The sequence below is a fragment of the Citrobacter sp. FP75 genome (assembly GCF_018342065.1).
In the GTDB taxonomy this organism is placed as follows: Bacteria; Pseudomonadota; Gammaproteobacteria; order Enterobacterales; family Enterobacteriaceae; genus Citrobacter.
The window spans coordinates 57,672-226,429 of record NZ_JAFDOE010000007.1 but is presented as its reverse complement, the minus strand read 5'-3'; the positions used below and the strand labels follow the sequence as shown (position 1 = coordinate 226,429).

General features: G+C 51.1%; 179 protein-coding genes, 1 other RNA gene, 6 pseudogenes and 1 other annotated feature (1 of these 187 only partly in view). Of the genes and pseudogenes, 112 read left to right on the top strand and 74 right to left on the bottom strand.

The window, feature by feature from the left end; all coding sequences use genetic code 11:
- Positions 1–84: 84 nt before the first annotated feature.
- From JQ822_RS20580 to JQ822_RS20565, 4 genes and pseudogenes are all read right to left on the bottom strand, one after another.
- A pseudogene (locus JQ822_RS20580) lies at positions 85–447 on the bottom strand (phage integrase Arm DNA-binding domain-containing protein); the annotation flags it as partial.
- Positions 428–673, bottom strand: coding sequence for an excisionase (locus tag JQ822_RS20575; protein ID WP_185655105.1), 246 nt, complete (start codon positions 671–673; stop codon positions 428–430). The gene JQ822_RS20575 and the pseudogene JQ822_RS20580, both read right to left, overlap by 20 nt.
- A gap of 30 nt (positions 674–703) precedes the next feature.
- A pseudogene (locus tag JQ822_RS20570) lies at positions 704–889 on the bottom strand (hypothetical protein); the annotation flags it as partial.
- Positions 890–1,400: 511 nt separating this feature from the next.
- Positions 1,401–2,093, bottom strand: a complete 693-nt coding sequence (locus JQ822_RS20565; RefSeq protein WP_213135005.1) for an XRE family transcriptional regulator — start codon at positions 2,091–2,093, stop codon at positions 1,401–1,403.
- A 97-nt stretch (positions 2,094–2,190) separates the two neighbouring features.
- Between JQ822_RS20565 and JQ822_RS20560 the strand changes: the two genes are divergently transcribed.
- The 10 genes from JQ822_RS20560 (at position 2,191) to JQ822_RS20515 (ending at position 7,820) form a co-directional block, all read left to right on the top strand.
- A complete protein-coding gene (locus tag JQ822_RS20560; protein ID WP_181638117.1) occupies positions 2,191–2,451 on the top strand; it encodes a helix-turn-helix transcriptional regulator in 261 nt (86 codons plus the stop codon).
- On the top strand, positions 2,444–2,995 hold the full coding sequence (ymfL, locus tag JQ822_RS20555; protein ID WP_213135004.1) for a protein YmfL: 552 nt from the start codon (positions 2,444–2,446) through the stop codon (positions 2,993–2,995). The genes JQ822_RS20560 and ymfL overlap by 8 nt, the downstream gene beginning before the upstream one ends.
- Positions 2,996–3,158: 163 nt before the next feature.
- On the top strand, positions 3,159–3,353 hold the full coding sequence (locus JQ822_RS20550; protein WP_213135003.1) for a DUF4222 domain-containing protein: 195 nt from the start codon (positions 3,159–3,161) through the stop codon (positions 3,351–3,353).
- Positions 3,328–4,389, top strand: a complete 1,062-nt coding sequence (locus tag JQ822_RS20545) for a primosomal protein I (RefSeq protein ID WP_213135002.1) — start codon at positions 3,328–3,330, stop codon at positions 4,387–4,389. Before JQ822_RS20550 ends, JQ822_RS20545 begins: the two co-directional genes overlap by 26 nt.
- 2 nt (positions 4,390–4,391) lie before the next feature.
- A complete protein-coding gene (locus tag JQ822_RS20540) occupies positions 4,392–4,877 on the top strand; it encodes a PerC family transcriptional regulator (RefSeq protein ID WP_244849039.1) in 486 nt (161 codons plus the stop codon).
- The gene (locus tag JQ822_RS20535; RefSeq protein ID WP_213135001.1) at positions 4,870–5,190 is read left to right on the top strand and encodes a LexA family protein; all 321 of its coding nucleotides are present in this window, start codon (positions 4,870–4,872) and stop codon (positions 5,188–5,190) included. The genes JQ822_RS20540 and JQ822_RS20535 overlap by 8 nt, the downstream gene beginning before the upstream one ends.
- Positions 5,187–5,576, top strand: a complete 390-nt coding sequence (locus JQ822_RS20530) for a RusA family crossover junction endodeoxyribonuclease (protein ID WP_137348192.1) — start codon at positions 5,187–5,189, stop codon at positions 5,574–5,576. The genes JQ822_RS20535 and JQ822_RS20530 overlap by 4 nt, the downstream gene beginning before the upstream one ends.
- A 19-nt stretch (positions 5,577–5,595) precedes the next feature.
- Positions 5,596–6,393 (top strand): KilA-N domain-containing protein, encoded by a 798-nt coding sequence (locus JQ822_RS20525; RefSeq protein ID WP_213135000.1) that lies wholly within the window; start codon positions 5,596–5,598, stop codon positions 6,391–6,393.
- Between the two features lie 7 nt (positions 6,394–6,400).
- Positions 6,401–7,390: a DUF968 domain-containing protein gene (locus JQ822_RS20520; protein ID WP_213134999.1), complete on the top strand. Its 990-nt coding sequence runs from the start codon at positions 6,401–6,403 to the stop codon at positions 7,388–7,390.
- A gap of 13 nt (positions 7,391–7,403) precedes the next feature.
- Entirely contained in the window at positions 7,404–7,820 is a 417-nt protein-coding gene (locus JQ822_RS20515) for an antiterminator Q family protein (protein WP_213134998.1), read from the top strand.
- Between the two features lie 247 nt (positions 7,821–8,067).
- Here JQ822_RS20515 and JQ822_RS24700 read toward each other — a convergent pair whose 3' ends face one another.
- Positions 8,068–8,157 (bottom strand): hypothetical protein, encoded by a 90-nt coding sequence (locus tag JQ822_RS24700; RefSeq protein WP_423753153.1) that lies wholly within the window; start codon positions 8,155–8,157, stop codon positions 8,068–8,070.
- A gap of 63 nt (positions 8,158–8,220) precedes the next feature.
- The gene (gene cspF, locus JQ822_RS20510) at positions 8,221–8,433 is read right to left on the bottom strand and encodes a cold shock-like protein CspF (RefSeq protein ID WP_075261945.1); all 213 of its coding nucleotides are present in this window, start codon (positions 8,431–8,433) and stop codon (positions 8,221–8,223) included.
- 298 nt (positions 8,434–8,731) lie between these two features.
- Between cspF and cspE the strand changes: the two genes are divergently transcribed.
- The gene (gene cspE, locus JQ822_RS20505) at positions 8,732–8,947 is read left to right on the top strand and encodes a transcription antiterminator/RNA stability regulator CspE (RefSeq protein ID WP_048216579.1); all 216 of its coding nucleotides are present in this window, start codon (positions 8,732–8,734) and stop codon (positions 8,945–8,947) included.
- 405 nt (positions 8,948–9,352) lie between these two features.
- On the opposite strand, the gene JQ822_RS24460 is transcribed toward cspE, so the two are convergent.
- Entirely contained in the window at positions 9,353–9,520 is a 168-nt protein-coding gene (locus JQ822_RS24460) for a YnfU family zinc-binding protein (RefSeq protein ID WP_212728237.1), read from the bottom strand.
- 505 nt (positions 9,521–10,025) lie between these two features.
- On the opposite strand from JQ822_RS24460, the gene JQ822_RS24455 reads away from it, so the two are divergent.
- The 28 genes from JQ822_RS24455 to JQ822_RS20370 all read left to right on the top strand — a co-directional run bounded on the left by JQ822_RS24455 (position 10,026) and on the right by JQ822_RS20370 (position 32,008).
- Positions 10,026–10,214 (top strand): hypothetical protein, encoded by a 189-nt coding sequence (locus tag JQ822_RS24455; protein WP_016152723.1) that lies wholly within the window; start codon positions 10,026–10,028, stop codon positions 10,212–10,214.
- Between the two features lie 151 nt (positions 10,215–10,365).
- Positions 10,366–10,635, top strand: a complete 270-nt coding sequence (locus JQ822_RS24570; RefSeq protein ID WP_075261944.1) for an HP1 family phage holin — start codon at positions 10,366–10,368, stop codon at positions 10,633–10,635.
- A complete protein-coding gene (locus tag JQ822_RS20495; protein WP_048216577.1) occupies positions 10,607–11,155 on the top strand; it encodes a lysozyme in 549 nt (182 codons plus the stop codon). The genes JQ822_RS24570 and JQ822_RS20495 overlap by 29 nt, the downstream gene beginning before the upstream one ends.
- The gene (locus JQ822_RS20490) at positions 11,152–11,658 is read left to right on the top strand and encodes a DUF2514 domain-containing protein (RefSeq protein ID WP_231593808.1); all 507 of its coding nucleotides are present in this window, start codon (positions 11,152–11,154) and stop codon (positions 11,656–11,658) included. Before JQ822_RS20495 ends, JQ822_RS20490 begins: the two co-directional genes overlap by 4 nt.
- 98 nt (positions 11,659–11,756) lie before the next feature.
- Positions 11,757–12,185, top strand: a complete 429-nt coding sequence (locus JQ822_RS20485) for an Ivy family c-type lysozyme inhibitor (RefSeq protein WP_048216575.1) — start codon at positions 11,757–11,759, stop codon at positions 12,183–12,185.
- Positions 12,186–12,537: 352 nt separating this feature from the next.
- Complete coding sequence (locus JQ822_RS20480; protein WP_156182974.1) at positions 12,538–12,750, top strand: hypothetical protein; 213 nt, start codon at positions 12,538–12,540, stop codon at positions 12,748–12,750.
- A gap of 178 nt (positions 12,751–12,928) precedes the next feature.
- Complete coding sequence (locus tag JQ822_RS20475; RefSeq protein WP_213134997.1) at positions 12,929–13,435, top strand: DUF1441 family protein; 507 nt, start codon at positions 12,929–12,931, stop codon at positions 13,433–13,435.
- A gap of 3 nt (positions 13,436–13,438) precedes the next feature.
- A complete protein-coding gene (locus JQ822_RS20470) occupies positions 13,439–15,556 on the top strand; it encodes a phage terminase large subunit family protein (RefSeq protein WP_048216572.1) in 2,118 nt (705 codons plus the stop codon).
- On the top strand, positions 15,553–15,768 hold the full coding sequence (locus JQ822_RS20465) for a hypothetical protein (protein ID WP_048216571.1): 216 nt from the start codon (positions 15,553–15,555) through the stop codon (positions 15,766–15,768). Before JQ822_RS20470 ends, JQ822_RS20465 begins: the two co-directional genes overlap by 4 nt.
- 8 nt (positions 15,769–15,776) lie before the next feature.
- The gene (locus JQ822_RS20460) at positions 15,777–17,288 is read left to right on the top strand and encodes a phage portal protein (RefSeq protein ID WP_137348200.1); all 1,512 of its coding nucleotides are present in this window, start codon (positions 15,777–15,779) and stop codon (positions 17,286–17,288) included.
- The gene (locus tag JQ822_RS20455) at positions 17,245–19,323 is read left to right on the top strand and encodes a ClpP-like prohead protease/major capsid protein fusion protein (RefSeq protein WP_137348201.1); all 2,079 of its coding nucleotides are present in this window, start codon (positions 17,245–17,247) and stop codon (positions 19,321–19,323) included. The genes JQ822_RS20460 and JQ822_RS20455 overlap by 44 nt, the downstream gene beginning before the upstream one ends.
- 71 nt (positions 19,324–19,394) lie before the next feature.
- On the top strand, positions 19,395–19,724 hold the full coding sequence (locus JQ822_RS20450) for a DUF2190 family protein (protein ID WP_137348202.1): 330 nt from the start codon (positions 19,395–19,397) through the stop codon (positions 19,722–19,724).
- The gene (locus JQ822_RS20445; protein ID WP_170973529.1) at positions 19,724–20,080 is read left to right on the top strand and encodes a head-tail joining protein; all 357 of its coding nucleotides are present in this window, start codon (positions 19,724–19,726) and stop codon (positions 20,078–20,080) included. The genes JQ822_RS20450 and JQ822_RS20445 overlap by 1 nt, the downstream gene beginning before the upstream one ends.
- Position 20,081: 1 nt before the next feature.
- A complete protein-coding gene (locus tag JQ822_RS20440) occupies positions 20,082–20,738 on the top strand; it encodes a hypothetical protein (protein WP_137348204.1) in 657 nt (218 codons plus the stop codon).
- Positions 20,739–20,748: 10 nt separating this feature from the next.
- Entirely contained in the window at positions 20,749–21,300 is a 552-nt protein-coding gene (locus tag JQ822_RS20435; protein WP_137348205.1) for a hypothetical protein, read from the top strand.
- Entirely contained in the window at positions 21,293–21,910 is a 618-nt protein-coding gene (locus JQ822_RS20430) for a phage baseplate assembly protein V (protein WP_137348206.1), read from the top strand. Before JQ822_RS20435 ends, JQ822_RS20430 begins: the two co-directional genes overlap by 8 nt.
- Positions 21,911–21,947: 37 nt before the next feature.
- A complete protein-coding gene (locus tag JQ822_RS20425; RefSeq protein WP_137348207.1) occupies positions 21,948–23,417 on the top strand; it encodes a phage tail sheath family protein in 1,470 nt (489 codons plus the stop codon).
- Positions 23,414–23,920: a phage major tail tube protein gene (locus JQ822_RS20420; protein WP_048216562.1), complete on the top strand. Its 507-nt coding sequence runs from the start codon at positions 23,414–23,416 to the stop codon at positions 23,918–23,920. The genes JQ822_RS20425 and JQ822_RS20420 overlap by 4 nt, the downstream gene beginning before the upstream one ends.
- Before the next feature lie 58 nt (positions 23,921–23,978).
- On the top strand, positions 23,979–24,278 hold the full coding sequence (locus JQ822_RS20415; protein WP_048216561.1) for a phage tail assembly protein: 300 nt from the start codon (positions 23,979–23,981) through the stop codon (positions 24,276–24,278).
- A 102-nt stretch (positions 24,279–24,380) separates the two neighbouring features.
- Positions 24,381–26,210, top strand: coding sequence for a hypothetical protein (locus tag JQ822_RS20410; RefSeq protein WP_213134996.1), 1,830 nt, complete (start codon positions 24,381–24,383; stop codon positions 26,208–26,210).
- A 14-nt stretch (positions 26,211–26,224) separates the two neighbouring features.
- Positions 26,225–26,677, top strand: a complete 453-nt coding sequence (locus tag JQ822_RS20405; RefSeq protein WP_244849045.1) for a phage tail protein — start codon at positions 26,225–26,227, stop codon at positions 26,675–26,677.
- Entirely contained in the window at positions 26,652–26,867 is a 216-nt protein-coding gene (locus tag JQ822_RS20400; RefSeq protein WP_048216558.1) for a tail protein X, read from the top strand. Before JQ822_RS20405 ends, JQ822_RS20400 begins: the two co-directional genes overlap by 26 nt.
- 1 nt (position 26,868) lies before the next feature.
- Positions 26,869–27,987 (top strand): contractile injection system protein, VgrG/Pvc8 family, encoded by a 1,119-nt coding sequence (locus tag JQ822_RS20395; protein WP_048216557.1) that lies wholly within the window; start codon positions 26,869–26,871, stop codon positions 27,985–27,987.
- A 38-nt stretch (positions 27,988–28,025) separates the two neighbouring features.
- A complete protein-coding gene (locus JQ822_RS20390; RefSeq protein ID WP_137348210.1) occupies positions 28,026–28,373 on the top strand; it encodes a GPW/gp25 family protein in 348 nt (115 codons plus the stop codon).
- Positions 28,363–29,283 (top strand): baseplate assembly protein, encoded by a 921-nt coding sequence (locus JQ822_RS20385; RefSeq protein ID WP_137348211.1) that lies wholly within the window; start codon positions 28,363–28,365, stop codon positions 29,281–29,283. Before JQ822_RS20390 ends, JQ822_RS20385 begins: the two co-directional genes overlap by 11 nt.
- Positions 29,273–29,836 (top strand): phage tail protein I, encoded by a 564-nt coding sequence (locus JQ822_RS20380; RefSeq protein ID WP_048216554.1) that lies wholly within the window; start codon positions 29,273–29,275, stop codon positions 29,834–29,836. Before JQ822_RS20385 ends, JQ822_RS20380 begins: the two co-directional genes overlap by 11 nt.
- The gene (locus JQ822_RS24445) at positions 29,829–31,460 is read left to right on the top strand and encodes a phage tail protein (protein ID WP_048216553.1); all 1,632 of its coding nucleotides are present in this window, start codon (positions 29,829–29,831) and stop codon (positions 31,458–31,460) included. The genes JQ822_RS20380 and JQ822_RS24445 overlap by 8 nt, the downstream gene beginning before the upstream one ends.
- Before the next feature lie 17 nt (positions 31,461–31,477).
- Positions 31,478–32,008 carry a tail fiber assembly protein gene (locus tag JQ822_RS20370; RefSeq protein WP_213134995.1) on the top strand — a complete coding sequence of 177 codons (531 nt, stop codon included), beginning with the start codon at positions 31,478–31,480 and terminating at the stop codon, positions 32,006–32,008.
- A gap of 133 nt (positions 32,009–32,141) precedes the next feature.
- Here the strand turns inward: JQ822_RS20370 and JQ822_RS20365 are convergent.
- The 3 genes and pseudogenes from JQ822_RS20365 to JQ822_RS20360 all read right to left on the bottom strand — a co-directional run.
- Positions 32,142–32,270: pseudogene (locus JQ822_RS20365) on the bottom strand (DinI-like family protein); the annotation flags it as partial.
- A 106-nt stretch (positions 32,271–32,376) separates the two neighbouring features.
- On the bottom strand, positions 32,377–32,493 hold the full coding sequence (locus tag JQ822_RS24695; protein ID WP_352446998.1) for a YnaM/YnfT family protein: 117 nt from the start codon (positions 32,491–32,493) through the stop codon (positions 32,377–32,379).
- 325 nt (positions 32,494–32,818) lie between these two features.
- Positions 32,819–33,100, bottom strand: a complete 282-nt coding sequence (locus tag JQ822_RS20360) for a hypothetical protein (RefSeq protein WP_231593807.1) — start codon at positions 33,098–33,100, stop codon at positions 32,819–32,821.
- Between the two features lie 331 nt (positions 33,101–33,431).
- Here JQ822_RS20360 and JQ822_RS20355 point away from each other — a divergent pair, with 331 nt between their 5' ends.
- On the top strand, positions 33,432–34,022 hold the full coding sequence (locus tag JQ822_RS20355) for a GrpB family protein (RefSeq protein ID WP_244849036.1): 591 nt from the start codon (positions 33,432–33,434) through the stop codon (positions 34,020–34,022).
- Positions 34,023–34,026: 4 nt separating this feature from the next.
- On the opposite strand, the gene JQ822_RS20350 is transcribed toward JQ822_RS20355, so the two are convergent.
- Complete coding sequence (locus tag JQ822_RS20350) at positions 34,027–34,569, bottom strand: AAA family ATPase (protein ID WP_110277578.1); 543 nt, start codon at positions 34,567–34,569, stop codon at positions 34,027–34,029.
- A gap of 341 nt (positions 34,570–34,910) precedes the next feature.
- Complete coding sequence (locus tag JQ822_RS20345; protein ID WP_213134993.1) at positions 34,911–35,780, bottom strand: LysR family transcriptional regulator; 870 nt, start codon at positions 35,778–35,780, stop codon at positions 34,911–34,913.
- A gap of 172 nt (positions 35,781–35,952) precedes the next feature.
- Here JQ822_RS20345 and JQ822_RS20340 point away from each other — a divergent pair, with 172 nt between their 5' ends.
- A complete protein-coding gene (locus tag JQ822_RS20340) occupies positions 35,953–36,642 on the top strand; it encodes an aspartate/glutamate racemase family protein (protein WP_213134992.1) in 690 nt (229 codons plus the stop codon).
- A 373-nt stretch (positions 36,643–37,015) separates the two neighbouring features.
- A pseudogene (locus JQ822_RS20335) lies at positions 37,016–37,183 on the top strand (NADP-dependent isocitrate dehydrogenase); the annotation flags it as partial.
- Positions 37,184–37,478: 295 nt separating this feature from the next.
- On the opposite strand, the gene JQ822_RS20330 reads toward JQ822_RS20335, so the two are convergent.
- Positions 37,479–37,862 (bottom strand): hypothetical protein, encoded by a 384-nt coding sequence (locus JQ822_RS20330; RefSeq protein WP_213134991.1) that lies wholly within the window; start codon positions 37,860–37,862, stop codon positions 37,479–37,481.
- A gap of 168 nt (positions 37,863–38,030) precedes the next feature.
- Between JQ822_RS20330 and JQ822_RS20325 the strand changes: the two genes are divergently transcribed.
- The gene (locus tag JQ822_RS20325) at positions 38,031–39,065 is read left to right on the top strand and encodes an acyltransferase family protein (RefSeq protein WP_213134990.1); all 1,035 of its coding nucleotides are present in this window, start codon (positions 38,031–38,033) and stop codon (positions 39,063–39,065) included.
- 241 nt (positions 39,066–39,306) lie between these two features.
- Here the strand turns inward: JQ822_RS20325 and JQ822_RS20320 are convergent, their stop codons facing one another.
- The gene (locus JQ822_RS20320) at positions 39,307–39,549 is read right to left on the bottom strand and encodes a DinI family protein (protein ID WP_213134989.1); all 243 of its coding nucleotides are present in this window, start codon (positions 39,547–39,549) and stop codon (positions 39,307–39,309) included.
- Between the two features lie 188 nt (positions 39,550–39,737).
- On the opposite strand from JQ822_RS20320, the pseudogene JQ822_RS24440 reads away from it, so the two are divergent.
- From JQ822_RS24440 to JQ822_RS20310, 3 genes and pseudogenes are all read left to right on the top strand, one after another.
- Positions 39,738–39,889: pseudogene (locus tag JQ822_RS24440) on the top strand (S24 family peptidase); the annotation flags it as partial.
- Positions 39,890–40,680: 791 nt separating this feature from the next.
- Entirely contained in the window at positions 40,681–41,175 is a 495-nt protein-coding gene (locus tag JQ822_RS20315; RefSeq protein WP_213134988.1) for a molybdopterin-dependent oxidoreductase, read from the top strand.
- Between the two features lie 17 nt (positions 41,176–41,192).
- Positions 41,193–43,121 carry a putative bifunctional diguanylate cyclase/phosphodiesterase gene (locus tag JQ822_RS20310; protein WP_213134987.1) on the top strand — a complete coding sequence of 643 codons (1,929 nt, stop codon included), beginning with the start codon at positions 41,193–41,195 and terminating at the stop codon, positions 43,119–43,121.
- Between the two features lie 74 nt (positions 43,122–43,195).
- Here the strand turns inward: JQ822_RS20310 and JQ822_RS20305 are convergent, their stop codons facing one another.
- The 3 genes from JQ822_RS20305 to JQ822_RS20295 form a co-directional block, all read right to left on the bottom strand.
- Entirely contained in the window at positions 43,196–44,719 is a 1,524-nt protein-coding gene (locus JQ822_RS20305; protein ID WP_213134986.1) for an EAL domain-containing protein, read from the bottom strand.
- Between the two features lie 157 nt (positions 44,720–44,876).
- Entirely contained in the window at positions 44,877–45,167 is a 291-nt protein-coding gene (locus JQ822_RS20300) for a Bor family protein (protein WP_213134985.1), read from the bottom strand.
- A gap of 314 nt (positions 45,168–45,481) precedes the next feature.
- A complete protein-coding gene (locus JQ822_RS20295) occupies positions 45,482–47,569 on the bottom strand; it encodes a TonB-dependent receptor (protein WP_213134984.1) in 2,088 nt (695 codons plus the stop codon).
- 430 nt (positions 47,570–47,999) lie between these two features.
- Between JQ822_RS20295 and JQ822_RS20290 the strand changes: the two genes are divergently transcribed.
- From JQ822_RS20290 to zinT, 6 genes are all read left to right on the top strand, one after another.
- A complete protein-coding gene (locus tag JQ822_RS20290; protein ID WP_213134983.1) occupies positions 48,000–49,586 on the top strand; it encodes an ABC transporter substrate-binding protein in 1,587 nt (528 codons plus the stop codon).
- Positions 49,586–50,560, top strand: coding sequence for an ABC transporter permease (locus tag JQ822_RS20285; RefSeq protein WP_213134982.1), 975 nt, complete (start codon positions 49,586–49,588; stop codon positions 50,558–50,560). Before JQ822_RS20290 ends, JQ822_RS20285 begins: the two co-directional genes overlap by 1 nt.
- Complete coding sequence (locus tag JQ822_RS20280; RefSeq protein ID WP_213134981.1) at positions 50,550–51,362, top strand: ABC transporter permease; 813 nt, start codon at positions 50,550–50,552, stop codon at positions 51,360–51,362. Before JQ822_RS20285 ends, JQ822_RS20280 begins: the two co-directional genes overlap by 11 nt.
- A complete protein-coding gene (locus tag JQ822_RS20275) occupies positions 51,356–52,150 on the top strand; it encodes an ATP-binding cassette domain-containing protein (protein ID WP_213134980.1) in 795 nt (264 codons plus the stop codon). Before JQ822_RS20280 ends, JQ822_RS20275 begins: the two co-directional genes overlap by 7 nt.
- Positions 52,134–52,724 (top strand): ATP-binding cassette domain-containing protein, encoded by a 591-nt coding sequence (locus JQ822_RS20270; RefSeq protein ID WP_213134979.1) that lies wholly within the window; start codon positions 52,134–52,136, stop codon positions 52,722–52,724. Before JQ822_RS20275 ends, JQ822_RS20270 begins: the two co-directional genes overlap by 17 nt.
- Positions 52,725–52,841: 117 nt before the next feature.
- Entirely contained in the window at positions 52,842–53,492 is a 651-nt protein-coding gene (gene zinT, locus JQ822_RS20265; protein ID WP_213134978.1) for a metal-binding protein ZinT, read from the top strand.
- Between the two features lie 58 nt (positions 53,493–53,550).
- On the opposite strand, the gene ycaC is transcribed toward zinT, so the two are convergent.
- Positions 53,551–54,177, bottom strand: a complete 627-nt coding sequence (gene ycaC, locus JQ822_RS20260; RefSeq protein ID WP_213134977.1) for an isochorismate family cysteine hydrolase YcaC — start codon at positions 54,175–54,177, stop codon at positions 53,551–53,553.
- Between the two features lie 259 nt (positions 54,178–54,436).
- Between ycaC and leuE the strand changes: the two genes are divergently transcribed.
- The 4 genes from leuE to JQ822_RS20240 all read left to right on the top strand — a co-directional run bounded on the left by leuE (position 54,437) and on the right by JQ822_RS20240 (position 56,675).
- Complete coding sequence (gene leuE / locus JQ822_RS20255; RefSeq protein WP_213134976.1) at positions 54,437–55,075, top strand: leucine efflux protein LeuE; 639 nt, start codon at positions 54,437–54,439, stop codon at positions 55,073–55,075.
- A 175-nt stretch (positions 55,076–55,250) separates the two neighbouring features.
- Positions 55,251–55,613 (top strand): DUF1971 domain-containing protein YeaR, encoded by a 363-nt coding sequence (gene yeaR / locus JQ822_RS20250; RefSeq protein ID WP_213134975.1) that lies wholly within the window; start codon positions 55,251–55,253, stop codon positions 55,611–55,613.
- A gap of 3 nt (positions 55,614–55,616) precedes the next feature.
- Positions 55,617–55,799 (top strand): DUF1869 domain-containing protein, encoded by a 183-nt coding sequence (locus JQ822_RS20245; RefSeq protein WP_213134974.1) that lies wholly within the window; start codon positions 55,617–55,619, stop codon positions 55,797–55,799.
- Positions 55,800–56,030: 231 nt separating this feature from the next.
- Positions 56,031–56,675, top strand: coding sequence for a hypothetical protein (locus JQ822_RS20240; RefSeq protein WP_213134973.1), 645 nt, complete (start codon positions 56,031–56,033; stop codon positions 56,673–56,675).
- A 54-nt stretch (positions 56,676–56,729) separates the two neighbouring features.
- Here JQ822_RS20240 and fdhF read toward each other — a convergent pair whose 3' ends face one another.
- Positions 56,730–58,877 carry a formate dehydrogenase subunit alpha gene (gene fdhF, locus JQ822_RS20235; RefSeq protein WP_213134972.1) on the bottom strand — a complete coding sequence of 716 codons (2,148 nt, stop codon included), beginning with the start codon at positions 58,875–58,877 and terminating at the stop codon, positions 56,730–56,732.
- Between the two features lie 358 nt (positions 58,878–59,235).
- Between fdhF and JQ822_RS20230 the strand changes: the two genes are divergently transcribed.
- Positions 59,236–59,484 carry a GlsB/YeaQ/YmgE family stress response membrane protein gene (locus tag JQ822_RS20230; protein ID WP_135321547.1) on the top strand — a complete coding sequence of 83 codons (249 nt, stop codon included), beginning with the start codon at positions 59,236–59,238 and terminating at the stop codon, positions 59,482–59,484.
- A 52-nt stretch (positions 59,485–59,536) separates the two neighbouring features.
- On the opposite strand, the gene JQ822_RS20225 is transcribed toward JQ822_RS20230, so the two are convergent.
- Genes JQ822_RS20225 through JQ822_RS20215 form a run of 3 tightly spaced genes read right to left on the bottom strand, consistent with a single transcriptional unit; the run spans position 59,537 to position 60,785 of the window.
- On the bottom strand, positions 59,537–59,611 hold the full coding sequence (locus JQ822_RS20225) for a hypothetical protein (protein ID WP_213135013.1): 75 nt from the start codon (positions 59,609–59,611) through the stop codon (positions 59,537–59,539).
- 2 nt (positions 59,612–59,613) lie between these two features.
- Positions 59,614–59,712 (bottom strand): YoaK family small membrane protein, encoded by a 99-nt coding sequence (locus JQ822_RS20220; RefSeq protein ID WP_096757327.1) that lies wholly within the window; start codon positions 59,710–59,712, stop codon positions 59,614–59,616.
- Positions 59,713–59,759: 47 nt separating this feature from the next.
- Positions 59,760–60,785 carry a sensor domain-containing diguanylate cyclase gene (locus JQ822_RS20215; RefSeq protein ID WP_213134971.1) on the bottom strand — a complete coding sequence of 342 codons (1,026 nt, stop codon included), beginning with the start codon at positions 60,783–60,785 and terminating at the stop codon, positions 59,760–59,762.
- A 186-nt stretch (positions 60,786–60,971) separates the two neighbouring features.
- Between JQ822_RS20215 and JQ822_RS20210 the strand changes: the two genes are divergently transcribed.
- Complete coding sequence (locus JQ822_RS20210) at positions 60,972–61,220, top strand: putative hemolysin (protein ID WP_213134970.1); 249 nt, start codon at positions 60,972–60,974, stop codon at positions 61,218–61,220.
- Between the two features lie 7 nt (positions 61,221–61,227).
- Here JQ822_RS20210 and JQ822_RS20205 read toward each other — a convergent pair whose 3' ends face one another.
- Entirely contained in the window at positions 61,228–61,575 is a 348-nt protein-coding gene (locus JQ822_RS20205) for a DUF488 domain-containing protein (protein WP_213134969.1), read from the bottom strand.
- Positions 61,576–61,773: 198 nt separating this feature from the next.
- On the opposite strand from JQ822_RS20205, the gene JQ822_RS20200 reads away from it, so the two are divergent.
- Entirely contained in the window at positions 61,774–62,481 is a 708-nt protein-coding gene (locus JQ822_RS20200; RefSeq protein WP_213134968.1) for a CTP synthase C-terminal region-related (seleno)protein, read from the top strand.
- 42 nt (positions 62,482–62,523) lie between these two features.
- On the opposite strand, the gene JQ822_RS20195 is transcribed toward JQ822_RS20200, so the two are convergent.
- Entirely contained in the window at positions 62,524–63,711 is a 1,188-nt protein-coding gene (locus JQ822_RS20195; protein ID WP_213134967.1) for a CynX/NimT family MFS transporter, read from the bottom strand.
- 99 nt (positions 63,712–63,810) lie between these two features.
- On the opposite strand from JQ822_RS20195, the pseudogene JQ822_RS20190 reads away from it, so the two are divergent.
- Positions 63,811–64,603 (top strand): annotated as a pseudogene (locus JQ822_RS20190) (AraC family transcriptional regulator); the annotation flags it as partial.
- Here JQ822_RS20190 and JQ822_RS20185 read toward each other — a convergent pair.
- From JQ822_RS20185 to yeaG, 5 genes are all read right to left on the bottom strand, one after another.
- Positions 64,586–65,032, bottom strand: a complete 447-nt coding sequence (locus JQ822_RS20185; protein WP_005120361.1) for a DUF441 domain-containing protein — start codon at positions 65,030–65,032, stop codon at positions 64,586–64,588. The pseudogene JQ822_RS20190 and the gene JQ822_RS20185 sit on opposite strands and share 18 nt — an antisense overlap.
- Before the next feature lie 147 nt (positions 65,033–65,179).
- On the bottom strand, positions 65,180–65,680 hold the full coding sequence (locus tag JQ822_RS20180) for a YbaK/prolyl-tRNA synthetase associated domain-containing protein (protein ID WP_213134965.1): 501 nt from the start codon (positions 65,678–65,680) through the stop codon (positions 65,180–65,182).
- Between the two features lie 44 nt (positions 65,681–65,724).
- Entirely contained in the window at positions 65,725–67,215 is a 1,491-nt protein-coding gene (gene dgcJ, locus JQ822_RS20175; protein WP_213134964.1) for a diguanylate cyclase DgcJ, read from the bottom strand.
- 154 nt (positions 67,216–67,369) lie between these two features.
- Positions 67,370–68,653, bottom strand: a complete 1,284-nt coding sequence (locus tag JQ822_RS20170) for a YeaH/YhbH family protein (protein ID WP_213134963.1) — start codon at positions 68,651–68,653, stop codon at positions 67,370–67,372.
- 202 nt (positions 68,654–68,855) lie between these two features.
- Positions 68,856–70,790, bottom strand: a complete 1,935-nt coding sequence (gene yeaG / locus JQ822_RS20165) for a protein kinase YeaG (protein WP_135321557.1) — start codon at positions 70,788–70,790, stop codon at positions 68,856–68,858.
- A gap of 433 nt (positions 70,791–71,223) precedes the next feature.
- Between yeaG and JQ822_RS20160 the strand changes: the two genes are divergently transcribed.
- The gene (locus tag JQ822_RS20160; RefSeq protein ID WP_213134962.1) at positions 71,224–71,970 is read left to right on the top strand and encodes a MipA/OmpV family protein; all 747 of its coding nucleotides are present in this window, start codon (positions 71,224–71,226) and stop codon (positions 71,968–71,970) included.
- A 288-nt stretch (positions 71,971–72,258) separates the two neighbouring features.
- Positions 72,259–73,110, top strand: a complete 852-nt coding sequence (locus JQ822_RS20155) for an aldo/keto reductase (RefSeq protein WP_213134961.1) — start codon at positions 72,259–72,261, stop codon at positions 73,108–73,110.
- An 80-nt stretch (positions 73,111–73,190) separates the two neighbouring features.
- Here the strand turns inward: JQ822_RS20155 and JQ822_RS20150 are convergent, their stop codons facing one another.
- Together JQ822_RS20150 and gapA are read right to left on the bottom strand one after the other, a co-directional pair.
- Complete coding sequence (locus tag JQ822_RS20150) at positions 73,191–74,075, bottom strand: D-hexose-6-phosphate mutarotase (RefSeq protein WP_213134960.1); 885 nt, start codon at positions 74,073–74,075, stop codon at positions 73,191–73,193.
- A gap of 73 nt (positions 74,076–74,148) precedes the next feature.
- Positions 74,149–75,144 (bottom strand): glyceraldehyde-3-phosphate dehydrogenase, encoded by a 996-nt coding sequence (gene gapA, locus JQ822_RS20145; RefSeq protein ID WP_213134959.1) that lies wholly within the window; start codon positions 75,142–75,144, stop codon positions 74,149–74,151.
- Positions 75,145–75,485: 341 nt separating this feature from the next.
- Here gapA and msrB point away from each other — a divergent pair, with 341 nt between their 5' ends.
- On the top strand, positions 75,486–75,899 hold the full coding sequence (gene msrB / locus JQ822_RS20140; RefSeq protein ID WP_213134958.1) for a peptide-methionine (R)-S-oxide reductase MsrB: 414 nt from the start codon (positions 75,486–75,488) through the stop codon (positions 75,897–75,899).
- Between the two features lie 41 nt (positions 75,900–75,940).
- Positions 75,941–76,216: a YeaC family protein gene (locus tag JQ822_RS20135; protein ID WP_135321564.1), complete on the top strand. Its 276-nt coding sequence runs from the start codon at positions 75,941–75,943 to the stop codon at positions 76,214–76,216.
- 62 nt (positions 76,217–76,278) lie between these two features.
- Here the strand turns inward: JQ822_RS20135 and yajD are convergent, their stop codons facing one another.
- On the bottom strand, positions 76,279–76,623 hold the full coding sequence (gene yajD / locus JQ822_RS20130) for an HNH nuclease YajD (RefSeq protein ID WP_003030690.1): 345 nt from the start codon (positions 76,621–76,623) through the stop codon (positions 76,279–76,281).
- Between the two features lie 101 nt (positions 76,624–76,724).
- Positions 76,725–77,978 carry a glycoside hydrolase family 18 protein gene (locus JQ822_RS20125; protein ID WP_213134957.1) on the bottom strand — a complete coding sequence of 418 codons (1,254 nt, stop codon included), beginning with the start codon at positions 77,976–77,978 and terminating at the stop codon, positions 76,725–76,727.
- Between the two features lie 297 nt (positions 77,979–78,275).
- Here JQ822_RS20125 and JQ822_RS20120 point away from each other — a divergent pair, with 297 nt between their 5' ends.
- From JQ822_RS20120 to JQ822_RS20085, 8 genes are all read left to right on the top strand, one after another.
- Positions 78,276–79,352 (top strand): zinc-binding dehydrogenase, encoded by a 1,077-nt coding sequence (locus JQ822_RS20120; protein ID WP_213134956.1) that lies wholly within the window; start codon positions 78,276–78,278, stop codon positions 79,350–79,352.
- A 26-nt stretch (positions 79,353–79,378) separates the two neighbouring features.
- Entirely contained in the window at positions 79,379–80,758 is a 1,380-nt protein-coding gene (locus tag JQ822_RS20115) for an MFS transporter (protein WP_213134955.1), read from the top strand.
- Positions 80,759–80,775: 17 nt separating this feature from the next.
- Complete coding sequence (locus JQ822_RS20110; RefSeq protein WP_213134954.1) at positions 80,776–81,819, top strand: NAD(P)-dependent alcohol dehydrogenase; 1,044 nt, start codon at positions 80,776–80,778, stop codon at positions 81,817–81,819.
- 24 nt (positions 81,820–81,843) lie between these two features.
- The gene (locus tag JQ822_RS20105) at positions 81,844–82,680 is read left to right on the top strand and encodes a ketose-bisphosphate aldolase (RefSeq protein WP_213134953.1); all 837 of its coding nucleotides are present in this window, start codon (positions 81,844–81,846) and stop codon (positions 82,678–82,680) included.
- Between the two features lie 4 nt (positions 82,681–82,684).
- Positions 82,685–83,632: a carbohydrate kinase family protein gene (locus JQ822_RS20100; protein WP_213134952.1), complete on the top strand. Its 948-nt coding sequence runs from the start codon at positions 82,685–82,687 to the stop codon at positions 83,630–83,632.
- 9 nt (positions 83,633–83,641) lie between these two features.
- Complete coding sequence (gene ydjG, locus JQ822_RS20095; RefSeq protein WP_213134951.1) at positions 83,642–84,625, top strand: NADH-dependent methylglyoxal reductase; 984 nt, start codon at positions 83,642–83,644, stop codon at positions 84,623–84,625.
- Positions 84,626–84,761: 136 nt separating this feature from the next.
- On the top strand, positions 84,762–85,520 hold the full coding sequence (locus tag JQ822_RS20090; RefSeq protein WP_213134950.1) for a DeoR/GlpR family DNA-binding transcription regulator: 759 nt from the start codon (positions 84,762–84,764) through the stop codon (positions 85,518–85,520).
- A 139-nt stretch (positions 85,521–85,659) separates the two neighbouring features.
- The gene (locus JQ822_RS20085; RefSeq protein ID WP_213134949.1) at positions 85,660–87,018 is read left to right on the top strand and encodes an MFS transporter; all 1,359 of its coding nucleotides are present in this window, start codon (positions 85,660–85,662) and stop codon (positions 87,016–87,018) included.
- A 37-nt stretch (positions 87,019–87,055) separates the two neighbouring features.
- On the opposite strand, the gene pncA is transcribed toward JQ822_RS20085, so the two are convergent.
- Genes pncA through sppA form a run of 3 tightly spaced genes read right to left on the bottom strand, consistent with a single transcriptional unit; the run spans position 87,056 to position 90,638 of the window.
- Positions 87,056–87,694, bottom strand: coding sequence for a bifunctional nicotinamidase/pyrazinamidase (gene pncA / locus JQ822_RS20080; protein WP_213134948.1), 639 nt, complete (start codon positions 87,692–87,694; stop codon positions 87,056–87,058).
- 14 nt (positions 87,695–87,708) lie between these two features.
- Positions 87,709–88,725 (bottom strand): asparaginase, encoded by a 1,017-nt coding sequence (gene ansA / locus JQ822_RS20075; RefSeq protein ID WP_213134947.1) that lies wholly within the window; start codon positions 88,723–88,725, stop codon positions 87,709–87,711.
- A 56-nt stretch (positions 88,726–88,781) separates the two neighbouring features.
- Positions 88,782–90,638, bottom strand: a complete 1,857-nt coding sequence (gene sppA / locus JQ822_RS20070; RefSeq protein WP_213134946.1) for a signal peptide peptidase SppA — start codon at positions 90,636–90,638, stop codon at positions 88,782–88,784.
- A 175-nt stretch (positions 90,639–90,813) separates the two neighbouring features.
- Here sppA and JQ822_RS20065 point away from each other — a divergent pair, with 175 nt between their 5' ends.
- The 3 genes from JQ822_RS20065 (at position 90,814) to topB (ending at position 94,470) form a co-directional block, all read left to right on the top strand.
- Positions 90,814–91,365, top strand: coding sequence for an NAD(P)H nitroreductase (locus tag JQ822_RS20065; protein ID WP_213134945.1), 552 nt, complete (start codon positions 90,814–90,816; stop codon positions 91,363–91,365).
- A gap of 116 nt (positions 91,366–91,481) precedes the next feature.
- A complete protein-coding gene (gene selD, locus JQ822_RS20060) occupies positions 91,482–92,525 on the top strand; it encodes a selenide, water dikinase SelD (protein ID WP_213134944.1) in 1,044 nt (347 codons plus the stop codon).
- Between the two features lie 4 nt (positions 92,526–92,529).
- Positions 92,530–94,470 (top strand): DNA topoisomerase III, encoded by a 1,941-nt coding sequence (gene topB / locus JQ822_RS20055; RefSeq protein WP_213135012.1) that lies wholly within the window; start codon positions 92,530–92,532, stop codon positions 94,468–94,470.
- A 56-nt stretch (positions 94,471–94,526) separates the two neighbouring features.
- Here the strand turns inward: topB and gdhA are convergent, their stop codons facing one another.
- Complete coding sequence (gene gdhA / locus JQ822_RS20050) at positions 94,527–95,870, bottom strand: NADP-specific glutamate dehydrogenase (RefSeq protein WP_213134943.1); 1,344 nt, start codon at positions 95,868–95,870, stop codon at positions 94,527–94,529.
- A 238-nt stretch (positions 95,871–96,108) separates the two neighbouring features.
- Here gdhA and JQ822_RS20045 point away from each other — a divergent pair, with 238 nt between their 5' ends.
- Positions 96,109–96,384 (top strand): YnjH family protein, encoded by a 276-nt coding sequence (locus tag JQ822_RS20045; protein ID WP_213134942.1) that lies wholly within the window; start codon positions 96,109–96,111, stop codon positions 96,382–96,384.
- Here the strand turns inward: JQ822_RS20045 and JQ822_RS20040 are convergent.
- On the bottom strand, positions 96,350–96,757 hold the full coding sequence (locus tag JQ822_RS20040) for a pyrimidine (deoxy)nucleoside triphosphate diphosphatase (RefSeq protein ID WP_213135011.1): 408 nt from the start codon (positions 96,755–96,757) through the stop codon (positions 96,350–96,352). The genes JQ822_RS20045 and JQ822_RS20040 overlap by 35 nt on opposite strands.
- An 81-nt stretch (positions 96,758–96,838) precedes the next feature.
- On the opposite strand from JQ822_RS20040, the gene JQ822_RS20035 reads away from it, so the two are divergent.
- Complete coding sequence (locus JQ822_RS20035; protein ID WP_213134941.1) at positions 96,839–97,408, top strand: carboxymuconolactone decarboxylase family protein; 570 nt, start codon at positions 96,839–96,841, stop codon at positions 97,406–97,408.
- Positions 97,401–98,024: a CDP-alcohol phosphatidyltransferase family protein gene (locus tag JQ822_RS20030; RefSeq protein ID WP_213134940.1), complete on the top strand. Its 624-nt coding sequence runs from the start codon at positions 97,401–97,403 to the stop codon at positions 98,022–98,024. Before JQ822_RS20035 ends, JQ822_RS20030 begins: the two co-directional genes overlap by 8 nt.
- A 7-nt stretch (positions 98,025–98,031) precedes the next feature.
- Here JQ822_RS20030 and JQ822_RS20025 read toward each other — a convergent pair whose 3' ends face one another.
- The 7 genes from JQ822_RS20025 to xthA all read right to left on the bottom strand — a co-directional run bounded on the left by JQ822_RS20025 (position 98,032) and on the right by xthA (position 105,154).
- Complete coding sequence (locus JQ822_RS20025) at positions 98,032–99,339, bottom strand: sulfurtransferase (RefSeq protein WP_213134939.1); 1,308 nt, start codon at positions 99,337–99,339, stop codon at positions 98,032–98,034.
- An 87-nt stretch (positions 99,340–99,426) separates the two neighbouring features.
- Positions 99,427–100,059: an ATP-binding cassette domain-containing protein gene (locus JQ822_RS20020; protein ID WP_213134938.1), complete on the bottom strand. Its 633-nt coding sequence runs from the start codon at positions 100,057–100,059 to the stop codon at positions 99,427–99,429.
- A complete protein-coding gene (locus JQ822_RS20015) occupies positions 100,059–101,594 on the bottom strand; it encodes a thiamine ABC transporter permease (protein ID WP_213134937.1) in 1,536 nt (511 codons plus the stop codon). Before JQ822_RS20015 ends, JQ822_RS20020 begins: the two co-directional genes overlap by 1 nt.
- The gene (locus tag JQ822_RS20010) at positions 101,567–102,736 is read right to left on the bottom strand and encodes an ABC transporter substrate-binding protein (RefSeq protein WP_213134936.1); all 1,170 of its coding nucleotides are present in this window, start codon (positions 102,734–102,736) and stop codon (positions 101,567–101,569) included. Before JQ822_RS20010 ends, JQ822_RS20015 begins: the two co-directional genes overlap by 28 nt.
- A 26-nt stretch (positions 102,737–102,762) precedes the next feature.
- Entirely contained in the window at positions 102,763–103,470 is a 708-nt protein-coding gene (locus JQ822_RS20005) for a TVP38/TMEM64 family protein (RefSeq protein WP_213134935.1), read from the bottom strand.
- Positions 103,467–104,030 (bottom strand): TVP38/TMEM64 family protein, encoded by a 564-nt coding sequence (locus tag JQ822_RS20000; RefSeq protein WP_446715021.1) that lies wholly within the window; start codon positions 104,028–104,030, stop codon positions 103,467–103,469. The genes JQ822_RS20005 and JQ822_RS20000 overlap by 4 nt, the downstream gene beginning before the upstream one ends.
- 317 nt (positions 104,031–104,347) lie before the next feature.
- On the bottom strand, positions 104,348–105,154 hold the full coding sequence (gene xthA, locus JQ822_RS19995; RefSeq protein WP_213134934.1) for an exodeoxyribonuclease III: 807 nt from the start codon (positions 105,152–105,154) through the stop codon (positions 104,348–104,350).
- A 444-nt stretch (positions 105,155–105,598) separates the two neighbouring features.
- On the opposite strand from xthA, the gene astC reads away from it, so the two are divergent.
- The 7 genes from astC to ves all read left to right on the top strand — a co-directional run bounded on the left by astC (position 105,599) and on the right by ves (position 113,370).
- Entirely contained in the window at positions 105,599–106,819 is a 1,221-nt protein-coding gene (gene astC / locus JQ822_RS19990) for a succinylornithine/acetylornithine transaminase (RefSeq protein ID WP_213134933.1), read from the top strand.
- The gene (gene astA, locus JQ822_RS19985) at positions 106,816–107,850 is read left to right on the top strand and encodes an arginine N-succinyltransferase (RefSeq protein WP_213134932.1); all 1,035 of its coding nucleotides are present in this window, start codon (positions 106,816–106,818) and stop codon (positions 107,848–107,850) included. The genes astC and astA overlap by 4 nt, the downstream gene beginning before the upstream one ends.
- The gene (gene astD / locus JQ822_RS19980; protein ID WP_213134931.1) at positions 107,847–109,325 is read left to right on the top strand and encodes a succinylglutamate-semialdehyde dehydrogenase; all 1,479 of its coding nucleotides are present in this window, start codon (positions 107,847–107,849) and stop codon (positions 109,323–109,325) included. Before astA ends, astD begins: the two co-directional genes overlap by 4 nt.
- On the top strand, positions 109,322–110,665 hold the full coding sequence (gene astB, locus JQ822_RS19975; RefSeq protein WP_213134930.1) for an N-succinylarginine dihydrolase: 1,344 nt from the start codon (positions 109,322–109,324) through the stop codon (positions 110,663–110,665). The genes astD and astB overlap by 4 nt, the downstream gene beginning before the upstream one ends.
- Entirely contained in the window at positions 110,658–111,623 is a 966-nt protein-coding gene (gene astE / locus JQ822_RS19970; RefSeq protein WP_213134929.1) for a succinylglutamate desuccinylase, read from the top strand. The genes astB and astE overlap by 8 nt, the downstream gene beginning before the upstream one ends.
- 346 nt (positions 111,624–111,969) lie before the next feature.
- Positions 111,970–112,455, top strand: coding sequence for an ATP-independent periplasmic protein-refolding chaperone Spy (gene spy / locus JQ822_RS19965; protein WP_213134928.1), 486 nt, complete (start codon positions 111,970–111,972; stop codon positions 112,453–112,455).
- Positions 112,456–112,794: 339 nt separating this feature from the next.
- Positions 112,795–113,370, top strand: coding sequence for an environmental stress-induced protein Ves (gene ves, locus JQ822_RS19960; protein ID WP_213134927.1), 576 nt, complete (start codon positions 112,795–112,797; stop codon positions 113,368–113,370).
- A gap of 57 nt (positions 113,371–113,427) precedes the next feature.
- On the opposite strand, the gene nadE is transcribed toward ves, so the two are convergent.
- Positions 113,428–114,258, bottom strand: a complete 831-nt coding sequence (nadE, locus tag JQ822_RS19955) for an ammonia-dependent NAD(+) synthetase (RefSeq protein ID WP_213134926.1) — start codon at positions 114,256–114,258, stop codon at positions 113,428–113,430.
- A gap of 209 nt (positions 114,259–114,467) precedes the next feature.
- Between nadE and osmE the strand changes: the two genes are divergently transcribed.
- The 8 genes from osmE (at position 114,468) to cedA (ending at position 120,809) form a co-directional block, all read left to right on the top strand.
- A complete protein-coding gene (osmE, locus tag JQ822_RS19950) occupies positions 114,468–114,809 on the top strand; it encodes an osmotically-inducible lipoprotein OsmE (protein WP_213134925.1) in 342 nt (113 codons plus the stop codon).
- 298 nt (positions 114,810–115,107) lie between these two features.
- Positions 115,108–115,428, top strand: coding sequence for a PTS N,N'-diacetylchitobiose transporter subunit IIB (gene chbB, locus JQ822_RS19945; protein ID WP_003030620.1), 321 nt, complete (start codon positions 115,108–115,110; stop codon positions 115,426–115,428).
- Between the two features lie 85 nt (positions 115,429–115,513).
- The gene (chbC, locus tag JQ822_RS19940) at positions 115,514–116,872 is read left to right on the top strand and encodes a PTS N,N'-diacetylchitobiose transporter subunit IIC (RefSeq protein WP_135321590.1); all 1,359 of its coding nucleotides are present in this window, start codon (positions 115,514–115,516) and stop codon (positions 116,870–116,872) included.
- Between the two features lie 54 nt (positions 116,873–116,926).
- Positions 116,927–117,274 (top strand): PTS N,N'-diacetylchitobiose transporter subunit IIA, encoded by a 348-nt coding sequence (chbA, locus tag JQ822_RS19935; protein WP_213134924.1) that lies wholly within the window; start codon positions 116,927–116,929, stop codon positions 117,272–117,274.
- A gap of 10 nt (positions 117,275–117,284) precedes the next feature.
- On the top strand, positions 117,285–118,127 hold the full coding sequence (chbR, locus tag JQ822_RS19930; protein WP_213134923.1) for a transcriptional regulator ChbR: 843 nt from the start codon (positions 117,285–117,287) through the stop codon (positions 118,125–118,127).
- Positions 118,128–118,250: 123 nt separating this feature from the next.
- Entirely contained in the window at positions 118,251–119,606 is a 1,356-nt protein-coding gene (locus JQ822_RS19925; RefSeq protein ID WP_213134922.1) for a 6-phospho-beta-glucosidase, read from the top strand.
- Positions 119,607–119,618: 12 nt separating this feature from the next.
- Positions 119,619–120,377 carry a chitin disaccharide deacetylase gene (chbG, locus tag JQ822_RS19920; RefSeq protein WP_213134921.1) on the top strand — a complete coding sequence of 253 codons (759 nt, stop codon included), beginning with the start codon at positions 119,619–119,621 and terminating at the stop codon, positions 120,375–120,377.
- A gap of 189 nt (positions 120,378–120,566) precedes the next feature.
- Positions 120,567–120,809, top strand: coding sequence for a cell division activator CedA (cedA, locus tag JQ822_RS19915; RefSeq protein ID WP_213135009.1), 243 nt, complete (start codon positions 120,567–120,569; stop codon positions 120,807–120,809).
- A gap of 63 nt (positions 120,810–120,872) precedes the next feature.
- Here the strand turns inward: cedA and tcyP are convergent, their stop codons facing one another.
- The 3 genes from tcyP to hxpB form a co-directional block, all read right to left on the bottom strand.
- On the bottom strand, positions 120,873–122,264 hold the full coding sequence (tcyP, locus tag JQ822_RS19910) for a cystine/sulfocysteine:cation symporter (protein ID WP_096757263.1): 1,392 nt from the start codon (positions 122,262–122,264) through the stop codon (positions 120,873–120,875).
- A gap of 135 nt (positions 122,265–122,399) precedes the next feature.
- The gene (locus JQ822_RS19905) at positions 122,400–122,999 is read right to left on the bottom strand and encodes a metal-dependent hydrolase (RefSeq protein ID WP_213134920.1); all 600 of its coding nucleotides are present in this window, start codon (positions 122,997–122,999) and stop codon (positions 122,400–122,402) included.
- Between the two features lie 83 nt (positions 123,000–123,082).
- Positions 123,083–123,751, bottom strand: coding sequence for a hexitol phosphatase HxpB (hxpB, locus tag JQ822_RS19900; protein WP_213134919.1), 669 nt, complete (start codon positions 123,749–123,751; stop codon positions 123,083–123,085).
- Between the two features lie 170 nt (positions 123,752–123,921).
- Between hxpB and JQ822_RS19895 the strand changes: the two genes are divergently transcribed.
- Entirely contained in the window at positions 123,922–124,458 is a 537-nt protein-coding gene (locus JQ822_RS19895; protein ID WP_213134918.1) for a YniB family protein, read from the top strand.
- Between the two features lie 68 nt (positions 124,459–124,526).
- On the opposite strand, the gene JQ822_RS19890 is transcribed toward JQ822_RS19895, so the two are convergent.
- The gene (locus JQ822_RS19890; RefSeq protein ID WP_213134917.1) at positions 124,527–125,387 is read right to left on the bottom strand and encodes a fructosamine kinase family protein; all 861 of its coding nucleotides are present in this window, start codon (positions 125,385–125,387) and stop codon (positions 124,527–124,529) included.
- A gap of 263 nt (positions 125,388–125,650) precedes the next feature.
- Positions 125,651–126,580 carry a 6-phosphofructokinase II gene (gene pfkB / locus JQ822_RS19885; RefSeq protein ID WP_213134916.1) on the bottom strand — a complete coding sequence of 310 codons (930 nt, stop codon included), beginning with the start codon at positions 126,578–126,580 and terminating at the stop codon, positions 125,651–125,653.
- A gap of 287 nt (positions 126,581–126,867) precedes the next feature.
- Here pfkB and JQ822_RS19880 point away from each other — a divergent pair, with 287 nt between their 5' ends.
- Positions 126,868–127,626, top strand: coding sequence for a DUF481 domain-containing protein (locus JQ822_RS19880; protein ID WP_213134915.1), 759 nt, complete (start codon positions 126,868–126,870; stop codon positions 127,624–127,626).
- Positions 127,627–127,792: 166 nt separating this feature from the next.
- Here the strand turns inward: JQ822_RS19880 and yniD are convergent, their stop codons facing one another.
- A complete protein-coding gene (yniD, locus tag JQ822_RS19875) occupies positions 127,793–127,900 on the bottom strand; it encodes a small membrane protein YniD (protein WP_003030590.1) in 108 nt (35 codons plus the stop codon).
- Between the two features lie 305 nt (positions 127,901–128,205).
- On the opposite strand from yniD, the gene thrS reads away from it, so the two are divergent.
- From thrS to selO, 14 genes are all read left to right on the top strand, one after another.
- On the top strand, positions 128,206–130,134 hold the full coding sequence (gene thrS / locus JQ822_RS19870; protein ID WP_196209094.1) for a threonine--tRNA ligase: 1,929 nt from the start codon (positions 128,206–128,208) through the stop codon (positions 130,132–130,134).
- Between the two features lie 3 nt (positions 130,135–130,137).
- Entirely contained in the window at positions 130,138–130,680 is a 543-nt protein-coding gene (gene infC / locus JQ822_RS19865) for a translation initiation factor IF-3 (protein WP_071830666.1), read from the top strand.
- A gap of 96 nt (positions 130,681–130,776) precedes the next feature.
- Positions 130,777–130,974 (top strand): 50S ribosomal protein L35, encoded by a 198-nt coding sequence (rpmI, locus tag JQ822_RS19860; protein ID WP_003030583.1) that lies wholly within the window; start codon positions 130,777–130,779, stop codon positions 130,972–130,974.
- Positions 130,975–131,029: 55 nt separating this feature from the next.
- Positions 131,030–131,386 (top strand): 50S ribosomal protein L20, encoded by a 357-nt coding sequence (gene rplT / locus JQ822_RS19855; RefSeq protein ID WP_045442118.1) that lies wholly within the window; start codon positions 131,030–131,032, stop codon positions 131,384–131,386.
- A 120-nt stretch (positions 131,387–131,506) separates the two neighbouring features.
- Positions 131,507–131,631: a sequence feature (Phe leader region), on the top strand.
- Positions 131,512–131,556, top strand: coding sequence for a pheST operon leader peptide PheM (gene pheM, locus JQ822_RS19850; protein WP_001386830.1), 45 nt, complete (start codon positions 131,512–131,514; stop codon positions 131,554–131,556). It overlaps the preceding feature by 45 nt.
- 187 nt (positions 131,632–131,818) lie before the next feature.
- Entirely contained in the window at positions 131,819–132,802 is a 984-nt protein-coding gene (gene pheS / locus JQ822_RS19845; protein WP_045442121.1) for a phenylalanine--tRNA ligase subunit alpha, read from the top strand.
- Positions 132,803–132,817: 15 nt separating this feature from the next.
- Entirely contained in the window at positions 132,818–135,205 is a 2,388-nt protein-coding gene (pheT, locus tag JQ822_RS19840; RefSeq protein WP_213134914.1) for a phenylalanine--tRNA ligase subunit beta, read from the top strand.
- Positions 135,206–135,209: 4 nt separating this feature from the next.
- A complete protein-coding gene (gene ihfA, locus JQ822_RS19835) occupies positions 135,210–135,509 on the top strand; it encodes an integration host factor subunit alpha (protein ID WP_003030571.1) in 300 nt (99 codons plus the stop codon).
- Between the two features lie 154 nt (positions 135,510–135,663).
- A complete protein-coding gene (gene btuC, locus JQ822_RS19830; protein ID WP_213134913.1) occupies positions 135,664–136,644 on the top strand; it encodes a vitamin B12 ABC transporter permease BtuC in 981 nt (326 codons plus the stop codon).
- Between the two features lie 65 nt (positions 136,645–136,709).
- Positions 136,710–137,261: a glutathione peroxidase gene (locus tag JQ822_RS19825; RefSeq protein WP_213134912.1), complete on the top strand. Its 552-nt coding sequence runs from the start codon at positions 136,710–136,712 to the stop codon at positions 137,259–137,261.
- Positions 137,261–138,010 carry a vitamin B12 ABC transporter ATP-binding protein BtuD gene (gene btuD / locus JQ822_RS19820; protein ID WP_213134911.1) on the top strand — a complete coding sequence of 250 codons (750 nt, stop codon included), beginning with the start codon at positions 137,261–137,263 and terminating at the stop codon, positions 138,008–138,010. Before JQ822_RS19825 ends, btuD begins: the two co-directional genes overlap by 1 nt.
- Positions 138,011–138,087: 77 nt before the next feature.
- Positions 138,088–138,552, top strand: coding sequence for an NlpC/P60 family protein (locus JQ822_RS19815; protein ID WP_135321612.1), 465 nt, complete (start codon positions 138,088–138,090; stop codon positions 138,550–138,552).
- 318 nt (positions 138,553–138,870) lie between these two features.
- Positions 138,871–139,584 carry an EAL domain-containing protein gene (locus JQ822_RS19810; RefSeq protein ID WP_213134910.1) on the top strand — a complete coding sequence of 238 codons (714 nt, stop codon included), beginning with the start codon at positions 138,871–138,873 and terminating at the stop codon, positions 139,582–139,584.
- A gap of 61 nt (positions 139,585–139,645) precedes the next feature.
- Positions 139,646–141,088: a protein adenylyltransferase SelO gene (gene selO, locus JQ822_RS19805; RefSeq protein ID WP_213134909.1), complete on the top strand. Its 1,443-nt coding sequence runs from the start codon at positions 139,646–139,648 to the stop codon at positions 141,086–141,088.
- Here the strand turns inward: selO and JQ822_RS19800 are convergent.
- The 8 genes from JQ822_RS19800 to ppsR form a co-directional block, all read right to left on the bottom strand.
- Entirely contained in the window at positions 141,085–141,864 is a 780-nt protein-coding gene (locus JQ822_RS19800) for a heme ABC transporter ATP-binding protein (RefSeq protein WP_213134908.1), read from the bottom strand. The two genes, selO and JQ822_RS19800, sit on opposite strands and share 4 nt — an antisense overlap.
- The gene (locus JQ822_RS19795; RefSeq protein ID WP_213134907.1) at positions 141,857–142,849 is read right to left on the bottom strand and encodes a FecCD family ABC transporter permease; all 993 of its coding nucleotides are present in this window, start codon (positions 142,847–142,849) and stop codon (positions 141,857–141,859) included. The genes JQ822_RS19800 and JQ822_RS19795 overlap by 8 nt, the downstream gene beginning before the upstream one ends.
- Positions 142,849–143,670: a heme/hemin ABC transporter substrate-binding protein gene (locus JQ822_RS19790; protein WP_213134906.1), complete on the bottom strand. Its 822-nt coding sequence runs from the start codon at positions 143,668–143,670 to the stop codon at positions 142,849–142,851. Before JQ822_RS19790 ends, JQ822_RS19795 begins: the two co-directional genes overlap by 1 nt.
- Positions 143,667–144,695, bottom strand: a complete 1,029-nt coding sequence (locus JQ822_RS19785; RefSeq protein ID WP_213134905.1) for a hemin-degrading factor — start codon at positions 144,693–144,695, stop codon at positions 143,667–143,669. The genes JQ822_RS19790 and JQ822_RS19785 overlap by 4 nt, the downstream gene beginning before the upstream one ends.
- A 47-nt stretch (positions 144,696–144,742) precedes the next feature.
- A complete protein-coding gene (locus JQ822_RS19780; protein WP_213134904.1) occupies positions 144,743–146,725 on the bottom strand; it encodes a TonB-dependent hemoglobin/transferrin/lactoferrin family receptor in 1,983 nt (660 codons plus the stop codon).
- Positions 146,726–146,800: 75 nt separating this feature from the next.
- Complete coding sequence (gene hemP, locus JQ822_RS19775) at positions 146,801–146,989, bottom strand: hemin uptake protein HemP (protein ID WP_213134903.1); 189 nt, start codon at positions 146,987–146,989, stop codon at positions 146,801–146,803.
- A 169-nt stretch (positions 146,990–147,158) separates the two neighbouring features.
- Complete coding sequence (aroH, locus tag JQ822_RS19770; protein ID WP_213134902.1) at positions 147,159–148,205, bottom strand: 3-deoxy-7-phosphoheptulonate synthase AroH; 1,047 nt, start codon at positions 148,203–148,205, stop codon at positions 147,159–147,161.
- 127 nt (positions 148,206–148,332) lie between these two features.
- Positions 148,333–149,166, bottom strand: coding sequence for a posphoenolpyruvate synthetase regulatory kinase/phosphorylase PpsR (gene ppsR / locus JQ822_RS19765; protein WP_213134901.1), 834 nt, complete (start codon positions 149,164–149,166; stop codon positions 148,333–148,335).
- 329 nt (positions 149,167–149,495) lie between these two features.
- Here ppsR and ppsA point away from each other — a divergent pair, with 329 nt between their 5' ends.
- Positions 149,496–151,874 (top strand): phosphoenolpyruvate synthase, encoded by a 2,379-nt coding sequence (ppsA, locus tag JQ822_RS19760; protein WP_213134900.1) that lies wholly within the window; start codon positions 149,496–149,498, stop codon positions 151,872–151,874.
- A gap of 37 nt (positions 151,875–151,911) precedes the next feature.
- On the opposite strand, the gene fadK is transcribed toward ppsA, so the two are convergent.
- The 5 genes from fadK to JQ822_RS19735 form a co-directional block, all read right to left on the bottom strand.
- Positions 151,912–153,549, bottom strand: a complete 1,638-nt coding sequence (gene fadK, locus JQ822_RS19755; protein WP_213134899.1) for a medium-chain fatty-acid--CoA ligase — start codon at positions 153,547–153,549, stop codon at positions 151,912–151,914.
- 81 nt (positions 153,550–153,630) lie between these two features.
- Entirely contained in the window at positions 153,631–153,924 is a 294-nt protein-coding gene (locus tag JQ822_RS19750; protein WP_213134898.1) for a ferredoxin family protein, read from the bottom strand.
- Positions 153,921–155,210, bottom strand: coding sequence for an FAD-dependent oxidoreductase (locus JQ822_RS19745; protein WP_213134897.1), 1,290 nt, complete (start codon positions 155,208–155,210; stop codon positions 153,921–153,923). Before JQ822_RS19745 ends, JQ822_RS19750 begins: the two co-directional genes overlap by 4 nt.
- A 58-nt stretch (positions 155,211–155,268) precedes the next feature.
- Positions 155,269–156,204 carry an electron transfer flavoprotein subunit alpha gene (locus JQ822_RS19740; protein ID WP_213134896.1) on the bottom strand — a complete coding sequence of 312 codons (936 nt, stop codon included), beginning with the start codon at positions 156,202–156,204 and terminating at the stop codon, positions 155,269–155,271.
- Positions 156,205–156,225: 21 nt separating this feature from the next.
- A complete protein-coding gene (locus JQ822_RS19735) occupies positions 156,226–156,990 on the bottom strand; it encodes an electron transfer flavoprotein (RefSeq protein WP_213134895.1) in 765 nt (254 codons plus the stop codon).
- Between the two features lie 507 nt (positions 156,991–157,497).
- Between JQ822_RS19735 and JQ822_RS19730 the strand changes: the two genes are divergently transcribed.
- On the top strand, positions 157,498–158,388 hold the full coding sequence (locus tag JQ822_RS19730; protein ID WP_213134894.1) for an AraC family transcriptional regulator: 891 nt from the start codon (positions 157,498–157,500) through the stop codon (positions 158,386–158,388).
- A gap of 52 nt (positions 158,389–158,440) precedes the next feature.
- On the opposite strand, the gene JQ822_RS19725 is transcribed toward JQ822_RS19730, so the two are convergent.
- The 9 genes from JQ822_RS19725 to ydiK all read right to left on the bottom strand — a co-directional run bounded on the left by JQ822_RS19725 (position 158,441) and on the right by ydiK (position 167,653).
- The gene (locus JQ822_RS19725) at positions 158,441–159,592 is read right to left on the bottom strand and encodes an acyl-CoA dehydrogenase (protein ID WP_213134893.1); all 1,152 of its coding nucleotides are present in this window, start codon (positions 159,590–159,592) and stop codon (positions 158,441–158,443) included.
- A 13-nt stretch (positions 159,593–159,605) separates the two neighbouring features.
- Positions 159,606–161,201, bottom strand: a complete 1,596-nt coding sequence (locus tag JQ822_RS19720) for an acyl CoA:acetate/3-ketoacid CoA transferase (RefSeq protein WP_213134892.1) — start codon at positions 161,199–161,201, stop codon at positions 159,606–159,608.
- A 155-nt stretch (positions 161,202–161,356) separates the two neighbouring features.
- Positions 161,357–162,115 carry a type I 3-dehydroquinate dehydratase gene (gene aroD, locus JQ822_RS19715; protein ID WP_213134891.1) on the bottom strand — a complete coding sequence of 253 codons (759 nt, stop codon included), beginning with the start codon at positions 162,113–162,115 and terminating at the stop codon, positions 161,357–161,359.
- Between the two features lie 35 nt (positions 162,116–162,150).
- Positions 162,151–163,017 (bottom strand): quinate/shikimate dehydrogenase, encoded by an 867-nt coding sequence (gene ydiB, locus JQ822_RS19710; protein WP_213134890.1) that lies wholly within the window; start codon positions 163,015–163,017, stop codon positions 162,151–162,153.
- Between the two features lie 21 nt (positions 163,018–163,038).
- Positions 163,039–164,274, bottom strand: coding sequence for an MFS transporter (locus tag JQ822_RS19705; protein WP_213134889.1), 1,236 nt, complete (start codon positions 164,272–164,274; stop codon positions 163,039–163,041).
- A 241-nt stretch (positions 164,275–164,515) separates the two neighbouring features.
- Positions 164,516–165,727 (bottom strand): MFS transporter, encoded by a 1,212-nt coding sequence (locus JQ822_RS19700; protein ID WP_213134888.1) that lies wholly within the window; start codon positions 165,725–165,727, stop codon positions 164,516–164,518.
- 48 nt (positions 165,728–165,775) lie between these two features.
- The gene (locus tag JQ822_RS19695) at positions 165,776–166,132 is read right to left on the bottom strand and encodes a YdiL family protein (RefSeq protein ID WP_213134887.1); all 357 of its coding nucleotides are present in this window, start codon (positions 166,130–166,132) and stop codon (positions 165,776–165,778) included.
- 127 nt (positions 166,133–166,259) lie between these two features.
- Positions 166,260–166,367: antisense sRNA RprA (rprA, locus tag JQ822_RS19690), an RNA gene on the bottom strand.
- Positions 166,368–166,552: 185 nt separating this feature from the next.
- On the bottom strand, positions 166,553–167,653 hold the full coding sequence (gene ydiK / locus JQ822_RS19685; RefSeq protein WP_213134886.1) for an AI-2E family transporter YdiK: 1,101 nt from the start codon (positions 167,651–167,653) through the stop codon (positions 166,553–166,555).
- Positions 167,654–167,866: 213 nt separating this feature from the next.
- On the opposite strand from ydiK, the gene ydiJ reads away from it, so the two are divergent.
- Positions 167,867–168,758: the beginning of a D-2-hydroxyglutarate dehydrogenase YdiJ gene (gene ydiJ / locus JQ822_RS19680; RefSeq protein WP_213134885.1), read on the top strand. 2,165 nt of this gene lie beyond the right edge of the window; only the first 892 of its 3,057 coding nucleotides appear in the window; it begins with the start codon at positions 167,867–167,869; its stop codon lies beyond the right edge, outside the window.

Below are 168,758 nucleotides of genomic sequence, written 5' to 3'. Positions count from 1 at the left end.
TATGACGCCGGAGGAATATCGGCAACACAATCATTTGGCCGGGATCTCAAAAAATGCCTGGAACTAAAACGGGTCTATTTACAGTTCCCTGAGCAAGGATACTGGTTTGGCTTTTTGCTTATAGGTATTGAGTCTTATATCACCACTTTTGAGCCTGTCATCCTGGATCGCTTGATAGCGATCTAACCAGGTTGACGTTGTGATCGCTTTTCCTTTGCTGGTTGCGATCCTGTCACTGATGGCCAGAATCTGCCGGGTTCTTTGTTCAGCCAGGCGCGTATTGGCTTCAGTGGCAATAGCGATAGCTTCAGCTTCGTTTGTTCCCAAAGCATGGAATTTCCCTGTTATTGGATGCTTATACCGCCAATAGACTTTATTTACCTTCCGACTATAAAGTGGATATAAGTTAGGGACCGAAACATTATTTTTACGCGGTCTGGCTGCCATCACTCAAAATCCGTTGCAAAATTAATGAGTCATTTTTCTTAATTACTGGCGTTACCAGCTCTCCAACTAACTCGGCATCCTCACGCACTCGCCATAACCGACCTTGTTTCATGGCCGGTGGGCAAAATAAATTCTGCTTAGCATAACGACGCAATGTGGACACACTTGGAGGATTACTTCTGTATTTTTCAGAGGCCCATTCTTCAAGAGTTAACATTTGAAGCATATGCGATCACCTTGTTACTTCACTAACTGTTCAGTCTCTGCATATCGACCCTGCAAGGTCGGTTAGTTTCTCCACAAAACAGAGAAGAGCATCAGTGGCCACAACTATCAGGATGGATCGGGTTATGACCCCGTCATCCGGGGATACTTTTCTCTGTTTTGTAAAAAGGGCGGTACCAGAAAGGACTAAGGAAAAAACTGGTACCGCCAAAGCAATGGGAGTTGTGGCGGGATTGCCACTCAGGCGTATGGTCAACCTGACAATCCGGTGTCCTCAACTCGGGAAAGCGTAACCCGGCCATACTTACCGCCGCGCCATTTCGCGGATTACCACAACGCTGAGAGCACTTAGCCAGTTAAGGCACCACATTTGTTGCGGAGCCATAAATGCTCTCATCGTTGCATCCTGGTCTCTTCCCAGGCGTCAAACCGAATCGCCACGCTGGTTAGGCGCCCTATACGTACCCTCATTGGCTTGCACATTCCGGCTACCTGACTTGTTCGCCGAGATAGGGGAGGTTTGCCCCTTTAACGTTGCCAGACCGCTAACGACGCATGTGCCATACGCCGTGTTACAACCAAAGTTTCTTTGGCGTTTCGCCTGTTCGTTTGTCTGTGGGGAAAGATAATATGAAATTGCGTAATATGCAAGTGCGAATATTGCGAGATATGCAATTTACAGAGTAAAAAAAAGCCACCTATTGGTGGCTGATGAAGAGTATGCTGGCTTAATTGTGTCGCTTTAGGGTTTGCGACTGACTGATTAAGACCTTTCCAAAGACCATGAATCGGTGTTCATTTTCGCTGGTGATTCCCCATTCACGATAAATCTGGTTATCAGAAATTACCAACAGTTTGTCTGGGATCATTTGCAGTCGTTTAACGTATATTTTGTCGTCAAAACCAAAGACATAGATACCATCACCATCGAACTGATTGATGCTGACATCAACGAAGATCAAATCTCCAGGCTCAATGGTTGGACACATACTGTCCCCACGAACGTTGATGACTTTAATGTGATTGGCAGGCCGGCCGCCAAACATCGATAAAGCATTATCAGTTCTGTATTCGATAGCATGAATCACATCAATGACATCACCACCTTGGATAAGGCCATTTCCCGCACTGGCACTGACATCCAGCAATTCAATACGGAATACATCCTTCACCTGCTCATTACCCTCACTAACACTGTTTTTACATACAGTATTATTTTTGAGCTCAGAGGTAAAGAGATCAGCAATTTCAACATCTAAGCTCTTGGCTATATTGCCCAGGGCTTGCTCGGTAAATTGCTTCTGCTTACCTGTTTCAAGGCGTGAGATATTTGCCGAATCCACACCAATGGCTTCAGCTAGGTCGGCAATTTTCATGTTCTTCGCTTGGCGAAGTTGTCTAACTCGGTTTCCTATGCTCATGCGTTTATTACATTTCTTTATTGCGAGTTAAGCAAATCAACTTGCGCAATTTACTTGCGTAAAATAACATGCGAATGGCGCAACAATTGGAGGGTGTATGCAATCACCATTACGAAATGTGCGTAAGGCGCATGGTTTTACATTACAGCATGTAGCTGAGTGTGTTCATGTCAATCAGGCGACGTTAAGCCGCATTGAGAGACTGGAGCAGGTCCCATCTATCGATCTCGCGGAACGTCTCGCCAATTTTTTTAAGGGGGAAATTAGCGAAATGCAGATTCTCTACCCAGCTCGTTTTCAATCTAGCCAAAACCAGAGTGAGCTGAAACCACAAGAACAGGAGGTGAGCCGTGGGTAAACATCACTGGAAAGTAGAAAAACAGCCTGAGTGGTATGTGAAGGCTGTCAGGAAAACTATCGCGGCGCTGCCAGGGGGATATGCAGAAGCTGCTGACTGGCTGGATGTAACAGAGAACGCGCTCTTTAATCGCCTCCGCGCAGATGGCGATCAGATCTTCCCACTTGGTTGGGCAATGGTTTTACAACGTGCTGGTGGTACTCACCATATTGCTGATGCTGTAGCGCAATCTGCGAATGGTGTCTTTGTATCACTTCCGGAAGTTGAGGAAGTGGAGAACGCTGATATCAACCAGCGTCTGCTGGAAGCCATCGAGCAGGTTGGAAGCTACTCAAAGCAAATACGTTTAGCAATCGAAGATGGGGTGGTGGAACTTCATGAACGGATAGCCATCAACGATGAGCTTTTCCGGGCTATTACGAAGCTGCAGGAACACGCCACGCTGGTCTACAAGATTTTTTGTACCCCTGAAAGTAATGACGCCCACGAGTGTGCAGCTCTGGGCGACGTGGCGTGTCGTAACTGTGGAGAAACTAACGCGTGAACAGTTTAACGGTAAGTAACCGCATACCGCAACTACGTGCATTCCCTGTACCGGGTTACATCATGTTTCGGTATGAACGCATGGTATCAGGTCGGTGGATTCCCTGTAACCACAGTAGAGCCATCGCAATTGTGGGTGTGTTCCAGCGGAGGGCGAAACGCATATGCGAGAACTTAACCGATGGTTCAAAGATAACTACGGCGTCCCAGTCAGGGTTATCCGTTGGGAGCCAGAAACACGAAGGGGCATCTATCTCCGCGAAGGTTACGAGCATGAGTGCTTTAGTCCACTCGAACAGTTTCAGCGTAAGTTCAGAGAAATAGAGTACGAGCATGAACACATTGATTCAGTTACTTGATCGCCCAATAGCGTACAACCCTTCGTTTGCCAAATTGAAAGCAGGAAAGGTGAAGTCAGGGCCTGTGGCAGCAGTATTTCTTTCTCAGCTTGTCTACTGGCATAACCGTATGGACGGCGGCTGGATGTATAAAACCCAGGCGGACATTGCTAACGAAACTGCATTGACACGTGATGAGCAGGAGACTGCGCGTAAACGTCTGGTTGCGCTCGGTGTTCTTGAAGAAGAGCGTCGGGGCGTACCCGCTACCATGCATTACCGCATTAACACAAAACGGCTTGAAGCTTTGCTACTGGAGACAGTGAGAACTGGGGAGAAAGCATGCCGGGGTAAAACCAGAATGCGGAACCTCCAGAATGTGGAAACGCCGCAATCTGGATTAGTGCAGTCCCGCAAACCAGATTGCGGTGATGCCGCAAACAAGAATGCGGAACCACCGCAAACAAGAGTGGGGCAATCCACCGAACAAGTCTGCGGTGATCCCACGAACTTTCATACAGGAGATTACACAGAGAATACTCAAGAGATTACACAGGAGAGTAAAACCTCTTCTCGTCCGGACGCTTCGCAACCGGACCCGCTGAAGGCCGAACAGGATTTTTTAACTCGCCATCCGGATGCCGTTGTGTTCAGCCCCAAAAAGCGCCAGTGGGGAACGCAGGCTGATTTGACCTGTGCGCAGTGGCTCTGGAAAAAAATCATCGCCCTGTACGAACAGGCCGCCGAGAGTGACGGCGAATTGGTTCGTCCGAAAGAACCAAACTGGACAGCCTGGGCAAACGAAATCCGCCTGATGTGCGTTCAGGACGGGCGTACTCACAAACAAATCTGCGAGATGTACAGCAGGGTCAGCCGCGACCCGTTCTGGTGCCGGAACGTTCTCAGCCCGTCTAAGCTGCGGGAAAAATGGGACGAGTTATCCCTGCGTCTGTCGCCAGCCAACGTTGCGCGCAGCGAACACCGCGAAGATCCGTTTTTCAAAGCCAACTATGACAGCGTGGATTACAGCCAAGTCCCGGCAGGGTTCAGGGGGTGAGGATGAGTCTTCTTCGGGAAATTCAGGAATTCATTACAAAAAATCCGGGGGTAACTTCCGGCGCAATTGCAGAGGTTTTTGCCAGCTATCCGCGAATGGCGGTAATCAGCACTACAGGTAAGTTACGTCAACATGGGCGTGTTGCATTTCATCGAAGCGGTATGGTCTACAGACACTTTGGCTCTCACGATGATTTATCCGCTTTCCTCGCATTAGCTGAATCAGCCGTGACACAGCCTGGATACGTTGGTTCAGGAGAGCCGAAAGTGGTGCGGGAACTGGTACGCAAGGCCCAATCGCTAGAAAGCAAAGGCCTGTACCAACGCGCTGCAACGATCTGGCTGGAAGCCTTTCGGGAAAGCTGGGTCTGTTCTGAAAGAGAAGAGTTTCTACGATGCCGTGCCCGTTGCCTTCGCCGTAGCAAAAAGGTGCATATGACTGAGGAAGGGTGGTTTTTAGCGGGTAATTACGTGGGGCCGAATGACTAAGTTAACCGATCGTCAGCAGGAAGTGTTGGACATGCTGATTTCCTGGCAAAAGCAGTATGGTTTTCCACCGACCAACCAGGAACTTGCAACCACGTTGGGCTGCCGTTCAGTAAACACGATTACGGGGCATCTTCGTGCGCTGGAGAGAAAGGGGGTTATCACTATTAACCGGGGAATAGCGCGGGGCATCAGAATTAATGCAGCCAGCACGGACAGTGAGGCAGTTGAGTTACTCCAGGCGCTGCTTGCTGGTGAAGAGAATGCAAGATTACGGGCGATTTTCTATCTGCGTGAACGGGGGATACGGGTGTGAAACTAATCCTGCCATTTCCTCCCAGCGTGAACACTTACTGGCGGCATCCCAATAAAGGGCCGTTTGCAGGGAAAAGCCTGATCAGTGCGGCGGGGCGTAGATTTCAGAGCGAGGTGTGTGCAGCAATCATTGAACAGCTACGACGACTGCCGAAACCAACGGCGGTGCCAGCATCAGTAGAGATCGTATTGTTTCCTCCGGACAACCGGATCCGTGATTTGGACAACTATAACAAGGCGCTGTTTGACGCATTGACCCATGCGGGCGTGTGGGAAGACGACAGCCAGGTGAAAAGGATGCTGGTGGAGTGGGGGCCGGTTATCCCGAAGGGGAAAGTTGAGATCACCATCAACAAGTACGAAATAAAGGCGGGTGCAGCCGCCTGAGTAAGAGGAGAAACGAAGCATGAATCATTTGATGGTCATTGATGGTATTGAAGTTCGCCGCGATGTTCATGGGCGCTATTGCCTGAATGATTTACATCGGGCTGCTGGTGGTGAAGAACGCCATAAACCGTCCAACTTCCTGCGGATGGATTCCACCCGAGAGCTTTGTATGGAAATTGACCGTTGCTCAGATATGAGCATCGGTTGTGTGGAAACTATCCGTGGTGGTTTTGGACAGGGGACTTATGTTTCCCGTGAATTGGTTTTTGCTTATGCAATGTGGATCAGTCCGTCTTTCCATTTGAAAGTTATCCGTACATTTGACCAGGTAACCCGCACACCAGACAAATTATCGGGTATGGCTGCCGATAAGATGCAGGCGGGAGTAATTCTGCTGGGATTCATGCGCAAAGAATTAAACCTGTCCAACTCTTCGGTGTTGGGGGCGTGTCAGAAACTCCAGGAAGCAGTTGGCTTGCCGAACCTGGCGCCTCAGTACGCTATTGATGCCCCAACAGGCGCGCTGGATGGCTCCAGCCGTCCAACCTTATCTTTGAGTGCATTGCTGAAACAGTATGGCATCCGAATGACAGCTAATCAGGCATATCACCAGTTGGCGAAGCTGGGGATCGTTGAACACCGTGAGCGTGACAGCCGCACAGGAATCAACGGTATTAAAAAATTCTGGTCACTGACGGCGAAGGGCTGCATGTTCGGCAAGAACATCACCAGTCCGGTAAACCCGCGCGAGACGCAGCCGCATTTCTTCGAATCCAGATTCCCTGAGCTGCTGAAGCTAATCGATACCGTTCATTGAGGTGATTGTGAGAGCGTTACTGACCCCTGAAATTGCCCCTCGAATGGGGATCGTATTATTCAGGCCGGGTTCAAAACTGATGCCCTTGTTTATGCAGGGGCGTGTCCTGCTTGAGCCTGAGCCGGAACGCTATTCATCCTTTGCCAGCGGTGCCGTTCCTGCGGTATCGCAACCGTTAGTGGATGATCCTGTAGTTGGCGATGTTTTCCGTAATGAGTCGGTAATTCGTCGTGCTGGTGGTATGGAAAGTTTTGAGAGCTGGCTACTTCGAGAAAAGGCATGCCAGTGGCAATACTCTGACTGGCACAGTGAGCATATGACAACGATGCGACATGTGCCTGGTGCAATCCGCCTGTGCTGGCATTGTGACAACCTTTTACGCGAGCAGTACACGGAAAGGCTGGCGGCAATCGCTTCGGATAATTGCGCTCGTTGGGTGCTGTCCGTTGTGCGCCAGGATCTTGGTTTTGATGACCACCATGCCGTTACGTTTCCAGAGCTGTGTTGGTGGCTGGTTCGTAATGACCTGACTGATGTTTTGCCAGAAAGCGCTGCCCGTAAGGCGCTGAGAATGCCAACACCGGTGATTCAGTCGGTCACCCGTGAAAGCGACATAGTGCCATCAGTTCCGGCCACCAACATTATCCAGGATAAAGCCAGCAGGGTACTGGCATTAAAAGTTGATCCGGAGTCGCCTGAATCATTCATGTTACGTCCAAAACGTCACCGTTGGGTTAATGAGAAATACACTCGTTGGGTTAAGACGCAGCCGTGTGCATGTTGTGGAAAACCCGCAGATGATCCTCACCACCTGATAGGCCACGGTCAGGGAGGTATGGGAACAAAAGCGCATGATCTCTTTGTGTTGCCTTTGTGCAGAAAGCATCACGACGAGCTACATGCGGATACCGTGGTGTTTGAAGAGAAGTATGGCTCCCAACTGGAGCTGATATTTCGTTTTATCGATCGTGCGCTGGCAATTGGCGTGCTGGCGTAAGTGGGGAAGAATAATGCGTGATATACAGAAGGTTTTAGATTTATGGGGAGCCTGGGCTGCGAGTGATTCAAATCGCATTGACTACTCCTCAATTGCAGCTGGCTTTAAAGGTCTATTGCCTTATACAAGCAAAGCTCGCCCTCAATGTTGTGATGATGATGGACTGATTATTGAAAGTTGCCTAGCCAGGCTTCGTAAGAGGAGTCATTACGATTATGAACTGTTAGTGGCACATTACGTTCTCAGAGTGTCCAAGAGGGGTATGGCGAAGCGACATAAGAAGTGTGAAAAACAGATCCGGATAGAAATGCAATTAGCAGAAGGATTCGTCGAGGGGTGTTTGTCTATGCTGGATCTCCGGCTGGAGATGGATCCGATTGTTTGTGTAGAAAACCATAAAAAAAGCACTAGTGCGGTCCGCATTTTTTGATGTAAGGTGTTAAGAGTAGTTGTTATGCAGCTGTTCTTACTCATTGAAAACAATTGCTTACTAGCGAATGTGAGATGTTGGCAAAGGTCGCGCTGATGTATGGCGGGGATGGCGGAACGTCATGCCTGATTATGGCATTCAGGATAAGCGTTCATATCAACATTCTGGATGCAAAAGCAATGCGTTGAGTCTTTTATATTTTGCCCCTGTTATCAGATAGGGGCCTCAGTACGCGATGATCTTTAGGCTAAATAAATAGCAGTATGGTCATTGCTATAGTACTGCATAAGCTCTTAAGACCAGTCAGCCAGTCGCTGAGATAGACAGTCTGATTCATGTAAACTCTCCTTGTTCTGAAGCTCTGTCTTATGATTACCAAAAGTAAAGGCGACATTTCAAGTCATGAGAGATAAACGTTCGCTGCCGAAGGACCACGAAGGCCATTTATTCGACAAAACTCAACGCGTAATCCGGGAATGAGTGCTTCTGAATCGCGGAGGCTTAGTGCTGAAATGTGAAGCTGTACGTCTATGCGGCCATCGGAGGGGGTGATAAGACCTTTACCGCTTTTGCAGTCAAAGGTTTTGACAATTCCTGTCATTTTACGGGACAAACAAATTCCTTAATGGTGAAAACACGGTGCACTATACACGTGCTTAAAAATAACGCCAGAAATACTTCCTGGCTGTAAGGGGACCTGGACGGCTAAAATAAACATTGATTAATATGTATGCCCATGCGTTAATGATTGCGTCGGTTTGAAGAACAGACGTATACAAGGTAGTTTATTAAAGCAGTTCTCATTTCAGGTATTATATATTTATCCCTTCTTTGAGTCTCTCCACTAAGCACGAAGTAGTTTCTGTAATAAAACCATCTATGCCGAAAGGCTCAAATTAAGGAATAAAAATATGTCTAACAAGATGACTGGTTTAGTAAAATGGTTTAATGCTGATAAGGGTTTCGGATTTATTTCTCCTGTTGATGGCAGCAAAGATGTGTTTGTCCATTTCTCTGCTATCCAGAGTGATAATTATCGCACCCTGTTTGAAGGACAAAAAGTAACATTCTCTATTGAGAATGGTGCTAAAGGTCCGGTTGCTGCTAACGTAGTTACCACAGAGTAAAAATCCAAAAATTTGTCTCTATGCGATAACGAAGAAGGCTAATGCCTGAGTAGTCATATTGACAGAAATAATGGATGTATTGTTGGGTCAGTTGAATCAAATTCTTACTGACCCGGCATTTCATGATAACGGTGAGCATATTTCATCATATCTCCTGAAGGAGAAAGTATGCTGACCGTTGTTGTGACGTGCAACTTGCTGCTCGATATAGTCGAACCAGCAGAAGCTGGCGGCTGGCCTTACAAAACGTGCGTAAGGGAGCGACTGTTCCGAAAAGTCACAATTGAAATTAATTAAATATGAAAACATTAAACCCGCATTCAGCGGGTTTTTTATTATCTTTAACAAGATAATCTCACATAATAGTTGTGGCTATTATGTGCGGGATAGAAACGTTAAATTTTATTATGCAGCGTTGAGGGTTGTCTGGAATACTTTATTACAATGAGGGCAGATTAAAAGAGCACCTTTTTGTACTCTCGAAAAACTGTGTTCAGAATGTTGGGTGCAGTTCGGGCAGGCGCATTTGACAAGATAATTACGGCGTGATTTAGAGTCTTTACGTTCTGACATAGGCTTTTTCCTGAGTTAATGAACGTTCACATTACACTAATTTGTCGAAAATATCTTTAATTTATTGTTTGATTGATACAGATATCAGTTATTGGATTGAGATTGTACCCGTAAAATCGCCCTTTGGGCATGTTTGTGAAGAGCCTCTCTAAGTGTAGGTAATAGCGTCTGGGAGGATGTTGCAATGCGCCTGGATTGTGATGATCTGTGCGCTGAGGACTCAGACAACATGCCATGATTTTACTAGCATAAAAGACTTTTTCTGACCCGATTACTCGAGCGGGTTTCTTATTTCAGGCACCGGGATTCAACTCCAAGCTTATTTTTTCCAAAAGAGCCCGGATGCCTGCTCCCTTTCAGTTACACACATCGCCATCCGAACTATCGGAGATGAGGCTATGACCAGAATGAGCATCATATGCAGTGGGGTTTGAGTTGTGGCTTCTTGCACCGCAGTTTTTTTTGCTTCGATTTATACTATCGGTTTAGCCTTGTGGAGGTTTGTATGAAGGAAGGGTATTACTGGATTCAGCATGTAGGTGTTGTACAGGTAGCGTATTACACGAATGACACTGTAGATGACCTTGAAACGGGGAAAACGATCACAGGCGTCTGGCATCTGACCAGAGGCGATGACATTTGCCATAACGGTGAGGCTGAGGTTCTCGAAGGTCCTCTTACTCCACCAATGTAAACAACCTTATTCATTTTGAGGCTGCCATATGGCGGCCTTTTTTATTTCAGGCTCACGGGAATCATCCACTACGTGCTTTGTTGATAAATCCATCCCGTGAAGCCTGACCTCCTTCAATCACAGCGCCATCCGAACAATCGGAGGTGAGGCTATGGCCAGAATGAGCACTATATACAGCAGACTTTCATATGGAACAGGAACCACGCTAACAGGATGCGGTGTCTCGTCGAAGGCATACGCTGTTACAACAAAAGAGGTGTCCGGGATGTTGGCAGACAGAATAACGGATTTAAGCCTGAGTGATTGGGCGATTATCGTTGGTATTGCCTGCACTGTTATCACCTGCGTTGTGAACTGGTATTACCGACGCAAAGAAAGGGAGGATCGTCTCAATGGTTATGTCCCCGGCGCTGAGAAATAAGTTAAGCGCAGCTGTTGTTGGCCTCATCCTCGCAGGGGCATCGGCACAACAAATTCTCGATCAGTTCCTTGATGAGAAAGAAGGTAACAGCCTGACGGCTTACAAAGACGGCTCTGGTATCTGGACTATTTGCCGTGGTGCAACGATGGTAGACGGCAAGCCGGTAGTGCAGGGAATGAAACTGACTCAGGCTAAATGTGACCAGATAAATGCTATAGAACGAAACAAGGCGCTGGCATGGGTGGAGCGAAATATTAAAGTTCCACTGACCGAACCGCAGAAAGCAGGGATCGCATCATTCTGTCCGTACAATATTGGACCCGGTAAATGTTTTCCTTCCACATTCTACAAGCGCATCAATGCTGGCGACCGTAGAGGTGCATGCGAGGCGATCCGCTGGTGGATTAAAGATGGTGGTCGTGATTGCAGGTTAACCAAAGGCCAGAAAAATGGCTGTTATGGTCAGGTAATTCGTCGGGATCAGGAAAGCGCGCTGACGTGCTGGGGGATAGACCAGTGAATAAATTCGTTGCCGTTCTGTTGCTGGTAGTCGGTGCGTTTATCGCTGGAAACACATGGAGTGATCGGTTCTGGCAAAAGAAATGGGCTGACCGTGATAAAGAGGAATACTCCCGCGTGGCCAACGTGCAAACTGCCGTCCGCATGATTGAGCAGGGGCGGGTTATCGCCCGTGATGAGGTTGTAAAAGATGCACAAGAAAAAGCAGCGAGGGCTGCTGCCACTGCTGCTAGCTTGTCTGCCACTGTTAGTCAGCTGCGCACTGAAGCCACAAAACTTGCCACCCGCCTGGACGCCGCAAAACACACCGCAGATCTTGCCACTACCGTCAGAAGCAAAACAACCGACGCCACCGCCGGAATGTTTGCCGACATGCTCGGAGATATTGCAGCAGAAGCTAAACGGTATGCTGGAATCGCTGATGAACGCTACACAGCAGGAATGGCGTGCGAATTGATTTACGATTCAGTGAGAGAGTCAAACAACAATTTTCATGAAAAATAAGTATGGCTCGAGTTTTAAGATAATTTGCGGGAGCTCCTGACAAGCTAATAAAAAAAAGATATTGTGTCGTTGTTCTTTAAAGGAGTGAGGGAAACGATATGAAAAAGAAACTAGCGATTACCGCCTTGGCTTTGCTGCCTCTGATTGCCAGTGCAGAAGGTAATCCATATCTTTTCGATTTTGTGCAAGGCAAAGAAACCGGAAAAGCTTATCACGATCTGATTGGCAAAAGAAATCTACCTTCATGGGTAAAGAATGGCGGCACTAGCAGCCCGGCAAATGAAATAACAATTGGCGGGGTTAAGTATCTTGCCTTATCTGGTTGTAAGCCTCATAGCTGCTCTGAGCAATCAATAGCGATTCTATACTCCTTAGATAAGGGCGATATTCATGGTGTGTTCTCTGAATATGATATTACAACCAGTCGTCAAAGCCTTACCTGGATGAACCTTGATCCGATTGATTCGGGTGAAATGAGAAACATACTATTCAACAGGTTGAACGGCGACGTATCAACTACTAAGTAATTATCACTGTAAACCGCCCATCATTAGGAGTCAGTTCATGTGGGCGGTTTTATGTACTAATACATGGCACAGCACTATAGTGGAGTAACAACTACAGGCCGCTATCAGTGTAAGGGTAATAAAACCTCAACTCGCCATAGCGATTATAAATATGATCAAAGCCAGCAGAACAGCAACTGTAGATATTACATCTGATGTTTTTGCGGATGACTTTCGTTGATGTCGGGCTGTTTGCTGCACCAGGCGCTGGCCTTTACTACCTCTGGGCATCCATTTCATTTACTTTGTCCTCATAGCTATACATGACACTCATCTACGAACATCACTTAATTTGCCAATATTGAATATGATTGTGAACAACTCTTTGTACAAAATAGAAGAGGATAAGGCTGCTCTTATCAAAGAACTGCATGGGGCTATTACAGCACAACTTACAGGAGAAATGGACTGGGTGAGGACTCGGGCATTTTGGGCTGCGCGATTGCCAGGTATTCCATCAGAGTTGTTGGCTGAAGCCCTCGCTTCTGCAATAAACAAAGGTGCTGGGCTTTTGGCTTCTAAATAATAGTTCACCTTGTTTGTGTGGGTCCTCCCGGGAATTTGAAACACCGAGGGGACGTGGACACGCGGAAAACGGCTGGTTTTTTGTATTTTATCGGCATCATCATCTTTCTATTAACTTGTTGATATTTCAAATATGAAATTATTCATGATGTCGATTTGGTTAAATATTGTTCATCATCATGGATAACGAACTGAAAAATCTTCGCCTCAACATTAATCAGCTGGCGGCACTGACCGATCTGCATCGTCAGACCGTCGCCAGCAGACTGAACAATATTGAGCCTGCCCCCGGAAGTAACTCCCGCCTCAAGCTTTATTCGGTTCTGGATATTCTCAGGGAATTACTGGGCAGGACGCCGACGCTGGAGCCGGTTGCCGTTGACAAAATGACGCCGCCGGATCGTAAGGCGTGGTTTCAGTCTGAGCGTGAGCGCCTCAAGTTTCAGCAGGAGACCGGAGAGCTTATCCCGACCTCAGAAGTCAGTCGGGAATTTGCCTCGATGGCAAAAGCGGTTGTTCAGGTGTTGGAAACTCTGCCGGATATTCTTGAGCGTGACTGCGCAATGACACCATCAGCCGTCGTCAGGGTTCAAAAGGTTATTGATGACCTGCGGGATCAGATAGCCCTGAAGGTTGAGCAGGCAGATACGCCGGAACAGGAGGACAGTTCGACAGAAGAGGAGTAAGCCATGCGACAGGCCACGGCGGCAGAGGTCAGAAAGAATACCGCCGGGATCATAAAGGCACCGCGTCGGATGCCTGTTGCCGAGGCCGTGCATAAATATATGCGCGTTCCGGTGGGTGTTGGTAACTCCGTTGAATGGGATCCGCATCTTGCCCCCTATGTCGTGGAGCCGATGAACTGCCTGGCGTCACGCGAATATGATGCTGTCATATTTGTTGGTCCAGCGCGAACGGGTAAGACGATTGGCCTGATTGATGGCTGGGTGGTGTACAACGTGGTGTGTGATCCGTCGGATATGCTTATCGTCCAGATGACAGAAGAAAAAGCGCGTGAACACTCCAAAAAACGTCTGGCCAGGACATTTCGCGTCAGCCCGGAAGTGGCATGCAGGCTGAGCCCGTCGCGTAACGATAACAACGTCCATGACCGGACGTTTCTTGCAGGGAACTACCTCAAGATTGGCTGGCCCTCCGTTAACATCATGTCATCCTCAGATTTCAAATGCGTGGCGCTGACGGATTACGACAGATTTCCGGAAGATATTGACGGGGAAGGCGATGGCTTCTCGCTGGCCTCAAAGCGCACCACCACCTTTATGTCTGCGGGCATGACGCTGGTGGAGAGTTCGCCTGGTCGGGAAATCACCAATACCAAATGGCGGCGAAAATCACCTCATGAAGCGCCACCCACCACCGGAATCCTGGCTTTATATAATCGCGGCGATCGCCGTCGCTGGTACTGGCCATGTCCGCATTGTGGGGATTACTTTCAACCAGCTATGGAGGCGATGACAGGTTACCGGGAGATTGCCGATCCGGTTAAAGCCAGTGAAGCTGCGCATATCGTCTGCCCGCACTGTAACGGGGTGATCACCGCTGATAAAAAACGGGAGCTTAACGGACGTGGTGTCTGGCTTCGTGAAGGTCAGCTAATTGATAAAACAGGGAGTATTACGGGTGATGCTCGACGTTCCCGAATTGCATCATTCTGGATGGAGGGGCCCGCTGCGGCTTACCAGACCTGGGCACAACTGGTTTACAAGTTACTGACGGCAGAACAGGACTATGAAACCACGGGCAGTGAAGAAACACTGAAAACGGTGATCAACACTGACTGGGGCCTGCCTTATCTTCCGCGTGCAGCAACCGAACAGCGACGGGCCGATGTGCTGATGCAGCGGGCGGAGGACTACGGTAAACGCCTGGTGCCGCCAAAGGTGCGTTTTCTGCTGGCATCGGTGGATGTGCAGGGCGGGAAGAAACGCCGTTTTGTAGTACAGATAATCGGTTATGGTGAGAACGGCGAACGCTGGTTAGTGGATCGCTATAACATTCGTCAGTCCCTGCGCTGTGATGAAAATGGCGAGGCGCTTCCGGTTCACCCTGGCTCTTACCCTGAGGACTGGCAGCTGTTGATCATGGATGTGCTGGAAAAAACGTATCCTCTCCAGTCAAATCCATTCCGGCGAATGCCTGTGCTGGCTATGGCAGTCGACAGCGGTGGTGAGGATGGCGTGACGGATAACGCGTATAAATTCTGGCGCAAATGCCGCCGCGATGGCCTGGGGAAACGGGTTTATCTGATAAAGGGGGACAGCACCCGACGCCAGAAACTGATCACCAGAACACACCCTGACAATACCGGACGAAGCGATCGCCGGGCTGATGCCCGTGGCGAAGTACCGGTATATCTGTTGCAGACTGACCTGCTCAAAGATCAACTCAGCAATAACCTGGAGCGTGAAACTCCAGGAGCCGGGTATATCCATTTTCCCGACTGGCTCGGGGAGTGGTTTTACGAGGAGTTGACGTATGAGGAGCGGGGAAGCGACGGAAAATGGCGCAAGCCAGGTAAAGGGAACAACGAAGCATTCGACCTGTTCTGCTATGCCCACGCTGTTGCCATTCTGCGTGGTTACGAAAAAATCCGTGACTGGGAGCAACCGCCAGCCTGGGCGGCATCTCAGGACACGAATCCGGACATTATTGACGGGGAACGCCCCGGGGAGATGGTAGTGAAAAAAACGATACCCGCTCGTTCATCTCCGGTTGCCGTTACTGAGCAGGCCAGCCCACTTTCTGGCGGCTGGCTGGGTGTCAGTGGCAACGGAGGGTGGCTATGACGAAATCTGAAATCCAGCAGATGTTGGTTACGGTTCGACAGGCTTACCGTGATTCTCTTGACGGGAAAAGCGTGTCTTTTACTGGCGTGAATGGTCGTGCCATTACCAATCATGATCCCGTCGCACTTCGTAAAGAGCTTGAATACTGGGAAAAACGCTGGCAGGCCGTCAATGGTCGCAGCAACACCTTCAAACTCGCTAACTTTTTATAAGGTCATCCATGGGCATTTTCGACAGGGCACTTGGCGCTATTGCGCCAGGGTGGGCTGTTTCGCGCGCCAGAAACAAGATGCTTCTTCGGGCGTATGAGGCAGCGCATCCCTCCAGAGTGAACAAAACAAAACGTGAGAGTCGCTCGGCAGATACTGTGGTGGGTGTTGCTGGCGTGTCTCTGCGAGAGCAGGCGCGGGCACTGGATCAAGACCATGACATTGTGATCGGCCTGCTGGATAAGCTGGAAGAACGGGTCATTGGTGCCCAGGGGATCCAGGTGGAACCGCAACCGCTCGGCCTGGACGGTAAGCTGCATGAAGAATTTGCGGCAAAAATATCAGCACTTTGGTCCGAATGGTCGGTTCGTCCGGAGGTGACGGGGATGCTGACCCGTCCGGAAGCCGAGCGACTGGCGCTGCGTTCAGCACTGCGTGACGGAGAGATTTTCGCGCAGCTGGTGCGTGGCCCCGTTGCCGGACTGACACACGCAAGCAGTGTTCCGTTTTCACTGGAACTGCTGGAGGCTGATTTTGTTCCGCTTAATCTGAACAGCATATCGGGGCAGCAGATCCGCCAGGGGATTATCGTCAACGACTGGGGCCGCCCTGTTGGTTACCGGGTTTACAAATATCATCCGGCCAATATGACGCGCTTCAGCGCTGAATTGAAAACTGTTTCGGCAGAGAACATGTTGCACATTGCCCTGCGTAAGCGCCTTCACCAGTTACGCGGTGTAAGCCTGCTTCATGGGGTGATCCGTCGTCTGGGCGATATAAAGGATTACGAGGAGAGCGAACGTGTGGCGGCCCGCATTGCTGCTGCGCTGGGCTTCTATATTAAACGCGGTGATGCCGCCAGTTTTCCGGCATATGAAGACTGGAAACCCTCAGAGCAAAAGTACCGTCACTTTGATATTGCGCCGGGCATGATTTTTGACGACCTGGGGCCGGGTGAAGATCTTGGCATGGTTGAGTCAAACCGCCCGAACGTTCATCTCCATGAGTTTCGCAATGGGCAGTTGCGGGCGGTCGCCGCCGGGAGTCGCGGCAGCTATTCCAGTATTGCCCGTGACTATAACGGGACCTACAGCGCGCAGCGCCAGGAACTGGTGGAAAGTTACGAAGGCTATAACGTCCTGCAGCAATGGTTTGTGGGGCAGTTCAGCCGTCCGGTGTACCGCGCCTGGCTGGCGATGGCGCTGCTTAATATGGATATCCCTCCTGATATAGACAAAACCACACTTTTTAATGCGACCTATCTTGGCCCGGTAATGCCGTGGATTGATCCCGTCAAAGAGGCCGCAGCATGGAGGGCCATTTTGCGTGGTGGTGCCGGAACGGAAGCTGAGTGGATCCGTGCCCGTGGGCAGTCGCCGCAGGAGGTCAAACGCCAGCGTATGCGTGAAACCGAATTTAACCGACAAAACGGGCTGGTGTTCGATTCCGACGCCGCCAACGATAAAGGAGTGCTCCCTGATGCAGCAAATGATAAACCCGCCCCGTCGCGGGATGATGATTAATCCCCGCGCCAGCCTTGCGGGGGTCGATGCCGCAAACGGTCAATGCTGGTACGAAATCCGTGCGCAGGCGACCGGACGGGTGGAAATTTTCCTCTATGACGTGATTGGTGGGTGGGGTATCACTGCGCAGCAGTTTGTTGCCGACTGTAAGGACGCGGGGGTGTTTGAGGCCAGCACCATTGATCTGCATATCCACAGTCCGGGTGGTGATGTGATGCAGGGCTTCGCCATCTTTAACACGTTGTCACGCCTGAAAGCGAAGGTGGATATCTGGGTGGATGGTGTTGCCGCCAGCATGGCTTCAATGATTGTCTGCCTTCCAGGGGCAACGGTACATATGCCGGAAAACGCCTGGATCATGGTGCACAAGCCCTGGGGCGGGATCTCCGGAGATTCCGATGATATGCGTGATTATGCAGACTGGCTGGATCGCAATGAGGCACTGATGCTGTCGGCCTACATGAACAAAACTGGGCTGGGACAAGAGGAGCTGGAAGCAATGCTGAAAGCGGAAACCTGGCTCAGCGGCGCTGAGGCCGTGGAAAAAGGCTTTGCAGATTCCCTTGAACCTGAATTACAGGCTGCGGCTTGTGTGAATCAAAATAAACTGAAGGATTACCAGAATATGCCAAAACAGGTTAACGCTCTTTTTGCTCCGCGTGCAGAAACACTGGCCACTCCACAGCTGGATATTCAGCCTCCGGCACCGCAGATGCCTCAGGCCGCATCGCAGCCTGGTTCAGTCGATATTGCGGCACTAGCCACTCAGTTGCAGCAGCAGATGCAGGTCGCCAATGCGGAGCGTGTAAGTGCTGTCTCTGCCGTGTTTGACGCATTTCCGACATTTGCCTCGCTGAAAGCGGAGTGTCTGAGCGATTTCACCTGCTCGGCTGAAAAGGCGCGTGACCGACTGCTGCAGGCGCTGGCGGCGGGCACCACGCCCTGTGCAGGGCCGGGAGCAGCACACATTTATGCGGGCAATGGCAATCTGGTGGGCGATTCCATCCGTGCGTCAGTGATGGCCCGGGCCGGGTATGTCGAAGCAGAAAAAGACAATGCTTATAACGGCTATACGTTGCGCGAACTGGCACGTGCATCATTGGTTGATCGCGGCATCGGTATTTCCGGGCATTCCGCGCCGATGGCAATGGTGGGGCTGGCATTCACCCACAGTAGCAGTGATTTTGGCAATATCCTGATGGATGTGGCCCATAAAGCGGCGCTGCAGGGCTGGGACAGCGCCAGTGAAACCTTTGATCAATGGACCCGCAAAGGTACGCTGTCAGATTTTAAAACTGCGCATCGTGTGGGGCTGGAAGCCTTTCCGACACTGCGACAGGTGCATCCGGGTGCTGAATATAAGTATGTGACCCTTAAAGATCGCGGTGAACCCATCGCGCTGGCCACGTATGGCGAGCTGTTCAGTATTGACCGCCAGACCATCATCAACGATGACCTGGATATGTTGACCCGTATTCCGATGGCTATGGGGGCCGCAGCGCGTACTACGGTGGGCGATCTTGTCTGGGCCGTGCTGACCAGCAACCCGAAAATGGCCGACGGTAAGCCGCTTTTCCATGCCGATCACTGCAACCTTGTGACCGCAGACCTGTCCGTTGAAGGGCTGGATGCGGGGCGCAAGGCCATGTTGCTGCAAAAATCTGGCAGCCGCCGCCTGAACATTCGTCCGGCCTTTATGCTGACACCTGTCGCCATTGAATCGCGAGCGAATCAGTTAATTAAGTCTGCCAGCGTGCCGGGGGCAGATGCCAACAGTGGGATCGTCAACCCGATCCAGAACTTTGCCACCGTTCTGTCAGAAGCTCGTCTGGATGACAGCAGCCCGACCGATTATTACCTGGTGGCAGAACAAGGCCGTGACACGATCGAAGTGGCTTACCTTGACGGTATTGATACCCCGTATCTGGAACAGCAGCAGGGCTTTACCGTTGATGGGGCGGCATTCAAGGTTCGCATCGATGCCGGGGTGGCGCCGCTTGACTGGCGCGGCATGGTCAAAGTTAAAAAACAGTAATTCACCGCCGCATCAGGCGGTTTTTTTTATTCAGGTGACACCGCTGGGTGTCGCCTATACCGGAGGTGAAAATGTCAAAAAACTATGTTCAGGACGGAACGACCGTTGAGTGGGTGAACGACAGCGGAAAAACCGTCGCATCCGGGGAACTGGTCGTCAAAGACAATCTGGTCGGGGTGGCTCATGCGGATATTTCGCAGGGGAGCACTGGTGTACTGCATACCACGGGGATTTTTGCATTACCCAAAGAGGCCGAGGAACTGACGCAGGGTAAACGGGTATATCTCAAGTCTGATACTGCCACGTTAACAGCAACAGAATCAGGTAATGCGCTGGTGGGCACCGTATGGGCAGCCGCAGAGACCAGCGACGCCACCGTGTGTGTTCGCCTGGGTTACTGATGCGCAACTTTCATGAACGGCTGATGCGGGCAGATGCCCGCATAACGAGACTCTTTGCTGAAGCATGTCCGGCAGTGCTTCACATCGGTAATGAATGCCGTCCGGTGAATGTAATTTTTGAAACGCCGGATGCACCGGTCAACGTACCGGGCGGTGGGGAAATCAGCAATCACGCCCCGGCCTTCAGTGCCATGACGGCGGATATTGCCGGGTTGTCAAAGCATGATGAGGTTGTGGTGAACAATGTTCGTTACCGGGTGACACATGTCGGTGTGAACGAAGCCGGACGTACCCGTGTCACGCTGGCCTATGGCGCACCGGGAAACGTCCAGCCGCCGATTGAACAATGGAGCTGATATGGCGCGAGGATCCAGACTGCGACGGGATTTACCTGTCGATATTGATGTGGATGCTATCTGGCAGATTGCGGACAGTATCGGTGCCACACAAAAACAGTTTCGGGCGGCTTACTCCCGGGCGCTCAGGCGAACCGCTGCGACACTGCGCAAAAAAACGCTGGCTGATCTGAAAGACGGGCTGGCCCCGCGAAGTATCGGACTGGTGCGTCGTCGTCTGCTCTTTTTTCGCCTCGACAGAGGTTCCCGACTGGATAACTTCAGGCTCTGGTTCGGTCTCAACGCCATTAAGGTGAAAGACCTGAAAGGGCGTATTAACGGACGGTTACGTCCGCACCATACCCAGCGGGATAAATCTACGGGGCGCTTTATCAAAGCGCGGCGACAGACGAAAAATGCCGGGTTTACGCCTAAAGGCAGCCTGCTTTCGGCACTGATCTTCGAAAACGGGGAAGTCGCCCGCTCAAAACGTGAGAACCGACGAACGGTGGTCATTCGTGATCCGCATACCCGCCGTACCCGGGAAGCGGAGGTGGATATTTACGAACCGATGCTGAATTACATAGAAGACAACGCCTTTGCCGAGGCGATGGAAATTTTCATGCACCATTTTGAAATGGATATCCGAGGGCGTGTGAAAGCCCGGGTATCTGTATGAGGTCGTCACAATGGCTGAACCTTTATCTCTGGCGCGATACCACGAGGCAGTTACCAGTACGCTGAAAAAGATAACGTGGGTACGCGACGCTGGAGCCTATCCTGAAAAAAATATCCCTCGTTTCACCGGGCTGGTGACACCCGCCGTGTATTTCACCATTAACAGCTGGGAGCAGAACGGCGGCAACGAGGGGCAACTCAATGTTGAACTTTCGTGTGATCTTTTTGTGGTGGTCGATGCCGCGTCCGGTCTCAGTTGCCCGGAAATCTTCCTGCGAACAGCGGCGGCAGATATTACACAGTGGATTGACGGGCAGCAGTTTGGCCTGACACACATTTCACCCGCCGTATTCACTACTGCGGAGCGCGACGAATTTGATCCGCGTATGGATGACTATCTGGTGTGGCGGGTGTCGTTTACCCAGAGTGCGGCTTTCGGCGTGGATCCGTTCGCCAGAACCGGTATGCCGCTGAATCAGGTGTGGCTGGGCGCTGTACCGGATACGGGGCGTCAGCATGTGGATGACTACCACCTTATCTGGGAGGCGAGTACTGATGAGTGATATTGCGGGGGATTTACAGCGTAGGCTGGCGAATCTGGTACGGCGCGGTGTGATTCATTCTGTTCGGCATGACGGCATCCCCAAATGCCGGGTTGATCTCGGGGACATCGTCACCACCTGGCTACCGTTATGTCAGGGCTTTTCCGGAGCAAACCGAGCTGACTCAAATCCTTATGCCGTCGGTGATGCTGTGACGGTGTTGTCGGAGGCCGGTGAGTTAAATAACGGGCGTGTTTTCCCCGGCTGGAACACGGGAAAACTGCCCGTACCGGAAGGTAGTGACAGTGAGCACATCACCCGATACAGCGACGGAACCGAGATTCGTTATGACAGGGCGGCGCATGCCCTGACGATCGCGCTGACGAGTGGTGGCTCTTACAAAATTGTGGGGAAAGGAACACTGGATGGCCCGGTTGAAGTCACGGATACCCTGACTGTACAGGGGAAAACTCAGATTAATGCTGACACAATCGTGAAGGGCAACATTGGTGCCTCGCAGGAGATTACGGATAAAACCGGCAGCATGAGTGGGATCCGGCAAACATTTAATACCCACGACCACCCCGGAGACAGTGGCGGGACCACGAAGAAACCTAATCAGAAAATGTGACCTGCTGCGGCAGGTTTTTTTATGCCTGGAGAAAAACATGTCTCAGTTACATGGTGTTGAAACAATCGAACTGACCTCGGGAAGCGTGGCGGTTACAACGATCCAGACCGCCATTATTGGTCTGGTGGGGACTGCGCCGGATGCCTCTGCCGGGAGTGCAGCAACTGTCACTACCGGGACACCGATTCTGGATAATGTCCTGAATTTCAGAGCAAAGGTCGCGGGCAAGGCTGGCAATATTATCCAGGTGGATGCAGTGGCAGCGGTACCGGAAACGGAGAGTCCGCAGGCCGTTAACACATCGGCCTCTTGGGATGATTCTGAGCGGAAACTAACAGTGATTCTGGGGTGTGATGAACATGGCGTGATAACGGCCCGACCCACTGATGTGGCCAGTGTCGTCAATGTGCTGGATGGGGGCAAAGTGGAGGCCGAAGGTAGTGGTGACGGTCTGGTGGCCCCGTTCAGTGTAAAACTGGAAGGGGGCGAAGATGAGCCTTTTCCGTTGAATACGCCAGTGGCTGTGGCTGGCACCGCATTGATTAACCGACTGGGTGATAGTGGGACACTCAAACAGGCACTAACGGACATCAACGATCAACGTAATGCGCTGACGGTAGTGGTGCGGGTGGCTGATGAAACTGACGAAGCGAAAAAACGCGCCGCAGTTTTGAAAGGAATTGGGCTTCTGTCATCAGCAAAATCCGTTACCACGTATCAGCCGCGTATCGTGATTGCACCGGGATTCAGTGAAGATGATGCGGTTGGTAAGGCACTGGAAACTGTGGCCGGAAAATTACGCGCTGTGGCTTATGTTGATTGTGCTTCCGGTGCTTCGCTTCAGGATGTGGTCCAGCGCCGTCAGTCCTATGGTGCCCGCACCGAACTGTTGCGTCCGCGTGTTCAGGTCAGTAATGCCGAAGGGCAGTTGGTTTATCGCCCGTACTCCGCGTTTGCCGCTGGTCTGCGGGCCCGGATTGACTATGAAAAAGGCTGGTGGTGGAGTAAATCGAATCAGGATATCAACAATATCCTCGGTGTGGAGCAGATCGACGAGTTTATTCTCGGGGATGAAAACTGCGATGCAAACCTGCTCAATATGCAGAACGTGTCCACCATCATCCGTCGTGCGGGCTTTAAACACTGGGGAAACCGTCTGTGTGCAACAGATCCGCAGTGGCGCTTTGAATCCGTGCGACGCACGGCAGATGTTATCGAGGATAGTATCCAGGAAACCATGCTGGAGTATGTTGACCGTCCACTGGATCGGGAAAATGCCGATGACATTATCGGCACCATCAATGCCTACATGCGACAACTGGTTGGGCTGGGTGCCATCTTCGGCGGTCGTGCCTGGCTGGACGAAGAACTGAATTCAGCAGAGAGCATGGCGGCAGGTGTCCTGTATATCAACTATGACTTTGGGCCGAAATCGCCGACAGAACTTATCAGCCTGCGCGTTCGGGTGAATAACAAATATGCGCTTGAGGAGATGCTGGCAGCATGAGCGATAAAAATACACTACGCGCCTGGACCTTTTTCCGGCAAGGGATCCGTATTCAAGGAGCGCATGAGTTTACGCCGCCGTCGCTGACTGTCGTGAAAACAGACCTGCGAACGGGTGCCCAGGATGCGCCAACACCCGTTGATGACGGGATGGAAGCGCTGACCTGTCAGGTGAAATTTTACGGTCTGGATACGGATATGCTGGCCAGCTTTGGTTTTGTCAGTGGCAGTCGTTCCCGTTTTACTGCCTATCAGGGGTATCTCGGTAACGGCACTGCACGCGGCACCGTTGAGGAAATTGAGGGATTTGTTCAGGCCGTTACACCGGATGCACGGGGCAAGGACAATCTTTCTGAAAATGCCATCACGGTCGATATTGCTGTCAGTTATTACCGACAGACGCTGGAAGGGCGCGAGCTGTTTGCCATTGATACCGAGCGTTTTTCCCGCCGCGTGAATGGTGTCGATTTGCTTTCCGGACTGGCAGCAAAAGTTCGTCTCTGATTTTCCCTTTTCTTCGACTGACTGACGGCCTGCGGGCCGTTTTTTCATGGAGGTGATTATGCCTTTTCCCGGTGAAACCCGTGTTATCAGACTATTTTCCCCTGTCACCCTCGACGGTGGCGTTGTCCTTGACGAAGTAACGATGCGTGAGCCGCTGGTGCGTGACCGTATTGCTCATGCAAAAGATCGTGGCAACGAAGAAGAAAAAGAAGCCCGGATGATTGCGCTGTTGTGCAACCTCAGTGAAAAGGATGTCTGGCAACTGACGGCTGCAGACTATGCGCAATTACTGGACGCCTTCAATGTTTTTATGCTTCCGCCCGCGAAACGTCCGAAAGACATCTCCTCCGGGCGATAAGACTCCTGGGACGGCGACTGTATTTTCCGATGTCGGACTATCTGGATATGCCGTTCAGTACTTTCTCTGATTTTCTCACTGATGAACTGGAGATGATGAATCGTGGGCGGAATAGGCCAGAATCTTAAAGCCGTTATCACGTTTGGCGGCAACCTGGACAGTTCATGGCAGCGTTCGGCTGAGGGCTTGCAACAGTGCCTGAAAGATGTCGGGAAACGCTCAGAACGGCTGACAAAGGACCAGACTAAACTGGCTGCCGAAATTAAGCGTGCGAAACTGGCGGGCGAAAGTCTGGGGGATTTGAAACGCCGTTATAGCGAAGTCTCCAGGGAGATCCGGAAGACCGGGGCGGAACAGCAGAAACTGAATGCCCAGATACAAAAAGCGCAGCGGATTGAGGCATTCAAAGGAGCCGGAAAGGGATTATTCCGGCGAGGGATGGGGATTGCTGGACAGGTCGGTGGCATGTTTGGCACTGGGCTGGCGTTCGGTGGTGGTGGGGTGGTTGCCTCAGCGCTCGGTACGCTTATCGCGCCAGCGGCAACGAATGCCGAAACCGCCACCCGCGCCAGTGTGGCGAAAAGCTATGGCGTGGATGTAGCCACTTTTAATGCCTGGGATTCGCTGGCTCGACAGTACGATATGAATGCCGAAAACATCGGTGACCTTTTTGAAGAGTATCTGCACAAAGCGGGTGAGTATAAACAGAACGGGAAACAGGGTTCACTTCAGGATGCCTTTGAAACGCTCGGTTTTAAGACGGGTGATTTTGCCGGGCTCAGTGATATGGCTCAGTTCGATAAAATCGTTGAGCGTGCACTCAGCCTCCAGGATGAGGCGAAAGCGTCTTTTGCGCTGGATTCTCTTTTTGGGGGGGAAGCCAGTAAGTTACTGATGTTGATCAAACAGTCAGGTAGAAGCTACCGGGAACTAATGGATGAGCAACGGCGTTATAACCTTGTGACCCGTGAGGGCGCCGAGGGAGCCATTGCCGGTAATCAGGCCATCAGCAATCTGCGAACGGTGTTCTCTTCGGCGGTTGCGGAAATTTCCGGGCAACTGGGTAATGAACTGGCTCCCGATATCCGGCGGTTAACGGACGATCTGTCTGACTGGTTCAAAGGTGGTGGCGTCAAACGTATAGTCACTTTCCTGCGTAACGATCTTTATCCAGGGGTGTTGTCCTTCGGCCAGGGCGTAGTTTTTGTCGGCAAAATTGTGTATGCGCTGGCTAAAAAACTGGCCTGGCTGTTGCCGGATGAACGGGAAGATCAGCGCGATGTCCTGCAGGCGCTAGCCAGAAATGGTTCCGTCGACATCGCCAGATTGACAGCGCAGCGCAAGGGACAGGGTGAATGGTTTGAACAGCAGTTAAAAGCACATCCAGAATTACCGGAAAAAGTTAAGCAGTCCTGGACATCGACTCGTGGTTATTTTGGTTTTGACTCGGATGATGAAACCTTTAGCCAGTCTGTTGAACAATATCTGACCCCGAAAAGTAACGAAACGCTATTAAACTGGAACGCCACTTTGCAGCAAAACCGTGAAGGCATCACACAGCATGATTCGGCAACAAAAAACAGCGCAGGGGCATGGGGCAATTATGCGTTGTCAGTATCGCCTGATGCAGTTTATCCAGAGATTACGCTTCCTTCACCGCAACAGAAAGTCACGGCTCCGCGTTCTGTCAAACCACAAGAAGATAATACAGGCGGTTACTGGGAAACCCTGCTGCAGAAAATGGACGAACTGGATAAACAGTTCCCTTCCAGGCAGATTATCGATAATAGGAAGTTTGATTATCACTTCGAAATTAATGCTGCACCTGGGCAGGATGAGAAAGCCATTGCAGATAAGCTGACCTCTGTAACCAGAAACCATTCTGCTTTTAACGGTGATAACAGTCTAACCGATGGGGGGCTTGTCTGGTGAATGACTTCACGCCTTTGATTGATGAGTTCGGCCTGCAAAAAGCAGGCGCCTTGCGTTCGGTCGAAACGGTCCGAGTCATGATGATGCTGGGCAATTTTGCTTTTTCGATTGATACAACGGCCTATAACCAGTTAACCCGCGAAGCGACCTGGCGCTGGAGCGAACAGGAGCGCATTGGTAAACAGGATCTTCTCCAGTACACCGGAAAGCCAGGGCGCACTGTCAGGCTTGAAGGTCAGTCGCATGCCTTTTTTCGTAAAGGTGTGGACCCCGTCAATGACTTGTTTGTGCTTGCCGACCAAGCGAAGCCGCAGCAACTGGTCAGCGGGGAAGGGGATGTTCTGGGATGGTGGGTAGTGATTGATTTTACCGACACAACGAACCGTTTCCTGCCGGGTGGCGGTCATCGCAATAAAAACTGGACCATGACGCTGAAACACTATGCCGACGATATATCAAACCCGTGATGGTGATGTGCTGGACGCCATTTGCGCTACTCATTATGGAACTGAATCACTCTCTTATTCTGTAATACAGGTTCTGGAGGCAAATCAGGGGCTGGCGGATTACGGGGCAGTTTATCCTTCAGGTCTGCTTATCACCCTGCCTGATCTGGCACCGCCCGTTGAGGACTCACCTTTTAGTTTGTGGGATTAATATGGCTAATCAGATTACATCGCCTGAATATGGACCGGCATTCAGCATAAAGGCAGAAGGTAAGGATATTACCCGGACGCTGCAACAGTGCCTTTCTGAGCTGATACTGACGGATTATGGAGGGGCGATGGCGAAAGCCGATGAACTGAAAATCACACTGATTTCTGAAACGCTGGCACTTCCTTCAAAAGGAGCCAGGCTTCAGGTCGCTCTGGGGTTTAATGATCAACTTGTAGATAAAGGCTGGTTTGTTGTCAGCGGAGTTGCCAGTAGTGGACCGCCAAGACGCATTGAGATTTATGCTACTGCTGCGCCGATGAATGCCCAGAAGCAACCTGGTGACGTTACAAGCCAGAAAACGAGAAGCTGGGATAATCTTCGCCTTGAGGATCTTGTCAAGACAGTGGCCGTAGATAACGGGCTTATTCCTCGAGTGGCTGATGTACTGAAAGATATTCACATCAGCCATGTCGATCAGGTGGCAGAATCTGATGCCAATCTGCTCTCGAGGCTGGCCCGGACCTATAATGCTGTGAGTAAACCGTCAGGTGGTTACTGGCTCTTTTTACAGCAGGGGGCTACTACAACGGCTTCTGGGAAACAGACTCGCAGGATCACCATTACACCGGAAGATGTCTCTGAGTGGTCATACAGTGAGGGGCAACGTGGCAGCTCCACGGGCAAAGCTACCGGAAGAGAAGGCAAGTCAAAAGAGAAAATAGGTGTTCGTTATTACGACGAAATGGATGGAAAGACAAAAACCGCCTCCGTCGAACACGATGGCCCGGCAATGACGAATCCATACACTCAGTCTGAGAAAAATACTGCTGAACAGCAGGCAAAAGCCAGAAAGACACTGGCAAAGCGGAACGAACAGAAAATGACGGTTACAGGGCCATGCCGACCGAAGCATGTTCTGCTGACTGCTGAATCGGGTGTTACCACCTCTGGTTTTGGTTCCCGTGAGGACAGGACTTGGGTGGTTGAATCTCTGGCTTTTTCCCTGACACCTTCCGGATTCAGTTATACCTACAATCTGGTAGTCGATGTCCGTAAGCCCGTAACATCTTTAAAAAAATCGGAAAAGCAGGATAAAACGGGGCCTGCTTACTTCGGTTAACCCTTCCTCCATCCAGCGATTTAGCAACGGAAGTTATCATGAACGGTGTAAACAACCGGACTGGCAAACGCCTGTCTGGCGTAGACCATTTGCGCCAGTCCGTAAGCGACATTCTTAGCACCCCCGTCGGAAGCCGTGTTCTCGTGCGTGATTATGGCAGTGAACTGTTTTCGCTGTTGGACAACCCCAGGGATGAGTCTACCCGCCTGCGGATGATTGCCGCGTCAGCGACAGCACTGGCCCGTTGGGAACCCCGGCTGAAAGTGACGCGCGTGCTTGTCTCTTTTCCGGAAGGAGAGTCTGGCTGTGTTGTGAATATCGAGGGGATCAACAAGGAAACCAATTTACCTGTTAAAACGGGGGACATAACGATTTATGGCAAGTAGCTATGACGTAATTAACCTGTCCGAACTCGCTGTGCCGGATGCCATTGTGGTACCTGATGCGGCAGAGATTTTCTCCCGCTGGCTGGCGCGTTTGCGTGAGTTGGATAAGCAGTTTGATGCGCTGGTGGAGTCTGATCCGACATTTAAACAGGGGGAGGTGAATGCCTACCAGCTGACGCTGGCTTTTCAGCGGGTTAATGATGCAGTACGAGCGGTATTTCTGGCGAGCGCCAGAGACGCTGACCTTGATCAGATAGGCGCGGCGTTCAACGTTAGGCGACAGATTATTAAACCCGGTGAGCCAGATGCGGTCCCACCAATAGAGCCGCTACTGGAAGATGATGACGCATTTCGTGAGCGTATCCAGCTTTCGTGGGCACAGCTGAATACCGCTGGCGCACGAAACTCTTACCGCTTTCATGCCAAATCAGCTGATACCGATGTGTTGGATGCGGATGCTTATGGGCCGGAAACGCACAATCGACCGGGTTATGTTGATGTGTATGTTCTCTCCCGGACGGGGGACGGAACGGCAGGGCAGCAGTTGCTGGGTAAGGTAAACAGCACACTGAATGCCGATGAGATTCGTCCGCTAACTGATTTTGTGACAGTGAAAAGCGCCACAATTGCAAATTATGCTGTAACAGCAGAGCTGGAAATCCCAGAGGGGCCGGATGCGCAGGCGGTTCTGAACAACGCAATTAATGCTTTACGTGCATATACCCTGCTGTCCCATCGGATTAAAGCTGTAGTGCCGTTATCCGCAATTTATGCCTCGTTACAGCAAGCTGGAGTGGTTCGGGTAAGGCTCATTTCCCCGGTAGCGGATATTGAAGCGGAAGCTGGTAAGGCGCCGTGGTGTACCGCCATAAATGTCACACGCAGGGGGGTAAGCAGCAATGGTGGGTAAATTTAGATCCCTGCTGCCTCCAGGCGCATTCCCCGAAGAGCGAGCTCAGGAGCAGGCTGGTGCGGAGCAAATCGAGACCCTTGATACCAACATGGTGCGCAAAGCAAGAAATCCGGACACTTGTCCGGCACACCTTCTCCCGTGGCTTGCCTGGGAGCATGCCGTTGATTTCTGGGATGACAACTGGACAGAGACGCAAAAGAGGCAGGTGATAAAAGATGCTGCATATGTTCATCAACACAGGGGCACTGCCGGGGCAGTAAGGCGTTCGCTGGCCTCCGTAAACCTTCCCACAACAGTTGTGGAGTGGTGGGAGGAAACACCGCATGCAGCGCCGTATACCTTTCGGATAGAGGTGCAAAGTAGCCAGGGCGTGAGTGACGCCCTCTATCATCAGATCCGTCAACTTACTGACCGGGCAAAAAATCTGCGCAGCTATCTGAGTAAAATTGATGTGCTGGCGAATGTCGGGATGGACGGAGCTATTTATATTGCGGGGGCGACCACAGCGCATATAGACGTGGACATATTTACCGGGGAATCTCATGGCTGATTATTATTCTATTATCACCAACCGGGGCAAGGAACTGGAGGCTGAAGCCATTGCCAGTGGTCGCTGGATTGTACTTACGCAGTTTGTGGTCGGTGACAGTAATGGTAAACAGGTGCAACCCGATCCGGCACAAATACGGCTGATTAATGAAACATACCGGGGGGATATTGCGGATCTGGTTGTGTCCCCCGAACAGTCCACACAGTTGATGGCGAAAATAGTTTTGCCGACAGATGTGGGCGGTTTTACTGTCCGTGAAGTTGGCCTGATGACTGATGCCGGGGAGCTTTATGCAGTGGCAAACTGCCCGGCGATCGATAAGCCTGTTGGTGGCGTCAGCGTTAATATGCAGTTCCGCCTCGCGGTATCTGATACCTCAAATATTACGCTGAATGTTGCAACAGGCGATGGGTTATTCCTGCGCATTGACCAAAACCTGAAAGAGATAAAAGCGCGGGGCGCGGAAGCACAAAAAACATCGCGTGAATCCATTGGTGTCCTCGATGGCACGACACAACAAAGGGGGCTGGTTCAACTTAACAGCGCTGTGAACAGCACCAGTGAAACGCAGGCTGCAACCCCTGCGGCAGTTAAGATCGCAATGGATAATGCGAATGCGCGACTGGCTAAAGACCGGAACGGCGCTGATATCCCAAACCCTCCTTTGTTTGTTCAGAATATCGGTTTACAGCAAACGGTTAATAAGGCAGCTGGCGCGTTGCAAAAAGACCAGAATGGTGCGGATATTCCCGACAAAATATCATTTTTACGCAATGTCGGAGCTATACCATTAAATCCCCATGGGACAATTGGTAACAATGGTAGGATGGCATCCGCCGCGACGCCGGGATGGTGGGTGGTCTCTGTTTCAGATACTGCCACTGTAGCCGATTTCCCCATGACTCCTGATGGTAGCAAACTGTATGGCTACGGTTTCTTGTTCGTAGGGCGAACAGGGGATGCATGGGTACAGCAATATTTCTCACATAACGGAACGAGCGCTACCCGTCAAACATGGAATGGCGATATGTCTGAAAGTGTGTCGTGGGTGATTGACTACACCACAGCATATAAGCCGACTGCCGGTGATGTAGGAGCGCTGCCTATTGCTGGTGGCACGATCAATGGCAGTCTGGGTATCGGAACACCGAATGCCCTCGGCGGCCACTCAATTGTTTTGGGCGATAACGACACTGGTCTTAAGCAGAACGGTGACGGTATTTTGGATGTGTATACCAACAATGCCCATGTTTTCCGTTTCGCCAATGGAGTGAATAACAGTATCCAGCCTTTAAGGTCTGAGTCGTACATCAGTGCCAAAGGTGGTGTGTATGAGTTTAATGGTAGCCAGGATGTCAGAGTTTACTCGCCGCATAACCCACCACCGGCTACTGACTTATCAGCTTACGCGACTATGAGCTGGGTGTTGCAGAACTTTGTCCAGAATATTGATCTGACCGCGCCTACTGAATTTCAGTTTTGGGACGGGCGAGGTTATATGCGACCGACTGATGGTGCTGCTATGTACAACTTTTCAATGGTGGGTGGTTCCAGCAACGTCGGCTGGATTCAGATCCGCTATACAAGAAAATTGGTTAATAACACCTGGTATGTACTTAATTAAGGCCATAAGGAATAAGCATGCAGAGTTTCAGTAAATTTACCCCTTATATACCTGACGATCCCAATAAGCCTAAAAATATAGACGGTCAGAGCGTCATGTATTTGCAGGATGAAAAAGGTAATGACTGGTATGAAATTAGAGGGTTATTTGACGAATCAACCACACTGAAAATTGGCTATGACGATGATGGCCGGGTGAGAACCTTTACGACAGATGTTAATGCGTTTTTTCCGGTTAATCTGAGTGCGGTTGAAGTTCCTGCTACAGAAGAGAACCTCCGTGTGACCTTGGGCGATGACTGGTTTTATAAAGACGGAAAATTACAGCAAATTCGGGATTACCAGTCTATCGCAGCTGCGGAACGTGACAGACGTATGGCTGAAGCAACAACACGTATTAATTGGCTGGAAGCTGCACAGCAGGACGGTGATATTTCTGCTGATGAAGAAGCTGAACTGACGGCATTACGCGCATATCGCACCACGTTACGTCGTCTTGATTTGTCAGTTGCGCCTGATATTAACTGGCCTGTACGTCCGGGAGCGTAGGCTATTCGGGTTTTTCTGTATCAACAGGCGTAACGTTCACTCTGCATTTCTTACATTCCGAAAGTGCGGCGGTTTTTTCCGTCGCCATTCCTTCATCGCGGCGTCCTGTCGCAGTGCAATTGTGACAGTTAGCTCATATTTTTTGGACTGTTCGGTTTATCTGTTCCTTCTCGTGCTCGCTGGCGTCAGTATTGATCGCGGGCTGTGTCATCATCGGTTTAACCCGAACATCAGTATCCGGGAACATCCGGTGAACCCTCTCTTACTGAATTACGTCATCAAGGATGCCAGGACCGCAGAGTTTGATGACTGTACGGCGATGTGAGCATGTCTTATTAAGCGATGTATAGTGATCGCCAGTGAAGAGGTCAATTATCATTTCGGTCTGGATTGTTAGACAAACCAATCCCTACTTTTACCGCAGCGAACAACATGATGCACAGAGTGGTAATTACGGCAAACACTAATGAAAGGCTGGTAATCATAACGTTTCTTTAAGTCAGATGGATTCTATTTTTAGACTACTGCACAGGGAAAAGGTTCCTGACAGCTACCATGCTGGCTCTTCAAGAAGATATTACCGCAACCTGGCGTATGCAGGAGTGGAACGCAGCTTACTGGTGATCTGTCGAGGGTTTCATCCCAGTAATTCCCCAAAGTTTTCACGTGCAAAAGATAGGCATAAAAAAGACGTAATTTTTTATTTTTAAACAGTTTTTTAATCTAAAGCCCGATTTGGTTGAGAGTATCATCCCAAAAATCGCAAGAGTCACTTTTGTCATCGCGGAAAGTGAAGCAGTATGCAAGGCGTCAATTCATTTTCAACCAGTATGATTCCTGGCAAACGTTATGAAATTGCTTTTTCATTGGTCTGATATCCTGTCCAGCCGCATCGATTACTTCCCAACAGATCCAGCATTCAGGACAAGCATTAGCGGAGCTTTTCATTGCTTCAAGCTCATTAGTGTAGCCGATTACCACACCACTCTCATGAAGCCATACCTTAGAGACAGACTCAACTTCTGCCAAGTCATCTTTTTCCCAACTCTCTTGAATGCAATTTACTTCCTTTCCGTTTTTAATAGCATTCACATAATACCTTAAGTCGATCATCACCTGATTCGTCGCAACAAATAATTGTGGTAAAGCATATATTATCTTATTGCTTCTCCCGCAACATCACTGTCGTAAAAAAACGACCAATCCCACGCTGTCAACCTTTGGCATCGATTCACTTATTTAGGTATACACACCTGATTGACCCTGACCCAAAGTCCTTCCCCATTCAGAAGCAGAATTTAGGTACGATGAACACTCCCCCCTGAGCGTCACCTGCGTGCCAAAAGCGGTCGCTTGAGAGACATCCAACCCCATCTCCTGTACACTATCGTTCATAATTTGAATGATCTATGGGTATCAGTTTATGGTTAGCAAAAAAGAGATGATGGAGCATTATGTCATCGATCCTCAGGATAGCTACTTTGTTAATGGTGTACCGCCGATTGAGAATATTTCGGTCGTTGCTTATGATCCCTCATGGCCGGAAATATATTCAGAACTGGAATCTAAAATTAAGTATATATTAGGTTCGAATTTGCTAAAAATTGATCATGTGGATTCTACGGCAGTGCCTAGTCTGGCCGCTAAACCCGTTATTGATATTGACGTGACGGTTGCTGATGCTGCGGATGAAGAAGTATATTTGTTAGCGCTTGAAAAGCTTGGGTATAGACTAATTGTTCGTGAACCTCGCTTCCATGGTCACCGTCTTTTTCATTATGAAAATCCTAGAGTTAACCTGCATGTTTTTACTCGGGACACCCCTGAAACAGCTCGTCATTTGCTTTTCCGAGATTGGCTTAGACAGTCAGAAAAGGACTGCAAATTATATGCTGATGCCAAATTTGAGGCAATTAAAGGTTGCAGCTTTGATATTCATAAATATCATGACAATAAAAGTAAAGTGGTACACGATATCTATCAGAGGATTTTTAAACATTTGGGCTATATTTGATGTGCTATATACTGGAAAGGATAAAATCCACACGTTCCTCTACTGAAGTACATGGTAATTCAATCAATTGATAGTCATACATACGATATGTTTTCACCATTACGTGATATGTCGCGACGGCAACATCGAAAGATTGTTTGCGCTCTGTGTCCTGTACATATATGTCACGCCAGGGTGGTGCAATAAATACGATTCGATTATAGCGAAATTTCTCGATGGCGTTTTCCAGATGCCTCGGTATGGAAAGCTCAGAAAGACGTAAATAACCCACAACATCAGGAACACCACGGTCGAAGAAGCAGGGTTGTGTTTGCCCTTCCGCTTCATGCCACGAACGCATTTCCCAGGATAGCATCAGTTCTGCAAATGCACTCTGGTTAGCCCACGGTAATGCATCACCGCCGATGTTAACCTGGTCTTGTATCACACCTCTTCCAGCTTCTTTAGAACACCAAAACCCTCGTTTTATAATCGTATCAATTATCGTGCTTTTGCCTGACCCAGGGCCACCAGTCAGAATGAATCGATGCTGAAAAACTGAAGACATTGAACTCTCCCAAACTTTCTTAGACGCGATGATTTAGCAATTGATGGCGTACTTTTAGCGTATCACCATATTACCTGCTGATGACACGACTAACTACTTCTTATCCCCATTTAAATGTCCGCTCCTCGCTCTCAGCGGACCTTCAGCTCAGTCAGCTTGTCCGCATTGTGCTATAAGCGGATGTTGACAGTTTTAGCTTATTTCAACAAACGGGGAGCGGATTAAAGCCGGGCATTAGCGTATGGCAGGATGGAAAAAGTTAGTAGTATCATTTCACTCAGTAGGGATTTCAACATTGCAGACACTGTCAGGCGGTCATAATCCCAAACTAGTTGCAGTTGTCAGGCAATTCCAATGTTTGAAGACAAGATATCAATCAGGGCACAGGTATTAGCCGTGAGCCCTCCCTTACGCCATATCAGTTCCGTTGTTATTTGGCTGTTTTCACTTTCAAAGGGATGGATTGTGATGAGTTCCTGTGTCGGAAACGTATCGAGGATTGGTGTTGGTATCACGCCCGCGCCCATTCCTGCACTGACGCCGCCCAGAATGGCATGGTAGGAAGACATTTCTGCCAGCCTGTAAGGTCTGATCCCTGCCTCTCTGAACCAGGCTGTTAGCCGGTCGCGATAGGAGCAGCCGTCACTGAATACCAGCAACGTTGTGTGAGTTAAATCGGCAGCAGAACGTATTGGCGGGAAATTTGCTGCGGCGATAATAACCAGTTCTTCCTTGTAAACAGCCATGCGTTCCAGTCTGTCATCAGCCGGTGCGTCAGCAATGAAGGCTGCATCAAGTTCGTGACTAAGCACTGCATCGAGCAATGTGCGGCTTATCCCGGTAACCAGCTCCACCGACACTGATTGATGTTGCTGGTAGAGGCGTGCCAGCGGCTCTGGCAACCTTGTTGCAGCCATACTGTCGAGCGCGCCCAATCTGAACCGACCACCAGGGACCGGCTTCACCATCTGCTGTTCTGCTAAAGTAACCAGCTCGATAATCTTCAGTGCATTGTCATAAAGCATCTGGCCTTCATTTGTTGGAAGAAACCGACGACCAGATTTTACAAACAGTGTGGTGCCAAGCTGGCTCTCCAGGTTCTGAACTCGAGTGGTTATTGCTGAGGGGACTCGGCAGAGCACATTTGCTGCTGCAGTAATGGTACCTGTTTCTACCAGTGCTATGATGGTTCGGAAGTCAGTTACATCCATAAATTTACCATAATTGAAAATTAGATTCTATTTTATTCAATTGAAATGAATCTACATGTTTTTTAATTTATTTACTCCATTTAAATAGCTACCAGCCCCAGTTAGCCTCAACCACTTGTTGTTCCTGGCAAGATTGTCACGGTTGATTAATACGGGAGCTTTTGAGGGTAAAATGAAGAAACTTGGATTAATCGGCGGTACCGGACCTGAATCGACATTGCTCTACTATCGCAAATTTGTTTATGAAGCTAACAAAAGAATTGGCGATACATTCTTTCCGCCTCTAACTATTGAAAGTATCAACGTATATGACGTCCTGGCTATGTGTGGAAGGGAAGATTATGAAGCTCTGACGAAGTACCTGGCAAAGGCTGTCGGGAATCTGGTGGCCGCAGGGGCTGAAGTCGTCGCCTTGACCGGTAACACACCACATATCGTCTTCAATGAACTCCAGTCGTGTACCACGGTTCCTCTTGTCAGCATTATAGAGTCCACTTGTGCAGAAGTTCAGACTCAGGGCCTGAAGAAAGTCGGGCTGGTAGGGACAAGATTTACAATGGAGGCTGACTTCTTCAAACGGCCTTTCACTGAAGCTGGCATTCAGGTAGTCATCCCGCATAGTGATGAGATTGATTACATCGCAGATAAAATCCACGATGAACTCGAAAGAGGCATTATAAAGCCACAGACGCGAGACAAGTTTACCGCTGTAATTGAACGGATGTGTCAGGATGAAGGCATTGAGGCCATCATCCTGGGATGCACAGAACTTCCCCTTTTGTTCGTGGGTACAGAGTTACCTGTTAAAGCACTGGATACGGTTGATATTCACATTGAGACGTTGTTTAAAGCTCTTCAGTAGCATTTAACATGAGTGTTTCGGAAACAACAGGGAGCGACCTGCTCTCTGTTGTTTAACACCCCACGATTTAAGTAATGCCTTTATCATACAGCGAATTTCCGCTGTTCGCTCATAGCGGACCGTTAGGACTGTATAAGCTTCATCATTGAGGTTTGCAGTCAGCGGTAACTTATTGATTATGGGTATAATGCGCACGATCAAAATCCCTATTCTGAATAGCTCTGATTGTTGTTTTAACGCTAAAAGTGGTTATCAAAACCTAAAAAAATATATTTATAATCAGTGGGTTAGGGAACGCCCAATAGTCAGTAGAACATATGTGAATTGATGAAATTATGCTTTTATATCAGATGGTTGCGGCTGAATGATCTAACTAATGCTGCGCCACATGGGTTGGACTGAAGCGGCTGATTTAATTGTTAAAGGTATGAGCGGTGAGATCAACGCCAAGACCGTAACCTATGACTTTGAAAGTCTTATGGATGGTGCTAAGCTGCTGAAATGTTCAGAGTTTGGTGACGCGATCATCGAAAACATGTAATCCACATTCTGGGTTGTATGAGAACGGGAGCCGAGAGGTTCCCGTTTTTTTGTGCCTGCAAAATTGTCTCCCAAAACTCTTCCCCAAAAAACAGGTGTGTTCACCCTGTTTTTACATCGACGACTATCCAATTCTTAGCGAAAGCAACACAAGTAATGCTGAGGTTATTGGCAGTGCATTGACGGCATACAGTTCTACGTTTGTCCTTATTGTGAATAAGAGCAAATTGAAATTTGTTCGTAGTGGGAGTTTAATGCGCCTTTTCTGGCGCATTGTTTTTAGATTATAAAACCCCTTATCTCTTTATGAGAATAATATTACTTTCTACTGTGTTTTGAATACCACTTTCAATGGATGTGTAAGTGACAGTCATACCCATAGTCAATTTGTTTGTTGGTGCATCATAAGCGCCATTCCAGTATTCAAATACTGACTCATCCCACATGCCTGACCGGTACCACGGGAAAATACCAACTGCAATTAATTTCTTTCCTGATAAATAGGCATGGCGTGTATTTGAATCATTTAATTCATATCTCCATTCCCCTAATGGTGATTTTTTGTTTATGAGGAAACCCTCAAAAAAACCAAGGTTTGGATCTTCCCTGGTGATAGTTATCTCATAATTTTCATCTTCACTTAAATATGTTCCCGTTAAATCATTTAAATATGTTCCCATGGAAATAATCTCCTGTTTTCCTTAGTTAACTTTCATTAAATATTAACTCTCTATCTGATGTTAGGTTAGTTGATCTTGATCATTTGTATTGAGTCTTTGGGATTTATTACAAAAAAATCATCTATTGATTGATGGTATAAACCCTCCCTTTAGCTATTTTGGTGGCGAATGAGTAAAGACAACTTTGATTTAGTCAGGCTTCTTTTGGCATTTGGGATCTTACTGGTACATGCAGCGGGTATTACGGATACTCAGGAGTTAAATTTTATTTTTAATTACCTTACAGGTGACACGCTGGTAAAGTGCTTTTTTGTTATAAGTGGTTATCTTGTGACTAAAAGTTATTACAGAGACTCGGGTGTAAATTTCTTTATCAAACGTGCATTGCGGGTTTTTCCTGCCTATCTGTTTGTTGTGTTTGCAGCTGTTTGTATGGGAGCTATTATTACATCTTACTCTTTGGGGGAGTTTTTCAGTAACAAAAGCACCTTGCGTTACATTTTATTCAATACTATCTCGCTTAATTTTTTAGCAGATTCACTACCCGGTGTTTTTGTTCATAATCCGCTCAGGTCAGTGGATGGCTCACTTTGGACGATTAAGTCTGAAATTATTCTTTATTCATCAATGCCATTTTATCACTTCCTCTTCAAAAGGGTGGGGTTTACTACCTTCTTCATCATTTTTTTAGGGGCTTTCGGCTGGGTTTATTATTTTTTATACGTACACCATACACCTTCAAGAGTTCTTGCCATGCAATTCGTTGGGCTGGCGTTGTATTATTATGGTGGAGTATTGTTTGCCTCATTGAAGAATGAGAAAAAAGCAATATCATTTACTTTTCTGTACTCATTAGGGCTACACTGGTTAATTTCTTTTCCGTTGGCACGGTTTTTAATTGAACCTGCACTGGTTGTGTCTGGCATTCTTTTTATATGCTTAGCTCTTCCTTGCATTGCTAACTTACAAAAAATTGGGGATCTATCTTATGGTATATATCTTTATAATTTCCCTGTAATTCAGGTTATTTGTAATTATGGCTTTTTTAAAACAAGTCCTTACACGGCATTATTGCTTTCGACAATTTTTACCATTGGAATGGCTTTATTTTCCTGGAATATCATTGAGAAGAAATCATTAAGCCTGAAGACGCGTCTTACAATACCGAAAGATACGTTCTGGAAAAAACAACAATCTATTTGATATAACTAAAGGCCACTTATAACCAGTGGTCTTTTTACAGAGGTATGGAGATCCCAAAGAATAGTGGATTATCATATCTCCTCGATAACCATAGCAATTAAGCCTGTGAGAATGGGGGGGCGCAACCACACAGCATGCAAGGGCATGGTTGCGGCAGACTGGCGAACGTTCGATAGTGCGAGTATTGAATGATTGCCAGTCGCGGTAGATTGTACTTATCCAGTGTGATGAATTAGTGTGTTTAATCTGAAACAAGCCACATATCAGCCTCTTCAAACATTTCCTGAACCGTTCGGCTGATCTGCTCTTTCTCATGCTTGCTGGCGTCAGTGTTTATCGCCGGCAGTGTCATCATCGGTTTAACCCGAACATCAGCATCGGGGAAGATCCGGTGAACCCTCTTACTCAATTCGCCCAGAATGATCTCTTTTGCATCGGGTAGACCATCAAAATTCCTTTTGTCATAAACGAGTTCTACGAACATTGCTTATTGCCTTTTCTACTGGATGGATATACAGCTTTATACTGTGTTTTTATCCGATATTCAAGAGGGGTCTAATGATGCCACGACGTAGCGATATTGAAATGGCCTTGCATGCTTCTATACAGCGAGAACCGAATGGCCCGGAAGACTGTCACTACACAGCGATTTGTCCAGGAAATGAGTAAGGTTACCGAACTTATCATCAACCACACCTGATTAATCTGGAGAACAGGAGGAGGGGGGGCCAGAAGACAGTGATGGTTACAATTCCTTTGGGGTGATCACGTACATCATCAATGATGCAAGGAACTCAGAATTTGATGATTGCCCGGTTATGTAGATAGAAACACATCCATGGGAAAGGATAATTATGCTTGTTTGGTGTTTAATTAACCACTCATGATATCTAATATTTTAGTTAAAAATATTAGATATCAATCACAAAGATTTAATGACAACCGTCTTTGTAATGACTATAAATTTACCCACTCGCTACGGATATAGCGTATCCAATATGCACTGCTGTGTGATTACGGGTGCCTGACTGATGTCAGCAGGCACCTGGTTTTTCATCATCGACTACACAGCCGCTATATTGTCTGGCAAATTCAATAGTCCTGGCGGTGTTTCTCCCCAGTAATTTCCCGGAGCTTCCCCACTCAGAAAACAGGCATAAAAAACGACGCAACAGGCTGGTTTTTAGAGGATTTTTGGTTGACACGAGACTCCGCCCCCATGACGGTGAGCTACCGTCTTTAGGGTTGCTATGTGCTGTGAGTTCAATGGGTTGAAGCGGCTGACCTGATCGTCAAAGGTATGAGCGATCCGCCGGAAAAACAACAATGCATCTGTAGATGCGCAAAAAATAAACCTTTATATTTGTAAGTGTTTATTTTGCGTTGACTAAACAGATGGTTTTTTCTGCGCAGACACACCAAAATCTAGCGTGCTTAAATAACAGTATAGACCTTTCTTAATCATTATTAAAAAATATATTTTAACTAACTCATTGATTTTATTGGGTTAAGTTGTGAGTGAGCTTATGGCATCAATAATACCTGGTCAGCATATATAAATAGCATGATATCTAAATTATAATTCTTTTACATCCGGTAGACAGGTGAGGTTAGAATGCGTTTAATTGTCATGTTGTTAAGCTTTGTAGTCTCCACCCAGGTCTGGGCTGGTGAGCTTTCCAAACCTGTTGGTAAAGTCCTTTTAACACTGTCTGGTAATATAGAAAATACAAATCAAGACGGGAAAGCTGTTTTTGATATCGCCAGCCTTGAGAAACTGGGCATGGTAAGTTTCCAGACGACCTCTCCCTGGTATAATGGCCGCACTACATTTACGGGTATTTCCCTGCAAAAGCTCATGGATTATGTTGGGGCGAGCGGTACTCTTGTAAAGGTCACTGCGCTCAATGACTACACCACCGTTATCCCTCTCAGTGATTTTAAGAAATACAATGTTATCCTTGCTTTAAAAATCAACGGAGAATATATGCGCATCCGTGATAAAGGTCCGTTATTTATTGTGTATCCCTATGACAGCATACCTGAACTGAATAATCAGATTTATTATTCAAGGTCAGCATGGCAGGTCAGTAAAATGGATATTGAGTAGGCGTTCAGAGGAATATCATGAACAGAATACTGGCTGGCATCATATTTTTCCTTTTCATATCTACCGGGTATATATCTTTCCTTGTGCATGAAAGGCAACAAGAGTTACAGAAGTTGACGCAATACACCGATTCATGGTCTGCCGCACAAATGGTATCAGAGTATTACCGATTCGAATCATGGCTTGGTCTTTACACCATCGATAATACGATTAAGCTCGATGACGTACGCCTGCGTCTCGATATTATGCTCAGCCAGAGTGATTTGATAAAAGAAGGTGATTTGGGGCACTATATAGAAGGTAATAAAATGCATCGTGAGTTGGCGGTAAAACTTGAAAACACCCTTAATTATCTGGATGTTAATCTCGAGAAAATGAACCGCTCAGAACTCCAGACATATCTGAAAGTAATGCATGAGTTGGATGCGCCGTTAGGCCGTTTTTCATCCGGTGCGTTAAACAAAGATGTTAACTCGATTAATAATGCCAACCTCAAAATTCAAACTCTGTACTATATTTATTCGGCGACGTCTGTACTGCTGATAATATTGAGTGCGATTCTGGGCGTGCTGATAATCTATCAGAACAGAAACATTCTGAGAGGGCATCTTCAGGTTAAGAGCCTTGCTGAAGAACTGCAGAATTCTAAAGAAAAACTGCAAATCCAGAATGCAAAGCTGGAATATGACGTCTACCATGACTCTCTTACTGAGATGAATAATCGCCATTTTTTCTGGGGAAGTTTAAATAAAACAATCGAAGTGGCTGAAAAGAATAACAATTCTGTGACTGTGATGTTGTTTGATTTAGACCGATTCAAGGAGGTAAATGATACGTATGGTCATGATGCCGGTGATATGTTATTACGCCAGATCTCCCACCGCCTGATTTCGATGAGCCTTGCCTCAGATACCCTTTATCGCTTAGGTGGGGATGAGTTTGCGTTTATCTCGAGCGGCCTGACTGAGGGGCGTGCTGTTTCACGAGCTCAAAAAATATGTGAATTTATCAACCAGCCCTACACTATTTATAATACGATTGTAAATATCACTACCTGTGTCGGCATTGTTATCTCAGAAACTGAACGCCGCTCCGACTATCTTTATAAATTTGCCGATCTGGCACTTTATGAAGCCAAAAATGAAGGCTCAGGTAAGATAAAAGTCTTCCGGCAACGAATGTTAGAAAAGCTGCAAGAAAGCCGAACCCTTGAACATGATATGGCAATGGCATTAGTGAATAAAGAATTCGTTGTTTATTATCAGCCCATTGTAGATTCTTTTAGCCAGGAAATTTACAGCTATGAGGCTCTTATTCGTTGGATACATCCTCTCAAGGGCCTCCTGTCGCCGGATAGTTTTATTCCTGTTGCTGAAAAAACAGGAATGATTAACGAGATGGGGAAATCTGTGCTTGAAATTGCCTGCAGGGAAGCGGCCTCCTGGGCTGTTCCGGCTAAAATTTCAGTAAATGTCTCTCCTGTCCAGCTAAGCAGCAAAGCCTTTGCGGGGATAGTGTTGTCCATTCTGAAAGAAACAGAACTTCCGCCTGACCGTCTTGAGCTGGAAGTGACTGAATCCTCTCTCTTTACTGAGAGCACTACGCCGATGAATACACTTAATAAGCTCAGAGCCCTGGGTGTGAAAATCTCCATCGATGATTTTGGTACTGGATACTCTTCTCTTTCGCGACTGAGTAGACTTGCCTTTGATAAAATAAAAATAGACAAGTCCTTTGTACATTCAATATCTACACAGGAAGACGCTCTTAATATCATCAAACTCATCACTGGCATGGCGAAATCCCTCAATATGAAGGCTGTTGCAGAAGGTGTTGAAACGCAGGAACAGCTGGAAAGTCTTCGGGCACTGGGCTGCGATTTCGCACAAGGATATCTGTTTGGTAAACCTCAGCCTTGTGTCGATGGGGAAATCAGAAACGGTTAAATTGCGAACAATCCTTCTGCCCGTGGATTCAGGGCAGCAGTTTTAGTTGACCACTACAAATCGTCGTAGCGTGTTCACCCAACGACAACTTTTACTCTGGGTTTGGACAACAGAATCATTATCAGCTCTGTGAAAGTGACAGGCTTATAGAAATAGTATCCCTGTAGTAACGTGATATTATTTTTGTTCAGATAGTCGAGTTGCTCCTGCGTTTCGACACCCTCTGCAACAATGCTCAAAGATAGTTTGCGGGCCAGATCCAGCACACAATCTAAAATTCTGGTTGAATCAGGATCTGCATTGACTCGGCCGATAAAACTCTGGTCAATTTTAATATAATCGATGTGTAAATCATGAAGATAAGAAAGCCCCGAATAGCCTGTGCCAAAATCATCAAGCGCTATAACAAAGCCGTTCTCATGCAGTGTATTTAGTCTCCGGACAAGATTCTCATCGACATGTAAGGGTTCTCGTTCGGTGACTTCGATGACTAAATGTAAATCACTGCGGTTGAAACTATCTCTGTATTTCAGACATTCTTCCACGAATGTGGGAGAGATGATATGGGATGCGCTATAGTTAATCCCAATATGAAATCCTTCCGGTAACTTGCTGGAAATGGTATTCATATTTTTAACAACTTGCATCATCAGGCTCTGGGTTAGCGGTATGATAAGACCCGACTTCTCGGCAACAGGAATAAAGGATGCGGGGGAGATATATCCTGCCCTCGGGTGCTTCCATCTTGCCAATACTTCAACGCCACGTAGTGTCCCGTCTCTGCCATTTACAATCATTTGGTAAAATGGAACGATTTCGCCAGCTATAATTGCTCTACGCAGAGTTTCTTCAGGTGTGTCATTTTTTTTGAAATAAATATCAAGAAAGTAGGCAGTTACACAGGATATTAGCAGGATGAAAATCAGTATGCCCGAACCTTTAGTGACAATTCTGGCTAGACTAAATAACGGTGGCTGATTGTAGATTATACTGTAACGATATTTCGTAGACTCGATCCGCCCGGCAAGTTGTCTGCTGGCGTTTATTGTCGTCACATCACCAGACGTACCGATGACACTCTCACCGACTTGTAAAGAATAAGTTACTCCTTTCAATGGAACATTCAATGCATCCCGAATGTGCTGATCGCTAATGGTGACTAAAATGCGGCTTGCCACAAAATTTGTCTGGTATAACAGTAACGGTAGTTCATTGGCGGAGTCTTTTGCAGGCACAAGGAGTAGGTTTGTATCAGACATACTGGGAACGTGGTTTAACAACACGCGATTACCTGGCAGCGATGAACACCATACCGTGCCTCTCTTGATTATGATAATAGTTCGCAAATGAGGCTTCAGAGCAGCTTCAGTACCGAGCTGATATTGTTCTTCCAGATTGCATCCCTCAATCACGATATCCATAGCGGTTCGGGTTGCCAGTGAAGCTTCATCGAGGATCCGATTTATATTTTTTTCTGCATACTTAGCCCCAGCAAGGCTGTCGGCGTTTGATGAATACCATAGCTGTAGGCTCAGAATAGAAACGCCGGCAAGAGAAAGGCACACAGCAACGATTATTGGAAGAAGTGTACTGCGCATGATTTTGTCCTGTGGCGAAAAGAGTGGGAATTTCCTGGCCAGGTCGCCTTATACAGAAATAATGGTAGACAGAGTTGGAAATAGCTATGGCTATAGCGTTATTTTTGTAGTGGTCAATAAAAACCAGCAGGCGTTCACAGAACACCTGCGGAGTAGATCATTTCGCGCAGTAGACTCTGGCTTCTCGGGGGGTGTAGATACCAATCGTTATAATACGCAAGAAAACATCCATGCCTGATTCCTGTACTTCGGTACGAATGACTTTATCTGCACCGCCACAAACAAGCGCAGCATCGATAGTTTGCGATTGACCGATTCCGTGTACAAAAAATGTTTGTTTGGTTTCATTCGTAGGTTTTACAGCAATGCCATTATTAATTTTAAAGGTTTGCTGTGCACAGCCTGATATTGCTGTGGCAGCAATAAAGGCAATCATTAATTTTTTCATTTTAACCGTTTGGGTTTGATAGTAAGGGGATTAATATTCCTATTTATTGCCCGTGGGGCATATCCGACCAGTAATTAATACTGGGTGAGTAATGCTGGTTGTTTAGTGAATATTTATTTTTGTAATAAGTTAATGCGATGTTTGTAGGCGTTTTGTAAGCTGATTTTGCAGAATGCCAGCATTTTATTAATATCAACATTGCTGTCAGCCAATAATGAATGTTTCTGTGCCTTATGTATTTCTACAGCGAGTGTTATGGCAATATCAGGAAGAGGCCGGGCGTATAATAGCCCGACCGGTAAACGTGAAGCCAATTAGAACTGGTAGTTTAACGAAACCCAGTAGTTGCGACCCGGGTTAACGTATCCGGTCGTAGATTGAGCTGTCTGGTAATAGTCACCCGCGTAGGTGCTGCTGCGGCCTACCTGATACAGGGTGACGTCGCTAAAGTCTTTATCCAGGACGTTATTCACGGCTGTATTCAACGTCAGTTCTTTGGTCAATTTATAGGACATTCCCATATCCAGAACGGTCCAGGCTTTTAAATTTGCCCCTTTATCATCATACACCGCCTTTTGTACTGCACTGAGATTGTCATAATTTTCGGTAAAGCGTGGGGCTTTACCACGATAGCGTGCGCTCAGCCAGGCGTTCATATCTTCGGTTGCCTGCCAGTTCAAACGGGCGTTAGCCATATGTTTGGGGGTGTAGCTCAACGGTGCGCCTTTGTTCTCACCATCCTTTTGCTTGCTCTGCGTGTAGGTGTAGTTGAGCGACAAACTCAGTACGTCGGACCAAAGAGGGAAGGTACTGGCGAATTCAACACCGTCCGTTCTTGCCTTGCCGCTGTTGGTATAGCTGTTGGTATTATCATCGATAGAGTACGAGACAATTTTATTTTTGTATTCGGTATAAAAGCCGGTAACGTTGGCGTTCAGCCCTGCATCGTTCTCATAGTACAGCCCGGTTTCATAGCTGGTGCTTTCTTCTGGCTTAAGATCAGGGTTGCCGACCGTATTGACGGTTCCCTGGGCGGTAACGCCGCTGATGCCGTTGTGTAACTGGCTAAGTGACGGGGCTTTGTATCCGGTTGTAACGCCGCCTTTCAGGGTCCACTCTTCGGAGACGTCCCAGACCATGTAGGCTCGTGGGCTGAGGTGTCCGCCAAAGACATCATTATGCTCGTAGCGTGTACCTGCGGTTAATGTCAGCGAATCGAGAATGTGCCATTCATCTTCCGCGTAGGTCGCCCATGTTTTCTGGTGGAATGTTTCGCCGGTATTGGCCAGCACCACGCCGTCCTTCATGCGGGCATCCCAGTATTCTCCGCCGAGGGTAAGCAGATGTGAATCGCCCAATGGCGTCAGCAGTATCGAGTCCAGAATGACGTTGGTATTTTTCAGTTCACGAGCGTCACCGGCCCGGCCTGCATTTTCAGGCGTAAGGGCAGAGGAGACCAACTGGCGGCCTTTGTTCTCGGTTTCATTCCAGCCCACGGATGATTTCCAGGTGCCGAATGTTAATGCGGTATCGTGACCCAGCGTGACCTTGTTGCGCTCATAGCGCAGGGTTTTATCGTATCCCCCGGTCAGGTTACCAAGTTGCCCGTCGCCATTATCGTAGCGCTGTCTTGCGGAGTCGAGATCCAGCCAGAGCGTATTACTTTCACCGGTTTTCCAGTCCAGACGGGTACCGATGTTGTAGTTTTCTGATTCCGTTGGATAAGGCACGCGCGTCGACGTGGTATCGCTCAGGGAGGTGACGCTGGAACCTTGTCGCTGTGTGGTGCTTCCGCGCACCTGCATGTCCAGCACGCCGGCGATTAAAGGACCGCTTGACCAAAAATTGGCAACCGTGCTGTTACCCCATTTATTGCTTTCTTGTAGGTTAACACCGGTATTGATGGACGTGCTCCATTTGTCCGTACTTCTTTTGGTTATGATGTTAACGACACCGCCGATAGCATCAGAACCGTATAGCGTCGACATGGGGCCGCGAATCACTTCAATATGATCGATGGCTGCCAGAGGAGGCATAAAGCTGGTGTTCATTGCAGAGAAGCCGTTTGGCGTCACGTCACTGCTGCCATTTTGACGAATACCGTCTATCAGAATCAGGGTATAGCTGGCGGGCATGCCGCGAATGCTGACCTCCAGACCGCCGGTTTTACCGGTGCTGCTTTCAACATCCACCCCTTCTACAGAGCGCAGGGCTTCACCCAGGTCATTATATTTATTGGTTTGTAATTCTTGTTGAGAAATAACAGAAACGCTGGCGGCGGCGTTGGTGATCTTTTTTTCGTAACCAGAAGCGGTCACGACCATCACGTCGTCGGCGAAAGCATAAGTACAGCTGAATCCAAGACAGGACAGAACGACAGAGGCAACAGGTTTTAAACGCATAGTCAAACTTCCTTTGTTAAAAATTCAAAGGCAGTAAGATAATTGATGGAAATGATAATACAAATAATTATCATTACAAATTTACATAACTTGTCACTTTATGTGTATTTCTTTAATAAATATACATAAATTGTCATAAATTTCAGATAAGGAAATGGCAGGAAGACCAATAGTCTGCATTGGCAATTGTTAGGCTGGGATGAATATGTCATTGAACAAATGGCTACGGTTTAAGCAATTCTCTACGATTCAAATCGTACTCATAACGGAGTATCAGAAAAAAGTATGATAATTTTATGAAATCATCATACTTTTCTGAGCCGCATCATTTTTTTCACCATTTCTGTCCGCCATAATCACTTTCCCCGGAGACCGTTTAACGGCAATCAATCGTTGAACGGCATAAAATAATGCAAATCTGGATAACATAATGATTAAAGGCAAGCTGGCACGGCTGACGTGTGCATTGACACTGGCATTTTCTTCCTCCCTTTTGGCTGCACAACCTGCGGCACAAGGGCAGACGTTAAAACTGGCTATTGGGCCAGAACCCACGGAAGGGTTTGACCCGATGCTGGGCTGGAGTCACGGCAGCTATCTGCTACTGCATGCGCCTTTATTAAAGCAAAATGCGGATATGAGTTGGGGAAACCTGTTGACGGAAAAGGTGGCGACCAATGCAGATGGTAAAACCTGGACGTTAACGTTAAAACCCGATCTTAAATTCTCCGATGGATCCCCGCTCACGGCTGAAGATGTGGTGTTCACCTTCAACAAAGCCGCGACAAGTGGTGGGAAAATCGACATGGGGAATTTCATCCATGCCCGCCAGAAAGACAATCGTACGGTAGAAATAACGCTACGCAGTCCGCAGAGTACGTTTGTGAATGTGCTGGGCTCGTTAGGCATTGTTCCGGCAAAACAATACGATGAAAAAACATTTGCCAGAAATCCGATTGGCGCTGGTCCTTATCGGTTGGTGAGTTTTCAACCGGGTCAGCAGTTGATCGTAGAAGCTAACCCCTGGTATGCCGGTAAGAAAAATGATTTTAACCGGCTGGTATTTGTCTTCCTGGACGAAGATAACGCGTATGCAGCCGCACGCAGTGGGCAACTGGGTCTGGTACGTATTGCGCCGTCAATGGCCGTTGCTCCTCAGCAAAGCAATTTGAAGCTGTGGGTTCGCAACAGCGTAGAGAACCGAGGGATTGTCTTCCCGATGGTGCCGGCAGGCAAGAAAGATGCTAACGGTTATCCGGTAGGTAACGATATTACGGCCGATGTCGCCATCAGACGAGCCATCAACTATGCCATCGACCGTAAGCAGCTTGCTGAGCAGGTTATGGAAGGTCACGCTATCCCGGCGTACAGCGCGGTTCAGGGGTTGCCGTGGCAGGGGCCATCGGTTGCATTTAAAGATGGCGACGCTGAAAAAGCACGTACCATTCTGGAACAGGCTGGCTGGAAAGTCGGCCCGGATGGCGTGCGTGTAAAAGACGGCAAAGAAGCCCGCCTGACGTTATGGTATGCGAGCGGCGACAGTACGCGTCGGGATTTAGCCGAAGCTGTGCGTGCGATGCTTGAGCCTGTAGGCATTGCGGTATCACTGCAATCCGGAAGCTGGGAAACCGTTGAGCGGCATATGCATGCGAACCCCACGCTGTTTGGCTGGGGAAGTTTAGATCCGATGGAGCTTTTCCATCACTACAGCGGGCAGGCTGCGGGCGTTGAGTATTACAACCCCGGCTATTACAGCAATCCTGTGGTTGAACAGCATCTGAAACAAGCCGTTGATGCTGCGGACTGGCAAAAAGCGGTGCCTTTCTGGCAACAGGTGGAATGGGATGGTAAGCAGGGCGCAGGTGTCCAGGGCGATGCTGCGTGGGCATGGTTACTGAATATACAGCACACCTATCTGGCCAATCCGTGCATTAACCTGGGTAAAGGCGCGCCGGAAATTCACGGCAGTTGGTCTCTGCTCAACAATCTTGATGAATGGACCTGGACCTGCCGTTGATGAAGTCTGTTGTGGGACATTTTGTACGGCTGGTAGTGTTGTTGGTGCTGGTTGCTGCTGGCACCTTCATCCTGCTCAGCTTTTCGCCTGTCGATCCGATTCGTGCCTATATTGGTAACGATCTTCTGCATGTTCCGCCAGAACAGTATGCGCGTATCGCCGCACGCTGGGGGTTGGATCAGCCGCTGTGGGAACGTTTCGGGCACTGGTTTGCACGCGTCTTACAGGGCGATCTCGGGTATTCGATGCTGTTTAATGCGCCGGTCGCCAGCGTGATCAAAGAGCGTTTTGCTACCTCTTTCGCGCTGCTGAGTGGCGCATGGTTATTGTCGGGTTTGTTGGGCACAGCAATGGGGTTTGTCGCCGGGCGCTTTCTGAACCGCTGGCCGGATAAAATGATCTGCCGCCTCAGCTATCTGCTCTCATCATTGCCGACCTTCTGGATTGGTATGCTGCTGCTGGCCGTGTTTGCGGTACGCTGGCCGTTGCTCCCCGTCTGCTGTGCGTGGGAACCGGGTAATAGTGGCGATATGGCAACCTTCACTGAGCGTCTGCGCCATCTGGTTCTTCCGGTATGTGCCCTCAGTTTATTGGGATTAGGGCAAATTACGCTCCATACCCGAGAAAGCATCGCCAGCGTGATGAAAAGCGAATTCGTCCGTTTTGCCCGTTCCCAGGGGGACAGGGGGTGGTCGCTGCTGCGCCATCAGGTCCTGCGCCACGCCATCACTCCGGCGCTGTGCCTGCAGTTCGCTTCGCTTGGCGAACTGTTCGGTGGCGCATTGCTGGCTGAAAAAGTCTTTGCGTATCCCGGACTGGGGCAGGCCACCATCGATGCCGGATTGCGTGGCGATGTGCCGCTACTGATGGGGATCGTCCTGTTCAGTACCGTGCTGGTGTTTATGGGCAACTCGCTCTCTTCCTGGTTAGTCCATGTTCTGAATCGAGCGGTGGAGCGTCCTGATGCTCTATAACCCAACCCCAACGTTAATTCGCCTGCTGCTGTCTGCGGGGGGGCTACTCTTCATCGCCCTGTATGGTTCCGCCACGCTGGATAATGCGCTGAACGTCGACCTGCTGGCCCGCCATCTGCCACCGGATGCGCTGCACTGGTTTGGTACGGATAACCTCGGACGTGATTTATGGGTGCGTTGTTTTCAGGGAGCGCTAACCAGCCTGCAGATTGGTATCGGCGCGGCATTGTGTAGCGGATTGATTGCCTTATTGATGGCGGCGGTTTCGCGGTTACATCCGCGTATGGATGTCCTGATGCGTCTGGTCACTGACGCCATGCTCTCTATGCCGCATCTGCTGCTGCTTATTCTGATCTGTTTTACCCTTGGCGGCGGTAAAAGTGGGGTCGTGCTGGCGGTTGCGCTGACCCACTGGCCGCGCCTGGCCTTGATCCTGCGCGCCGAGGCAGAACGTGTCGCACACAGTGACTACCTGATGCTGACCCGACGGCTGGGGCACGGTCATTTTTACTGCTGGCGCCATCACTATTTACCTGCGCTTTTGCCGCAATGGTTAACCGGCACGTTGTTGATGTTTCCGCACGCGGTGTTACATAGCGCGGCGTTGAGTTTTCTTGGATTCGGGCTGGCGCCGCATGAACCGTCGCTGGGGCTGCTACTGGCGGATGCGCTGCGATTTATCAGTCACGGCAACTGGTGGCTGGTGCTGTTTCCAGGATTAATGCTGTTCAGCCTGGTGATGTTATTTGACCAGTTTGCCAGGGCGGTACATCGTTTGTGGTTGAGAGGTGAAGCATGTTGAGTCTAAAGCAGGTCTCGCTGGACGTGGCGCGCTATCGCTGGTACGGCGCGAGAAAATGGTCATCGCTGCTGCAGGATATTTCTTTTGATATTGCACCCGGTCAGATGGTGGCGTTAGTCGGCGGCAGCGGAGAAGGTAAGAGCCTGCTGTTGCAGTGCCTGCTCGATCTGCTACCTGAGAATCTGCGCGTTAAGGGCGCGATAACTCTCGATGGCAAAACGCTGGATCGCAATGAGATCCGTGAATGTCGCGGCAATACCTTTAGTTATGTACCGCAAGGTGTACAGGCGCTGAATCCATTGCTGAGCATTGAAAAACATTTAAAAAGAGCGAGTCAGCTCTCCGGTAAGCCCTGGGATGCGGGGGAAATGACACAACTGCTCCAGCGTAGTCAACTGGATGCCAGCGTATTAGATGCCTTCCCGCGCCAGCTTTCCGGTGGGATGGCTAAACGTATTCTGGCGTGCCATGCGTCGCTCAGTCAGGCGCGGTATATCCTCGCCGATGAAATTACTGCCTGGCTCGATGCGCCATTGGCTAATCAGCTGCTTGGGCATTTGCGCGGGCTTTGCGAGCAGGGACGCGGCGTGCTGTGGGTGACGCACGATCTTACGCTGGCTGCGCGTCATGCGGACCGCATTGTCGCTCTGCATCAGGGACGGGTATCGGATAACGTGAGTCGGGAACAGTTGCTGCGTGGGGAAATAAGCGAACAGCTGCAGCGGCAATGGCGGGCGCTACCTGAAAGAAATCAACTTTTTGGAGAGCTGAATGCTGTGCTGTCGTGATGTTACTATTCGCCAGGGCGGCAAGATGCTGTGGCAAAATCTGACGTTCTCGCTGGCTATCGGGGAACGCATGGGGATTTGCGCACCCAGCGGAACCGGGAAAACCACGCTGGGACGCGTGCTTGCCGGATGGCAAAAGCCAACATACGGTGAAATTTTAGTCGATGATAAACCGTTACCGGTCGGGCAATATTGCCCGGTACAGCTGGTGCCGCAACATCCGGAACTGACGTTCAACCCCTGGCGGACTACAGGTGATGCGGTGCGGGATGCCTGGCAGCCGGACGCAACAACGCTCGCCCGTTTGCATATCAACCCTGAATGGTTAACCCGCCGCCCCGGGCAGCTTTCCGGTGGCGAACTGGCGCGTATTGCACTGCTTCGCGCGCTTGACCCACGCACGCGTTTTCTCATTGCCGATGAAATTACCGCCCAGCTTGACCCTTCTATTCAACGAGACGTATGGGCTCTGCTGCTTGAAGAATGCCAGCGTCGCCCGTTGGGTATACTCATCATCAGCCATCAGCAGGCATTGCTTGATCAGATATGCTCGCGAATGCTGCCTTGTCCATAATCGTCCTTTCTCTGTGTTAATGGCTTATCAACGCGGTTGAATGTTGCATAACCGCGTTGATTAATTCGTAATGTTATATTATAACATTTCACTCGCAAACATATTGAGGGTGGAATTTTGGCTATTCGTTTGGAAAAACTGGCAGCTGTTCTGGGGATGCTGTTCATCAGTAGTCAGGCGTTGGCTCATGGGCATCATTCCCACGGCGCGCCGATGACCGAAATAGAGCAAAAAGCGTCAGAGGGCGTTTTTGATAATAGCAATGTGAAGGACCGGGAGCTGACCGACTGGGATGGAATGTGGCAGTCTGTCTACCCTTATCTGCTCAGTGGCGAGCTGGATCCGGTATTTAAGAAAAAAGCCGAGAAGGATAAAAGTAAAACAGCGGAGGAGATTAAAGCCTATTACCGCAAAGGCTATGCCACCAAGGTGGACACTATCGGCATCGAGAACGGTGTGATGGAGTTTCATACCGGTAATCAGGTTGCGTCGTGCAAATATGACTATGCCGGGTACAAAATATTGACTTACACGTCAGGTAAAAAGGGTGTGCGTTATCTGTTTGAGTGCAAAGAGGCAAACAGCAACGCGCCGAAATACGTTCAGTTTAGCGATCATATTATTGCGCCACGCAAATCGAGCCACTATCACATCTTTATGGGAAATACGTCGCAGGCGGCTCTGCTTGCAGAGATGGACAACTGGCCAACCTATTATCCGTACCAGCTAAAAGCGGAAGAGGTCATCGACGAGATGCTGCATCACTAATTCAGGCATGGCTGTATTAAAACCCGCCGGTAACGGCGGGTTGTTGAACGCGTTGAAATTATTTTCCGGCAGCCAGCGTGCTGTAGCTGGTCATCAGGTTGCGGTAGTCAGGAATATGGTTGGAGAACAGTGTGCCCAGTCCTTCAACGTCATTACGCCAGTCGCGGTGTAACTCGCAGGCCAGGCCGAACCAGGTCATCAACTGTACGCCAGCAGACGACATACGGTTCCAGGCGGAGTCGCGGGTCAGTGGGTTAAATGTACCGGAAGCATCGGTGACCACGAAAACGTCGAACCCAGCTTCAATGGCCGACAGCGCAGGGAACGCGACGCACACTTCGGTAACGACCCCGGCGATAATTAGCTGCTTTTTACCCGTCGCTTTAATCGCTTTGACAAAATCTTCGTTGTCCCAGGCGTTAATCTGCCCCGGACGTGCGATGTAGGGCGCGTCAGGAAACAGGGCTTTTAGCTCGGGTACCAGTGGGCCATTAGGGCCGGTTTCAAAGCTGGTGGTCAGAATGGTTGGCAATTTGAAGTACTTCGCCAGATCGGCCAGTGCCAGCACGTTGTTCTTAAACTTGTCGGGATCAATGTCACGAACCAGCGACAGCAAACCCGCCTGGTGATCGACCAACAGTACGGCAGCCTGATCTTTATCAACACGTTTATAAGCAATAGTCATTTTTCTTTCTCCAGGTGATGAGAGGGTGCCTTGAGGGCTAAATCTATTGATAAACAGTAGTGGCTATCCGGGATATTGGGTAGTCGCAAAAATGAGTTTCATCGTTGCAAATATGGAACGAAAATTATTTTTGGCGCGCGGTTTGGCGCTATAAATTGTGGAAGTGCTTTCCGGCCTTATTTCCCTTTCCATCAGGCGATGCATTCGTTAGCATATTGTCTCGCAGCAAGTGCATGTGTTTTACCAGGAAGAGGTTAACGTGTTCGCAGAGTATGGAGTTCTGAATTACTGGACGTATCTGGTGGGGGCTATTTTTATCGTGCTGGTGCCGGGCCCAAACACGATATTTGTGCTGAAGAACAGCGTCGGGCGAGGGGTGAAAGGCGGTTATCTTGCCGCATGCGGTGTGTTTATCGGTGATGCCGTGCTGATGTTTTTGGCCTACGCAGGCGTTGCGGCATTGATCAAAACAACGCCCGTTTTGTTTAATATCGTGCGTTATTTGGGTGCTTTTTATCTGCTGTATCTCGGTGCGAAGATCCTGTATGCCACGTTAAAATCGAAGGCCACGGATACCGCGACGGAAGAAACGCCATTTGGCGCTATTTTTAAACGCGCATTAATTTTGAGCCTGACCAACCCGAAAGCCATCCTGTTTTATGTGTCGTTTTTCGTCCAGTTTATTGACGTCAATGCGGCGCACTCGGGATTGTCGTTCTTTATTTTGGCCATTACGCTTGAAGTGGTGAGTTTTTTCTACCTGAGCTTCCTTATTTTCTCAGGCGCTTTTGTTACGCAGTATATTCGCACGAAGAAGAAACTGGCAAAGGTGGGCAATTCCCTTATCGGTTTAATTTTTGTTGGTTTTGCTGCTCGTCTGGCGACGCTTCAGTCGTAACGCCACTGACCCGCTCATGGTGGCGGGTCTTCAGTTTTTCCCGATTCTTTTCATTGTCAGTCAATGACAGCAATAACCAATAAATGGTATTTAAAATGTATATTTTGAGGCGTACCCTGTTCACAGCAGCGGTTCAATAAGACTCGCTGGTTGTCGACTGGAAAAGGGAAGAAAAATGCTTCAAATTCCACAAAATCACATTCATACACGCTCAACTCCGTTCTGGAACAAAGAAACTGCGCCTGCCGGAATTTTCGAACGCCACCTTGATAAAGGAACCCGTGCCGGGGTTTATCCTCGACTTTCGGTTATGCAGGGGGCGGTCAAATATCTCGGATTCGCAAATGAACACAGTCCGGAGCCTGAAGAGGTGATGATTATTGAAGCCGGTCAGTTTGGCGTTTTTCCGCCGGAAAAATGGCATAACATCGAAGTGATGACCGACGATACCTACTTTAATATCGACTTTTTCGTTGCGCCTGAAGTCCTGATGGAGAGTGCTAATCAGCGAAAAGTCGTGCGTACCGGCAAGGAGTAAATCATGAGTAAAGCAACCTATACCGTTACCGTGACCAATAACAGCAATGGTGTTTCTGTGGATTATGAAACTGAAGCGCCAATGACGCTGCTGATCCCCGATGTGGCAGCCGAAGTGGTCAAAGATCTGGTGAATACTGTACGTTCCTACGATACCGAAAATGAGCATGAAGTCTGCGGCTGGTAACGCCGTGAACACTTTTATTCTTTGAATTTATTCACCTTTAAGTAGAAACCGCATTGCGTTACGACAGCGCATTGCGGTTTTTTTATTGGCTGAATGTGTTGGTTTTGTTGTGTGAAAAGTCCGGAAAAAGAATTCTTAAGAAAACCTTAAGAACATCGCATTCATTGCTAATAGCCAACTATTCACAGGGGTTATGATCGCAGCACAGTAACAATACAGAACATCGCGCTTATGAAATTGAATACCCAACTCACATTACCAACATTCATTCTTGGACTGGTCATCGTGGCGATCCCGTTCACTGCGAACTGGAATCTTCCTTTGCTAAACGGTACCGTCGTCAGATGGATTGAAAATGGGCAGGCGCTCTGGCTGCTGTTCGGAGCAGTGTTCACCTTCTGTTATATTCGGCCTTTATCACGTCCTGAAGGCGAGAAGCAATTCTGGCTTTGGGCGGCAATGTGGTGGCTGGTATTACTGGGCAGAAGCACCAGCTGGGGTCGTGATTATTTCCCTGAGCAGCCTAAAATTCTATTCAGATCCATCTCGGTCGTGTTAATCGCCATGATAATTCTGCCAGTGCTGCTGTCGAAACGCTTACGGCAGGATATTGCGCGTCGATTACGCAATGAACCGCTACCGCTCTGGCTGCTGGCGATCACCGCTTGTGCATTTTTGATTTCTGACACCGTCGAGCATCACCGTCTGTTGGCATCACTGTTTCTACATAACGCCCATTACGGCGATCTTATTGAAGAGTTGTATGAACTGCCGTTTATGGCGGGATTGTTTCTGATAAACCTTGGTTTTATGCAGCGGGACAAGCAGGAAGAGTATTCGTCTGTTCACGTCGGCAAACCGCAACTGGCCGATTGAGACAAAACGCAGCCTGAGTCCGCGAGACAAAACTCAGGCTGCGGTGGTTGTTGCTTACGCAATGGCCTCACATAAACGTGATTTCATCTCGCTGTACGATTGTGCGGCATAATATTCCGCCCAACCTTGATCGGTAATGTGTTCGATAATCACCGCGCAATACTTGGTTTCCGGTGTTTTCGAGATCGGATCGAGGTTATCCTGAGTGAGTTCGTTACAGGCGCCAATCCACCACTGATACGTCATGTATACCGTTCCGCTATTGATGCGTTCGGAGACATCTGCCCGACTGATCACTTTCCCGCGACGTGAACTTACCCATACCAGATCGCGATGTCGGATCCCCAGTTTGGCTGCATCCTGAGTATTAATCTGCACATAGCCCGGTTCATCTGCCAGCGCCTGCAGCGCCGCACAGTTGCCGGTCATGGAACGACAGGAGTAATGCCCCACTTCACGCACGGTGCAGAGCACCATCGGATAGTCTTCATCAGGTATTTCCGCAGGCGCGCGCCATTGCGCGGCAAACAGTTTGCCTTTGCCGTTGGCAGTATCAAACTGGCTGTGGGCATAAAGATACGGTGTGCCTGGGTGATCGAGATCCGGACAAGGCCACTGAATATGGCCCATATCGCCCATTTTTTCGTAGGTTACGCCGTAGAACAGTGGGCACAATTCGCGCATTTCATCCCAGATTTGCTGGTTGTTTTGATACTGCATCGGATAGCCCATTTCGGTTGCCAGCAGGCTGATAATCTCCCAGTCGCGCTTCACATCCCCGGTGGGGTCGATCGCTTTCTCAAAACGCTGGAAACCGCGATCGGCACAGGTAAAGACGCCACCGTGCTCACCCCATGAGGTCGCAGGCAGAATAACGTCGGCCATTTCCGCGGTTTTGGTCATGAAAATATCCTGCACCACGATAAAATCGAGCGCGTTGAAGCCCTCGCGAACCAGACCCAAATCGGCCTCGGTCTGCAGCGGATCCTCCCCCATGATGTAGTAGGCCTTAACTTTGCCTTCGATCGCCAGGTGGGGAACTTCGGTGATGCGTGTGCCGACCTTGTCATCCATCAGGTTGACGTCAATCCCCCAGGCTTTGGCAAATTTCTCCCGAACCGCAAAGTCGGTAACATCCTGATAGCCCGGAAACTGATTGGGGAGAACGCCCATGTCGCATGCACCTTGAACGTTATTCTGCCCGCGTACTGGGCCCACGCCGACGTTAGGTCGCCCCAGATTCCCGGTCAGTAGGGCCAGGCTCGACAATCCGCGGACCACGTCAACAGCTTGTCCAAACTGCGTCACGCCCATTCCCCACATTACCGTTGCTGAAGGTGCGGCGGCAAAGGTGCGCATTGCCTGGCGCACCTGCTGAGCGGGAACGCCGGTAAGGTGTTCAACGGCTTCAGGCGCATAGTCCTTCACGGTTTCCCAATAGGTTTCCAGACCTTCGACATGCTTTTGCACATATTCACGGTCGTAGAGTTGCTCTTCAATTAGCACGTAACCAAAGGCGTTGACCAGCGCCATGTTACAGCCGTTTTTTAACTGCAGATGCTGGTCAGCAATGCGCGCTGTTTCAATGCGGCGGGGATCGCAGACAATGATTTTAGCGCCGTTCTGGCGAGCCTTGATGACACGACGGGCAACAATCGGATGGGAGTCTGCGCAGTTATAACCAAAGATAAGCAGGCATTTGGAGTTTTCAATGTCGCTAATGGAGTTGCTCATTGCGCCATTGCCCAGGGTTTCCTGTAAGCCGGCAACGGAAGGGCCGTGACATACGCGGGCACAACAATCGACATTGTTGGTGTTGAGTACACCCCGCGCGAATTTTTGCATCACGTAGTTGGTTTCATTCCCTGTCCCACGGGAAGAGCCTGTCGTCATGATGGCCCGAGGACCAAAGGTGTTCTTGATGTCGGATAAGCGTTTTGCGGTGTAACGAATGGCCTCATCCCAACTAACGGGTGTGAATTTTCCCCCTTTTTCATAACGGATCAGTGGGCGAGTCAGGCGGGGCGTCAGAAGCCGCGTGTCGTTAAGAAAATCCCAGCCATAGTAGCCTTTCAGGCATAACTGATTTTGGTTTGTGACACCCTCTGCGGCTTCGGCGCGGATGATTTTGTTATTTTCAACAACAAGCTTGAGCTTGCACCCGGCCCCACAGTACGGGCATACACTGGTGATTTTTTTCATCAATAACAGACCTGTTAAATGCTGAAATAGCGCGAATTGTAGACGCAGCCATGTGAACAGGTCACAGGCTACGATGTATCGTAGTGACGGGCGGATAAAGCATAAAGTGTGCCAGAAATGAAAATGCAGCCGCGGCAGGGGTTAGCGATAAAATTGGCAGTAAAGCGACTGACGAAACGACATTAATGACGATGAACGTCAGAAAAGATCGCCATTTGGCAAGATTTAACCCCATGAAACATCGGATAAAGATGAAAATTCAGAGTGATGCTGATCACAAATTTTAATTTTTCAGGTCTATGCTATGCTTTTATATGACGAGTGAATCGTTAACTTAAAAACATAAGCGAGGAAACAAATGGGCATACTTTCATGGATTATTTTCGGTCTTATCGCTGGGATTTTGGCAAAATGGATTATGCCGGGTAAAGATGGCGGCGGATTCTTTATGACCATTATTTTAGGGGTTATTGGTGCGGTGGTCGGTGGCTGGATCAGCACATTGTTTGGCTTTGGTAAAGTTGATGGTTTCAACTTTGGCAGCTTTGTCGTGGCGATTATCGGCGCGATCGTTGTCCTGTTTATCTACAGAAAAGTCAAAAGCTAGGTCAAGACGTATACTGAAATAGAGGCCACTTCGCGTGGCCTTTACTTTTGTGTTACCACCAACCCAATCCGGTTCCCAGCACCACAATAATGGCGACGCCAATCATGATGAGCGTTGTTTTTTTCATTGTTATGCTCCCGGCGCGGCATAGCCGCCAATAAAGAACCAGGATAAGAAAACAACAGCGGAAATGAAGATAATGACAGGAAAAATAATACCAATCCGCATGGTTTCACCAGCCAACGTTATTTAAAGATGCCCCAGAATAGCAGGGCTTAATGTGTGACAAAAGCGGTTTTGTCCTGACGCTTTTTATCCTGATACATTGCGCTGTCAGCAGCATGAAGCGCACAGTTTAAGTCGGTTTCTCGCGGATCGACTTCAATAACGCCCAGGCTGGCACCAGGATAAAAAAGACGGATAGCGCCTAACTGATAGTCGCCGCATATTTGCTGTTGCAGCTGCTTTTTCACGCTTTGCAGACGCGCGTGCCGATCAATTCCATTTTGTTGCGACAGTCCTGCGACCAAAAATTCGTCACCGCCCAGTCGGCCGAGAATATCATTTTCACGGCATCCACGGCGTAAACGTTGACCAATCTGGATCAGAAACTCGTCGCCAACCTCATGACCAAAACGGTCATTGATCAGCTTGAAATCATCTAAATCGATATAGGCGATAATAATCTTCTGTTGCGCATGGCGGGCCAGCGAAAAGAGGGTTTCCATATTCTCAAAAATCGCCCGACGATTCGGTAATCCGGTGAGTGCGTCAGTGTAGGAGTGGGCAATCAGCGCGGCATTTGCTTGACGCAATTGCGTGACCAGAGACTCTTTTTGGATAGACTGCGCGATCAGGCCCGCAAACAGATGCAGGACCTGCTCTCCTCGCTGGCTCAACGCCTGCTGTTGTCGACTGGTAGCGCAAAGCGTACCGTAGAACGTCCCATCAGGTAGATGGACCGGTGTGCTTAAAAAGGTGGTAATTTCTAGCGCGCGTGCGGCGGAGCAGTCTGGCCAGCGAGCAGGGACGTTATCACTGTACAGACAGTTATCCTCGATTGCGCGTTTGCACAATGTTTCATCCCACGGTACCGAGAGCCCTTCGGGGATCTGCATCTGCCGACTGTTACGGGCATACAGAATATGCTGCAGTCGGGCATCTAAATCGACTTTGGTTAAATAGGTCGACTCCATATCAGTCACCACTTCGAGCATCTCCAGAAGTTGCCGAACCAGACTCTCAACAGACTGATCGCTGGCTAATGATTGTGAGACTCTGGCGAGGATCATGTCCGGCATGAGATGTAAATACTCCTGAGTGGTAGCAACAGCGGTAATGTCAGCATGATAAAACATCACTGTAAAAGATGAAACATGCCGTGCTGCTCAAAAAGTAAACGCGAAATGAAAACACATTAGTAAAACATGGAGATACATGGGCAGTCGGGGTAATCTGCCGTAATAACATCATTAGCAGGAGTGGTCATGAAATCTGTGTTTATTATGTTGTCAGGCATGCTGATGCTTGCGGGGTGCACGACGCAACCGGATGCCCCAACGCCACCAAAAATTGGCATGGCGAATCCAGCATCCGTCTATTGCGAACAGCAAGGAGGGACGCTGACAGCAGTGCAAACGCCGCAAGGAGTACGTTCTGACTGCAAGCTACCCGGTGGGGAAGTGATTGACGAATGGACGCTTTGGCGCAGAGATCACCCAGCTAAAAGCCAGTGATGGTCTGTCACCATTGACGTAACCACTCTGCCAGCACGAGGGCGTGGTTTTGCTGCGTATTTTTTGCGCCATACAGCAGCGTGACGGTCTGCTGACGCGCGATGTCAGCAAGCCGTTTTCCTTCCTGCTGCTGCTGCGAGAGTTCTGCACGGTATTGTTCTGAGAAATGGTTGAAATCAATGCTCTCGGCATGAAATGCTTTGCGTAGATCGGTTGAAGGCGTGAGGGCTTTGTTCCATTCATTGAACACCAGATCGGTTTTTTTTACCCCGCGAGGCCACAGTCGGTCGACCAGCACGCGATAGCCATCCGTTTTTTCAGCCGGGTCATACACGCGTTTACACTGAATGTTCATTTCTCAATCCGCTCTGTAAAATCATCGAAAGGAGACATGTTATCGTCTTCATTACGGTTAAATAAGATCGTAAAACGTGACCATTATAGCATTTTGCTACGATTGACTCCCAATTTAAGGGATTGTGAAAACAACAAAATATCGGTAGGGTGAGGCTCCTTATGTTGTCCCTTCTTGTCTGGACATAAGGAAACTCTCATGGATATTTCCCCTGTAAAAAATACGCTTCGCATTGCGCTGATCGGCGATTACAACCCCGAAATTGTTGCGCACCAGGCGATCCCTCTGGCCATTGATGACGCAGCCGCTGTGCTGGAATTAATGGCGGATTATGACTGGTTAACCACATCGGATATTAGCAGCGATGAGGACCTGGTCGGCTATGACGCTATCTGGGTGGTGCCCGGCAGCCCCTATCAACACACTGAGGGCGCGCTGACGGCGATTCGCTATGCCCGTGAAAATAGTATTCCCTTTCTCGGTACCTGTGGGGGTTTTCAGCATGCCATTCTTGAATATGCCCGCAACGTGCTGGGTTGGTATGATGCCGCACACGCAGAAACAGATACCGAAGGCCGTATGGTGATTACGCCGTTGAGCTGCTCACTGGTAGAAAAAACAGATGATATCGAACTGCGGGCGAATACGCTGATCGCCAAAGCTTACGGGCAGGAGGCGATTTCTGAAGGCTATCACTGCAACTACGGCGTGTCACAAGACTTTGCTGCCGAACTTGAACGCGGTGATTTACGCGTGACGGGCTGGGATGAGGCGGGAGATATTCGCGCCGTTGAACTGGTGACGCACCCTTTCTATATTGCCACGCTTTTTCAGCATGAGCGCGGTGCGCTGGCGGGAAAACCTGTTCCACTTGTTCAGGCGATGCTGCGCGCGGCGCGCGGATAAAAACCGGGCAGGTTTATACTATGCCTGCCCGCAACGTTAACGTTATGGCGTGGTTATCTCACGGTTACGTCCGGCATAAAGGCCGAACACAGCCATCAACGTGGCTAACAGAGCGACGCCAATCAACGGTATCTGCCAGTTACCGTTGAGGTCGTGAATTTTGCCCATCAGCGGAGGCCCGCACGCGGCCAGTAAATACCCTACGGACTGCGCCATGCCTGACAGTGCGGCGGCCTGGTGCGCAGAGTTGGCGCGAAGCCCGATGAACGTCAGTCCGAGGATCATCGTCGCACCCGAGCCAAAGCCGAACAAAATCGTCCACAGCACGGCCTGGTTGGGCAGCAACCAGAATCCCGCGGCTGCCATCGCGCACATCAGCGAGGCCAGTGCGGCGATAGCGCGCTGATCCTTAAATTTAAACAAAATTAGGGGGATCAGTAATCCGGGTGCGGCGGTGGCAAGTTGCAGTAAACCGTGCAGCGATCCGGCCTGCGCTTCGCTGTAGCCATGGCTAATTAAAATGGCGGGCAGCCAGCCAATAATCACGTAATAGATGAGTGAGTTGATCCCCAGAAACAGCGTCACCTGCCAGGCGAGGCTGGAGCGCCAGATTGCGCGGGAATGCAGTGCGCGCGAGTTACTCATCGTAGCATGGGCCGTCTGATGGTACTGTGGTAGCCAGATAAACAGTGCCAGTAGCGGAAAGACCATTAACATCATCAACGCACCGCGCCAGCCGAATCCGTTTAGCGCCAGCGGCACCACGATGGCTGATCCAATGGCGGCCGCAGCCCCCATCGTCAGCGAGTACGCCCCAGTGAGTTTTGCCACATGTTGCGAAAAATCGCGCTTAATCAACCCCGGGAGCAGCACGTTGCCTAATGCAATCCCGCAGCCAATGATGGTGGTTCCAGCGAACAGGAACAGCGGAGAGGGTAACGATCGTATGGCGATACCGGCGCAAATCAGCAGCATGGCGGCAAACAGGCTGCGCTCAATACCCCATCGACGGGCAACGCCTGCCGCCAGCGGGGAAACTAACGCGAAGGCCAGCAACGGCAGGGTGGTCAGCAGTCCCGTCTGGGCAGTCGTCAGTGCATAATCCGCGCGAATCGCATCCAGCAGCGGGGCTGCACCGGTAAAGGTGACGCGCAGCGTGGTGGCGATCATCAGGATACCCGCAATCAGCAAAGCACCTTGCTTGCCGCGGGGGGAAGGGGAATAGGTCATCTTTTTCTCTTATCGTCAGGCGAGGCGATACTTTAACGTTTTTACACTATGGATGAATCAAGCTAAAATGACAGATTATCGCTAAAATCGGACAATGTTATGCTTGGACTGAGGCTGGATGGGTATGAGCCGGATCGTTATCACGATGCCGCCGTGGCTTTTTGCATCCAGGCCCGGGAAGAGGAGCTTTTCAGCCCGCGACATCAGCACCGTAAAGGCCAGCTGATTCTGGCATTGCATGGTGCCATCACCTGTGAAGTTGAACATGCCATGTGGATGGTGCCGCCTCAGTATGCGGTTTGGATCCCTGGTGAGATCCCTCACAGTAATCACGTCACCGTCGGCGCTGAGCTGTGCTTTTTGTTTATTGAACCGCAGGCGGTGGTGATGCCCGAACGCTGTTGCACGCTGAAAATATCGCCACTATGCCGGGAGCTCATTCTTTCACTGGCAACAAGAACGGATGCCCAACGGCTGGAGCCAGCGACACAGCGGCTGACGCAGGTCTTGTTTGATGAACTCCCGCAGCAGCCGCAGGAACAAATGCAGTTACCGGTTTCCGAACATCCGAAAATTCGCAAGATGGTCGCAACGATGGCGCAGGAGCCCGCGCAATGGCAGACCTTAGGTCAGTGGGCCAGCGTGTTTGCGATGAGTGAACGCAATCTTGCCCGGCTGGTGGTGAAAGAGACCGGGCTGAGTTTTCGCCGCTGGCGTCATCAGCTGCAGCTGATTCTGGCGCTACAGGCGCTGGTGGATGGTCTCAACGTTCAACAGGTGGCCCAAATGCTGGGTTACGATTCGACGACCGCATTTATCACCATGTTCAAAAAAGGCCTGGGTCAGACACCAGGCCGTTATCTGAGCGGGTTGGCTACTGCTTCCCAACAATCAGCGAGACCAGACCCGCGGCAATGAGCGGCCCCACCGGGACTCCGCGAAACAGCGCGACGCCCAGTACCGTACCAACCAGCAAACCGGCGACCAGTTGTGGCTGACTGCCCATCAGCGTAACGCCTCGTCCACCCAGCCAGGAGACGACAACGCCGACAACAATGGCGACCAGCGACTTCCAGTTCACAAAGGAGTGAATGAGCGTGGAGGGCGGTAGCGTTCCGCTGGCGATCGGTGCCATCACACCAATGGTCAGGATAATAATCCCGACGGTCAGACCCTGTTTTTCAATCCACGGGAAAAAAGTATTCAGTGGGGTGACACGGACAATGATCAGCACCAGAATTGAAACGGCGACAGTGGTGTTGTGGCTGACAAAGCCCAGAGCTGCCAGTCCAAGCAGGATCAGCAGAGTGACATCAAACATCGTAGTTTCCTTGCCAAAAAAAGATAAGCCTGCTTACTGTACGCGCAAACGCGTGGCAGAACAGGCTTTTTTTAGTGATGAAGATGCTTTTTGGGCGAACGCATAATGTTGCGTTTCTGTGCCGGTAAGGGGGTTATAGCAGTGTTATTACGCGCGGCGGAACGCGACTAACTCAGGTTGTGCAATGCGCAGATAATCTTGGGTATCCATAATGACCGACTTTTCCAGCATCCCGGCGTTAAACGCGATCTCATCGAAACGATCAAACAACAGCGGATCGGCGACCAGCTTGAGTTGAGGATGGAAACTGAAGGGAGGAATGGCGCCAAAGACGCATCCCGTCAGTTCATCCACTTCCGCCGGGCTGGCGAGCGATGCCCTTAAGCCGCCAAGATGACTGGCAAGCTGGCTCAGGTCGGCCTGCTGATCGGCAGGCAGAATGGCAAGCACATGCTGATTGACGCCATTGCCTTTTACTTTACATACCAGGGCTTTTGCTCCCTGACCCAAAGCCGTGCCACGAATTTCTGATACCGCCTCGCATTTCCCGACGGCTTCATGGCTGACCACGCGGTATGTTGCGCCGTGTTCCGACAACAGCGAAATTAAACGCTGATGCGTTGCGTTACCTGTGTTTACTTCAGTCATTTCTTACTCCTGGTACCACAATAAATATCCTGCACACCAAGATATCATGAACGATGATGCTTTTTCTGTTTGTTGAGATAGAGCTGGGCGTCCGAGGCTTTATAGGCATCATCAATGGTGTCATTAGGTTGCATATTATAAATCCCCGCGGAAAAGTTGATCGATGTATCCGGTGCAATAATTTGTAAGTTATAGCGAATCCGCTCCAGCAGGCGGGGTGTTAAATCGGTGGGATGATCGATAAGAATAATACAGAACTCGTCTCCGCCGAGGCGAATCGCATAGTCACTTTTGCGAATAGTGGCCTGAATAGCTTTAGCCATGATGGTGATTATGCGATCGCCTTCCTGATGCCCCAGCGTGTCATTAATGATTTTTAGCTTGTCACAATCGATGGCGATAAACGTCACCAGCGTTCCGGTGTTGACCAGTTGCTGCAAACGCTGTTCGAGCGTGGGCGTTAAAATCTTGCGGTTGTAGAGTCCGGTCATAGCATCACTGATATTTTCACGCGTGACGTTGTGATACAACCGAAAATGTGTTCTGACCATATTCAGTAGCAGTATCGTTGCCAATAGATAGAAGGCGAATATCTTCCAGGAAGAGACAATAAAATACATAAAATCAAGTGATAGTGTGATGCGTAACCCGCCGGGTATGTCATTAATATAATGAACGTACTGAAATAGGTCGGTCTCGCTTTGGTGGATAACGATCTTTTTACCTGAGTGGGTATCAGATAAGGTCACGTTAAGATAACGCCACACCAGGGGACGGTCGTTGGTATAAAAAATATGCTTTAAATTCTCTTTATTAATATCCACCATGACGATACCTTTTAGTTTACCGGATAAATAGACCGGTGTTAAAAAGCTCATCACTTTCTTTTGCGTGAGGTCATCTTCGTAAATACTGGAGATGACCGTACGGCCAGTAAAAACATCGTCAATATCATTCTGGTTAATTCCCAGCGTGCCTTTTTGTAAAAAAGACCAATGGTTCATGGTGAACTGATAAGAGTTGACCAGATTGTAGAAATAGATGTAGTTATTCTTTAGATCAATGTAATAACGAAATTTGTATTCCAGTGTGCCTAATCCCTGACCGTAATCGACCAACTCACGATTCACGTTTACCGCCTGGTCGAAGGCGGGTAACAGGAAAATGTCATCAAGTTGCTCAATACAGTTTGAAGAGTGGGTCTGTAAAGTACCGCGCAACGGAAGATAGCGATGGTGGGTAAGATTGAGCCCATGCGCACCGTTAACGCTCTCGAAGGCGTTGCAAAGTGCTTTTCGTTGCTCAAGTGAAATGGGGTCTTTGGGCGATGAAAATTTGCGCATCAGATGGGCTGCGATGCTCTGATTGGTATATTTGTCATACAAAAAAGAGGAGTCGGCTTTCTCAATGATATAACGCATATACGCGTTCATTGCCTTGTTACTGGCAATCAGTTCGTAAATCAGAAAAGAGGATGTCAATATAATAACGCTGACGGAGATAAAGTGCCTGAGCGCTTTATGATGCAACTTCATAATGAATTACAGCCCATAGGTTAGAGGGGCGAGTTTACCACATGCACAACATTCGCTCTAACGGGGCGACAGGATAAACCATTGCAAAATGTCAATATCCCAATGAAGCGTAATACAATCAGCTGGAGCAAAGGCCCCGGCTGATTGTTGTCGCTTAATGGCTACTGGTGGCGCTTTGCTTATGAAACAGTTCCCGGAACACCGGATAGATATCATCCTGGTCACGGATATGCTGCATCGCAAAGTTATCAAAAGTTGATTGCAGATGCTCGTACTCACGCCACAAGGTCTGGTGCGCGCGGCGGGTAATTTCGATATAGCTATAATATCGCACCACCGGCAGCAGTTTTTTCGCCAGAATTTCATGGCACAGCGGTGAGTCATCCGCCCAGTTATCACCGTCCGATGCCTGCGCCGCATAGATATTCCACTGGGCAGGATCGTAGCGTTCTTTCACCACGTCATCCATCAACTTCAGCGCGCTGGAGACAATGGTTCCCCCGGTTTCCTGAGAGTAGAAGAACTCATGCTCGTCCACCTCTTTTGCCTGGGTATGGTGGCGAATATAAACCACTTCAACGTTTTTGTAGGTGCGGCTTAAGAACAGATACAGCAGAATATAAAACCGCTTGGCCATATCTTTGGTCGACTGATCCATTGAGCCGGACACGTCCATCAGACAGAACATCACCGCCTGGCTGGAAGGATCGGGTCGTTTTTCATAATTCTTGTAGCGCAAATCAAAGGTGTCGATAAACGGGACGCGTTCGATTTTTGCCCGTAGTTCAGCAATCTCTTTGCGTAATCGCTCTTCTTCCAGCAACTGCGCAGGTTCACTTTTAGCGATGGTCTCCAGGTCGGCTTCAAGCGCATGCAGCTCCCGACGTTTACCTGCCGTCATCGCCGTGCGTCGCGCCAGAGAGTTTTGAAGCGATCGCACCACGCTAATGTTGGCAGGCACACCGTTGGAGGTAAACCCTGCCCGGTGCGTTTTGTACTCCGTTAACTGACGTTGCTGATTTTGCTTCAGATTCGGGAGTGCCAAATCCTCAAACAGCAAATCCAAATACTCATCTTTTGAAATCTGAAAAACGAACTCATCCTGGCCTTCTCCATCCTGACTGGCCTGGCCTTGTCCGCTGCCCGACCCGCCGCCTCCGCCCTGAGGACGTTCAATACGGTCGTTCTGCACAAAATGGTCGTTACCCGGATGCACCCGATGGCGCAACCCCCCGCGCCCCTGATGAAACATTGGTTCGCTAATATCATCGGTTGGGATAGAGACAGACTCGCCGCTATCGACATCAGTCACCGAACGCTTGTTAATAGCCTCGGAGATCGACTGCTTAATTTGCGATTTATAACGGCGTAAGAAACGCTGACGGTTTACCGTGCTCTTGTTTTTGCCGTTAAGACGTCGGTCTATGAACCAGGTCATATGCCCCCCGTACTGCATTTGCCAACTTACGCTTCATCCTTCAAGTTGTCTCTGCGTTGGCTGCATTCGCTCACCCCAGTCACGTACTTATGTACGCTCCTGGGATTCACTCATTTGCCGCCTTGATACCTCTTGAATGATCTCGCGAACAGAAGAAATGTTGGCCCGGTAAACGGATAAAATTTCCGGGCCATTTATGCTGTTAAGACGATTTACGTACGCGCAAATACCATTCGCACAGTAAACGCACCTGCTTACGCGTGTAGCCTTTTTCCATCATCCGGTCGACAAAATCGTCGTGTTTTTTCTGCTCGTCAGTCGAGGTTTTGGCGTTAAACGAAATAACCGGCAACAACTCTTCGGTATTCGAGAACATTTTCTTCTCAATAACCGTGCGCAATTTTTCGTAACTGGTCCAGTTTGGATTACGACCGCTGTTATTCGCTCTGGCACGCAGAACAAAGTTGACGATCTCGTTACGGAAATCTTTCGGGTTGCTGATACCCGCCGGTTTTTCAATTTTTTCCAGTTCAGAGTTCAGCGACTCGCGATCGAACAGCTGACCGGTATCCGGATCGCGATATTCCTGATCCTGGATCCAGAAATCTGCATAGGTGACATAACGGTCAAAAATGTTCTGTCCGTATTCGGAGTAGGATTCCAGATAGGCGGTCTGGATCTCTTTGCCAATAAATTCGGCGTATTTCGGGATCAGATAGCCTTTCAGGAACTCAAGGTAGCGTTCGGCCTGCTCCTGCGGGAACTGCTCACGCTCGATTTGCTGTTCCAGAACATAGAACAGGTGTACCGGGTTTGCCGCCACTTCCACGTGGTCAAAGTTAAACACGCGGGAGAGGATCTTAAACGCAAAACGCGTCGACAGACCGTTCATCCCTTCATCAACCCCGGCGTAATCCCGATACTCCTGGTAAGATTTCGCTTTTGGATCGGTATCTTTCAGGCTTTCGCCATCGTAAACGCGCATCTTCGAGTAAATGCTCGAGTTTTCTGGCTCTTTCAGGCGCGAAAGAATCGTGAAGCGAGAAAGCGTTTCCAGCGTGCCCGGTGCGCAAGGCGCGTGGGTTAATTCACTGTGATTAAGCAATTTCTCGTAGATCTTGATCTCTTCGGAAATGCGTAAGCAATACGGAACCTTCACGATGTAGACGCGATCGAGGAAAGCTTCGTTGTTTTTGTTGTTACGGAACGTCACCCATTCGGATTCGTTCGAGTGAGCAAGAATAATGCCGTTAAACGGCAGGGCAGAAATACCTTCTGTCCCGTTGTAGTTGCCTTCCTGAGTTGCGGTCAGCAGGGGATGTAGCACTTTAATCGGCGCTTTAAACATCTCCACGAACTCCATGATCCCCTGGTTAGCCCGGCACAGTGCGCCGGAATAGCCGTAGGCATCCGGATCGTTTTGGGCATGGTGTTCGAGTTTACGAATATCCACTTTCCCGACCAGAGCGGAAATATCCTGGTTATTCTCATCGCCCGGTTCCGTTTTGGCGATAGCAATTTGTTCCAGAATAGACGGCCAGACTTTGACCACACGGAATTTGGTAATGTCTCCACCGAAATCATGCAGACGCTTCGCGGCCCATGGCGACATAATCGTGCCAAGATAGCGACGAGGGATCCCGTACTCTTTCTCCAGGATCTGCGCATCTTCCTGAGGGTTGAACAGGCATAACGGATGATCGTTAACCGGGCTGCGTTCACCGTTAGCGCTCAGGACATAAATCGGTACTCTTTGCATCAGCGATTTCAGTCGCTCAGCGAGAGATGATTTCCCGCCCCCTACAGGCCCCAGCAGATACAGGATCTGCTTCTTCTCTTCCAGCCCCTGAGCCGCGTGTTTCAGATAAGAGACAATCTGTTCAATCGCGTCTTCCATGCCATAAAACTCTTCAAACGCGGGATAACGAGCAATTACCCGGTTTGAAAAAAGTCGAGAAAGTCGAGGTTCATGGGCAGTATCGACCATGACAGGCTCACCAATAGCCATTAATAGCCGCTCTGCCGCGTTGGCATAAGCACTGCGATCTTGCCGACAAGTGGTAAGAAACTCCTGCAGCGTGAACTCTTCGTCCTTGGCAGCTTCATAACGCTGGCGATAGTGATCGAATATATTCATGGTATGCCGTCCTTTCGTTTTTTAGCACATGTTAAGAGCCGTTCATATGAATAGTAGAGGCCCCTGAAGAGGTAAACTGAACGACGTCGCTGCTGAAGAAATAAGCAACTCTCATGCCATTTCGATGGTCAGAAGATCAACGTATTCGGTGATACACCTTCTAAAATTAAGCGTAGATGGCATTTGCAAAACTTGCCTGCGCGTGCAAATGAATTTCAATGGCATATCAATAACTCATCGGCAAAAAATAGACATCTTATGTAAAGAAACAGGGCAGGATTCATGTCTTGTTCATCGGGCTGCAAGCAAAATGTCATCACCCGCTGAGAAATTAGGGGGTTACATTACGAGGCGAATACGTAAAATAGTTGGGCTGTCACGCAATGACGGTTACACTTTGAGTGCTTTACATTTGAATAAGGAATTATGGATTGTGACCAAACTCAAACTTCTGGCACTTGGCGTGCTTATTGTCACCTCTTCTGGCGTAGCACAAGCAGAAAGCAACCTGACGCTGGGCGCTGGCGTTGGTGTGGTTGAGAACGCTTATAAACAATACGATAATGACGTTTACCCGGTACCTGTTGTGACCTATGACAGTGAGAACTTCTGGTTCCGTGGTCTGGGTGGCGGTTACTACCTGTGGAATGACAACACCGATAAGCTGTCTGTCATGGCCTACTGGTCTCCGATGTATTTTAAACCGGGCGACAGCGATAACAGCCAACTGCGTCGTCTTGATAAACGTAAGAGCACCATGATGGCCGGTCTGTCTTACGTCCACAATACGCAATACGGCTTCCTGCGTACCAGTCTTGCCGGCGACGCGCTGGACAACAGCAATGGCATCGTCTGGGATCTGGCGTGGTTGTACCGTTACACCAACGGTGGCCTGACGCTGACGCCGGGTATTGGTGTCGAGTGGAACAGCGAAAACCAAAACGAATATTACTATGGTGTATCGCATCACGAATCAGCTCGTAGCGGTCTGCGCAGCTACGATCCAAATAGTAGCTGGAATCCGTACCTTGAACTTAGCGCAAACTACAACTTCCTTGGCGACTGGAGCGTGTACGCGACTGCGCGTTATACCCACTTGTCTGATGAAGTGACCGATAGCCCAATGGTGGACAAATCCTGGACGGGTCTGCTTTCTACGGGTATTACCTATAAGTTCTGATAACAGCCTGTGCTGAACAGAAGCCCGCATCACTGCGGGCTTTTTTTGTGCACAGAAAACCTCCAGAATGGAAAAATCAACGCCATGAAAGAGGGAAAATATTTAGGGCGGTTGAAATAACCGCTGTGCAGATAAAGTTTTGCGTTATTTCAGTCCGGGACATCATCGGTTCCCGAACCCTATAACCTAAGGTCGTCCCTCCAAACTATGATGGTGCAATTTGTGCACCATTACAGGACACATGTGCGTTGCTTTGCTTTACTGTGGTGCAAAACACAGGAGGGTGCGATGACAGATAAACAGGTGATTTTTGCCGGGCAGGTAAAGGTTCCTGCTATTGGGCAGGGGACGTGGTACATGGGTGAGAACCCTGGACGACGCCGGGATGAAGTTTCCGCGCTGAGTGCTGGACTTGATCTTGGTCTGCGACTGATTGATACGGCTGAAATGTACGCTGATGGTGCAGCGGAAGAGATCGTTGGCGAGGCGTTGTCGGGACGACGTGATGACGCCTTTCTGGTGTCAAAAGTGTATCCCTGGAATGCCGGAGGCCAGAAAGCCATCGCGGCCTGCGAAGCGAGTCTGCAGCGACTGAAAACCGATTATCTGGATCTCTACTTGTTGCACTGGTCGGGAAATTACTCGTTTACAGAAACGGTTGAGGCGATGGAAACGCTGATCGACCAGGGGAAAATCCGTCACTGGGGCGTCTCTAACCTCGACTACGATGATATGCAGGCGCTATGGCAGGTTGCGGGCGGGCGGCAGTGTGCAACTAACCAGGTGCTCTATCATTTAGCATCACGCGGCATTGAATATGATTTACTGCCATGGTGTCAGCAGCAGATGCCAGTCATGGCCTACAGTCCACTGGCCCAGGCAGGACGTTTACGCAATGATTTGCTGAGTAATGCGGTGGTGAATGAGGTTGCGGACGCACACAATGCCAGCGCTGCGCAGATTTTGCTGGCGTGGGTCATACGCCAACCTGGGGTAATAGCCATTCCGAAGGCGGCAAACATCGTCCACGTTGAGCAGAACGCTGCTGCGTTGGATATCACGCTCTCGGCAAGCGACCTGGCACGGCTGGATAAGGCTTATCCAGCCCCGAAGAGTAAAACGGCGCTGGATATGGCGTGATGTTACGCATTTTATCAGGCCTACGATATGTGCTGTCGGCCTCATAAGACACCCGTCGCCATCAGGCAACGGGTAAAATCTTAACGCTTAGCAACACGAATCGTTTGTGCCAGGCGAGAAGGTTTCTCTTCGGTTGTTTTCTGCGGCGCGGTCGCGTAAGCGGTTTCTACGCACACAAACGTTTTGTATCCATCATCCGGCATGTCACCCATGCTGACAGACAGTGCCGGGCCGGGGTTCCAGCCGACAACATTCAGATGGTGATGGTGCACGACGTCGATATTGCGATTCAGCGCATCATCATGAATGACGCTGCACGCCTCCGGGTTCAGATACACGCGGTCGGTACGGTCCGGGAAGGTCTGGATACCGCCGACCAGGACATCTTCTTTCGCATCGTTAACTTTATCGATCAGACGGTCGCCAAGACCGCTCACTTTCACTGCCGCAATGTCACCGACGTTGAAATAGGTATGCAGCGCAGAGGTGGTTTCAAACTCACCGTGGGCTTCCAGTTCGATTTCGCAGGTAGCACCCACTTTGAAGCGCGCTAACAGCGTAAACTCATGCGGCCAAAGCTGACGCGTTTCAGCTTTGCTCTGCAGTTCAAACGTCAGCACCACGCCGTTGCCATCTTCGTTATGTGCTTTCAGCGTCCATGGCAGGTTACGGGCAAAGCCGTGAGACGGCAGGCCCGGCTGAGCGGCGGGACCAAACCACGGCCAGCAAATCGGTACGCCGCCACGCAGCGCCACACCGGTTTTAAACGGCGTATTGTGACTTAACCACAGGACTTCTTCTTCGCCGGTGGGCTTCCAGGAAAGGAGATGTGCGCCCTGTAGTGCGAAAGAGGCTTTAACCTGCGGGTGGTCGACAACCACAATCTCTAGCTCATCAAGCTGACGGCGGGAGAGAACAGGGGTAATTTGTTCGATTATCGGAAGTGCAAAAATTTTATTAATCATTACGCAATCCTTTATTTTGAGCAAAAAAAAGAGCGACCGAAGTCGCTCTTACAGATTACTGTTTCATCTCAACTTATTTGGAGATGTGAGCAATCAGATCCAGAACTTTGTTTGAGTAGCCGGTTTCGTTGTCGTACCAGGAAACCAGTTTCACGAAGTTGTCGTTCAGTGCGATACCTGCTTTAGCATCGAACACGGAAGTGCAAACTTCACCGTTGAAATCGGTAGATACAACGTCGTCTTCGGTGTAACCCAGAACGCCTTTCATTGCGCCTTCGGAAGCAGCTTTGATTGCTTTCTTAATTTCTTCGTAAGAAGCAGCTTTTTCCAGACGAACGGTCAGGTCAACTACGGATACGTTCGGGGTAGGAACGCGGAACGCCATACCGGTCAGTTTGCCATTCAGTTCTGGCAGCACTTTACCTACAGCTTTAGCAGCACCGGTAGAGGACGGGATGATGTTCTGCGCTGCGCCACGACCGCCACGCCAGTCTTTGTGAGACGGGCCATCAACGGTTTTCTGAGTTGCGGTGGTCGCGTGAACGGTAGTCATCAGACCTTCGATGATTCCGAAGTTGTCGTTGATAACTTTAGCCAGCGGAGCCAGGCAGTTAGTGGTGCAAGATGCGTTAGAAACGATGTCCTGACCGTCGTATTTGTCAAAGTTAGCGCCTTTAACAAACATCGGGGTGTCATCTTTGGACGGACCAGTCAGAACCACTTTTTTCGCGCCAGCAGTGATGTGCTTACGAGCGGTTTCGTCTGTCAGGAACAGGCCAGTAGCTTCAGCAACTACGTCAACACCAACTTCGTCCCATTTCAGGTTAGCCGGATCACGTTCAGCGGTAACACGGATTTTTTTACCGTTCACGATCAGATGACCGTCTTTCACTTCAACGGTACCGTTGAAACGGCCGTGAGTGGAGTCATATTTCAGCATGTAAGCCATGTAGTCAGCGTCTAACAGGTCGTTGATTGCAACGATCTCGATGTCAGAACGTTCTTGAGCAGCACGGAAAACAATGCGACCGATACGGCCAAAACCGTTGATACCTACTTTGATAGTCATATATTCCACCAGCTATTTGTTAGTGAATAAAAGGTTGCCTGTAAAATTACAAAAACCTTACGCAGCGTCAAGCGGAATCGTGTCAATCATTGCGACAAATCAATCTGCTGCCTAAGCTTTGCGCAACTGACTCGCCTCACTCTTCCTTTGGGCTTGAAACCACATGGGGGCGGCGGCCCGAATTTTAAAGAGCAATCAAGATAAAAACGTGATTGCTGTCACGATTTATAGGCTGCCATTTCGCAATGATCAAGTTTAGAACAAAAGTTCGCCCTGCGGTGTTAATGTTTTGTTAGAATCTGTCTCGCGATGTGAGTTTAGATAAAGCGAGATGTGAGCAAATGGCTAATCAACCCTCTCCAGAAGAACTAAAGAAAAATTTATCCGAAATGCAGTTCTACGTGACGCAGAATCATGGGACCGAACCGCCGTTTACCGGGCGTTTGCTGCATAACAAACGTGATGGCGTTTACCATTGCCTGATCTGCGACCAACCGCTATTTCGTTCTGATACAAAATACGATTCCGGCTGCGGATGGCCCAGCTTCTACGAGCCTGTCAGCGAAGAGGCTATTCGTTACATTAAAGATACGTCACACGGGATGCAGCGCATTGAAATCCGTTGTGGCAACTGTGATGCTCACTTGGGACATGTCTTCCCGGATGGTCCAAAACCTACCGGTGAACGTTACTGTGTAAACTCAGCGTCTTTGAATTTCACCGATGATGAAAACGGCGATCAAATCAAAGGTTGAAGAAACGATTCAGCCAATTATTCTACGGGAGTGGGTTTTAGATGAATCTTGATGAGATGATTAACAGCATGACGCCGGAAGTTTATCAGCGCTTGTCGACGGCCGTTGAGCTGGGAAAGTGGCCGGATGGCGTTGCGCTAACGACGGAACAAAAAGAGAACAGTATGCAGCTGGTGATGCTATGGCAGGCGCGTAACAATATCGATGCGCAGCATATGACTATCGACACCAACGGTGAGATGGTGATGAAGAGCAAGCAGCAGTTGAAGGTTGAATTTGGTATCACGCCTGAGCCGATTGCGACGTTCAAATCCTGACTGCGGCGAGCGGTGTGACTTCGCAGGTCCGGCAAGCTGATAATGGCGGACCTGCAATAAAATTACTTTTTATTCATCATGGCCTTAAGGTCGGCAAACGGATTGTATTTCGCCTCGCCGACGTCTTTCTGCGCATCTTCCCCCGCCACTACGGTGGAACCATACTGATCCACTTCAGTGTATTTCGAGTGCTCATGATCGTGGCAATACAGGCATAACATTTCCCAGTTGCTACCGTCTTCCGGGTTATTGGAGTGATCGTGATCGATGTGGTGTACCGTCAGCTCGCGCAGATTGGAATACACGAACTCACGGGAACAGCGGCCGCAGACCCAGGGGAACAGTTTAAGCGCCTTTTCCCGGTATCCGACTTCCAGACGGGCGTAATTTTTAGGGATAAAAGCCATAAAATGTCGTGCTCCTGTAGAAGATGAAAAGCTGCGCCAGTGTCAGGCGCAGCGGATGGCGATAATCATAACCTATTGTGCGAGCTACGACACAATGCAGATCAGTGTTTGATCCCTAACGATTCGGCCAGTTGTTTAGCCAACTGATTTTTCTCGTCCGCGCCGTACTCCCAGAACATTGCCCCGCCAAGCCCTTTGCTCTTGATGTAGTCCGCTTTGATGGCGACAGACTGCGGGTTCTCATAGGAGAGGGCAAACAGCGTTTTGCCGTCAGCAGATTGAACAGACAACCACGGTACCTTTGCGGCATCGTCCCAGTGCTGGCTAAAGCGTTTTTGTGGATCGTTGATGAGATTCGCCACGATATCGTTGTACTTCACATAGGTATCTTTGGTCAGGTCAACGCCCAGCGATTTAAACAGTTCAATTTGCTGAGGTTCGAAGTAGGGCCGGGTGGCCGGATTTTTCTGCGCATCGGGTTTGCTCCAGTCAATGCCGGGCTCAACGGCGCGTTTTGGCACACGTCCATAAAAACCAATACCCAGGTTCATCTGACCCGGTTTTAGCCCGGCGGCAAGATAGTTATTGACCACAAAATCGGCGCTGTACTTATCCGCTGCGGCGACCGTCGGCCATTGCGTCGAATCGTACAGGTTCGAGTTGAAATACTGGGTACCGTAAGCCATGTCATAGGTCATCAGATTGATGTAGTCGAGTGACGGCGCAATGGCTTTCACATCCACCCAGCTTTTCGGGCTTTCCGCATTTGCGCCCACGGCGATGGTCAGCAGTTTTTTATCGCCCAATGCGGCGCGCAGTTCTTTTAGTAGCGCGGTAAAGTTGGCGCGGTCGGCTGGTTGACTTTCAACCAGTCCCCATGCGCCGTTGACCGGATATTCCCAGTCGAGATCGATACCGTCCAGGTCATACTTCTTAATAATGTCCTGTACTGACTGAATAAACACCGCACGGGACTCTTTCGTTGCCGCAGCGCCAGAGAATCCACGTGCGCCCCAGCCACCGACGGAAAGCAGAACTTTCAGGTTCGGATTCTGTTTGCGCAGCTCTGGAATTTTTAGCAAATCATCGCGCACTTTCTGTGAAAGCCAAATTTGATGCAGCTTGCTGGCATCTTTTAAGGCGTCATTGGTTTCGTCATTTTCGTTGTTGTAGATAAGGCCAAACGAATAGTTGAGGTGAGTTATCTGACGCACGTCAAGTGTATCAATATCGCCACCGGGACCGGCAGTGACGTCGCCGCCGCCATTAAAGTAGCCAACTGACATCAGTGAATTGGCGGAAACAACGCTGGCGCAGAGCAGGGGTAATGCTGCCAACAAAGGCAATAGTTTCATCGGTGTTCCTCTTTGACATTTAAACAAGCAAACACGCCACGGAAATAGCGTGGCGAAAAAAACAGCACTCGCAGGTTAACAGTTTCATAACAGGAAAAATGCGAAGGGGTTCACGTCATTTTTAGCGAAGCGGCTGCAACGTGCCTTTGGGCTTCAATTCATCTTTGCATTTATTTGTGATCTGAGTTGTGAAATGCAGATAATAATCTTTGTTTTAAAGATTTCGTGTTGACCTCAGAAATTATATGGACAAGTATGATGCCCACTGATGCAAAACTAAACACAAAGGAAAATTCAATGAAAGCACTGGCAAGATTTGGCAAGGCCTTTGGCGGCTACAAGATGATTGATGTCCCGGAACCGGTATGCGGCCCGGATGACGTAGTGCTTGAAATCAAGGCGGCAGCTATCTGCGGCGCGGACATGAAACACTACAATGTCGACAGTGGATCCGACCAGTTCAATTCGATTCGTGGTCACGAATTTGCCGGCCAAATTGTGCAGGTTGGCGATAAAGTTAAGGACTGGAAAGTTGGCCAGCGAGTAGTTTCTGACAACAGCGGGCACGTTTGCGGCGTATGTCCTGCCTGCGAGCAGGGTGATTTTCTTTGTTGTACAGAAAAGGTGAATTTAGGTCTGGACAACAATACCTGGGGCGGTGGGTTTGCGAAATATTGTCTGGTGCCTGGCGAAATCCTCAAAATTCACCGCCATGCGCTATGGGAGATCCCACTGGGCGTTGATTATGAAGAGGCGGCGGTGCTGGACCCTATCTGCAATGCCTATAAATCTATCGCTCAACAATCCAAATTTCTTCCCGGCCAGGATGTAGTGGTTTTCGGTACCGGTCCGTTAGGACTTTTTTCGGTACAAATGGCGCGCATTATGGGGGCCGTTAATATCGTGATGGTCGGGCTGGAAGAAGATGTCGCGGTGCGTTTCCCCATAGCCAAAGAAATGGGGGCGACGGCGGTCGTCAACGGTTCGACCGAAGATGTGGTCGCTCGTTGCCAGGAAATCTGCGGTAAAGACAATCTGGGGCTGGTTATCGAATGTTCCGGCGCCAATATTGCACTGAAACAATCTATCGAAATGCTGCGTCCCAACGGTGAAGTCGTCCGCGTGGGGATGGGTTTTAAACCTCTCGACTTCTCCATTAACGACATCACCGCGTGGAATAAAAGCATCATTGGTCATATGGCCTACGATTCCACTTCCTGGCGCAACGCCATTCGTCTGCTTGCCAGCGGCGCGCTCAAAGTCAAACCGATGATCACTCACCGTATCGGCCTGTCGCAATGGCGCGAAGGTTTTGACGCCATGGTCGATAAGACCGCGATTAAGGTCATTATGACTTACGACTTTGATGAATAGCATGTTTATTAAAGGAACGTTATCGCATGGAACAAATAGCTAAACCGCACTGTGGCGCCAGGTTGGATCGTCTGCCTGACTGCCGCTGGCACACGTCAATGTTTGCCATGGTCGCCTTCGGATTACTGGTTTGCTGGAGTAATGCCGTTGGCGGATTAATTCTCGCACAGTTAAAAGAACTCGGCTGGACGGATAACTCTACCACCGCCACGTTTTCCGCCATTACGACGGCGGGAATGTTTATCGGTGCGCTTGCTGGCGGAATTATCGGAGATAAAACCGGGCGTAAAAACGCATTTATCCTGTATGAATCGATTCATATTATTTCTATGATCGTTGGTGCGTTTTCACCAAATATGACCTTCCTGATCGCCAGTCGTTTTGTAATGGGGGTGGGATTAGGCGCACTATTGGTGACCTTATTTGCCGGGTTCACTGAATATATGCCTGGCAGAAATCGTGGTACCTGGTCCAGTCGGGTCTCGTTTATCGGCAACTGGTCTTATCCGCTCTGTTCACTGATTGCGATGGGGCTGACGCCACTTATCAGCGCCGAATGGAACTGGCGCGTGCAGTTGTTGATCCCGGCGGTGTTGTCGCTTATTGCAACTGTTATTGCATGGCGCAGTTTCCCTGAGTCACCTCGCTGGCTGGAGTCCCGCGGACGCTACCAGGAAGCTGAAAAGGTGATGCAGGCAATTGAGGAAGGTGTCATTCGACAGACTGGTAAGCCACTGCCGCCAGTTGTGATAGAAGATAATGGCAAACAACCGCGCTCTGTTCCGTATTCAGCCTTATTAACAGGAGTATTGCTGAAGCGGGTTATTTTGGGTTCCTTTGTTTTGATCGCCATGAACGTAGTGCAGTACACCTTAATTAACTGGCTACCGACAATATTTATGACTCAGGGTATTAATCTGAAAGACTCCATTGTCTTAAATACCATGAGCATGTTCGGCGCGCCGTTTGGGATTTTTATTGCCATGCTGGTAATGGATAAAATTCCGAGAAAGACCATGGGCGTGGGTTTATTAGTGTTAATTGCCGTGCTGGGTTATATCTATTCACTGCAAACCAGTATGTTGCTGATTACGCTAATTGGTTTCTTCCTGATTACCTTTGTTTATATGTACGTTTGCTATGCCTCGGCAGTCTATGTTCCGGAAATATGGCCGACCGAAGCGAAACTCCGTGGCTCCGGACTCGCCAACGCGGTAGGGCGCATCAGTGGTATCGCCGCGCCTTATGCGGTCGCGGTATTGCTTAATGGTTACGGCGTGACGGGGGTGTTTGTACTACTGGGTGCTGTCTCCATTATTGTCGCTATCGCCATTGCAACTATCGGAATTGAAACCAAAGGCGTCTCTGTCGAAAGTCTAGGCATTGATGCAGTTACCAGCAAATAATATTGACGGGAAAGAGAATGCAAAATTCAAAAGCGATATTAAAAACGCCGGGCACGATGAAAATTATCGCTGCCGATATGCCTATACCGAAAGAACATGAAGTTCTGATTAAAATTGAATATGTTGGTATTTGCGGCTCAGATGTGCATGGTTTTGAATCTGGTCCTTTTATTCCGCCGAAAGATCCAAACCAGGAAATTGGTCTCGGGCATGAATGCGCCGGTACGGTGGTGGCGATAGGGAACCTCGTGACCAAATTTAAACCGGGTGACCGGGTTAATATTGAGCCGGGCGTGCCGTGTGGTCACTGCCGCTACTGCCTCGAGGGTAAATACAACATCTGCCCGGACGTCGATTTTATGGCCACGCAGCCAAATTATCGCGGCGCGCTAACCCACTATCTATGCCACCCGGAGAGTTTCACTTACAAGCTACCCGACAACATGGACACCATGGAAGGGGCGCTGGTAGAACCTGCTGCTGTGGGGATGCATGCCGCAATGCTGGCAGATGTTAAACCGGGTAAGAAAATCGTCATTCTGGGGGCTGGCTGTATCGGCTTAATGACCCTGCAAGCCTGTAAATACCTGGGTGCAACCGATATTGCGGTGGTTGATGTACTGGAAAAACGCCTCGCAATAGCCGAACAGCTTGGCGCAATGACCGTCATCAACGGAGCAAAAGAGGATACGGTCGCATGCTGTCAGCAGTTCGCGGGCGATATGGGGGCCGACATTGTTTTTGAAACTGCAGGTTCGGCAATCACCGTTAAACAGACCCCGTATCTGGTGATGCGCGGCGGAAAAATCATGATCGTCGGTACGGTGCCCGGAGATTCGGCGATTAATTTCCTCAAAATTAACCGTGAGGTCTCAATTCAGACCGTTTTCCGTTATGCCAACCGCTACCCGGTTACTATTGAAGCCATCTCCTCCGGTCGTTTCGATGTGAAGTCGATGGTGACGCATATTTATGATTATGAAGATGTTCAGCGCGCGTTTGATGAATCCGTTAATAACAAACGCGAAATTATTAAAGGCGTTATTAAAGTTAACCATTAATTTATTGATAAGGGAGAAATTACCATGCTGGCAGATATTAAATACTGGGAAAACGATGCACAGAATAAACATTATGCAATTGCCCACTTTAACGTGTGGAATGCGGAAATGCTAATGGGGGTGATTGATGCGGCGGAAGAGTCGAAATCACCGGTAATTATCTCATTCGGTACCGGGTTTGTCGGCAATACCTCGTTTGAAGATTTTTCGCATATGATGGTTTCAATGGCCAAAAAGGCCTCGGTACCGGTTATTACCCACTGGGATCACGGGCGCAGCATGGAGATTATCCATAACGCCTGGGTCCATGGTATGAATTCGCTGATGCGCGATGCCTCTGCCTTTGATTTCGAAGAGAATATTCGTCTGACAAAAGAGGCAGTGGATTTTTTCCATCCGCTGGGTGTGCCGGTTGAAGCCGAGCTGGGCCATGTGGGCAATGAAACGGTGTACGAAGAGGCGCTGGCGGGTTATCACTATACCGATCCGGATCAGGCGGCGGAGTTTGTCGAGCGCACCGGCTGTGATTCTTTGGCAGTAGCGATTGGTAACCAGCACGGCGTCTATACCTCAGAGCCGAAACTGAATTTCGACGTGGTTAAACGCGTACGCGAAGCGGTATCCGTTCCGCTGGTGCTGCATGGTGCGTCGGGCATTAGCGATGCGGATATCAAAAAAGCCATTTCATTAGGCATCTCGAAAATCAATATCCACACCGAACTGTGTCAGGCGGCGATGGTTGCGGTACAAGAGAACCAAAATCAGCCTTTCCTGCACGTTGAGCGTGAAGTTCGCAAAGCGGTAAAAGAGCGCGCTCTGGAGAAAATTAAACTGTTTGGTTCTGACGGTAAAGCGGAATGACAACATGGATAATATCGAGGTTATTTGTATAGGGGCAGCTATTGTTGATATTCCCTTGCAGCCGGTAAGTAAAAATATCTTTGATGTAGATTCTTATCCGTTGGAACGTATTGCTATGACCACCGGGGGAGATGCGATTAATGAAGCGACTATTATTTCTCGTCTCGGTCATCGTACAACGCTAATGAGTCGGGTAGGTGCTGATGCAGCAGGTCATTTTATTCTCGACCACTGTCGTCGGGAGAATATTGATATTCAGAGTCTGAAGCAGGATTCTGAAATTGATACTTCCATTAACGTGGGTTTAGTCACAGCCGATGGTGAGCGTACTTTTGTGACTAACCGTAATGGCAGCCTATGGAAGCTGAATATAAACGATGTTGATTTTGAGCGTTTCTCGCAGGTGAAGCTGCTGTCGCTGGCAAGCATCTTTAATAGTCCCTTGCTGGACGGTAAAGCGTTAACAGCTATTTTCACTCAGGCGAAAGCGCATAAGCTAATTATCTGCGCCGATATGATTAAACCGCGACTGAATGAAACGCTGGACGACATCCGCGAGGCGTTGAGCTACGTGGATTACTTATTTCCTAATTTTGAAGAGGCAAAACTGCTCACCGGGAAAGGGACTCTGGATGAAATTGCCGACATTTTTTTGAGCTGCGGCGTGAAGACGGTAGTGATTAAGACTGGTAAGAGAGGCTGCTTTATCAAGCGTTCCGATATGAAAATAGAGGTTCCGGCCGTTTCGGGAATTACCGCTATCGACACTATCGGTGCAGGGGATAATTTTGCTTCGGGATTTATCTCCGCGCTGCTTGAAGGCAAAACACTGCGTGAGTGCGCGCTGTTTGCTAACGCAACGGCCGCGATATCGGTTCTGAGCGTGGGGGCCACGACGGGCGTGAAGAGCAGAAAGCTGGTTGAACAACTTCTCGATGAATATGAAGGGTAATAGCAGCAGATGAAAATGATTCCTTTAGGCAGTACGGACATTACGCTTTCTCGCATGGGATTAGGCACATGGGCCATTGGCGGCGGCCCGGCATGGAACGGCGATCTCGACCTGCAGATTTGCATCGACACCATTGTGGAGGCGCATCGCTGCGGCATTAATTTGATTGATACCGCGCCTGGCTACAACTTCGGCAACAGTGAAGTGATTGTCGGGCAGGCGCTGAAAAAGCTGCCTCGTAACGATATCGTTGTTGAAACTAAATGCGGCATCGTCTGGGAGAGAACAGGCAGCCTGTTTAACAAAGTGGGTGACCGCCAGCTGTACAAAAATCTTACGTCCGAGTCGATTCGCGAAGAGGTGGATGCCAGCCTGCTGAGACTGGGCATCGAGAGTATTGATATCTATATGACCCACTGGCAGTCGGTTGAGCCCTGTTTTACGCCGATTGCGGAAACAGTGGACACGCTGAATGCACTAAAGAAAGAGGGTAAAATCCGTTCTATTGGCGCGGCGAACGTGGATGCCGGGCACATTAAGGAGTATCTCAAACACGGTGAACTGGATATCGTGCAGGCCAAGTACAGCATTCTTGACCGCGCGCTGGAAGCTGAACTGCTGCCGTTATGCCAGCAGAATGGCATTATCGTGCAGGTCTATTCTCCGCTTGAGCAGGGTCTGTTGACCGGAACTATCGCCCGGGATTATGTTCCCGGCGGTGCGCGGGCTAACAAAGTTTGGTTTCAGCGGGAAAACATGCTGCGAGTGATTGATATGCTCGAACGGTGGCAGCCGTTGTGTGAAAAGTATCGCTGTACGATCCCCGCGTTGGCTCTGGCGTGGATATTAAAGCAAAGCGATTTAATCACCTTACTGAGCGGCGCAACCGCGCCAGAGCAGGTTCGTGAGAATGTTGAGGCGCTGACTATCGTATTAACGGATGACGATTCACTATTGATGAGACGAATGGCTGAGGCGTTGGATATAAAATAAGCGAGATGGGATTGACCTCTGTTTCTGTGTAAAATAGCACTAAAATCTGTGATTCAGACATGTTCTTTTGAAAATAAACATAGCCTGTGCGATACTTGGGTCTTATTATTACTTTGCAGGAAACAGAGGTGTCATCGTGGCGGCAAAAGACAGGATTCAGGCCATTAAGCAAATGGTGGCTAATGATAAGAAAGTGGCGGTATCTAATTTAAGTTCAATCTTTCAGGTGACTGAGGAAACAATTCGCCGCGATCTGGAAAAGCTGGAAGATGAAGGTTTTTTGACCCGAACATATGGCGGTGCGGTGCTCAACACTACCGCGTTGGCCGACAATATTCATTTTTATAAACGTGCAAAGTCTTTTTTTGAAGAGAAGCAGATTATTGCCCGTAATGCATTACCGTTTATTAAAAATAAGACCACAATGGCTGCTGACTCCAGCAGTACAGCGATGGAATTATTAAAGCTGTTGAAGGAAAGAAACGATCTGACGCTGCTCACCAATTCGGCTGAAGCATTTCATGAACTGGCGCAGTCGGAAATTAACGTTGTTTCTACTGGCGGTGAGTTGAATAAGAATACGCTGTCGCTGCAGGGAAGGATCACCAAGGAGATCATCAGCCGCTATCATGTTGATATCATGGTGATGAGCTGCAAAGGTCTGGACATGCAGAGCGGGGCTCTTGACTCCAACGAAGCGGAAGCGGAAATAAAAAAAACTATGATTCGTCAGGCGACCGAGGTGGCTCTGTTGGTTGATCACTCAAAATTTGATCGTAAAGCTTTCGTCCAGCTCGCGGACTTTAGCCATATTAATTACCTTATAACTAATAAGGCACCGGGTGCAGAGTGGATTGCATTTTGCAAAGAGAATAATATTCAACTCATTTATTAATTTTAACGTGGGTCGTGTGATGTTATTTTAGTTTGCACCTGGATAATGCCATAAGAATCTAATGATGATGGATGGCGCGGCAAAATTGCTTCTGCCGCGATCACCATACTTTCTATTTAGCTGAATTTGAGGCATCCAGATGGAACAATGTGACCCTATCGGCGCAAGATTAGATCGCTTACCCTTATCTCGGTTTCATTTTCGTATTTTCGGCATTATTAGTTTTAGTTTATTAGTCACCGGTTTTCTCAGCTATTCCGGGAATGTGGTATTGGCAAAATTAGTCAGTACCAGTTGGTCAAATAATTATCTCAACGCCGCATTTACCTCAGCGTTGATGTTTGGCTACTTTATCGGCTCACTGACCGGTGGCTTTATTGGTGATTATTTCGGTAGACGCAAAGCATTCCGCATCAATTTGCTGATCGTCGGGGTCTCTGCCTGCGCGGCTACTTTTGTACCCAACATGTACTGGCTTATCTTTTTCCGTTGCCTGATGGGGACCGGAATGGGGGCGCTAATTATGGTAGGTTATGCCTCATTTACCGAATTTATTCCGCCTGCGGTGCGCGGGAAGTGGTCTGCCCGCCTGTCGTTTGTCGGCAACTGGTCGCCAATGTTATCGGCGGCAATTGGTGTTGTGGTCATTACTTTTTTAAGCTGGCGGGTGATGTTTCTGCTCGGCGGCGCAGCTATGCTGTTGGCATGGTATTTGTCCGGCAAGTACTTTATTGAATCTCCTCGCTGGCTGGCTGGCAAAGGGCAGAGAAGCGAGGCTGAAAAACACCTTTTACAGGTGGAATCGCAAATTGAGAAAGAGAAAAATATCACCTTACCTTCCTGCCAGAGCGATTGCCTGACGGCGGACTTAAGCTCGGAAAGTGGTTCATTCTGGCTATTGCTGAAGGGGCCGATGTTGCGCTGTACGCTGGTGGCGATCACCGTGCTTATCGCGATGAATATTTCGCTCTATACAATTACGGTATGGATCCCGACGATTTTTGTTAATTCGGGAATCGATGTGACAAAATCCATCTTTATGACCGCGATAATTATGATTGGCGCGCCGGTTGGGATATTTATTGCCGCGCTGATCATCGATCGTTTTCCCCGGCGATTATTTGGTTCATTCTTGCTGATTATTATCGCGATGCTCGGATACTTCTATTCGGTTCAAACCGAAGAGTGGGCTATTCTGAGCTACGGGCTGGTGATGATCTTTTTTCTGTATATGTATGTTTGCTTTGCTTCTGCGGTGTATGTTCCGGAACTGTGGCCTACGCACCTCAGATTGCGGGGATCGGGTTTTGTGAATGCTGTGGGAAGGATTGTGGCGGTGTTCACGCCTTATGGCGTCGCTATTCTGTTGACACGCTACGGCTCGATTACGGTCTTTATTGTGCTAGGTGTAATACTGGTGTTTTGCGCGTTGATTCTTTTTTGTTTTGGCGTCGAAACACGTAAAGTTTCGCTGGAAGACATTTCAACGCTGGTCTGAGATGACGCGCCGACAGGAGTGACCCTGTCGGTGTCACTTACGGCTGGGTTTCCAGCCAGTCTGCCAGGGTATACAGCGTCGCACCCGCCGCCGCCATTTCCATAAAAGCGTGTGCACTGTCCTGCGGCTGAATATTGACGCCACGGCAGCCGTCGGTAATCACATTGACGGTATAGCCCAGATCCAGCGCATCAAGGACGGTAAATTTGACGCAATAGTCGGTTGCCAGCCCCATGATGATGAGCTCAGAAATACGATGTTGCTGAAGCCACGCATTCAGCGCAGTAGCCTGACGGCGACCGTTATCAAAAAACGCACTGTAGCTGTCGACCAGCGGGTTCTCACCCTTAGTGAACGTTTGAGTAATCGCACGCTGGTTCAGCAGGGGATGCAGGGCAGCGCCTTCGCTGTTTTGCACGCAGTGATCGGGCCAGAAGGTTTGCGCCAGACCGTCGAGTTGCCCCTGGCTGTAGGGGGCAACCTGATGCTGACTGGCGAAGCTGCCGTGATTAGCCGGGTGCCAGTCCAGACTGGCGACCACGGTATCGCCACGCGTATCGCACCAGTCAATCAGGCGGTTGGCAATATCGATTGTGCTGTCACCCTGCGGGACGGCGAGGGCGCCACCGGCACAAAAGTCGTTTTGTAAATCAACCAGCAATAATGCTCGGGTCATTGTCATCGACTCATTTACTCGTCCGGCGTGAGTTCGCCACGCAGGTTTTGCGTCATCGCCGTGCGAATCGCCTGTGTGTCCAGTCCCTGGCTCAGTAAATAATGCAGCTTGGTGAGCGTGGCTTCGACAGTCATATCCGCGCCGCCAATCACGCCCGCATGCGCTAAGGCATTCCCGGTTGCATAACCGCCCATGTTTACCTTGCCGGACATACACTGGGTGAGGTTCACCACCACAATACCGCGCGAACTGGCATCCTCAAGCTCCTTCAGGAACTCCTTATTTTGCGGGGCATTACCCACGCCGTAGGAACGCAGTATTAACGCTTTGACCGGCTGGCGCAGGAAGTTACGCACCACGTCAGCGGAAATCCCCGGATAAATGGTGACCACGCCAATTGGCTGTGGGGTAATAGGGTGCACAATCAACTCACCCGCACCGTGTGGCGCTGGTGGCGTTCCCAGACGGCGGATGTGGATCCCCGCTTCGAGCAAGGGCGCAAGGTTGGGCGAGGCGAAAGCGTCAAATCCGTCGGCGTGCGCCTTGGTGGTGCGGTTGCCGCGATACAATCGATTGTTGAAAAACAGCGTGACTTCATTGATTGGATAATTGGCTGCTACGTACAACGCATTCAGCAAATTGATTTGTCCGTCTGAGCGTAGCTCTGCCAGCGGAATTTGTGACCCTGTCACAATAACCGGTTTACCCAGATTCTCCAGCATGAACGAGAGCGCCGAGGCGGTGAACGCCATAGTATCGGTGCCGTGCAGGATAACAAAACCATCATATTCGTCGTAGTGCGCTTTAATATCTGCCGCAATATGCTGCCAGTCTTCTGGTGTCATATCGGAGGAATCCATCAGCGGAACGTATTCGTGAATGGTGAAGTCAGGCATCTCGGGGCGGTGGAATTCAGGCATCAATGCCAGCTGGCGCTGAAGATGGCCGGAAACGGGAATGTAACCTTGTTCTGAGCGCTGCATACCGATGGTACCGCCGGTATAGGCAACGTAAATCGATTTCTTCTGCATGACGTTTCTTCTGTCTCAAAGAAAAACCCCTCTTCATCCCGAAGAGGGGTCAATTGTTAGCGAACGTTGGCGCAGGTCAGGCAGAACGCATAACGGTTCTGCGGGTCGTTAAATGCGGCCAGCTTATCACTTTCGGTTTTTACCACGCTTGCCGCAGAGGCTAACGGCGCGGGGAGCATGGCCTGAATCGCTTCTGGCAACATAGCGCGCACGGAACCTGACATGCTGTCCATGACCATATCAACGAACGTCGGTTCGTCCTGATAATAATCAATGTGCCATTGTTTCAGTTTGGCCAGTTCCGCCGCTTTTGCTACGGCGTCGTCGAAGTCACCGAGACTGTCGACCAGGCCGTTAGCTTTCGCATCCTGACCTGTCCAGACGTGGCCCTGCGCGATTTTATCAATCTGCTCTGGCGTTGTCTTACGTGCATCTGCCACTAGTGTGATGAAGCGCTTATAACCGTTCTCGATGCTGAGTTGCATCATCTGCTGCACTTCCGGCGGCAATGCTTTGGTGACGGAAATATCGGCCAGCGGTGAGGTTGCCACGCCGTCGGTATGCACACCAATGGAATCCAGGCTGTGCTCAACGGTGTTGATCACGCCAAAGATGCCGATTGAGCCAGTTAAGGTGCTGGGGTTCGCCACAATGTAGCTTGCCGGGGTTGAGATCCAGTACCCACCTGATGCCGCCATGCCACCCATGGACACGACTACCGGTTTGCCCGCCGCTTTTGCCGCAGCCAACTCAGAGCGGATCACTTCGGAGGCGCTGACGCTGCCGCCTGGGCTGTTCACGCGCAGGACAATGGCTTTCACCTTCGGATCGAGGCGTGCTTCGCGGATCTGCGCGGCGGTGGTGTCACCTCCGACATTACCTGGCGTTTCTTCACCGTCCATAATCGCGCCATTGGCAAAGACCACGCCAATGCTGTCGCCAGTGTCAGCCGGGGTTTTTAGCGTGTAATCGTAATAGCTGACGGCGCGATAGTTTTTATCCGCTTTGCTCCAGCCAAACTGTTTGGTCAGCAATTTTTCTACTTCGGCGCTGGAGGCGAGGGCATCGACCAGTTTATTGTCGAGGGCGTACTTCGCGGTATCGCCATCCACTTTCGTCAGACCATCAAGCATGGCCTGCGCGCCAGGGAACACCTGTTGAGCCGGGATCTGACGGTTAGCAGCAACGGTGTCGAGGTAGTTCTGCCACAGCTCGCCAATCCAGCGACTGTCGGCTTCACGCGCGGCCGGGGACATATCGTCGCGAATAAACGGCTCGACGGCAGACTTATAGGTGCCGACGCGGAACACGTGGGTAGAGACTTTCAGCTTATCCAGCAGAGACTTGTAGTACAGACCGTTGGTGGCAAAGCCGTGCAGGTCAACCGAACCCTGCGGGGAGAGCCAAATTTTGTTGGCAAAACTCGCCAGATAATACTGCCCCTGGCTGAAGTTATCGCCCACGGCAAACACCGGTTTCCCGCTGTCGCGGAATTCGCGCAGCGCTTTGCCGATATACTGCATGGACGGCTGGTCGGCTCCGGCAAAGTTTTTTAAATCCATCACGATGCCGGTGATGTTGCGATCGTCTTTTGCCTGGCGAATGGTGTTGACGATATCGAACAGCGAGTTTTCCTGCAGACGATCGGAGCTGGCGCCAAACAGCTGACGGCCAATCACGCTTAAGCGGCTGGTGCTTGAGGGTTTATCAACAATGACGCCCGAGATATCCAGCAGCAGCGCGCCTCGCTCGGCGTGTTCACTGGTATTGCTGCTGCTGACCTGCATCCAGATACCCACGCCCACCAGTACCAGAAAAATAAAGAACAGATTCAGTACACATTCACGGACGAAATTCAGTATTCGCCACGTCCATTTAAAAATTCCGGCAATAAAACGCCACAGGGTTCGCATGTATTCTCCCTACCGATGAGCAACACGCCTCTCCGTTCTACCGGATAAAGGCGTTAAGATGTGGCTATCGTAATGACCCGGCAGGCACTTGTCAGCAGGAATCACTACCGGTGCTGTAACAAAATTCGCTCACGTGTTAATTTTGTGAATAAATCTCATTGTTGGAGTTAAGCAAATGGATGCACTCGAATTACTTATGACTCGTCGTAGCACCTCCCGTCTTGTTGAACCTGCACCGGCGGGCGAGCAACTGCAAAACATCCTGCGGGCGGGGATGCGTGCACCGGATCACAAAACGTTGCAGCCGTGGCAATTTTTTGTCATTGAAGGTGAAGGCCGTGAGCGTTTTAGCAGCGTGCTCGAAAAAGGGGCGATAGCCGCAGAGGGTGACGAAAAGGCCGTCGAAAAAGCGCGTACTGCGCCGTTTCGTGCACCACTGATTATTACGGTAGTTGCGAAATGTGAAGAAAGCGACAAAGTCCCGCAGTGGGAGCAGGAAATGTCTGCCGGTTGCGCGGTAATGGCAATGCAGATGGCCGCGATTGCGCAAGGCTTTGGCGGAATCTGGCGCACTGGCGCATTAACGGAAAGCTCGGTGGTCCGCGAAGCGTTTGATTGTCGCCCACAGGATAAAATTGTCGGTTTCCTTTATCTGGGGACGCCGCAGCTTAAAGCTTCCACCTCGATAAACCTTGCCGATCCGACCTCGTTCGTCCGTTATTTCTGATATCAACGGCAAAACTGTCTGGATTATGAGCAAAGACACCCGAATTCAGACAGTCACTCTTACCACATCATGGAATGAGCGCTACCATAGCCCGATTGCAATGACAGGAGTAGTCCATGAGCGAGCAAGCTATTCGTTTAACGCAATACAGCCACGGAGCCGGTTGCGGTTGTAAAATTTCCCCCAAAGTGCTGGAAACCATCCTGCACAGCGATCAGGCGAAGTTTATTGATCCGAATTTACTCGTGGGAAATGAAACCCGCGATGACGCGGCGGTGTACGATCTGGGTAATGGCACCAGCGTTATCAGCACCACCGATTTCTTTATGCCGATTGTCGATAATCCGTTTGATTTTGGCCGCATCGCCGCGACCAACGCCATCAGCGATATTTTCGCCATGGGCGGCAAACCGATTATGGCTATCGCGATTCTGGGCTGGCCTCTCGATAAGCTGGCACCGGAAATCGCCCGCGAAGTGACCGAAGGCGGGCGTTTTGCCTGTCGCGAGGCTGGCATTGCGCTGGCGGGTGGACACTCTATCGATGCTCCGGAGCCGATTTTTGGTCTGGCCGTGACGGGCGTGGTTCCGACCGAACGCGTGAAGAAAAACAGCACCGCTGAAGCGGGATGCAAGCTGTTTCTCACCAAGCCGTTGGGTATAGGCGTGTTGACCACCGCAGAGAAAAAATCGCTGCTCAAGCCCGAGCATGTTGGACTGGCGACGGAAGTCATGTGTCGCATGAACGTTGCTGGTGCGGCGTTTGCAGATATTGATGGCGTGAAAGCCATGACCGACGTCACCGGTTTCGGTCTGCTGGGGCACCTGAGCGAGATGTGCCAGGGGGCGGGAGTCCAGGCACAGGTAGTTTACCAGGATATTCCAAAACTGCCTGGCGTTGAAGAGTACATCGCGCAGGGCGCAGTACCGGGCGGCACACAGCGCAACTTTGCCAGCTACGGACACCTGATGGGTGAAATGCCGCAGGCGGTACGCGATTTGCTGTGCGATCCGCAAACCTCCGGCGGCCTGTTGTTGGCTGTGACCCCGGAATCTGAAGCTGAAGTTAAAGCGGTCGCGGCGCAGTTTGGCATTGCCCTCACCGCCATTGGTGAACTGGTGGAAGCCCGTGGCGGTCGCGCCATGGTTGAGATCCGTTAATTCGATGCGGTTGTTTATTGCCGAAAAACCGAGTCTGGCGCGCGCCATTGCCGATGTGCTACCTAAGCCGCATCGCAAAGGTGATGGTTTTATTGAATGCGGAAACGGACAAGTGGTGACCTGGTGTATCGGTCACCTGCTTGAACAGGCGCAGCCGGACGCCTACGACAGTCGCTATGCGCGCTGGAGTCTGGTCGATCTGCCGATTGTGCCGCAAAAGTGGCAACTGCAGCCGCGTCCCTCCGTCACTAAACAGCTCAACGTCATTAAGCGCTTTCTGCATGAAGCCAGTGAAGTCATTCACGCGGGAGACCCCGATCGTGAAGGACAGTTGCTGGTTGATGAAGTGCTGGATTACCTGCAATTGGCGCCAGAAAAGCGCCAGCAGGTACAACGTTGCCTGATTAACGACCTTAACCCACAGGCGGTAGAGCGGGCGATTTCTCGCCTGCGCGCCAACAGTGAGTTCATCCCGCTGTGCGTCTCGGCGCTGGCGCGTGCGCGCGCTGACTGGCTGTATGGCATCAATATGACGCGTGCTTACACCATCCTCGGGCGTAATGCGGGTTATCAGGGCGTACTCTCCGTCGGGCGCGTACAGACGCCGGTTCTCGGCCTGGTGGTGCGTCGTGATGAAGAGATTGAAAACTTCGTTGCCAAAGATTTCTTTGAAGTGAAAGCGCATATCGTCACGCCTGCCGACGAGCGTTTTACCGCTATCTGGCAGCCCAGCGAGGCGTGTGAGCCGTATCAGGATGAAGAAGGGCGTTTGCTGAATCGTACGCTGGCTGAGCACGTGGTGAACCGCATCAACGGTCAACCGGCGATAGTCACCAGCTATAACGATAAACGGGAATCAGAATCTGCACCTCTACCGTTTTCGCTGTCGGCGTTGCAGATTGAAGCGGCTAAACGCTTCGGGCTGAGCGCGCAAAACGTACTGGATATCTGCCAGAAGCTGTATGAAACCCATAAACTAATCACCTATCCGCGTTCAGATAGCCGCTATCTGCCGGAGGAACACTTTGCCGGGCGTCATGCGGTGATGAACGCGATCGCGGTCCACGCGCCAGATTTACTACCGCAGCCGGCGGTTAATCCTGATACGCGTAATCGCTGCTGGGATGATAAAAAGGTCGATGCGCACCACGCGATTATTCCCACCGCGCGCACTTCATCCATCAACCTGAATGATAACGAAGCAAAGGTGTATAACCTGATTGCGCGTCAATATCTGATGCAGTTCTGCCCGGACGCGGTATTCCGTAAGTGCGTTATTGAACTGGATATTGCGAAAGGCAAGTTTGTGGCCAAAGCCCGTTTCCTCGCGGAAGCCGGGTGGCGCACGCTGCTTGGCAACAAAGAGCGCGATGAAGAGAACGACGGTACGCCGCTGCCGGTCGTGGCAAAAGATGACGAACTCTTGTGCGAGAAAGGCGAAGTGGTGGAACGTCAGACCCAGCCGCCGCGCCATTTTACCGACGCAACGCTGCTGTCGGCGATGACCGGGATTGCGCGGTTTGTGCAGGATAAAGATCTGAAAAAGATCCTGCGCGCCACCGATGGACTGGGAACGGAAGCCACGCGTGCGGGGATTATAGAACTGCTGTTTAAGCGCGGATTCCTCGTGAAGAAAGGCCGCTATATACACTCTACGGATCCTGGAAAAGCGCTGTTTCATTCGCTGCCCGAAATGGCAACGCGTCCAGATATGACCGCGCACTGGGAATCGATCCTGACGCAAATCAGTGAAAAACAGTGTCGCTATCAGGACTTTATGCAGCCGCTGGTGGACACGCTGTATCAGCTTATCGACCAGGCCAAACGCACGCCGGTGCGCCGATTCCGGGGAATTACGGCGCCCACTGGCGCGGAAAAGAAAAAGAGCGCGCCGCGTAAACGCACGGCGAAAAAAGGCCCGCCATCTGATGAGGCGAGCCTGTAATACGTTTGTAGGCCGGATGACGGCACGCGTGCCTTATCCGGTCTATAGAAACAAAATTAAATCACACCCTGGCCCAGCATCGCGTCGGCAACCTTCACGAAGCCCGCGATGTTGGCGCCACGTACGTAGTTGGTTTGTTTGCTCTCACCACCGTACTCGACGCAGGCATGGTGAATATCCAGCATGATGTGGTGCAGACGCGCATCCACTTTCTCTGCTTTCCAGCCCAGACGTGCGGCGTTCTGCGCCATTTCCAGACCGGATGTCGCTACGCCACCGGCGTTGGCGGCTTTACCTGGCGCAAACAGCACGCCGGCCTCCAGGAACAGATCGGTGGCTTCGATGGTGGTCGGCATATTTGCACCCTCGGCCACGGCCTTGACGCCGTTGGTGATAAGCATTTGCGCGGCTTCCACATCCAGTTCGTTCTGCGTGGCGCACGGCAGGGCGATATCAACCGGCACCGACCACGGCTGCTTGCCTTCCAGATAGGTCAGGCCAAACTCGCGGGCATAATCCGCCACCCGACCATCGCGGCTGTCTTTAATCGCGCACAGACGCGCCAGTTTTTCTTTGGTAAATCCACTTTCGTCGACCACGGTACCGCTGGAATCAGAGGCGGTCACCACGCGCGCGCCAAACTCCATCGCTTTCTCAATGGCGAATTGTGCCACGTTACCGGAGCCGGAAACGGCGACGCGCATGCCTTCAAAGCCCAGACCATGGCGTTTGAGCATCGCTTCGGTGAAGTACACCAGGCCGTAGCCAGTCGCTTCCGGGCGGATCAAACTGCCGCCAAACGACAGACCTTTCCCGGTAAAGACGCAGGCGCTGTTGTTGGACAGTTTTTTCATCATCCCGGCCATAAAGCCGACTTCACGACCACCCACGCCGATATCGCCCGCCGGGACGTCAGTGTCTGGCCCTAAGTGGCGGAACAGTTCTGTCATCAGTGACTGGCAAAAACGCATCACTTCGCCTTCGCTTTTCCCTTTCGGATCGAAATCGCTACCGCCTTTACCTCCGCCCATCGGCAGAGTGGTGAGGGCGTTTTTAAAGGTCTGCTCGAAGCCGAGGAATTTCAGGATCGACAGGTTTACCGACGGATGGAAACGCATGCCGCCTTTGTAGGGGCCAATCGCAGAGCTAAACTGCACGCGCCAGGCACGGTTAACCTGCACCTGATTACGGTCATCCAGCCAGACCACGCGGAACTGGATCACGCGCTCAGGCTCAACCAGGCGTTCCAGCAGCGACATTTGGCGGTAACGCGGGTTTTGTTCGAGGAACGGCCACAGCGTCGTCATTACCTCACGAACGGCTTGCGCGAACTCGGTTTGATTCGGGTCGCGCTTTTGCACATGGTTGAGAAATGACTCCAGAGAACATGTCTGATCCATAGATATAAAAACCTCTTATGTATTGATATGGTTATATTTTTGATGTTTGTGTTAAGTGTTGTGCAGTTTTTGACTATAACATCAGCAGTGTGACGGGACGCAAGAAAAAAATTAACCCCGCTAAGGAAATTAATAGTGTGGCATCGGTCATAACCAAAAACGATGAGGGAAGGGACTAAAGTTTCTGCCGGTTTCTACCGTTATACTGTGCATAGATGTCAGTTTAAAAGGAAAAAATATGCGCCGTTTTATCATGGCAGGTGCGCTGGCAATGCTGTCCAGCGCGGCACTGGCAAATCAGCTTTATCGCCCGGATGTACAGGTTAACGTGCCGCCGGAAGTGTTCAGTTCCAGCGGTCAGCGTGCGCAGCCGTGTAGTCAGTGCTGCATTTATCAGGATCAAAACTATTCGGAAGGTGCGGTGATCAAGGCCGATGGCGTACTGTTGCAATGCCAGCGCGATGATAAAACGATCAGTACTAATCCGCTGGTCTGGCGTCGCGTAAAAGAATAAACGCCTGCAAGAGCGGGATGTCGGCAGGCGCCAGCGGATACTCCAGCGCCTCTTCAGGTGAGCACCACACCAGTTGCTGATGCTCATGCGCGTTCAGTTCGCCCTGATAAGCCGGCACATGCCAGGCATGCAGGTGAATCATCCGGCCTGACACTTCGCGTTGATGGCTGGCAACGTATTGCCCAACGACCGCCTCAATACCGAGTTCCTCACGCAGTTCACGCATCAGCGCCTGCGGCTGGCTTTCGCCAGACTCAACCTTGCCGCCAGCAAGCTCCCACATACCCGGCTGATCCGTATGCGCCGGGCGCTGAGCCAGTAAAATTTTGCCATCACGTTCAAGGATAGCGGCGACCACGTCGAGGATTTTCATCATATTCATCAAGATCTAACAGCAGAAAATGACATACTATCCTCAACCATAAGTTTCACCAAAAGTATTCAGGAGCAACCGTTGAACGATCCTCAGTCGTGGGTAAAACCGTTGACGCGTATCCCTTCCAGCTTGTCACCGCTTGTCGCGACGCAGAAAAAACACTATGGCGATGTACTGCATCCCACGCGTTGGTGGGGCCGCATGCCGTTTTTGTTCTGGCTGGTGGCGCTGTTTGTCGGATTTCTGGAGCGTAAAAAAGCGCGCTTAACGCCGGTGTTGCGGGCGCTGTTGATGACCCGCGTTTCGCAGGTGTGCCATTGCGCCTTTTGCGTGGATGCCAACAGCTTGCGGCTCGCCGAACGTTGCGGGGCGCTGGATAAAGTGCAGCAGGTGGCCAACTGGCAGGAGTCTGCGCTGTTTAGCGAAGAAGAGCGCGTAGCCCTGGCCTATGCGGATGCAGTGACCGCCACGCCGCCGCGGGTTGATGATGCACTGAAGGCGCAAATGAAGCAGTATTTTGCCGACGACGCGATTACCGAAATGACCGCGCTGATTGCGTTTCAAAATCTCTCGGCGCGTTTTAACGCTGCGCTGGATATTCCATCACAGGGGCTGTGCGACAGCTTCAAAGGACGCCCGCATGCTTGACCGTCATCTTCATCCGCGATTAAAACCGCTGTTACATCAGTGTGTGCGCGTTATCGATAAACCCGGTATTTCGCCGGACGGCCTGACGCTAATCGGCTTTGCCATTGGCGTGCTGGCCTTGCCGTTCCTGGCTCTTGGCTGGTATCCGGCGGCACTGGTTGCCATTGTACTTAATCGGTTGTTTGACGGACTGGACGGCGCGCTGGCGCGGCGCAGGGGGCTTACCGATGCCGGGGGATTCCTCGATATTTCACTCGATTTTCTGTTTTACGCGCTGGTGCCGTTTGGATTTATTCTGGCAGCGCCCGAGCAAAATGCGCTGGCGGGCAGTTGGCTATTATTTGCGTTTATCGGCACCGGCAGTAGTTTCCTGGCCTTTGCGGCGCTGGCGGCGAAACACCAGATTGATAACCCCGGCTACGCGCATAAGTCGTTTTATTATCTGGGCGGATTGACCGAAGGAACCGAGACAATATTGCTGTTCGTGCTGGCCTGTCTGTTTCCTGATTACTTTGCCGTGCTGGCGTGGATATTTGGCGCGCTGTGCTGGATGACGACGTTTACGCGGATCTGGAGCGGATATCTGACGCTGAAAGCGGTCCAGCGTCAGGAATAATCAAAGATTACTTGCTGCTGTCCGGGCCGCGCTCACCGCTGGCAACCGGGTTCTTCGGATTGCTGCTCCATTCGTACCAGCCGCCGTCATACACCGAGACGTTTTTCCAGCCCATCGCGCGGGCATACATAAACGTCTCTGAGGCGCGCCAGCCGGTGCCGCAGTAGAAGGAAACCTGCTGCTCCGGCAGGATGTTCCACTGCTTCCACATGGCGGCGATATCGTCCGCGCTGCGCATGGTGCCGTCCGGATTATGGAAGTCTTCCATATGCGTGGAGTCGCTGCCTGCGTGACCCCAGCGTGCGCCTGCGATCTCACCTTTTGGCTTAATGTAGCTATAGCCGCTGGTGGTGCCGATAAATTCCGGCCATGAACGAATGCTCACCAAAGACGCATCCTGACGGTGCAGCAGGCCACGCGCCTGTTCCATATCCAGCATCAGTTGCGGTTGGGCGGGAATAGTCGCGCCGAAATCAGGTTCTGGTTTTACCGTAGGGGGCGTGCCGCGTTCGACCGGTAATCCTGCGTCGGACCACGTCTGCCAGCCACCGTCAAGCAGGCGAACATCTTTCACGCCCGCATACAGCATAATTTGTGCGACACGCGCTGCTGCATACACATCGCGACCATACAAAATCACCGTGGTGTCGTGGCGGATACCGTGTTTGGCCAGCATCGCTTTGAGCTGCGCGTCGGAGACTTTGTTCCACAGCGGTTCGCTTTCGACTTCGTTGGTATCAATGTAGCCCGCACCGGGGATATGGCTGAGCAGATAGAGTTTCGGCGCACCCCAGGCAGCCTCAATCACTTTCCAGTCACCGGCCGGTTTAGCGGCCACGTCTTTACCCTGCTGGAGATTGTGCAGCCACTGTGGGTAAACCAGTTGTTCGAAGTGCGGCAGGCGCTGCAGGCGCGCGGGATCCTGTAGCGCATCGCTGAGCGTGGAGAGTTGGCTAAAGCCGACGTTCTGCAGACGTGCTTTGACGGCCTGCATGTCGCTTTCGCGGCCATACAGCGCCACCGGTGTATCGGTTTTTAACTGATGCTGTTTAACCCAGGCGGAGAGCTGCTCATCGTTCATGTTGTCGAGCCAGGCGGCAGACAGGTTGAGTGCGGCAGGCTCATGTCCGGAAGGACCATTGAGCGATTGTGGCCAGCCGTTATAAAACGCGCTCTGGCGGGTGTCGATTGCCTTGCCGTGTTGCTGCTGTAGCTGGTTGAGGGTGAGCATCTGTGTTGTTTCAGCAGCCCAGGAAGAAGCGCAAGCGAGCCCTAAAGCCAGTGCCAGCGCGGTCATTTGAGAAACACGTTTCATCGAATAGCCCGACGTTAAAAAAAGAAGACGACATTCTGTGCCGCCAGCCTGGTAAAATCCTTGCGTTAACGCAGCATATCGCCACATTCATGCCCAGTTCGCCATCTGCAAAACGCGGCCTGCGGGCGGAACATCCTGCGCGTCATGGGTAACCTGAACCACGGGGATGCCCAGCTTGCGCACCTCGTCAAATACCCACTGGCGAAAAGTGTCGCGCAGTGAGGTATCCAGTCGACTGAACGGCTCATCCAGCAGCAGCGCCTGCGGTTTCGCCAGCAGTGCGCGCAGCAGGGCAACGCGCGATCGTTGCCCGCCGGAGAGCGAAGCCGGATCGCGAGGGTAAAACCCTGCCAGCCCGGCACGTTCAAGAGCGCGCTCGACCTCATCGCGTCGGGCAGAGCCTTTCAGGTTTGCCGGGAGCGCCAACTGCAAATTCTGCCCAACGCTGAAATGGTCGAACAGCAGGGCGTCCTGGAACAAAATGCCAATTTGCCGCTGCGCCGTTGGCAACGTGTCTATACGCCGACGGTTAAGCCACAGTTCGCCAGATGCCTGAAGCTTTGGAGAAAGCGCGCCAACCATCCACGATAACAGCGATGACTTGCCGCAGCCCGAGGGTCCCATAATAGTGACAATGTCACCTTTATTGACCTCGAAATTGACTTCTTTGAGCAGGACGTCAGGTCCCCGGCGCAGTGAAACATTTTGCACGATAAGCATTAGCGGAGTCCTTGTCGAAAGCGGCCAACCCACGCGGAGAGTAACGCGGACAGTACGAAAACAAATAGCGGCAACAGCAGCTGCCACAGCGCCTGTGACGCCAGCAGTGCCGCACTGCCGCCGCTGCTCAATGCTACGGCCTCGGTCGTGAGCGTGGGAAAGCGTCCGGCCCCTAACCACAGGGTCGGCATATACTGGGCGATACTGACGGAAAAACCCACCGCGAAAGCAATCAGCGCCGGGCGCGTTAGCTGCGGACATTTCACTTGCCAGAAGATGCGACCCCGCGTCCAGCCCAGCGTTTGCGCAATCAGAATCAGACGCGGATCAATCCGTTGCCACGCGGGTTTGAGCACAAACAGCATCCACGGTGTGACCCACAGCAGATGTCCCCAGATAACCGTCGTCAACTGACCATCCAGGTCTGCGTGCAGCGCCAGAGTATATTGCCCGGTGACCAGCGGCAGCGCAGGCAGAATAATCGGCAGCCAGACCCAATGATGTCTGCGTTGTGGTCCCCATTCCAGCCATAACAACAGCGTGATTAATGCCAGCGTGCTGGCAAGCAGACCCAGTTGCAGGCTGGTGAACAGCGTCTGGCGATCGACTGATGAATACTGCGCAACCAGCGCCAGAACCAGCAGACAGAACACGCCGCTCGCGGGTACCAGTTGCGCCAGCGCGCGTCCAGTTGGGTATGATGAAAAACGCAGACGGTCACCGCTCACCGCCGAAATGGTGCGCTGCCAGGTGCGCCACAACAGATAGCCAACCAGCGCATACACGCCCAGCAGCAGCACCAGTAACAGGCTGGCGAGCGAGCCTTTTATCTGTTGGTCTGCATCGCCCTGAGTGAGCCATTGCCAGCTCAACACCGCAAGCGTCGGCGGGTTACCGGGACCGAGGACGATCGCCACATCCACGACGGAGAGTGACCAGGCAATGACCGCCAGCATGGCTTTGCTTAACGCCGGGGCGACAGAGGGCAGAACTAACCAGTTCAGGCATTGCAGTCGGCTGTAACCCAGCGAATCCAGCACGATGACCTGCTGCGAAAGATGCTTTTCACTCAACAAGGCTGAGAGGATCCACAGCAAAAAAGCGCTCTCTTTGACGGCTAACGTCATGCCAAGGCCGATACCGTAGCGGTCGGCCAGTGGGGTAAGAAAAGGCAGTACACGATACAGCAGGCCGCCTTCGGCAAACAGCAGCAGGATGCTGGTGGCGAAGGCGACGTGCGGAATCGCCAGCAGCCAGGGGAGTCGGGTGCACAGTCGCGCCCAGCCCGCGCCGGGCCACAGGGCGAGGATCGCTAATAGCGTAATAATCAGCGCGCCAAGGGACGCCAGCGTAACGGAAACCAGCGTCGCCATTAGTGATTGCGGCAACTGGGGATCGGCGAACAGCGCCTGCCAGTGAGAGAGGGAAAGCGCAGGTGCGACCAGCGTGACGGCGGCGGGTATCAGCGGTAAATAAATTACCGCCATGATGCCCCATAGCAACAGGATTAATGCGTACCGTAACGGCGTAGCCATTCTTGTTCCAGTGCGTTTACCCAGGCCGCATGCGGTTCAGGAAGTACGGCGGGAAGTCCTTTGGGGATACGTGCCTGCAGCGCTTCACGCTGCGCAGTAGGTAATTTTTGCGGGTCGAGAACCGAAGGGTCGCCCCAGTAAGCGGGGTCGGCCTTACGCAGCTGCGCCTCGGGAGAAAGCAAGAAATTGGCAACAACTTTTGCCCCGGCGCTGGCGCTGGCGTTCGCCGGAATAGTGACAAAATGCACGTTGCCAATCATTCCTTGTGCAAAACCAAAGCTGTAGCTGTTTTTGGGCAATTCACCGCGGGCTACTTTTTGTTGGGCGTGCGCAGGGTTAAAGGTCAGCGATAAACGCAGCACGCCGTTATTCAGCAGCGCGTCCATTCGTGCGGGCGTGGGGGGGAAATCTTTCCCTTCACGCCACAAAAAAGGATGAAGTGCGTCCAGATACTGCCACAGTGGGGCGGTAACCTCAGCGAATGTTGCTGCATCGGGCGCTATTTTCAGCGCTTGCGGCTGTGTGGTGAGTGCAATCAGCAACTGCTCAAGAAAAGCCGTTCCGGTAAAATCAGGCGGGCGTGGGTAGGTCACCGTACCGGGATGCGTTTTGGCAAACGCCAGCAAGGCCTGCGGGGTTTGCGGCGGTTGTTCGGTAGCATCGCGACTGGCGATAAAAGTTAGCTGCGCGCCGCCCCACGGTGACTCTGCACCCTCCGTTGTGATGGAGAAGTCTTCGCTGACAGGCTGCTGAGTATCGACATAGCGCCAGTTGGGTAGCGTTTGCGCCCACTGGGTTTGCAGCAGATTGGCTTCTTTCAGCGTACGGAAATTTTCGCCATTCACCCACAATAAATCGACGGAGCCGCCGGTTTTACGCCCGGAGGCGGCCTCAGTTTGAATACGCTTTACTGCGTCGGCGGCATCGGCCAGACGCACAATTTTCAGGTTAATGGCGTAATGCGTTTTCATCTCGCTGCTCACCCAGTCGAGATACTGGTTCACCGCATTATCCCCCCCCCAGGCGTTGAACCACACCGTCTGACCGTGGGCGTCGTTTTTGACTTGCTGCCAGCTGTCGCCCTGCGCGAAGGTCGCCAGCGGAGAAAACAACAAACCCAGGCACAATAAGCAGTAGCGCATACTCTCTCCAATCGTTAATGGTGGCTTCAGGGGTGTTTCCCGTGCCGCTCAAGATAAAGACTTCTCGCCACAGAAATCACCACGGTCAGGGCAAACAGCACAAACAACCCGGTCACGAACCAGAACGTTCCTCCTGTTAACAGGCTTCCGGCCCAGGAATAAACGATGGTTGCAGGCAACTGACCGATGCCGGTGGCGAGGAAAAAATGACGAAAGCGGATTGAGGTCAGACCGGCGGCATAGCTTACCGGGTCAAAGGGAACGAAAGGCAACAGGCGGCAAACCAGGATAGTGTGCTTGCCGTAGCGCGCAAAAAAAGCGTCCATGTTGTTCAGCACCGTTTTCCCGGTCAGATTTTCCACCGCGCTGCGGCCTAAAACACGGGCGATAAAAAAGCACAGCGCCGCGCCTGCCATGGCGCTGCTCCAGGAGAGTACGCCCCCCCAAAACGCGCCGAACAATGACGCATTGGCAAAGGTGATCACAAACGCCGGGAGCGGGGCAATAATGGCCTGTAAGACCATCAAGCAAAACGACACCACCGCAGCCTGAGCACCGTATGATCGAATAAGATTTTCAATGGCGTGTGGGTCAACCGTGGAGAATGCCGTCAGGCTGTGAGCGACAAAATCACTGATGCCAGGCACCCATGCCCAGGCCATCAGCGCCAGCAGTAGTAGGATAACCAGCCCGGCCCGGCAATATCGTACGACGCGCGTTTTATTCAGCTTCATGATTTATCCGCTAACTCACCGTGGGCAGAGGGAGCGATGCGCTTCACGCGAGCCCAGGCTTTTGCCGCCTGTACCAGGGCGAATAAAATGAAGCCAGCAATACTGAGTTTAACCATAAATGCCAGGGTAATGCCTTCGCTGGCGAGTTCATGCGACATCAGCGTATAGATAAACAGGCCGGGCAAGGTCGTGAGCGCAGAAATGAGGGTAAACGACCAGAATGAGATGGCGGTCAGCCCGTAGGCATAGTTTTGAATGTTATACGGGAACAGCGGCACCAGTCGGGTGAGGATCAGAAAATCGGTCCCGCTTTGGGCAATGCCTTTTTCGATGGCCTGAAAGGTTGTCGTATGTCCGACATATTTCAGCAGCAGATCGCGACCCAGCCAGCGAGCCAGCAGAAATGACAGCGCCGAGGCAAGGGTTGCGGCAAACAGGGACACAAGGGTTCCCATCACCGGGCCAAACAGCACCCCGCCGACGATCACCAGAATGCTGCCGGGGATCAGGCACAGCGCCGCGATAATAAACAGCAGGATATACAGCGCGTAACCGAACATGCCGCTCTGGTGGATGAGGTCTTGTAAATGCTGAAAATGAGTTATCAGGCCGCTCAGGCCGGAATAATGGAAAACGCCTACAAGGACACAGAGGAGTAGCGCAACGATCAGCAGTCTGTATTCTGCTTTATGCGAACTTCTTTTTCATGGGGGTCTCCTGTAAAACCGGGGGAATAAAGCGTTTTCGTCAGCGAAAAGTGCGCGCGAAGATATAATAAATTCCCGGCCGTAACAATGTATTACCGTCGCTTTATTGATTTTGCACAGAATAAACAGACTCTCCAGGCGCGGCCCGGAGAGTGATAACGTTCAGCAGATCAGACGCGGAATTTAGCCCAGACCGGCGCGTGGTCAGACGGTTTTTCCATGCTGCGGATTTCATAGTCGATACCGGTTTCTTCGCAGCGCTCTGCCAGCGGATTGCTCGCCAGCAGCAGGTCGATACGCAGGCCACGGTTATCGTCAAAGCCTTTAGAACGGTAATCAAACCACGAGAACTGGTCGTTTTTTTCAGGATATGCGTGACGGTAGGTATCCACCAGCCCCCAGCCCAGCAGGCGTTCCATCCATTCACGTTCTTCCGGCAGGAAGGAACATTTACCGGTACGTAGCCAGCGTTTGCGGTTCTCTTCACCAATGCCGATATCGAGGTCGGTTGGGCTGATATTCATATCACCCATGATGAGCACCGGATTGTCGCGCTTCAACTCGGTCTCGAGGTAGTTCTGTAAGTTCTGATAAAACGCCGCTTTGGCGGGGAATTTGGTTTCATGGTCGCGACTTTCGCCCTGCGGGAAATAGCCGTTGATCACGGTAATGTTGCCCATAGGGGACGGAACTTCCGCCATGATGATACGACGCTGCGCTTCTTCGCCATCACCAGGGAAGCCACGACGCACCGAGACAGGCGTTTCTTTCGTCAGCAGTGCGACGCCGTAATGGCCTTTCTGACCGTGATAGAAAACGTTGTAACCCAGTTTTGCTACCTCTTCGAGAGGGAACATGTCGTCGTGAACTTTTGTCTCCTGTAAGCCAATCACATCCGGTTGATGTTTTTCGACAATGGCTGCCAGTTGATGAGGACGGGCACGCAGGCCGTTGATATTAAAAGAGACAAATTTCATAGTCGCTGCCACTTTGCAAAATGAATAGTGCAAGGATGGTAGCAGAATTTCCGCGGGCTGACTGCTTCTTGTCACCTGATTCCAACAATGATTGCTAATGGTGTTAACGATGGAGCAAAAACTGCACCGTTTTGGCGCGGCACGCGTCAGAATGGGGCAATAATTTCCGAAAAATTTCGTATACGATCACAATTCCAGAATTATATTTGGCGACTGAATAAAATTGCGTTTTTTCCTCTGAATATTCACCCCGGTGGCGAACGTATTCACTTTATATGCAAACGAAGTGAATATCGTTTGGTTGTAACTCCTTGATATTCCGTTACCCCTGGACGTTTATGCATATTTTTTGCTGGCTGGCACGAACCCTGCACTCTACATTTACACCGCAAACACTATATTTATTAACATATAAATAACTTTTTATTTACCGTAGAGGTCGCTATGTCTCTGTCAGTTACGCGTGAAAATTTTGATGAATGGATGATGCCCGTATACGCTCCGGCTCCTTTTGTTCCGGTTCGCGGCGAAGGTTCACGTTTGTGGGATCAGCAGGGTAAAGAGTATATCGATTTCGCGGGAGGCATTGCGGTTAACGCGCTGGGTCATGCACACCCGGCTTTGCGGGAAGCATTAAACGACCAGGCAGGTAAATTTTGGCATACAGGAAATGGCTACACCAACGAGCCGGTACTGCGGCTGGCGAAAAAGCTGATAGATGCCACCTTCGCTGAACGCGTCTTCTTCTGTAACTCCGGGGCAGAGGCCAATGAAGCGGCATTAAAACTGGCGCGTAAGTACGCCCACGATCGTTTTGGTACGCAGAAAAGCGGCATCGTCGCGTTTAAGAATGCCTTCCATGGCCGCACGCTTTTTACCGTCAGCGCCGGTGGTCAGCCCGCTTATTCGCAGGATTTTGCGCCATTGCCGCCGGATATCCGCCATGCGGTATATAACGATCTCGACTCTGCCAGCCAGCTGATTGATGACACCACCTGTGCGGTGATTGTTGAGCCTGTTCAGGGCGAGGGCGGCGTAGTGCCGGCGACAAATGCCTTTTTGCAGGGGCTGCGCGAATTATGCGATCGCCACAATGCGCTGCTGATTTTTGATGAAGTGCAGACCGGCGTGGGGCGTACCGGCGAACTGTATGCCTATATGCATTACGGCGTCACCCCGGATCTGCTGACCACCGCCAAAGCGCTGGGCGGCGGGTTCCCTATCGGTGCGCTGCTGGCGACCGAACACTGCGCAAGCGTCATGACGGTCGGTACACACGGCACCACGTACGGCGGTAACCCGCTGGCTTCTGCGGTGGCTGGAAAACTGCTGGATATCGTCAACACGCCGGAAATCCTCAATGGTGTAAAACAGCGTCACGACTGGTTTGTGGAGCGTATTAACGCCATTAACGAACGTTTTGGGTTGTTTAGTGAAATTCGCGGACTCGGCCTGCTGATCGGCTGTGTGCTGAACGCAGAGTTTGCCGGTAAAGCAAAGCTTATCTCGCAAGAGGCGGCCAGCGCTGGCGTGATGGTGCTGATTGCCGGTGGCAACGTGGTGCGTTTTGCTCCTGCGCTCAACGTCAGCGAAGAAGAGGTTGCCACCGGACTGGATCGCTTTGCGCTGGCCTGCGAACGCATTAAAGCAGGAGGTTCATCATGATGGTGATCCGTCCCATTGAACGCGCCGATATCACGGCGTTGATGCAGTTGGCCAGTAAGACCGGCGGTGGGCTGACCTCGCTTCCGGCCAATGAAGCCACGTTGATGGCGCGCATTGAGCGTTCACTGCAAACCTGGCAGGGTCAACTGCCCAAAAGTGAACAGGGCTACGTTTTTGTGCTCGAGGACAGCGTCACCGGCACCGTAGCCGGGATCTGTGCGATTGAAGTGGCGGTCGGGCTGAACGACCCCTGGTACAACTATCGGGTCGGGACGCTGGTTCATGCCTCGAAAGAGCTGAACGTTTACAACGCGCTGCCGACGCTGTTTCTCAGTAACGATCACACCGGCAGCAGCGAGCTGTGTACCCTGTTTCTCGATCCGCAGTGGCGAAAAGAAGGCAATGGCTATTTGCTGTCAAAATCGCGCTTTATGTTTATGGCGGCTTTTCGCGATCGCTTTAATGAAAAAGTCGTGGCCGAGATGCGCGGCGTAATTGATGAGCACGGCTACTCCCCGTTCTGGCAAAGCCTCGGTAAACGCTTCTTTTCGATGGAGTTCAGCCGGGCTGATTTTCTCTGCGGTACCGGGCAGAAAGCATTTATCGCTGAACTGATGCCCAAGCATCCTATTTATACCCATTTCCTGTCGGATGAGGCGCAAAGCGTTATTGGCGAAGTGCATCCGCAAACGGCACCAGCCCGCGCGGTGCTGGAGAAAGAAGGCTTTCGCTATCGCAACTATGTCGACATTTTCGACGGCGGGCCAACGCTGGAGTGCGATATTGACCGGGTGCGGGCGATTCGTAAAAGCAGGCTGGTGGAGGTGGCTGAAGGTCAGCCTGCGCCGGGCGAGTATCCGGCGTGTCTGGTAGCTAATGAAAACTACCACAACTTCCGCGTCATGCTGGTGCGTGCCGATCCGCATACCCAGCGTCTGGTGCTGACGGCGGCGCAACTGGACGCCCTGAAGTGCCACGCGGGTGACCATGTCCGTTTCGTTCGTCTTTGTGCAGAGGAGAAAACAGCATGACATTATGGATAAACGGCGACTGGGTAACGGGTCTGGGCGAGCGTCGGATAAAAACCAACCCGGTAAGCGGCGATGTGCTGTGGCAGGGTAATGATGCTGATGCCGCACAGGTAGTGCAGGCGTGCCGGGCCGCGCGCGCCGCATTTCCGGGCTGGGCAAAACAGCCTTTTGCCGCGCGTCAGGCGGTGGTGGAAAAATTCGCAGCGTTGCTGGAGAGCAACAAAGCCGAACTAACACAGATTATTGCCCGGGAAACCGGCAAACCACGTTGGGAAGCCGCCACCGAGCTGACCGCGATGATCAATAAAATCGCCATTTCCGTTAAGGCTTATCACGCGCGCACCGGGGAGCAACACAACGAACTACCGGATGGCGCGGCGACGTTACGCCATCGTCCGCATGGCGTGCTGGCCGTTTTTGGCCCGTATAACTTCCCGGGGCATTTACCGAATGGACATATTGTTCCGGCGCTGCTGGCGGGTAATACGCTGATCTTTAAACCCAGCGAGCTGACGCCGTGGACCGGCGAGGCGGTCATCAAACTGTGGGAGCAGGCGGGGCTCCCCGCGGGCGTGTTAAACCTGGTACAGGGCGGGCGCGAAACCGGACAGGCGCTGAGCGCGCTGGAAGACCTCGATGGTCTGCTATTTACCGGTAGTGCGAATACGGGTTATCAACTGCATCGGCAACTCTCCGGTCAGCCGGAAAAAATTCTCGCGCTGGAGATGGGGGGCAACAACCCGCTGATTATTGAGAACCCGGAAGATATTGATGCGGCGGTACACCTGACCATTCAGTCAGCATTTGTTACCGCCGGACAGCGCTGCACCTGCGCTCGCCGTCTGTTGGTTAAAAAAGGCGCGCAGGGCGATGCGTTTCTGGCGCGTCTGGTTGATGTCAGCCAGCGATTACTCCCCGGTAACTGGGATGACGAACCGCAGCCGTTTATCGGCGGGCTGATTTCCGAACAGGCCGCGCAGCACGTATATGATGCCTGGCAGCGTCTGGAGTCGTTGGGTGGCCGTACGCTGTTAGCGCCACGTCTGGTGAAGGCCGGAACGTCACTGCTGGCCCCCGGCATCATCGAATTGACCGGGGCGGCGAACGTACCTGATGAAGAAGTTTTTGGACCTCTGCTCGGCGTGTGGCGCTATGACAGCTTTGATGACGCGATTCGCCTGGCGAACAATACCCGGTTTGGTCTGTCGTGCGGGCTGGTCTCACCGGACCGCAATCAGTTTGACCAGTTACTGCTGGAAGCGCGTGCAGGCATCGTTAACTGGAACAAACCCTTGACCGGGGCGGCGAGCACAGCACCGTTTGGCGGGGTTGGTGCTTCCGGGAACCATCGCGCCAGCGCGTGGTATGCCGCAGATTACTGCGCCTGGCCGATGGCGAGCCTGGAGTCTCCGGCCTTAACGTTGCCGGCGACGCTGAGCCCGGGTCTGGATTTTTCTCGCGAGGACAAGCCATGAAAGCCCGTGAGGTAAATTTTGATGGTCTGGTGGGGCTGACACACCACTATGCGGGGCTGTCATTTGGTAATGAAGCCTCAACCAAACACCGTTTTCAGGTGTCGAATCCCCGTCTGGCGGCGAAGCAGGGCTTATTGAAGATGAAAGCGCTGGCGGATGCGGGATTTCCTCAGGCGGTGATCCCGCCGCACGAGCGTCCGTATATTCCGGTGTTACGCCAGCTTGGGTTCAGCGGTCGCGACGAGCAGATCCTGGAAAAGGTGGCGCGTCAGGCGCCACACTGGCTCTCCAGCGCCAGCTCCGCCTCGCCTATGTGGGTGGCGAATGCGGCAACGGTCTGTCCTTCTGCCGATTCACTGGATGGGAAAGTGCATCTGACGGTGGCGAACCTGAACAACAAATTCCACCGTTCACTGGAAGCGCCGACCACCGAAGCATTATTACGCGCGATATTCCGTGATGAGAATACTTTTGCGGTTCACAGCGCGCTGCCGCAGGTAGCGCTGCTGGGAGATGAAGGCGCGGCTAACCACAACCGTCTCGGCGGGGATTACGGTGAGCCTGGTATGCAGTTGTTTGTTTACGGTCGTGAGGAGGGGAGTGCTTCGCAGCCGACGCGCTACCCGGCCAGGCAATCCCGTGAGGCCAGCGAAGCGGTGGCACGACTGAACCAGGTTAACCCGCATCAGCTCATTTTTGCCCAGCAAAATCCGGACGTTATCGATAGTGGTGTATTCCATAACGACGTGATTGCGGTGTCGAATCGTCAGGTGCTGTTTTGCCATCAACAGGCGTTTGCCCGACAGCAAGCGTTGCTGAGCCAGTTACGCACCCAGGTGGACGGTTTTACTGCGCTGGAAGTCCCCGCCGCGGAGGTTTCGGTGTCGGATGCGGTGGCAACATATCTGTTTAACAGTCAGTTGTTGAGCCGTGATGATGGCTCAATGATGCTGATTTTACCGCAGGAGTGCCGGGAGCACGCGGGCGTGTGGCGTTATCTGAACCACCTGCTGGAAGAAGATAATCCGGTCGATGACCTGCGGGTATTCGATCTGCGCGAAAGTATGTCCAACGGCGGTGGCCCGGCGTGCCTGCGCCTTCGGGTGGTGTTAACCCCGCAGGAGCAACGGGCGCTGAATCCGGCGGTTATCATGAACGATACGCTGTTCAATACGCTCAATAATTGGGTCGATCGTTACTATCGGGACCGGCTTACCGCGGCTGACCTCGCCGATCCGCAACTGCTACGAGAAGGGCGTGAAGCGCTGGATTCATTGACGCAACTGCTCAATCTCGGCTCGGTTTATCCTTTCCAGCAGGAGCGTGCAAGCCATGGATAATTTTCTGGCCCGGACCCTCGCGGGGACCTTGCCGGATATCACCCACGGCGAGGTTCATGGTTTTAGCTGGCGCTGGACAGGGCATGGGATGCTGGAGTTGACGCCGACAGCCGCAGTTGATCGTTCGCTGGTGATTTCTGCGGGTATTCATGGCAACGAAACCGCACCGGTTGAAATGCTGGATGCGCTGCTGTCCCGGCTGTTTCGCGGCGAACTGACGCTGACATGGCGGTTGCTGGTGATTCTGGGCAATCCGCAGGCGCTGGCGGAGGAGAAACGCTATTGCCACAGCGACATGAACCGCATGTTTGGCGGGCGCTGGCAGATATTTGCCGAGAGCGCTGAAACGCGGCGTGCCCGTCAACTTGAGCAGTGCCTGGAAGAATTTTATTCACGCGCCAGGGAGCCTGTGCGCTGGCATCTGGACATGCATACCGCTATTCGAGGTTCACATCACCTGCGCTTTGGCGTGCTGCCGCAGCGCAACGTGCCCTGGGACGAAGAGTTTCTGTCGTGGCTGGGGGCGGCGGGGCTGGAGGCGCTGGTTTTTCATCAGACACCGGGCGGCACGTTTACCCACTTTAGCGGTGAGCATTTCGGCGCGCTGGCCTGTACGCTGGAGCTGGGTAAGGCCCTGGCGTTTGGGCAAAACGATCTGACGCAGTTCGCCCTAACGGCAGACGCGTTGGCGGCGTTGCTGCAGGGCGAGCGCGCAGCTTCGCCACAAACTTCCCCGCTACGCTATCGTGTGGTGTCGCAAATTACGCGGCGCAGCGACGATTTCATTCTCTATATGGACAATCAGACGCTGAACTTTACCCCTTTCAGGGAAGGGACCGTGCTGGCGCAGGATGGCGATGAGCGTTTTATCGTCACCCATGATGTTGAATACGTGCTGTTTCCAAACCCGAACGTGGCCTGCGGTTTGCGCGCGGGGCTGATGCTGGAAAGGCTATAACCGATATATTCCCCGCGAGTTTTCTCCGGGGGATTATTTTTGCGTGCGTTTATTCTTTATTACGGATTATTCCTGGTAAGCTGCTTTATTAATAATCAGGCTTCAGGTATAGTTCTCCATAATCCTTTCAAAATCATCCTGTTGTAATTTTTTATTTCAACTCTGCACAATTTATTCTTTTTTTCTTCATAATTGATGAAAGTTTGTTTTTTACACTTTCATTGTTTTACCGTTGCTCTGATTAATTGACGCTTCAACCGGTAAAGTTAATCTCGTCAACACGACATCCGATGGTATAAGCATCGTATGAATGTCGTAAGAATAACTGAAAGAAAGGATAGAAATTATGCGTAAACTGACTGCTCTGTTTGTTGCCTCTACTCTGGCGCTTGGCGCTGCAAACCTGGCGCATGCCGCTGACACGACCGCAGCAGCACCCGCTGATGCCAAACCGATGATGCACCACAACGCTAAGTTTGCCCCGCATCACGATATGATGTTTAAAGACCTGAATCTGACCGATGCGCAGAAACAGCAGATCCGCGACATCATGAAAGGCCAGCGCGATCAGATGAAACGTCCGCCGCTGGAAGAACGCCGTGCAATGCACGATATCATCGCCAGCGACAGCTTCGATAAAGCAAAAGCCGAAGCGCAGATTGCAAAAATGGAAGAACAGCGCAAAGCCAATATGCTGGCGCATATGGAAACCCAGAACAAGATTTACAACATTCTGACGCCGGAACAGAAAAAACAGTTTAATGCCAATTTTGAGAAGCGTCTGACAGAACGCGCAGCGCAGAAAGGTAAAATGCCGGAAGCTGCTGAATAACCGGTAAGCGTCTACACTAAATCATTCGCGCTGTGTCTGGGTAAGTCTCAGGACGGCGCGAATAAAAACTCAAGACCGCCGGTCTTGTCCACAACACGTTTAACGAGGTGGACAGGATCGGCGGTTTTTTCTTTCCTGCCTATTGCGCCCTGCAACCGACACGCTATTCTCCTGAAGCCCGCGAAAATTCTACCTGGATCAGCGTGTTAATTTTTTTGTAAAACGCCGGGATCCTCGCTAAGGCAAATCAACTCTGCTGCCGATAACAATAATGTGCAGAGTGAATTTTTGGCTGCCTGGGTGCGTCACGCAGACGTACTGCGCCTTTCTGGAGGGATGATGGAATACTTTGATATCCGCAAAATGCCGGTCAATCTTTGGCGCAATGGTGCGGGCGAAACGCGAGAAATTTGTTGTTTTCCGCCAGCAACCCGTGATTTTCACTGGCGGGCGAGTATCGCTTCTATCGCGGCGAACGGTGAGTTTTCTCTTTTCCCTGGCGTCGAGCGTGTTATTACCTTGCTGGAAGGGGGGGAAGTGACTCTGGAAGGTGCCAATCCTCTCAGCCATACCCTGAAACAGCATCAACCGTTTACCTTTGCGGGTGACCGGGTGGTCAAAGCAAAGCTAACGGAAGGGCAGATGTCGATGGACTTCAATATTATGACCCGTCGTGATGTTTGCCAGGCCAAAGTCAGGGTGGCCGATCGAACCTTTACCACCTTTGGCTCACGCGGTGGCGTGGTGTTTGTGTTAAGTGGCGCCTGGCAGCTTGGTGATAAGTTGCTCACGGCGGATCAAGGTGCATGCTGGCACGACGGAAAGCACACGCTGAGATTGTTAAAAGCGGAGGGGAAACTGCTGTTTAGTGAAATTAACTGGAAGCCTGGCTATTCGCCAGACTCGGTGCAATAACACGAGCCTGGGGCCGGAAGAGACGCTATGCGCGGTAACTCCCGGCCCGGACGCTGATTACGCTTTTTTCCAGAAATCGTCAAACACCGTAATGGGTGTGCGACGTTTGTGTTCTGTCTTCACATACCAGCTTTCAATTTTCTTCGCGATAGCATCATCCAGAGTTTTACCTTCCAGATAATCATCAATGTTGTCGTACGTTACGCCTAAAGCGGCTTCGTCGGGTAGAGAAGGGCGATCGTCTTCGAGATCGGCGGTAGGCGCTTTCTTATATAAATGCTCCGGACAGCCCAGCGCGGCCAGCAGTTGTTTTCCCTGACGTTTGTTGAGGCGGAATAACGGGTTAATATCGGTTCCGCCATCGCCATATTTGGTGAAAAAGCCGGTAATCGCTTCTGCAGCGTGATCGGTACCCACTACCACGCCGCTGGTCATTCCGGCGATACTGTACTGTGCCTTCATGCGTTCTCGGGCTTTTTCATTGCCGCGCACAAAATCGCTTAGCTCAATACCGGCTTCACGTAACGCCTGCTCGCTGGCCAGTACCGCCGCCTTGATATTGACGGTTAACACGCGATCCGGTTGAATGAAGGCGATGGCGTCCTGGCAGTCCTGCTCATCGGCCTGAACACCGTAAGGCAGGCGCACAGCAATAAATTGCAGCGCGTCGTTCCCGGTTTCTTCACGCAGCTCGGAAATGGCCATTTGACATAATTTTCCGGCGAGCGTTGAGTCCTGACCGCCGCTAATCCCTAATACCAGTGATTTCAGAAAAGGGTAGGTTTTCAGATACGATTTCAGAAAATCCACGCTACGGCGAATTTCCTCTTCTGCATTAATACGCGGCTGCGCGCCAAGTGCCTGGATTATCTCTTGCTGCAGAGTCATCTAACCCCTCCGAAAAATAAAATGATAAAAATTGTGATCTGTTAAAGCTAACGCGTTGACGCCCAAACGACAAGGGATGCAGCCTGATATCACAGCATTTTGTTTTAATAGATTTTTCCGAAATGGCCTGAGTATCGACAGTTTGCTTGAAAAATGAGTTGTTGTGCTCCAGGCTTATATAACACGCTGAAAAACAAGAGGACGAAAAAATGAACAAGAATCTAACAGGAATTCTGGGTGCAGCGGCGGTATTAACTATGCTGGCAGGGTGTACGGCCTACGATCGTACCAAAGACCAATTTGTTCAGCCCGTGGTGAAAGATGTGAAGAAAGGGATGAGCCGGGCGCAGGTTGCGCAGATTGCCGGCAAGCCGTCTTCTGAAGTGACAATGGTTCATGCTCGCGGGACGTGTCAGACTTACATCCTGGGTCAACGAGATGGTAAAGCTGAGACCTATTTTGTTGCATTGGATGATACTGGACACGTGATTAATTCTGGTTATCAGACCTGTGCCGAGTACGACACAGACCCGCAGGGGGCGAAGCAGTAACTACTGCTTATTGCCTGAGCACCCAACAGGACCGGCCATTGCGCCGGTTTTTTTGCGCCATACGATCTTATTTATTGCCGCGAATTATTTACACAAAATGTGAGGGGGGTCATAACACCAGGTCAATGAGAGACAATTTAGTTGGTCAAGGAAATACCATCCTCCTGTGCAATCCCGTATACTCATTTCAGCCACTTAAAAAAGTAATTTAGCTAACGCAAGTTACCCAGAGCATGGATGCAGGTGATGGCTTGCGGAGTGTCTGGTTGACAGATAATCGCATATGAGGATCGTTTTTATGGAAAAGAAACACATTTATCTGTTTTGTTCTGCGGGCATGTCGACTTCCTTGTTAGTTTCAAAGATGCGTGCGCAGGCTGAGAAATACGAAGTGCCGGTTATTATTGAAGCATTCCCTGAAACGTTGGCGGGAGAAAAAGGTCCCGCTGCTGACGTCGTTTTATTAGGCCCACAAATTGCTTATATGTTGCCCGAAATTCAGCGTTTGTTACCTAACAAGCCTGTAGAAGTGATTGACTCGCTGTTGTATGGCAAAGTCGATGGTTTAGGCGTGCTTAAGGCTGCAGTTGCAGCAATTAAAAAAGCCGCAGCAAATTAATTATATTTTTTAAATTTCCCGTCAAAGAGTTATTTCATTAACATTCACCGCAATATTATATTGCGGTATTTAAGGGTATTTTTCTATGAGTAACGCTATTGCTTCACTTGAAAAGGTACTCCTTCCTTTTGCTGTAAAAATTGGAAAGCAGCCACACGTTAATGCAATCAAAAACGGTTTTATTCGTTTAATGCCGTTAACCCTCGCAGGGGCCATGTTTGTATTAATCAATAACGTTTTCCTGAGCTTTGGGGAGGGGTCATTTTTTTATTCCATGGGCGTCCGACTTGATGCTTCTACTATTGAAAATCTCAATAGCTTAAAAGGCATCGGTGGGAACGTATATAACGGTACGCTGGGTATTATGTCACTGATGGCGCCATTCTTTATTGGGATGGCGATGGCGGACGAACGCAAGGTTGACTCCCTGGCCGCTGGTTTGTTATCCGTGGCGGCATTTATGACCGTGACGCCTTACAGCGTAGGCGAAGCCTATGCCGTTGGCGCTAACTGGTTGGGTGGGGCGAATATTATTTCCGGTATTATTATCGGTCTTGCGGTCGCGGAAATGTTCACCTTTGTTGTGCGCCGTAATTGGGTTATTAAATTACCCGATAGCGTCCCGGCATCGGTCTCGCGTTCGTTCTCAGCGTTGATTCCTGGCTTTATCATTCTCTCCATTATGGGGATCATTGGCTGGGCACTGGCAATCTGGGGCACAAACTTCCACCAGATCATCATGGACTCTATCTCGACTCCGCTGGCCTCACTGGGCAGTGTGGTGGGCTGGGCCTACGTGATTTTTGTTCCGCTGCTGTGGTTCTTCGGTATTCACGGTTCACTGGCGCTGACCGCGCTGGACAGCGGTATCATGACGCCATGGGCGCTGGAAAACATCTCTATTTACCAACAGTTTGGCTCTGTAGATGCTGCGCTGGAAGCCGGTAAGACGTTCCACGTCTGGGCAAAACCGATGCTGGATTCCTATATCTTCCTCGGCGGTAGCGGTGCAACTCTGGGTCTGATTATTGCTATCTTCCTGGCATCCCGTCGTCCGGACTATCGTCAGGTGGCGAAACTGGCACTGCCGTCAGGTATCTTCCAGATTAACGAACCGATTCTGTTCGGTCTGCCGATTATCATGAACCCGGTAATGTTCATCCCGTTCATTCTGGTTCAGCCGATTCTGGCCGCGATTATGCTGGCAGCCTACTACACTGGCATTATTCCACCGATTACCAACATTGCGCCGTGGACGATGCCAACCGGGTTGGGGGCGTTCTTTAACACCAACGGCAGCGTCGCTGCACTGCTGGTGGCCCTGTTCAACCTTGGGGTTGCAACGCTGGTGTATCTGCCATTCGTTGTTGTCGCTAACAAAGCGCAGAACGTAATTGATAAAGAAGAAAGCGAAGAAGATATCGCTAACGCATTGAAATTCTAAATTTAATCCGGCATGGCTACCCGGTCATGCCGGACTGAACCAGAGGAAAAGAGTATGTTAGATATCGAAAACATTGTTGATTCATCGTCAGAAGCTGAAGAACTTGAAGAAGTGGTGATGGGGCTTATCATCAATTCAGGGCAGGCCCGTAGCCTGGCCTATGGTGCACTCAAGATGGCCAAGCAGGGCGATTTTGAGGCAGCGAAGGCAATGATGGAACAGTCTCGCATGGCGCTGAACGAAGCGCACCTCGTTCAAACGAAACTGATTGAAGGCGATCAGGGTGAAGGTAAAATGAAAGTGAGCCTGGTTCTGGTTCACGCACAGGATCATCTGATGACTTCAATGCTGGCACGTGAGCTGGTAACTGAACTGATTGAGCTTCACGAGAAGCTGAAATAGCGAGGAGTGCATGATGCAGCTACAGATTAACGCACCGGAAATCAAAACCGTTTACGAGCAGCAGCTGTTTAATGGCAAAAACTTCCATGTGTTTATCTATAACAAAACTGAGAGTATCAGTGGACTGCATCAGCACGACTACTATGAATTTACCCTGGTATTAACCGGTCGCTATTATCAGGAAATCAACGGTAAGCGTGTGCTGCTGGAGCGTGGTGACTTTGTTTTTATCCCACTGGGATCGCACCATCAAAGTTTCTACGATTTCGGCGCGACGCGGATCCTTAACGTCGGTATCAGTAAACGTTTTTTTGAACAGCACTATCACCCTTTATTGCCGTTTTGTTTTGTTGCATCGCAGGTGTATCGGGCTAATAACTCCTTTCTCACCTATATCGAAACGGTCATTGCATCACTGAATTTTCGCGAGAGCGGACTGGATGAATTTGTAGAAGTGGTCACCTTCTACATTATTAACCGGCTCCGACATCATCGTGAAGAACAGGTGTTGGATGACACGCCACAATGGCTGAAAACCACCGTGGAAACGATGCACGACAAACGCCAGTTTAGCGAGAATGCGCTGGAAAATATGGTACAGCTATCGGCAAAGTCTCAGGAGTATCTGACGCGCGCCACCCAGCGTTATTACAGTAAAACACCGATGCAGATTATTAATGAAATCCGCATCAATTTTGCTAAAAAACAGCTGGAAATGACCAACTACTCGGTCACGGATATTGCGTATGAGGCGGGTTACAGCAGTCCAAGCTTGTTTATTAAAACGTTTAAAAAGCTGACGTCGTTTACGCCTAATAGCTACCGGAAGAAGTTAACTGAATTTAATCAGTAAATAATATTCATCGATTATTCATTTTATTCGCTTGCCCTGAATAACGCCGGGACTGCCACGTTATTCCTGACGTTCGGGCAGAGCGTAATACACGTCAGTGTTTTTACACTGAAGGGAGAAAGTATGAGCCAGAAATTAAAAGTCGTCACTATTGGTGGCGGGAGCAGCTACACCCCTGAGTTACTTGAAGGCTTTATTAAGCGCTATCATGAATTACCGGTTTCTGAATTGTGGCTGGTTGATGTCGACGGCGGGAAAGAGAAGCTGGATATTATTTTCGACCTGTGCCAGCGCATGATCGACAAAGCTGGCGTGCCGATGAAGTTGTTTAAAACGCTGGATCGGCGTGAAGCGCTGAAAGAGGCTGACTTTGTGACCACGCAGCTGCGCGTCGGGCAGTTGAAAGCCCGTGAGCAGGATGAACGTATCCCGTTGAGTCACGGATATCTGGGCCAGGAGACAAACGGCGCGGGCGGTCTGTTTAAAGGCTTGCGTACTATTCCGGTTATTTTTGACATTGTGAAAGATGTTGAAGAACTGTGTCCGAATGCGTGGGTGATTAACTTTACTAACCCAGCCGGGATGGTGACTGAGGCCGTCTATCGCCATACGAATTTCAAGAAATTCATCGGAGTGTGCAATATTCCGATTGGCATGAAAATGTTTATTAGCGATGTGTTGGCGTTAAAAGAGAGCGATGATTTATCTATCGATCTGTTTGGCCTGAACCACATGGTGTTTATTAAAGATGTGCTGGTGAACGGCGAATCGCGCTTTGACGAACTGCTGGACGGCGTCGCGTCGGGTCAGTTAAAAGCATCCACGGTGAAGAATATTTTTGACCTGCCGTTTAGTGAAGGGCTGATCCGTTCGTTGAAACTGCTGCCGTGCTCGTATTTACTTTACTACTTCAAGCCAAAAGAGATGCTGGCGATTGAAATGGGCGAATACTATAAGGGCGGCGCGCGCGCTCAGGTCGTGCAGAAAGTTGAGAAACAACTTTTTGATCTCTACAAAAATCCTGAGCTGAATGTGAAGCCGAAGGAGCTTGAGCAGCGCGGCGGGGCGTACTACTCCGATGCAGCCTGTGAAGTGATCAACGCCATCTACAACGATAAGCAGACCGAGCATTATGTCAACGTTCCTCACCATGGTCATGTTAATAACATCCCTGCGGACTGGGCGGTTGAGATGACCTGCACGCTGGGACGCAACGGCGCAACCCCGCATCCACGCATCACGCATTTTGACGAGAAAGTGCTTGGTCTTATCTATACCATTAAAGGCTTTGAAGTGGCTGCGAGCAATGCGGCGCTGAGCGGCGAGTTGAATGACGTACTGCTGGCATTAAACCTGAGCCCGCTGGTGCATTCTGACACTGATGCCGAAATCCTGGCGCGCGAGCTGATCCTTGCGCATGAGAAATGGCTGCCAAACTTTGCCGGGTGCATTGAGAAGCTCAAAAGCGAACAACACTAATTGAGGTCGGCTATGGAACGCGTACTGATTGTGAATGCGGATGATTTTGGCCTGAGCAAAGGGCAAAACTACGGCATTGTTGAAGCTTGCCGCAACGGTGTTGTCACGTCGACCACGGCGCTGGTCAACGGTGAGGCCATTGACCATGCGGTGCAGTTGAGTCGCGAAATTCCTGACCTTGCCGTTGGCATGCACTTCGTCCTGACGCTAGGGAGACCGTTGACGGCGATGCCGGGTCTGACTCGCGACGGACTTCTGGGGAAATGGATCTGGCAGATGGCTGAGGAAAACACCTTGCCGCTGGATGAAATTTCACATGAGCTGGCCGCGCAGTATCAGCGTTTCATTGACCTGTTTGGCCGGGAGCCGACGCATCTGGATAGCCATCACCATGTGCATATGTTCCCGCAGATTTTCCCTGTAGTGGCTGATTTTGCCGCGCAGCGCGGTATTGCGTTACGTATCGATCGCCAGACGGTATTCGAGGCCTCTGACTTGCCGGTTTCGTTGCGTACTTCTCAGGGTTTTAGCAGCGAGTTTTACGGTGAAGCGATTTCGGAAGAACTGTTTTTGCAGGTACTCGACGCCTCTGCGGACAGGGGCGAGTCATCGCTGGAAGTGATGTGTCACCCGGCCTTTATCGATAACATTATTCGACAAAGCGCCTATTGTTACCCCCGCTTAACTGAACTTGATGTTCTGACGTCTCCGGCATTGAAATATGCCATCGCGGAGCGCGGTTATCGTCTCGGCAGTTTTCTGAACGTGTAATTCCTGAGTTTGCGGCGCGTAAATGCGCCGCATTTTTTTGTCCATATTATGGACTGTTCTGCAACCTGCCAGCGATCTCCGTTATAGTTATTCACTTCACGAATACACTGTTTTTGCACCGTCCATGGGTAAAATCAGCTAAGATAGCGTTTTTCTGTTTTTTAGAATTTGTCTTTAGTGAAATAACTGATTATGAAACCTCTTCGCCAACAAAATCGCAAGGTTATCAGCTACGTCCCGCGTGTGGAGCCCGCGCCGCCAGAGCATGCGATAAAAATGGATGCGTTTCGTGATGTATGGATACTGCGCGGAAAATATGTCGCTTTTGTTCTGCTGGGTGAGGCATTTCAACGTTCGCCTGTGTTTACGGTTCCGGAGGCGGCGCAGCGCTGGGCCAACCAGGTCCGTCAGGAAAATGAACTGGGCGATTAGCAGGATATAAAAAAACCGCCGGGCATGACGCACCGGCGGTTTTTTACGTTTCAGGAAACGAGTTTAGCGATGCGCCAGTTCGGCATTATCGTCACTGTCCAGAATCGTTTTGTCGGTTTGCTTCAGCCACTGGCTGGTCAGCGTACCGGCGGTCATGGAGCCGCTAACGTTCAACGCGGTACGACCCATATCGATCAACGGTTCCACGGAGATCAACAGGGCAACCAGTGTTACCGGCAGACCCATCGCAGGCAGTACGATCAGCGCGGCAAACGTCGCACCACCGCCCACGCCAGCTACACCAGCGGAGCTGACGGTAACAATACCGACCAGCGTCGCAATCCACATCGGGTCGAGTGGGTTAATACCCACGGTCGGCGCGACCATCACTGCCAGCATTGCCGGGTACAGACCCGCACAACCGTTTTGACCAATCGTGGCGCCAAAAGAGGCGGCAAAGCTGGCAATGGACTCCGGTACACCCAGACGACGGGTTTGCGCTTCCACGTTTAGCGGAATAGACGCAGCGCTGGAGCGGCTGGTGAAGGCAAACGTCAGCACCGGCCAGACTTTACGGAAGTACTTCAGCGGGCTAACGCCGTTAATACCCAGCAGAATACCGTGCACCACGAACATAATGCCCAGACCGAGATACGAGGCCACGACAAAGCTGCCCAGCTTAATGATGTCCTGCAGGTTGGAGCCGGCAACGACTTTGGTCATCAGTGCCAGAACACCGTACGGCGTCAGCTGCATTACCAGGCGAACCAGCTTCATTACCCAGCTTTGCAGGGTATCGATAGCGGTTAATACGCGCTCGCCTTTCGGTGCATCATCTTTCAGCAGTTTCAGTGCTGCGACGCCGAGGAAGGCGGCGAAGATAACGACGCTGATAATTGAGGTCGGGTTAGCACCGGTCAGATCGGCAAACGGGTTTTTCGGGATAAACGACAGCACCAGCTGCGGAACGCTAAGATCGGCAACTTTGCCAACGTAATTGGTTTCAATGGCGTTCAGACGCGCTGTTTCAGCGCCACCCTGTACCAGCCCATCCGCCGTCAGGCCGAACAGGTTAGTGACCAGCACCCCGACCAGTGCGGCAATAAGCGTAGTAAACAGCAACGTCCCGATGGTCAGAAAACTAATTTTCCCCAACTGAGAGGCGTTGTGCAGACGCGCCACGGCGCTAAGGATAGAGGCAAAGACCAGCGGCATGACGATCATTTGCAGCAGTTGCACATAGCCGTTGCCGACGATGTTGAACCACTGTACTGAATCTTTAAGAACCTGGCTGTCGGAGCCATAAATGGTGTGCAGGGCAAGACCAAACACCACACCCATGACCAGACCGACCAGTACTTTTTTTGCCAGACTCCACTGTTTGTGACGGGCTTGCGCCAGCACGAATAGCAGTACAACGAACACGATAATGTTCGCGATTAATGGAAAGTTCATCCCCGTTCTCCTGATCTTTTTTTATGTATCACCGAACTACAGTGATTCTGTTGGCGCAAGATTAGCAGAACTGTGACGTGCCTCTTATATTCAAATGGAATTGTTTATACCAAAAATGACATTTTGGCTGATTTCTTAATCAGCCTGGTGCGTTATGAAACGATTAAACTGCATTTGCAGCGTATTGATCATTTGTGATGACCAGCGCACTGCGCTGTTCTCTTGTACGGTCTGCGGCATCCAGATAGCCCACGCGAACAGCGCCATGCACAGGAATCTCTCCAACTGGTTGCCTTTTTGCGGTACGAGAATTGGTAGACGAAAACGCCAGCGACAGGGCCAAAGCAGGGGAACGCCTGCGGGTGTGAGCATGTCGGCCAGAATGTGGCTGAGATAACCAAGTACCATACCTTGTAAGGCATCAGCCGGAATTATCCAGGTATCCGGGACTTTCAGGTAAAACGTGGCCAGCAGGGCAAAGACCGCCAACAGGCTATGGGTAAACCCGCGATGACCAAATGCCCGGGCAATGGGTTTTGATATCCACTTCAGACGCTGCCCAAGCAAAGATTTAGGGTGATCAATATCGGGCAGCAGACACGTTAAAATGGCTGAAGGAACAATATGCCACCAGTCACCCTGCGCAAGAACGGGCGTCAGCTCGGCATTTTTGGCAAATACCGCACAGGCAATAGAAAAAAGAAGGTGGCCTTCCGCCGTCATGATAAAACCCAATAAACTGTCAATTCATACAGTATAGGGGTTTTATACAGTAGGCGGAAGAGGTGACGTTGTAACCCTTTGTCACAAATACGCGATTATCCGCGCAGATGCGCGACGGTGAGTTCGGTCAGCGAGGTCAGTTTAATGTCGGCGAGAACAAAGCGAGGATCGTCCTGATTCTCATGTGCAGGCACAACGATAGAGCGCATGCGAGCCGCTTTAGAGGCAATCATACCGTTAACAGAGTCCTCCAGCGCCACGCAGGATAACGGATCCACGCCCAGTTTTGCCGCACAGTCGAGGTAGACCTGAGGGTGGGGTTTGCTGAAGGGCAATTTTTCCGCAGAGGCCAGCGCGTCGAAGCTGTCACGGAGATCAAACATCGTCAGCACTTTTTCCAGCATGTGCAGCGGTGAGGCCGATGCCAGACCTACCAGCATGCCCTGTGATTTGCACAGTGCTACGGCTTCACGAACGCCGGGTAACAGCGGTTTCGTTTCTTCAACCAGGGCGATAGCGCGGGCGATAATGAGATCGATAACTTCCTGGCGAGAAGGGCCGCTCCACGGTTGGTGGGCGAACCACAGATCAACAACCATATCGATACGCAGCCCCAGCGTATCCGGTAGTTCATGGCGGCGGGTGATATCTACGCCTAAACTTGCGATCACGTCCAGTTCAGCCCGATCCCAGAGCGGTTCAGAATCGACCAGTAATCCATCCATATCGAAAATTGCAGCAAGAATTTGACGCGGGGTTGACATCACAACCTCTCCTTTGAACATGAAATAGCAGGGTTTAAGAACCAGCCTGAACCGGCTCTCAGCGTTCATTATGGTTAATCCTTGATTATACCGCCTTTAAAGATCAGGCGAAAATGGTTATCAACGGGTAAACTTAGGCCAAAATGACGCGTCTTTATCAAGGGGAACTCATGACGTATCAACAAGCTGGACGCATTGCTGTCTTGAAAAGGCTGGTGGGATGGGTGATTTTCATCCCGGCGCTGGTTTCAACGCTGGTTTCAGTACTGAAGTTTATGTATGCGCACAGTGAAAAGCAGGAGGGGATTAACGCGGTCATGCTCGATTTTGCCCACGTGATGATTGACATGATGCGGGTGAACACGCCATTTCTTAACCTGTTTTGGTACAACTCACCGACGCCAGATTTTCAAAGTGGACTAAATTTAGTCTTTTGGCTGATTTTTATTCTTATTTTTATCGGTCTGGCGCTACAGGATTCTGGCGCTCGCATGAGCCGCCAGGCTCGTTTTTTACGCGAAGGTGTTGAAGATCAGCTGATTCTGGAGCAGGCGAAGGGCAGCGACGGGCTGTCGCGCGAGCAAATTGAGTCGCGTATTGTCGTGCCGCACCATACGATCTTCTTGCAAATATTTCCGCTCTATATTTTGCCGGTGATTGTCATCGCGATCGGCTATTTCTTCTTTTCGCTGCTGGGCTTTTTGTAAGTGCTGCATTAGCAGGCCCGCGCAGAAGCGGCGGGCCTGCTAAGCAAAACACATTCGATATCGATACGTTAAGCCGCCAGTATCCTGTCCATTGCTTTCTGCGCCACCACCAGATGTTGTCCCCCGAACAGAATCGCCCGATTAAGCAGCGTGTAAAGCTGATAGACAGGCTGCCTGTCGAGAAAATCCAACGGGAGTGGTGAGACCGACTGATAGCCGTCATAAATTTGCGGTGGTTGATCGGTATGTAACGGCAGCATCGCCAGGTCGCACTCTCTGTCGCCCCAATAACAGGCGGGGTCAAAGATGTAGGGACCGTTCGGCCCGAGGGCGCAGTTACCCGACCACAGGTCGCCATGCAGCAGAGAGGGCTGTGGCTGGTGTGAAGAAAGACGCTGCTGAACATGCTCGACTATGGCGTCAATATTGCCAAACGCGATCCCTTTTTCGGCGGCGAGTTCCAGCTGCCAGCCAATGCGCTGTTCCGCAAAAAAGGTTGACCACCGACGCTGCCAGGTATTGGGTTGCGGCGTGGTGGAGAGCGCATTATCGAAGTCGAGACCGAACTGCGGTTGATCGCTCCATTCGTGAAGGTGTGCGAGCTGTTGTCCGAGAATAAAGGCGTTGTGGGCATCAAGGGGACGAGGAGGGAGGAAATCCATCACCAGAAAACTGTAGTCTCTGTCTGCACCGACCGCCCAGACTTTGGGGACTGAAACGGTATTGCTCCGGGAAAGCAATTCCAGCTGGTCGGCTTCTGCCGTAAAGCCGGTTAACAGTTCCCTTTCATCACATTTGACGAAAAAATCACGCCCCGCATAGCGTAAATGCCATGCGGCGTGGATCTCACCGCCGGGCAGTTCATTACGCAGTTCGATTTCGCTTTCACCGAGTTGCTCGCTTAAAAGACGACTGATAGCCTGCCACATGATGTCTCTCCCCATGTTATCTGCCAGATCATAAGGTTAGCGCAAGAATGCGGTAAAAAAACACGAACTGACGCACACCGTAGACGCGTCATCGCCGGAAAGGCACATAATGTTTGTTGCTATTCCACACCCCGCCTGGGTACAGCAATGTTGGGCTCACATGATCCACTTCTTTGTTATCACGTGATTTTTCAGCATAGACGCATAATACATATGTCGATAGTTTTGATGGTAAATCCCCCTGACGTAAGGGGGAGAGGGCATTACCGCGAAAGATATGCGTATATTTTTTGCGTATCGTCCTGCGAGCACAAACGTGTACCCTGGTTGAGGGTCGCCGCGCTGCCTGCCGCTACGCCGAAACGAACAATATCTTCAAACGGCGCATTCTGTGCCAGTTTCAGCGTCATCGCGCCGACCATACTGTCACCCGCGCCGACGGTACTTTGGCTTTTTACCGGCGGTGGCACGACCTGGACGCAGGATTCACTGTCAACGCCCAATGCGCCTTGCGGCCCCAGCGAGACGACAACACGCTGCGCTTTACCACTGTGCACAATTTCCTCAGCGGCTTTACGGACGTCATCAGGCTGCGTGAGTTCGCGGTTAACCAGCGCACTGAGTTCTTTGAGGTTGGGTTTAACCAATTCGATATTGCCGAGGGCTAATGCAGCAGCTAACGCGTCACCCGAGCTATCCACAATGCAGCGGATGCCCTGCTTTTGTGCCGTCGTAATGAGCTGGGTGAGTTTTTCAAGCTTCACGCCAGGCGGCAGACTGCCACTGATCACCAGCAGTGCGCCTGATTCAATTTCCAGCACCTGATCCTGTAGTTGGTGGAACTCGTCATCTGTGAGTGCAGCCCCTGGCATGACGAATCGATACTGCTCGCCGCTGGACTCAACGTGAACATGAAGATTTTGCCGGGTCCAGTCTTTGGCTTCTATGGTTGCAACCGGGACATTTTCATCGGCGAGTAATGACACCAGATGTTCCCCGGTGGCGCCGCCTGCCGGGAAAATAGCCGTTGCGTTACCGCCAAGATGGGCAATGGCGCGCGCCACGTTGATACCACCACCGCCAGGTTCAAAAATTGGCGCGGTGCAGCGAAGTTTACCTTCGGGGTAGATTTGTGGGGTGATTGTTGCGCTATCGAGAGAGGGCGCAAGTGTTAACGTATAGATACGTACCATCTTTATCTCCTGTTAGGCTGTCTCCAGTCTGGCACTGAACGTGGCGAAAGTGAAGTAATTAACAACATGATTTCTCGCATCTTTATTTAAAATTATTCCGGGAAAGATATATAAATAAAATTACGATTTAAGAGCGCTCTTATTCAAAAAATGAAATAAGAATTCATTGCTATGTTATTCGAGTCTTTTTATAATTTGTTACCTTTCAGGGGTCTTTTGTCATTGATCCATATGAAAGTTTCCGAGACCGTAATGGTCTCTTTTTTTGTTGTACGGACTCTTTATAAATGAAGCTTTTGAAGACAGTACCCGCAGCATTCGTGCTGATGGGGGGCGTGTTTGCGTCAATGCATGCCGCCGCCGATGATTCCGTTTTTACTGTCATGGATGACCCCTCCAGCGCGAAAAAACCCTTTGAAGGTAACCTGAACGCGGGATACCTCGCCCAGTCAGGCAACACAAAAAGTTCTTCTTTAACCGCAGATACCACTATGACCTGGTACGGTGAAACCACTGCGTGGTCTCTGTGGGGCAATGCCAGCAATACCTCCTCGAACGATGAACGATCTTCGGAGAAATACGCCGTAGGTGGCCGTAGTCGTTTCAACATGACCGATTATGATTACCTCTTCGGGCAGGCCAGTTGGTTAACCGATCGTTACAACGGCTATCGCGAGCGCGACGTGCTGACCGCAGGTTATGGTCGTCAGTTCCTCAACGGGCCGGTGCACAGCTTCCGTTTCGAATTCGGTCCGGGTGTACGCTATGATGAACACACCGATGGCACAACCGAAACGCAGCCGCTGGGCTATGCTTCTGGTGCTTATGCGTGGCAGATGACGGACACCACCAAATTCACACAGGGTGTGTCGGTGTTCGGTGCTGACGATACAACGCTTAACTCTGAAACGGCCTTAAACGTTGCCATCAACGAACACTTTGGGTTGAAGGTGGCTTACAACGTCACCTGGAACTCAGAACCACCGGCAACTGCGCCGGAACATACCGATCGTCGCACAACAGTTTCACTCGGCTATCGGATGTAATGACAAACCGGGTCAAATAATTGGCCCGGCTTTTATCTATTAACGTTAAGGTTTTTTAATATTTAATCTGTGTTTTATTTTTAATACTTATCAATAACACGCTATTTTTCAGACGAATTCGATTTAATTGATAAATACAATGGAACCAGAACAGAGGGCCAGTATTTTAACCCCAGATCATCGCTGCCCAACGTAGCATCAGCATTGCCGCACAAATAACCAGCAGGATCACCACCATCTTCCAGTGTTTCTTCGCAAAACGGTTTGTTGGCATTGTTCTTTTCCTGCTGAGTGTAGATGACTTTATGCAAGTGTAACAAATTCGTCAGGGTGGCAGTGAATTGATTTACATCATAGATACCGCGTTGATTGTCGCTTTGATCGGATCCTAATGCCGTGTACACTGTTAAACGGTGTTATCAAAAAGCGGGTGTAGGTTACGGTGTTACCAGTCAGGTAATGCGTGACATATTTCGCAGAGTGAAGCGGGAATCAGCCCACACCTTTTTGATAATTTTAAATATTGAAACTTTGTATGTGATCTTACGTGTGGGTCACCACTGCAAATAAGGATATAACATGCCTGTTATTACTCTTCCTGATGGCAGCCAACGCCATTACGACCACGCTGTAAGTCCCATGGATGTTGCGCTGGACATCGGTCCAGGTCTGGCGAAAGCCACTATTGCTGGCCGTGTAAACGGTGAGCTGGTTGATGCTTCCGATCTGATTGAGCATGATGCGAAGCTCTCCATCATCACCGCCAAAGATGATGAAGGTCTGGAGATCATTCGTCACTCCTGTGCGCACCTGTTAGGGCACGCGATCAAACAACTCTGGCCGCACACCAAAATGGCGATCGGACCGGTGGTTGATAACGGTTTTTACTACGATATCGATCTTGACCGTACGTTAACCCAGGAAGACGTCGACGCGCTCGAAAAGCGGATGCACGAGCTCGCTGAGAAAAACTACGATGTCATTAAGAAGAAAGTCAGCTGGTACGAAGCGCGTGAAACTTTCGTGAAGCGTGGCGAGACCTATAAAGTCTCTATTCTTGATGAAAACATTGCTCATGATGATAAGCCCGGCTTGTACCATCATGAAGAATATGTCGATATGTGCCGTGGCCCGCACGTGCCAAACATGCGTTTCTGCCATCACTTCAAGCTGATGAAGACCGCCGGGGCATACTGGCGCGGCGACAGCAATAACAAGATGCTGCAGCGAATTTATGGCACCGCATGGGCGGATAAAAAAGCCCTGAGCGCCTACCTGCAACGTCTGGAAGAAGCCGCTAAACGCGACCACCGTAAAATTGGTAAGCAGCTTGACCTGTATCATATGCAGGAAGAAGCGCCAGGTATGGTGTTCTGGCATAACGATGGCTGGACTATTTTCCGTGAACTGGAAGTGTTCGTTCGTTCAAAACTGAAAGAATACCAGTATCAGGAAGTAAAAGGCCCGTTCATGATGGACCGTGTGCTGTGGGAAAAAACAGGGCACTGGGACAACTACAAAGATGCGATGTTTACCACCTCGTCAGAGAACCGTGAATACTGCATCAAGCCAATGAACTGCCCGGGCCACGTTCAGATCTTCAATCAGGGTCTGAAATCCTATCGCGACCTGCCGCTGCGCATGGCTGAGTTTGGTAGCTGTCACCGTAACGAACCATCAGGTGCGCTGCACGGACTGATGCGTGTGCGTGGCTTTACTCAGGATGATGCACATATCTTCTGTACCGAAGAGCAGATTCGTGATGAAGTTAACGCCTGCATTCGTATGGTCTACGATATGTATAGCACTTTTGGCTTCGAGAAAATCGTCGTCAAACTGTCCACTCGCCCCGAAAAACGTATCGGTAGCGATGAAATGTGGGACCGTGCTGAAGCGGACTTAGCGGTTGCGCTGGAAGAAAACAACATCCCGTTTGAGTTCCAACTGGGTGAAGGCGCATTCTACGGTCCGAAAATTGAATTTACCCTGTATGACTGCCTCGATCGTGCATGGCAGTGCGGTACTGTACAGCTGGACTTCTCCCTGCCGTCTCGTCTGAGCGCCTCTTATGTTGGCGAAAACAACGAGCGTCAGGTGCCGGTAATGATTCACCGCGCAATTCTTGGGTCAATGGAACGTTTCATTGGTATCCTGACTGAAGAGTTCGCTGGCTTCTTCCCGACCTGGCTTGCGCCGGTTCAGGTTGTGGTCATGAATATTACCGATTCGCAGTCTGAATACGTCAACGAATTAACGCAGAAACTACAAAATGCGGGTATTCGTGTAAAAGCAGACTTGAGAAATGAGAAGATAGGCTTTAAAATCCGCGAGCACACTTTACGTCGTGTCCCTTACATGTTGGTCTGTGGCGACAAAGAGGTAGAAGCAGGCAAAGTTGCCGTGCGTACCCGTCGTGGCAAAGACTTGGGCAGCCTGGACGTAAGTGAAGTGATCGAGAAGCTGCAACAAGAGATTCGCAGCCGCAGTCTTCAACAACTGGAGGAATAAGGTATTAAAGGCGGAAAACGAGTTCAAACGGCACGTCCGAATCGTATCAATGGCGAGATTCGCGCCCTGGAAGTTCGCTTAACAGGTCTGGAAGGCGAAGCTTTGGGTATTGTGAGTCTGAGAGAAGCTATCGAAAAAGCTGAAGAAGCTGGAGTAGATTTAGTTGAAATCAGCCCTAACGCCGAACCGCCAGTTTGTCGTATTATGGACTACGGCAAGTTCCTTTATGAAAAGAGTAAATCTTCTAAGGAACAGAAGAAAAAGCAAAAAGTTATCCAGGTTAAGGAAATTAAATTCCGTCCTGGCACCGACGATGGCGATTATCAGGTAAAACTCCGCAGCCTGGTACGCTTTCTGGAAGAGGGTGATAAAGCTAAGATCACGCTGCGTTTCCGCGGTCGTGAGATGGCTCACCAACAGATCGGTATGGAAGTGCTTACGCGCGTCCGTGACGATCTGAGTGAACTGGCAGTGGTCGAATCCTTCCCTACGAAGATCGAAGGCCGCCAGATGATCATGGTGCTCGCTCCTAAGAAGAAACAGTAAGGCCTTCAAGTAGCAATTCCTGTGGAGCCTATGGGCTTCGCAGGTTTTGTTCGCCTACGTTTCGTTTATTAACAATGCGAAGTGGAAGTTATTAAAATGCCAAAAATTAAGACCGTACGCGGTGCTGCTAAGCGCTTCAAAAAAACCGGTGGTGGTGGATTTAAGCGTAAGCACGCAAACCTGCGTCATATTCTGACCAAAAAATCTACTAAGCGTAAACGTCACCTGCGTCCAAAAGGCCTCGTGTCTAAAGGCGATCTGGGTCTGGTTATCGCGTGCCTGCCGTACGCATAAGCCGTTAACGTTTAATTAATTTTTTTACTAAGAATATAGATACAGGAGAGCACATATGGCTCGCGTAAAACGTGGTGTAGTTGCCCGTGCACGTCACAAGAAAATTTTGAAACAAGCTAAAGGCTACTACGGTGCGCGTTCACGCGTATACCGCGTTGCCTTCCAGGCTGTTATCAAAGCTGGTCAGTACGCTTATCGTGACCGTCGTCAGAAAAAGCGTCAGTTCCGTCAACTGTGGATTGCGCGTATCAACGCAGCAGCACGTCAGAACGGTATTTCTTACAGCAAATTCATCAACGGCCTGAAAAAAGCCTCTGTTGAAATCGACCGTAAGATCCTGGCTGACATCGCAGTATTCGACAAAGTAGCGTTCTCCGCTCTGGTCGAAAAAGCGAAAGCAGCTCTGGCATAAGCCAGTGAAAAGAGGGAGCCTGGCTCCCTCTCTTTTATTGGTAGTTCAATCAATTAGTTGACAATTTATCCGTAAGCCTTTTCAATAAAGGTTGTCCGGTTTTTACCACACAAGGTAACGCAAGCATGAATGCTGCTATTTTCCGCTTCTTCTTTTACTTTAGCACCTGAACTCAGGAGGCTTGCGCGTGAAAGAAGAAACGGAAAACAGCGCCTAAAAGCCTCCCTGGTGGAGGCTTTTTTTATACTCATCGTACTTCAAACGGCAGGTGTGTTGGCCGCGGTCATTCGCCCCAATCACTTACTTATGTAAGCTCATGGGGACTCGTTCCCTTGCCGCCTTCCTGCCGCTCGAATTACTTAGAGTATAGATGCAAGCATGAAAGATTAAGTTCAATGAACCGGTGTCTTCACCGACATAACGAGGAAAACCATGTCACATCTCGCAGAGCTGGTTGCCAGTGCAACGGCCGCCATTAACCAGGCTTCAGATGTTGCCGCGTTAGACAATGTCCGCGTCGAATATTTGGGTAAGAAAGGGCACCTGACCCTTCAAATGACTACCCTGCGCGAGCTGCCGCCTGAAGAGCGCCCGGCAGCAGGTGCGGTTATCAACGAAGCTAAAGAGCAGGTACAGCAGGCGCTGAACGCGCGTAAAGCCGATTTAGAAAATGCCGCGCTGAACGCACGCCTGGCAGAAGAAACAATTGATATCTCCCTGCCGGGTCGTCGTATCGAAAACGGCGGGCTGCATCCGGTCACGCGTACAATCGACAGGATTGAAAGTTTCTTCGGTGAACTCGGCTTTACCGTGGCGACGGGGCCGGAAATCGAAGATGACTATCACAACTTCGATGCCCTGAATATTCCTGGTCATCACCCGGCTCGTGCTGACCACGACACTTTCTGGTTTGACGCTACGCGTCTACTGCGCACGCAGACCTCCGGCGTGCAGATCCGCACCATGAAAGAAAAACAGCCGCCAATCCGCATTATCGCGCCGGGCCGTGTGTATCGTAACGACTACGATCAGACGCACACCCCGATGTTCCATCAGATGGAAGGGCTGATCGTTGATACCAATATCAACTTCACCAACCTGAAAGGCACGCTGCACGATTTCCTGCGTAACTTCTTTGAAGAGGACCTGCAGGTTCGTTTCCGTCCTTCCTACTTCCCGTTCACCGAACCTTCTGCGGAAGTTGACGTGATGGGTAAGAATGGCAAATGGCTGGAAGTGCTGGGCTGCGGGATGGTTCACCCGAACGTGCTGCGTAACGTCGGTATCGATCCAGAAATCTACTCCGGCTTTGCATTCGGTATGGGTATGGAGCGTCTGACCATGCTGCGTTACGGTGTAACCGATTTGCGTTCTTTCTTCGAAAACGATCTGCGTTTCCTCAAACAGTTTAAATAAAGGCAGGATAAAACAATGAAATTCAGTGAACTGTGGTTACGCGAATGGGTAAACCCGGCGATTGATAGCGATGCGCTGTCAAACCAAATCACCATGGCGGGTCTCGAAGTCGACGGTGTTGATGCCGTTGCCGGTGAATTTAACGGCGTAGTGGTAGGTGAAGTGGTTGAGTGCGGTCAGCACCCGAACGCAGACAAACTGCGCGTGACTAAGGTGAATGTAGGCGGCGAACGCCTGCTGGATATCGTCTGTGGCGCACCTAACTGTCGCCAGGGATTGAAAGTCGCGGTAGCTACTATTGGTGCCGTTTTGCCAGGCGATTTCAAAATTAAAGCCGCCAAGCTGCGCGGCGAGCCGTCAGAAGGCATGCTGTGCTCATTCTCTGAGCTGGGTATTTCCGATGACCATAACGGTATTATCGAATTGCCTGCGGATGCGCCAATTGGCACCGACATCCGCGAATACCTGAAGCTTGACGATAATACTATCGAAATTAGCGTTACGCCGAACCGCGCCGACTGCTTAGGCATCATTGGTGTTGCACGTGACGTTGCTGTACTGAACAAAGCCCCGCTGGTTGAGCCGGAAATCGCCCCTGTGGCGGCAACAATTAACGATGTGCTGCCCATTCAGGTTGAAGCCGTTGATGCGTGTCCGCGCTATCTGGGCCGCGTGGTGAAAGGTATCAACGTTAAAGCGCCAACGCCGCTGTGGATGAAAGAGAAACTGCGTCGTTGCGGGATCCGTTCCATCGATGCCGTGGTTGACGTGACTAACTATGTGCTGCTCGAACTGGGTCAGCCGATGCACGCGTTCGACAAAGACCGCATCGAAGGCGGGATTGTTGTTCGTATGGCAAAAGAGGGTGAAACCCTGGTGCTGCTGGACGGCAGCGAAGCAAAACTGCATGCGGATACGCTGGTGATTGCTGACCACAACAAAGCGCTGGCGATGGGCGGCATCTTTGGTGGCGAACACTCTGGTGTGAATGATGAGACGCAAAACGTTCTGCTGGAATGCGCATTCTTCAGCCCGCTATCTATTACCGGCCGCGCGCGTCGTCACGGTCTGCACACCGATGCCTCTCACCGTTACGAGCGTGGTGTCGATCCGGCGCTGCAACACAAAGCCATGGAACGTGCAACGCGCCTGTTGATTGACATCTGCGGCGGTGAAGCGGGTCCAGTCATCGATGTGACCAACGAAACGACGTTGCCAAAACGCGCAACCATTACGCTTCGCCGTAGCAAACTGGATCGTCTGATTGGGCATCATATTGCCGATGAGCAGGTGAGCGATATTCTGCGTCGTCTGGGTTGTGACGTCACGGAAGGCCAGGATGAGTGGAAAGCGGTAGCACCGAGCTGGCGTTTCGATATTTCAATCGAAGAAGACCTGGTCGAAGAAGTCGCCCGTGTCTATGGCTATGACAATATCCCGAATACGCCAATTCAGGCGGGGCTTATCATGGGTACGCATCGGGAAGCGGATTTGTCGCTGAAACGTGTAAAAACCATGCTCAATGACAAAGGCTACCAGGAAGTTATTACTTACAGCTTTGTCGACCCGAAAGTTCAGGCACTGCTGCATCCGGGTGAAGACGCGCTGCTGCTGCCTAGCCCAATCTCAATCGACATGTCAGCAATGCGTCTGTCCCTGTGGACCGGGTTGCTGTCGACGGTGGTGTATAACCAGAACCGTCAGCAGAACCGTGTGCGTATTTTCGAAACAGGTTTACGTTTTGTGCCGGATACCCAGGCTAACCTCGGGATCCGTCAGGATCTGATGTTGGCGGGTGCTATCTGCGGTAACCGTCATGATGAACACTGGAACCTGGCAAAAGAGACCGTTGATTTCTATGATCTGAAAGGCGATCTGGAAGCGGTGCTCGATCTGACCGGTAAACTGGCCGACATTCAGTTTAAAGCTGAAGCCAATCCGGCGCTGCATCCGGGGCAGTCTGCGGCGATTTATCTGAAAGGTGAACGTATTGGTTTCATTGGGGTTGTTCATCCTGAGCTGGAACGTAAACTGGATCTGAACGGTCGCACTCTGGTGTTTGAACTGGAGTGGAACAAGCTCGCAGACCGCGTGGTGCCTCAGGCTCGTGAAGTTTCCCGCTTCCCGGCGAACCGTCGTGATATCGCCGTAGTGGTGGCAGAAAACGTTCCCGCTGCGGATATTTTATCCGAGTGTAAGAAAGTTGGCGTAAATCAGGTAGTTGGCGTAAACTTATTTGACGTGTACCGCGGTAAGGGTGTTGCGGAGGGTTATAAGAGCCTCGCTATCAGCCTGATCCTTCAGGATACCAGCCGTACACTTGAAGAAGAGGAGATTGCCGCTACCGTCGCCAAATGTGTAGAGGCATTAAAAGAGCGATTCCAGGCATCATTGAGGGATTGAACCTATGGCGCTTACAAAAGCTGAAATGTCAGAATATCTGTTTGATAAGCTTGGGCTTAGCAAGCGGGATGCCAAAGAACTGGTCGAGCTGTTTTTCGAAGAGATCCGTCGTGCTCTGGAAAATGGTGAGCAGGTAAAACTCTCTGGTTTTGGTAACTTCGATCTGCGTGATAAGAATCAACGTCCGGGCCGTAACCCGAAAACGGGCGAAGATATTCCCATTACAGCACGGCGCGTGGTGACCTTCAGACCCGGACAGAAGTTAAAAAGCCGGGTCGAAAACGCAACGCCCAAAGAAGAGTGATTTAACAACATGTTAAATCTTTTGTGCCGTCAGCAAACAGGCGGCACAAAAGATGACGCGTATAACTAAAAAGGCCGCTCTGCGGCCTTTTTCCTTTTCACTACCGAATCAGCACCGTAGAATCGCTCCATCTCTTTTCAGCTGAATGGAAAACATGCTGACTTTCGCCCATCAACAACAGCGACGAAACGTGCGCTGGATACTGTCTCTGTCGGTGCTGATGCTGCTGGCAACGATTCTCAGTCTGTGCGCAGGAGAACAGTGGATTTCGCCCGGCGACTGGTTCAGCGCTCGCGGCGATCTGTTCGTCTGGCAAATTCGACTTCCCCGTACGCTTGCCGTGTTGCTGGTCGGCGCTGCGCTGGCACTTTCTGGTGCGGTGATGCAGGCGCTGTTTGAAAATCCGCTGGCCGAGCCTGGCTTGCTGGGGGTGTCTAACGGCGCGGGGGTTGGGCTAATCGCCGCGGTGCTGTTGGGGCAGGGCCAACTGCCCGGCTGGGCGCTGGGTCTGTGTGCGATTGCAGGGGCGCTTATCATTACGCTTATCCTCCTGCGTTTTGCCCGTCGTCACCTGTCGACCAGTCGCCTGCTGCTGGCGGGCGTGGCGCTGGGTATTATCTGTAGCGCGCTGATGACATGGGCCATCTATTTCTCCACCTCTTTTGACCTGCGACAGTTGATGTACTGGATGATGGGCGGCTTTGGTGGCGTCGACTGGCAGCAGGCCTGGCTGATGGTCGCACTGCTTCCTGTTTTGCTGTGGATTTGCTGTCAGTCTCAGCCAATGAATATGCTGGCGCTGGGGGAGACCTCTGCGCGCCAGTTGGGACTGCCTTTATGGTTCTGGCGCAACCTGCTGGTGGTGGCCACTGGCTGGATGGTGGGCGTGAGCGTGGCGCTTGCCGGTGCTATTGGTTTTATTGGCCTGGTTATCCCGCATATTCTGCGACTGTGTGGATTGACCGATCATCGCGTATTGCTGCCTGGCTGTGCGCTGGCGGGAGCCATTGCGTTACTGTTGGCGGATGTCGTTGCGCGTCTGGTTCTGGCATCGGCTGAGCTGCCTATCGGCGTGGTGACGGCAACCATGGGCGCACCGGTATTTATCTGGTTATTGCTAAAATCCGGGCGCTAGAAGGTTGTAGTTCGGGCTATGATTAAACACGATAACCGATCGCTGACTATCCACCTGGAGATGCTATGCAAGACACTATTTTCAATACAGAAGTGACGACTATCGATGGGGAAGTCATCTCGTTGCAGGCGTATGCCGGAAAAGTCCTGTTAATTGTTAATGTTGCTTCAAAATGTGGATTAACGCCGCAGTATGAGCAACTGGAGAATCTGCAGAAAGCATGGCACGAGCAGGGGTTCACCGTATTGGGATTCCCCTGCAATCAGTTTCTCGGCCAGGAGCCGGGTAGTGAAGAGGAAATTAAAACCTGGTGCAGTACCACCTGGGGCGTCACTTTCCCGATGTTCAGTAAGATTGACGTCAATGGCAAAGCGCGCCATCCGCTGTATCAGAAGCTGATTGATGCTGCGCCGATCATCATTGCACCTGCTGACAGCGGTTTTTTGGCACGTATGGTGAGTAAAGGCCGCGCGCTGCTCCATCCGGGCGATGTTCTGTGGAATTTCGAGAAGTTTTTAGTCGGGCGCGATGGCCGGGTTCTGCAGCGTTTTTCACCCGATATGACGCCAGAAGATCCCATCCTTGTTGAACATATCAACGCGGCGCTGGCAAAATAATGTCTCCTTTGATGCAGCTTCAGGATGTGGTGGAATCGACACGGCTCGGTCCGCTTTCAGGCGAGATAAAGGCTGGGGAGATCCTGCATCTTGTGGGACCTAACGGTGCCGGAAAGAGTACGCTGCTGGCGCGAATGGCGGGTTTAACGACCGGTGAGGGAACCGTCGTGTTGGGTGATATGCCGCTCGACGACTGGCCTGCCGCAAAGCTGGCGCAACACCGCGCTTATCTTGCGCAACAGCAAAATCCGCCGTTTGCCATGCCGGTCTGGCATTTTCTGACGCTGCATCAACCTGATAAAGCGCGTACCGATCTGCTGCAAGAGGTGGCCGATGCGCTGGGGTTGGGGGATAAACTCGGACGCGGGGCGAATCAGCTCTCCGGCGGCGAATGGCAGCGGGTGCGTCTTGCTGCGGTGATACTGCAAATTTGCCCGCAGGCTAACCCGCACGGCCAGCTGTTGCTGCTAGACGAGCCGATGAACAGTCTGGACGTTGCGCAACAAAATGCGCTGGACAGGCTATTAAGCCAGCTGTGCCTGCAGGGGATAGCGATTGTCATGAGCAGCCATGACCTGAACCATACGATACGTCATGCGCATAAGGCCTGGTTACTCAAGCGTGGGAAGTTGCTGGCCAGTGGTTCACGCGATGCGGTACTGACGCCAGCTAACCTCTCTCAGGCCTATGGTGTAAACTTTCGGCGTCTGGATATCGAAGGCCACAGAATGCTCATATCAACCACTTAAGTTAAATGGGTTCTTGAAAACCACATAATTTCCACGCTAAATTGGCACAAAAATAAAAATCAGAGGATTCGTCCTGAATGCGCTTTTGGCTTCTTTTCATTACAGCATTGTTTTTGGCGGGATGCAGCAGCCATCGTGCTCCTGCGCCCAATGCCCGGTTATCGGATTCTATCGCCGTGATCGCGGGTCTTAACGATCAGTTACAGAACTGGCGTGGCACGCCCTATCGTTACGGTGGCATGAGCCGCAACGGTGTGGATTGTTCGGGATTTGTCTTGATGACGATGCGCGATCAGTTTGATTTGCAGCTACCGCGCGATACGCGCACGCAATCAAAGATTGGTACTGAAATCGATAAAGACGAATTGCTGCCAGGCGATCTGGTTTTCTTTAAAACCGGGTCTGGGGAAAGTGGCTTACACGTCGGTATTTACGATACCAATAATCAATTTATTCATGCGTCGACCAGTCGGGGAGTGATGCGCTCATCTCTTGATAATGTCTACTGGCGTAAAAATTTCTGGCAGGCGCGACGTATTTAATCTCTCAAATGATGGGGTCGGTTGCGTCTGAAACGGCCTCATCATCGTCATTTAAAATCCAACTTTCATTTCTGCTGCTTCACTGGCAATAACCTTGTGCATCAAGAGAGTATTTTGCTAAAAATATGATTTATGCCGAGTTATTAAAAAGTACAAAGCTGGATATTAGCTTATAATCAGGATAAGCTAAAAAAAAGGATTCGATTTACTGGCTAAAAAGGGACAAATGAAAGGGCCTCTATTTGTATCTGATGTAACGTATTTTTTCATCCTTTGCTACAGGATGCCGGGTTACACCCATGCAGCGGGGCTGGCACAATGATAGTTTCACTGGATAATCCTTATCATTCTGAGTTCTCTTTTCTCCCGGCGAGAAGTGAAAAAGGCGATCTTGAATACGTCGACATCATCACCCACTTTGTCAGCTCCGATGGCGTTGTGCGGATACCTACCGGGTTGGTCATACCTCAGATGTCAGACGATGAGCAGTGTCGTTTATTTAGCGAAAAGCTCGATTTAATCGAAACATGCCAACATTTTTTTATTCAGCGTAAGATTCCTGCCTGGATTAATTTAACCCCAGCAGTGGCTAATACTTTATTATCAGAATCAGAATATGCTTCACGTATTGAGCGATTTCCATTTATTGAGTTCACCATTAATGATAGTTATCCCGAGTTAAACAAAGGTAAAGAAAATCCCACGCTGGCGATATTAGCGGCGCGATTTCCATTAGTATTGACCAACTTTGGCGCAGCGGGCATATCCACGCGCGCGATTTTTGATGGCCTTTTCAAACGTGTCGTAATGGATAAAAACTTTATTCAACAAAGGATTGCGCAAAACTCGTTTGAGCCTTTTATGCGCGCTATTCAGGCACAAATATCCCCAAGCTGTGAATCAATAATCATTAGCGGTATTGATACGCAGGAGATGCTCGAGCGGGTATTGCCCCTGGGATTCAGCGCCATGCAGGGCGCGTTATGGCCAGCGGTTTCGCCTGCGCAGATAATCTCGTTGATACAGGGATAACCTTGGTATTTGCCGGTGTTTAACCAATCATTAACAGTCTACACTAGTGACAGGAGGCCCTATGACCCTGTCTTTTACCACCCGCTGGCGTGATGAGTTACCAGCAACCTATACAGCACTTTCGCCCACTCCCCTAAAAAATGCGCGCGTTATCTGGCATAACGATGTTCTTGCTGAGCAATCAGGGATCCCTGAAGTGCTGTTTAACAGTGAAAATGGCGCAGGCGTTTGTGGCGGTGAATCGCTGCTTCCCGGCATGTCACCGCTGGCGCAGGTCTATAGCGGGCACCAGTTTGGCGTTTGGGCTGGCCAGCTTGGTGACGGGCGCGGGATCTTGCTGGGCGAACAACTGCTCGCCGATGGCACGACGCTTGACTGGCATCTGAAAGGGGCCGGTTTAACACCATATTCCCGCATGGGTGACGGGCGTGCGGTACTGCGCTCAACGATTCGCGAAAGCCTTGCCAGTGAAGCGATGCATTACCTGGGGATCCCCACCACCCGGGCGCTGTCGGTTGTCACCAGCGATACACCGGTCTACCGTGAAACGGTGGAAGCAGGGGCAATGCTGATTCGCGTGGCGCAAAGTCATATGCGTTTTGGTCACTTTGAACACTTCTATTATCGTCGTGAACCGGAAAAAGTACGCCAACTGGCCGATTTTGCGATCCGCTATTATTGGCCGCACTGGCAGGATGAGACGGATAAATATCAATTGTGGTTTCAGGATGTGGTCACGCGTACCGCAACGTTAATCGCTGACTGGCAGGCGGTAGGATTTGCGCACGGGGTGATGAATACCGACAACATGTCAATTCTGGGGCTGACGATGGATTACGGTCCATTCGGTTTTCTGGATGATTACGTGCCTGATTTTATCTGTAACCATTCGGACAACCAGGGGCGGTACAGTTTCGACAATCAACCGGCTGCCGCGCTGTGGAATTTGCAGCGACTGGCGCAAACCCTGTCGCCTTTTATTGCCGTCGACGCACTCAATGACGCGCTGGATAGCTATCAACTGGCGCAGCTGACCCGCTATGGGCAACGAATGCGACAAAAGCTGGGCTTCTTTAGCGAGCAAAAAAACGATAACGAATTGCTCAGCGAACTGTTTAGCCTGATGGCGCGGGAAAGGAGTGATTTTACGCGAACGTTTCGAATGTTGAGCCTGACGGAGCAGCGCAGCACGTCTTCACCGTTGCGCGATGAGTTTATCGACCGCGCGGCATTTGATGACTGGTTTGCGCGCTATCGCTCACGTTTGCAGCAGGACAACGTGGCTGACGAAATAAGACAGGCGCAAATGAAAGCCGCAAACCCGGCAATGGTGTTACGCAACTGGCTGGCGCAGCGGGCAATAAGCCAGGCAGAGCAGGGGGACTACGTCGAACTGCATCGCTTACACATCGCATTGCGTACGCCGTTTGCCGAGAGGGATGATGATTATGTCAGCCGTCCACCGGACTGGGGTAAACGGCTTGAAGTCAGTTGTTCGAGCTAAGGGGCGAGAAAAACCTGTGGCGACGCGTTGGCCGGATGCAGGCCAACGTGGAGTTGGGCGCCGTACCAGCGCATCAGGTCATCGGCCTGTAACACGGCTTTTGGCGTCCCCTGGGACACAATCCGTCCGTCATGGAGCAGGACAATCCTGTCAGCCCACAGCGCTGCAAGATTGAGATCGTGAAGGACGATGCACACGTGCAATTCCCCGGCAGCGGTTAGCGACGTTAACAACCGCAACAGATGCTGCTGGTGGTAGAGATCTAACGCTGAAGTGGGTTCATCGAGGAATAGCCATCCGCGCGGCGCGCCGTCGCACCACAACTGTGCCAGCGCACGGGCAAGCTGTACCCGTTGCTGCTCGCCGCCGGAAAGCGCGGTGTAGTGTCTGCCAGCCAGCGGAGTGCATCCGGTTAGCACCATTACCTGAGCGATAAGCGCCGGTTCGGGCCGTTGGGTCCAGGGGGCACGCCCCATGGCGATCACGGCCTCGACCAGCCAGTCAAAACCCACCTGCGTTTGCTGACGCATGACCGCGCGATGGCGAGATAACGCTTGTGCACGCCAGTCATTCAGCGGTTTCCCGTCCAGTAAGCAGCGCCCAGACGCCGGCGTCAGAAAACCGGTCAGCAGTCGCAGAAGCGTAGACTTTCCTGCGCCGTTGGGCCCGATCAGTGCCACCAGTTCGCCTTTTTCAAGCGTGAGTGACACGTCGCGAATGACCGACCGACCCGCCACACGGTAGTGAAGTGCTTCGGCGATAAAACGTTCAGCCATGCGGACCTCGTTGACGAAAAATAAGCCACAAAAACCACGGTGCACCCAGAATACTGGTTAACAGACCAACCGGCATTTCAGCGGGCGCAACGGCTGTTCGCGCGAGAGTATCGGCGATCAACAGTAAAAATGCCCCCGCTAATACAGAACCAGGGATCACCGCCCGATGATCGGAACCGAGCCACATGCGCATCAAATGCGGGATCACCAGGCCGATAAACCCAATCACGCCACTGACCGCGACGGCGGCAGCAACTAACAGCGCACTGCACAGCAGTAAAACGCGCTGCACCCATCGCACGTCGACGCCAAGATAGTGCGCGTCTTCCTCACCGAGCTGCAGCAGATTCAACGCCGGAGCTAAGCGCCAGACGAAAAGCACCGTGGGCAACATCAGCGAAGTGACCGCCAGCAGCGTTGACCACTGTGCTGAGCCCAGACTGCCCATACCCCACAGCGACAACTGGCGCAGTTGCGCATCATTGCTGACCCATGACAACACGCCGACCGCTGCCCCACAAAGTGCATTGATAGCAATGCCGACCAGCAACAGACGCGATAGTGAACCGTCGCGCTGTTGACTGAGGATAAAAATCACCACCGTAGCGGCGAGTGCGCCGAGAAATGCCGCCAGCATGGGGGCATACAGCATCAGCAGCGCAGGTAAGGTGACCGGCAATACTACCCATAACGCGACGGCGCAGGCGGCACCGCTGCTGATCCCCAGCAGTCCCGGATCGGCAAGCGGATTGCGGAACAACCCCTGCATCACACAACCCGCCAGCGCCAGAGAACCGCCAATCACCAGTGCCAGCAGAACGCGCGGTAGTCGAATAGTCAGCCAGATTTGACGCAGCGCGTCATCGGTGTCGCGCCAGAACAGACTCACCGGCAGACGCAACGCGCCAAAACCGGTAGCCACCATCGTCATCACGACCAGCATAGCGGCCAGCATCCACAAAGAGCAGGTGATACGCCGGGACATCAGGGTAATTGTTCCGCTTTGGCACGCAGTTGCTGGATGGCCTGCGGCGTACGGACACTAAAGCCGAGCAGCGCCATGTCATCAATTTGCAGTACCTGCTTATTGCGACCGGCGGGCGTTTGCGCAAGCCCCGGCAGTGCCCACAGATTATCTTCACCTCCCATCGCCTTGACGCCGTCTTGCGAAATCACCACCAGATCGGGCTGGCTGGCAATCACGCCTTCCTGAGATAAGGATTGATAGCGGTTAAAACCCTGCATGGCGTTGCGCAAACCGGCGGCACGAATGGCGGCATCGGCCCCGGTTTGCTGCCCGGCTGCCATGGCGGTCATTCCGCCATGATTGAGAATGAACAGCACGCGTTTGTTGAGTTCGGATGAGGGCAATTCGGCCAGCGCCTGGCGTAAGCTTTGGCGGAGCAACTCGCCTTGTGCCTCACGGTGGGTCGCCTGCGCAATCACCCGGACTTTGTCATCAATCACGCTTAGCGCGTTCCCTGCCGGTACCGTAACGACGCTGACCTTACTTTGTTCGACCTGTTTGAGGACCAATGAAGGTTGCGCCTGTGCGCTGGCGAGAACCAGAGTAGGGCGGGTGGCAAGGATCCCTTCGGCGTTGAGTTGGCGCAAATAGCCCACGTCTGGCAATGCAGTTGCCGCCTCCGGCCACTGGCTGGTGCTGTCGCGCGCCACAAGGGATGACTGCGCCCCAAGCGCATAGACAATCTCTGTCACATCACCGCCGAGTGCAACCACTCTTTCCTCGGGTGCGGCCTGCGCCGCCAGTGGCAGAAGCGCAATCAGTACCAGCAGTTTTTTCATGCGGCCAGCCCCTTCTGTGTTAACGCGTCGATCTGCGCACGCCATTGCTTCTGTTCCGGCTCGCCTTCGGTACGTTGCCCGTACAGCTGGGCGATCTGTGTTCCGTCTGCCGCGAACAGCTCCAGACTGGTCACATGCCCCTCGGCGGTCGGCTTACGTGTGACCCACGTTTCGGCGATGGTCTCTTCCAGCAGATGCAGCGTAAAGGTCGGATTGAAAATATTCAGCCAGCCTTTCATTGGCACCAGTTTTTCTACCGCGCCGGTAAAAATCTGCACGCAGCCGCGGTTGCCAACAAATACCATAATTTCGTTGCCATCCTGACGCGCGGTTTCCAGCAGTTGGGCCACTGCGCCGTTCGTAACCTTACAAGCCAGATCGTCGCCCACCAGGCTAAAGGCCTGCTGGCGGGTAAGGTTGTGACGTTTCAGCAGGCCGAAGAACTGATGCACATCGGTCATGGCGCGCCACTCTTTGTCCACCGTTGCGGCGCCTATGTTAACGGCAGGAACGGCGGCTTCGACGGTTTGCAGCGCCAGCGGCGGGTTTTCCGCGAAGATGAAACGGGTCAGGAGCGATCCCCATGCAGCAATATCGGTATTCTGCGTGGTGTAGACCTTCAACAATGCGTCGCCCTGATTATCAAAAAACTGGATGCTCTGACGCTCGCCGTGGGCGGTGGTTTCGCTGATATGAAATGCGCTGGCCCACTGATTGAGGAACAGGCGCAGATCGAGGGCGCGTGGATTCAGCACCAGTCCGGCATGGCCGTTCAGATGTTGGTTGGTGAACGCGCCGACTTGCTCATGCACTGCGTATTCGTTGCGGCAGATGCATTTGGTTTCGCCTACGGTCTCCAGCGCGGTGAGGATCTCGCGCACTTCGCCGCGCAGGCGCCAGGCGTCATGTCCAACGCGCGCAAAGGTGAGTTCCGCTTCGCTGATATTCAGCAGACCTGCGATGTCACGGGCGTATTTTCCTGGATGTTCTTTTTTCAGTTCCAGCCAGCGTGTGTAGTGATTCATTGCCTCTTCCTTCCTGATGACTGCCCGGGCGTGCCGGGGCAAAGTGATTACCACTGATAACTCACGAAAATTTTGCCGTTACGCCCATCCTGCGGAATGCCTTGCGGCGACCAGTACTCTTTGTCGAAGGCGTTGCCCAGCACCAGCGTAGTGGTCATACCTTTCAGCGCCTGCTGGCCCTGGTAGCTGACATAGAAGTCGTTTACCGCATAACCGGGCTGTTTAGTGTAGCTGCTGCTGATATGGGTTGAGCGGTCGGCAAAGGTGCCAAGCCAGCCAACCGAGAAACCGCTGTGTGCGACCGGTACGTTCAGCTTGCTGGTGACGGTGTCCGGGTTAATGCTGGAAATGTATTCACCGGTGTCGGTATCTTTGCCGCGCGTGCGGTTATAGGCCAGATCCAGGCTGAAGAGATCGGTGGAGTACGTTGTCATCACGTCCCAGCCCCAGATTTTAGCGTTAGGGACGTTATAGGACATGGTCGTTGCGGCGGCGAAATCGACGCTGGTGGAGATATAGTCTTTCGCTTTAGTGTCGAAATAGCTGGCTTTAAATTCAAGGGCATCGTTCGCCAGCAGCAGATCGTCAAAGCGCAGACCGAAACCATACTCCTGAGTTTCGTTGGTTTCCGGGCGCAGGTTTGGATTCGGCACCCAGTAGTTGGTGTAGAAGCGGCCGATGGAGAAGTGTTTCGCATCGTTGTACATTTCGCCCATGGTCGGCGCACGGAAGGCCTGAGCGTAAGATCCAAACAGCATCAACCAGTCGGTGGGGGTTACGGTCATTCCTGCACGGGAGGACCATTTATCCGCATCAACATCAGCGTAACCGTCGCTGCTACCGCGATAGGAGTCATAACGCGTGCCGCCCAGCAACGTCACCGGCAGGTCACGCAGGGTGATTTCATCCTGTAGCCAGCCGGAGCTAAAATCAATTTTTGCTTGCGGGAAACCGGTGGTGGCACCCGCCGGTTGTTGTTCCTGACGATAATACTCGCCGCCATACGTCAGCAGATGCGCCGCAAAGGCGTCGCTAAACAGTCGTGTGCGGTTGTCAATCTTGCCACCTTTGGTGGTTTGCTTACGAAACTCGCCGGTGGCATCCGGGTTTTGCGCATTAATACGCGCCTCAGACCAGTAAATACGCGCATCGGCATTCAGCCAGTCGTTGTCCGCCGGGGCTACCGAGTAGGTCAGTTGGGCATCGCGCTGGATCGTCGAGCGATCGGTCATCGGGTTACTGCTATTTGTGTCGCTGGCTTGCGGGTTTTTGGGTTCCTGCGCATCGTTGTTGTAATAGCGCAGCGAGCCGGCCAACGTCTGGGCGCTGTCTATTTTCCAGCTGCCTTTCGCCAGCATATTGTTAATCGTTTCATCGTTGGGCGCGGTAGTACCGTTGCTCTGACGTATGTCACCACGGTCACGGCTGGACCAGGACAGCAGCCCGTCCAGCGTATCGGTGCGGCCATACGTGCTGGCACCCATCCCGAAGCTATGGTCACCCGTGGCGGCGGTGCCGAACACGCGGTAGCCGCTGTTTTTCCCAGCTTCCAGCAGATCTTTAGCATCTGCCGTCTCATAGGCAATGACGCCGCCCAGCGCGCCGCTGCCGTACAGCAGCGCCGATGGACCGCGCACCACTTCGATACGCTTGATGAGGGCGGGATCGAGGAACGTGCTGTTGAGGTGTCCGGTGTCAGTGCCCTGACGAACACCATCAACCAGCACCAGTACGCCGCGTCGGTCGTAGCCGCGTAGATTGACGTCCTGGCCGTTGGTACGTCCGGTGCCGTCAAGGGTCAGGCCTGGCACCTTGCGCAGCAGGTCAGCGGCAGAGCTGGCGGTTTGATTTTCCGGGGCCGTCGCGTCGATAACGCTGACCATCATCGGCGCCTCAAAGGCGCTGCGAGCATTGCCGGTAGCGATAACGGTCATATCTTCAACTGCCGCATACGCGGCACCAGGAAGACTGCAGACGATCGCCAGCGCCAGCAGCGATGGGCGCAAACTCGCGGTGTGCAGGTAAGGCATAGCAACTCTCCATTAGAAACTCGAAAAGCGCTGGCTGCCTGGGGATGACCTGGGTGGCTGGCGAAATGTGTGGATTTATTTTGTTAAAATCAGTTTTCCGGCATGTGTCTGGCGCAGCAGATAATGCTGTCCGTCATGCTCAATGATCACGCGACCCTCGTTGCCCAACAGGCTTTTACTGTCAATTCGACGCTCAGTGGGGGGCGTAGAGGATGGTGTATTCTTTTTTGCAGGCGTTGCCGCTGTGTTATCCATACGTGACATAGTGTTTAAAAATAACAATCAATGTAACAATGATAATCATTATCATCAAAGTAAAAATTTGCGGCAAGCTTTTTTGTGAAAAAATTGTGACGAGAGTGATTTTTATGCAAAAAACGAGGGAAAAACAAGGGATTGTCACCGGGCAACGTCATGCTACCCGGTGAAAAGGTTAGAAGCGACTATCCACCGCAGATGCGAGTTTTTCGACCAACAGTTCAGTATCTTCCCAGTTCAGGCACGGATCGGTAATGGACTGACCGTAAACCAGCGGCTGACCGCTGACGATTTTTTGCGTACCTTCGCGCAGGAAGCTCTCGGCCATAATTCCGGCGATGGCCGTCGACCCATTGCGAATTTGCTGACAGACGTCATCGCACACTTCCAGCTGGCGACGATGCTGTTTCTGGCAATTACCATGACTGAAATCGACTACCAGGTGCTCCGGCAGCGAAAATTCATGCAGCGTATCGCAGGCGGCGGCAATATCTTCCGCAAAGTAATTCGGCTTTTTACCGCCGCGCATAATGATGTGCCCATACGGGTTGCCGCTGGTCTGATAGATGGTCATCTGACCGGTTTTATCCGGTGAAAGGAACATATGGCTGGCGCGGGAGGCGCGAATCGCATCGACGGCGATACGTGTATTACCATCGGTACCATTTTTAAAGCCGACCGGACAGGAGAGCGCGGAGGCCATTTCACGGTGGATCTGACTTTCGGTGGTACGTGCGCCGATAGCGCCCCAACTGATCAGATCGGCAATAAACTGGCCGGTGACCATATCGAGAAATTCAGTGGCTGTGGGGACGCCCAGCTCGTTGACCTGTAGCAAAAGCTTACGCGCCAGCTCAATGCCGTGGTTAACGCGGTAGCTGCCGTTCAAATCCGGGTCGGAAATTAAACCTTTCCAGCCGACGACGGTGCGCGGTTTTTCAAAATAGGTACGCATTACGATTTCCAGACGCGCCTGGTGCCTGGTGCGCAGCGTCTGCAAGCGCGTGGCGTACTCCATGGCTGCATCAAGGTCGTGAATCGAGCAGGGGCCAACGATCACCAGCAAACGAGGATCTTCACCATTCAGTATTTTTTCTATCCGGCGTCGCGAGTCCGTCACGTGATGGGCGACGGAGGACGAAACAGGATGCCGCTGCGCCAGCTCTGCTGGAGTGACCAGGTTGTCAATCCGCGCAGTACGGAGTTCATCAGTTCTGTTCATTACGAGTCTCAGAAATTTGTTGCTTCAACGGCAGGACTGCCGGGAAGTGATGTACATCACAATAACACAATCCATCCTGCCTACTGGCGAGCATGATAACAAAAAATTGAACTCATGCACTAGCATTCTAGTACATTCGGCGATTCAGCCCCATAATGTCGAGGATCTTGGTGGCAATCTCTTCTACCGAATAGTTGGTACTGTTGAGCCATGGGATCTTGTTTTTGCGATATAACGCTTCCACTTCGGCCACTTCCATTCTGCACTGACGCAGCGAGGCATAGCGGCTGTTTTCTCTGCGCTCTTCGCGGATCGCCGTCAGGCGTTCCGGATCAATGGTCAGACCAAATAATTTATGCTGCAGCGGTTTTAACGACGCGGGCAGCACCAGGTTATCCATATCATCAGCAATAAAGGGGTAGTTCGCTGCCCGAACGCCAAACTGCATCGCCAGATACAGGCTGGTCGGCGTTTTGCCGCAGCGGGAGACACCGAGCAGAATAACCTGTGCCTGATCGAGGTTGCGCAACGAAATACCGTCATCGTGAGCGAGGGTGTAATCAATGGCGGCAATACGCGCATCGTACTTATTGAGGTTGCCGGGATTCAGGCCGTGCGTGCGATGGGCTATCGGCGTGGGGTCAAGTTTCATCTCATGTTGCAGTGGGGCGACCAGCGCCTGGACGATATCCTGGCAGAAGCCCTCGCTTTGCAAAATGATGGCGCGAATTTCCGGCAACACGATGGAATAGAACACCAGCGGGCGTACGCCAGTTTGTTGGTAAATGGCGTCAATCTGGTCTTTCACCGCACGGGCGCGGCTCTCATTTTCAACAAACGGCAGCGTAATGCTGCTGATCGTGACCGGAAATTGCGACATCACCGCGTGGCCCAATACCTCTGCGGTGATGGCCGTACCATCAGAAATATAAAATACGTGACGATCAACAGCATTATCCATTTTGCTCATCCTGGGGGCAGACATAATTCTCTGAAAGCATAAATTAAAATTCGTCAGAAGCGAATATTGCGGCAGCTATTTTATAAAATGAAACGCTATTTTTATATTTACTGAAAAGTACATTTCATTTTTCGGAACGAGTGTTTATACCGACTGTTTTTGTGGTGATCCCGTGTCGCTCGCGGGTTTGCGCAAATGCGGAAACAATCTGAAAAAATAAAAAATAAAGTTGCTTGAACGATTCACCGTTTTTTTCGCCGCAGTAAATATGCCAAGATAATTACGCAAAATTGAGTTTCCTAACCTCGTTCAAATATAAGGATTGTTCGATGTCCAACAATGGCTCGTCACCGCTGGTGCTTTGGTATAACCAACTCGGCATGAATGATGTAGACAGAGTTGGAGGCAAAAATGCCTCCCTGGGTGAAATGATCACTAACCTTTCAGGTATGGGTGTTTCCGTACCGAATGGTTTTGCAACAACCGCCGATGCGTTCAACCAGTTTCTGGACCAAAGCGGTGTAAACCAGCGCATTTATGAACTGCTGGATAAAACGGATATCGACGATGTCACCGAGCTTGCCAAAGCCGGGGCGCAGATCCGCCAGTGGATTATCGACACTCCTTTCCAGCCTGAGCTGGAAAATGCCGTCCGCGATGCCTACGCGCAGCTTTCCGCGGACGACGCCAATGCCTCTTTTGCCGTCCGCTCCTCGGCGACAGCAGAAGATATGCCCGATGCCTCATTTGCCGGTCAGCAGGAAACCTTCCTCAACGTCCAGGGCTTTGATGCCGTGCTGGTGGCCATCAAACACGTCTTTGCCTCGCTGTTTAACGACCGAGCAATCTCTTATCGTGTTCACCAGGGCTATGACCACCGTGGCGTGGCGCTCTCTGCGGGCGTCCAACGTATGGTTCGTTCTGACCTCGCGTCCTCAGGCGTCATGTTCTCCATCGACACCGAATCCGGCTTCGATCAGGTGGTGTTTATCACTTCCGCATGGGGTCTGGGTGAGATGGTGGTGCAGGGCGCTGTGAACCCGGACGAGTTCTACGTGCACAAACCGACCCTGGCGGCTAACCGCCCGGCTATCGTGCGTCGCACGATGGGGTCGAAAAAAATTCGCATGATCTACGCGCCGACCCAGGAACACGGCAAACAGGTGACCATCGAAGATGTGCCGCAGGAACAGCGCGACGTTTTCTCACTGACGAACGAGGAAGTGCAGGAACTGGCGAAGCAGGCGGTACAAATCGAGAAGCACTACGGTCGTCCGATGGACATCGAATGGGCGAAAGACGGTCACACCGGCAAGCTGTTCATTGTGCAGGCGCGTCCGGAAACCGTCCGTTCTCGCGGTCAGGTGATGGAGCGTTATACGCTGCATGCGCAGGGCAAAATCATTGCTGAAGGCCGTGCTATCGGCCACCGCATCGGCGCGGGTCCGGTGAAGGTCATTCATGACATCAGCGAAATGAACCGCATTGAACCCGGTGACGTACTGGTGACCGACATGACCGATCCGGACTGGGAACCGATCATGAAAAAAGCGGCGGCCATTGTTACCAACCGTGGCGGTCGTACCTGTCATGCGGCGATTATCGCCCGTGAACTCGGGATCCCTGCGGTAGTGGGCTGTGGTGATGCTACCGATCGCATCAAGGAAGGCGAGGCGGTGACCGTCTCCTGTGCCGAAGGTGACACCGGTTACGTATATGCCGACATGCTCGACTTTAGCGTTAAGAGTTCCAGCGTCGAAACTATGCCGGATCTGCCGTTGAAGGTGATGATGAACGTCGGTAACCCGGATCGCGCTTTCGACTTCGCCTGTCTGCCAAACGAAGGTGTCGGGCTGGCGCGTCTGGAATTTATCATCAACCGCATGATTGGTGTGCACCCTCGCGCATTGCTGGAGTTCGATGACCAGACGCCAGAGTTGCAAAACGAAATTCGCGGCATGATGAAAGGTTTTGATTCACCGCGTGAATTCTACGTGGGTCGTCTGACCGAAGGGATCGCGACGCTGGGCGCGGCGTTTTATCCAAAACGCGTCATCGTGCGAATGTCAGACTTTAAGTCTAACGAATACGCCAACCTGGTCGGCGGTGAGCGCTACGAGCCGCATGAAGAGAACCCGATGCTGGGCTTCCGGGGTGCGGGCCGTTACGTTGCTGACAGCTTCCGCGACTGTTTCGCACTCGAATGTGACGCTGTGAAGCGCGTGCGCAACGAGATGGGACTGACCAACGTTGAAGTCATGGTGCCGTTCGTTCGTACCGTGGCGCAGGCAAAAGCGGTGGTGGAAGAGCTGGCGCGTCAGGGTCTGAAGCGCGGTGAAAACGGGCTGAAGATCATCATGATGTGTGAGATCCCGTCCAACGCCCTGCTGGCCGAGCAGTTCCTCGAGTACTTCGACGGCTTCTCCATTGGCTCAAACGACATGACACAGCTGGCGCTGGGTCTGGACCGTGACTCCGGAGTGGTTTCTGAACTGTTTGATGAGCGTAACGACGCGGTGAAAGCGCTGCTGTCGATGGCGATTCGCGCAGCCAAGAAACAGGGTAAATACGTGGGTATTTGCGGTCAGGGTCCATCTGACCACGAAGACTTCGCGGCCTGGCTGATGGAAGAGGGGATCGACAGCCTGTCGCTGAACCCGGACACCGTCGTACAGACCTGGCTGAGCCTGGCTGAACTGAACAAGTAACATCATGCCGGATGGCGTTTCGCCGCCATCCGGCACTTTATTCTGCAATACTCTCCACGCTTAAACGCTGAATAATGTCCTGGCGAAGCTGATACTTCTGGATTTTTCCGGAGGCTGTGCGCGGTAATTTTTCGACAATCACGATGTGTTCCGGGTATTTATACTTTGCTACTCGCTTGCGGCTAAAGAAGGCCACTACCGACGTCAGCGACAGCGAGTGATGCGGCGGTTTAAGCACCACGTAAGCGCACGATCTTTCCCCTAAACGCTCGTCCGGCATCGCCACCACGCAGGCATCATGAATACGCGGATGCTGCAATAAAATGTCCTCGACTTCACGGCTACTGATATTTTCTCCGCCGCGCACAATAATATCTTTCTTACGCCCGGTGATTTTAATGTAGCCCTCGTCGTCCATGCGGCATAAATCGCCGCTGTAGTACCAACCGTCTTCATCCATCGCGCGGGCGGTCATTTCGGGCTCATCAAGGTAGCCCATAAAAACGCCAGGCCCGCGTGAGGCTTCTTCCCCCTCTACGCCCGGCGGCAGCGTATTATGTGCTTCATCGACCACTTTAATTTCGACGCCCGCAGCGGCGTAGCCATCGGTATTCATCATGCGGGCAAGTGAATCATCCAGATTGACCACCGCATGCGGTGAGCTTTCGGTCGAGCCGTAAACGCTTAACAACTTAATGCCGCGCTGCTGACAGGCACGGGCAATTTTCTGCGGAATAGTGGTCCCGCCGCATAAGAAGAAACGTAGCGAGGTGAGGTCGTAAGGCCGCTTTTCCACGCAGCACAGCATGTCATAGACGAAGGGTGTTGCGCCGAGAGCACAGGTACAGCGCTGTTGCTCCAGCAGATCAAGACAGGCGGTCGGGGTAAAAATATCCAGCAGCACGCTGCGCGCGCCAATTAAAAACGGGGCCGTGACGCCGTGCAGAAATCCGGTGGCGTGCCCCAGCGGGGCGGGCATTAAAAAAATATCCTGCCAGTTGAGGTTAAGACGGGCGCAGTAGGCGCGTTCGCTGGCAAGAATGTTGTTGTGGGTCAACATCACTCCTTTTGGCATTCCTTCCGTGCCGGAGGTGAACAGCACGGCGGCTAACGCGTCGGCGTGGACGCTAACGGCCTGGGTTAACGGCGGAGAGGTAAGTAGCTGGCTGAGCGCCAGTGAGGCCGTCGCTGGTGCCAGTTTATCCACGGCGACAATCTGCTGCAGATGCGGCAACTGATTCTGTAAAGGCAGGATCAGATCCACCGGTCGGGTTTGTTTAAACAAGGTCGGCGCAAAAAAGAGCTTCGCTTTGCATTTGTTCAGTACCCACACCAGTTCCGCTTCGCGCCAGGCCGGAAGTAGGGGGACGGAGACGGCCCCGGTTTTCAGGCAGGCCAGATAAATCACGGTAAATTCACACCAGCCCGGCAGCTGGAAAGCAACCCGATCGCCGGGTTGAATCCCAACGGCTAAAAACCAGGCGGCCAGGCTGCTGGCGGCACGATCGAGTTCGGCGTAGGTGTAGGCATCGCCGTGATTATCAACCACGGCGATTTTATCCGGTACGGCCCGGGCGGTCTGGCTCCAGTAATCGCTCAGTGAGGCGTCGCCCCACAAGCCCTGCTGTCGCCAGGCGTTACGACGCCCGGCGTTAAACGTTAATGTGACACTCATTGGTTTGTCCCTGGATTATTACGGCATACGTCCTGGCGGATGGCAACTGAGCCTTATCCGGCCTGCAACATGCACTATCCGTTATCCATAACGAAAATCGACGCCAAACGTGCCGACCGGGTACGCCCACTGTTCAAGGATTGTTTCGCCGCACAGCACCCGGCAGGTCCCGCATTCCAGGCATCCGGCAGAATCAAAATGAATATTTCCGTCATCGTCCTGCTTGTACAACCCGGCGGGGCAGGCATTGAGCAGCTTGCGAAACTCATTCCGATCCGGATGGGTCGCCAGAATAATGTGTGGATGCCCTTCATCGACGTTGAATTTATTGACGCCCAGCTTAACGTCGACGTTCACGGTGTTGTCCTGGCTCATAGCGCGGTTGCTCCCTTAATACCGTCTTTCAGTACGTTCATTAACCCAATACGTTTTATATGGGGCATGATCCTTTTGCGCATCGGTGGCGTCGGATGTCCGTCAACGGTGAACATCTCGCTCATGATATCCGCCACCATGCGTGGGTACTGGGTGAACAGGCGTGGGTTTTCCATCAGCGCCGGGATCTTGCGAAAATGCTGTAAATCGTGCATGACGCAACCTTGCTCGAGGGCGCGTTTGTACTCCATCAAGCTGTTGGCGGAGAAGTCCTGGCGTTCTTTCGCGGCGATAGCTGCTTTCGCCGCCGCCTCAGCGGAGGCAATAGCCAGATCCATGCCGCGAATCGTATAACCCAGGTTCAGGCAGAAACCCGCGGCATCGCCGACGATCATCACGCCGTCATCGACCAGCTTAGGCACCATTGCCAGGCCACCTTCCGGCACCATGTGCGCCGAATATTCCAGCAACTCGCCCCCGGCAATCAGCGGACGAATAGTGGGATGTTGCTTAAAGTCTTCCAGCATTTGCGGAATGCTCTTCGTCGCGTGGGCGATGTCGCCCAGACCACAGACCAGCCCCAAAGAAATAGAGTCCCGGTTGGTGTACAGGAAGCCACCGCCCATCAATCCGTTCGAAGGGGAACCGGCAAACAGCCAGGCCGCGCCGTCATTGCCCGAAAGAGTGAAGCGATCCGCAATAACGGCGGGCGGCAAGCCAATCAGCTCTTTAACGCCGACGGCATAGTGGTGTGCTGAGGAGGGGGGTACCATGCTGAGCGAGCGGCCCAGCATGGAATTAACGCCGTCGGCAAGGATGACGATATTGGCTTCCAGAATATCGTCACCGGCCTGAACGCCCGTCACTTTATTGCCCTCGCGGATTAAGGCATCGACGCGAACGCCCGGAATAAACTGCGCGCCAGCCTGTTCGGCTTTCTCCATTAGCCACGGGTCAAAACGGCTGCGTAAAACCGTCCAGGAGTCCTGCGCCGGAACATCCTCTTTTTCACGATGGAAGTCGAGGGTGACGGCGCTTTCCTCAGTAAGGAATGAGATCTTTTCACGCGTCACTTTGCGCTCGATGGGCGCTTCCTGCGCGAATCCTGGCATGATGCGCTCAAGACTGTGGGCGTAGAGTCGACCGCCGGTCATGTTTTTACTGCCCGCGCTGTTTCCGCGCTCAATGACCAGTACGTCCAGTCCGGCCTTAGCCATCACGTAGCCTGCTACCGCTCCCGCCACGCCAGCACCGACCACAATGGCATCAAATTTTTCATCTGACATGCTTATGCTCCCTTCCCGCCGCGAGGGCAGCGGGAGTTGTGGGTTAAATGAGGGGGGATTAGCGGCTTAACTGTTCGATAAGGGCCGGCACAACCTTGTACATATCGCCCACCAGACCGTAATCGGCATAATTAAAAATAGGGGCTTTTTTATCTTTATTGATGGCGACGATGGTCTTCGCCCCGTTTCCGCCGACCATATGCTGAATTTGTCCTGAGATACCCAGCGTCAGGTACAGATCAGACTTTAGCAGCACGCCGGAAACGCCGATGTAGCGCTCGCGCTCCATCCAGTTTTCGCCTTCGGCAATCGGTCGTGAGCAACCCACCTCAGCGTCCAGCACCGCAGCCAGTTTATGCACCATTTCCAGATCGTCTTGCGCCACCAGGCCACGGCCTACGCCCACCACGCGCCTGGCTTTGCTGAGATCCACGCTGCTCAGCGATTTGGCGCGACGTTCCTGACACATAATTTCATGGCGTGGGGCGATGTAGGGCGCGGAGGTCACCGGGCAGGTGTGCGCTGGATTGGCCTCGACCGGTTCCAGGCCGCCGGTGGCAAGCGTAATAATCGCCAGAGCGCTATTGAGCTTTTCTTTACCGAATGCCAGCCCGCCATACATGCGGTGTTCGGCAAACAGCGCGCCAGAATCAAGGTTCACTGACGTTGCATCGTTCACCATCGCCGCATTGAGCTGGATGCTTAACCGCGCGCCAAGGGATTTCGCGCGCTTGGTGGCGGGCATCAGCAGCAAACCGACGTGTTGTTGCATCAGGGCTGCGAAGGTCTCAGCGTAATTTTCAATACGCTGTAGCCCGGAAAATTGCTCAAGTACGATGACGCTATCGGCACCCAGCGGCAGAACCTGGCTTGCCTGTTCGCTATCCTGCACAATGATATGGACCTGCTCACCCCACAGGCGCGCGCCGGTCATTAATTCTGCATAGCGTTCTGCGTTATCGCTAAATACCCAGACGTTGGCTAACTTACTCATGATGATTTCTCTCCGTTGGGCTTAGTTCAGCGCTTTTTTCAGATGGTCGGCCAGTTCAGCGATCGCTTCTGCTGAGTCATTTTCCAGAATGATGCGTTTACGCTCGGTTTGTGGCGGAACCGTTATTGCCACCAGTTCCGCTAACGGTGGCACTGGCGTCCAGCCAATATCGCTGCCCTGCCAGGAAGTAACGGTTTTTTTCCCGGCCCCAAGAATGGCTTTCATTGACGGAATGCGCGGCGTGTTGATATCAGACGTGACGCAAAGCACGGCGGGGAGCGGGAGATCAAGCACTTCGATTTCGTCCTCAAGTGCACGCTCGACCAGAATGCGTTCGCCGCGGCGTTGAATCTTGCTCACCGCGTTGACGACGGGGAGCTGCAGGAGTTCGCCTACCAGTAAACCCACCTGCTGCGCATAGATATCGCCTGACCCTTCACCGAATAACATCAGGTCAAATTCAATTTTCGCTGCGGCGCAGGCCAGCGCCTGGGCCGTGTCTTTGGGCAGTGAGTGTTCCAGCTGCGCATCCTGTACCATAAACAGGCTATTTGGGCCGCGGGACAGCACGTCTTTACGCACTTTTGAGTTTTGTAACAGCGAGCCGCCAACCGTTAAGGCGACAATCTCATCACCTTCTGCCGCCAGTTGCGCGGCGGCTTCGATGGCATTCAGGTCAAATTGACTGATCTTGGCTTCGGCTCTGTCAAAGTTAAGTGAGCGCTCCGGGGTAACAACAACGTCCTGTTCTTCAGGAACCAACTTAAAGCAGGTGACTATTTTCATGGCATCTCCGGTGAGTCATGTTCAGATGATGACGGGGCGCGTCATTATCGACAGTAGGGAAAGTTGACTGAAATTAGTCTGCGGCAGGCGAGGGGTATTTTCGACGGGACAATCTGTTTTCGTTTCCAACAATCTTGCAAAAAAAAGTGATAGCCGAATGCTTTGCGGATAAGCATTGCGTAAACATTATGTACGGTAACGATAAACAGAAAAAAAGAGCAGGGCGGGGTAATTGCGAAATGCATCATGTTTTTAATCCGTATCTGGCTCTTTATGTTTCCGTTATGTAAATAACTAATTATTAAATAATAACATTTATCCTCTTCATCATTTTTAAAAAGTAAATAATTGGTGTGGGATACGCATTATAGCAACGCGTATCATCTTGCAGATGGCGCCAATAATTTTGTTTCGTTACGATGAAATAACGTTGTATAACATGCTCAGTCGCTTTAATTTATCGCTATTACTTATCCTTAAATTTCCGGTCTTAAGGTGGAGGTTGTCATGTATCAACGATGTTTTGATAATGCTATGGAACCCCTTTTTGAGCAGGGGAAAACCCCTAAATTTGCACGGTTCGTCATTAGTGACGATCCGAACTGGGCGTCAGGTCACCATGTTCATGACAATGAAACAGAGCTCATTTACGTCAAAAAAGGTGTCGCTAGATTTATTATCGACTCGTCACTGTATGTCGCTCATGCTGGCGATATTGTGGTGATAGAGCAAGGCCGACTGCATGCGGTTGCTTCTGACAGTAGCACACCGGCCACTACCTACACCTGCGCACTGGCAGGGTTTCGCTTTAACGGCTGGCAGGATAACCAATTGCTGCAGGCGCATTCATGCCCGGTGATCAGCGCCGGACAGGGGAAGGAGGTGATCAAAAGTATTTTTAATGAACTGAGTATTATGCTGCCACAGAGCAAAAATAATCTGACCTCGGCGGCATACGATGCTTTCGCGTATGCATTAACCGTACTGTATTATGAAAATTTCAAAAATGCGTATCGTTCGGAGCAGGGGTACATTAAAAAAGACGTCTTAATTAAAGATGTGCTGGTGTATTTAAATAACAATTTCCGTGAAAAAATAACCCTTGAGCAGTTGTCAAAGAAATTTCGAGCCAGCGTTAGTTACATTTGCCATGAATTTACCAAAGAGTATCGAATATCACCGATTAATTATGTTATCCAGCGGCGAATGACGGAGGCTAAATTTTCTCTGACCAATACGGAATCATCATTAGCGGACATTTCGTGGCGGGTGGGATATGAAAATGTCGATCACTTTGCCAAACTTTTTCAGCGACATGTGGGCTGTTCTCCCGGTGATTATCGCAAGCAGTTTAAAAACAATCTGCTTGAGCAGGAATGTCTGATGCCGGAGGTTTGATGACCGTCTTCTGCGTGCCCGGTAAGCATTACGCTTACCGGGCAATTCACCCTTACTTGTTCTGGTAATCTTTCAGGATTTGACGACCCGCAACGTAGATCATGATTTCATCCGTGCCGCCGCCAATACGCTCACAGCGTACATCGCGCCAGAAGCGAGAAACACGCGCTTCATCGGTATAACCCAGACCGCCCATAATCTGAATAGAGTCGTCAATGACTTCCATTGCCGTACGCGCGCAGTACAATTTTGCCAGCGCAGCGCTGGTCCGCAGCGACTGTTTCTGATCGGCCTGCCAGGCGACCTTCAACACCATATTGCGCATGTTCTCGATTTTAACCGCCATCAGCGCCAGTTTTTCCTGGATCATCTGGTTATGGCCAATTGGCTTGCCGAATGCAATACGTTGATTAGCGTAACGGGCGGCATCTTCGAAGGCGCACTCGGCAAAGCCGGTGCTGCGCGCGGCGTTGATCAGCCGCTCCATTTCAAAGTTGTACATCACGTTGAGGAAGCCCATACCCTCTTCGCCGACCCTATCGCTTTCGTCCACTTCAACATCATCAAGATAGACTTCGCAGGTGCTTAACATGTGCCAGCCGATTTTGTGCAACGGATTCACCTTAATGCCGGGTTTCTTCGAGTCTACCCACCACAGCGTAAAGGCTTTCTTCGGATCTTTAGGCTCCGGATCGCGTGCCAGTACCAGCATGTACGGGTACTCTTTCGCACCGGTAATAAAGGTTTTTTGCCCGTTCAGATACACTTTGCCGTTTTTACGGGTGTAGCTGGTGGTGGCACTGTTGTTGTCAGACCCGGCACCCGGTTCGGTTAATGCCAGCGCATACGCCGGATCGCCGGTTTCCATGGTACTTTCTGCCGTTTTACGCAACTGCTCGGCGGAACCAAAGCGCAGCATGCTGTGAATGCACTGCCCGTTAGTGATCAAAAATGCCGGGGCGCCACATTTTGATACTTCCATCAGCGCCAGCATCTGGGTGACATAATCAGCCGGAATACCGCCGAACTCTTCCGGCACGCCCAGCATCGAAATGCCGTTATCTGCAAGGGCGCGCATAAACTCTTTCGGGTAGGTGGCCGTCTGATCGCAGGTGCGGAAATATTCTTCCGGGAAATTGCTGGCGATCAGTTCGCGAATGCTGGCAAGCAGCAGCTCTTGTTCTTCAGTTAACGAAAAGTCCATGAGGGTACTCCTTTTAATTGGCGACGTCAGGCAAGACAAAACCCATTGAGATAGTGTTAAATAATCTTTCGTCCATGAGCTTTAGCTCAGGAGAAATAACCGGGGAAAAATCCATTTTGTCGAGAATATCTTCTTGCAAAGAAACGCCAGGGGCAATTTCCACTAAATGGAGGCCATCCTCTTTTAAAGTAAAGACGGCACGTTCGGTGATGTAACGCACATCTAATCCGCGTTCGAGTGCAATTTTTCCACTGAAGGTTATTTCAGGTAATTCACTGACGAATTTTTTCACCCGACCTTCCTGGACAATATTTAACTTACCGTCGGCGATCTCTGTTTTCAGACTACCGGCCGTGAGCGTGCCGCAGAAAATAATTTTCTTCGAGGTGGCGCTAATATCGATAAATCCACCAGTGCCCATGATTTTGCCATTGAATTTATGCACGCCGACGTTGCCGTGGCTGTCCACTTCGGCAAAACTTAAATAGCACACATCCAGTCCGCCACCGTGGTAGAAGTCGAACTGAGAGGTCATATCCATAATGGCACGGGTGTTAACGTTGGCACCGAATGCAATGCCTTGTGAGGTAATTCCCCCCACGGGGCCGGTTTCTACCGTCAGAATAAAGTCATCGGCGCAGCCTTCTTCACGTGCGACAAGGCCAATGCCGTCGGCGATACCCACGCCCACATTACCGACTGCCCCCTTACGCATTTCGAACAGGGCGCGTCTGGCCACCAGTTTGCGTTGGTTGAGCGGTAGGGGCGTCTGCTGGCTGTCATCAAGGACAAAGTCGCCAGAAATAAAGCGATTCACCGGCGCACCGCCGTACAGTTGGGTCTGGTCAGGGTCAACCACCACGATATCCACCAGATAGCCCGGAATACGCACCGCTTTGGGATGCAGGGTGGCTTTCTTGACCATTTTTTGCACCTGCATCATGACGATGCCGCCGTTGTTATGCACGGCCTGGGCAATCACCAGCGCATCAAGGTACATCACTTCATCTTCAAACGTGGCGTAGCCTTCGCTATCACAGGTGGTGGCGCGAATGAAGGCGATGGTTGGTGCGATGGCTTTGTAGTAGAGGTACTCCTTGTTGTCTATCTCCACCAGCTTGATCAAATCTTCCGTCGTCACTTCATTAAGTTTGCCGCCCTGTTGGCGAGGGTCAATAAATGTGCCAATACCGATATCACTCAAAATGCCCGGCTGATGGGCCGCCGATGCACGCAATGTTTGGGTTAATACCCCCTGGGGATAGTTATAGGCGGCGATTTTATTTTGTTCGGCGAGTTCGGCGATCCGTGGCGATTGTCCCCAGTGTCCGCACAGCGCCCATTTCACCAGGCCTTCCTGCGCCAGCGGGCTAATACCCCGGTCGGCGCGGTCGCCCAGTCCTGTTGGGCTAATCAGTGATAAATTGCGTGGTGACTGACTGTTTTTATATTTATCGGCCAGTGCGTTAATTAGTGTAGTGGCTTCCAGAATACCGCCGCCGGCGCCTAATACACAAAGGGTGGCTTCATCAGGAATATAATTAATTGCGTCCGCCGCCGATAATATCGGTACCCGACCGTCAATACGTTCAGGTCTGTTAAGTTTCATATGGACTCCAGATGACAGGCGTGCGCCTGTCGGTCATTTTATTCGACAAAAATAATATACGTAGTTTGAATGTGTTTATCCGTCTGCCCACTATTCGCCGAGACGCGAATAATAGGGCAGGGGGTTATTTAAAACAGTACAGAAATATTTTGTTATTAAGCCTGATGCAATATTGTCAGTACGGTACGCAGATCGGAGACCGAGATTTGCCCGGGAGCCGAGGCTTTTTTCACCGCCCCAAAGGTCGCCGCAGAGCCAAAGACCTCACCCGCCAGCCGCGAAATGACGCCCGTTTTGGCCATCGACATGGTGATAATTGGGCGGTCAGCGTAACGCTCCTGCATTTCAAGCGTGGCGCTAAGCAGCGTCAGGACATCTGTTTTATTTTGCGGCATCAGCGCAATTTTCGGGATATCTGCGCCCAGTTCCTGCATTTTACGCAGACGCTGGATAATCTCTTCCGCCGCCGGTGTTTGGTGGAAATCATGATTCGACATAATCACGAAAACCTTCTTCGCGTGCGCATGCTCGACGGTGGCTTTGACCTGCTCATCACCGGTGAACAGCTCCAGATCGATCATATCCACCAGACCGCTATCTACAGCCGCTCGATTAAGCGCAATATAGTCTGCAACAGACAGCGCCTGTTCACCGCCTTCTTTGGCGCTGCGGAAGGTGAAAAGCAGCGGTTTATCGCCCATCGCGTCGCGGATCGCACGGGCGGCTTCCAGCACCGCGTCAATAGAAGAGACATCGGCAAAATGGTCAACGCGCCATTCCAGAATGTCGAAGTCTGCTTTGCGGTAGGCCAGCGCTTCGGTTTTTACCGTGGCGATATCATTACCCATCAGCGAGACGATGATCTTCGGCGCACCCTCGCCAATCACGAGGTTTCTTACGGTTACGGTTTTCATTGATTACCCTTTAAATATTTACTGATACTGGCCCGTCAGGCGGCAAAACCCATAACCTGTTTCACATACTCCAGCGGGAAATCTTTCCCGGTCCAGAGCTTAAACTGTTCAGCGCCTTGCCATAACAACATGCCGTATCCATCAATTGTTTTGCAACCGGCACGTTGCGCCTGCTGCAGTAACCTGGTCATATGTGGGTTGTAGACGCATTCGGTCACCAGCAGATCCGGGCGTAGCAGCGACACATCGCTAACAATGGATTCGTTTTCCAGCGGCTTCATGCCAACTTTTGTACCGTTAGTCAAAATATCTGCGCTGGCCAGCGCTTCGGCAAAGGCCCGCTGGTCGGCCAGATCGATAACGGTCACCACACACTCGGTGTTTTCATTGACGCGTTTGGCAAATTCCACTGCTTTTTCAAAGAACTCATCTTTACGGTTAAAGAGCTTAATTTCTTTGATGCCTTCAATGGCCGCTTGTGCGCCAATAGCGGTAGATGCACCACCCGCGCCCAACAGTACCATGGTTTTGCCTTTTATATCGAAGCCGCTTTCTTTAATGGCGCGAATATGGCCAGTGCCATCGGTGTTGTAGCCGCGAAGATAGCCGTTGTCATTGACGATAGTATTGATGGCGCCGACCAGTTTCGCGGCGGGGGTTAATTCATCAACATACTCACATGCCAGTTGTTTATTGGGCATAGAGACGCCAGTACCGCGCATCTTTAACGCTTTCAACCCTTCAATAGCCCCGGCAAAGGTTGAGTTATCGACTTCAAATGCCATGTAGGTAAAAGGCAGTCCGGCTTTTTCCAGCGCTTTATTTTGCATTTCTGGTGACAGACTGTGTCTGATTGGGTAGGCCATCAGGCCAATCAGTTCATATTTTGCAGTGACATCCATTTAAAACTCCTTGAGAACTATTTATTGAAAATAACGTTCGCCTAACCGCACATCGTTTTTCGGTATATCAAATACGCGGTAGTAACGGATAAATACGATAATGGCCGTGATAAATGCCAGCAGGGCAAAGACCAGGTCGAGCAAAATAATGTATTGCAGGCCAATGTTAGACAGGTAACCGGTGATCAGCGGGATAATAAAGTTGGCGACGCCACCCATCATCATATAAACACTGGTGACTTTGGCTTTGCTCTTTGGGAAGAATTCCGACATCACTGACACGCCCAGTTGTAAAATACCGCCCGCTGCAGAGAACCCGATAAGAAATGAGCCTGCGTTACAGACCAGCGGTGAGGGATACAGATAGATAATCGCGGCCGTAATGGTTGCCAGTCCGGCATTAAATACGTTTGCCCAGATCGGACGGACTAATCTCTTCAGCAGTGCCGCAAAAATAAAGACGCAGACCAGTGAGCCCATGCTGTAATAAGAGATGGTTTTCAGCGCGTCGGCTTCCGCCATTCCGGCAAACGCCATGGCGTACTTCGGCATCCAGACTACGATAACGTAAAAGGTTGAAAATGCGGCGACGCCAAACATAACTGACGCCACGCCTTCCAGCCACACCAGCGGTTTGCTGTTCATCTGCGGCAGCTCTTTCGCGACAACAGCATCCACGAGTTGGCTGGGGAAACGGCTCTTTAGCAGCATTAAGGTGATCACCACGAACAGAACGCCTGGGATAATCACCGCATAGCCGTACCAGATATGATTAAGCAGCATGGTACTGACAATGAGCGGGTAGATCATCTGCCCGAACGACACCATTGCCTTCACCAGAATAACCGCTGAACCGGACGCTTTGGGGAAACACTCCATTAATGCCGGATAGCCACCGGTATCCAGCGCGGAGTTCGCGACGCCAACGCAAACCGCCAGAATAAAGGCAATCATCAAATTCGGGCTGGCGGGAATACCGAAGAAGAACAGCATATAAAGAATGACGCCTAGCAGGATAATGGCCCGACGACCAAATTTATCGGAAAGTACGCCAAAGAATAATATACTGACCATTCGCCCCAGGCCGATGCCTGATATTAAATAGGCGATCCCAGCATTGTCGGTGGAGAATTTCTCTGCAAGAGAGGTCATGTTTTGCGCCAGGGTAATGACGCTAATACCATGCAGGAAATAACTGAAATAAATACAGACTATCGCCAGAAAAAATGGCGTATTAAAGGCCTTGTTCTGAGACATTTCGCAAAACTCCTTGCGGGTTTTAAAATTGTTCTGTTTTCATCGTGCTAATTTTAATTACGATGATGATGTTATTACTATACCGAGTGGCGGGTACTGAACCTACATAGCATGACGTTTTAGTGACCAGGTATATTGCATGCCAAAGTGTGAAACTTAAATCTTCCTGCTGCCGTTTTGTTGATGTTTTAAATATTCACGCAATTATGTTGCAGACGGGGAGAACAATATTGCATCCACGCTATTCGGCAAGTGGCGCCATTTTTAGCGGATGTTTTGACGCCATGCGACTGCGATAACCAATAAACAATGCCAGCAGGAAGCCGACGGCGGCCATGCCGGTATCAAACCACATAATATGGGCAATGCTGGTTTGTGAGAGCCTTGCCGTAATCAGAGGGATGGTGAAGGTCGCAATGCTGCCCGCGCTGTAATAAATACCGGTGGCTTTCCCTTTGGCATGCGGGAAGCGTGCTGCCATCAGCGTTAACCCGATTTGTACCACGCCGCCAGCGGAGGAAAAACCGATGACAAAGGCGAAGGCGATCACCACTGTGGGGGTGGGATGCAGGCAGACCGTCAGCAGCGCGATAAGCGAGATAAACGTGTAAAGCATCAGCAGGGATGGCGCGTGTTCGGCCTTCCTCACCAGCGGTGCGGTGATCAACACGCACAGCAGTGAACCGCAGGTATAAACACTTAACAGCTTAATGGATAACGTATACGACATTCCGGCGACAAACTGACCGTACTGTGCCAGCCACTGACTCACCAGGTAAAAGGTCGCCATCGCGATGTAGCCGTACAGAGTGTAGCTGCCAAGATCGAGCAGGGAACAGCGATGCCTGGCCACCGTCGTTTCCTGTATGGCCCTGGTAGCAGGCTGATTCTCCGCAGGCGACGGAAATCGACAACGGAATAAAAATACGCCATTGGCAAGCATCATCCCCGCGGCAAGCAGGAAGGACCAGCCAAACCACAGTTCGGCCCACACCAGCAGGCTGGTGACCATCGGCAACAGAAACTGCCCGCTGGAAACAAACGCTTTTATCAGAATATTGGCGGTGCTGGGAGAGTGGGGAAATGCCTCCATCAGGCTGGGATAGGTTCCCGCATCGAGAAAACTGTTTGCCATCCCGGCTAAAAAACCAAACGCGTAGGCAATGTAAATACTGTGTGTATTGATAATGCCAACGAAGAAACACAGGTAGCAGAGCATGCCAAGCAGGATAAACGGCCTGCGGCCATAGCGATCGGAGAGTAAACCAGCCAGTAATAAGACGCTTAATCGGCCAATGCCGAGGGATGAAATAACAATCGACACGCCTGCCGCATTGGTTTGCCATTGTTGTTCTAATGAGGACATATTGAGGCTCATCAGAATGACGCCCATGCCGTGTACGAGGTAATTAAGGTACAGCCCTATCGCGGTGGAGAAATAGGTATTTTTCATATTGTGTTACTCAGCGAAAAGGCTAAATGGGAGTGGTGTTACCGTCTCTTAACACAAACGCTCAAGGTCGTGAGCATAGAGTTCAACAGCCGCTGATTGATAGATTTTCCAGCCTAGAAAATCATCGTGGTTATAAACCGTTTGAAAAGAGATGAGATCGGGGAAAAAACGCATGGTGTTATTACCAATACGATTGTTTATTTTTTCGATAACTGCATTAATTCTTAACTTCCGCCTGGCTTTCATTTCTGCACAAATACAGGCGATGCGTTCAGGGATTTCTCTTTCGCCATTTTCCCATTGTTGCCATGCAGCAACACTGCTATCGCGCGCGATATACATGGCGCTTTCTTCTACCGTCATAGCAAAAATATGGCGGATAGCCTGCAATTCTAATGCGTTCATTATTTCATCACTTGATAAAAGACGGTGGAATAGTAATAGCATTCTTGTGGGTATTTCGACTTGAAGAGAGTCACAGTATCTTGTGCAATATTATTTGTTATTCAGAAGAGGGGATGCAGATGAAAAGACAAAAAAAAGCCCATCGTGGGAGATGGGCAAAGACTACACACAGCAATTCGTTGTTTCACTCAGGGGATTTCCATGCTTATAAATCAATGTGTTGATCTAAAGCCTTGAGACAATAGTAGGCATGTCGATTTTTCCCGTCGATCGGATTCATCTCAATAGTTTAAAAACTGTAAAGAATTTGCGACACAAATGAGAATTTACAGCCAGGAAGCGCGGGATTCACGTATTAGGCGGGAAGACATCAATAAACGGCGTTAAACAATCAGGCGGCAATGCCGCCTGATGTCGGGACTACTTGTTGTTTTCGATTTCTTCGAGGATCGCGTCTGGGTCGTTGCCGGGCGCAGGGGCTTCGTTCACCCAGGCGGAGAACAGACGCCAGGAAACGGCCAGGACCACCGGGCCGATAAACAGGCCAATCATGCCGAAGGCAATCAGCCCACCGATGACTCCGGAAAGGATGAGAATAAGCGGTAAATCGGCACCCATTCGAATCAGCATCGGGCGGATCACGTTATCCAGCGTACCCACCACAGCGCTCCACACCAGCAGCACCGTGCCCCAGGTAGAGTCACCCGTCCAGTAAAGCCAGATGATAGCCGGGATCAGTACTGGCAAGGGACCCAGCTGTACCAGACAGGACAGGATCATCAGCACCGCCAGCAGCGTGGCGTACGGCACGCCCGTGACTGCCAGACCAATGCCGCCGAGGACGGCCTGCACCAGCGCGGTTACGACCACACCCAACGCCACCGCACGGATCGCTTGCGCCGCCAGTAGAATGGCGGCATCGCCACGCTTAGAGGCCAGGCGACAGGCGAAGTGGCGAATACCTAATGCCACTTGTTCACCGCGCCAGTACAGCAGGGCGCTGAACAGCAGCATCAGACCACAATGCATCATAAAGCGGCCAATATGCGCGGCCTGACCAACAAACCAGGTGGTGGTTGTGCCGATATAAGGACGCACTTTGGCCATAATTGCCGCGCCGCCCATATCCAGCAGGCTGTGCCATGCACCATATATTTTGGCACCCACTAACGGAATACTGTTCAGCCACTCAAGATCCGGCAGCGTCATATCGCCAGCGGTTACGGCATGGATCAACGGGCCGCTGCCATCAACAATGCTGTTAACTAATAACGCGATGGGAATGATAAACAAAAGGACCAGCAGCAGGGTCATCACCAGCACGGCCAAAGATCGGCGTCCCCATAGCAATTTCTGTATACGCAGTAAGATGGGCCAGGTTGCAATAACCACGGTTCCAGCCCACGCAAAACCAAGGATAAACGGCTGCACAATCCATAGACAGGCCACAATCAAGATGGCTAAAAACAGCACCGAGAGCAGCACTTGCGCGATATCCCTGGGCTGACGGAAATTTACCATAAATACTTTTTCACCTTTTCTGTACGTCAGGACGTTGACGCGACGTGAACGCTTAAACCACACCCTATAATGATGAGCAATTTCAGCGGTTTTTAACAGGCTGATTCTGCCTTTAAATCTGCTGGGCGTATTAGAAAAAAATGTGATACAACAAACAAAGCAACACGCAAACGATTAAATTCACAACACAGACCGCAGGAAAGGGTCACTATAATGATTCCACAAATTTCTCAAGCACCTGGTGTCGTTCAACTGGTGCTCAATTTTTTGCAGGCGCTGGAGCAGCAAGGGTTTACGGGCGACACGGCAACGAGCTATGCCGATCGTCTGACAATGTCGACGGATAACAGCATCTATCAGCTTCTTCCTGATGCTGTGGTTTTTCCCCGTTCAACGGCGGACGTGGCGCTGATCGCCCGTCTGGCAGCTGAACCTCTCTTTTCCTCGTTGATCTTTACCCCACGCGGTGGTGGCACGGGAACCAATGGTCAGGCGCTGAATCAGGGCATGATCGTTGATATGTCCCGTTATATGAGCCGCATTATTGAAATCAATCCGCAGGAAGGTTGGGTACGGGTAGAAGCTGGGGTGATAAAAGATCAGCTCAACCAGTATCTGAAGCCGTACGGTTATTTCTTCGCGCCGGAATTATCTACCAGTAACCGGGCAACGCTTGGCGGGATGATAAATACCGATGCGTCCGGGCAAGGGTCGTTGGTTTACGGTAAAACCTCCGATCACGTACTGGGCGTTCGTGCGGTCCTGATCGGCGGCGATATCCTTGATACGCAGCCGATGCCGGTTGAGCTTGCCGAAATGCTCGGCAACACCAATACGACCATCGGGCGCATTTATAAGACCGTTTATCAGCGCTGCCGCGAAAACCGACAGCTGATCGTGGATAAGTTTCCGAAGCTGAATCGCTTTTTAACCGGTTACGATTTACGCCACGTCTTTAACGATGAGATGACCGAGTTTGATTTAACCCGCATCCTCACCGGATCCGAAGGTACGCTGGCCTTTATTACCGAGGCTCGCCTTGATATTACGCCGTTGCCGAAGGTGCGACGGCTGGTTAACGTCAAATACGACTCTTTTGATTCCG

Bases quoted from the DNA above. Each gene is read 5' to 3' on its own strand.
- JQ822_RS20575 (WP_185655105.1), bottom strand. From the start codon at position 673: ATGCTTCAAATGTTAACTCTTGAAGAATGGGCCTCTGAAAAATACAGA.
- JQ822_RS20565 (WP_213135005.1), bottom strand. From the start codon at position 2,093: ATGAGCATAGGAAACCGAGTTAGACAACTTCGCCAAGCGAAGAACATG.
- JQ822_RS20560 (WP_181638117.1), top strand. From the start codon at position 2,191: ATGCAATCACCATTACGAAATGTGCGTAAGGCGCATGGTTTTACATTA.
- JQ822_RS20550 (WP_213135003.1), top strand. From the start codon at position 3,159: ATGCGAGAACTTAACCGATGGTTCAAAGATAACTACGGCGTCCCAGTC.
- JQ822_RS20545 (WP_213135002.1), top strand. From the start codon at position 3,328: ATGAACACATTGATTCAGTTACTTGATCGCCCAATAGCGTACAACCCT.
- JQ822_RS20540 (WP_244849039.1), top strand. From the start codon at position 4,392: ATGAGTCTTCTTCGGGAAATTCAGGAATTCATTACAAAAAATCCGGGG.
- JQ822_RS20535 (WP_213135001.1), top strand. From the start codon at position 4,870: ATGACTAAGTTAACCGATCGTCAGCAGGAAGTGTTGGACATGCTGATT.
- JQ822_RS20525 (WP_213135000.1), top strand. From the start codon at position 5,596: ATGAATCATTTGATGGTCATTGATGGTATTGAAGTTCGCCGCGATGTT.
- JQ822_RS20515 (WP_213134998.1), top strand. From the start codon at position 7,404: ATGCGTGATATACAGAAGGTTTTAGATTTATGGGGAGCCTGGGCTGCG.
- JQ822_RS24700 (WP_423753153.1), bottom strand. From the start codon at position 8,157: ATGAATCAGACTGTCTATCTCAGCGACTGGCTGACTGGTCTTAAGAGC.
- cspE (WP_048216579.1), top strand. From the start codon at position 8,732: ATGTCTAACAAGATGACTGGTTTAGTAAAATGGTTTAATGCTGATAAG.
- JQ822_RS24460 (WP_212728237.1), bottom strand. From the start codon at position 9,520: ATGTCAGAACGTAAAGACTCTAAATCACGCCGTAATTATCTTGTCAAA.
- JQ822_RS24455 (WP_016152723.1), top strand. From the start codon at position 10,026: ATGAAGGAAGGGTATTACTGGATTCAGCATGTAGGTGTTGTACAGGTA.
- JQ822_RS24570 (WP_075261944.1), top strand. From the start codon at position 10,366: ATGGCCAGAATGAGCACTATATACAGCAGACTTTCATATGGAACAGGA.
- JQ822_RS20495 (WP_048216577.1), top strand. From the start codon at position 10,607: ATGGTTATGTCCCCGGCGCTGAGAAATAAGTTAAGCGCAGCTGTTGTT.
- JQ822_RS20485 (WP_048216575.1), top strand. From the start codon at position 11,757: ATGAAAAAGAAACTAGCGATTACCGCCTTGGCTTTGCTGCCTCTGATT.
- JQ822_RS20475 (WP_213134997.1), top strand. From the start codon at position 12,929: ATGGATAACGAACTGAAAAATCTTCGCCTCAACATTAATCAGCTGGCG.
- JQ822_RS20470 (WP_048216572.1), top strand. From the start codon at position 13,439: ATGCGACAGGCCACGGCGGCAGAGGTCAGAAAGAATACCGCCGGGATC.
- JQ822_RS20465 (WP_048216571.1), top strand. From the start codon at position 15,553: ATGACGAAATCTGAAATCCAGCAGATGTTGGTTACGGTTCGACAGGCT.
- JQ822_RS20460 (WP_137348200.1), top strand. From the start codon at position 15,777: ATGGGCATTTTCGACAGGGCACTTGGCGCTATTGCGCCAGGGTGGGCT.
- JQ822_RS20455 (WP_137348201.1), top strand. From the start codon at position 17,245: ATGCAGCAAATGATAAACCCGCCCCGTCGCGGGATGATGATTAATCCC.
- JQ822_RS20450 (WP_137348202.1), top strand. From the start codon at position 19,395: ATGTCAAAAAACTATGTTCAGGACGGAACGACCGTTGAGTGGGTGAAC.
- JQ822_RS20445 (WP_170973529.1), top strand. From the start codon at position 19,724: ATGCGCAACTTTCATGAACGGCTGATGCGGGCAGATGCCCGCATAACG.
- JQ822_RS20440 (WP_137348204.1), top strand. From the start codon at position 20,082: ATGGCGCGAGGATCCAGACTGCGACGGGATTTACCTGTCGATATTGAT.
- JQ822_RS20435 (WP_137348205.1), top strand. From the start codon at position 20,749: ATGGCTGAACCTTTATCTCTGGCGCGATACCACGAGGCAGTTACCAGT.
- JQ822_RS20430 (WP_137348206.1), top strand. From the start codon at position 21,293: ATGAGTGATATTGCGGGGGATTTACAGCGTAGGCTGGCGAATCTGGTA.
- JQ822_RS20425 (WP_137348207.1), top strand. From the start codon at position 21,948: ATGTCTCAGTTACATGGTGTTGAAACAATCGAACTGACCTCGGGAAGC.
- JQ822_RS20420 (WP_048216562.1), top strand. From the start codon at position 23,414: ATGAGCGATAAAAATACACTACGCGCCTGGACCTTTTTCCGGCAAGGG.
- JQ822_RS20415 (WP_048216561.1), top strand. From the start codon at position 23,979: ATGCCTTTTCCCGGTGAAACCCGTGTTATCAGACTATTTTCCCCTGTC.
- JQ822_RS20400 (WP_048216558.1), top strand. From the start codon at position 26,652: ATGCCGACGATATATCAAACCCGTGATGGTGATGTGCTGGACGCCATT.
- JQ822_RS20395 (WP_048216557.1), top strand. From the start codon at position 26,869: ATGGCTAATCAGATTACATCGCCTGAATATGGACCGGCATTCAGCATA.
- JQ822_RS20390 (WP_137348210.1), top strand. From the start codon at position 28,026: ATGAACGGTGTAAACAACCGGACTGGCAAACGCCTGTCTGGCGTAGAC.
- JQ822_RS20385 (WP_137348211.1), top strand. From the start codon at position 28,363: ATGGCAAGTAGCTATGACGTAATTAACCTGTCCGAACTCGCTGTGCCG.
- JQ822_RS20380 (WP_048216554.1), top strand. From the start codon at position 29,273: ATGGTGGGTAAATTTAGATCCCTGCTGCCTCCAGGCGCATTCCCCGAA.
- JQ822_RS24445 (WP_048216553.1), top strand. From the start codon at position 29,829: ATGGCTGATTATTATTCTATTATCACCAACCGGGGCAAGGAACTGGAG.
- JQ822_RS20370 (WP_213134995.1), top strand. From the start codon at position 31,478: ATGCAGAGTTTCAGTAAATTTACCCCTTATATACCTGACGATCCCAAT.
- JQ822_RS24695 (WP_352446998.1), bottom strand. From the start codon at position 32,493: ATGATTACCAGCCTTTCATTAGTGTTTGCCGTAATTACCACTCTGTGC.
- JQ822_RS20355 (WP_244849036.1), top strand. From the start codon at position 33,432: ATGGTTAGCAAAAAAGAGATGATGGAGCATTATGTCATCGATCCTCAG.
- JQ822_RS20350 (WP_110277578.1), bottom strand. From the start codon at position 34,569: ATGTCTTCAGTTTTTCAGCATCGATTCATTCTGACTGGTGGCCCTGGG.
- JQ822_RS20345 (WP_213134993.1), bottom strand. From the start codon at position 35,780: ATGGATGTAACTGACTTCCGAACCATCATAGCACTGGTAGAAACAGGT.
- JQ822_RS20340 (WP_213134992.1), top strand. From the start codon at position 35,953: ATGAAGAAACTTGGATTAATCGGCGGTACCGGACCTGAATCGACATTG.
- JQ822_RS20330 (WP_213134991.1), bottom strand. From the start codon at position 37,862: ATGGGAACATATTTAAATGATTTAACGGGAACATATTTAAGTGAAGAT.
- JQ822_RS20325 (WP_213134990.1), top strand. From the start codon at position 38,031: ATGAGTAAAGACAACTTTGATTTAGTCAGGCTTCTTTTGGCATTTGGG.
- JQ822_RS20320 (WP_213134989.1), bottom strand. From the start codon at position 39,549: ATGTTCGTAGAACTCGTTTATGACAAAAGGAATTTTGATGGTCTACCC.
- JQ822_RS20315 (WP_213134988.1), top strand. From the start codon at position 40,681: ATGCGTTTAATTGTCATGTTGTTAAGCTTTGTAGTCTCCACCCAGGTC.
- JQ822_RS20310 (WP_213134987.1), top strand. From the start codon at position 41,193: ATGAACAGAATACTGGCTGGCATCATATTTTTCCTTTTCATATCTACC.
- JQ822_RS20305 (WP_213134986.1), bottom strand. From the start codon at position 44,719: ATGCGCAGTACACTTCTTCCAATAATCGTTGCTGTGTGCCTTTCTCTT.
- JQ822_RS20300 (WP_213134985.1), bottom strand. From the start codon at position 45,167: ATGAAAAAATTAATGATTGCCTTTATTGCTGCCACAGCAATATCAGGC.
- JQ822_RS20295 (WP_213134984.1), bottom strand. From the start codon at position 47,569: ATGCGTTTAAAACCTGTTGCCTCTGTCGTTCTGTCCTGTCTTGGATTC.
- JQ822_RS20290 (WP_213134983.1), top strand. From the start codon at position 48,000: ATGATTAAAGGCAAGCTGGCACGGCTGACGTGTGCATTGACACTGGCA.
- JQ822_RS20285 (WP_213134982.1), top strand. From the start codon at position 49,586: ATGAAGTCTGTTGTGGGACATTTTGTACGGCTGGTAGTGTTGTTGGTG.
- JQ822_RS20280 (WP_213134981.1), top strand. From the start codon at position 50,550: ATGCTCTATAACCCAACCCCAACGTTAATTCGCCTGCTGCTGTCTGCG.
- JQ822_RS20275 (WP_213134980.1), top strand. From the start codon at position 51,356: ATGTTGAGTCTAAAGCAGGTCTCGCTGGACGTGGCGCGCTATCGCTGG.
- JQ822_RS20270 (WP_213134979.1), top strand. From the start codon at position 52,134: ATGCTGTGCTGTCGTGATGTTACTATTCGCCAGGGCGGCAAGATGCTG.
- ycaC (WP_213134977.1), bottom strand. From the start codon at position 54,177: ATGACTATTGCTTATAAACGTGTTGATAAAGATCAGGCTGCCGTACTG.
- yeaR (WP_213134975.1), top strand. From the start codon at position 55,251: ATGCTTCAAATTCCACAAAATCACATTCATACACGCTCAACTCCGTTC.
- JQ822_RS20245 (WP_213134974.1), top strand. From the start codon at position 55,617: ATGAGTAAAGCAACCTATACCGTTACCGTGACCAATAACAGCAATGGT.
- JQ822_RS20240 (WP_213134973.1), top strand. From the start codon at position 56,031: ATGAAATTGAATACCCAACTCACATTACCAACATTCATTCTTGGACTG.
- fdhF (WP_213134972.1), bottom strand. From the start codon at position 58,877: ATGAAAAAAATCACCAGTGTATGCCCGTACTGTGGGGCCGGGTGCAAG.
- JQ822_RS20230 (WP_135321547.1), top strand. From the start codon at position 59,236: ATGGGCATACTTTCATGGATTATTTTCGGTCTTATCGCTGGGATTTTG.
- JQ822_RS20220 (WP_096757327.1), bottom strand. From the start codon at position 59,712: ATGCGGATTGGTATTATTTTTCCTGTCATTATCTTCATTTCCGCTGTT.
- JQ822_RS20215 (WP_213134971.1), bottom strand. From the start codon at position 60,785: ATGCCGGACATGATCCTCGCCAGAGTCTCACAATCATTAGCCAGCGAT.
- JQ822_RS20210 (WP_213134970.1), top strand. From the start codon at position 60,972: ATGAAATCTGTGTTTATTATGTTGTCAGGCATGCTGATGCTTGCGGGG.
- JQ822_RS20205 (WP_213134969.1), bottom strand. From the start codon at position 61,575: ATGAACATTCAGTGTAAACGCGTGTATGACCCGGCTGAAAAAACGGAT.
- JQ822_RS20200 (WP_213134968.1), top strand. From the start codon at position 61,774: ATGGATATTTCCCCTGTAAAAAATACGCTTCGCATTGCGCTGATCGGC.
- JQ822_RS20195 (WP_213134967.1), bottom strand. From the start codon at position 63,711: ATGACCTATTCCCCTTCCCCCCGCGGCAAGCAAGGTGCTTTGCTGATT.
- JQ822_RS20185 (WP_005120361.1), bottom strand. From the start codon at position 65,032: ATGTTTGATGTCACTCTGCTGATCCTGCTTGGACTGGCAGCTCTGGGC.
- JQ822_RS20180 (WP_213134965.1), bottom strand. From the start codon at position 65,680: ATGACTGAAGTAAACACAGGTAACGCAACGCATCAGCGTTTAATTTCG.
- dgcJ (WP_213134964.1), bottom strand. From the start codon at position 67,215: ATGAAGTTGCATCATAAAGCGCTCAGGCACTTTATCTCCGTCAGCGTT.
- JQ822_RS20170 (WP_213134963.1), bottom strand. From the start codon at position 68,653: ATGACCTGGTTCATAGACCGACGTCTTAACGGCAAAAACAAGAGCACG.
- yeaG (WP_135321557.1), bottom strand. From the start codon at position 70,790: ATGAATATATTCGATCACTATCGCCAGCGTTATGAAGCTGCCAAGGAC.
- JQ822_RS20155 (WP_213134961.1), top strand. From the start codon at position 72,259: ATGACAGATAAACAGGTGATTTTTGCCGGGCAGGTAAAGGTTCCTGCT.
- JQ822_RS20150 (WP_213134960.1), bottom strand. From the start codon at position 74,075: ATGATTAATAAAATTTTTGCACTTCCGATAATCGAACAAATTACCCCT.
- gapA (WP_213134959.1), bottom strand. From the start codon at position 75,144: ATGACTATCAAAGTAGGTATCAACGGTTTTGGCCGTATCGGTCGCATT.
- msrB (WP_213134958.1), top strand. From the start codon at position 75,486: ATGGCTAATCAACCCTCTCCAGAAGAACTAAAGAAAAATTTATCCGAA.
- JQ822_RS20135 (WP_135321564.1), top strand. From the start codon at position 75,941: ATGAATCTTGATGAGATGATTAACAGCATGACGCCGGAAGTTTATCAG.
- yajD (WP_003030690.1), bottom strand. From the start codon at position 76,623: ATGGCTTTTATCCCTAAAAATTACGCCCGTCTGGAAGTCGGATACCGG.
- JQ822_RS20125 (WP_213134957.1), bottom strand. From the start codon at position 77,978: ATGAAACTATTGCCTTTGTTGGCAGCATTACCCCTGCTCTGCGCCAGC.
- JQ822_RS20120 (WP_213134956.1), top strand. From the start codon at position 78,276: ATGAAAGCACTGGCAAGATTTGGCAAGGCCTTTGGCGGCTACAAGATG.
- JQ822_RS20115 (WP_213134955.1), top strand. From the start codon at position 79,379: ATGGAACAAATAGCTAAACCGCACTGTGGCGCCAGGTTGGATCGTCTG.
- JQ822_RS20110 (WP_213134954.1), top strand. From the start codon at position 80,776: ATGCAAAATTCAAAAGCGATATTAAAAACGCCGGGCACGATGAAAATT.
- JQ822_RS20105 (WP_213134953.1), top strand. From the start codon at position 81,844: ATGCTGGCAGATATTAAATACTGGGAAAACGATGCACAGAATAAACAT.
- JQ822_RS20100 (WP_213134952.1), top strand. From the start codon at position 82,685: ATGGATAATATCGAGGTTATTTGTATAGGGGCAGCTATTGTTGATATT.
- ydjG (WP_213134951.1), top strand. From the start codon at position 83,642: ATGAAAATGATTCCTTTAGGCAGTACGGACATTACGCTTTCTCGCATG.
- JQ822_RS20085 (WP_213134949.1), top strand. From the start codon at position 85,660: ATGGAACAATGTGACCCTATCGGCGCAAGATTAGATCGCTTACCCTTA.
- pncA (WP_213134948.1), bottom strand. From the start codon at position 87,694: ATGACCCGAGCATTATTGCTGGTTGATTTACAAAACGACTTTTGTGCC.
- ansA (WP_213134947.1), bottom strand. From the start codon at position 88,725: ATGCAGAAGAAATCGATTTACGTTGCCTATACCGGCGGTACCATCGGT.
- sppA (WP_213134946.1), bottom strand. From the start codon at position 90,638: ATGCGAACCCTGTGGCGTTTTATTGCCGGAATTTTTAAATGGACGTGG.
- JQ822_RS20065 (WP_213134945.1), top strand. From the start codon at position 90,814: ATGGATGCACTCGAATTACTTATGACTCGTCGTAGCACCTCCCGTCTT.
- selD (WP_213134944.1), top strand. From the start codon at position 91,482: ATGAGCGAGCAAGCTATTCGTTTAACGCAATACAGCCACGGAGCCGGT.
- topB (WP_213135012.1), top strand. From the start codon at position 92,530: ATGCGGTTGTTTATTGCCGAAAAACCGAGTCTGGCGCGCGCCATTGCC.
- gdhA (WP_213134943.1), bottom strand. From the start codon at position 95,870: ATGGATCAGACATGTTCTCTGGAGTCATTTCTCAACCATGTGCAAAAG.
- JQ822_RS20045 (WP_213134942.1), top strand. From the start codon at position 96,109: ATGCGCCGTTTTATCATGGCAGGTGCGCTGGCAATGCTGTCCAGCGCG.
- JQ822_RS20040 (WP_213135011.1), bottom strand. From the start codon at position 96,757: ATGAAAATCCTCGACGTGGTCGCCGCTATCCTTGAACGTGATGGCAAA.
- JQ822_RS20030 (WP_213134940.1), top strand. From the start codon at position 97,401: ATGCTTGACCGTCATCTTCATCCGCGATTAAAACCGCTGTTACATCAG.
- JQ822_RS20025 (WP_213134939.1), bottom strand. From the start codon at position 99,339: ATGAAACGTGTTTCTCAAATGACCGCGCTGGCACTGGCTTTAGGGCTC.
- JQ822_RS20020 (WP_213134938.1), bottom strand. From the start codon at position 100,059: ATGCTTATCGTGCAAAATGTTTCACTGCGCCGGGGACCTGACGTCCTG.
- JQ822_RS20015 (WP_213134937.1), bottom strand. From the start codon at position 101,594: ATGGCTACGCCGTTACGGTACGCATTAATCCTGTTGCTATGGGGCATC.
- JQ822_RS20010 (WP_213134936.1), bottom strand. From the start codon at position 102,736: ATGCGCTACTGCTTATTGTGCCTGGGTTTGTTGTTTTCTCCGCTGGCG.
- JQ822_RS20005 (WP_213134935.1), bottom strand. From the start codon at position 103,470: ATGAAGCTGAATAAAACGCGCGTCGTACGATATTGCCGGGCCGGGCTG.
- JQ822_RS20000 (WP_446715021.1), bottom strand. From the start codon at position 104,030: ATGTTCGGTTACGCGCTGTATATCCTGCTGTTTATTATCGCGGCGCTG.
- xthA (WP_213134934.1), bottom strand. From the start codon at position 105,154: ATGAAATTTGTCTCTTTTAATATCAACGGCCTGCGTGCCCGTCCTCAT.
- astC (WP_213134933.1), top strand. From the start codon at position 105,599: ATGTCTCTGTCAGTTACGCGTGAAAATTTTGATGAATGGATGATGCCC.
- astA (WP_213134932.1), top strand. From the start codon at position 106,816: ATGATGGTGATCCGTCCCATTGAACGCGCCGATATCACGGCGTTGATG.
- astD (WP_213134931.1), top strand. From the start codon at position 107,847: ATGACATTATGGATAAACGGCGACTGGGTAACGGGTCTGGGCGAGCGT.
- astB (WP_213134930.1), top strand. From the start codon at position 109,322: ATGAAAGCCCGTGAGGTAAATTTTGATGGTCTGGTGGGGCTGACACAC.
- astE (WP_213134929.1), top strand. From the start codon at position 110,658: ATGGATAATTTTCTGGCCCGGACCCTCGCGGGGACCTTGCCGGATATC.
- spy (WP_213134928.1), top strand. From the start codon at position 111,970: ATGCGTAAACTGACTGCTCTGTTTGTTGCCTCTACTCTGGCGCTTGGC.
- ves (WP_213134927.1), top strand. From the start codon at position 112,795: ATGGAATACTTTGATATCCGCAAAATGCCGGTCAATCTTTGGCGCAAT.
- nadE (WP_213134926.1), bottom strand. From the start codon at position 114,258: ATGACTCTGCAGCAAGAGATAATCCAGGCACTTGGCGCGCAGCCGCGT.
- osmE (WP_213134925.1), top strand. From the start codon at position 114,468: ATGAACAAGAATCTAACAGGAATTCTGGGTGCAGCGGCGGTATTAACT.
- chbB (WP_003030620.1), top strand. From the start codon at position 115,108: ATGGAAAAGAAACACATTTATCTGTTTTGTTCTGCGGGCATGTCGACT.
- chbC (WP_135321590.1), top strand. From the start codon at position 115,514: ATGAGTAACGCTATTGCTTCACTTGAAAAGGTACTCCTTCCTTTTGCT.
- chbA (WP_213134924.1), top strand. From the start codon at position 116,927: ATGTTAGATATCGAAAACATTGTTGATTCATCGTCAGAAGCTGAAGAA.
- chbR (WP_213134923.1), top strand. From the start codon at position 117,285: ATGATGCAGCTACAGATTAACGCACCGGAAATCAAAACCGTTTACGAG.
- JQ822_RS19925 (WP_213134922.1), top strand. From the start codon at position 118,251: ATGAGCCAGAAATTAAAAGTCGTCACTATTGGTGGCGGGAGCAGCTAC.
- chbG (WP_213134921.1), top strand. From the start codon at position 119,619: ATGGAACGCGTACTGATTGTGAATGCGGATGATTTTGGCCTGAGCAAA.
- tcyP (WP_096757263.1), bottom strand. From the start codon at position 122,264: ATGAACTTTCCATTAATCGCGAACATTATCGTGTTCGTTGTACTGCTA.
- hxpB (WP_213134919.1), bottom strand. From the start codon at position 123,751: ATGTCAACCCCGCGTCAAATTCTTGCTGCAATTTTCGATATGGATGGA.
- JQ822_RS19895 (WP_213134918.1), top strand. From the start codon at position 123,922: ATGACGTATCAACAAGCTGGACGCATTGCTGTCTTGAAAAGGCTGGTG.
- JQ822_RS19890 (WP_213134917.1), bottom strand. From the start codon at position 125,387: ATGTGGCAGGCTATCAGTCGTCTTTTAAGCGAGCAACTCGGTGAAAGC.
- pfkB (WP_213134916.1), bottom strand. From the start codon at position 126,580: ATGGTACGTATCTATACGTTAACACTTGCGCCCTCTCTCGATAGCGCA.
- JQ822_RS19880 (WP_213134915.1), top strand. From the start codon at position 126,868: ATGAAGCTTTTGAAGACAGTACCCGCAGCATTCGTGCTGATGGGGGGC.
- yniD (WP_003030590.1), bottom strand. From the start codon at position 127,900: ATGCCAACAAACCGTTTTGCGAAGAAACACTGGAAGATGGTGGTGATC.
- thrS (WP_196209094.1), top strand. From the start codon at position 128,206: ATGCCTGTTATTACTCTTCCTGATGGCAGCCAACGCCATTACGACCAC.
- rpmI (WP_003030583.1), top strand. From the start codon at position 130,777: ATGCCAAAAATTAAGACCGTACGCGGTGCTGCTAAGCGCTTCAAAAAA.
- rplT (WP_045442118.1), top strand. From the start codon at position 131,030: ATGGCTCGCGTAAAACGTGGTGTAGTTGCCCGTGCACGTCACAAGAAA.
- pheS (WP_045442121.1), top strand. From the start codon at position 131,819: ATGTCACATCTCGCAGAGCTGGTTGCCAGTGCAACGGCCGCCATTAAC.
- pheT (WP_213134914.1), top strand. From the start codon at position 132,818: ATGAAATTCAGTGAACTGTGGTTACGCGAATGGGTAAACCCGGCGATT.
- ihfA (WP_003030571.1), top strand. From the start codon at position 135,210: ATGGCGCTTACAAAAGCTGAAATGTCAGAATATCTGTTTGATAAGCTT.
- btuC (WP_213134913.1), top strand. From the start codon at position 135,664: ATGCTGACTTTCGCCCATCAACAACAGCGACGAAACGTGCGCTGGATA.
- JQ822_RS19825 (WP_213134912.1), top strand. From the start codon at position 136,710: ATGCAAGACACTATTTTCAATACAGAAGTGACGACTATCGATGGGGAA.
- btuD (WP_213134911.1), top strand. From the start codon at position 137,261: ATGTCTCCTTTGATGCAGCTTCAGGATGTGGTGGAATCGACACGGCTC.
- JQ822_RS19815 (WP_135321612.1), top strand. From the start codon at position 138,088: ATGCGCTTTTGGCTTCTTTTCATTACAGCATTGTTTTTGGCGGGATGC.
- JQ822_RS19810 (WP_213134910.1), top strand. From the start codon at position 138,871: ATGATAGTTTCACTGGATAATCCTTATCATTCTGAGTTCTCTTTTCTC.
- selO (WP_213134909.1), top strand. From the start codon at position 139,646: ATGACCCTGTCTTTTACCACCCGCTGGCGTGATGAGTTACCAGCAACC.
- JQ822_RS19800 (WP_213134908.1), bottom strand. From the start codon at position 141,864: ATGGCTGAACGTTTTATCGCCGAAGCACTTCACTACCGTGTGGCGGGT.
- JQ822_RS19795 (WP_213134907.1), bottom strand. From the start codon at position 142,849: ATGTCCCGGCGTATCACCTGCTCTTTGTGGATGCTGGCCGCTATGCTG.
- JQ822_RS19790 (WP_213134906.1), bottom strand. From the start codon at position 143,670: ATGAAAAAACTGCTGGTACTGATTGCGCTTCTGCCACTGGCGGCGCAG.
- JQ822_RS19785 (WP_213134905.1), bottom strand. From the start codon at position 144,695: ATGAATCACTACACACGCTGGCTGGAACTGAAAAAAGAACATCCAGGA.
- JQ822_RS19780 (WP_213134904.1), bottom strand. From the start codon at position 146,725: ATGCCTTACCTGCACACCGCGAGTTTGCGCCCATCGCTGCTGGCGCTG.
- hemP (WP_213134903.1), bottom strand. From the start codon at position 146,989: ATGTCACGTATGGATAACACAGCGGCAACGCCTGCAAAAAAGAATACA.
- aroH (WP_213134902.1), bottom strand. From the start codon at position 148,205: ATGAACAGAACTGATGAACTCCGTACTGCGCGGATTGACAACCTGGTC.
- ppsR (WP_213134901.1), bottom strand. From the start codon at position 149,166: ATGGATAATGCTGTTGATCGTCACGTATTTTATATTTCTGATGGTACG.
- ppsA (WP_213134900.1), top strand. From the start codon at position 149,496: ATGTCCAACAATGGCTCGTCACCGCTGGTGCTTTGGTATAACCAACTC.
- fadK (WP_213134899.1), bottom strand. From the start codon at position 153,549: ATGAGTGTCACATTAACGTTTAACGCCGGGCGTCGTAACGCCTGGCGA.
- JQ822_RS19750 (WP_213134898.1), bottom strand. From the start codon at position 153,924: ATGAGCCAGGACAACACCGTGAACGTCGACGTTAAGCTGGGCGTCAAT.
- JQ822_RS19745 (WP_213134897.1), bottom strand. From the start codon at position 155,210: ATGTCAGATGAAAAATTTGATGCCATTGTGGTCGGTGCTGGCGTGGCG.
- JQ822_RS19740 (WP_213134896.1), bottom strand. From the start codon at position 156,204: ATGAGTAAGTTAGCCAACGTCTGGGTATTTAGCGATAACGCAGAACGC.
- JQ822_RS19735 (WP_213134895.1), bottom strand. From the start codon at position 156,990: ATGAAAATAGTCACCTGCTTTAAGTTGGTTCCTGAAGAACAGGACGTT.
- JQ822_RS19730 (WP_213134894.1), top strand. From the start codon at position 157,498: ATGTATCAACGATGTTTTGATAATGCTATGGAACCCCTTTTTGAGCAG.
- JQ822_RS19725 (WP_213134893.1), bottom strand. From the start codon at position 159,592: ATGGACTTTTCGTTAACTGAAGAACAAGAGCTGCTGCTTGCCAGCATT.
- JQ822_RS19720 (WP_213134892.1), bottom strand. From the start codon at position 161,201: ATGAAACTTAACAGACCTGAACGTATTGACGGTCGGGTACCGATATTA.
- aroD (WP_213134891.1), bottom strand. From the start codon at position 162,115: ATGAAAACCGTAACCGTAAGAAACCTCGTGATTGGCGAGGGTGCGCCG.
- ydiB (WP_213134890.1), bottom strand. From the start codon at position 163,017: ATGGATGTCACTGCAAAATATGAACTGATTGGCCTGATGGCCTACCCA.
- JQ822_RS19705 (WP_213134889.1), bottom strand. From the start codon at position 164,274: ATGTCTCAGAACAAGGCCTTTAATACGCCATTTTTTCTGGCGATAGTC.
- JQ822_RS19700 (WP_213134888.1), bottom strand. From the start codon at position 165,727: ATGAAAAATACCTATTTCTCCACCGCGATAGGGCTGTACCTTAATTAC.
- JQ822_RS19695 (WP_213134887.1), bottom strand. From the start codon at position 166,132: ATGAACGCATTAGAATTGCAGGCTATCCGCCATATTTTTGCTATGACG.
- ydiK (WP_213134886.1), bottom strand. From the start codon at position 167,653: ATGGTAAATTTCCGTCAGCCCAGGGATATCGCGCAAGTGCTGCTCTCG.